The organism is Streptomyces sp. NPDC001568, assembly GCF_042893755.1.
GTDB lineage: Bacteria > Actinomycetota > Actinomycetes > Streptomycetales > Streptomycetaceae > Streptomyces.
In genome coordinates, this window is record NZ_JBIAVF010000001.1 from 167,505 (window position 1) to 390,923 (window position 223,419).

A 223,419-nucleotide genomic window follows, 5' to 3' on the forward strand; every position below is an offset into this window, starting at 1 on the left:
GGGCCCCCCGGGGGGGCGGGGCCCCCCGCCCCGGGGGGGGGGGGGGGCCCTCGCCGGGGGGGGGGCCCCCCCGGGGGGGGTGCCGCCCCGCCCCCCCCCCGGGGGGGCCCGCCCCCGGGGGGGCCCCCCCGCCGGCGCGTGTACCGGGTGGGTCCGTGGTGGTCCGCGTCAGCGCTGGACCTTCAGGATGTCGCCCACCACGTTGTCCGGGAGCAGCGTGTTGCACTGGAGTTCCGCCGTGCGCGTCAGGGCGTCGTCGCGGCAGACGTAGAAGTCCTTGTACGCGATCTGCAGCGCGTACGAGCTCGCCGCCAGCAGCAGCGCCAGTGAGGCCGTCACCAGGCCGCTGACGGCGGCCGCCCGCTGCGGGCGGGCAGCCGGGCCCAGGGCGGCGAGGCGGTCGGGCTTCGCCGCGGCGCGGTCGGGCTTCGCCGCGGCGCGGTCGGGCTTCGCCGCGGCGCCGGAGACGTCCGCGGCGGTCGCCCCGGACGCGGGCGCGGGCCCGCCCCGGAGCGCGCTGATGCCCCAGTACATGGCCAGCGCGCCGAGCAGCAGTCCCATCGAGGGGATGCCGAAGATGCCGAAGAAGAAGCCCCACATGCCCGCCAGCAGCGCGTACCGCGCCCGGCGCTGCACGGGGTCCATCGGGTCCCAACGCGCGGGACCGCCACCCCCCTCGGGGGCGCCGCCCGGGCCGCCGCCGGGCCCCTGACCCGGGCCGGGGCCCTGGCCGGGACCTTGGCCCGGATCGCCGCCGCGCGGCTTCCACGGCTGGTCGGGCCGGCCCTCGGGGGGAGCCGCGAAGGGGTTGTCGTCGGTCGAGGAGTCGGGCTGACGGCGGTCCGGCATCGAGTGCGTTACTTCCCCTGTGTCGTGGACGCGGTACGTGCCGCGTGCGGCGGCGCGCTCCGCGGCGTGCGCGGCTTGTATGCAGACGCTACCGCCCGCCCGTCCCCCCGTCCCTCGGGGGCGGTCGGGTGTGCAGGTATCGTTGCAGGCGGTCGGTGGCTTCGTACGGTTGCCCATGAGTCGGCACGTCGTAGTTTCGTACGACCACACAAGACCAACAACGGCATTCCCGTAAGAAAGGGCCTCCCATGCCCGCCTCCCGCCTGGTCGTGCTGGTCTCCGGCTCCGGCACCAACCTCCAGGCCCTGCTCGACGCCATCGAAGCCCACCCCGGCGGAGCCGAGGGCTTCGGCGCCGAGGTCGTCGCCGTCGGCGCGGACCGCGAGAACATCGCCGGCCTGGAACGGGCGGAGAAGGCCGGGATCCCCACCTTCGTGTGCCCCGTCAAGGCCTACGGCAGCCGTGCGGAGTGGGACGTCGCGCTCACCGACGCGACCGCCGCCCACGCCCCGGACCTCGTCGTCTCCGCCGGGTTCATGAAGATCGTGGGCAAGAGCTTCATCGACCGCTTCGGCGGCCGGTTCATCAACACCCACCCCGCCCTCCTCCCCGCCTTCCCCGGCGCGCACGGCGTTCGGGACGCCCTCGCCTACGGCGCGAAGGTCACCGGCTGCACGGTCCACTTCGTGGACGGCGGCGTGGACACCGGGCCGATCATCGCCCAGGGTGTCGTGGAGATCGGGGACGCGGAGGACGAAGCCGCTCTGCACGAGCGGATCAAGGAAGTCGAGCGTCAGCTGCTCGTCGACGTCGTGGGGCGCCTGGCCCGGCACGGCTATCGCATTGAGGGACGAAAGGTAACAATCCAGTGACCGCCGCAGAGCGCGTAGAGCCCGCAGCAAGCGCGAACAACAACGAACCGACCACGACCCAGCGGCCGATCCGTCGTGCGCTCGTCAGCGTCTACGACAAGACGGGACTGGAAGAGCTGGCCCGCGGCCTGCACGAGGCGGGCGTCTCGCTCGTCTCCACCGGCTCCACCGCCGCGAAGATCGCCGCGGCCGGGGTGCCCGTCACCAAGGTCGAGGAGCTCACCGGCTTCCCCGAGTGCCTCGACGGACGCGTCAAGACCCTGCACCCGCGCGTGCACGCCGGCATCCTCGCCGACCTGCGCCTGGAGGACCACCGCAACCAGCTCGCCGAGCTGGGCGTCGAGCCCTTCGACCTGGTCGTCGTCAACCTCTACCCCTTCCTCGCGACCGTCCAGTCGGGCGCCACGCCGGACGAGTGCGTGGAGCAGATCGACATCGGCGGCCCCTCGATGGTCCGCGCCGCGGCCAAGAACCACCCGTCGGTCGCCGTCGTCACCAGCCCGGCCCGCTACGCCGACGTCCTCGACGCGGCGAAGAACGGCGGCTTCGACCTGACCGCCCGCAAGCGGCTCGCGGCGGAGGCCTTCCAGCACACCGCCGCCTACGACGTGGCCGTGGCCTCGTGGTTCACGAACGCGTACGCGCCCGAGTCCGAGGACGCGGCGCTGCCCGAGTTCCTCGCCGGCGCCTGGGAGCGCAAGTCGACCCTGCGGTACGGCGAGAACCCGCACCAGGCCGCCGCGATCTACACGGACGGTCAGCCGGGCGGGCTCGCCAACGCCGAGCAGCTGCACGGCAAGGAGATGTCCTTCAACAACTACGTCGACACGGAGGCCGCCCGCCGGGCCGCCCACGACCACGACGAGCCCTGCGTCGCGATCATCAAGCACGCCAACCCGTGCGGGATCGCCGTGGGCACCGACGTGGCCGAGGCCCACCGCAAGGCGCACGCCTGCGACCCGCTGTCGGCGTTCGGCGGCGTCATCGCCGTGAACCGCCCGGTGACCGTCGAGCTGGCCGAGCAGATCGCGGAGATCTTCACCGAGGTCGTCGCCGCGCCCGCCTACGAGGACGGCGCCGTCGAGATCCTCGCGAAGAAGAAGAACATCCGCGTCCTGAAGGTGGACGGCACCCCGCACCAGCCGGGCGACCTCAAGCCGATCAGCGGCGGCGTGCTGCTCCAGCAGTCGGACACGTTTGAAAAGGGAAGGGGCCAGGCCGAGGGCGACGACCCGGCGAACTGGACGCTGGCCACCGGTGACGCCCTGTCCGCCGAGGAACTGGCCGGTCTGGCCTTCGCGTGGAAGGCCTGCCGGGCCGTCAAGTCGAACGCGATCCTGCTCGCCAAGGACGGCGCCTCGGTCGGCGTCGGCATGGGCCAGGTCAACCGCGTGGACTCGGCGAAGCTGGCCGTCGAGCGGGCGGGCGCCGAGCGCGCGCGGGGCTCGTACGCCGCCTCCGACGCGTTCTTCCCGTTCCCGGACGGGCTGGAGATCCTGACCGCCGCCGGCATCAAGGCCGTCGTCCAGCCGGGTGGTTCCGTGCGCGACGAGCAGGTGATCGAGGCCGCGAAGAAGGCCGGCGTGACCATGTACTTCACCGGGACCCGCCACTTCTTCCACTGATCCCGGACCCGTCGCAACACGAAGGCCGCGCCCCGCACTGCGGGACGCGGCCTTCGCCGTTGAGCGGGGATCAGCGCTGGCGGTTGAACCAGGCCGCGCCGTCCGACTTCGCCACGAAGACGATGATCAGGATGGCCAGGATGGTGTGGAGCAGGCCGATTCCGACGAACGGCCAGATGCCGGCGACGGCCGTGACCGACGCGAAGACGATGGTCGTCACGCGGATGCCGTTGCCGCCCTTGCCGAACTTGGCACCGAGGACGATCGCGAGGACGCCCCAGGCCAGGATCAGCACGGCGAACGCGTACAGCGCCCCGGTCGGGAAGTCCTGGAGCTGCTCGAACTGCGCGTCGGCTTTGAGCGTCGGGTCGTCCTTGAGCTTCTGGACGGCCGCACCGGCGAGCACGAAGATGGCGGCGCCGATGATCTGGAGCGTGGCGATCACGAACAGCAGCACGCGGGAGGCGGTCACACCACCGGGCATCGTGAGCGGTGCGCCCGGGTAGCCGCCGGGGCCGGCCGGGGCGCCCTGCGGGTAGCCGTAGCCGGCCTGCGCGGGGACGCCCTGGGGGGCCTGCTGCGGGTAGCCGTAGCCGGGCTGGCCCTGCGGGGCCTGGGGCTGCTGTCCGTACGGGTTGTTCGGGTCGCCGAAGCTCATCTTTGGGTGTTCCTCCGTGGAAGTGCGGGGACGCACGGCAACACGCGCGGAGGAACTCTGCAACTTGCGGTCCGCCCCCCGGCACTGCCCGCGGCACTCTGGTTGTTGCATCGTCGTCGGGCCGACGGTTGCTTGTCCAGCCGGTTGCCGCGGGGCCCCTTACTTGTTGTGCAAGTGCAATCAACGGGGGACCTCGTCGAGCACCTTGACTGGAACCGGGGCCACTCCATCCGGGAGGATGGCGACATGACCGCCCAGATTCTCGATGGCAAGGCCACCGCAGCCGCGATCAAGTCCGAACTGACCGCCCGGGTGGCGGCGCTGAAGGACCGGGGCATCACCCCCGGCCTCGGCACGCTGCTCGTCGGCGACGACCCGGGCAGCCGCTGGTACGTCAACGGAAAGCACAAGGACTGCGCCGAGGTGGGCATCGCCTCGATCCAGCGCGAACTGCCCGCCACCGCCTCCCAGGAGGACATCGAGGAGGTCGTGCGCGAGCTCAACGCCAATCCCGACTGCACGGGTTACATCGTCCAACTGCCGCTCCCCAAGGGCATCGACACCAACCGCGTCCTGGAACTGATGGACCCCACCAAGGACGCGGACGGCCTGCACCCCATGTCGCTCGGCCGGCTGGTGCTCAACGAGCCGGGCCCGCTGCCCTGCACCCCGTACGGCATCGTCGAGCTGCTGCGCCACCACGACGTGGGCATCAACGGCGCGCACGTGGTCGTCCTGGGCCGCGGCATCACCGTCGGCCGGTCCATCGGCCTGCTGCTCACCCGCAAGTCCGAGAACGCCACCGTGACCCTGTGCCACACCGGTACGCGCGACCTCTCCGGGCTGCTGCGCCAGGCGGACATCATCGTCGCGGCGGCGGGCGTGCCGCACCTGGTCAAGCCGGAGGACGTGAAGCCGGGCGCGGCGGTGCTCGACGTGGGCGTCAGCCGCGACGAGAACGGCAAGATCGTCGGGGACGTCCACCCGGGCGTCGCCGCGGTGGCGGGCTGGATCTCCCCCAACCCGGGCGGCGTCGGCCCGATGACCCGCGCGCAGCTGCTGGTGAACGTGGTCGAGGCGGCGGAACGGATCACCAGTGCGGGCTGAGCAGGACGCGGACGGCGGCCCGGCCGCCGGGAGGACGTCGGAGCCGGCAGGTCCGGGCGCGGGCCCGGACCCGAACGCTCCGGCGGGTACGGGTACGGGTACGGGTACGGGTGCCGGTACGGAAGCGGACGCGGGCGTGGACGCCGGCCCGGAGTCGGCGGTCGGGGCAGGGGAGCCGGAGCCCGAGGAGGCCGGCGCCGAAGGGGCCGACGGCCCCGTCCCGTCGGACCGGGCACGGGCCGGCGCGGCGGCGGCGAGGTCGCGTCGCTTTCCCGCCGTCACCCAGGACACGGCCCGCCCCGAGGGCGGCGGCCGGGCCATTCCCGGAGCCGTGTCCACGCCCGCCCGGCAGTGGCCGATGCTCGGCGTCCTCGCCGCGACCGCGGTGGGGCTGCTGCTGACGGCGACGGGTCGTCCCCGCGCGGGCTGTCTGGCGATCGGCATCGCCCTGATCGCGGCGGCCGTGATGCGGCGCGCGTTGCCCTCGGTGGGCATGCTCGCGGTGCGCTCCCGCTTCACGGACATGGTCACGTACGGGTTGCTGGGCGTGGCGATCACGCTGCTCGCGATGGTCATCGAGCCCCAACCGTGGCTGACGATCCCGTTCCTGGAGACCGCGGTCCGCTTCACCGTCCGCTGAGCGGGCCGGGGGGCCGGGGTCCGGGGTCGACGGGCGCTCCGGCCCGCCCCGCCGGCCGGCTCGTCAGCGTCGCGCGGCCGGGCTCCGGTCGGCGACGAGGGTTGTCAGGGCGGTGAGGGCCGTCGCGATGGCCGGACGGGTTTCCGTGCCCGCCCTGACCTGCGCCTCCAGGCTCCGGCCCCGGCCCGGCAGCTCCACCACCGCGGTGCCGGGCGGCGGTGCGTCGCACAGCAGCTTCGGCAGGATCGACACGGCCCGACCGCTGTCGACCAGCCACAGCCCGGCCCGCAGGTCCGCGCACTCGTGCGCGATGCGCGGGGTGAAGCCGGCGTTGCGGCAGGCGTGCACGAGCATCTCCCGGCAACTGCTCGGGGCGGGCGCCGAGACCCAGTCGGCCTCCCGGAGCGCCGCGAGCCCGTCCCGCCCGTACGCGGGGAGCAGCTCCCGGGGCACCGCGAGGCAGAGCGGGTCGTCGAAGAGCGGCAGCGCGGTGGTGCCGCTCGCGGGCGGGGCGCCGAGCAGCGGGTACGCGTAGGTGATCGCGAGGTCCAGGCGGCGCTGCCGGAGCAGGGGCAGCGCGTCCTCCGGGTCGGCCTGCACGATGCGCGGCCGCAGTCCGGGGTGGCGCACGGCGAGGGCGGCGACGAGCGGGGCAGCGACCGTGGCCAGCGCGCTCGGGGCGCAGCCGACGAGGAGTTCCCCGACCGGCCCGTCGTCCAGGGCCCGTACCGCTCCTTCGGCGCGTTCCAGGGCCGCGAGCACCGGCTCGCAGGCGGCGGCCAACGCGCTTCCGGCCGGGGTGAGCCGCAGGCCGCGGCCCTCGCGTTCGACGAGGGTCGCGCCGGCCTCGGCCTCCAGCGCGCGCAGTTGCTGGGAGACGGCGGAGGGGGTGACCCGGTGCAGGTCGGCGACGACGGTCACCTTCCCGTGTTCCGCCAGGTCCCTGAGGATGACCATCCGCTTCACATCAAGCATGAGTTCAGCTTAATGGTTGGTGTAGGCGAGGTAGCTGGACTTCACGGTCCGGATGCGGGGATCCTCGTCGCATGAACACCGTGAACCACTTGAGGGTGCTCCTGATCGGGGCGAACGGAACGCTCGGCCGCGCGGTGCGCACCGCGCTGCGCGAGCGCGGCCACGAGGTCGTGACGGCCTCCCGCACGGGCGCCGACGTCCACGTCGACATCACCGACCAGGACTCCGTCCGGGCGATGTACGACGCGGTCGGGTCCGTGGACGCCGTGGCCTGCGCGGCGGGCAGCGTGCCGTGGCGACCGCTGGGCGAGCTGACCGCCCAGGACGTGCGCGCCGGGCTGGAGGGCAAGGCCGTCAGCCAGATCGAGCTGGTCCGTCAGGGCGCCCCGCGGCTGCCCGCGCACGCCTCGTACACGCTGATCACCGGGATCCTGGCCCGCGAGCCCCTGCTGACGGGCTCGGTCGCCTCGCTCGTCAACGGCGCGGTCGAGGCCTTCGTCCGGGCCGCCGCGATCGAGCTCCCCGGCCGCCAGCGGATCAACGCGGTCAGCCCGACCGTCTTCACGGAGGCCATGGACGCCTACGGGGACACCTTCGCCGGCTTCGACCCGGTCCCGGTCGCCCGCGCGGCGAACGCCTACGTCAGGTCCGTGGAGGGGCACCGGACGGGCGAGGTCTTCCGCGTGGAATAGCCCCGCGACCGCCACCCGCGGTGGCTCGCGACCGCCTCCCGCAAAGGCCCGCGACCGCCCTTCCCGGCGGCCCCGGACGCGACGCGTGTGCCGTGGACCACAGGGGTCCGGGGGTTGGGGGCCCCGCGGGTCGGATAGCCTGACGGCGGATGTCTCTTCACGTCAAGATTCACAGGCTGCGAAGCGGCGTCCGCCCCGCACCCGGGGTCCAGCACATGGGGCAGGGACGCCCCACCGCCAGCTGTCTAACGGAGAAGGCCATGACCCGCACTCCCGTGAATGTCACCGTGACCGGCGCCGCCGGCCAGATCGGCTACGCGCTGCTCTTCCGCATCGCCTCCGGCCACCTGCTCGGCGCGGACGTGCCGGTCAAGCTCCGCCTCCTGGAGATCCCCCAGGGCATGAAGGCCGCCGAGGGCACCGCCATGGAGCTCGACGACTGCGCCTTCCCGCTGCTCAAGGGCATCGACATCTTCGACGACCCGAACCAGGGCTTCGCCGGCGCCAACGTCGCGCTGCTCGTGGGCGCCCGCCCGCGCACCAAGGGCATGGAGCGCGGTGACCTGCTCTCCGCCAACGGCGGCATCTTCAAGCCGCAGGGCGCCGCGATCAACGCGCACGCCGCGGACGACATCAAGGTCCTGGTCGTGGGCAACCCGGCCAACACCAACGCGCTCATCGCGCAGGCCGCCGCTCCGGACGTACCGGCCGAGCGCTTCACCGCGATGACCCGTCTGGACCACAACCGGGCGATCTCGCAGCTCGCGAAGAAGACCGGCGCGGACGTCACCGACATCAAGCGCCTCACCATCTGGGGCAACCACTCGGCGACCCAGTACCCGGACATCTTCCACGCGGAGATCGCCGGCAAGAACGCCGCCGAGGTCGTCGGCGACGAGCAGTGGCTGGCCGACACCTTCATCCCGACCGTCGCCAAGCGCGGCGCCGCGATCATCGAGGCCCGTGGCGCGTCCTCGGCCGCCTCGGCCGCCAACGCCGCCATCGACCACGTGCACACCTGGGTCAACGGCACCGCCGCGGGCGACTGGACCTCGATGGGCATCCCGTCGGACGGCTCCTACGGCGTCCCGAAGGGCATCATCTCCTCCTTCCCCGTCACCACCAAGGACGGCAAGTACGAGATCGTCCAGGGCCTGGACATCAACGAGTTCTCCCGTGCGCGCATCGACGCGTCCGTGGCGGAGCTCGTCGAGGAGCGCGACGCGGTCCGCGAGCTCGGCCTGATCTGATCCGCCCGTCCGGCTCGCCCGGACGGACGATCCCCTTGAACGTCGAGCGCCCCGGCCAAACCTGGCCGGGGCGCTTTGGCGTGAATTCGGCTGTCGGGTGCACCGGGCGGAAAATAGGGTCGCCCGGTGAGCGAGGACGAGCGGGACCCGCAGTCGCAGCGGTGGGACTGGGGGCCGCGGCCCGCCGAACCCCCGCACCCGGGGCTGCCGCCCGTGCCGCCGGCGGGGGACGACTTCCCGTACCCGGCGCCGCCCTCCGGGCTTCCGCTGCCGCCCCTGCCGCAGCACGTGGCCTGGGCCCCGGAGCCGCCCGTGGTCGTCGCGCTGCCGCCGCGGGCCCGCCCGGCGTCGAGGGCGCGGGGTCCGTTGCTGGTCGGTGCGCTGGCCGTGCTGCTCGGCGGGGCCTTCGTGGCGGGTTGGTTCGTCCTGACCGGGCAGGGGGAGCCCCGGAACACGGCGGGCCCGGGCCCGGCCGTCTCGCTGACCACCTCCGGGGAGCCGTCGACGGTCCCGACGGGCGCCGCGCCCACGCGCAGCGCGCTCCCGAGCGCGGAGCGGAGTACGGAGCCGAGCACGGAGCGGAGTACGGACGCGACGCCCGGCCCGGTCCCGAGCACGGGTGCCGGTACGGGCGCGAGCGCCGGCCCGTCCGGGGGCGCCGGCGCCGCCGGTTACACGGTGGTGCGCGACGGCGCGGGCTTCTCGGTCGCCGTCCCCGACGGCTGGCGGCGCAGTCTCGACGAGAGCGGCAGCGGATCCTTCTACCGGCTGCCCGGCGACCGCAGCGCGCTGCTCCAGGTCTTCCGGGTCTCCGAGTCCGCCTCGACGACCGAGTGCGAGCTGCTGCGGATGTCCTCCCGGACGCTGGGCGCGAACCCCGGCTACCGGCAGGTCTCCATCGAGCCGGTCGCCGGTGGCGCCTGCGAGCTGGTCTACGAGTACGACAGCGAGGAGAGCGGCAGCCGCCGCCGGGGCGTGGAGCGGATCGTCACCACGCCGGACGGCGGCCGGTGGGCGCTGCTGGCGGCCGGCCCGGCCGCGGCCGGCGAGACCGTACGGGCCCACCTGACGGCGGCCGTGGAGTCGTTCCGCCCGCGGTGACCGGCCGCCCGGGCCCGACCCGCCCTCAGCCCTGCTTGTACTGGCCCGGGGTGTAGTGCCCGGGGGTGCTGCGGGTGGTGACGCCGATCCGGTTCCAGACGTTGATCGTCGCGATCACGGCGATCAGCTGGGCCAGTTCCGCCTCCTCGAACTGCGCGGCGGCCCGCGCGTACACCTCGTCGGGCACGAAACCGTCCGTCAGGACGGTGACGGCCTCGGTCAGTTCGATCGCCGCCAGCTCCCTCTCCGTGTAGAAGTGCCGTGACTCCTCCCAGGCGCTGAGCTGCACGACGCGCTCGACGCTCTCCCCCGCCGCGAGGGCGTCCTTGGTGTGCATGTCGAGGCAGAACGCACAGTGGTTGACCTGCGAGGCGCGGATCTTGACCAGCTCGACGAGGGCCGGGTCCAGGCCCTTCTTCGCGGCGATCTCCAGGCTGATGACGGCCTTGTAGAACTCGGGGGCCAGCTTGGCCATCTGCATGCGGGGGGCGTGTTCGGCGGCCGGTGCGGTGGGCGCGGTGTGGTTGCTCATGCCTCCACCGTAGGGACCGGGCGGCCCGCGAGTATGGTCCATCCCCATGACGGGATCTTGGGCCACTTTCGGCGCCGACCTGCACCTGGACCTCGCGGCCGGACGGGGCCTGCGCGCCGCGCTCACCGAGGCGCTGCGGGAGGCCGCGCGCAGCGGGCGGCTCGCGCCCGGCACCCGGCTGCCGTCCTCCCGGTCCTTCGCGGCCGACCTCGGGATCGCCCGCAACACGGTCGCCGAGGCGTACGCGGAACTCGTCGCCGAGGGCTGGCTGACGGCCCGGCAGGGCTCCGGCACCCGGGTCGCGGAGCGGGCCCGGCCGCGCCGGGCGGCCGCCGCCGCGCGGACCCGGCACCCCGCGCGCAGGGGGCCCGCGTACAGCCTGCTGCCCGGCTCGCCGGACCTGGGCGCCTTCCCCCGCATGGCCTGGGCGGCGGCGGCCCGGCGGGCGCTGACCGACGCCCCCAACGAGGCCTTCGGCTACGCGACGGACGCCCGCGGCCGGGTCGAGCTGCGCGAGGCGCTCGCCGGCTACCTGGCGCGGGCGCGCGGGGTGTACGCGGACCCGGACCGGATCGTGCTGTGCGCGGGCTTCGCCCACGCACTGATGCTGCTGGGCCGGGTGCTGCGGGAGCGGCGGGTCCGGGAGGTGGCGGTGGAGGGCTACGGTCTGGACGTCCACCGCGACCTGCTCACGGGCGCCGGCCTCACGACCCGCCCGCTGTGGCTGGACGGGGACGGGGCCCGCACCACGGACCTGGCCGGCTTCGGCCCCCGCACCGGCGCGGTGCTGCTCACCCCCGCGCACCAGTTCCCGACGGGCGCGGCCCTCACCCCCGGCCGGCGGGCGGCGGCGGTGGACTGGGCGCGCACCGGCGGCGGCCTGATCCTGGAGGACGACTACGACGGGGAGTTCCGCTACGACCGCCAGCCCGTCGGCGCCCTCCAGGGCCTGGACCCGGACCGGGTGGTCTACCTGGGCACGGCGAGCAAGTCCCTGTCCCCGGCGCTGCGGATGGGCTGGATGGTGGTCCCGCCCGACCTGCTGGACGAGGTACTGGCGGCCAAGGGCCGCACCGACTGGACCTCCAGCGCCCTGGAGCAGCTGACGTTGGCGCGGTTCATCGGCTCGGGGGCCTACGACCGCCACGTGCGCGGCATGCGGCTGCGCTACCGGCGCCGCCGGGACGAGCTGGTGGCGGCCCTGGCCGGGAAGGTGCCCGTGTCCGGCATCGCGGCGGGGCTGCACGCGGTGCTGGACCTGCCGGCGGGCGCGGAACGCTCGCTGGTGCAGGCCGCTGCCTGGCAGGACCTGGCCCTGGAGGGCCTCGCGCGCTACCGGCACCCGGACTCGGACCTGCCCGTGCGGGACGCCCTGGTGGTGGGGTACGGCACTCCGTCCGACAGCGCCTGGGCCCCGGCCCTCGCCGCCCTGTTGGCGGCCCTGCCCTGACCGGTCGCCGGCCGGCCGGGGCTCAGTGGATGACGCTGAAGCTGCGCCAGGGCAGGCTCTCGGGGGCGGTGACGTTCGAGAGGGTGGTGGCGATGTAGCTGCCGCCCTCCGCCTCCAGCTTCTTGCAGTCCGGCGTCCGGTACAGCACGACGTCGACGAGGGTGTTGTTCTCGACGTGGGTGGCGCCCGCCGGCACGTTGATCCGGTGGCAGCCCTTGACCGGGGTGTTGGTGTAGGTCACTTCGGCCGGGGAGTCGTGGCCGCGGAAGGTGAGGGTGCCGACCGTGCTCCGGCCGAGGCCCGAGCAGGCGGTGGCGGTGAGCAGCAGCGCGGCCGCCCCGGTGATGACGCCGATGCGCCGGAGGTGGGACATGGCACGGTCCTCGTCTGTGCGGTGATGGCTGTCCTTGCCCGCAGCCTGCACCGACCGGGCGCGGGCGGCATCCGTTGCGCGGCCGGCCGGATGAACGGGGCCGGGAAGCCGCCCGCCGTCCCGCCCGCCGTTCCGCCCGCCGTCCCGCCCCGCAGCGCCGCCCGCGGCGCCGGCCGCCGCGGGCATCAGCCGGCGGTGGGGTCGGTCCGGGCGAAGAAGCGGCCGGCGAGGTCGACGCCGATGACCGCTCCGCTCGCGTCGCGCGTGAACCAGCCGCGCTGCCCCCCGAGGCCGCCGCTGGTCAGGACGTACTCGTCGGCGTCGCCGGGGAGCAGGCCGAGACCGGCCGGTGGGAGGTCGGGGGGCTTGAACCAAGTGAAATCAGGAGTCCCGGGTCGGTGCGCCGGCCCCCGGCCCCGAATCCGCCCCCGGCCCCGGCTCAGCCCCCGCCCCCGACTCCGGTTCCCCGAACCGGGAGAGGGCGAGCGAGCCCGCCACCGCCACCGCGAAACCGAGGATCGCCAGCCAGGTCAGCCCCTCCCGGGTCCGGTCGCCCAGCCAGATCACCCCCACCAGCGCCGGGCCGACCGTCTCGCCCAGCACCAGCCCGGCCGTCGCCGCCGTCACCGAGCCGCGTTGCAGGGCCGAGGTGAGCAGCAGGAACCCCGCGGCCCCGCCCAGCAGCAGCGCGTACAGCGCCGGGTTCGCGAACTCGCGCGGCGTGAGGGAGTCGATCAGCCGGACCGCCACCTCCACGACCCCGAAGCCCGTCCCCGCCGCCAGGCCCAACACCAGCGCGCGCGGTCCGTCCGGCAGTCGGCCCGCCGCCGCTCCCACCAGCAGCACCAGCGCCGCCGCGGCGAGCAGCCCGAACCCCAGCGCCGTCGACCCGGTGCCCGAACCCTCCGCCCCCGAGGCCAGGCCCAGCATCAGCAGCCCCGCGCACACCACGGCCACCGCGCCCCACTCGCGCCCCGACAGCCGTACGTGCAGCAGTCGCGCCGCCACCACCGCCGTCACCGCCAGGCTGGACGCCATCGCCGCGCCCACCGCGTAGATCGGGAGGTGCCGCAGGGCCACGATCTGGAGCACGAAGCCGGCCCCGTCGAGCCCGAGTCCGACCAGATAGCGCCATTGCCGGACCGCCCGCAGGAACAGCGCGGCGTCCACGCCGGACCCCGTCCCCGGCTCCGTCGCCCGGGCGGCCACCGCCTGGAGCACCGACGCCGTACCGAAGCAGATCGCCGCACCCAGTGCGCAAATCATCCCAATCAGCACGAAGCGACTGTAGGTCACGACCGTGACAAGGGTGTGACGGCGGCCGGATTCCATCCCCGCGTGCCCCCGCTCTACGCTGTCGGACAGCCGTCGGCAGTACACGTCACACAGGGGGAGCGAAATTCACATGGACACCAGCAACACCACCCGGCGCCGGATGCGGTCGGGAGCGGTCGCCCTGGGCGGCATGGGTCTGCTCGCCGCCACCCTCGTGGCCTGCGGAAGCAGCGACGAGCCCGACAAGCGCTGCGCGTCCCGCACCACGCTGAACCACCTGAACAGCAAGGACTGCAAGAGCGGCGGCACCGGCGCGTACTACTACGGCGGCTACGTCAGCGCCGGCAAGGTGACCGGCGGCAGTTTCGACAAGTCGGCCGTCACCCGCGGCGGCATCGGCGGCCACAGCAGCTCCGGCTCCAGCGGCGGCTGAGCCCGTGGAACGCCACACCATCGAACCCCGCCCCGACTGGCAGAAGACCGTCGAGGAGCAGGGCCTGATCTACCCCCTCACCCGCTTCCCGGACGACTCCCTGCGCCCCTACTGGGACGAGAGCGCGTACTACTCCTTCACGCTCCCGGAGGTCGAGGCGCTGGAGGGGGTCGTCGAGGAACTGCACGCGATGTGCCTGGCCGCCGCCGCGCACATCGTCGAGCAGGACCGCTTCGCGGACCTCGGGCTCACCGACCCGAAGCTGATCGCGCTCATCATCGAGTCGTGGCGGCGGCGCGCCGATCAGCCTTCCCTCTACGGCCGGTTCGACCTGCGCTACGACGGCTCCGGCAGCCCCGCCAAGCTGCTGGAGTACAACGCGGACACCCCCACCTCCCTGGTGGAGGCGGCGAGCCCGCAGTGGTTCTGGATGGAGGAGCGCTTCCCGGGCGCCGACCAGTGGAACTCCCTCCACGAGCGGCTCGTCGACGCCTGGCGCCGACAGGCCGAACTGCTGCCGCCCGGCCCGCTGCACTTCGCGCACTCCGAGACGGACGAGCTGGGCGAGGACCTGATGACGGTCGCCTACCTCCAGGAGACCGCCGAGCAGGCCGGACTCGACACGCACGCCCTGTCGGTGGAGCAGATCGGCTGGGACAGCCTGTCGGGCCGCTTCGTGGACGAGAAGCTCCGGTTCATCCGCAGCTGTTTCAAGCTCTACCCGTGGGAGTGGCTGGCCACCGACGAGTTCGGCCCGCAGGTGCTCGGCACCTACGACCACGGCGGCGGCTCCGGGAGCACCGCCTGGATCGAGCCGGTGTGGAAGATGCTGCTCGCCAACAAGGCGCTCCTGGCCGTCCTGTGGGAGCTGTTCCCGGAGCATCCGAACCTGCTCCCCGCCTACCTCGACGGCCCGCGCGAGCTCGCCGACGCGGGCGGGCCCGGCTACGTGGCCAAGCCGTTGCTGGGCCGCGAGGGCGCCGGCGTCACGCTGCACGAGGCGGGCGGGGAGGGTGAGCCGTTCGTCCCGACCGAGGGGGAGACGTACGTCTTCCAGGCGCTGGCACCGCTGCCCGACTTCGACGGCAACCGCGTCGTGCTCGGCGCGTGGGTGGTCGAGGAGGAGGCGGCGGGGCTCGGCATCCGGGAATCGGCGGGGCCGGTCACGGACGAGTACGCCCGCTTCCTGCCCCACGTCATCCTCTGACCGGTCGGCGGGCGTCCGGCCCGCCGACCGGTCGCCCGGTCAGCCGGCGAGGACGGACCTGAGCTGGTCCAGCCCCCAGTCCAGGTCCTCCTTGGAGATCACCAGCGGCGGCGCGATGCGGATGGTGGAGCCGTGGGTGTCCTTCACCAGGACCCCCAGTTCCATCAGCCGCTCGGAGATCTCCCGGCCCGTCCCGTGGGCCGGGTCGATGTCCACGCCGGCCCACAGCCCGCGTCCCCGTACGGCGGTCACCGCGCCGCCGCCGACCAGCAGGTTCAGCTCCCGGTGCAGGTGGTCGCCGAGTTCGGCGGCGCGCTGCTGGTACTCGCCCGAGCGCAGCATCGCGACCACCTCCAGGGCGACCGCGCAGGCGAGCGGGTTCCCGCCGAAGGTGGACCCGTGCTCGCCGGGCCGGAACACCCCGAGGACGTCCCGGTCGGCCACCACCGCCGACACCGGTACGACGCCGCCGCCGAGCGCCTTGCCCAGGACGTACACGTCGGGGACGACCCCCTCGTGGTCGCAGGCGAAGGTCTTCCCGGTCCGGCCGAGGCCCGACTGGATCTCGTCCGCGATGAACAGCACGTTCCGCTCGCGCGTCAGTTCCCGTACGCCCGGCAGGTATCCGGCGGGCGGCACCAGGACGCCGGCCTCGCCCTGGACGGGCTCCAGCAGTACGGCGACGGTGTTCTCGGTGACCGCGTTCGCCAGCGCCGTGAGGTCCCCGTACGGGACGATCTCGAAGCCCGGCGTGTAGGGGCCGAAGTGGTCGCGGGCCTCGTGGTCGGTGGAGAAGGACACGATGGTGGTCGTGCGGCCGTGGAAGTTGTCGGCGGCGACCACGATCTTGGCGTGGCCGTCCGGCACGCCCTTGACCTCGTAGCCCCACTTGCGGGCGGTCTTCACCGCCGTCTCCACGGCCTCGGCGCCCGTGTTCATCGGCAGGACCATGTCCTTGCCGCACAGCGCCGCCAGCTCCGTACAGAAGTCGGCGAAGCGGTCGTGGTGGAAGGCGCGGGAGGTCAGGGTGACCCGCTCCAGCTGGGCGCGGGCGGCGTCGATCAGCCGGCGGTTGCCGTGACCGAAGTTGAGCGCCGAGTATCCGGCGAGCATGTCGAGGTACCTGCGGCCCTCCACGTCGGTCATCCAGGCGCCCTCCGCCGACGCGACGACGATGGGCAGGGGGTGGTAGTTGTGCGCGCTGTGCGCGTCGGCGGAGCGGATGGCATCAGCAGTAGTCGACACGGGGTCTCCGATCGTCCGTCAGGGCCTGTGACGAGGGTGGCGTCACTGTCCATCCTCGCTCGCGGACCGGACGGAGAAACCTTTCTCGTGGCGCGCCCGCTAAGGTGGGCGCTACGCACGGCGACTGGCGCACGGAGAACGGACTCCGGGGGAGTCGTGCGCGCACGACCGCAGACAGGGCCGCTCGCCTGGGCCTCGCGGGGACGAGTTGTCGACATCGACCCCGGAGGAGCCGCCATGAACGCGCGCCGCCACCCCGCCCTCTTCTCGACCGACCCCGAACTGGCGTCCTTCGTCGAGGCGGAGGAAGTGCTGCAGGCCGAGACCCTGCGCCTGATCCCCAGTGAGAACTACGTGTCCGCCGCCGTGCTCGAAGCCTCCGGCACCGTGCTCCAGAACAAGTACAGCGAGGGCTACCCGGGCCGCCGCTACTACGAGGGCCAGCAGAACATCGACCGCGTCGAGGCCCTGGCCGTCGAGCGGGCGAAGGGCCTGTTCGGGGTGGACCACGCCAACGTGCAGCCGTACTCCGGCTCCCCGGCGAACCTGGCCGTCTACCTGGCGTTCGCGAAGCCCGGCGACACGGTCATGGGCATGGCCCTGCCGATGGGCGGGCACCTCACCCACGGCTGGGGCGTCTCGGCGACGGGCTCCTGGTTCCGGGGCGTGCAGTACGGCGTCTCCGCGCGGACCGGCCGGATCGACTACGACGCGGTGCGCGAGCTGGCCCTCGCCGAACGCCCGAAGATCATCTTCTGTGGCGGTACGGCCCTGCCGCGCACGATCGACTTCGAGGCCTTCGCCTCGATCGCCGAGGAGGCGGGCGCCGTCCTCGTCGCCGACGTCGCCCACATCGCCGGCCTGATCGCGGGCGGGGCGCACCCGTCCCCGGCGGCGCACGTCGACGTGATCTCGACGACCACCCACAAGACCCTGCGCGGCCCGCGCGGCGCGATGCTGATGTGCCGCGAGGAGCACGCCAAGGCCATCGACAAGGCGGTCTTCCCGGGCCTCCAGGGCGGCCCGCACAACCAGACGACCGCGGGCATCGCGGTGGCCCTGCACGAGGCGGCCCAGCCGTCGTTCACCGCGTACGCCCACGCGGTGGTGGCCAACGCGAAGGCGCTGGCCGCCGAACTGTCGGCCCGGGGCTTCGACCTGGTGTCCGGCGGTACGGACAACCACCTGATCCTCATGGACCTGACCTCGCGCGGGGTCCCCGGCAAGGTCGCCGCCAAGGCGCTGGACCGCGCGGGCATCGTGGTCAACTACAACACCGTCCCGTTCGACACGCGCAAGCCCTTCGACCCGTCCGGCATCCGCATCGGCACCCCGTCGCTGACCTCGCGCGGCCTGACGGCGGAGCACATGCCGCTGGTCGCGGACTGGATCTCCCGGTCGGTCGACGCCGCCGCGAAGGGGGACGAGGCGGCCCTCGCCGCGATCCGCGCGGAGGTCACGGACCTGATGGCGGCCTTCCCGGCGCCGGGCCTGCCGCTCGCCTGACCCGCCCGGCGCCCCGACCGCCCGGCGCCCTTCCGTCCCGTTCCCCGTCGGGGAACGGGACGGAACCGAAAGCGGTCGCTCGGCCGGTGGGGGAGCGCCGCACCGGGGGCGCAAAAGCGGTCGCTCGGCCGAGGCGGTATCCGGCCGCCCCGCTACCGCCCGGTACGCGGGCGGGTCCCGCCGCACGTCGGGGCCGGCGCGCGGCGGCCGTGGCCGGCGCGCCGCCGCGGCGCACCGGTTCCGGCCGGCGCGGGGCCGGAGCGCGCCCCCGCACCTGAGAGAATGTGGCCATGGCTTCTGATCGTCCTCGCGCGCTCTCCGGTATCCAGCCCACCTCCGGTTCGTTCCACCTCGGGAACTACCTCGGAGCCATCCGTCAGTACGTCGCCCTGCAGGAGACGCACGACGCCTTCTACATGGTGGTCGACCTCCACGCGATCACCATGCCGCAGGATCCGAAGGACCTCCGCGCGAACACCCGCCTCTCCGTCGCCCAGCTCCTCGCGGCCGGCCTGGACCCCGAGCGCTGCACGCTCTTCGTCCAGAGCCACGTGCCCGAGCACGCCCAGCTCGGCTGGGTCATGAACTGCATCACCGGGTTCGGCGAGGCAAGCCGGATGACGCAGTTCAAGGACAAGTCCGCCAAGGGCGGCGTCAACAACGCGACCGTCGGCCTGTTCACGTACCCGATCCTCCAGGTCGCCGACATCCTGCTCTACCAGGCGAACGCCGTCCCGGTCGGCGAGGACCAGCGCCAGCACATCGAGCTGACCCGCGACCTCGCCGAGCGCTTCAACTCCCGCTTCGGCCCGACCTTCACGCTGCCCGCCGCGCACATCGTCAAGGAGGTCGCGAAGATCTACGACCTCCAGGACCCGGCGATCAAGATGTCGAAGTCGGCGTCGTCCCCCAAGGGACTGGTCAACCTCCTCGACGAGCCCAAGGTCACCGAGAAGAAGATCAAGAGCGCGGTCACGGACACCGAGGCGGAGATCCGTTTCGACGCCGTGGAGAAGCCCGGCGTCAGCAACCTGCTCACCATCTACTCCACCCTCACGGGCGAGAGCATCCCCGATCTGGAGACCCGCTACGAGGGCAAGGGGTACGGCGCGCTGAAGACCGATCTGGCCGGCGTGATGGTCGATTTCGTCACACCCTTCAAGCAGCGCACCCAGGAGTACCTGGACGACCCGGAGACCCTGGATTCCCTGCTGGCCAAGGGTGCGGAGAAGGCCCGGGCGGTCGCCGCGGAGACCCTGGCGCAGACGTACGACCGCCTCGGTTTCCTGCCCGCGAAGCACTGACGGACCGACGCCCCTGGCGGTAGGGGGGGTGCTGCCGCCACACTGGCGGCAGCACCGCTCGACCGGCGGTGCCGCACCGCCCCGACCGGCGGCCGCACCGTTACGCCACCGCGCACACAGACACACGGAGGAGACAGACGTGGGGACCGCAACGCTCGGCGTTTCGATCGCGGTCCCGGAGCCGTACGGCAGCCGACTCCAGGAGCTGCGCGCGGGCTTCGGGGACGTCGCCGCGCACGGCATTCCCACGCACGTCACCCTCGTACCGCCCACCGAGGTGGACACGGACCGGCTGCCGCAGATCCGGGCCCACCTGGCCGAGGTCGCGCTGTCCTTCCGTCCCTTCGCGATGCGACTGGCCGGGACGGGAACCTTCCGTCCCCTCTCGCCGGTCGTCTTCGTCAAGCTCGCCGAGGGCGCCGCGGGCTGCACCCGCCTCCAGGGATGCGTCCGGGACCCCGAGGGGCCCATCAGCCGCGAGCTGGCCTTCCCGTACCACCCGCACGTCACGGTCGCCCACGGGATCTCCGAGGAGGCGATGGACCGGGCCCACTCCGAGCTCGCCGACTACGCCGCCGAGTGGCTGTGCGAGGGCTTCGCGCTCTACGAGCAGGGCTCGGACGGGGTCTGGCGCAAGCTGCGCGAGTATCCGTTCGGCACGGGCCCGACGGGCATCCCCGCACAGTCCGGGTCACCCGCCGGCGCGGCCGCCGAGGCGACGGGCCGTCGCTCCTGACGCAGCGGTCGCAGGGCCTGGACGGTGCGGAACCTGACGCTGCGCAGGACCAGGACGTGGAACGGACGGGCCGTCGGGAAAAAAGTCACAATCGACGACCGTAGTCCCCGAAACCGGCAATCCCCGCTATTTCCGGCAGCTCATTTACGGTGGCCCCATGGACTGGCTGACGAAACTCCCGGTGATCGGGCCCCTGGTGTCCGCCGCCATGCGGACGCACGCGTGGCGTTCCTACGAACGGCTCGACCGCGTGCACTGGACCCGGCTCGCGGCGGCCATCACCTTCATCAGTTTCCTCGCGCTCTTCCCGCTGATCACGGTGGCCGCCGCCGTCGGCGCCGGCCTGCTCAGCCAGGAACAGCTCGACCGGCTCCAGAAGAACCTCTCCGACCAGGTTCCCGGCATCTCCGACCAGCTCGACATCAACGGCCTCGTCGCGAACGCCGGCACGGTCGGCCTCGTCGCCGCCGCCCTGCTGCTGTTCACCGGCATCGGCTGGGTCGGCTCGATGCGGGACTGCCTGCGCGCCGTGTGGGACAAGGACGACGAGGACCAGGGCAACCCCGTCGCCCGCAAGGGCAAGGACGCCCTCGTCCTCCTCGGCCTCGGCGGCGCGGGCCTGGCCTCCGCCGCGGCCTCCATCATCGGATCCAGCGCGGTCGGCAAGTCCGGCGAGGCGCTCGGCCTGTCCTCCGGGGGCGCGGGCGGCGTGCTGCTGCGCACCGCCGCCTTCCTCGTGGGCGTGGTGGCGGCCTTCCTGCTGCTGCTCTACGTCCTGACCCTGCTGCCCGGCGTCGAACCCCCGCGCGCCCGGCTGCTCCAGGCGGCCCTGATCGGCGCCGCCGGCTTCGAGCTGCTGAAGCTGCTGCTCAGCGGCTACATCCGGGAGGTCGCCGGCAAGAGCATGTACGGGGCCTTCGGCGTACCGATCGCCCTGCTGCTGTGGATCAACTTCATGGCCAAGCTGCTGCTCTTCTGCGCCGCGTGGACCGCGACCCGCGACGACGAGGCCGAGGCGGGGGCCGGGGCCGGGGCCGAGGACGAAGCCGGGGACGGCGACGAGGACCCGGAGCCGGTTCCGGAATCCGGCCCGACGCCGCGGACGGCCTGACCGCCCGCCCGTTGCTGGGCGGCGCGCCCGCCCGTACCGGCGCCTGACCGTCCGAGTGCTCGGCGGCCCGGCCGCCTGATCGTTCGAGCCTGGTCGTCCGCCCGTCCGCCCGTCCGCCCGTCCGCCCGACCGCCCGGGCTCCCGCCGAAGGCCCGACCGCCCCGGCCGCCCGAGCCCGTCCCCCCGCCCGGCCAGGGCTCAGGCGCCCTGGCCGCCGCTCGGGCTTCCCGGGCCCCGCCGGCCGCGCGGCCAGCGCCGGTTCACCACGAAGGCCCCGCCCGCCAGGACGGCCAGCACCCCGCCCGCGATGCCCATCGCCGTACCGATGCCGCTGCTGCCCGAGTCGTCGCCGCCCGCGGAGGGGTTGTTCTCGTGGGACTGGGCGGGGGAGCCGTGCGACTTGGTGTCCGCGCTCTTCGGCGGCACCAGCTCGCCGACCGGCCTGACCTTCCCGACGGCCGCGAAGCCCCAGTCGAAGAGCGCGGCCGTCTCCTCGTAGACCGAGTTGGCCCCGCCCGTGTCCGGGTTCATCACCGTGACCAGCAGCTTCTTCGACCCCTGCTGGGCGGCTCCGGTGAAGGTCGAGCCCGCCATGGTGGTGTTGCCGTTCTTCACCCCGGCGATGCCCTTGTACGGGCTGATGCCGCCGGCGCCCGTCATCAGCCGGTTGCTGTTCTGGATCTCGAAGAACTCGCGGGGCTTGCCGCCCTCCTGCCGGCCGGGGAACTGCGCCGTCACCGTGCCGCAGTACTCCCGGAAGTCCTGCTTCTGCAGGCCGGAGCGGGCGATGAGGGTGAGGTCGTAGGCGCTCGACACCTGTTCCGGGGCGTCGTACCCGTCGGGCGACACCACGTGGGTGTCCAGCGCCTGGAGCTCCTCGGCGTGCGCCTGCATGTCCTTGACGGTCTTGTCGATTCCGCCGTTCATGGCCGAAAGTACGTGCACCGCGTCGTTGCCCGACTTCAGGAAGACCCCGAGCCACAGGTCGTGGACCGTGTACTCGTGCTCCTCCTTCACCCCGACGAGGCTGCTGCCCGGCCCGACCTCGGACATCTCCTCGTCGGTGACCTTGTGCACCTGGTCCTTGGGCAGGCTCGGCAGCACCGTGTCGGCGAACAGCATCTTCATCGTCGAGGCCGGCGGCAGCCGCCAGTGCGCGTTGTGGGCCGCCAGCACCTCGCCGGTCTCGGCGTCCGCCACGATCCAGGACCGCCCGGTGAGGTTCGCCGGCAGGGCGGGCGCGCCGGGCAGCAGGTTCACCTGGGTGCCGGGCTGGCCGAGCGATGCCCCGCCGACGGTGGACATCGACGCGGGGGGCGCGGGAGCGGCCTTGGCCCTGGGCGGCTGCCCCTTGCCGTCCGCGGCCGGCGGCGCCGGCTCCGGGGCGGCGTGGGCGGGGGCGGCCAGCATCGCGGGAACCAGTAGCGCGGCGGATAGGACCGTCAGCGCGGTCTTCTTGGCAGACACGCAGGTGAAAGTACATCCTGATGGACTGTCTGCCGTCGTGGACCGGCCAACCCGCCGCAACCACCGCCGGGACAGCCCACCCCGGCGCGTCCGTCCTGGGTACCGAACCGATACTGGGGTCATGAAACTCAGCCGAACCTCCTCCTGGTTCCTGCTCGCCTTCGGAGTGTGGAGCTGGTTCATCTGGATTTCCTTCGTCCGGAACCTGTGGAAGAACGGCAGCGGCCTGTCCTTCGACACGGCCGGCGACCCGACGGGGTACTTCTGGGTCCACCTTCTCCTTGCGGTGGCTTCCTTTCTCCTGGGGACGGCCGTTGGTGTGATCGGGTTGCGTAGCGTGATGGCTCTGCGTCGGGAATCAAGATGACCGTATTTGTCTTTGTGCTGATCGTCCTGGCGGTTCTCACGCTGCTGGCGTTCGTCCACCGCTGGCTCTGGATCCGGCTGGTCCGCGACACGACGCGCGCGGGCGGCCCGGTCCGCCGCGCGGGCACCGTCGCGGCCTTCGTCCTGCCCGTGCTGGCGGTCGCGGCCCTCACGGCCGGCCGCGCGGGCGCGCCGTTCTGGCTCCAGCGGCTGGTCGCCTGGCCGGGCTTCATGTGGTTGGCGGTGCTGCTCTACCTGACGATGGCCATGCTGGTGGCCGAGGTGGTCCGCCGCGTCTGGCTGCGCCGCCCGGCGCGTACGCCGGAGCCGGCCGCCGGCGTGCCGGAGCGGATGCCGGAGCCCCTGGTCCGCGAGGACGCGGCCCCGGCCGACACCGGCGCCGCCGGCTGCGGACCGGGTGACGTGGCCACGGCCCCGGCGCCGGTCAGCGGAGGCGCTCCGGGCGAGGGCGCCGACGGGGTCACCCGACGGCTGTTCGTGTCGCGGGCGCTCGGCGGCGCGGCCCTGGTGGCCACCGCCGCCACCGTCGGCACCGGCACGTACGGGGTGCTCCGAGGCCCGCGCGTGAAGCGGGTCCAGGTGCCGCTGGCCCGGCTGCCCCGGGCCGCGCACGGCTTCCGCATCGCCGTCGTCAGCGACGTCCACCTCGGCGCCGTCCTCGGCCGGGCCCACGCCCAGCGGATCGTCGACACCGTCAACCGCACGCAGCCCGACCTGATCGCGATCGTCGGGGACCTCGTCGACGGCGACGTCGAGGACCTCGGCCCCGCCGCGGAACCGCTGCGCGGGCTCACCTCCCGGCACGGCACCTTCTTCGTCACCGGCAACCACGAGTACTTCTCCGGCGCCCAGCAGTGGGTCGACCACGTCCGCGAGCTCGGCCTGACCCCGCTGGAGAACGCCCGCCGCGAACTGCCGTACTTCGACCTCGCGGGGGTCAACGACATCGCCGGCGAGACCGAGGGCCACGGCCCGGACTTCGGGGCGGCGCTCGGCGACCGCGACCGCTCCCGTACCTCGGTGCTCCTCGCGCACCAGCCGATCGTGATCGACGACGCCGTCCGGCACGGGGTGGACCTCCAGTTGTCCGGCCACACCCACGGCGGGCAGCTCTGGCCCGGCAAGTACCTCGCCGAGCTGGCCAACCCCACCGTCGCGGGCCTGGAGCGCTACGGCGACACCCAGCTGTACGTGTCCCGCGGCGCGGGCGCCTGGGGGCCGCCGGTCCGGGTCGGGGCGCCGTCCGACATCACCGTCGTCGAACTCGCCTCATACCAGGCCTGACCAGGGCCGACCGGGGCATCGCGACCCTTCCGCCGGCTGATCTTCCGTGATTGGGTGACCGATAGTCGGATACCTAGTTCGAATAGCGGGGTTCAGGGGATGCGGTCTGTCCGCACGAAGATCATCGCGGCGGGTCTGGTCCTGGCCGCCGCGGGCGTCGGCGGGTGGCAGCTGCTGCCCACCGGGGACGACGGCAGGAGGGTGATCCGGGTCGGGACGAGCGACGTCGTCTCGGCGCTCGACCCGGCGGGCGCCTACGACGCCGGCTCCTGGGCCCTGTTCAGCAACGTCTACCAGTCGCTGCTGACCATCAAGGCGGGCTCCGACATCCCCGTCCCGGACGCCGCGTCCTCCTGCAAGTTCGTCGGGCAGAAGCTGACGACCTACCAGTGCGAGCTCCGCCCGGACCTGAAGTTCCCGGGCGGCCGGGCGGTCACGGCCGAGGACGTGAAGTTCTCCTTCGACCGGATCAAGCAGATCAACTCCGAGCAGGGGCCGGCCCCGCTGTTCAACACGCTGGCGTCGGTGAGCGCGGAGGGCGGCACGGTCACCTTCAACCTGTCCGCCCGCGACGCCACCTTCCCGTTCAAGATCGCGACGGGCGCGGCCTCGATCGTCGACAAGGAGAAGTACCCGGCCAAGGCGCTCCGCAAGGGCGACGCGGTCGACGGCACCGGCCCCTACACCCTCGGCGCGTACGAGCCCGGCGCGAGCGCCGAGCTGAAGCCGAACCCGGCGTACAGGGGGCAGGGCAGGCCCGCGCGGGCGAACGTCACCGTCCGGTACTTCAAGGACTCCACCGACCTCGACAAGGCCTGGCGGGAGCGCAAGGTCGAGGTCGCGCACCGCGACATGCCGCCCGAGGTCCTCGCGGGACTGAACCCGGGCCTGAAGGACACCCGCTACCAGGCCTCCGGCGGTACGGAGACCCGCAACCTGGTCTTCGACGTCCGTCCGGGCGCCGCGGCCGAGAAGCCGGCCGTCCGCCAGGCCGTGGCGGCCGTACTGGACCGCTCGAAGATCTCCGGGGGCGTGTACAAGGGCACCGTCACCCCGCTGTACTCCCTCGTCCCGGCGGGCATCGCGGCGCACAGCACGCCCTTCTTCGACGCCTACCCCTCGCCCAACGGGACGCTCGCCCGCAAGCTCCTCAAGGACGCCGGGATCACCGCCGCCGTCCCGCTGACGCTGGGCGTCAACACGCGCGGCGCGAACGTGGCCGAGGCGACGGAGATCAAGCGGCAGCTGGAGTCCACGGGCCTCTTCCAGGTGACCGTCAAGCCCGTCGAGGCGTGGGCCGACTTCCAGAAGGGCTACGCGGCGGGGGAGTACGACGCCTACACGATCGGCTGGATCGCCGACTTCCCGGACGCCGACAACTTCCTCGCCCCGCTGGTCGGCGCGGGGTCCAGCATGAACAACGGCTACTCCGACAAGACCGTCGACGACCTCATCACCCGTACCCAGTCCCACTCGGACCGCGCGGGGGCCGCCGCCGACTTCCGCGAGCTCCAGAAGGTCGTCGCCCAGCAGGTTCCGATGCTGCCGATCTGGCAGAAGAAGGACTACGTCCTGTCCCGCGAAGCCGTCGCCGGCGCGCAGTACCTCTCCGACGGCACGGGCGTGTGGCGCCTGTGGGAGCTGAACTGGCTCTGACGGGCCCGGGTCGCGACCGGCCCCGAACCGTGCCCGCTCAGTCGAGGGCGGGCGTGTCCCCGTGGGCCAGCAGGAGGGTGCGCAGGGCTTCGGCGACGGCGGCGGTCCCGGCGCGCCCCAGCGGGTCCAGCAGCCGGGCGTAGTGCTGGAGATGGGCCTCCATCACCTTTCCGCTGGTCTCCAGGCCCCGTTCCGTGAGCCGGATGCGCACCGAACGCCGGTCGACGTCGTCGCGCACCCGCTCGACGAGCCCCTTGGCCTCCAGCCGGTCGATGCGGTTGGTGATGGCGCCCGAGGTCACCATGGCGGCGGGGATCAGGGCCCCGGCGGTCAACGCGTACGGGGGGCCCGACCGGCGCAGACTGGCCAGGACGTCGAACTCGCCGACCTCCAGGCCGTGCTCCGCCATGAAGGTCTTGAGCTGCTTGTCGATGATCCGGTTCATTCGCTGGATCCGCCCCACCGCCTCCACCGGCCACAGGTCGTCCGTCAGGTCGGGACGCTCCGCGGCCCACTGGCCGATGACGTGGGCCACCATGTCGTTCTCCATGCGGGAAGAATACCTCAACGTTAAGAGACTTGACGTTGAGGCAGTGGGCCTGTTTTTATCTCAACGTTGAGATGATCAATGTTGAGAGAAGCGAGGTCGGGTCCACCCATGTCTGCCACCCACAGCACGAACACCACCGCGGCCACCCCCGCGACCCACGGCGGGCGCACCGCCCCGGCCACCCCCGCGACCGGTGGCGCGAGCACCGGAACCGGCCCCGCGGGCCGCCCCGTTCCCGCCGTCCTGCTCGCCCTGCTGGCCGCGCCCCTGGCCGCCGGGGCCAACGCGCCGGTGCTGATCGTCCCCGACATCGCCGGCTCCCTCGGCGTCCCCGCGGGGTCCGTCGCCCAACTGCTCACCGCTTTCGGCTGGGCCGTGGCCGTCGCCACGCCGCTCCTCGCCGGACTGCTGCGCCACCGCGGCACGGCCGCCCTGCTGCGGCTGTCCGCCGCGCTGGTCCTGGTCGGCGCCCTGACCGTCGTCGTCTCCCCGTGGCTGCCGCTCACCCTGCTCGGCCGCTGCGCCCAGGCCGCGGGCGGCGCCGGGTTCGTCGCCGTGGCCGTCGTCCTCGCCGGAACCGCCCGCCGGATGGGCGTCGTCAGCGCCGGCTTCGGCGTGCTCGGGGCGTCCGGGCCGCTCCTCGGCAGGGTCCTCGCGGAGAGCGCCTCCTGGCGGCTCGCCCTCACCCTTCCGGTGGTCGCCCTGCTCGCCGTCCCGGCCGTCGGCCGCCGCGCCGCCGAGACGCGGGCCGCGTCCGCGCCCGCCCCGGGCCGCTTCGACGCCCGGGGGGCGGCCCTGCTGACCGCCCTCGTCACCGCCCTCGTGCTGCTGGCGACCGCTCCGCTCGCCGCCCTGGGCGCGGCCCTCGTCGCCGCCGCGCTGCTCGTCCTGCACGTACGCCGCCGCCCCGAGGGCTTCGTACCGGTCGCGCTGCTCCGCAAGCCCGTCTTCGTGGGCTCGGCGCTGCTGGCCCTCGCCGTGTCGACGTCCTACTTCACGGTGCTCCTGTCGGTGCCCCGGCTGCTCGCCGACCGCGCCGGCTGGGATCCGGCCGCCGTCGGGACCGGGCAACTCCTCGCGCTGCTGCTCGGATCCGCCCTGTCCTGGCCGCTCGCCGCCGCCTCGGCCCGCATGAGCCGCGCGGCCGTCCGTACCGTCCTGGTCGTGACCGGCGCGGCCTCGGCCCTGACGGCGGTCCTCGCGGACTCGGGCCCGCTGCTGCTGGCCGCCACGACGGCGGGCGTGTTCACCGCCACCGCCGCCAACGCCGTCCTGTCCACGCACGCGGTGGCCGCCGCCCCCGACGCGGGCCGACGGCCGGCTGCCATCGGGCTGTTCACCCTGGCCTACCAGCTCGGGGGCGCCTTCGGTCCGGCCGCCGCGGGCCTCCTGGTGCTCGGGGCGTGACGCCCGCAGAGCCCCGGCCCCCGGCGTCCCGCCTCGGCTACGCCGCCTCGGACCGTCCCGCCTCGGACCGTCCCGCCTCGGACCGTCCCGCCTCGGCTACGCCGCCTCGGGCCCTCCCGCGCCCGCTACGCCTCGTCGGGGTACGGGTCCGAGGCCCGCTTGCCGCGCGCGACCGCCGTCTGGGCCATGCCCGGCAGGAAGTCCGCGAACAGCTCGTGCACCTCGCGCACCAGCGGCCTCAGCACCCGGAACCTGGCCAGGATGATGCCCCGCGTCGTCAGTTGCGCGCCGCGCTCCGCGAGCCGCCTGGTCTTCTGACTGTCCGGCGAGCGGTCGAAGACCCAGTACAGGACCAGCCCCATCTGCGAGAGCCACATCAGCTCCGGCAGGACGTCGGCCAGTTCGTCCGGAACCTTCGTCTTCGCGCCGGCGAGCACCTCGCGGTGCATGTCGATGGCCGCCTTGCGCGCCGGTTCGGATTCCGGCGAGAAGGGGCTGAGCGGGCTCTCCGGGTCCGCCGCGTTCTTGAAGAACTGGGAGGCGAACTCGTGGTACGGCGCCGCGATGTCCAGCCACGACGTCAGTACCCCGGCGAGCCGCTTCTGCAGGTCGGTCTCCTGCTCCAGGATCGGCCGGACGGCCGCCTGGTGGGCCGCGCCGATCCGGTCGTAGAACCCCTGGACGAGGTGTTCCTTCGACTCGAAGTAGTAGTAGGCGTTGCCGACCGAGACCCCCGCCTCCTTGGCGATCCCCCGCATGGTCGTCTTGTCGAACCCGCGCTCCTGGAAGAGCCGGAGCGCGGTTTCGAGGATGAGCGTCCGGGTCTGCTCGCTCTTGGGCGCCTTCTGATCTGTCACGGTGTCCGACCTTATCGGGGTGCGGGGCACTGCTCGTCACAGAGTGGCTCCCCGGGCTCCGCTCCGGGGTTCGTCCGTACCGCGTGCCGTACGGCCGAGGCCGCGTGCATGGCCGCCTTGGCGAAGGGCCGGCCGGCCGGTGTGGCCAGCCAGTTCGCCCTCGGCCGGTGCTCCACGAGCGCCCACAGGCAGACGATGAAGGCATCCGTACCGCTCCAGACCTGCCCCTTGTCGCCGACCACCGTGATGTCGCGGAGGGTCGCCGCGTGGTCCAGCCGGGGGAAGCGGCGCCGCGCCTCGTAGGACGCGGCCGGTACGAGCCGCAGCGGTACGAGGCAGCGCTGCGTGAGCAACCAGTGCCGGATGTGCACGCAGACCGGGCAGTTGGCGTCGTAGAGGACGGTCAGGTGCCGGACGGGCGCCGACGACGGTCCCATCGCTCAGACCCCGGTCTGCGGGGTCCACCCCTGCGGGGCGACGGGCGGGGTGTGCTGACGCTCCATGACGCCCCGGCGGCGCATCTTGTTGAGCACCCACACGTTCCCGAGGTGCATGACGCCGAGCACCAGCAGGACGACGCCCAGCTTCACCGACAGCGCCTCGAAGAGGTCGCGGGCCGCGCGGATGTCCTCGCTCGACCGCAGGTACAGGGTCACGAACCCGATGTTCACGAGGTAGAAGCCGACCACCAGGAGCTGGTTGACGGCGTCGGCGAGCTTCTCGTTCCCCTGGAGCACGTCGCCTATGAAGACCCGGCCGTTGCGGCTGAGCGTACGGGCCACCCAGACGGTGAGCCCGATGCTGATGAGCAGGTAGATGACGTACGCGACCACGGTGAGGTCCATTGCCCCAGCCCCTTTGAACGTGTTCAACTGCTGACGTCCCTGACTGTAGACCTCTTTTTGAACAGGTTCAAGCAGAGTTTTGAACAAGTTCAGGGATGCGCGTCACCCACCTGCCCGCCCCGCCTCCGAGCGCGGTCCTACCGGGCCGGCCGCCCGAGGAAGTCGAGCAGCAGGGCGGTGGTCTCCCGGGGGCGCTCCAGCGACGGCAGGTGCCCCGCCCAGGGCAGTTCGCGGTGCTCGGCGCCCGGGACGAGGCCGGGCAGATCGGCCGGGATGCGGCGGTAGTCGGGGAGGTCGTGGGCGCCGCCGATCGCCAGCACCGGTACGGTCACGGCGCCCAGGTCGATCGCGGGCTCCGGGAGTTCGTGGCCGCCGGAGTCGGCCAGGGACCCCTTGATGTTGCCCAGTTCCATCGCCCGTACGGCGGCGTGCGCGGCCGCGTCGGCGTCCGGGCCGAGCCAGGTGCGGGAGGCCAACTCCGCCGCGCCCTCGAGGTCCCCGGTGGCCAGCAGGGCGTCCGTGGCCTCGCCGTACGCGCGCACCTCCGGCCCGTCCGGCGACAGCCCGGGCCGGCCCGGGCACAGCAGCGCCAGCCGCGAGGCCCGCTCGGGGTGCAGGGCGGCGATCCGCAGGGAGATCCGGCCGCCGTAGGAGGAGCCGACGAACGAGGCGCGCCGGATGTCGAGTTGGTCGAGCAGCGCCAGGACGTCGCCGTGGTCGCTGTACGGGGCGTCGGCGGCGGGGGACTGCCCGCAGGTACGGAAGTCCGCGCGGACGACCCGGAAACCGGCCTCGGCGAGCGGCCCCCACTGGGGGTCCCACATGCGCCGGTCGCAGACGGAGGAGTGCAGCAGGACCACGGCGGGCGCGTCGACGGGCCCGGTCACGTCATGAGAAAGGATCATCTCGTGATCCTCGCGTGGCCGCAGCCCCCGTCGCCACCGCCTTTCCACGGGTCCCCGCAGGCCGGCGGTGGTTCGGGCGGGCGGCCGTTCGGACGGGCGGAACGGACCTCAGATGCTCATGGACCGGGCGTAGTTGAGCTGCCCCATGACCCACTGCATGGCGTAGGGGTCGCTCGCCGGGATCATCGTGGAGTGGTGGCGGCCGCCGCTCGTCACCGTGACCTGGATGTACCCGGTGGTGACCTTCTCCTTCATCAGCAGGAACAGCAGGCCGATCAGGCAGAACAGGGCGAAGACGATGGCCAGCACGATCGCGTGCGTCGGGATCTTCTCCTCCGTCCGCGAGAAGTCGGTGGCGTTCCACATCGCGCCCCGCAGCGGCATCGACCCCGAGGGCGTGATGATCTGATCGCCCGCGATGGTGATGTCGCCCAGCGTGAACGAGCCGCCCATCGGGCCGGGGACGGGGGCGGGCAGGCCCGCGCCCATGGTCGGCTGGTAGGGCGGCGGCGTGGTCGGATAGGGCTGCGGGTAACCGTAACTGGGCTCGCCCGGGCCCCACGTGTAGTCACCCGGTCCGGGCTGCCCGCCCGGCCCGCCCGCATACGGATTCGGCTGCTGCTCACTCATACGGCCGATCTTTCCACAGCCGCCCGCCCCTCCGTACCCGTCCGCAGGGGCGCTTCGGGGCGCTCGGAGCCGCCGCGACGACGGCCGGGACGCGCGGAGGCCCGCACCCCTGAGGGGGTACGGGCCTCCGGCGCGGCGACGGGGAGGATCAGAAGCGGCGCGTGATGAGCGCGCGCTTGACTTCCTGGATCGCCTTCGTGACCTCGATGCCTCGCGGGCACGCGTCGGTGCAGTTGAAGGTCGTGCGGCAGCGCCACACGCCGTCCTTGTCGTTCAGGATCTCCAGCCGCTGCTCACCGGCCTCGTCGCGCGAGTCGAAGATGAAGCGGTGCGCGTTGACGATCGCCGCCGGGCCGAAGTACTGGCCGTCGTTCCAGAACACCGGGCACGAGGACGTGCACGCGGCGCACAGGATGCACTTGGTGGTGTCGTCGAAGCGCTCGCGGTCCTCGGCGGACTGCAGGCGCTCGCGCGTCGGCTCGTTGCCCTTGGTGACCAGGAACGGCATGACGTCCCGGTACGCCTGGAAGAAGGGCTCCATGTCGACGACGAGGTCCTTCATCACCGTGAGGCCCTTGATGGCCTCGACGGTGATCGGCTTCTCCGGGTTGATGTCCTTGATCAGCGTCTTGCAGGCGAGCCTGTTCTTGCCGTTGATCCGCATCGCGTCGGAGCCGCAGATGCCGTGCGCGCACGAGCGACGGAAGGTCAGCGTGCCGTCGAGGTCCCACTTGATCTTGTGGAGACCGTCGAGCACGCGCTCCTTCGGGTCGATCTCGACCTGGAAGTCCTGCCAGGTCGACTCCTCCGAGACCTCCGGGTTGAACCGGCGGATCCGGAACGTCACCGTGATGAACGGCGAGGCGGCGGCCGCCGCCTCCATCTGGTCCGTCTTGGACAGGGTCGGGGTGGCCATCAGTACTTACGCTCCATCGGCTGGTAGCGGGTGACGACGACGGGCTTGTAGTCCAGCCGGACGGTGTCCTTGGCGTCCTTGCCCTCGCCGACGACCTCGCGGTACGCCATGGTGTGGCGCATGAAGTTGACGTCGTCGCGGTTCGGGTAGTCCTCGCGGTAGTGACCGCCGCGGGACTCCTTGCGCGCGAGCGCGGACACGGCCATGACCTCGGCCAGGTCGAGCAGGTTGCCCAGCTCGATGGCCTCCAGCAGGTCCGTGTTGAAGCGCTTGCCCTTGTCCTGGACGGAGACGTTCTTGTAGCGCTCGCGCAGCTCCGCGATCTTGTCGACCGCGGTCTTGATGGTCTGTTCCGTACGGAACACCATCACGCAGGCGTCCATCGTCTCCTGGAGCTCCAGACGCAGGTCGGCGACCCGCTCGTGGCCCGTGGAGTCGCGCAGCTGCTCGACCAGGTCGGCGACCTGCTGCGCCGGGTTCTCCGGGAGGGCGACGAAGTCGTGGGCGTGCGCGTACTTCGCCGCGGCGATGCCCGAGCGCTTGCCGAACACGTTGATGTCCAGCAGCGAGTTCGTGCCCAGACGGTTCGCGCCGTGCACGGACACGCAGGCGACCTCGCCGGCCGCGTACAGGCCGGGGACGACGGTGGTGTTGTCGCGCAGGACCTCACCCTCGACGTTGGTCGGGATGCCGCCCATGGCGTAGTGCGCGGTGGGCTGGATCGGGATCGGGTCCGTGTACGGCTCGATGCCGAGGTACGTACGGGCGAACTCGGTGATGTCCGGGAGCTTCGCGTCGAGCTGCTCCGGCGGAAGGTGCGTCAGGTCCAGGTACACGTGGTCACCGGCGGGACCGCAGCCGCGGCCCTCACGGATCTCCGTGTAGATGGAGCGCGAGACGACGTCACGGGACGCGAGGTCCTTCATGACCGGCGCGTACTTCTCCATGAAGCGCTCGCCGTCCTTGTTGCGGAGGATGCCGCCCTCACCGCGGGCGCCCTCCGTCAGCAGGATGCCCATGCGCCAGATGCCCGTCGGGTGGAACTGGAAGAACTCCATGTCCTCCAGCGGCAGGCCCCGGCGGTAGCAGGCCGCCTGGCCGTCACCGGTGAGGGTGTGCGCGTTGGAGGTCACCTTGAAGAACTTGCCGGTGCCGCCGGAGGCGTAGATGACGGACTTCGCCTGGAACACGTGGATCTCGCCGGTGGCGAGCTCGTACGCGACCACGCCGGCCGACTTCGTGACGCCGTCCTCCTCGACCAGGAGCTGGTCCAGGACGTAGAACTCGTTGAAGAACTCCACGCCCTCCTTGACGCAGTTCTGGTACAGCGTCTGGAGGATCATGTGGCCGGTGCGGTCCGCGGCGTAGCAGGACCGGCGGACCGGCGCCTCGCCGTGGTTGCGGGAGTGGCCGCCGAAGCGGCGCTGGTCGATGGTGCCGTCCGGGGTGCGGTTGAACGGCAGGCCCATCTTCTCCAGGTCGAGGACCGCGTCGATGGCCTCCTTCGCCAGGATCTCGGCGGCGTCCTGGTCGACCAGGTAGTCACCGCCCTTGACCGTGTCGAAGGTGTGCCACTCCCAGTTGTCGTCCTCCACGTTGGCCAGCGCGGCAGCCATGCCGCCCTGCGCGGCGCCCGTGTGGGAGCGGGTGGGGTAGAGCTTCGTCAGCACGGCGGTGCGGCTGAGCTTCGTCGCCTCGATGGCGGCGCGCATGCCGGCGCCACCTGCGCCGACGATGACGGTGTCGTACTTGTGGATCTTCATGGGATTCGCCTCAGCCCCGTTGCCTAGCGGATGTTCGGGTCGAAGGTGAAGATCACCAGCGTGCCCAGAAGGATGGTGAACACCGTGGCGGTGTAGAGCAGGCCCTTCAGCCACAGCCGCGTGTTGGCGCGCTCCGCGTAGTCGTTGATGACGGTACGCAGACCGTTCGCGCCGTGCAGCATGGCCAGCCACAGCATCAGCAGATCCCAGATCTGCCAGAAGGGGGACGCCCAGCGGCCGGCCACGAAGGCGAAGCCGATCTTGGAGACGCCGCCGTCCAGCACCAGCTGGATCACCAGGTGGCCGATGACGAGGACGACGAGCACGATGCCCGAGAGGCGCATGAAGAGCCACGCGACCATCTCGAAGTTGCCCCGGGTCGAGCGCGGGGTCTTGCTGGTCCGCTTGCGCGGGGCCTCGATGTACGGCGCCGGGTTGTCGACGTCGTAGAGGGACACGCCCTCCACGTCGCCGATGCCCTTTTCGAAAGAAGTGTCAGAAGACATGCGTGTCACTTCCCGAACAGTTCGAGGTAGGCGTGGCCCAGGACGGGGTAGAGCGCCCCGACCATCAGCACGACCCAGATGCCCACGACGGACCAGAGCATCTTCTTCTGGTGACGGGGACCCTGGGACCAGAAGTCCACAGCGATGACACGGAGACCGTTGAGCGCGTGGAACAGGATTGCGGCGACGAGGCCGTACTCCAGCAGCGCGACGATCGGAGTCTTGTAGGTAGCCACGACATCGTCGTACGCCTCGGGGGAGACGCGGACGAGAGCGGTGTCGAGGACGTGTACGAACAGGAAGAAGAAGATGAGGACGCCGGTGACTCGATGAGCCACCCAGGACCACATTCCTTCCCGGCCGCGGTACAACGTTCCAGCCGGCACGGAAAACCCTCCGGAAGCGGGGCGGGGGCCAGCCGGCTTCTTTGTCGGTCGGGCCCGGCCGGGTACGGTCCTCCGGCCCCGGACATCGTAGCGACGCTTTGTCGGTTCCCTTGCGCGGGGGCCATCGGTGTGATCAAACAGGCACGGACGGACTATCCCACAGGGGCGAATAGCCCGAAATCAGCCTCATATGGTCCACCGTCGGCGACCGTCCCGGTCGAGCCGTCGAGCAGCGAGGGCAGCCTGTCCAGCAGGCGGACGAGCCGGCCGCGGGCGACCAGGCGCAGTTCCTCGGCCGAGATCGAGCGTTCCTCGTCGATCTCGTGAGCCATTCTGCGGCGGATCGCGGCCAACAGCTGGTCGACCTGCTCCTCCGGCGGGTGGCCGTCCAGACAGATCACGAAGGCGTGCCGGAAGGTGCGCTCGTACTCGGCGCGGGCCGCGTCGAGCGCCAGCATCGCCGCGTACGGGGCCCCGTGCCCGAGTTCCGCCGAGGTCTCCGCGGCCAGCGCCTCGGTCAGGTCGGCCTGGGACATGTCGTACGAGGCCTCCTCCGCGGCGGCGAGCAGCGAGGCGGTGTCCGGGTAGGGGCGGTGGGTGGCCACGCGGTGCGCCCAACGCCGGCTGCCGCAGCAGTGCAGCAGCGCCGCCTGGGCGGCTTCGGGGGCCAGGGAGTTGAACCGCACCAGCCCGGAACCGGAGGCTGTGCCGCGGACCTGTGCCGGAAGGTGGCTGGACAGCGGAGTTCTCCTCGGGGCGCGGCGCGGGTGTACCGCCACGCTAGCGATCTCCCCGGGAGAGTGTCGTACCCGTGCGGAGATTTCACCCGGAAGTGAGCCGAAAGGATGAGTTGTACCGCGACGGGCCGGCCGTCCGGCGATGTCCCCCGGTGTCCGGAGGTGTCCGGCGGTGATCCGTGGCCGGATCCGGCGGGTGCGCTCGGGGGCACGCGGGAGGATGTGCGAAGGAGGAGGACGACCGAGGCCGCCACCCCCCACAGGAGAGGCCCCGGTCGCCATCCGATACGGACTCGTGCGACAAGCCCGTACCCCTGTCAGCGCCGCGAGTGCGTTTTGTGTCACACCCCGCTCCGCGCAGGGTTGGTTGCAGGTTGTACAACTCGTGGACGAGAGGTGCTGGAAAGCCGTAACGTGCGGATTTGCGCCACACGTACAGGACAGTGAACGGGTTGGGGACTTTGCTGGGGGACGACGCGGAGCTGACCGCCGCGGTGCTCGCGGCACAGGACGGCGACGAGAACGCGTTCCGGACTGTGTACCGCGCCGTGCACCCGCGCCTGCTCGGATACGTACGCACGCTCGTCGGCGACGGCGACGCGGAGGACGTGACGTCCGAGGCCTGGCTGCAGATCGCCCGCGACCTCGACTCCTTCACCGGGGACGCCGACCGCTTCCGCGGCTGGGCCGCCCGCATCGCCCGCAACCGGGCCCTCGACCACATCCGGATGCGCGGCCGTCGACCCGCCATAGGTGGCGACGAGAGCGAACTCACCGGCCACGCCGCCGACAGCGACACCGCGGGCGCCGCGATGGAGGCGCTGTCCACCGGCAGCACCATGGCGCTGATAGCCCAGCTCCCGCAGGACCAGGCCGAGGCCGTCGTCCTGCGCGTGGTGGTCGGCCTCGACGCGAAGAGCGCGGCCGAGACCCTGGGCAAGCGGCCCGGCGCGGTCCGCACCGCCGCACACCGGGGACTGAAGAGACTCGCGGAACTGCTGGGCCATCCCGAAAACGAAACGGAATCCGGCCTCCGCGTCGGCCATAATGCCGATGACCAGGCAAGGGAGCGCGATCTGGACGCCGTACCGGCGCAACGCGGCCGCGCCGGGGGCCTCGTAGAACAAACCGGTGTGACGCATTCACGTTGGCGGACGCAGAAGGACATGTGATGGCCGACGAGCACAACGGGTGGCTGGACGCAGCCGCGGCGGACAGGTTGCTGGGCGGAGAACCCGCCGGCCCGGCCGGACCGGGCGCCGATCCGCGGGACCGCGCCGCCGAGGCCCGGCTGCGCGCCGCCCTGGACTCCCTCGACATGCCCGCGCGGCCCGGCCGGGAACTGCCCGGCGAGGAGGCCGCCCTGGCCGCCTTCCGCGCGGCGCGCGGTACGGCCCCGGCCCCGCGCCCCACCCCTGCGGCACCCACCCCCGCGGCACCCACCCCCGCCGCCCACGAACCCCTGATCTCCCTCACCCCGGTGCCCCACGTACGGATCCCCGCGCCGCGGCGTACGAGCACCCCGGTCCGCTTCGGTCTCGCGGCGGCCCTGGCGGGCGTCGCGGTGGGCGGGATCGCGGCCGTCGCGAGCAGCGGCCTGCTGGACCGGGAGGCCCGGCACACCGCGGGCCCCGGGCCGGCCGTCTCGGTCAGCGCCGACACCGACCGCCCCGCCGGCGGGGGGAGCGAGGAGCCCGCCCCGCTCATCCCGCGTCCGGACCCCACCACCCCGCTGCGCGGCGACGGCTTCGTGGCCTCCCCGGGCACCTCGCGGATGCCGGGCACGGACAGCCGTACGACCCCGGGCACCACCTCGGGCAGCGGTTCCGCGTCCCACTTCCCCGGCGGCGGCGCGGGCACCGGCATGAGCACCAGCACCGGATCCGGCGCGAACGGGACCGCGGAGGCCGGCCGAGAACCGTTCACCGACCGGACCGGCAAGCCGGACGCGGGCGCCGGCAGCGCCGGCGGCGGCAAGGACCGCGACCGTGACCGGCAGGCGCGGGCGGCCGACCTGTGCGAGGACTACCGCGCGGGCCGCATGAACGACGACCGCCGCTCGCGCCTCAGCAAGCTCGCCGGGGCCCTCGCGAAGATCCCCCGGTACTGCGAGTTCGTCCTGGACGGCCCCCGGGACGGCCTCCCGCAGGGCGGTTGGGACGGGCCCGGTGGCGAGGTCCTGAAGGTCCCGGCGCCCACCACCGGGGACCCGGCCCCGGGCGTCTCGCTCGGCTCCCGCAACCGTCGCTGACCCGGCCCCCGCACCGCCGGCAACGGCTCCGCACACCCCCCAGTAACACTTTTCGAACCGCCGGCGCAGTACATAACGAGCCGACTGGTCATCGGCCGCGCATGAGCCGGGGTTCCCCCCGTACCCCTGGGCTCTGCGCAACCGGCGCGGGCGGGGCACGTTCCCCCGGCCCTGCCCGCGCCCTCAACTTCCCGCCCGGTGGATCACCGGGCGCGGTTCACCCCCGAAGGCTCGCCCCCGGCGCTCCGCCCCCGGGGGCCCACCGGCAGCGGATCACCAGTAGACGACGACCTTGTCGCCCACCTGCACCTGCTCGAACATGGCCGACAGCCTGGCCATGTCACGGACGTTGACGCAGCCGTGCGAGGCCCCGCTGTAGCCGCGGTTCGCGAAGTCCTGCGAGAAGTGCACCGCCTGGCCCTGGCTGAAGAACATCGAGTACGGCATCGACGTGTGGTAGAGCGTCGACGTCCACTTCCGCTCCTTGCGGTCCACCTTGAACAGGCCCTCGCGGGTCGGGGTGTTCTCCGACCCGAAGCGCACGTCCATCGACGAGACCACCTTGCCGTCGATCATCCAGGCGAGGGTGCGGCTCTCCTTGCTGATGCACATGACCCGGCCCTCCATGCAGCGCGGGTCCGGGGCGGCGAGCTCGTTGCTGGTCGGCGGGCGCAGCTCCTCCTCGGTCGGCGGCTTGCTGAGGCTCTGGACCTTCTGCCAGGTGGCCTCGTCGACCGCGCCCGTCGCCGGGAGCCCGTTGTTCGACTGGAACGTCTTGACCGCGGCCGTGGTCTTCGACCCGTAGAAGCCGGTGGGGGCCACCGACACCAGCTTGAGCTGCCGCAACCTGGCCTGGAGTTCGCGGATCCGGTCGCTCTCGTCGCCGTTCGCCATGATCGGCTTCGCGCCACCCTGCGCCGACGGCTGCCCGGCCGAGGCCGAGGTGCCGGGCGCGGGCGAGGACCCGCCGCCGCCCGGCTTGTTGTCCGGCCCGGACGGGGAGGCCGCCGGCGCCGATGCGGACGAGCCCGGTGCGGCCGGAGCGGAGCCCTGCGGGCCGCAAGCGGTCGCGGCGAGCGCGACCGATGCGGCCAGGCCGAGCGTACGGATCATGACTTTCTGGCGGTACATCGCGGTCCCCCGATTTCAACGTCGTGTGTATGCAAGTGATGCTTCGGGGGCGCGGAGAGTTGCGGAGGGTTCCGGGATGTTGCGCCATTGTGACCGGAGGCCGTCGAGGGACGGTTGTACCAGCCCCCGGACCCGTCGGCGCCGCGGCGCCCCGACGGCCCTCGCGGGCCCCCCGTACCAACCGGTGAAACCCACTGGCGGTACAGGTGTGTTCCTGTGGGACACTCCTGCCCATGCTGGGTGTCACAGACCTTCCTACGTACCTCGCCGGCCTGGTGCTGATCGTTCTGCTGCCGGGGCCGAACTCGCTCTACGTGCTGTCCGTCGCCGCGCGCAGCGGGGTGAAGGAGGGCTACAAGGCGGCCTCCGGGGTGTTCACCGGGGACACCGTCCTCATGGTGTTGACCGCGGCCGGCGCGGGCGCGCTGCTCCAGGCGAGCCCGCTGGTGTTCACCGTCGTGAAGTTCCTCGGCGCCGGCTACCTGGGCTGGCTGGCGGTCGGCATGATGCGGGCCGCGTGGGGCATGTGGCGCGACCGCAAGGCCCACCAGGAGGAGCTGCTGGCGGGCGAGCAGCCGACGGGCGCCGTCGAGCGGCCCTACCGGCGGGCGTTGGTGGTCAGCCTGGTCAACCCCAAGGCGATCCTGTTCCTGCTGTCGTTCTTCGTGCAGTTCGTGGATCCCGGCTACGCGTACCCGGCGCTGTCGTTCCTGCTGCTGGGCGTGGTGTCGCAGCTGGTGAGCTTCGTGTACCTGTCGACCCTGATCTTCACCGGGACCCGGCTGTCTGCCGCCTTCCGCCGCCGCAAGCGCCTCTCGGCGGGGGCGACCTCGGCGGCGGGCGTGCTCTTCCTGGGCTTCGCCGCCAAGCTCGCCACCAGCTGAGCGGGCGGCCCTGCGGGTACGGGCGCCGGCTTCGCTACGGCCGCCCGCCGGCCACCCCCGCGAACCGGCGGCGCAGGCGGTGCGCCACCCGGCGCACGGCCGGGCTGCGCGGCAGGAACGCCAGCCGGGCGGGGACCCCGCCCGGCAGGCCCAGCGCGGTCAGCCGGCGGCGCTTGAAGTACCGCCGGGTGGTGTCGTCCAGGTTCCGGGCCAGGTAGCGCTCGGCGTCCGCGCGGCGCTCCGCGAGCACCTTCGGTTGCATGGTGAACCCGACCGCGGTGACGAGGGCCGACAGGTCGGCCGGCGCCGGCTGCGCGGAGCCGGCCGCACCGGGGGCCGCCGCCCCCGTCGCCAGGTCCGGGACCAGCGCGTCCACCAGCGTCAACGGGATCCGGTTGCTGTTCTGGTACGGGCTCAGCCGGGCCAGAACCTCGCCCGTCCCGGTGCGGGCCACCGGGATCCCGTACAGCGCCCGGGCCGTCAGCAGGCCCGTCGAGAAGCAGCCCACGACCAGGGCCGGGCGCAGCTGTTGGTACAGGGTCTCGGCCAGCACCGGGGCGTCCAGCACCGTCAGGCGCGCCCCCAGGCGCGCGGCCTCCGCCTCCGCCCCCCGGGAGTAGGTCGCGGGGGCGCTGGGATGCGGTTTGAAGACCAGGTCCCGGTGGCCGCGTGCGAAGGCGCCCCGCACCATGTCGACGTGCAGTTCCTCCTCCTGCGCCGGGGTCAGCAGCTCCAACGCGGAGAGGTACTGGCCCAACAGCAGGGCGGGGCCCCCTCCGTCCGCCGCGGGCCCCCGCCCCCCGCGCGGTTCGGCCGGTTCCGCGAGTTCCGCCAGTTCCGCCAGCACCTTGAGGACGGCCGTCGCCGGCACCACCTCCGCCGGCACCCCGAACTCGGTCAGCAGCAGCGGCGCCAGGCCGGGTACGAGGTCCAGGTGCAGGACGCGCCGCACCCGCATGCCGATCTGCGGATCGAGCCGGAAGCGGGTCGGACCGTAGGACATCAGCCCGTCCGCGTACACCTCCACCGCGGCGCCCGGGAAGAGCCGGCACAGGCTCTGCGCGGGCGGCACCTGGAGGGACTCCACGATCAGCTCGACCCGGTCCTCGCCGAGCCCCCACAGGGCGCGCAGTTGGCGTTCCCAGAGCGGGACGTCCTCGGGGCGCGGCGCCCAGGTGCTGGGGTGCTGCGGCGCGATGACGGCGTTCCAGTCGCGCACCTCGTCGAAGCGGGTCCGCAGCGCGGCGAAGCCGGGCAGGGCGGGCAGGCCCGGGGTGATCTCCGGGGTGGGGGAGTGGTTGCTGGTCAGCAGGATGCGGCGGCCGGCCGGGGGGAGGGCGCCGGAGTCGAGGGCGGCGGCGAGCGTGGCCGTCCCGTAGAGGGTCGAGGCGAGGAAGACCTGGGTGACTCCGCCGCCGTTCACGCGGCGGCTCCCGAGGTCCGGGCGGCGCCGCCGGGGCGCGCCGGTGTGCGGCGGCGGAGCTTGCGCAGGAGGGCCGAGCGTTCGGCGTCCATCGAGGCGAGGGTGCGCTCCAGTACCGCCCGGGGCATGCGGTCGAGCGCGTCCGCGCTCATCGACCGGAGTTTTTTGGCCACGGCCGGTTCGAACCTTTCGATGGACCCGATATGGTGCGCGATAATCGCGCAATAGGTTCGAACCGCTTTGTGGATCAAGAGTTCGGATTCCGGGTCGGCGGCCGTGTCCGCCAGGACCTGATCGAATGCGCGGATGAAATCGAGCTGTCGTTCGTCGCCGATCTGCGTCAAGGACGTGGAAATGCCGCGCCGATAGAAGATCCCGGGCATTCCGACCGCGGCGAAGGACCGCGCCTCCCGGTGCAGCCGCCAGATCCACGGCCGGTCCTCGGCGGTGCGCAGTCCGTCGGTGAAGTGCAGCAACCCCCGGTCCAGCAGCCGCCGGTGGTACATCCCGGCCCAGGCGTACGGGTAGTCCACCGAGGTGGCCCGCGAGACCGGCAGGATCCCCGCGCGCGGATCGGCCGGCACGCCCTGCGGCCCGTACGGAACGCGCTGCACGCTCCGGGTCCGGCCCGTCACCTGAACGTGGTCGGTACGGACGAAGTCGCAGTTCAGGGCCTCGATGGCGGCCAGTGTGCGGGCGAGGTGCCCCGGCTCCAGCCAGTCGTCGCCGTCCAGGAAGGTGATGTACTCCCCGCGCGCCGCGTCCAGACCTGTGTTCCGCGCCGAGGCCAACCCGCCGTTGCGGTCGCGTCTGAGGTGCACCGCCCCGGGCAGCGCGACGGCCGCCCGTTCCAGCAGCTCGGGCGTCCCGTCCGTGGAGCGGTCGTCGACCAGCAGGAACTCGAAATCCTCACGGGCGTTCAGTTCGAGACTCTTCAGGGCATCCGGTGCGTATGTCTGCACGTTGTAGAACGGCACGACGACAGAGAGCTTGAGCACCTGCGAGACAATAGGGGGCGGCGCGGCATTCACCATGGCCCGTACGCGGATTCCATGTGAACGACGGGCGGCGGGCGCGTTAACCCGCACGCTTTCGCATTTCGTCGACGGGTTGTTAACCCACCGTTGTGCGTTCGTTGGGCCGAACACCGGAAATGCGGAATAGCTTCTGCCGGGTGCCAGTGCCACTCAGCAGCAGTCGCCGAACCGATCTCCGCATCGCCGTCATCGCCGATTCCGATACGCGGTGGAAATGGGGCGCGCTCACGGCCCGCCGCCTCGCCCCCGACCCGGAACACCGCCGGGTCACCGGCTACCTGTTGCGCGGCCGGGCCACCCCCACGCCGCGTCAGCTCGGTGAGGTCGGGGTCGCGACGGACGGCCTGCCGACCGAGGTGACCTGCGCGGAGTTCCTCGACGCCCTCCGGAGCGAACGCTACGACGTGGTCGTCCTCGCCCTCGTCGGCGGCGCCGTCCAAGCCGTCCTGCACGGCGTCCGCGCCCTGTGGCCGGGCCCGGCAGGCCGGCCCGTCCTCGTCACCGGGTACGTCGGCGTCGTCTACGAGAAGCTCGCCGACGGACTGCTGCTGCGGCACGGCGCCGACCTCGTCCTCGCCAACTCCCGCCACGACGCCGGTCGGTTCCGCGCCGTGTACGAAGGCGTCGGCGCCGACCCGGACGCCGTCACCGAGACCGCCCTGCCCTTCCTCGGCGGCGCCCCGTACGCCCCCGCGGGCGACCGCGCCCACACCGTCGTCTTCGCGGTGCAGCCCTCCGTCCCCGAAAGCCGCGCCGACCGTACGTACCTCCTGGAGCGGGCCGCCGGGCACGCCCGGCTCCACCCGGGCCGCGAGGTGCTGATCAAGCTGCGCAGCAAGCCGGGGGAGCACACCACGCACCTGGAGGAGCACCCCTACCAGCGCCTCGCCGAACGGCTCCCCGGCGGCCTGCCGGCCAACTGCCGCCTGGTGTACGGGAACATGGGCGAGGTCCTGGACGCCGCCGACCTGCTGGTCACGGTCTCCTCCACCGCCGCCCTGGAGTCCCTGCACCGGGGCATCCCGACCGCCGTGCTGACCGACCTCGGCATCCGCGAGGCGCTCGGCAACCACCACTTCCTCGGCTCCGGCTCCCTGACCTCCTGGGACCGCCTCGACGAGGGCCTGCTGCCGCGGGCCGATCCGCACTGGCTCGCCGCCCAGGGCGTCACGACCCACCCGCCGGGCACCGACCCGACGCCGGACGAGGTCCCCGACGCCCACGCCGCCGCCCGGGCCCGGCTCGCCGAACTGCTCTCCCGCGACCGGCTCCCCGCCGTCGCCCCGTACTACACCGCCGCCACCGCGCCCGGGTACCTCCCCGGCATCCTGGCCCGCCACCACCTCGACGTCGACGGCGCCCCGCTCCCCGGGGCCGCCCGCCGGTCGGCCGCCGGGTCCGGTCCGCGCCGCTGGCTGCGCGCCCGCCTGCGCGAGGGCGCCCGCGGCGCCTACCGGCACGGCGTCCAGCGCGTCGCCCCCGCCATCCGCCGGCTGGGGGAGCTGTGAGGGTCCTCGCGGTCATCCCGGCCCGGGGCGGCTCCAAGGGGGTGCCGGGGAAGAACACCGCCCCGGTCGGCGGGGTACCGCTGGTCGCCCGCGCCGTCCGCGCCTGTCTGGCCGCGCCCACCGTGACCGACGTCGCCGTCTCCACCGACTCCGACGCCGTCGCCGTCGCCGCCCGCGCCGCCGGGGCCGTGGTGATCCGCCGACCGGCCGCGATCTCCGGGGACACCGCGAGCAGCGAGGCCGCGGTCCTGCACGCCCTCGACGCCTTCGACGCCTCGGACGCCTCGGACGCCTCGGAGGAGGGCCGCGCCGCTTCCGTGGACGTGGTGGTCCTGGTCCAGTGCACCAGCCCCTTCCTGACGCCCTCGGACGTCGAGTCCGTGGCCGCCGCCGTCGCGTCCGGGGCGGCCGACTCGGCCCTGACCGCCGCCCCGTTCCACGGGTTCCTCTGGCGTCCGGGGCCCGACGGCGCCGGGTCGGGGGTCAACCACGAGGCCGCGTACCGGCCCCGCCGCCAGGACCGTCCCGCGGAACTGCTGGAGACCGGCGCCGCCTACGCCATGTCCGTACCCGGCTTCCGCGCCGCCCGGCACCGCTTCTTCGGGCGGACCCTGCCCGTCGCCGCCGACCCGGCGCGGGTCCTGGAGATCGACGACCCCCACGACCTCGCCCGCGCCCGCCTCCTCGCCCCCCTCTTCGACACCCCCACGGCTGCGGCCGAGCTTGCCGAACCCCCGGCGCCCGCCGGGACCCCGCGCACCGAACGAAGGGCCACACCCGCCATGACCGTCACCCCCGACTCCCGCCTGCGCAGCTTCGGTTCGCGTACCGCCGGCCCCGGCCGGCCCGTCTACGTCGTCGGTGAGATCGGCATCAACCACAACGGCGACCTCGGCTCCGCCTTCGCCCTGATCGACGCCGCCGCCGACGCCGGTTGCGACGCCGTCAAGTTCCAAAAGCGCACCCCGGAGATCTGCACCCCGCGCGACCAGTGGGACATCGAACGCGACACCCCCTGGGGCCGGATGACGTACATCGACTACCGCCACCGCGTCGAGTTCGGCGAGGCCGACTACCTCGCCATCGACGCGCACTGCGCCAAGCGCGGCATCGACTGGTTCGCCTCCCCGTGGGACACCGAGGCCGTCGCCTTCCTGGAGAAGTTCGACCCGCCCGCCCACAAGGTGGCCTCCGCCTGCCTCACCGACGACGAACTGCTGCGCACCCTGCGCGCCACCGGACGCACCGTCGTCCTGTCCACCGGCATGTCCACCCCGAAGCAGATCCGGCACGCCGTCGAGGTGCTCGGCAGCGACAACATCCTGCTCTGCCACGCCACTTCCACGTACCCGGCCAAGGCCGAGGAGCTCAACCTGCGGGTCATCAACACCCTCCAGGAGGAGTACCCGAACGTGCCCATCGGCTACTCCGGCCACGAGACGGGCCTCCAGACCACCCTGGCCGCCGTCGCCCTCGGCGCCGGCTTCGTCGAACGGCACATCACCCTGGACCGGGCGATGTGGGGCTCCGACCAGGCCGCCTCCGTCGAACCCGGCGGCCTCACCCGCCTCGTCCGTGACATCCGCACCATCGAGACCGCCCTCGGCGACGGCGTCAAGCGGGTCTACGACTCCGAACTCGGCCCGATGAAGAAGCTCCGCCGGGTCCAGGCCCCGGTCCCGGCAGCCGTCTGACCTCCGTCCCGGCCCCGCCCCCTGACGAGGAGTACGTGGTGTCCCCCTCAGCCGCCCCCACCCTGGCTTTCGTCGAGAGCCCCGTCCAGCTCCTGAACGTGCTGGAGTGGGCGCACGCCCGCGACGCCGCCCCCGCCCCCGCCGGCGCGCGACCGACCGGCGCCGGCCCGCTGCTGGACGGCGTACCGACCCAGCGCGACCGCCGCGCCGGCGCGGCGACCCCCTCCGCCGCCCCGCCGCGGATCGTGGTGCTGCCGCCCACCGACCCCATGTCCCGGGGCCAGCTGCGCCGGGTCGCCTCGATCGCCCGTGACGAGGGGTACGACGTCCACTGGCAGGAGGCCCGCGGCGGCTCCGGCGCCCCCCTGAAGGCGCTGGCCTCGCTCGCCGCCGCCGTGCGCGGCGCCGAACGGATCGTCGTCGGCGACCCGTTCTCCCGCTTCGTGCAGCTCCTCCTGGCGCCGGCCCGGGCGGCCGAACTCGTCGTCGTGGACGACGGCACCGCCACCATGGAGTTCGTCGCCCAGCTCGGGCGGGGCGAACGCCTGCGCCGCTGGCACCGCACCGGCGGCGGCCCCGCGGCCCGGGCGCGGGAGCTCGTGTACGCCCCGGTCTCCGGCACGGCCCGCCGCCGGCTCACCCCGGGGACGCGCCGCCGGGTGGAGGTGTTCACGTCGATGCCCGTCGAGGCCCTGCCCGGCATGGAGCTGCGGGTCAACGACTTCGCGTGGACCCGCTCCCGCTTCGGGCCGCCGCGCCTGACCCGGGGCACCGACCTGGTCGGCACCTCGTTGGTGGAGACCGGCGTCGTCGACCCGGACCGCTATCTGGAGGCGGTCCGCGCCCTGACCCGCGAGCACGGCGTGACCCGCTACTTCGCGCACCGCCGGGAGTCCCCGGAGAAGCTGCGCGGGCTGAGCGAGGCGACCGGACTGGAGATCGTACGGCCGGACCTGCCGCTGGAACTGATCGCCCGGCGGGGTCCGATCGGCCGGACCGTCGTCAGCTTCCCGTCCACGGTCGTCCACACGCTGCCGTACGCCCTGGCCGGTACGGGGGTGACCGTCGCCGTGTGCCCCGTCGATCCGGCCTGGCTCACCGAGGCCGCCTCCCCGAGGGCGCGCGGCTTCCTGGCCGGGGTCACCGACACCGCCCGCGATGTGCGCAGACTGCCCGCGCAGGCCGCTCCGGCGGCCGGATGAGCGCGCGAGTTTACCCCCGGGTGCATCCGATCATGCGTCCAGAGGCGGGGATTCTTTCCCCTGACGGCATGAACTTTTTGTGATCTCCGGCCAGTTGGCCCGTTCGTGGGCCTACCCTTCAACGGGTGAACCAGTTGATGTCCCGCGAGTCCCAGACCGCCCTGCCCGGCACGCCCGACCGGCCCGAGCTGCCAGGCACGCTTCCGGACCACCTGCGTGCCGAACTGATCGCCTTCCGTCGGGACTTGCACATGCATCCCGAGCTAGGACACCAGGAGTTCCGCACCACCGCCGCGATCAAGGCCCGGCTGGAGAAGGCCGGCCTGAGCCCCCGGGTGCTGAAGTCCGGCACCGGCCTGATCTGTGACGTGGGGGAGTGGGACGGCGTACGGCCCATGTTGGCCCTGCGCGCGGACATCGACGCCCTGCCCATTCCGGACGCCAAGACGCACGTCGCGTACCGCTCCACCTTCCCCGACCGCGCCCACGCCTGCGGCCACGACGTGCACACCACCGTCGTGCTGGGCGCCGGCCTCGTGCTCGCCGAGCTCGACCGGCAGGGGTTGCTGCCCCGGCCCGTACGCCTGCTGTTCCAGCCCGCCGAGGAGGTGCTGCCGGGCGGGGCGAGCGACGCCATCGAGTCCGGCGTGCTGGACGGCGTCGGCAAGATCATCGCAGTGCACTGCGACCCCCGCGTGGACGCCGGCCGGATCGGGCTGCGCCCCGGCGCGATCACCTCGGCCTGCGACCGCCTGGAGGTCAGCCTCTCGGGCGCCGGCGGGCACACGGCCCGCCCCCACCTGACCACCGACCTGGTGACCGCCGCCGCCCGGGTGGCCGTCGACGTACCGGCGCTGCTCACCCGCCGGATGGACGCGCGCTCGGGGATGTCGGTCACCTGGGGCCGGATCGAGGCCGGACACGCCTGCAACGTCATCCCGATGCACGCCGAGCTGTCCGGAACCGTTCGCTGCCTGGACCTGGGCGCCTGGCACGAGGCCCCCGACATGATCCACGCGGCGATCGACGAGGTCGCGACCATGCACGGGGCCAAGTTCGAGATCAACCACGTCCGCGGGGTGCCGCCGGTGGTGAACGATCCGGCGGTCACCGAGCTGCTGCGCGAGGCCATGGCGGTCCGCCGCGGCGCCGAGGCGGTCGAGGACACCGAGCAGAGCCTGGGCGGCGAGGACTTCTCCTGGTACCTGGAGCACGTCCCCGGCGCGATGGCCCGCCTCGGCACCCGCAAGCCCGGCGACACCACCAAGCGGGACCTGCACCGGGGCGACTTCGACGTGGACGAGTCCGCGATCGGCGTCGGCGTGGAGTTCTTCACCGCCGCGGCGCTGCTCGACGGACTGCGGGCGGGGGCCGGCGCGGGGGCGGCCCGATAGTCGATCCGGCCCGTGCGTCCGGGCGGTCGATCCGGCCCGCCGGAGCCGTCCGGCCCGACGATCGACGGAGGTCCCTACAACAACCGCCGGAGATCGGGTGGAGGTGTCCAGCCCTTGGTACGCAAGGGCTGGCCCACGAACCAGTTACCGATCGGTCACTGTCCGGTTCGCGACGATCCGATAACGACTCATGAACGGGCCTTTAACTGACATCTACGCGCGTTACGATCGCCGCGAAACCAGCGCCGGTCGTGGCGCTTCGGTCAGGTTTTGAAGGAGCCTCCCCTTGCGCCGGATCACCAGGATCGCCACCGTGGGCATCGCGTCCGCGGCGCTGGCCCTCTCGGCCACCGCCTGTGGCGGTAAGAAGTCCTCGGACAGCACCTCCTCCTCGTCGAGCTCCGGCTCCTCCGAGGCCAGTGCCGCCATCGCGTACGACATCGGTGGCCGCGGCGACCAGTCGTTCAACGACGCCGCCTTCGCGGGCCTCGAAAAGGCCGAGAAGGAACTGAAGATCAAGGGCGCCGAGGCGGAGCCCACGGACGGCGAGGGCGAGGCCGACAAGGTCCAGCGCCTCACCGAGCTGGCCCGCAAGGGCAACAACCCGGTCATCGGCGTCGGTTTCGCCTACGGTCCGGCCATCAAGAAGGTCGCCCCGAAGTTCCCGAACATCACGTTCGGCATCATCGACGACACCTCGGTGCAGGACAAGAACGTCGCCAACCTGGTCTTCAGCGAGGAGCAGGGCTCCTACCTGGCCGGCGTCGCCGCCGCCAAGGTCTCGAAGACCGGCACGGTCGGCTTCATCGGCGGCGTCGAGGTTCCGCTGATCAAGAAGTTCCAGGCGGGCTTCGAGCAGGGCGTCAAGGACACCAACCCGAACGCCAAGGTGCTCACCACCTACCTGACCCAGCCGCCGAACATGGACGGCTTCGCCAAGCCCGACCTGGGCAAGGCCGCCGCGCAGGGCCAGATCGACGGTGGCGCCGACGTGGTCTACGCGGCCGCGGGCCTCGCCGGCTCCGGTGCCATCGAGGCCGCTTCGGCCAAGGGCAAGTGGGCCATCGGCGTCGACTCCGACCAGTACAACCAGGCCGGTCTGTCGAAGTACAAGAACGCCATCCTGACCTCGGTCACGAAGGACGTCTCCGACTCCGTCTTCGACCTGATCAAGTCGGTCAAGGACGGCAAGCCGACCACCGGTGAGATCCGTTACGGCCTGGACAAGGACGGCGTCGGCCTGGCCGACTCCAACCCGGAGTACAAGAAGATGACCGAGGTCATCACCGCGGTGGACAAGGCCAAGGCCGACATCATCGCCAAGAAGATCACCGTCAAGACCACCCCGTAGGGTTCCGTCTGAACAGTTCGACAGTTCGTTGTGGTGCTCGGGGTTCGGGGTGCGGTCTCTGCCGCTCCCGGGCCCCGCACCGCGTCGGACACGTTCCGTGTTCACTCGTGGCCAGTTGGTCGCAAGTTTTCACTTTCGACAGTGCTACGCGCGTAGAGGCATCGGGGACGCGATACCGTCCAGCTCCCGCCCACCCGCCCGGCCGATCGACCGCCCTGTCTCCCCCTGCCTCCAGCTCCTTCCGCGCCAAGGAGAGTGCGTCATCAACGCGTCCAGCCCGCCCCCCGCCGTGGAACTGCACGGCATCACCAAGCGTTTCCCCGGCGTCGTCGCCAACAAAGACATCGCGATCACCGTTCGCAAGGGCACGGTCCACGCCCTGATCGGCGAGAACGGCGCCGGCAAGTCGACGCTGATGAAGATCCTCTACGGCATGCAGAAGCCGGACGAGGGGACCATCGCGATCGACGGGGAACAGGTCACCTTCTCGAGCCCCGGCGACGCCATCGCCCGCGGGATCGGCATGGTGCACCAGCACTTCATGCTCGCCGACAACCTCACCGTCCTGGAGAACGTGGTTCTCGGCGGCGAGAAGCTCTACGGCATCGGCTCCAAGGCCCGCAAGAAGATCCTGGAGATCTCGAAGGCCTACGGCCTCGGCGTGCGCCCCGACGCCCTCGTCGAGGACCTCGGTGTCGCGGACCGGCAGCGCGTGGAGATCCTCAAGGTCCTCTACCGCGGCGCGCGGATCCTCATCCTCGACGAGCCGACCGCAGTGCTCGTGCCGCAGGAGGTGGACGCCCTCTTCGACAACCTGCGCGAGCTCAAGTCCGAAGGCCTGACGGTCATCTTCATCTCGCACAAGCTGGGCGAGGTCAAGAAGGTCGCCGACGACATCACCGTCATCCGGCGCGGCACCACGGTCGGCACCGCCGACCCGAAGACCGCCACCACCAAGCAGCTCGCCGAGCTGATGGTCGGCGCGGAACTGCCCTCGCCGGAGACCCGCGAGTCGACCGTGACGACCACCCCGATGCTGACGGTGTCGAACCTGACCGTCGCCGCGGGCGACGTCGTCTCCGCCGAGCCGGAGACCATGACCGGCGCGGACCCGGAGGACTCCTCCCTGCGCGAGCACACCGCGGTGGGGCGCCTCCTGCTGGACGACATCAGCTTCACCATCCACAAGGGCGAGATCCTCGGGATCGCCGGCGTCGAGGGCAACGGCCAGACCGAGCTCATCGAGGCGCTCATGGGCATGAGCGCCGCCGACACCGGCGTCATCACGCTGGACGGCCGGGACATCACCAAGGAAACGGTGCGCAAGCGCCGCGTGGGCGGGATCGGTTACATCCCCGAGGACCGCCACCGGCACGGCCTGCTGCTGGAGTCCCCGCTGTGGGAGAACCGCATCCTGGGCCACGTCACCGAGGCGCCGAACTCCAAGAACGGCATCCTCGACCCGAAGGCCGCCCGCAAGGACACCGAGCGGATCGTGCGCGAGTACGACGTCCGCACGCCCGGCATCGACGTCACCGCGTCCTCGCTCTCCGGCGGCAACCAGCAGAAGCTGATCGTCGGCCGCGAGATGAGCCACAACCCGAAGTTCCTCATCGCCGCCCACCCCACCCGCGGCGTGGACGTCGGTGCGCAGGCGCAGATCTGGGACGCGATCCGCGAGGCCCGCCGCGAGGGCCTGGCCGTCCTGCTGATCTCCGCGGACCTGGACGAGCTGATCGGCCTGTCCGACACCCTGCGCGTGATCTACCGCGGCCGCCTGGTCGCGGACGCCGACCCCGCGACCGTCAACGCCGAGCAGCTCGGCACCGCCATGACGGGCGCCGCCTCCGGGCACCTGGAAGCCACCGACAACCACTCCGCCGCCGGTACCGACGCGGGTACCGCAGCACCGGAGGACGAGGCCCGATGAAGAAATTCGACAAGGACCGGCTGCTCCTCGGCTTCGCCGGACCCGTGCTCGCCCTGGTGAGCGCCTTCCTGCTGACCGTGATCGTGCTGGCCGCGACGGGCATCGACCCGATCGAGCCGCTGCGCCTCATGGTGGAGAACGCCGGCTACGAGGACGTCCAGGTCCTGATCCTGAACCAGGCCGGCACGTACTACCTGGCAGCCCTGGCCGTGGCCATCGGCTTCCGGATGAACCTCTTCAACATCGGCGTCGACGGCCAGTACCGGCTCGCCGCGATGGTCTCCGCCGTGGTCGGCACCGCGGTCGCGCTGCCCGGTCCGCTGCACATCCTGCTGATCGTGGTCGTGGCCATGCTCACCGGTGCCTTCTGGGCCGGTATCGCGGGCGTGCTGAAGGCCAGGCGCGGTGTCAGCGAGGTCGTCTCCACGATCATGCTGAACGCCATCGCGACCAGCCTGATCGCCTGGCTGATCCTTCCGAAGAACCTGGGCGTCCAGCCCGAGGGCTCCAACGACCTGACGACCGGCGACATCGCCCAGTCCGGTTGGTTCCCGGCCCTGACGATCGGTGACGGCCTGGAGGTCTACGGCTTCACGTTCGTGGCCTTCGCGCTCGGCATCGTCTACTGGTTCGTCCTCAACCGCACCCGCTTCGGCTTCGACCTGCGCGCCACCGGCGCGAGCGAGTCCGCCGCGCAGGCCTCCGGCGTGGACGCCAAGAAGATGATCATCACCTCGATGCTCATCTCGGGCGCGGTCGCCGGCCTGTCCGGCATGCCGCAGCTGCTGGGCGAGACCCACACGTACAACCTGTCCTTCCCGGTGGGCGTCGGCTTCACCGGCATCACCATCGCGCTGCTCGGCCGCAACAGCCCGGTCGGCATCCTCTTCGCCGCGTTCCTGATGGCCTTCATCGACAAGGCCTCGGCCTCGCTCGACACCGAGGGGTACGCGAAGGAGATCGGCACGATCATGAAGGGCCTGATCGTGATCGCGGTCGTGGTCTCGTACGAACTCGTCCGCCGCTACGGAATCCGCCGCCAGCAGCAGAAGGTCGGCGCGGAACTGGCCGCGGGCCACGCCATCAAGACCGACAAGGAGGTCGCGGCGTGAGCACCAGCACCGTTTCCGCGAAATCCGCCGCCCCGAAGAAGCCGGGCGGCCGCAAGAAGCTCACCCTTCCCTGGATCATGCTGATCATCGCGGGCGGGCTCGCGCTGGTCTCCCTGGTCCGCCTGATCAGCGGGGCCAACGACCTGACCTCGGTCGGCCAGGTCTCCGGCGCCCTCTCCCTCGCGGTGCCGATCGGCCTCGCGGGCCTCGGCGGTCTGTGGGCCGAGCGCGCGGGCGTCGTCAACATCGGCCTCGAAGGCATGATGATCCTCGGCACCTGGTTCGGTGCCTGGGCCGGCTACCAGTGGGGCCCGTGGACCGGCGTCCTCGTCGGCATCGCCGGCGGCGCCATCGGCGGCCTGCTGCACGCGATCATCACGGTCACCTTCAACGTGAACCACATCGTCTCCGGTGTGGCCATCAACATCCTCGCGCTGGGCTTCACCCAGTACCTGTCGAACTTCACGTTCGCCGAGGCGGAGGGCGGCTCCTCCAAGCAGTCGCCGCGCGTCGAGGAGATCTACAAGATCACCGTGCCGGGGTTGTCCGACTGGATGAAGGACCTCCAGGGCAAGCACTGGTTCTTCGTCTCCGACCTCGCCGGCGTCATCGGCGGCCTGGTCACCGAGCTGTCGCTGCTGACCATCGTCGCGCTGCTGCTGATCCCCGGCACCTGGTGGGTGCTGTGGCGCACCACCTTCGGCCTGCGGCTGCGCTCCTGCGGTGAGAACCCCGTCGCCGCCGAGTCGCTGGGCGTCAACGTCTACAAGTACAAGTACATCGCCGTGATCATCTCGGGCGGCCTCGCCGGCCTCGGTGGTGTGTTCCTGTCGATCGTCGCCAGCCCCATCTACCAGGAGGGGCAGACCGGCGGCCGCGGCTACATCGGTCTCGCCGCGATGATCTTCGGCAACTGGATGCCGGGCGGCATGGCGCTGGGCGCGGGCCTCTTCGGCTTCACCGACAGCCTCAAGCTGCGCGGCGGCGCGGAGAACGTCCACGCCATGCTGCTGCTGGTCGCGATCCTGCTCACGCTGCTCCTCGCCTGGCAGCTGTACAAGAAGAAGTACGTCCAGGCCGGCGTCTCCGGCGCCTTCGCGGTGCTGCTGTACCTCTGGTACGCCTTCACCGACCAGGTGCCCAGCCAGTTCGTGGACGCCGCCCCGTACTTGACGACGCTCTTCGTGCTCGTCCTGTCGGCGCAGCGCCTGCGGATGCCCAAGGCGGACGGCATGCCGTACCGCAAGGGCGAGGGCAAGTGACCCCGCCCCGCGCGGCGGATTGGGAAGCCCTGCGAACGTACGCCCGGGACGCGATGACCCGTGCGTACGCCCCCTACTCCGGCTTCCCGGTCGGCGTCGCGGCCCTGGTGGACGACGGCCGCGTCGTGACCGGCTGCAACGTCGAGAACGCCAGCTACGGCCTCGGCCTGTGCGCCGAGTGCGGCCTGGTCTCCTCCCTCCACGCCACGGGCGGCGGCCGGCTCACGCACTTCACCTGCGTGGACGGCAAGGGCGAGATCCTCGTCCCGTGCGGGCGCTGCCGCCAGCTGCTGTTCGAGTTCGGCGGGCCGGAGCTGCTCGTCGAGACGCCGGACGGGGTCCTGCCGCTGAGCGCGATGCTCCCGCAGGCCTTCGGGCCCGACCACCTGAGATAGCCGTGCCGACGGCCCTCCGCCCCCGCCGGGGCGGAGGGCCGTCGGTTTCTCCTCCTCCTCGTTCCACCCCTCATCTCTATGCGCGTAGAAGGAAGTCACCTCATGGACGTCATCTCCGTCATCCGGACCAAGCGGGACCGCGGTGAGCTGAGCCCCGAGCAGATCGACTGGGTCATCGACGCGTACACGCGCGGTGTCGTCGCCGACGAGCAGATGTCGGCGCTGGCGATGGCCATCCTGCTGAACGGCATGAACCGGGCCGAGATCGCCCGCTGGACCGCCGCGATGATCGCCTCCGGCGAGCGGATGAACTTCGACTCCCTCTCCCGCCCGACCGCCGACAAGCACTCCACCGGCGGCGTCGGCGACAAGATCACCCTCCCGCTCGCCCCGCTCGTCGCCGCCTGCGGCGCGGCCGTGCCGCAGCTGTCGGGCCGCGGCCTCGGCCACACCGGCGGCACCCTGGACAAGCTGGAGTCCATCCCCGGCTGGCGCGCGCTGCTGTCCAACGAGGAGATGCTGAACGTCCTCGACACCACCGGCGCCGTCATCTGCGCGGCCGGCGACGGCCTGGCCCCCGCCGACAAGAAGCTCTACGCCCTGCGCGACGTCACCGGCACCGTCGAGGCCATCCCGCTGATCGCCTCCTCGATCATGTCGAAGAAGATCGCCGAGGGCACGGGCTCGCTCGTCCTCGACGTCAAGGTCGGCTCCGGCGCCTTCATGAAGAACATCGAGGACGCGCGCGAGCTCGCCTCGACGATGGTCGCCCTCGGCACCGACAGCGGCGTCAAGACGATCGCCCTGCTCACGGACATGTCCACCCCGCTCGGCCTGACCGCCGGCAACGCCCTGGAGATCCGCGAGTCCGTCGAGGTCCTCGCCGGCGGCGGTCCCTCCGACGTCGTCGAGCTGACCCTGGCCCTGGCCCGCGAGATGCTCGAAGCCGCCGGGATCAAGGACGCCGACCCGGCGAAGGCCCTGGCCGACGGTTCCGCGATGGACGTGTGGCGCCGGATGATCTCCGCCCAGGGCGGTGACCCGGACGCGGCCCTGCCCGTCGCCCGCGAGCAGCACGTCGTCACCGCCTCCGCCTCGGGCGTCCTGACCCGCCTCGACGCGTACGCCGTCGGCGTCGGCGCCTGGCGCCTGGGCGCGGGCCGCGCCCGCAAGGAGGACCCGGTCCAGGCCGGCGCCGGCATCGAGCTGCACGCCAAGCCGGGCGACACGGTCACCGCGGGCCAGCCCCTGATGACCCTGCACACGGACACCCCGGAGAAGTTCGAGTACGCCCTCGCCTCCCTGGAGGGCTCCTACGACGTGGCCCCGGCCGGCACGGCCTTCACCGCCACGCCGATCGTCCTGGACCGCATCGCCTGACCTGCGGCTTCCCCGTCGGGTGAACGGGATCGGTGGACGCCCGCCGGTCCCGTTCGCCCTCGCCGAGGTCACCTCGAAGTCGAACGCGTCCCCCGACCGGATCGCCGAGGCGTTGGCCTACGCCCACGCCGGCATCCCGCTCCACCTGCTCATCGACGGCTACGCCCGCCCCCGGCCCGACCATCACCCTCTACGGCGAACCCAACGGCGGCGTGTACCGACTCCTCCGGGTCGGCGAGTTCGGCGAAACCTGCCACCTCCCGGCCCCGTTCGACCTGAAGTCGGACGCCTCCGCCCTCCCCACGCCGTGAGGTGCGCGCCCGCCGCCGATGAGTTCGCTCGGCCCCGGCAGTCCCCCCTGCGTGGAGATCATGCGACTCGTCCTGCCCGGCCCCGGACCGGCCCCGCAGGACGTGGCGGGGCTGTGCGCCCGCCTGGAGCTGCTGTACGAGGCCGGCGCGGCCGCGGTGGTGTGCGACGCCGGGGCCGTCACCGCCCCGGGTCTGGGCGCCGTCGAGGCCCTGGCCCGGCTGCGGCTCACCGCCCGCGACCGGCCGTTCCGGGTCACCGGAGCCGGCCCGCCCCTGCGCGGCCTACTGCACCTCGTCGGTCTCGTCGAGCTTCTCGGGGAGCCCGAACAGCGGGAACCACCGGGCGGTGTCCAGGAAGGCGTTCAGCCCGACGATCCGCCCCTCTGAGACCTCCAGCACCTGGAGCGCCCACGGGGTGTGCCCCTTGCCCGAGGGGTCCGGCCGGTACTGGCCGAACGCCGGCATGCCGTTCGCCGTCGTCGGCACCAGCCGGGAGCCCTTGCAGCCGATGCCCTGGCCCAGGTGCCACGCCGCGATCTCCGCGGGCCCCTGGAGCCACAGGTCGAACGGCGGCATCGACAGCACCGCGTCCTCGTGCAGCAGGGTCGTGAGCCGGGAGATGTCGTACGCCTCGAAGGCGGACAGGTACTGCTCCAACAACTTCGCCTGGTCCGTGTCCAGGGGGTCCGCCGACTCGGTCTCCCGGATCCGCCGGCCGGCGAGCGTCGCCCGGGCCCGCTGGAGCGCGCTGTTCACCGAGGCCACCGTGGTGTCCAGGAGCTGTGCGACCTCGTCGGCCTTCCAGGCGAGCACCTCGCGCAGGATCAGCACGGCCCGCTGCTTGGCCGGCAGGTGCTGGAGCGCCGCGACGAACGCCAGCCGGACGGACTCCTTGGCCACCGCCATCTCCGCCGGGTCGGCGGTCTGCGGCAGCACCCGCCCGTCGGGCACCGGCTCCAGCCAGGTCACCTCGGGCCGCTCGCCGAGCACGGCGGAGGCCTGGTGCTGCGGGGCGGTGAGGTCCATCGGGCGGGCCCGCTTGTTCCCGGCGCTCAGCAGGTCCAGGCAGACGTTCGTGGCGATGCGGTACAGCCACGAGCGCAGCGAGGAGCGGCCCTCGAACTTGTCGAAGCCGCGCCAGGCGCGGACGTACGTGTCCTGCACGGCGTCCTCGGCGTCGAAGGCCGAGCCGAGCATCCGATAGCAGTATCCGGTCAGTTCCACCCGGTAGCGGTCCATCGCGGCGTCGAGGTCCGCTTCCGGTGGTGTCGTGGCGAGGTCACTCATGGCTGCCGTTTCCCCAGAAGGATTCCGATGCTTCGGAAGCTACCCGAGGGCACCGACAACGGCAGCCGCGAGCGGCCCTGCGGATCAGGTTCCGGGCTTGCGCCCGTACACGAACACGTCCTCGCCGTTGCCCAGCATGCTCCAGTACGCCTTGGCGTCGGCGGTGGTCATGTTGACGCAGCCGCCCGACCCCGGCGGGTTCCACATGCTCTTGGGCGTGGAGTGGAAGGCGATCCCGCCGTCGAAGAACTGCGAGTACGGCATCGCGACGTTGTAGATCGTCGACCAGTGGTTGATGCTGCGGTAGTAGATCTTCTTCAGGCCGGTCCGCGTCGGGGTCTCGGCCTTACCGGTGCGTACGGGCACCGGCCCGTACTTGAGCGTCGCGCCGTCCTGGATCCAGGTCAGCTGCCGGGTCAGGTCGACGCAGGCGATCCGCCCCAGGTTGGTCGGGCACTTCCGGTCGGCGTTCGGGTTCTTCCCGGCCGCCCGCTGGGCCAGCATCGTGTTCATCGTCTGCCAGGTCAGCGGCCCCGCGTACCCCGCCGTGGGGGTTATCCCGTGGGTGGCCTGGAAGGACTGGATGGCAGTGCAGTCGGCTGCCGACTGCACGCCGTCCACCGGCCTGCCCAGGAACTGTTCCACCTGCCGCTGGTACGGCCCCGTGGTCACGTTGCAGGAAGCGGCCTGAGCCGCCCCGCCGCCCGCGACCACCAGGGGCGCGGCCAGTGCCAACGCCCCGCCGAACACCACTGCTGCCCGTTTTTTCGCACGCGTGCGCATCGCGGCCATTCGCCCTCCCCATGTCCTGCACCGCATCTTGAGGCACGGATGCGCGCGAAGACAGGGGAAGTTGTGTAACGACCTGGGATTTCCCGGCACCGACCGCACCGGAACCCCTTTTGTCTCCTCCTGGCCCCTCCAGGACCCTCCCGCCTCAGCGGGCGGTCGCCGCCGACAGCGAGATCCGCCGCTCGACGCGGGCCGCGTGGGACCCGTAGAGGGTGATCGAGGCGACGCCCACCACCGCCAGCAGCGCGATGCCGACCGTGGCCGCCCACCCCGAGGCGTGGTACGCCAGCGCGCCCAGCGTGCCGCCCGCGCTGGAGCCCAGGTAGTACGCGGACTGGTAGAGGGCGGAGGCCTGCGCCCGGCCGGTCCGCGCCGTCCGGCTGACCTCGGCGGAGGCCACCGCGTGACCCGCGAAGAAGCCCGCCGTGATCAGCACCAGGCCCACCAGGATCGCGGCCAGCGAGTCGGCCAGCGACAGCAGCAGCCCCAGGGCCGTCGTCGTCACGGCCAGGTACAGCGCGCCGCGCCGCCCGGTGCGGGCCACCAGCTTCCCGGCGGCCGCCGAGGAGACCGTGCCGACCAGGTAGACCAGGAACACCGATCCGACGACGCCCTGACCCAGCGAGAACGGCGCGTCCACCAACCGGAAGCCGATCACCGTGTACACCGCGCCGAAGACGGTCATGAACAGCGCGCCGATCCCGTACAGCCGCAGCAGCAGCGGATCGCGCAGGTGACCGGCGACGGTACGTCCCACCGCGCGCGGGTTCAGCGACGCCGGCCGGAAGAACCGGGCCCGGGGCAGCAGCACCAGGAAGGCCACCGCGCAGGCCAGCGCCATCAGGCCGACGCTCAACAACCCGGCCCGCCACCCCCACAGCTGCGCCGCCCAGCCGGTGACGATGCGACCGCTCATCCCGCCGATGGAGTTGCCCGCCACGAACAGGCCGATCGCGCCGACCAGCGCCTTCGGCCGGACCTCCTCCGCCAGGTACGCCATCGCGGAGGCCGGGATGCCGGCGATCGCCGCGCCCTGCACCGCGCGGAGCACCACCAGCCACTCCAGGTTCGGCGCGAACGGCACCAGCAGGCCGACGCCGACGGCGAGCACCATCGACCAGGTCATCATCCGGGTCCGTCCGAACCGCTCGGACAGCGCGCTGAGCGGCAGGACGAAGAGGGCGAGGGCGCCGGTGGCCGCGGACACCGTCCAGCTGGCCTGACCCGCCGTCACGCCGAACCCGGCGGAGATCGCGGGCAGCAGGGCCTGGGTGGAGTAGAGGAGGGCGAAGGTCGCCAGTCCCGCGGCGAAGAGCGCCAGGCTCATCCGGCGGTAGCCGGGGCGGCCGGGGGAGAGGGGCCCGTCCGTGGTGTCGGGGGCGGGCGCGAGCGGGGACGACAGGGTGGAGGCACCCGAGGTGACGGGTGCCCCGGTATGAGCGGGAGGCATACGAAGACCGTAGGCCCGCCTTTTTCATGCGTCCAATGCACAGATTCGCCATAATCGATCCACTCACGCATCACCACAGCTCAGGGCGGCGGATGTCAATGAACCGTTACGAAGAAGACATGGCCGTGACACGGCAGCTGGCCCCCCGGCTCGCCCATTTCGTCGTCGTCGCCCGGCACGAGCACGTCACGCGCGCCGCGCACGAACTGGGCGTTCCCCAGTCCACCCTGTCGCGGGCCATGGTCCGCCTCGAACAGGACCTGGGCGTCACGCTGTTCGCCCGCAAGGGCCGCACCGTCGCCCTCACCACGGCCGGGCGGACCTTCCTCGCCTCCGCCGAACAGGCCCTCGAAGGGATCGCGCGCGCCGCCGAATCCGTTCAGCAGGACGCCGACCCGGGCTTCGGGAAGGTCGCGTTCGGGTTCCTGCACACCCTGGGACCGGAGACCGTGCCGGGCCTGATCCGCGCCTTCCGGGCCGACCACCCCCGCGTGCGGTTCTCCCTCGTGCAGAACTACGGCGAGGCCATGCTGGAGAAGCTCCGGGCCGGTGAGCTCGACCTCTGCCTCACCTCACCGCTGCCCGACGCCCCCGACCTGGTGGCCCGCCGGCTCGACGAACAGCGGCTGCGCCTGGTCGTACCGGACGACCACCGCCTCGCCGGGCGCAAGCGCATCCGGCTCGCCGAGGCCGCCGAGGAAACCTTCGTCACCCTCGAAGCGGGCTACGGCCTGCGCCGCATCACCGACGACCTGTGCGCGGAAGCCGGCTTCGTCCCCAAGGTCGCCTTCGAGGGCGAGGAGGCCGAAACCCTGCGCGGCCTCGTCGCGGCGGGCCTGGGCGTGGCCCTGTTGCCCCCGCCGGCGGTGCCCCGGCCCGGCGTGGTCGAGCTGACGGTCACGGCCCCGCGCGCGGTGCGCGAGATCGGCGTCGCCTGGCTCGACGGGCACCCGGACACGCCGCCGGTCGCGGAGTTCAAGCGCTTCCTGCTGTCCCGCCGCGGGCGCCTGATCGCGGAGTCGGAACCCCTGTCCTGACCGGTCCGCCACCGTGGCCTACGGGGGCGGCGCGACCACCGGCGACAGCAAGTACCCCGCCTGGAAACGGGACTTGGCGCCCACGGCCCGCATGATCTCCGCGATGTGTCGCTGGCAGGTCCGCTCCGACATGCCGAGGCGGCGCGCGATCACCTTGTCCTCCAGCCCCTCCGACAGCAGCCGTACGATCGTCTGCCGCAGTTCGTCCGAGATCGACCGTGCGGCGTCCGGGCCGACCGTCGTCGGGAACGGCTCGGCCCCCAACCAGGACCGTTCGAAGGCCGCCGTCATGAAGTGCACGACGTTCGGCTCGCGCACCACCAGCGCCGCCCCGCTGCGGTCCGGCACCGCCATCAGCCCCGTGTGCTGGTCGAAGATCAGCATCCGCATCAGTCCGTCGCCGAGGGTGCGCACCTGCGCGCCCAGCGCCGTCACCCGCTCGACGTACGCCGCCGTCGGTCGCGAGTAGCGGGCCGTGTGCTGGTAGATCGTCCGCATCCGCACCCCGCGCGCCAGCAGCGACTCGTCCCGCCCGACCGCGTCCTCCAGCGTCTCCAACGGCCGGCCCCCGCCCGGCTGCGAGGTCAGGAGCTCCCGTTCGCACCCCGCGACCAGCTCGGTGATCAGTCCCCGCACCGCGCCCAGGTCCGTCACCAGCTCCAGGTGCCCCGAACCGCTCAGCTCCCGGTACGCGGCCCCCGCCTCGTACGCCGGCACCAGCGACTCCAGCCGTCCGCGCAGCCGGTCCATCTCGTCGTGGGTCTCCCGTACGAGCAGCGCCAGCGGGGCCAGGACCCGTGCCGCCGCCGCCCGGGGCGCCACCGCGCTCCACCGTTCCGGCCCCTCGCCCGGGGCCCGCTGGAGCAGCTGCGCCGCCGCCAGCTCGGTGATCGCCGCGCCCGCCCGGGCGCCCAGCGCCGTGGTCGCCTCCGCGGCGGTGAAGGCGCGGCGCTCGACGGCGTAGGCGTACAGGCGCCGCGCGGCAGGCGTCAGCTCGTCCCCGTGGTCCCGGTGGTCCTCGTGGCCCCCTCGGCCTCCGGGGAGGCCCTCGGTCCCGTTCACCCCATCGACCTCATCGACCCCGTCGTCTCCGTCGGCAGCGGCTGGCATATGCCTATTCGTCCCTGCATGTGACCGTTTATAAACCCCTCGTGTTCCCGCAAGGCGGCAACTCGACGCGTGCGCGGCGGCTCCCGGCATATGCCGAACCGGCACAGTGGGGGCACGGCGTGACGGGGGGAGCGCGGGATGCGGCAAGGACCGAACGACCAACGGCGCCAACCCGTGGCCGTCCTGCTGAGCCCGCGTCCCGCCGAGGTTGCCGCCGCCCGCCGCGCGGGCGCGCGCGCCGTGGTGGTCGCGCCGGATCCATCGGTGCCATCCGACCGTGAGGGGGCGGAGCGGCGGGTACGGACGGACTGGCGCGACCACCCCCGCCTCGTCGCGGAGGTCGGCCGACTGGCGGAGGTGCGGGGCTGCCGGGCCCGCGTCTTCGGCTTCGGCCCCGCCGCGACCCTGGCCGCGGCCCGCGCCAACGAGGCCCTCGGCCTGCCGGGGACCCCCACCACCGCCGTCACCGCCCTCATGGACAAGGCCGCCCTCCGCGCCCGCTCCAACGCCCTGCACCCCGCCCGGCCGGTCTCCTTCGCCCGCTGCGGCCGGGCCGCGCTGATTCCGTTCCTCGCCACCCTCATCGGATACCCCTGCGTCATCAAGCCCCGAGCGGGCGCCGACGGAGAGGGCGTGCGGTTCCTCGGCGACGCCGCCGCGGCGCAGGCCGCCGCCCCGCACTACCCGGAGATCACCGACCTGCTGGTCGAGGAGTACCTGGAGGGCCCCGAACTCGCGGTGGAGGCCCTCTCCCGCGCGGGCCGCCACCGCATCCTCGGCTGGACCCGCCGGCTCCCGGGCCCCGGCGCCGGTCTGACCGCGGTGGGCCACGACCTGCCCGTCGCCCTCGACCGGGCCACCGCCGAGGCCGTACGGGCCCTCGTGCGCGGCGTCCTGGACCTCACCGGCCATCACGACGGCCCCTCCCACACGGAGGTCGTGCTCACGCCGCGCGGCCCCCGCCTGGTCGAGGCCCACGCCCGTCCCGGCTCCGAGGAACTGACCCAGCTGCTGCGCCTCGCGCACGGCACCGACGTACTCGCCCTCGCGCTCGCCGCCGGCCTCGACCTCCCGGAGCCGCCGCGCCGCCCCCGGGAGGCCCACGCGGGCCTGCGGTACGTGGACTTCCCGCCGGGCCGCAGACTGGCCGAGGCGGGCCCCCGCCTCGCGGCGGCCCGCGCCGTCCCCGGCGTGGTCCGGGCGCGCCTGACGGTGCCGCCGGACATGGTGGTCCGGGCCGCCCCGACGGGCGGCCACCACCACGCCCAACTCCTGGCCACCGCTCCGACGGCCGCGTTATTGAGGAGCACCCTCGACGACGCCGCCGACCTGCTCACCCGTGACCCGCGGGACCCGCCGCCGGGGCGGCCCTGCCGGCCGCCGCGTCAGCCCGACCGCGGCTTCGCGTAGTCACCGAACCCCGTCCAGTCCAGGACCACGCAGGCTTCGTCGCCCACGACCCAGGCATCGTGTCCCGGCGCCACCTGCATGAAGTCACCGGCGCCGTACTCGGTGCTCTCCCCGTCGTCCATCACGATCTTCATCAGGCCGCTCACCACGTACCCCGTGTGCGCCGCCGTGCAGCGATCCGTGCCGACCAGCGGGCCGACGTGTTCCGTCCAGTGCCATCCCGGCTCGAACACCGCGCGGCCGACCGGCCCGCCGTTCGTCATCAGCAGGTCCAGCCGCCCCGTGCCGTCCTGGAACGGCCGGGTCTCGTCCGCGCTGTCGAAGTTCCTGCGCACCAGTCCGGCCATGACGCGTCGCCGCCTCCCGGTGAGGAGTGCCCCGAGTTCCACTCCTCACCCTACGCGCCCGCCGCGGGCCCGTTCAGCCCCGCAGGGAGCGGCCGAAGCCCGAGGCCAGCGGCATCCGCAGGCCCAGCGGCGGCGGCGCGGCCAGTGCGTCGGTGACCGGTCGCGAGTACCGCCCCGACACCATGGCGCCCATCACGAAGTCCACCCCGAGGGCGACCACTTCGGCCTGGTGCTCGCGCAGCCCGTGCCCGTCGGAGTGCACCTCGAACCGGCAGGTGGAACGGTTCGCCTTCTTCGCCCGGGCCGCCAACAGGAAGGAGGACTCCGGATCGCTGCGGGCGTCGTTCGTGCCGTGCACGATCAGCACCTGGCGCCCCGCGAGGTGCTTCACCGGTTCGGGGGAGCCCTCCTCGTCCGCGACCCCGAGGCAAGGTGCCAGCGCCAGAACGGTGTTGACGGCCCCGTGGCCGCCCGCGCGCAGGGCGGTCCGCCCGCCCGCCCCGTACCCGGCCAGGCACACCGGCACGTCCCCGTACCGTCTCAGGGCCTCGTCCGCCGCCCACCCGGCGGCCTCCTCCTGCGGCCCCGCCCCGTGCTGCACGGTGTGCGCGACCAGCCCGTCCGTCCCGCCCGCCCGGGCCAGCGCCCGCGCGAGCGGACGCAGCGGACCGGGGGAGAATCTGGACACCCCGGGGAGCAGGAGCACCACACCACTGACCGTCGAAACCGAACCGTTCGCTCCGGCGGGCCGCCCCAGGCGGACCCCGCGCGCCGGCGGCGCATGCTGTGCCATGGCGGAACAGTCTCAGACCGTCAGGTGTACGCCACCCGTCCGGACGGTCACTGTTACATATCGGCGACCGTTGCCTGGGCTACGCTCTACGCGCGTAGGAGCTAGAGTGCCCAGATGACGAGCGACACCCCCACCCTGCCCACGCCGGACCAGATCCGCCGCTCCCCGAAGGTGCTCCTGCACGACCACCTCGACGGTGGACTGCGCCCCGGGACCATCATCGAGCTGGCCCGCGAGGTCGGCTACGAGAGCCTCCCGGAGACCGACGCCGACAAGCTCGGCATCTGGTTCCGCGAAGCCGCCGACTCCGGCTCCCTGCCGCGCTACCTGGAGACGTTCGCGCACACCTGCGCCGTCATGCAGACGAAGGAGGCGCTCTTCCGGGTCGCCGCCGAGTGCGCCGAGGACCTGGCCGAGGACGGCGTCGTGTACGCCGAGGTCCGGTACGCCCCCGAGCAGCACCTGGAAGCCGGCCTGACCCTCGAAGAGGTCGTCGAGGCCGTGAACGACGGCTTCCGCGAGGGCGAGCGCCGCGCGAAGGCCAACGGCCACCGCATCCGCGTCGGCGCCCTGCTGACCGCGATGCGCCACGCGGCCCGCGCGCTGGAGATCGCCGAGCTGGCGAACCGCTACCGCGACAACGGCGTGGTCGGCTTCGACATCGCCGGCGCCGAGGCCGGGTTCCCTCCCACCCGCCACCTCGACGCCTTCGAGTACCTCAAGCGCGAGAACAACCACTTCACGATCCACGCGGGCGAGGCCTTCGGCCTGCCCTCGATCTGGCAGGCCCTTCAGTGGTGCGGCGCCGACCGGCTCGGGCACGGCGTGAAGATCATCGATGACATCGAGGTCGCCGAGGACGGTTCGGTCACCCTGGGCCGACTGGCCTCGTACGTCCGGGACAAGCGCATCCCCCTGGAGATGTGCCCGACGTCGAACCTGCAGACGGCCGCGGCCGCCTCGTACGCCGAGCACCCGATCGGTCTGCTGCGCAAGCTGCACTTCCGGCTCACGGTGAACACCGACAACCGGCTGATGAGCGGTACCAGCATGAGCCGCGAGTTCGAGCACCTGATCGACACCTTCGGCTACTCGCTCGATGACATGCAGTGGTTCACCGTCAATGCGATGAAGTCCGCGTTCATTCCTTTCGATGAACGACTGGCCATGATCAACGACGTCATCAAGCCCGGTTATGCGGAGCTGAAGTCGGAATGGCTGTTCCGTCAGACGGCTTCGACCAGCGGTTCCGTATCGGCCTAGGCCACGGCATGACGTACTGAAAGCGCCCGGGAGGAGCAATTCCCGGGCGCTTTCTCGTATTTGATGATGTTTGCGGTCGGGGGTTTCAAGTGACTAGTTTGCGGAGCCGCTCAATTCCCCGTCGCAAGGACGATCTTTCATGAAGCAGTCTGCTGCCAAGTCCCTCGGTGTCGCTGTCATTGGTGCCGCCCTCGCCGCGGGTGCCGCCGGCACCGCCTCCGCCGCCGGCCTGCCGGCCGCGAACCTGACGGACGCCCTCGGCGCCGTCACCAGCGCCACCAGCTCGGTCACCAACCAGACGCAGGAGGGCCAGCAGGGTCAGTCGTCCGACCCCGCCGCCCCCGTCACCGGTCTCCTCGGCGGTCTCCCGGCCCTCGCCGGCGGCCTGCCCGTCGGCGGCTGACCTGCCGCGACGCGTACGTGTGTGCGGCTGGCGCACGCCTCTTCGAGGAGGTGTGCGTCGCGCCGCGCGGTGTGCCACGATCGCCCGTAACTGCCGCTCGACGTACGGGGTATGAGGTTCCGTCATGCGCATCAAGGCTCGATCCACAGTGCCGGTGACGACGATCGCGCTGCTTCCCGCGCTGCTCCTGGCAGCGGTCGGATGCAGCAGCGCGGACTCCCCCGCGTCCGGCAAGGTCCCGGACCCCAAGGGCTCCGCCGCCGTCCCCGCCCCCGGCGCCCCGGGTGCGCCCGGCGCGTCGGCGTCGGGCTCCGCCGCGACCGGGACGACCGCCCCCGTCGGCCTGGAGCGGGCCGCCCTCGTCCAGGGCGACCTCCCCGGCTACCAGATCTCCGCGCAGGGCAAGAACCCCAACGCCCCCGACGGCCAACCGCAGGCCGACAAGAAGGCGTGCCAGCCGCTGGCCGACATCATGGGCGACAAACCCGACCCGGCCGCCCGCGAGACCGTGAACCGGGGCATCGGCTCGCAGAAGCAGGTCGGCCTCGCCGTCTCGGCCTCCGTCAGCTCCTACTCCGAGAGCGACGCCAAGCGGCTCGTCTCCCGCCTGCGCGACGCCGTCGCCGCCTGCGGCACGGGGTTCGCCGCCACGGTGGAGAAGCAGACCGGCAGCTACCGGGACGTGAAGGCGGTCCCGTACAGGACCGCCGGGGACGAGAGCGTCAGCTGGACCACGGTCGCCGCCGCCGGCGGGGTCTCGGCCCAGGTGCACCTGGTCGTCGTCCGCGAGGGCGACACCGTCGTGCGGCTGATGGCGCTCAACGTCGCGGGCGCCGGCCGGCAGGCGACCGTCCCGCAGGAGGTCGCCGACAAGCAACTGGAGAAGGTCGCCAAGGCCGGCTGACCGGCGGAACTACCAGGCGGCGCCGGTGGCGCCGCCGGCCGTCCCGTACTTCTCGTTGGGCAGCAGCAGCCACAGCGCCAGGTAGATCAGGAACTGCGGGCCGGGCAGCAGGCACGAGACCACGAAGATGATCCGCATCGTCTTCGCCTTGATGCCGAAACGTCGCGCGAGACCGGCGCAGACGCCACCGATCATCCGTCCGTCACGGGGGCGGGCAATCGCGCTCATGGCTTTCTCCTTCGTAGGGTGACCGCGCTCCGGGAATCCCCTGCGCGATGCCTCAATACTCGCGCGGCACCGCCGAAAGAACCTCGGTCCAGCGGCCGAGCCCGACCCTGGTAATTCTCGGGGTGGGCCCCTGAGACCGCCTCATCCTGGCCCTCAGGGCCGGTACGACGGCCAGGTGCGCGAGCACCATTCCGAGGGTGTTCAGCAGCACGGAATCCACGTCCACGACCTGCCCGGGGACGGCCGTCTGCAGCATCTCGATGGAGAGGGAGACCAGGACGCCGGCGGCGGCGGTCCGGGCCAACGAGGACCACGCGGACCACGGCGTGGGCGCGAGCCGCCCCCCGGCCAGCGGCAGCAGCACCCCGAGCGGGGCCAGCAGCGCCAGCCCCTCGCCGATCCGCCGGGCCGCCTCCAGCGGCCCGTACGCCAGGTCCGCCCTGATCCCCTCCAGCGGGGTCAGATTGGCGGCGGCGGCCCACGGCACGTCCAGCGGACGCAGGGTCAGCCATGCCACGAGGACCAGATGCGCGGCCAGCAGGGCCCCGCTCAGGATTCGGGGCCGGAGCGGGAGCTGTGTGGCGGTGGCGGCGCTGCCGCTGCCCTCATGACGGTGCACACCCGCGAGGACGCGTCCCCCGGTGGCGGTGGTTCCGCCTCAGCCCGTGACGAGCAGCACGATCAGCAGCGCCACGCCCGCGACGGCCGGCGCGATGATCTCGAAGGACCACGTCACCTTGACGGATCCCTGCGCGCCGGGCCGCGCCGCCCCGCGCTCGGCGAGCTCGCGCAGTTCGTCGACGACCTTGTCGGCCGCGGCCCGCTCCGGCGCGTTCGCCGCGTCGTCGCCGTCCTTCGCCGTTCCCCGGCCGCTCAGCGCCTCGCGCCGGCTGAGCCGGCGACTGGCCCTCTTGCGCTCGCGCAGCGAGACCGGAACCGACCAGAGCTGGTACTTCGATCCCTCGGCCAGGACCTCCGCCGAGTACCCGGCGCGCACCGCGTCCACGGCGGCCCAGGGCAGCTCGATGACGCGGAACGGGTTGCGCACCCGCATCCGGTCGTCATTGGCGAAGACGGCCGGGCGGATGGTGAAGGCCACGGTCAGCGGCACCGCGAACAGGGCGATGGCCAGCCCGATCCAGCGGCCCGGGCCCTCGCCCCGGACGACGGCGTCCCCGCACAGCCACGCGATCACGGCGAGCATGAGCACCCCGGTGACGACGGCCATGGGGGAGCGGTAGACGCGGTCGTCGTAGACCGGCTCGTGGGGGGAGGGCGTAGTCATGCCGCCGATTGTGCCGTACGCACGCGCGAGCGCGACAAGCCCTCCGCACCGATGACGGATGTCACGCCCATATGTGCGCCGTGGGGGGTGACAGGCAGCTACGCGCGTAGATATGCTCCCCTGGTGACCATGCCCACCACCCTCACCGCATTCGCTGACGTGACGACGTCCGACAGCGCGCTGCGCCGCTTCCTGCACGGGCTGCCCGGCGTAGACGCAGTCGGCCTGGAGGCCCGAGCGGCCTCCCTCGGCACCCGCTCGATCAAGACGACGGCCAAGGCGTACGCCATCGACCTGGCCATCTCGATGATCGACCTGACGACGCTTGAGGGTGCTGACACCCCGGGCAAGGTCCGGGCGCTGTCCACGAAGGCCGTCCACCCCGACCCGACCGACCGCACGACGCCGATGACCGCCGCGGTCTGCGTCTACCCCGACATGGTGGCCACCGCCAAGGCGGCCCTGAACGGCGCCGACGTCAAGGTCGCCTCCGTCGCCACGGCCTTCCCGGCCGGCCGTGCGGCCCTGCCCGTGAAGCTCGCCGACACCCGTGACGCCGTCGCCGCCGGCGCCGACGAGATCGACATGGTCATCGACCGTGGCGCCTTCCTCGCCGGCCGCTACCTGGACACGTACGAGCTGATCAAGGCGGTCAAGGAGGCCTGCGTCCGCGAGGACGGCACGGCCGCCCGACTCAAGGTGATCTTCGAGACCGGCGAGCTGTCGACCTACGACAACATCCGCCGTGCCTCCTGGATCGGCATGCTCGCCGGCGCGGACTTCATCAAGACGTCCACCGGCAAGGTCGGCGTCAACGCCACCCCCGCCAACACGCTCCTCATGCTCGAAGCCGTCCGCGACTTCAAGGCGCAGACCGGGATCCAGATCGGCGTGAAGCCCGCCGGTGGCATCCGCACGACCAAGGACGCCCTCAAGTTCCTGGTCCTGGTCAACGAGACCGTCGGCTCGGACTGGCTGTCCAACCACTGGTTCCGTTTCGGCGCCTCCAGCCTGCTGAACGACCTGCTCATGCAGCGCCAGAAGCTGAGCACCGGACGCTACTCCGGTCCCGACTACGTGACGGTGGACTGATCACCATGGGTTCTGTTTTCGAGTACGCGCCGGCCCCCGAGTCCCGCTCGGTCGTCGACATCGCCCCCTCCTACGGCCTCTTCATCGACGGGGAGTTCACCGACGCCGCCGACGGCAAGGTCTTCAAGACCGTCTCGCCGTCCTCCGAGGAGGTGCTCGCCGAGGTCGCCCAGGCCGGTGCGGCCGACGTCGACCGCGCCGTGAAGGCGGCCCGCAAGGCCTTCGAGAAGTGGTCCGCGCTGCCCGGCTCCGAGCGCGCCAAGTACCTCTTCCGGATCGCCCGGATCATCCAGGAGCGCAGCCGCGAGCTGGCCGTCCTGGAGACCCTGGACAACGGCAAGCCGATCAGGGAGACCCGCGACGCGGACCTCCCGCTCGTCGCCGCGCACTTCTTCTACTACGCGGGCTGGGCCGACAAGCTCGACCACGCGGGCTACGGCGCGAACCCGCGTCCGCTCGGCGTGGCCGGCCAGGTCATCCCCTGGAACTTCCCGCTGCTGATGCTGGCCTGGAAGATCGCCCCGGCGCTCGCCACCGGCAACACCGTCGTCCTCAAGCCCGCCGAGACCACGCCCCTGTCGGCGCTGTTCTTCGCGGACATCTGCCGCCAGGCCGGCCTGCCCAAGGGCGTCGTCAACATCCTGACCGGCCACGGCGACGCGGGCGCGGCCCTCGTCGCGCACCCGGACGTCGACAAGGTCGCCTTCACCGGCTCGACCGCGGTCGGCAAGGCCATCGCCCGCCAGATCGCCGGCACCGACAAGAAGGTCACCCTGGAGCTGGGCGGCAAGGGCGCCAACATCGTCTTCGACGACGCCCCCATCGACCAGGCCGTCGAGGGCATCGTCAACGGCATCTTCTTCAACCAGGGCCAGGTCTGCTGCGCGGGCTCCCGCCTGCTGGTCCAGGAGTCGATCCAGGACGAACTGCTCGACTCCCTCAAGCGGCGCCTGTCCACCCTGCGCCTGGGCGACCCGCTCGACAAGAACACCGACATCGGCGCGATCAACTCCGCCGAACAGCTCGCCCGGATCACCGCGCTCGCGGAGACCGGCGAGGCCGAGGGCGCCGAGCGCTGGTCCCCGGCGTGCGAGCTGCCGTCCGCCGGTTACTGGTTCGCCCCGACGCTCTTCACGAACGTCACCCAGGCGCACACGGTCGCCCGCGACGAGATCTTCGGCCCGGTGCTGTCCGTACTGAGCTTCCGGACCCCGGACGAGGCCGTCGCCAAGGCCAACAACAGCCAGTACGGCCTCTCCGCCGGCATCTGGACGGAGAAGGGCTCGCGCATCCTCGCGGTCGCGGGCAAGCTCCGCGCGGGCGTCGTCTGGGCCAACACGTTCAACAAGTTCGACCCGACCTCGCCGTTCGGCGGCTACAAGGAATCGGGCTTCGGCCGCGAAGGCGGTCGCCACGGCCTGGAGGGCTACCTCGCCCCGTCGAGCCCGAAGGGTGAGCGCTAATGGGAACGGTTGAGTCCTCTGTGACCCGTTTGAACGTCTTCAAGACCTACAAGCTGTACGTCGGGGGCAAGTTCCCCCGCTCCGAGAGCGGCCGGGTGTACGAAGTGACCGACTCGAAGGGCAAGTGGCTGGCCAACGCCCCGCTGTCCTCCCGCAAGGACGCCCGTGACGCGGTCGTCGCCGCCCGCAAGGCGTTCGGCGGCTGGTCGGGCGCGACCGCCTACAACCGCGGCCAGGTCCTCTACCGCGTCGCCGAGATGCTGGAGGGCCGCCGCGAGCAGTTCGTCCGCGAGGTCGGCGAGGCGGAGGGCCTGTCCAAGTCGAAGGCCGCCGCCGTCGTGGACGCGGCCATCGACCGCTGGGTCTGGTACGCGGGCTGGACCGACAAGATCGGCCAGATCGTCGGTGGGGCCAACCCCGTCGCGGGCCCGTTCTTCAACCTCTCCACCCCGGAGCCCACCGGCGTCGTCACCGTCGTGGCCCCGCAGGACTCGTCCTTCCTGGGCCTCGTCTCGGTGATCGCCCCCGTGATCGCGACGGGCAACACCGCCGTCGTGATCACCTCGGAGAAGTCCCCGCTGCCCGCGCTGTCCCTGGGCGAGGTGCTGGCCACCTCCGACCTGCCCGGCGGCGTGGTCAACATCCTGTCCGGCAAGGCCTCCGAGATGGGCCCGCACCTGGCGTCCCACCAGGACGTCAACGCGATCGACCTGGCGGGCGCCGACGCGGCCCTCGCCAAGGAGCTGGAGATCGCGGCGGCCGACAACCTCAAGCGCGTCCTGCGTCCACAGCCTGTGGACGACTGGAGCGCCGACCCGGGCACGGGGCGGATGACCGCCTTCCTGGAGACCAAGACGGTCTGGCACCCGACGGGTTCGCTCGGCGCGGGCGGTTCCTCGTACTAGAGGACGGCTCCCCGTACGCGGAGACACCACGAACCGGCCCCGGCAGCGACCCCCGCGCTGTCGGGGCCTTCCCGTACCCCGGGCCCTTCCCGCCGCCGCCCTACGCCTTCGGGAGCACCGGACCCAGCAGCGAGGACACCGCGGCCGTGGGCAGTTCGCCGACCGACGGCCCCCGCGTCAGGGTGCCCGTCACCATGCCCGTACCGACGGACGGGAAGTCCGCGACCTGCGTGGCGACCCCGTTGTCGAGGGGGTCCACGCCGGTGTTCGCGAGCGGGTTCACCTTCAGGTTCGCGATCGGGTCGGCCACCCCCGCCAACGCCGCGGGGACGGAGAGTTCACCGGCCTGGGCCCCGCCCGCCGCCATCGCCAGGGCCGCACCGGCCATGGACAGGGTCAGCCCGGCGGCGCGGAGGCGCTTCGGAGGGGTGGGAGCTGCGTGACGTGCCATGGGTTCCCGCCTGTGGTCGTAGTCGCGTGCGCACACAGGGTAGTCGAGCCGGCTTCCCCGATTCCAACCGACGGCCCGCGCCCCGTGTGAGGCCCGTCGCAGGCACCGTCACGGGTGTGCCGTTACGGCCGCTCATGCCCCACACTGGTGTCCCGTGAGCTGTTCATCTCCCCTTCCCACGCGCGTCGTGCTGCTGACCGGTCCCTCGGGATCCGGAAAGTCCTCGCTCGCGGCCCGTTCCGGGCTGCCCGTCCTGCGCCTGGACGACTTCTACAAGGAGGGGACGGACCCGACCCTCCCGCTGGTCGAGGGCAGTTCCGACATCGACTGGGACTCCCCGCTGTCGTGGGACGCGGAAGCCGCCGTCGCCGCCATCGCGCAACTCTGCTCCACGGGCCGCACGCAGGTGCCGGAGTACTCCATCGCGTCGTCCTCGCGCACCGGCACCGAGACCCTGGACATAGCGCGGACCCCGCTGTTCATCGCGGAGGGCATCTTCGCCGCCGACGTCGTGGCCCGCTGTCAGGAACTGGGCCTGCTCGCCGACGCGCTCTGCCTGCGCGGTCGCCCCTCGACCACCTTCCGCCGGCGCCTGGCCCGCGACCTGCGCGAGGGCCGCAAGTCCCTGCCGTTCCTGGTGCGCCGCGGCTGGCGCCTGATGCGCGCCGAACGCGGCATCGTCGCCCGGCACACCGCCCTCGGCGCCCACGCCTGCGGTCGCGACGAGGCCCTCGGCCGGCTGGCCGCCGCCGCGGCCGGCCGCCACCGCACCGCGACCACCCCGGCCTGACCTCCGGGCCCCGCGCTCGGGGCACGCGAAAAGGCGGGATCACGCGGACCCCCGGCCGCTTGATCCCGCCTCTTCTCCCCCCGCAAGCCCCCGTCCCACCCCCGTAGGACGGCCCCCTGGGCCCGTGGTCCTTGGTTACGCGACGAGCTCCCCGAAGGACTCCGCCTCGTCACGTCCGAAGCTCAGCACCTCGTCGTCCCGCAGCCGACGCAGCGACCGCCAGATGCTCGACTTCACGGTGCCGACGCTGATGCCCAGGATCTCGGCGATCTCCGGGTCGGTGCGGCCCTCGTAGTAGCGCAGCACCAGCATCGTGCGCTGCGGCTCCGGGATCCGGGTCAGCGCCTGCCACAGCACCGCGCGCAGTTCCGTACCCCGCATCGCGTCCGTGTCCGAGGCCGTCTCCGGCAGTTCCTCGGTCGGGTACTCGTTGAGCTTGCGCCGGCGCCACGCGCTGATGTGCAGGTTCGTCATCGTCCGCCGCAGGTATCCGCCGACGGCCGCCTTGTCGCTGATCCGGTCCCAGGCGCGGTACGTGGAGAACAGCGCGCTCTGCAACAGGTCCTCGGCCTCGTGCCGGTCACCGGTGAGGTGGAAGGCGGTGGCGAAGAGGGCCGCGCGGCGCTCCTGGACGTACGCCGTGAACTCGGCCTCCGAGGTGGAGGAAGGAGTACGCGGTGCGGGAACCGTCTGGTACTGGTTCGCGTCAATGGCTGTGACGTGCACCGGCCGCGGACGTGCGACCGGCGCCGTACGGACACCCGCCCGGCGGTTCACATCGTGCAGCCGCGTGACAACCGCGCTGGTCGTGGTGCTGTGCAGCGTGTTCATCTCGCGCCCCCCGTCGTGGAGTCTGCTTCGGTCCGTGTTGCGATGACAGAAGCCTGCCCGCCGGACATAACCGGGGTGTCCTTCGACTGTCACAGGCCTGTCACAGCCAACCGTGGCCGGATCCGAGGCGCCGGACGGTCGAAGTCCCGACGGCCGATGGGACAGAATGAGCGCGTGCCTTTCCTGTTGCTGATCGAGGACGACGACGCCATCCGCACGGCCCTCGAACTCTCCCTGTCACGCCAGGGCCACCGTGTGGCCACCGCGGCGACGGGCGAGGACGGCCTGAAACTGTTGCGCGAGCAACGGCCGGACCTGATCGTGCTGGACGTGATGCTGCCCGGGATCGACGGCTTCGAGGTGTGCCGGCGGATCCGCCGCACCGACCAGCTGCCGATCATCCTGCTGACCGCGCGCAGCGACGACATCGATGTCGTCGTGGGCTTGGAGTCGGGAGCCGACGACTACGTCGTCAAGCCCGTCCAGGGCCGGGTGCTCGACGCCCGGATCCGGGCCGTGCTGCGCCGGGGCGAACGCGAGGCGAGCGACTCCGCCGTGTTCGGGTCCCTGGTCATCGACCGGTCCGCGATGACCGTGACGAAGAACGGCGAGGACCTCCAGCTCACCCCGACCGAACTGCGGCTGCTGCTCGAACTCAGCCGCCGGCCCGGTCAGGCGCTGTCGCGCCAGCAGTTGTTGCGGCTGGTCTGGGAGCACGACTACCTCGGTGACTCGCGGCTCGTCGACGCCTGCGTGCAGCGGCTGCGCGCCAAGGTCGAGGAAGTGCCGTCCTCACCCACCCTGATCCGCACCGTCCGGGGCGTCGGCTACCGGTTGGACTCGCCGCAGTGATCCGAGCCCTGTTCGCGGGCAGGCGCTGGACCAGCCTGCGGCTGCGGCTCCTGGTCGTGTTCTGCCTGGTCGCGCTGACGGCCGCCGTCTCCGCCTCCGGGATCGCCTACTGGCTCAACCGCGAGGCCGTGCTCACCCGTACCCAGGACGCGGCCCTCGGCGACTTCCGTCAGGAGATGCAGCTGCGGGCCGCGGGGCTGCCCGCCGAGCCGACGCCCCAGGAGATGCAGCGCACCGCCGAGTTGATGGCGGGCAGCAGCCCCGGGTACAGCGTGCTGCTGGTCCACGAGCGCAAGGACGGCCGGAAGGTGTTCGGCGCGGCGGGGGCGGCCACCTTCGGGCTGGACGACGTACCGAAGTCGCTCCAGCACGCCGTGAACGACCGGCAGAAGACCACGGCCGCCAACGACGCCGAGTACCACATGTACTGGCAGCGGACGAAGCCGCAGGGCAATCCGTACCTGGTGGGCGGCACGCGGATCGTGGGCGGCGGGCCGACCGGCTACATGTACAAGTCGCTGGCCACCGAGCGGGACGACCTCAACGCGCTGGGCTGGTCGCTGACCATCGCCACCGGGCTGGCGCTGCTCGGGTCGGCGCTGTTGGCGCAGGCGGCGGCGCGGACCGTGCTGAAGCCGATCCAGCGGCTCGGGGACGCGGCGCGCCGGCTCGGCGAGGGCGAACTCGACCACCGGCTCGACGTGTCGGGAACGGACGAACTCGCCGACCTCTCCCACACCTTCAACAAGACGGCCGAGGCGCTGGAGAAGAAGGTCGCCGACATGAGCGCGCGCGAGGAGGCCAGCCGCCGCTTCGTCGCCGACATGTCCCACGAACTGCGCACGCCGCTGACGGCGTTGACCGCGGTGGCCGAGGTGCTGGAGGAGGAGGTCGACCACCTCGATCCGATGATCGCGCCCGCGGTGGGGCTGGTGGTGAGCGAGACGCGGCGGCTCAACGTGCTGGTGGAGAACCTGATGGAGGTCACCCGCTTCGACGCGGGGACGGCGCGCCTGGTGCTGGACGACGTGAACGTCGCCGACCAGGTCACCGCGTGCATCGACGCGCGGGCGTGGCTGGACGCGGTGGAACTCGACGCCGGGCGGGACATCGTGTGGCGGCTGGATCCGCGTCGCCTCGACGTGATCCTGGCGAACCTGATCGGCAACGCGCTCAAGCACGGCGGCTCGCCGGTGCGGGTGTCGGTGGCGGTGGAGACGGCCGACGCCGACTGGCTGGTGGTGACCATCCGGGACAACGGGCCGGGCATTCCCGAGGACGTCCTGCCGCACGTCTTCGACCGGTTCTACAAGGCGAGCGCCTCCCGGCCGAAGTCGGACGGCAGCGGCCTGGGCCTGTCGATCGCGAGGGAGAACGCGCACATCCACGGCGGTGACATCACGGCCGAGAACGGGGTGGACGGCGGGGCCGTCTTCACCCTGCGGCTGCCGGGGGACGTGGGGAAGGTGAGCACGGGTGACGTGGACGCGTAGGGCGCTGCCGAAGGTGGTGGCGGCGCTGTTGCTGTGCGGGACCTCGGCGTGCGGGATCCGGGCGACGACCGTGCCGGTGGACGTGGGTCCGGCCCCCTCGCGGGTGTCCTGCGACACCCCGGAACGACCGGCCGGGCAGAGCGGGGTGCAGGGGTTCCGGGCCACGGTGGAACTGGTCTGCGGATCGCAGCTGGTGGGCGTGGAACGGATTGTTCCGGTGCCCGAGAAGAGGCCGGTCAAGGACGCCGAGGTGCTCGTGGCGCAGGCGCTGCTGCAGCAGTTGGAGCGGACCTCGGCGGAGGAGCGGAGCGCCGGCTTCACCACCGGGGTCACCGGCGAGCTGACGGCAGCCCCGCCGCGGGCCGGCGATCCGGTGGGGACGGTCCGGCTGAGCCGGCGGCCCGAGGACCTGCCGCCGGTGGCGTTGTCGCAGGTCGTGTGCACCCTGGCGGGCAGCGACGCGATCTCGGCCGGGCCGGGCCCGGTGGTGCTCGGCGGGCCGGACGCGGACCCGCCGCGGGCGTGGGAGTGCACGGAGGCCGTCCGCTCCCGCCCGGAGTCGGTGCCGACGCTGGGCGAGCTGGTCCGCCCGACGCCCTCCTGACGGACGGACGGACGGGCGGACGCCGACGGCCCCCCGGGCCGGAGCTCGGGGGGCCGTCGGGTGTCGCGGAGGGTCAGATCCCGGCGGCTGCCGAGAGGTCCTTCTTGATCGCGTCCAGGACGCCCTGGCCGCGGGTGCGGGCCGGGACGAGGTCGGAGGCGTCCGTGACCGGCACCACGACCTCCAGGTAGCACTTCAGCTTCGGCTCCGTACCGGACGGGCGGACGATCACCCGGGCCTTGTGGTCGCCGTCGAGGTGGTAGCGCAGGCCGTCCGTGGGCGGCAGCGCCGCCGAACCGACCGCGAGGTCCTCGGCCGAGACGACCCGCAGGCCCGCGAGGGAGACCGGGGGCTCCGCGCGCAGCGCGGCCATCGCGTCGGCGATCACCGACAGGTCCGAGACGCGGACCGACAGCTGGTCGGTGGCGTGCAGGCCGTGGGCCAGCGCCAGGTCGTCCAGCAGGTCGGTCAGGCCGCGGCCCTGCTCCTTGAGCTCGGAGGCCAGCTCCGCCACCAGCAGGGCGGCGGTGACGCCGTCCTTGTCGCGGACGCCCTCGGGGTCCACGCAGTAGCCGAGCGCCTCCTCGTAGCCGTAGCGCAGGCCCTCGACGCGGGAGATCCACTTGAAGCCCGTCAGGGTCTCCTCGTAGCCCACGCCCGCCGCCTGCGCGATCCGCCCCAGGAGGGAGGAGGAGACGATCGACTCGGCGAAGACGCCGCTGACGCCCTTGGAGACCAGGTGGGCCGCCAGCAGCGCGCCGACCTCGTCGCCGCGCAGCATGCGCCAGCCCGAGGCGGCCGACGCGTCCGGCACGGCCACGGCGCAGCGGTCGGCGTCCGGGTCGTTGGCGATCACGATGTCGGGGCGGACCTCGGCGGCCTTCGCGAAGGACAGGTCCATCGCGCCCGGTTCCTCCGGGTTGGGGAAGGCGACCGTGGGGAAGGCCGGGTCCGGCTCCGCCTGCTCGGCGACCAGGACCGGCTCCGGGAAGCCGTGCCGGGCGAAGGCCGCCATGACGACGTCCTTCCCGACGCCGTGCATGGCCGTGTAGACGGTCCGCACGCCCCGGGGGGAGCCGGGGGTCAGGACGGCGTCCGTACGGGCCAGGTAGGCCTCCAGGACGTCGTCGCCGAGGTCCTGCCAGCCCGACTCCGGGCGCGGCACGGAGGCCAGGGTGTCGATCCGGTCGATCTCCGCCGCGATCTCGGCGTCGGCCGGGGAGACGATCTGCGAGCCGTCGCCGAGGTACACCTTGTAGCCGTTGTCCCGGGGAGGGTTGTGGCTGGCGGTCACCTCGACGCCGGCGACGGCGCCCAGGTGCCTTATGGCGAACGCGAGGACGGGCGTGGGCAGCGGGCGGGGCAGGACGGCCGCGCGGAGCCCGGCGCCGGTCATGACGGCCGCGGTGTCACGGGCGAAGTCCGCCGACTTGTAGCGGGCGTCGTAACCGACGACGACGAGGCCGCCGGCGTGCCCCTGGGCCTTCAGGTATGCGGCGAGGCCCGCCGCGGCCCGGATGACCACGCTGCGGTTCATCCGCATCGGGCCCGCGCCGATCTCCCCGCGCAGACCGGCGGTGCCGAACTGGAGCGTGCCAGCGAACCGGTCCGCGAGTTCGGCGGTGTCGCCCGCCTCGATGATCGCGGCGAGTTCGGCCGCGGTCTGCGGGTCCGGGTCCTCGTCCAGCCAGGCCCGGGCCCGGGTGATCAGGTCGTCCTGTACCTGTTCCTGCACTGCTTCCGCCTTACCTCTCGTACGTCGATCAGATGCGGGCGAGGACCTGCGTCAGCAGCGTGCCCATGCGGGCAGCGGAGTCGCGGCCGGCCTGGAGGACCTCTTCGTGGTTCAGCGGCTCGCCGGACAGGCCGGCCGCCAGGTTGGTGACCAGGGAGATGCCGAGCACCTCGGCGCCGGCCTCACGGGCGGCGATGGCCTCCAGCACGGTGGACATGCCGACGAGGTCGGCGCCCATCACGCGGATCATGTTGATCTCGGCCGGGGTCTCGTAGTGCGGGCCGGGGAACTGGACGTAGACGCCCTCTTCGAGGCTCGCGTCGATCTCCTTGCACATCGCGCGCAGGCGCGGCGAGTACAGGTCGGTGAGGTCGACGAAGTTCGCCCCGACGATCGGCGAGGTCGCCGTCAGGTTGAGGTGGTCGCTGATCAGGACGGGCTGGCCGGGCTTCATGCCCTCGCGCAGGCCGCCGCAACCGTTGGTCAGGACGATGGTCTTGCAGCCGGCGGCGACGGCGGTGCGCACGCCGTGGGCGACGGCGGCGACGCCGCGGCCCTCGTAGTAGTGGGTCCGGCCGAGGAAGACCAGGGCGCGCTTCTCGCCGATCTTGTACGAGCGGATCTTGCCGCCGTGGCCCTCGACCGCGGCGGGCGGGAAGCCGGGCAGCTCGGTGACGAGGAACTCGGCCTCGGGGGCGCCCAGGGCCTCTGCGGCGGGGGCCCAGCCGGAGCCCATGACGAGGGCGACATCGTGGGAATCGACGCCGGTCAGCTCGCGCAGGCGGGTGGCGGCGGCGTCGGCGGCGGCGAAGGGGTCGGTAACAGATGCGTTCACGCGGACGAGCGTAGCCGCTCTCGGCCTACGCGCGTAGATGGCGCAGCTCACGGTGTTCGGATCGTTGCCTTGTCGTTTCCGCCGAATCGTCCCCGGGAGCCGTGCGGGGCCCGGGCCGGGCGGGCCCCGCACGGCCCGGGACGGTCGAAACCGGGTCGAGGCCGGACCGGGATCCGGTCCGGGTTCAGCAGGGGCGCTTGCGCAGTTCCATGGCGTAGTCGTGCGGGGCGCCGGCGGATTCGGCGGCGTCGGCGATCTCGCCCAGGTAGCGCGCCGAGGGCAATCCGCCCTCGTAACCGTTGAGGACGTAGGCCCAGGCGGCTTCCTCGCCGTCGAGCGTGTGCACCCGCACCCGCATCCGGCGGTAGATGTCCATCCCGACGCCCTCCCAGCGGTCCATGGAGTCCTCGTCCAGGGGGGCGATGTCGTAGAGGGCGACGAAGACCTGGTGGCGGGGGGCTTCGACGATCGTGGCGAGGGCCCCCTCCCATCCCATCTGCTCGCCGCCGAAGGTCAGCCGCCAGTCGTTGATCCAGCCCGTTCCGCGCAGCGGCGAATGGGGAGCGCGGCGCGTCATCAGCCGCGGGTCGAGGTTGCCGGCGTACGCGGCGTAGAGCGACATGTGGTCGAGAGTACGGGAGGGCCGACCCGCCGCGCGTGCCCGGATGGCGGGACCGGGGGCGAAGCACCGCGGAGCGTGCGGGACAATGGAGCACGGAATGCATCCCCCGGGGAGACCCCCCGGAACACCGGCCGGGGCGGCAGCCGGCCGGGTAGACGTGAGGCGGACTTTTCGTGACCCGGATCGTGATCATCGGCGGCGGACCCGGCGGGTATGAGGCGGCCCTGGTGGGGGCCCAGCTCGGCGCGGAGGTGACCGTCGTCGACTGCGACGGTCTGGGCGGGGCGTCGGTACTCACCGACTGCGTGCCATCGAAGACCCTCATCGCGACCGCCGAGGTCATGACGACCTTCGACTCGTCGTACGAGGAGCTCGGGATCGTCGTCGCGGACGACACCCCGCACATAGAACAGGCCGCGCGCGTCGTCGGCGTCGACCTCGGCAAGGTGAACCGGCGCGTCAAGCGCCTCGCGCTCGCCCAGTCCCACGACATCACCGCCTCCGTGACCCGGGCCGGCGCCCGCGTCCTGCGCGGCCGCGGCAAGCTCGGCGGGCCGCAGGGCATCGACGGCACGCGCGACGTCATCGTCACCGCGGCCGACGGCACCGAGACGATCCTCACCGCCGACGCCGTCCTGATCGCCACCGGCGGGCACCCCCGGGAGATCCCGGACGCGATGCCCGACGGCGAGCGGATCCTCAACTGGACCCAGGTCTACGACCTGGAGGAGCTCCCCGAGGAGCTCATCGTCGTCGGCTCCGGCGTCACCGGCGCCGAGTTCGCCGGCGCGTACCAGGCCCTCGGCTCCCGGGTGACCCTGGTGTCCTCCCGCGACCGCGTGCTGCCGGGCGAGGACCCGGACGCGGCCGCCGTCCTGGAGGACGTCTTCCGCCGCCGCGGCATGAACGTCGTCGGGCGCTCGCGCGCCGAGTCCGCCAAGCGGGTCGGCGACCGGGTCGAGGTCACGCTGTCCGACGGGCGGGTCATCACCGGCACGCACTGCCTGATGGCCGTCGGCGCCATCCCGAACACCAAGGACATGAACCTGGAGGAGTCCGGGGTCCGCCTCAAGGAGTCCGGCCACATCTGGACCGACAAGGTCTCCCGTACGTCCTCGCCCGGCGTGTACGCGGCCGGCGACGTCACCGGCATCTTCGCGCTGGCCTCCGTGGCCGCCATGCAGGGCCGGATCGCGATGTACCACTTCCTCGGTGACGCGGTGACCCCGCTCAACCTCAAGACGGTCTCCTCCAACGTCTTCACCGACCCCGAGATCGCCACCGTCGGCTACACCCAGGCCGACGTGGACTCCGGCAGGATCGACGCCCGCGTGGTCAAGCTCCCGCTGCTGCGCAACCCGCGCGCGAAGATGCAGGGCATCCGCGACGGCTTCGTGAAGATGTTCTGCCGCCCGGGCACCGGCATCGTCGTCGGCGGCGTGGTCGTGGCGCCCCGTGCGAGCGAACTCATCCACCCGATTTCGATCGCCGTCGACAACAACCTGACGGTCGAGCAGATCGCAAACGCGTTCACCGTGTACCCCTCGCTGTCCGGTTCGATCGCCGAGGTCGCCCGCCAGTTGCACACGCGCAAGGCCGCGGGCGAGGCGTAGGAACCGCCAACCACCCCTCCCCACATGCGGGTTGGGGTGGCCGGCGGGAGGCGGCCCGGATCCCGGTCGGCCGGCCGTGGCCCCGGCCGGCCGCGTATACCACTTGTCGACCTGTTTTACGGACAACTTCGGTATTCCGGTGCAAGGAGCTGAAAGCAGACGGTCACCCGGGTTACTGTCAGTTTCGTGTTCGCTGCAGAACGTCGCCAATTGATCCTCGAAATGGTGCGGGCCAACGGAGCGGTATCGCTCCGGGAGCTCGCCCGCGTCGTCCAGACCTCCGAAGTGACCGTACGGCGGGACGTGCGGGCACTGGAGGCAGAAGGACTCCTCGACCGCCGGCACGGCGGTGCGGTATTGCCGGGTGGATTCACGCGGGAATCCGGCTTTCCGCAAAAGTCCCATCTCGCCACGGCCGAGAAGACCGCCATCGCCGATGTCGCGGCCGGACTCGTCGAAGAGGGCGAGGCCATCGTCGTCGGCGCCGGCACCACCACCCAGGAGCTGGCCCGCCGGCTCGCGCGGGTGCCCGGCCTGACCGTGGTCACCAACTCGCTGCTCGTCGCCCAGGCGTTGGCGCACGCCAACCGGGTGGAGGTGGTGATGACCGGCGGAACCCTGCGGGGCTCCAACTACGCCCTCGTGGGCAGTGGTGCGGAACAGTCCCTCCAGGGGCTGCGGGTCTCGCGGGCCTTCCTGTCCGGCAGTGGTCTGACCGCCGAACGCGGGCTGTCCACCTCCAACATGCTCTCCGCGAGCGTGGACCGGGCTCTGGTGCAGGCCGCCGCCGAGGTGGTGGTCCTCGCCGACCACACCAAGCTCGGCACCGACACCATGTTCCAGACCGTGCCGACGGACGTCATGACCCGGCTGGTCACGGACGAGCCGCCGCCGCACGACGACCGGGCGGGCACCGAGCTCCAGGCGCTGGCCGACCAGGGCGTCCAGATCACGGTGGCCGGTGCGGCCGTGGCCTCCGGCGGGGGCCCCGGCGGCGGGGCGGGCGGTGACGGGATGCAGGGGCGCAGGCCCCGGCGCGACTCCCCGCTCCCGGTCCAGCGGCGCGGCGGGCCCGGCACCCTCCGGTCGGCCGCGATGGCCGACCCCGGCGAGCGGGCCAGGGTCGCGGACATGCGCCGACGCTGACCGGACGGGTCGCCCGGCCGCCGCCCGGAAGCGGCGGCCGGGCGACCCGTACCGGAACGCGAGCAGGGCTCGACGCGCTGGGCGCGCCGGACGAAGGCCCGTACGCGAAGGCCCCGCCCGGGCGGACCGGGCGGGGCCTTCGTACGCGGTGTGTCGCGGACGTCAGTCCTTGATCTCGCAGATGGTGGCGCCGGAGGTGACGGAGCCGCCGACTTCGGCGCTCAGGCCGACGACGGTGCCGGAGCGGTGCGCGTTCAGCGGCTGCTCCATCTTCATGGCTTCCAGGACGACGACCAGGTCTCCCTCGTTGACCTGCTGACCCTCCTCGACGGCCACCTTGACGATGGTGCCCTGCATCGGGGAGGCGAGGGTGTCGCCGGAGGCGGCCGGGCCGGACTTCTTCGCGGCGCGGCGCTTGGGCTTGGCGCCGCCGGCGGCGGCCGTGCGCGCCAGGGTCATGCCCAGCGAGGAGGGCAGGGAGACCTCCAGACGCTTGCCGCCGACCTCGACGACGACCGTCTCGCGGCCGGGCTCGTCCTCGGTCTCCTCGGCGGCGGGAGCGACGAACGCCTTGATGTCGTTGACGAACTCGGTCTCGATCCACCGGGTGTGGATCGTGAACGGCTTGCCGCCCGCGGGGGCGAACGCCGGGTCGGCGACGACCGCGCGGTGGAAGGGGATGGCCGTGGCCATGCCCTCGACGTTGAACTCGGCGAGCGCGCGGGCGGCGCGCTGGAGGGCCTGCTCGCGGGTGGCGCCGGTGACGATGAGCTTGGCGAGGAGGGAGTCCCAGGCCGGGCCGATCACCGAACCGCTCTCCACGCCGGCGTCGAGGCGCACGCCGGGGCCGGACGGGGCGTCGAACTTCGTGACGGTGCCCGGAGCGGGGAGGAAGCCGCGACCCGGGTCCTCGCCGTTGATGCGGAACTCGAAGGAGTGGCCGCGCAGGACGGGGTCCCCGTAGCCGAGCTCCTCGCCGTCGGCGATCCGGAACATCTCGCGGACCAGGTCGATGCCCGCGACCTCTTCGGTGACGGGGTGCTCGACCTGGAGGCGGGTGTTGACCTCCAGGAAGGAGATCAGGCCGTCGGCGGAGACCAGGAACTCGACGGTGCCGGCGCCGACGTAGCCGGCTTCCTTGAGGATCGCCTTCGACGCGGCGTACAGCTCGGCGTTCTGGGCCTCGGAGAGGAACGGGGCCGGGGCCTCCTCCACCAGCTTCTGGTGGCGGCGCTGGAGCGAGCAGTCACGGGTGGAGACGACGACCACGTTGCCGTGGGAGTCGGCGAGGCACTGGGTCTCGACGTGACGCGGCTTGTCGAGGTAGCGCTCGACGAAGCACTCGCCGCGGCCGAAGGCGGCGACGGCCTCGCGGACGGCCGATTCGTAGAGCTCGGGCACCTCTTCGAGGGTGCGGGCGACCTTCAGGCCGCGGCCGCCACCACCGAAGGCCGCCTTGATGGCGATCGGCAGACCGTGCTGCTCGGCGAACGCGACGACCTCGTCGGCCCCCGAGACCGGGTCGGGCGTGCCGGCGACGAGGGGGGCCCCGGCGCGCTGCGCGATGTGCCGGGCGGCGACCTTGTCACCGAGGTCGCGGATGGCCTGGGGCGGCGGCCCGATCCAGGTGAGTCCGGCGTCGATGACGGCCTGCGCGAAGTCGGCGTTCTCCGACAGGAATCCGTAGCCGGGGTGGATGGCGTCGGCCCCGGAATCGGCGGCTGCCTGCAGGACCTTCGCGATGTCGAGGTAGCTGGCGGCCGGGGTGTCACCGCCCAACGCGAAAGCTTCGTCTGCCGCGCGGACGTGCAGGGCATCCCGGTCCGGATCGGCGTAGACGGCTACGCTCGCGATCCCTGCATCCCGGCATGCCCGAGCAACGCGGACAGCGATTTCGCCACGGTTGGCGATGAGCACCTTGCGCACGATGGCTCCCTCCTTGAAACAAGCTGAGTTTAGGGATAGTCGACACGGCCTTTCGACCCTTTCCCGGAGGTGAGCTTGCCCACACGGAGCGTGATTCGAGGCAGGCTCTAGTCCGAAAACCCTTGTGTCGCCCCAGGTCAGGGAGATCCCAGACTGCACAGTAACCCTGATGGACGGCGCAGGTCTCTGTTCTCCGGGTCAGCCGCCCCCGTTGATTCTTTGTGGAGTCCCTACGAACGGCCTATGCATTCTTTGCGTGAGGGCCGTCACGGAGGGCCTCCGTAACGAAGCCGCCCCGCCCCCTTGTCCGCAGGTTTACTCGTTAGTAGCCTCCAGGTCGTCGAACACGCTTGTGGCGTGTCGGGGGATGGGGGCGTCGTGCTGCGCAGATTCGTGGCCGGGCTGGCCGCGGCCGTGCTCGTCGCCGAGGCGGCGCTGCTCGTACTCGTCCACCTGGTGCTGGGCCTGACCACCGCGAACCAGTCGATGTCCATCGCGGGCAGCGACCCGGAGCTCATGTCCACGGCCACCTACGTGATGGGCGCCGGCGCCGGGGCCTTCCTGCTGCTGTGCGCCCTCGTGCTCGCCGTCGCCGCCGTGCGGGACCGGTCGCCGGGCCGCTTCGGGCGCGTCCTGCTGATCGCCGCGGCCGTCCTGCACGCGCTGCTCGGCACGCTCGCCGTCGGGCTGGCCGGCTGGCCGGTCTGGGGCGCGCTGATGCTGGTGCTGTGCCTGCTCGTGCTGTGCCTGTTGCTCTACGCCAGGACCGACGGGGACGCCCCCGGCGCCCGGCCGAAGGCGCCCCCCGGGCCGGTGGGGGAGTTCAGGCCCACAAGTCCGTGATGGACACGTCCAGTTCGCCCAGCAGGGAGCGCAGCAGCGGCAGGGACAGGCCGATGACGTTGCCCGGGTCGCCGTCGATGCCGTCGATGAACGGCGCGGACAGTCCGTCCAGGGTGAACGCCCCGGCGACGTGCAGCGGTTCCCCGCTCGCCACGTAGGCCGCCACCTCCGCGTCCGTGGGCTCACCGAAGCGGACCGTGGTGGAGGCCGTCGCCGAGACCTGACGGCCCGTGGCGGTGTCGACCACGCAGTGGCCCGTGCGCAGCACGCCCGACCGGCCCCGCATGGACGTCCAGCGGGCGGTGGCCTCCGTCGCGTCGGCCGGCTTGCCCAGCGCCTCCCCGTCCAGCTCCAGCACCGAGTCGCAGCCGATCACCAGGGCGCCCGCGGCCTCCGGGAGGGCCGCCACCACGGCGGCCTTGGCCTCGGCGAGGGCCAGCGCGAGGGCCGCCGGCTCGTCGTGGTCCAGGGTGTCCTCGTCGAAGCCGCTGACGATCACGTGCGGGGCCAGCCCGGCCTGCCGCAGCAGGTTCAGCCGGGCGGGCGAGGCGGAGGCGAGGACCAGCGGGCGGCGCGGGCTCGCGGGCCGCGGGTCTGCGGCCGACGGGGCGGCGGGCTGTGGGGTAGCGGTCATGGGAGCCATCGTAGGGCGGCCCCGAGGACCGTCTAGAACGGGGCGACGCCCAGCAGGTAGACGCCCACCACCATCGCGAGGACGAGGACCACGAGCAGTCGCCGGAGCATCGCCTGCGCGTCGCGCATGTCCTTCGGCGGCTCGTCCTTCGGGTCTGACCAGAGCATGCTTCGATCCTGACGCCGGCGCGGCGGTGGCGCCTGAGTACTCGTACTCAGGCGCCACCGTGCGTTCACGTCATCTTCGTCCGGTCCCCCGCCCGGTCGGGCGGGGGACCGGACTCAGCCCTGGCCGGGCCAGTACGTACGACCCCAGGCGCGCGGGCCCGGCCGCGGCAGCCGGCGGCGGGCCACCCGGCCCGGCGCGGCCCACTCGTCCGGAACCCGGGGCGCGCCCGACGGGGCCGAGGCCAGCGCCGCCGCGCGCGCTTGGACCACCGCCAGTGCGGCGGCCAGCTCCTCGGGGGTCGGGTTGCCCTTGACGACCTTGATCACCACGGAGATCTCCTCGGGGGGCTACAGGGGGATGTTGCCGTGCTTCTTCGGGGGCAGGGACTCCCGCTTGGTGCGCAGCTGGCGCAGGCCCTTCACCACGTGAGCGCGGGTCTCGGACGGCATGACCACCGCGTCGACGTAGCCGCGCTCGGCCGCCGTGTAGGGGTTGAGCAGGGCGTCCTCGTACTCGGTGATGAGCCGCGCGCGGGTCTCGTCGGCGGCGCCGGCCTGCTCCGCCTCGGCGATGGCCCGCCGGTGCAGGATGTTCACCGCGCCCTGGGCGCCCATGACGGCGATCTGGGCGGTCGGCCAGGCCAGGTTGAGGTCCGCGCCGAGGTGCTTGGAGCCCATGACGTCGTACGCCCCGCCGAAGGCCTTGCGGGTGATGACGGTGATCAGCGGGACGGTGGCCTCGGCGTAGGCGTAGATGAGCTTCGCGCCCCGCCGGATGATGCCGTTGTACTCCTGGTCCGTGCCGGGCAGGAAGCCCGGAACGTCCACGAACGTCAGCACGGGCACGTTGAAAGCGTCGCACGTTCGGACGAAGCGCGCAGCCTTCTCGGAAGCGTTGATGTCCAGGCAGCCGGCGAACTGCATCGGCTGGTTGGCGACGATGCCCACCGGGTGCCCCTCGACGCGGCCGAAGCCGGTCAGGATGTTCGGCGCGAACAGCGACTGCGTCTCCAGGAACTCCGCGTCGTCGAGCACGTGCTCGATCACGGTGTGCATGTCGTACGGCTGGTTCGCGCTGTCCGGGATCAGCGTGTCGAGTTCGAGGTCGGTAGCGGAGACCTCGGTGTCCGCCTCCTCCGGGAACGCGGGCGGCTCGGAGAGGTTGTTCGACGGCAGGTACGCCAGCAGGGACTTGACGTACTCGATGGCGTCCTTCTCGTCACCCGCCATGTGGTGGGCGACGCCGGACGTGCTGTTGTGCGTACGGGCTCCGCCGAGCTCCTCGAAGCCGACGTCCTCGCCGGTGACCGTCTTGATGACGTCCGGGCCGGTGATGAACATGTGCGAGGTCTGATCGACCATCACGGTGAAGTCGGTGATGGCGGGGGAGTACACGGCGCCGCCGGCGCAGGGGCCGACGACCAGGCTGATCTGCGGGATCACGCCGGACGCGTGGACGTTGCGGCGGAAGATCTCGCCGTACATGCCGAGCGCGCTGACGCCCTCCTGGATGCGGGCGCCGCCGGAGTCGTTGATGCCGACGAGCGGGCATCCGGTCTTCAGCGCGAAGTCCATGACCTTCATGATCTTCTGGCCGTAGACCTCGCCGAGGGCTCCGCCGAAGACGGTGAAGTCCTGCGAGAACACGGCCACCGGGCGGCCGTCCACCGTGCCGTAGCCGGTGACGACGCCGTCGCCGTAGGGCCGGGTCTTCTCCAGCCCGAAGTTGGTGGACCGGTGCCGGGCGAACTCGTCGAGCTCTACGAAGGACCCCTCGTCCAGCAGCAGTGCCACCCGCTCGCGTGCCGTCAGCTTGCCCTTGGCGTGCTGCTTCTCCACGGCGCGTTCGGAACCTGCGTGGGTGGCTTCCTCGACGCGGCGCCGCAGATCCGCGAGCTTGCCCGCGGTCGTGTGGATGTCGATCGGCTCTGAGGGTTGGGACATCGGGGTCGCGGCTCCCTGTGTGGTGTCAACTGCCTGGTCAATTGATTGACTGCTGCTGGCTACTGGTGCGTAGCGTATCGGCGGGCATGGCGCTCGGCAGTGCGGCGTTTGACACACCTACATTGACTTGCATGACGCCATCAGATGCTCCAACCGGAGCCTCCGCGGGACGCTGGTCGAGCCTGGACCGCCCTCCCCTCAACACCGCAGCCCTGCAACGCGCCCTCGTGACCGAGGGAGGCCTGTGGACCTCCCTGGAGGTCGTCCCCGCCACCGGGTCCACCAACACCGACCTCGCGGCGCGGGCCGGCTCGCTGCCCGAGGGGGCGGTGCTCGTCGCCGAGGAGCAGACCGCGGGGCGCGGGCGCCTCGACCGCAGCTGGACGGCGCCCGCCCGGTCCGGGCTGTTCTTCTCCGTCCTCCTCAAGCCGGGCCCGGGCGTGCCGGAGGAGCGGTGGGGGTGGCTGACCCTGCTGGCCGGGGTGGCCACCGCGACCGGGCTGTCCCGGGCGGCGGGTGTGGACACCATGCTTAAGTGGCCCAACGACCTGCTCGTCGGCGTGGACGGCGAGGAGCGCAAGACCGGCGGCATCCTCGCGGAGCGCGTCGCGGACGGGGTGGTCATCGGGATCGGCCTCAACGTGACCCTCACGGAGGACGAGCTGCCCGTGCCGACGGCCGGTTCGCTGCTGCTGGCCAAGGCGTCGGCGACGGACCGGGACCCGCTGCTGAAGACCGTGCTGCGCGCGCTGGAGCAGTGGTACGGGAACTGGCGCGACGCGGCGGGTGACCCGGGGGTCAGCGGGCTCCAGGAGGCGTACGCGGCCGGCTGCGCGACGCTGGGCAAGCACGTACGGGCGGACCTGCCCGGCGGGCGGACCCTCACCGGAACGGCCGAAGCGGTGGACGCGGACGGGCGGCTGGTGATCCGTACGGTCGAGGGTGAGCGGGAGGCCGTGGGGGCCGGTGACGTGGTGCACCTTCGGTCCGTGCGCTGACCCTGGCCGGGTGGGGGTGGGGCGGCCCGCTTTCGGTTGCGCCCGGTGCGGAGGGTGCGGCCGGGTTGCCGGGGGCTCCGCCCCCGGGACCCCGGGACCCCGGGCCCCCGCGCCCCGGACGCCGGCGGGGCCGGACGGGGGCTGCGCAGGTCGCCTCGAACGCCTGCGGGGCCGGATTTCCCGGCCGGGCCGGTGTTCCCCGCGGGGCCGGCTCGGGGGATGGCCGGGACCCGGAAGTGGAGGAGTGAGCTACGGCACACCTGCCGTATGGTTTAGGCGATCCCGGTCCTCCCGGTGATCACCCGGTTCGGCAGTGCGCACGGAATGGACAGGAGGCGGCCCTTGACCGTCGACGACCCTACGTCCGGCGCGTCCGGGGCCGGCTCGGGGAGCGGCCCCGGGACCCCCATCGGGCGGGACCAGCACACGCCGCACCACGAGGTCGACCACACGGCGCAGCCGACGGCCGATCCGTTGGCGATCCGGCTGGAGCAGCTGATCCTCGGCGCCGAGCGGCGGTACACGCCCTTCCAGGCGGCCCGTAGCGCCGGTGTGTCGATGGAGTTGGCCTCGCGCTTCTGGCGGGCCATGGGCTTCGCCGACATCGGCCAGGCCAAGGCGCTCACGGAGGCCGACGTACTGGCCCTGCGACGGCTCGCGGGTCTGGTGGAGGCCGGGCTGCTGTCCGAGCCGATGGCGGTGCAGGTGGCCCGGTCCACCGGGCAGACCACCGCCCGACTGGCCGAATGGCAGATCGATTCCTTCCTGGAGGGGCTGACCGAGCCGCCCGAGCCGGGAATGACCCGTACCGAGGTCACGTACCCGCTGGTCGAGCTGTTGCTGCCGGAGCTGGAGGAGTTCCTCGTCTACGTGTGGCGGCGCCAGCTGGCGGCCGCGACGGGGCGGGTCGTGCAGGTCGCGGACGACGAGGAGATGGTCGACCGGCGCCTGGCGGTGGGCTTCGCGGACCTGGTCGGGTTCACCCGGCTGACCCGCCGGCTGGAGGAGGAGGAGCTCGGCGAGCTCGTCGAGGCCTTCGAGACGACGGCGGCCGACCTGGTGGCGGCGCACGGCGGCCGGTTGATCAAGACCCTGGGCGACGAGGTGCTGTACTGCGCCGACGACGCGGCGACGGCCGCGGAGATCGCGCTGAGGCTGATCGAGACGATGGAGGCCGATCCGCAGATGCCCGAGCTGCGGGTCGGGATCGCCTTCGGCACGGTGACGACGCGGATGGGCGACGTCTTCGGGACCACGGTGAACCTCGCCAGCCGGCTTACCTCCATAGCGCCGAAGGACGCGGTGCTCGTCGACGGGGCGATGGCCGAGGAGCTCGGCCGCACCGGCGCGGCGCCGCTCTCGGAGAAGTCGGCGGAGCTGGAGGAGGGCGGCGGCGCCTACCGGTTCGCGCTCCAGCCGATGTGGCAGCGGCCCGTCCGCGGACTGGGCGTCGTGGAGCCCTGGTCGTTGACGCGGCGGAAGCCTAAGATCCCCGGGTAACGTTCGTTAACCGGGAGGGTGGCGTGGCTGTGGACGAGGTCCGATTCGGGGAGTTCGTCGCGGTGCGGCGCCACGGCGACGGAGGTGCGGTCGCCGAGCTGGTGCTGGACCGGCCCAAGGCGATGAACGCCGTGTCGACGGAGATGGCGCGCTCGATCGGCTCGGCGTGCGCGGCGCTGGCCGCCGACGCCTCCGTACGGGTCGTGGTGCTGTCCTCGACGCACGAGCGGGCCTTCTGTGTCGGCGCCGACCTCAAGGAGCGCAACTCCTTCTCCGACGCCGAGCTGGTGCGGCAGCGGCCGACCACCCGCGGGGCGTACGGGGGCGTGCTGGAGCTGCCGATGCCCACCATCGCGGCGGTGCACGGCTTCGCGCTCGGCGGCGGCTTCGAGCTGGCACTGGCCTGCGACGTCATCGTGGCCGACGAGAGCGCCGTGGTCGGCCTCCCCGAGGTGTCCGTGGGCGTCATCCCGGGCGGTGGCGGTACGCAGCTGCTGCCGCGCCGGGTCGGGGCGGCCCGGGCCGCCGAGCTGATCTTCACGGCCCGCCGGGTGGAGGCCGCCGAGGCGCTGTCCCTGGGCCTGGTCGACTCGCTGGCCCCGGCGGGCGAGGACCGTACGCAGGCCCTGGCGCTGGCCGGGCGGATGGCGGCGAACTCCCCGGTCGGGCTGCGCGCGGCCAAGCGGGCCCTGCGGCTGGGGCACGGCATGGACCTGTCGGCGGGGCTGGAGATCGAGGACGCGGCCTGGCGGACGGTCGCCTTCTCGGGGGACCGGGCCGAGGGCGTGGCGGCGTTCAACGAGAAGCGCAAGCCGAACTGGCCGGGGCAGTGACGCCCGCCGGGGCGCGGACGAGCGGCCGGACGTAACGAGCGGTGCGGCCGTAACGAGCGGCGCCGGGCCGGACCGGGCCGGACCCGCCCCGGCTCGGGGCGGTCGGCGGAGCCGAATGCCGCGCCGGCCGTCACCGAATAGGACAAAACTCCCTAATCTGGAGTGATGGGAGTTGACGGGCGGCTGAGAGCCGTCGTGGGCCTCGCGCAGGCCATGGCGGCCGCCTGCGCGCCGCGGGACAGCGTCCGGGCGGCCGCGCGCGGCGCGCGCCTGGCGATGGACGGCTCCTTCGCCGCGATCTCCGCCTGGGAACGCGAGCGGGGCCGGCTGCGCGTCCTCGTCAACGAGGGGGAGCGGCGCGCCGGGGAGGAGGAGTTCCCCGAGGACGAGTCCTACCCCGTGCACGACTTCCCGGAGATCACCGAGTTCCTCCACGAGCGCTGGGTCGGTGGCGGCGGGCCCCACGCGTGGGTCGAGAGCGCCGTCGGCGAGCGTCCCGGGCGGCGGGGCGAGGCGTTGCGCCGGCGCGGCCGGGGGACCTGCGTGGTCGCGCCGATCGTGCTCAGCGGGCGGGCCTGGGGGGAGCTCTACGTCGCCCGGGACGAGGGGCTGCCCGACTTCGACGAGGACGACGCGGAGTTCGCGACCGTGCTCGCGGCCGTCGTCGCCGCCGGGTTGGCGCAGAACGAACGCCTGGAGGAGGCGCGCCGGCTCGCCTTCACCGACCCCCTCACCGGTCTCGCCAACCGGCGGTCCGTGGACATGCGCCTCGACGAGGCGCTGGAGGAACACCGGCGGACCGGGGTCGTGGTGAGCCTGGTCGTGTGCGACCTCAACGGGCTCAAGAAGGTCAATGACACGCTCGGCCACGCCATGGGCGACCGGCTCCTCGAACGCTTCGGCTCCGTCCTCAGCCTGTGCGGCGCGATGCTCGCCGGCACCCTCGTGGCGCGGCTCGGGGGCGACGAGTTCTGCCTCGTCAGCGTCGGACCGCCCGCCGACGACGTCGTCCGCGTCACCGAGGAGGTGTGCCGGCGGGCCGCCGCCCTCGAACTCGGGGAGGGGGTGGCCTGCGGGGTCGCCTCCACCGGGGACCCCATCGGGCTCGTCAAGTCCTCCCGGCGGCTGTTCCGGCTCGCCGACGCCGCCCAGTACAAGGCCAAGGCGGCCCGCTCCCCGCACCCGGTCGTCGCGGGCCGCGACACCGCCGTCGTACGTCTCGCGGACGCGGCCGCGCAGGAGGGCCCGGGCGAACGGCGCCGGTTCCGCGGCAGGGGGTGAGGGTGGCGCACGGGGGGTGCGGACGTAAGGGGTGGTCGTGCTGCTCGATCGTGACGAACTCGGGTGGTGACATGAAGGGATTCAGTCCGTAGGGTGCTGAATATGGATATGCACACTGTCGTGGTGGGGACGTCCGGAACCACCGCCGAGGACGTCATCGCCGTGGCCCGCGGCAACGCGCGGGTCGAGCTGTCCGGCGAGGCGCTCGAAGCCCTCGCCCGAGCCCGCGCCATCGTCGACGCGTTGGCCGCCAAGCCCGAGCCCGTCTACGGGGTCTCCACCGGCTTCGGCGCCCTCGCCTCCCGGCACATCAGCCCCGAGCTGCGCGCCCAGCTCCAGCGCAACATCGTCCGCTCGCACGCCGCCGGCATGGGCCCGCGCGTCGAGCGCGAGGTCGTGCGCGCCCTGATGTTCCTGCGGCTGAAGACCGTGGCCTCCGGGCACACGGGCGTGCGGCCCTCCGTCGCGCAGACCATGGCGGACGTGCTGAACGCCGGGATCACCCCCGTCGTCCACGAGTACGGCTCCCTCGGCTGCTCCGGTGACCTCGCGCCGCTGTCCCACTGCGCGCTCGCGCTCATGGGCGAGGGCGACGCCGAAGGCCCCGACGGCGCCGTCCGCCCCGCGGGCGAGCTGCTCGCCGAGGCCGGCATCGAGCCCGTCGAGCTCCGCGAGAAGGAGGGCCTCGCCCTCCTCAACGGCACCGACGGCATGCTCGGCATGCTGATCATGGCCCTCGCCGACCTGGGCACCCTCTACACCTCCGCCGACATCACCGCCGCCCTCACCCTGGAGGCGCTGCTCGGTACGGAGAAGGTCCTCCAGCCCGAGCTGCACGCCATCCGCCCGCACCCCGGTCAGGGTGCCTCGGCCGCCAACATGGCCGCCGTGCTGAAGGGCTCCGGGCTGACCGGGCACTTCCAGGAGGAGTCCGCCCCGCGCGTCCAGGACGCCTACTCGGTGCGCTGCGCCCCGCAGGTCGCCGGCGCAGGCCGGGACACCATGGCGCACGCCGCGATGGTCGCCTCCCGCGAGCTGGCCGCCGCCGTCGACAACCCGGTGGTGCTGCCGGACGGACGCGTCGAGTCCAACGGCAACTTCCACGGCGCCCCCGTCGCGTACGTGCTGGACTTCCTGGCCATCGCCGCCGCCGACCTCGGTTCGATCGCCGAGCGCCGCACCGACCGGCTGCTGGACAAGAACCGCAGCCACGGCCTGCCGCCGTTCCTCGCGGACGACGCCGGCGTGGACTCCGGCCTGATGATCGCCCAGTACACGCAGGCAGCCCTGGTCAGCGAGATGAAGCGGCTCGCGGTGCCGGCCTCCGCCGACTCGATCCCCTCCTCCGCCATGCAGGAGGACCACGTCTCCATGGGGTGGTCGGCCGCGCGCAAGCTGCGTACGGCGATCGACAACCTGACCCGGATCATCGCGATCGAGCTCTACGCGGCCACCCGGGCCATCGAGCTCCGTCACGGGCTGACCCCGGCGCCGGCCAGCCGGGCCGCCATCGGCGCGGCGCGCGCGGCCGGGGTGCAGGGTCCCGGGCCGGATCGCTTCCTCGCCCCCGACCTGGCCGCCGCCGACGCGTTCGTGCGCGCGGGCGGGCTCGTCGCGGCGGTGGAGCCGGTGACGGGTCCCCTCGCCTGACGGTCGACGTACCGGACGGGGCCGGGCCCCGGGGATCGCTCCCCGGGGCCCGGCCCCTTCGCGTTCTGCGCGTACGCCGCTACCGGGTGCGGGAGCGGCGTACGGAGAAGGTCACGAACCCGGCGCCCAGACCCAGGCAGAGCGTGCCGCCCAGGACGTACGGGGTGGTGTCCGTACTGCCGGTGTCGGCGAGCGTGAGGGTGACCGTGGAGGTCCGGTCCCCGGCGGAGGCGTCCTCGGACGCGCCGGACCCGGTGGCGTCGTCTCCCGCGAGGACGCCGTTGACGGTGCCGGTGTTGGCGGCGGCGGGGCCGCCGGAAGAACTCGCCGTGTTCCGGTCCGGAGCGGTGGCGTTCGCCGAGGGAACGAACCAGAGGACGGCGAGGAGGGTGGTCGCTCCGAGAGCGGTGAGCAGCGGTCGACGTGCGGACACGGTGCGATCCCCCTTGTGGCAGCAGCGAATTGGCCGTGTGCGCCGATGCTAGTGAAGAGGGCGGGTCGTGGGAAAGTCGAGGCTGTCGCGGGCTTACTCTCCGTCGTATGAACCCTTCTGAGACATCACGATACGTACGCCTTCGGGTGGATTTGGTCCTCGAAGTCTCCGACTCCGAGGCGCTCATCGGCGCCGCGCTCGGCCACATCAAAGCGGACGAGTTCATGCCGGACGAGGAGCGCGGCCATGCCGAGGCCGCCGTCCGGCAGGACGAATCGGAGGCGCTGGCCTACCTGGTGGACCCCACCGACCTGGTCGCGGAACTGCCCGGAATCGAACTGGCACAGGCCTCCTGGAGCAGTGAACCGGTCGAATACGACCCCGAGTCCCTGGAGTGGGACCTCGACGAGGAAGATGGGGACTTCGAGGAAGAGGCGGACAACGCCTGACCGTGGGGTTGCACACATTCGAACGGAGTGTGGAACCGATCCGCGTTGTTAACGCGTTGTCAGGACGAGCAGGGGGTGATGCCCCCTGCCCGGCCCAATCCCGGGAATGCAGCCTCGGGGTTTCCGGCAACGATGGAGTGACGTGTGAGGACGTACAGCATGCGGCGGAAAAGGTCCCTGGTGGCCGTGTCCGCCGTGCTCGGCGGCGTACTGATGCTCTCGGCCTGCAACGACGGGGGTACCGAGAAGCCTCAGGGCAGCGCGGAAACGGGCAAGGCGCAGGCGGACGTGGACGCGGCGGCGGCCAAGGACGCCTCCAAGGCGAAGATAGAGATCACGCCCAAGGACGGCTCCACCAACATAGCCCTGAACGACGCGGCGAACGTCACCGTCAGCGACGGGAAGCTCACCCAGGTCGAGTTGAAGAGCTCCGAGGGCGCCGTGGTGGCGGGCAAGATAGCCGCCGACGGCAAGAGCTGGAAGCCGGACGCGGCCCTCAAGCGCTCCACGAAGTACGCGCTGGCGGCGACCGCGAAGGACGAGGCCGGGCGCGAGGCCCACGAGAACGCCTCGTTCACCACCCTCTCGCCGGAGAACAGCTTCGTCGGCTCGTTCGTCCCGGACGAGGGCCAGACGGTCGGCGTGGGCATGCCGGTCTCGATCACCTTCAACAAGCCGATCAAGGACCAGAAGGCCGTCCAGTCGGCGATCACGGTCAGCTCCAGCAGCGGCCAGGAAGTCGTCGGCCACTGGTTCGGCAACCAGCGCCTGGACTTCCGCCCGGAGGAGTACTGGAAGGCGAACTCCACGGTCACCCTGAAGCTCGCGCTCCAGGGCGTGCAGGGCGCACCCGGCATCCAGGGCGTGCAGAACAAGACCGTCACCTTCAAGGTCGGCCGGAGCCAGGTCTCCACCGTCGACGTGACGGCGAAGACGATGACGGTCACCCGGGACGGCGCGGTCCTCAAGACCATCCCGATCTCGGCGGGCTCCCCGGAGAACCCCACGTACAACGGTCAGATGGTGATCTCCGAGAAGTTCAAGGAGACCCGGATGGACGGCGCCACCGTCGGCTTCAAGGGCAATGACGGCAAGGGCGAGTACGACATCAAGGACGTCCCGCACGCGATGCGGCTGTCCACCTCCGGCACCTTCATCCACGGCAACTACTGGGGCGCCGACTCGATCTTCGGGAAGGTGAACACCAGTCACGGCTGTGTCGGTCTGAACGACGCCAAGGGCGCCAACGACCCGGACCAGCCCGGCGCGTGGTTCTTCGACAACTCGCTGATCGGCGACGTCGTCACCGTGAAGAACTCCCCGGACAAGACCATCAAGCCGGAGAACGGCCTCAACGGCTGGAACATGAACTGGGCGGAGTGGAAGGCCGGCTCGGCCGCCTGACAACCCGACCGACCGCCGACGACGGCGCCACCGGTCGAACCCGCGAACGGCGGGGAGCCCCTCACGGGCTCCCCGCCGTTCGCGCGTCCACGGCCCGCGGGGCGGTGGCCGGTCCGCGTGATCGTGACCGCACGGCCTAGGGTCGGGGCATGACGAAGATCGAGACACTGTCCGTGCCCCCGACCGACGACGAGGTGGACACCTGGTGGGCGGTGCAGGTCTCCGCGCACGCGGCCGACACCGCCGCGCTGCCCGGCGTACCCGCCCCCACCCGGGCGGAGACGGCCGGGCGGCTGCGCGTCCCGTCCGGCCGGGGACGGTTCGCGCACTGGGCGCAGGCCGACGGCGAGGGCCACGCCTCCCTGCTGCTGTTCACCGAGGAGGGCAACACCCACACCGCGTTCCTCGACGAGCTGACGGTGCGCCCCGACTCCCGCCGCCGGGGCGTGGGCAGCGCCCTGTGGGAGCGGACCCGCGCCGAGCTGATCGAACAGGGCCGGACCTCGGTGTCCACCGTCGCCGACACGGGCGGGCCCGCACAGGCCTTCCTGGAGGCCGCCGGCTTCGTGAACGTGCTGCCGATGGCCTGGTACGTGCAGGAGCTCGGGGAGGACCCGGCCGCGGAGGCCGACCCCGACGTCTCCGGGTACGAGCTCCTCACCTGGGCCGGTCTGGTCCCCGACGCGTGGGCCCCGGCCGCCGCCGCGGCCCACGCAGCGATGGAGGACGCGCCCTCCGGCGACGGCGACGAGCGGTTCACCGCCTGGACGCCGGAGCGGGTGCACGCCGCGCAGCGGCTCGTCCTGGACCGCGGCGGGAAGATGCTGATGGTCGCCGCCGTCACCTCCGCCGGGGAGATCGCCGCGTACACGGCGCTCGTGATCCCCGACCCGGACGGGCCGCGCGCCCTCCAGTACGACACCGTCGTCGTCCCCGCCCACCGGGGCCGCGGTCTGGGACGTGCCGTGAAACTGCGGATGCGGGCCGAGGCGGCCGTACGACACCCGGCGCTGCGCCGGATCGGTACGACCGTCGCCGACGAGAACGCCCCGATGCTGGCCGTGAACGAGGCCCTCGGCTACCGGCGCGAGCGCGGCGCGGCCGTCTTCCGGCTGGCGCTCTGACCCCGAAGGCCCGACGCGCCCCCGGGGCGGAGCGTCAGGCGGGCTCCGCCGCGCGCGCCGTTCCCGACCCGGGGGGCGGCGGCGGGGCGGGCCGCGACGACGCGGAGGGCGTCGGCTCGTGGGCCGGCGCCGACCAGGACGACAGCAGCCGCAGCGCGTCCGCCGAGGGGGAGCCCGGCACGGCGTGGTAGGTCACCAGGAACTGGGCCGGATCGTCGGGCAGCGCCAGCGTCTCGAACGGCAGCACCAGCTCGCCCACCACCGGGTGGCGCAGCCGCTTCACCCCGTGCGTCTTCTTGTCCGCCACCGTGTGCGCCGCCCACAGCCGGCGGAACTCCTCGCTCTTCACGGACAGCTCCCCGACCAGTACGGACAGCTGCTCGTCGTCGGGGTACTGGCCCGCGTACATCCGCAGGTTGCTCACGACCTCGCAGGCCCGGCACTCCCACTCCGCGTACAGCTCGGCCGTCGCCGGGTCGAGGAACACCAGCCGCACCAGGTTCCGCTCCGCCGCCGGCATCATCCCGAAGTCGCCGAAGACGGCCGCGGCCAACCGGTTCCAGCCGATGACGTCCTGTCGCCGCCCCACCAGGTACGCCGGTACGCCCTCCATCGCCTCCAGCAGGCTCCGCAGCTCCGGGCGGACCTGCTGCGGGCGCCGCGACCGGCTGCGACCGCGGGCCCGGGGCCGCGCCAGGTGGGTCAGGTGGTCCGACTCGGTGCCGTCGAGCCGCAGCGCTCGCGCGATGGCGTCCAGGACCTCCGCCGACACGTTCTGCCCGTGCCCCTGCTCCAGCCGCGTGTAGTACGTCACCGACACCCCGGCCAGTTGCGCCAGCTCCTCGCGGCGCAGCCCGGGAACCCGCCGGTGCCGGCCGTAGTCGGGCAGGCCGACGTCCTCGGGGCGCAGCCGGGCACGGCGGCTGCGCAGGAACTCGCCGAGTTCGGCTCGCTGATCAAGCTGGTCCATACCGCCAGTATCCCCGGGCGGGACCGCGGACGAGGGGACGAGCCTGACCCCGCCAAGGGTAGGTTCGCCAGTCCTAGGCACGGCAGGGGTCTGGGTGGGCCGCTCGGACCGGGGCAGGGTGGAAGTACCGCAGTACGGACGTCGGACCCCGACGTCACCCATGACGTCACAGCTCGGCGTCCTCGTCAGAGGAGATCACCCCATGTCCGTCACCCAGGTCCCCGCCTACGCCGCTCCCGCCGCGAAGGCCCCGCTGGAGCGCACCACCGTCCCGCGCCGCCCGGTCGGCGAGCACGACGTCCTCATAGACATCAAGTACGCCGGCATCTGCCACTCCGACATCCACCAGGCCAACGACGGCTGGGGCGAGGGCATCTTCCCGATGGTCCCTGGCCACGAGATCGCCGGCATCGTCACCGAGATCGGTGCGGGCGTGACGAAGTTCGCCGTCGGCGACCGGGTGGGCGTGGGCTGCTTCGTGGACTCCTGCCGGGAGTGCGAGTACTGCCTGCGCGGCCAGGAGCAGTACTGCGTCAAGGGCATGACCGGCACCTACAACGCCCTCGACAAGAAGGGCGAGCCCACCTACGGCGGCTACTCGACCCACATCGTCGTCGACGAGAACTACACCCTGCGCATCCCCGACGGCGTCGAGCTCGACGTCGCCGCGCCGCTGCTGTGCGCGGGCATCACCCTGTACTCGCCGCTGCGGCACTGGCAGGCGGGGCCCGGCAAGAAGATCGCGATCGTCGGACTCGGCGGGCTCGGCCACATGGGCGTGAAGATCGCCGCCGCCCTCGGCGCGGAGGTCACCGTCCTGTCGCAGAGCCTGCGCAAGAAGGAGGACGGCCTGAAGCTGGGCGCCGCGCACTACTACGCGACGAGCGACCCGAGCACCTTCGAGGAACTGGCCGGCACCTTCGACCTGATCGTGTCCACCGTCTCCGCGCCGCTCGGCCTCGACCGCTACCTCGCCCTGCTGAAGGTCGACGGGGCGCTCGTGAACGTCGGCGCTCCGGAGGAGCCGGTCGAGCTGAACCTGTTCTCCGTCATCGGCGGCCGCAAGACCCTCGCCGGGTCGATGATCGGCGGCATCCCCGAGACCCAGGAGATGCTCGACTTCTGCGCCGAGCACGGCCTGGGCGCCGAGATCGAGGTCATCTCGGCCGACCGGATCAACGAGGCGTACGAGCGGGTCCTGTCGAGCGACGTCCGCTACCGCTTCGTGATCGACACGGCGACGATCTGACGCGGCGGGCCGGCGGCTCGCCGCCGGCCCGTGTCACACGTTCTTCACGTCCCGTGCATGGCCTTGGCGCGGTCCGGGTGTCGATGATCTCCTCACCGCCCCGCCGCCGCCAAGGAGTTCACGATGCCCAGCCGCCGCCACTTCATCGCCGGATCCGCGGCGGCCGTCGGGCTCGCCGCGCTTCCCCAACTGCCCGCAGCCGCCGCGGAGTCGGCCACCGCGACCGCGCCCGGGGGCGCCCCGAACCTCGTGGTGGTGCTGGCCGACGACCTCGGGTACGGCGATCTCTCCCCGTACGGCCAGAAGCTGATCAGTACCCCGCGCATCGGCCAACTCGCCGCGGAGGGGCTGCGGTTCACCGACGCCTACGCGGCCGCCGCCGTCTGCGCGCCCTCGCGCGCCGCCCTGTTGACCGGTCTGCACACCGGGCACGCCCCCGTCCGCGCCAACCCGGGCAGCGGCGGTCAGGCCGGCCTCGGCGCCGGGGACACCACCTTCGCGGAAGTGCTGCGGGCGCGCGGTTACCGTACGGGCCTGTTCGGCAAGTGGGGCTTCGGGCCGGAGGCCGCCGACCAGCCGAGCCACCCGCTGTCGCGCGGCTTCGAGCAGTTCTACGGCTACATCGACCACGGTCACGCCCACCAGTACTACCCGTCGTACCTGTGGCGCGACGGGGTCAAGGAGCCGGTCGCGGCGGGCACCTTCGCCCCCGACGCCATCGCCGCGCGCGCCCTCGACTTCATCGACGCGCACGCGGCCGGACCCGACCCCTTCCTGCTCCTGCTCACCCCGAACCTGCCGCACGCGCCCAGCGAGGTCCCGGACCTCGGCCCGTACGCCTCGAAATCCTGGAGCAAGGCGAACAAGGCGCACGCCGCGCAGATCGGCCTGCTCGACGCGCAGGTCGGCGCGGTCGTGGACCGGCTGCGGGCGCACGGGATCGCGGAGCGCACGGTCGTCCTCGTCGCCTCCGACAACGGCCCCCACGAGGAGGGCGGCGTGGACCCCGACCTGTTCGACGCCAACGGCCCGCTGCGCGGCTACAAGCGCAACCTCTACGAGGGCGGCGTACGGGTCCCCCTGATCGCCTGGGGGCCCGGCCGGATCGCGGCGGGTGCCACCAGCGCCCGCCCCACCCCGCTCCACGACCTGCTGCCCACCCTCGCCGACCTGGCGGGCGCCCCGGCCCCCTCCGACATCGACGGCCTCTCGGCGGCCCCCGTCCTCGCCGGAGCCCCGGCCCTGGCCCCGATCCACTCCCACCTGTACTGGTACCGCGACGAGCAGGGCGTCACCTCCCGGGCCGACGCCCAGGACGGCGGCCGCGCCAAGCGGGTCGCCGAGGCCATCCGCAAGGACCGCTGGAAGGGCGTCCGGTTCGCCCCGGGACGGGACCGCGAAGCCCCCGACGCGCAATGGCAGTTCGAGCTGTACGACCTGACGGCCGACCTCGGTGAGCAGCGCGACGTGGCGGCGGCGAACCCGTCGGTGGTCGCCTCCCTGACGACGCTGCTGCGCGCGTCCTGGGCGCCGACCTACCCGCGCCGGGCCTGGGGCCTGACGGCCGTCCCGGACGCGGCCGGCGCCACCGTCACGACCCGGCTGTCGAACGGCGCCGCCCGGGCCTGGCCGGACGCCCGGGTCGCGCTGAGCGTCCCGGCGGGCTGGACGGCGACCCCGGCGGGCCCGGTGACGGCCGCTTCCCTGGCCCCGGGGCAGACCCTGACCACGGTGTGGACGGTGACCGGGCCCGCCGCGGCGACGTCCGCCCTGCTGACGGCGTCCGCGACCACCTCCGCGTACCGATTCTCGGCGCCCGTCCGCTTCGCCCCGTTGCCGGCCCCGCCGACCCGGGACGGGTACCTCAGTGACCTGCCGTGGGTGTCCGCCGCCAACGGCTGGGGCCCCGTCGAGGTGGACCGTTCCAACGGGCGCAAGGAGGCGGGCGACGGCACCCCGATCGCGTTCGGCGGGGTGACGTACGCCAAGGGGCTCGGCGTGCACGCCCCGTCGGAGGTCGTCTACCACCTGGGCGGGCGGGCGGCCCGCTTCACGGCCCTGGTCGGCATCGACGACTTCTCGAAGCAGCAGTCGGCGGCCGGGGCGACCCGGGCCGTCGTCCGCGCCGACGGCCGCACCCTGCTGACCACGGCCGTCCTCACGGGAGCCGGCGGCCCCACCGCCGTCGACCTGGACGTCACCGGCGTGCGCCTGCTCCACCTGGTGGTGGAGGACGCCAACGGCAACTCCGCCTTCGACCACACCTCGTGGGCCCGCCCGCACGTCACGGTGCGCTGAGCGCCCCCGGCCCGTCGGCCGCGCCGGGAGGGGCCGGCCACGCGTGGACGTACCGGTCGGCGGCCCGGTCGAAGGTGACCTCGACGGGGTGGGGAGCCAGGGCGAACTCCTCCTCGGCCCAGCGCAGCAGCGCCGCCGCCAGGCCCTCCGGCTGGAAGTCCGCCTCGGGGAACGACACGCGGTGCACCGTGATCAGGACGTGCGCGCCCGGGTGCCGGGCCCCGACGGCCGGCGCCGCCACCGCCGCGCCGTGACGGAGCAGACCGGCCTCGGCGGCGTCGAGCCGCTTGCCCCGGCGGTCCGACGGCGGATGCGCACGGACGGGGGCGGTGTCGAGCCACACCCCGTCCGCGACCCGCTCGCCCCGGCCGGGCGGCGCGGGGCCGACGACCGCCGAGGCCGTCAACTCGATCCATATGCCCCACGGGCCCCGCAGGACCCGGTAGAGAACGCTGCGGGGACCGTCAGGCATCCGGGGACGAGGACGGGGACGGGGCCGCGGCGACGCCGATCGGGCAGGAGACGCCCGTGCCGCCGATGCCGCAGTAGCCGCCCGGGTTCTTGTCGAGGTACTGCTGGTGCTCCGGTTCCGCGGGCCAGAAGGGGCGCTCCGCGGCGGGCAGGACGGCCGTGGTGATCTCGCCGTGGCCGGACGCGGTGAGGACGCGCTGGTAGGCGGCGCGGGAGGCCTCGGCCGTGGCCTGCTGGGCGGGGGAGTGGGTGTAGATCGACGAGCGGTACTGGGTGCCGACGTCGTTGCCCTGACGGAAGCCCTGGGTCGGGTCGTGGGCCTCCCAGAACACCTTCAGGAGGGTCTCGTAGGAGACCAGCGCGGGATCGAAGACCACGCGGACGACCTCGGTGTGCCCGGTCAGGCCGGAGCAGACCTCCTCGTACGCGGGGTTCTCGGTGAAGCCGCCCTGGTAGCCGGCCAGGGTGGTCCACACCCCGGGGGTCTGCCAGAACTTGCGCTCCGCGCCCCAGAAACAGCCGAGGCCGAAGTCGGCCGTTTCGAGGTGGGCGGGGTACGGGCCGGTCAGGGGGTTGCCGAGGACGGTGTGGCGCTCCGGCAGGGCGAACAGCGGGTGCGCGCGGCCCTTCAGGGCCTCCTCGCGGGTGGGCAGCTCGGGCGTGCGGCGGTACGAGAACATGGATTCCCTCCTTGTAGTCCTGACAACGGCCGGGGGCGGGCCGGGATTCCCCGACCCGCCCCCGACGTGCGCCGCGCGGCGCCCGGCGCGATCAGTCCTCGTCCTCCAGCAGGGTCACGCGGACCGCCCAGTCGCGGGCGTACAGGTAGCGCTGCTTCGGGTTGCCCGCGTAGTACCAGGGCATCGCGCCGATGTGGCCGTCGACGTGCCGGAACTGCTCGACGGCCTCCGCGTCCCGGTCCTGCCAGAACAGCAGGTAGGCCAGCAGGTGGCGCAGCGCGACCGTGCGGGTGTCGGCCGGGTCGGCCGCCGCGAGGTCGACGAGGGCCTCGTCGACGGCGGCGCGTACGTCCGGCCCCGTGAAGAAGTCCTCCGCCGCGAGGTCGTCCTCGTAGTTCTCCTGCTCGACGTAGGCGATCAGCGGCAGCATCGACAGCAGCTCACCGGGGGCCGCGCCGATGGCCGCCTTCCGCGCGAAGGCGTGGGACTCCTCGTGCGAGCCGCGCCACTTGCGGGCCCAGTACTGCATGGCGTTGGTGTGGGCGCTCAGCAGCTTCGGGGAGCGCGAGACGATCTCGGTCCACAGCCGCTCGTACCGCTCGTGCGGGTACATCAGACCCAGGGCGACGGCCTGCTCGACCATGTACGGGACCGGGTCGGCGGGGTCCGCGACCTTCTGTGCCTCGTGGACGGCCGCCTGCGCGCCGCGCAGCAGCTCGTGGAAGAGGTCGAACTGTTCCTCCGAGGTGTGGCGGGCCCACGCGGAGCCGCGGACCTCCCACGCGACGAGGACGGCGTTGTCGGCGAGGACGAGGGCCGCGGCCGGGTCACCGGGCCGGGCGGCGCGCCAGGCAACCAGCCAGGCGTCGTCCTCGACGGCCGCCTCGGCGAGGGCGCGCACGCGGTGCCAGCGCTCCTCCCGGTCCGAGCCGGCGGCTTCCAGGTAGGCGGCGCCCGCCTCCCAGTCCCCGGACCGGACGGCGGCCAGGGCGGCGGTCCGCTCGGCCGGGACGGGCGCGGCGTGCTCGGTGTCCAGCCGGTCCTCCGGTACGAAGCCCAGGGCGACGACCGCGGCCGCCACCTCGGCCTTGCCGTCGGCCTTGAGGGCTTCGGTGCGGGCGCGCAGTTCTGCGCCGGCCGATTCCAGGCCCTCGATCCGGTCGGTCAGTTTCCGGGCCTTGCGGATGATGAGGAAGCCGCGGGCGACGTAGAGGGCGCCCGCGAGGAGCAGGGTGCCGAGGACGAGAAGGAGGACGATCACGGGTTGAGCACCAGCTTCCGCAGTGGTTCGGTGTCGCACGGGTCGGCGACGGCCGCGTCCAGGGCGGCCTTGAGGCGGTCCTCGAAGTCCCCGGCCGGGTAGGCCAGGGCGGCCGAGTCGGACCAGGACAGCTGCCAGCGGGCGGCGCCGCGGGCCGTCAGCTCGGTGGTGACGAGCTGGTTCAGGATCCGGCGGAAGGCCGGGCGGGCGAACTCGCGGGCCGCGCGCCCGGTGGCGGCGGCCGCCTGCTCCGAGGTCGGGAAGCGCTCGGCGAGCCGCCACCGCAGCTGCGGGTCGGCGTCGACGGCGTCCAGCAGGGGGGCGAGGCCGTCACCCGCGCCCTCGGCGGCCACGGCCTCGCGGATCTCCCGCGAGCCCTGACCGACGTACAGGGTCATGCTCTCGTGGACGAGGTCCGGCCAGTCCAGCCGCTTGAGGCCGAGGGCCTCCGGGCTGAGGACGACGGGCTCCAGGGCGGCCATGGCCGCGTCCGCGTCGGACAGCAGCTCCAGCGACGGGCGGTCGCCCCGACCGGCGCGGCCGTCGTCGGGCAGTGCCTCGATGCGGGCCACGCGCTCGGCGAGCGCGGGGTGCGAGTCGTACGGGGAGGCGGGCTCGGTCGACAGTTCGGTGCGCAGCTCGTCCAGTTGCTCGGAGCGGGCGTCCAGGAGCCGGCGGAAGCCGCCGAAGACCTGTCCGGGCAGCGGCAGCAGCCCGGCGTTGACGCCCAGGGTGGCGTAGGAGCCCATGTAGAAGTCGTGGGCGTTGCCCAGCGCGTTCAGCTCGCGCAGCGCGGAGGCGGTGGCGTCGCGCCCCGCGACGCGCACGGCGGCCAGGTCGGCGGCCAGCTCCTGGCGGCGGGCGCCGGAGAGGGTGGCGCGCATGTAGAACTTGGCGTACGCGGTGTAGATCCGGGCCATGGCGCGGTAGCTCATGCCCTCGCCGGTGGTGTCGACCTCCTTGGCCTTCTTGCCCCGGGCGGTCCGCTTCTCGGCGCGCTTCTCCTGCTTGGCGCGCTCCTTGGCCACCTTGGTGTCGGCGCGGTCGTGGAAGTGGTCGATGGTGCGGATCAGCTGGGCGCGGCCGCGGGCGATCAGCGGGGTGAGGCGGGTGTCGAGGTTGGCGTAGTGGCCCATCTCGTGGGCCAGGACGGCGCGCAGCTGCATCTCGTCCAGGCCGCTCATCAGGGGCAGGCCGAGGTGGAGGCGTCGGGTGCCGGGCCGCAGGCCCAGCATCCGGGACTCCTCCGAGACGGCCGCGTTGACCTCGTCGATCAGCAGGATCTCGTCGGGGGCGCGGGTGCCGACCTGAGCGGCGATGTCGCGGACGGCCCGCCACAGGACGGGTTCCTGCGCCTCGGTGACGGGGACGCCGGGCAACGGCTCCGCTTTGGGGGTGCGCAGCATGAACATGCCGCGCACGATCGGGATCGCGAGGACCACCGAGACGATGACGACCTTGCCGGCCACGGCGCCGTGCAGCCAGGTCATGCCGGCCCAGTCGAGCAGCCCGAGGAGGCCGAGCAGGATCAGGCCGAGCAGGTAGAAGCCGGCGAGCAGGACGAGCGCGCGCAGCGCGCGAAGTGAAGCGCCCATAAGGACGGGTCCCCCCAGGGATGCGGAAGTGGTGCGGGTGGTGACGGGTAACGGGTGGTGACGGGCGTGGTCGCCGGGGACCGGTGCGGTCGCCGGGGACGGCGCCCGCGCCCGGGTCGGTCGGCTGCGGTCAGCCGCGGCGCGCGCCGTGTGCGGCGAGCCCCCGGGCCAGGTCGAAGGCCGCGACGGGACCGGCCCCGTCGGTGTTCCAGGGCGCGGCGCCGCAGTACGGGCCGATCGCGCGGAACTGGTCGAGCGCCGCCGTGTGCATCCCGGCCTCGCCCATCCGGTGCGCCAGCAGGTGGCGCAGCCGGGGCAGGCCCTCGTGGTCGGACCGTACGGATTCCAGCCGGTCCGCGACGGTGGCGAGCAGGGCCCGGTGCGTCTCGGAGCGGGTGGTGCGGGCGGCGCGGGAGCCGCGCAGTTCGCCCAGCGCGTGCAGGTACACCCCGGGCAGCAGGCTGCCCGTCGGGGCCTGGTCGGCGGCCCGCCCGGCGAAGTCGATCATCAGCTCGTCGGAGCCGTGCCACTTGGCGCACCAGTACTGCATGGCCTGCCAGTGGGCGGCCGTGTGGTGGGGCGCGCGGCGCGTGAGGTTGCGCCACAGGTCGGCGAACTGACTGTGCGTGTACGACAGCGCCCGCGCGGCCGTGATCATGACGACCCAGGGTCCGGGGTCCTCGGGGGCCAGGTCGGCGGCGCGCTGCGCGGCGGCCACGGCGGCCGGCAACTGGGCGTGGAAGCTGCGCATGTCCGCGTCCGGCACCTCGCGGGCGACGGCCGAGCCGCGCACCGCCCATGCCCGGCCGACGAGCAACTGGGCGTGGACGGTGGCGGCGTCGCCGTCGGCGGGTTCGGCGGTGCGCCAGTCGGTGAGCCAGCGGTCGTCGGCGTCGGCGAGCCGGATCAGCAGCTCGAGCCGGGTCCAGCGCTCGTCCCAGTCGGCTCCGGCGGCCCGCACGTACGCGGCGGCGGCCCGCCACTCGCCCTCCTGGGCGCCCGCGATGACGCGCCGGCGCTCGCCCGCGCGCTCCGGGTGGGCCTCGGGGCCCGCGCCGAACGGGTCGAGCCGCTCGCGGGGGACGAGGCCGAAGGCCGCCGGGTCGAAGCGCGTACGGACCCAGCGGGTGGCGAGCGCGCGTGCGGCGCGATTGACGATCACGGCCGGAATCATGCGGCCTGATCATCACTCACGGCAACTTTATTGGCCAACGCTCCGGGGTGGGGCGCGGGGAGCCGCCGCACTCGACGGGACATATCCGCCGACTGCCGGAAAATCCGGAGTCCCGTGGCGCCGGGCCCCCTGCGCCCGCCCCGGGGCCGTCGGTCAGTGCGGCAGCGTCGCCGGGGACCCGCCGTTCGCCTCGTACCCCGCGACCGCCAGCGCCCGGTACACCGCGTACGTCGCGGCCGGGTCCGGAGCCGTCGACCACGGCAGCGCGCCCACGTACCCGTCCACGTGCCGCACCTGCTCCATCGCCTCGGCCCAGCGCTCCATGTTCACCAGGAACACCAGCAGCAGGTGCCGCACGTGCGCCAGCATCGGGTCGTCCTGCCGCGCCGTGCGCACCGCGTACATCGCGCCCTCCACCGCCCGCGTCACGACCGCGCTCCGGTAGAAGCTCTGCACCAGGTTCACCTCGGGCAGGTGCTCGTACACCGCGAACAGCGGCAGCGCCGCCAGCAGCGAACCCTGGGGGGCGCGGGCGGCCGCCGCGTGCGCGAAGGCGTCGGCCTTCTCCCGCGAGCCGTGCCACTTCTCGCACCAGTAGTGCAGCGCCGCCAGGTGCGCGCCCATGTGCTGCGGCGCCAGATCGATGATCCGCGCCCACAGGACGTCGAAGTCCGCCTCCGAGTAACCGAGCGCCCGCGCGACCGCCAGCTCCGTGATGTACGGCACCGGGTCGCCCGGGGCCAGCAGCGTCGCCCGGCGGCACGCGTCGCGGGCCTCCTCCAGGATGATCCGGTGGTCGGTGGAGCCCACGCCGCCCGAGTGCCGCCACGCCTGCTGCACCAGCAGCTCCGCGTGCACCTGCGCGCCGCCCGCGTCCTTCTCCGCCTCCAGCCGCCACGACTTCAGCCAGCGCGCCCCGGCCCCGGGCTCCCGTACGAGTTCCAGCGCCGCCGCCCCGCCGAAGGACTGCACCCGCTGCCAGCGCTGCTCGCCCTCCCTCGGGGTCCCGGCGAGCAGGGCCGACGCGGCCTGCCAGTGTCCGCTGCGCTGGACGTTGCCCAGGGCGTCCATCAGGTCCTGGTCGGGCCCGGGCACCCGGATGTCCAGCTGCTCCTCGCGCACGAAGCCGTAGTCGGCGGGGTCGGCGGCGTCGGGGCTGCCGGGCGCCACCTGGCGGATGCCGCCGGCGAATCCACCCCGCCTGCGGCGCACGTACGGCATCACGACGGCCACGACCAGGACCACGGCCATCAGGACCAAGAGAATCTCCATGCCGCAAGCGAACCAGACGCACCGGGGCAAAGGCCAATGGTGTGGCTCCCTGTTCGCGTTCCAGGTCAGGAGGGCAGGTCAGCGGCCCGTCGTCCACCCGTCAGGCCAGAAGAGGACCGGGGCCCGAACGGGGCATAGCATCTGCCCATGAGCGACGACAGCCACGAGCACCAGAGCTTCGAGACCCGTGCGATCCACGCGGGCAACACGGCGGACCCGCAGACCGGCGCGGTCGTACCCCCGATCTACCAGGTGTCCACGTACAAGCAGGACGGCGTGGGCGGACTGCGCGGCGGCTACGAGTACAGCCGCAGCGCCAACCCCACCCGTACCGCGCTGGAGGAGAACCTCGCGGCGCTGGAAGGCGGCCGTCGCGGCCTCGCCTTCGCGTCCGGACTCGCCGCCGAGGACTGCCTGCTGCGCACCCTGCTCGCGCCGGGCGACCACGTGGTCATCCCCAACGACGCCTACGGCGGCACCTTCCGCCTCTTCGCGAAGGTCGTCTCCCGCTGGGGCGTGGAGTGGTCGGTGGCCGACACCTCCGACCCGGAGTCCGTGCGCGCCGCCCTCACCCCGAAGACGAAGGTCATCTGGGTCGAGACCCCCTCCAACCCGCTGCTCGGCATCACCGACATCGCCGTGGTCGCCGACATCGCGCGCACGGCCGGCGCCAAGCTGGTCGTCGACAACACCTTCGCCTCGCCCTACCTCCAGCAGCCGCTGGCGCTCGGCGCGGACGTCGTCGTGCACTCCCTGACGAAGTACATGGGCGGTCACTCCGACGTCGTCGGCGGCGCCCTGGTCACCGCGGACGCGGCCCTCGGCGAGGAACTGGCCTACCACCAGAACGCGATGGGCGCGGTCGCCGGGCCCTTCGACTCCTGGATCGTGCTGCGCGGCATCAAGACGCTGGCCGTGCGCATGGACCGGCACGCGGAGAACGCCGCCAAGATCGTGGAGGTGCTCACGCGCCACCCGAAGGTCACCCAGGTCCTCTACCCGGGCCTGCCCGAGCACCCGGGCCACGAGGTCGCCGCGAAGCAGATGCGCAACTTCGGCGGGATGATCTCCTTCCGCGTCGCGGGCGGCGAGGAGGAGGCCGTCGCGGTCTGCGGTCGCACCAAGATCTTCACCCTGGCCGAGTCGCTGGGCGGCGTCGAGTCCCTCATCGAGCACCCGGGCCGGATGACCCACGCCTCGGTGGCCGGCTCCGCCCTGGAGGTCCCGGCGGACCTGATCCGCCTCTCGGTCGGCATCGAGAACGCCGACGACCTCATCGCGGACCTGACCCGCGCCCTCGGCTAGTCACGGCCCGTACGGCGGCCCGGGTCACGGCCCGCACCGCCGTTCCGCCGCGGCCCGTGCGGCCACACCCGGGTCCGTACGGCCACGATCCGCCCGCCCCCGGAGCGCTACCAGCCCTCCAGGGGCGGGGAGATCCCGCTCGGCGGCGTCACCCACGGCCGGGTCAGCGAGGCCCACACCGTGAAGGCCACCGCAGCCGCGAACAGCACCGTCCAGCCCAGTCGACGCAGGGCCCGGCGGCGGCGCAGCAGCCGCCTGCCGTGTGTGGTGGCGTCCACCACGAGAGCGGCCGGCACCACCGGGTGCGGTCCCTCCATCAGCTTCCTGACCTGGTCTTCCTTCCGGTCGAGGGGACTCACGCGGCCCCCTTGCCGGAGTCGGCGCCCGACCCGGGGCCCGCGCCGCGTCCCGACCCCGCCCGCATCGTGGCGACGGCCCGGTTGCACACGGCCTCGACCCGCTCGGGCGGCAGCCCCAGCTGCGCGGCCGTGACCTCCTCCGCGACGCCCTCGTGGACCCGCATGACCAGCACGAGCCGCTCCACCGGGCTGAGCCGCGCGAGCACCCCCGTACCGCCGGGATGCCGCCAGGCCGTACGGGCGTACGCCGCGCACAGCTCCTGGCGGGTGTGGTCGTACGGGTCGTCACCGCGCAGCCGGCTCCAGTGCGCGTACGTACGGGCCAGGGCCCCGGCGAGCAGCCGGCGCGCGGCGGTCGCCTCGGACGGGGCCTCGGCCGTCAGCAGCACCGCGACGTGCAGCAGCCGCCCCGCCGCGCCCGCGACGAAGGCCTCGAACTCCGGGTCGCGCCCCGAACGCCGGTCCACAGGCCACATAGTGCGGCCGGTGCCACCATCCCGGTCAAGGGGTCGGACGGACCGGGATCAGGGCGCGGCGTTCAGGAAGCCGGGCCGCCCTCGGCGGCGGCAGCCATCAGCTCCGACAGGGAGAGGTTGAACCGGGTCAGCAGGGTCGTGAACGACTCGCGCTCCTCCTCCGCCCAGTCCTCGGTCACCCGCGCCATCAACTCGCGCCGCGAGGACCGCACCTCCTCCAGGCGGGCCAGCCCGCGCGGGGACAGCGCCAGGACCACGGCCCGACCGTCCTCGGGGTGCGAGGTCCGCTTGACGAGGCCGCTGTCGACGAGCGGGGCGACCTGCCGGGTGACCGTGGAGGAGTCGATGCCCATCCCGCCGGCCAGCGCCTTGACGCCCATCGGGCCTTCCAGGTCGAGCCGGTTCAGGAGCAGGTACGCGGCGCGGTCCATCGAGTTGCGGGCCTGGCCGACGCCGCCGAGGCGGGTCTGCTCGGCCCGGCGGGCGAAGACCGCGACCTGGTGCTGGAGCGAGTCGAGGAGTCCGGCTCCGGCGGGCGCTTCGGCCGCCGTGGGCAGGTCGGAACTGGCCGGGATGGAGGGCATGGCCGTGGGCTCTCTTCGCGTGGGGCCGACAAGGATGGGGGACAGAGTACGCGGCCGTGCGGCGGCCCGTACGCCGCGTACGAGAACTGGTGCGGCGCATCGGCCCGGCGGCCCCGGGGCCGTCCCGGATGGCGAGATCTCGCCCCTGCCCGCGTGGACCGCGGGGCGCGGCGGGGCGGGGTGGGGCGGCCGTCCACCCGCTGGTCGTCCCTGCGCCGTGACCTGCGGTGGCTGCGAGACTGGCGGTATGAACTACCGCGTGCCCCAGCCCGTCCCCCAGGTCATCCTCGACGACGTCCGGGGGGCCCAAAAGATGCTGTCCGGGGTTTCCCGGGTCACGCCGATGGAAGGCAGCCGGCACCTCTCCTCCCTCACCGGCTCCCCGGTCCACTTCAAGTGCGAGAACCTCCAGCGGACCGGCTCCTTCAAGCTGCGCGGCGCGTACGTGCGCATCGCCGGCCTGCGCCCCGAGCAGCGGGCGGCCGGCGTGGTCGCGGCGAGCGCCGGCAACCACGCGCAGGGCGTGGCGCTGGCGTCCTCGCTCCTCGGGGTCCGCTCCACGGTGTTCATGCCGGTCGGGGCGCCGCTGCCGAAGGTGGCCGCGACCCAGGAGTACGGCGCCGAGGTCCGGCTGCACGGCGAGGTCGTCGACGAGACCCTCGCCGCCGCCCAGGAGTACGCGGACCGCACCGGCGCGGAGTTCATCCACCCCTTCGACCACCGCGACATCATCGCCGGCCAGGGCACGGTGGGTCTGGAGATCCTGGAGCAGTGCCCCGAGGTCCGCACGATCCTCGTCGGCATCGGCGGTGGCGGGCTCGCCGCGGGCGTCGCCGTCGCGGTGAAGGCCCTGCGCCCGGACGTCAAGGTCATCGGCGTGCAGGCGGCGGGCGCGGCCGCCTACCCGCCCTCGCTCAAGGTCGGCCACCCGGTGTCGGTGGACAACCCGACCACGATGGCGGACGGCATCAAGGTGGGCCGCCCCGGCGACGTCCCCTTCAAAATCATCGGCGAGCTCCTCGACGACGTGCGTACGGTCTCCGAGGACGCGCTCTCCAGCGCTCTGCTGCTGTGCCTGGAGCGGGCGAAGATGGTGGTCGAGCCGGCCGGGTGCAGCCCGGTGGCGGCGCTGCTGAGCGAGCCCGAACTGTACGGCGGCGGCCCCGTGGTCGCGGTCCTGTCCGGAGGGAACGTCGACCCGCTGCTGCTCCAGCGGATCCTGCGGCACGGCATGGCCGCCGCGGGCCGCTACCTGTCGCTGCGGCTGCGGGTCACCGACCGTCCGGGCGCGCTGGCGGGCCTGCTCGGGGTACTGTCCGCGACGGACGCGAACGTGCTGGACGTCAGCCACGTGCGCACCGACCCGCGGCTCGGGCTCACCGAGGTCGAGGTGGAACTCCACCTGGAGACCAAGGGACCCGAACACTGTGCGGAGGTGGCTCGTTCCCTGCACAGTGCGGGGTACGCGGTCATCGGCTGAGCGCGGGGGACCGCCGTCGGTGATCCGGGGAAAAGCATGGCGGGACGCGATATAACGCGATAGCGTGACGGCCGTCGGGCGGTGCCCGTCCGACACCACCTTAGGATTTGTGCAGGAAAGTCCTGATTCTTCTGGCCTGAAACCATCCGGCCTGAATTGCTCTGGGAGAATCCGTATGCCAGGCGCCATCTATGCCGAAGGACTCGTCAAGACCTTCGGCGACGTAAGGGCTCTGGACGGCGTGGACCTCGATGTCCCCGAAGGCACCGTGCTGGGGCTCCTCGGCCCCAACGGCGCGGGCAAGACCACGACCGTCCGTGTCCTGACCACCCTCCTCCAGCCCGACAGCGGCAGGGCCGTCGTCGCCGGGATCGACGTCCTCAAGCAGCCCAACGAAGTCCGCCGGGCCATCGGCCTGTCCGGCCAGTTCGCCGCCGTCGACGAGTACCTGACCGGCCGCGAGAACCTCCAGATGGTGGGCCGGCTCTACCAGATGAAGGCGAAGGCCGCGAAGGCCCGGGCCGACGAACTCCTCGAACGCTTCAACCTCGCCGACGCCGCCGACCGCACCGCCAAGACCTACTCCGGCGGCATGCGCAGGCGACTCGACCTCGCGGCGGCCCTCGTCGTCAGCCCGCCCGTGATGTTCATGGACGAGCCGACCACCGGACTCGACCCGCGCAACCGCCAGCAGTTGTGGGGGATCATCCAGGAACTGGTCGCCGGCGGCACCACCCTGCTGCTCACCACCCAGTACCTGGAGGAGGCCGACCACCTCGCGCACGACATCTGCGTGGTGGACCACGGCAAGGTCATCGCGCGCGGCACCTCCGACCAGCTCAAGGCCCGTACGGGCGGCGAACGCGTCGAGGTCGTCGTCCACGACCGCGCCCACATCACCACCGCCCGCGAGGTCCTCGCGGGATTCGGCAAGGGCGAGGCCACGGTCGAGGAGCACACCCGCAAGCTGACCGTGCCCGTCGCGGGCGGCGCCAAGCTGCTCGCCGAGGTCATCCGCGAACTCGACGGCCGCGGCATCGAGATCGACGACATAGGCCTGCGCCGCCCCACCCTCGACGACGTGTTCATCTCCCTGACCGGCCACGCGGCCGAACTGGCGGCGGAGGAGAACGGCGGCGCGCCGGTCGGCGGCGCCGGCAAGGACGAGGCCAAGGGCAAGGACCGCAAGGCGCGTAAGGAGACGGCGAAGTGACCCTCACCTCCCCGAACCCGGGCACCTCCCCGCCCCCGGAGCTCGCGGCACCCCGACCGCGGGGCGGCATCGTCCAGGGCGTCAACGACTCCCTCGTGATCGCCAAGCGGAACCTCATCAGGATGTCCCGCATCCCCGAGATGATCATCTTCGGCGTGATCCAGCCGGTGATGTTCGTCGTGCTGTTCAGCTACGTGTTCGGCGGCTCGATCAGCGTCGGCGGCAGCACCTCCCCGGCCGACTACCGCGAGTTCCTGATGGCGGGCATCTTCGCCCAGACCGTCACCTTCGCCACGGCCGGCGCGGGCGCGGGCATCGCCGACGACATGCACAAGGGCCTGATCGACCGCTTCCGCTCGCTGCCCATGGCCCGCGGCGCGGTCCTCACCGGCCGCACCCTCGCCGACCTCGTCCAGACCACGCTCACCCTCGTCGTCCTGGCGGTCGTGGCCCTGCTCGTCGGCTGGCGCACCCACACCAGCATCGGCGAGGTCCTCGCCGGCTTCGGGCTGCTGCTCCTGCTCGGCTACGCCTTCTCCTGGATCGGCGCCCTGATCGGCCTGTCGGTCCGCACCCCGGAGGCGGCCACCTCGGGCGGCCTGATCTGGCTCTTCCCGCTGACGTTCATCTCGAACGCCTTCGTCCCCTCCGACAACATGCCGACGTTCCTGCGGCACATCGCGGAGTGGAACCCCTTCAGCGCCACCGTCCAGGCGTCCCGGGAACTCTTCGGCAACCTGCCGGAGGGCTACCCCGTCGCGGACGCCTGGCCGATGCAGAACCCGGTACTGGCGTCCGTCCTCTGGTCGGTGCTGATCATCGTGGTCTTCCGCAGCCTCGCGGTCCGCAAGTACCGCTCGGCGACCGTCTGAGACCGCCGCACGTGCGAGAGCCCCCGTCCGGAGCGGTCCGGGACGGGGGCTCTCGCGCGCGTGCGCGTGAGGGGGATCAGCCGTTGAAGGGCTTGACGGCCAGGACCTTGACGGTCGCCTGCTTGCCGTTCGGCAGCTCGTACTGGGCGTCCTCGCCGATCTTCTTGCCGTTCACGCCGCTGCCCAGCGGGGACTGCGGGGAGTAGGTCTCGAAGTCCGACGACGCGTACTCGCGGGAGGCGAGCAGGAACTCCAGGGTGTCGTCCTCGTCGCCGTCGAAGGCGATCGTGATCAGGGTGCCGGGGGCGGCCACGCCGTCGGACGCGGGCGCCGTGCCGACCTTCGCCTTCTCCAGCAGCTGCGTGAGCTGGCGCACCCGGAGCTCCTGCTTGCCCTGCTCCTCCTTGGCCGCGTGGTAACCGCCGTTCTCGCGCAGGTCGCCCTCCTCGCGGGCGGCTGCGATCTTCGTGGCGATCTCCGTGCGTGCGGGACCAGAGAGGTAGTCCAGCTCGGCCTTCAGCTGGTCATACGCCGCCTGCGTCAGCCAGGTGACGTTATCGCTCGTCTGGGTCACGGGTGCTCCTCGTCGGTACAGGGGTATGCAAAGCCGCCGGCGGCGGGCGAAACCACGAGCCTAACAATTCGGGAAGAAAAGGGGGAGGACACCCGGTGGGTGAAGTGTGTCATCGCGTTCCGGATACCCGCCGGGCAGCCGGTCCCGAAGGAGGCGTCGTTCGAGCGGCTCGGGGTCAGCCGGCCGGGGACGCGGCGCTCTGGCAGCCGACCAGTTCGACCGCGGTCGCGCGCCCGGTCGTCCTCAGCGTGACGACCTCGTCCACGCGCGTGTCGCGCTGCGCGAAGGTGAAGTCCGCGCGGCCGACCTCGCCGTGCTGCTCGTCCTGGGAGCTGAGGGTGCAGACACCGGTCACCGAGGCGTCCTTGCGGACCTCCAGGTGCACCTTGACCTCGGTGTCCGACAGGATCTGGAACTTGATCATCTCGGCGCTCACGCTCTGCCCGCCGACGTAGTCCCAGCCGATCCAGCCGACCACGGCCAGCAGGCCGACGCCCAGCACCGAACCGACCACTTTGAGCCTGCGGTCCGCACGCTCGTCCTCGGACCGGCCGTACCGGCCTTCGGGGAGCCCTTCGCGCACCGCGCTCATGATCGTTCCTCTCAGTGGGGAGGGTGAGGCACCCGCTGGAATTTTCCGACCCCCCGTTCGGTCACTATAGAAGCCGACCGTCGCGCCGAATCACAGAGGATCCCGCCTTGACCGAGCAGCTCCGACTGATGGCCGTCCACGCCCACCCCGACGACGAGTCGAGCAAGGGCGCGGCCACCATGGCCAAGTACGTGTCCGAGGGGGTGCCCGTCCTCGTCGTGACCTGCACCGGCGGCGAACGCGGCTCCGTCCTGAACCCCAAGCTCCAGGGCGACAAGTACATCGAGGAGAACATCCACGAGGTGCGCGCCAAGGAGATGGACGAGGCCCGCGAGATCCTCGGCGTCGACCAGGCGTGGCTCGGCTACGTCGACTCCGGCCTCCCCGAGGGCGACCCGCTGCCGCCGCTCCCCGAGGGCTGTTTCGCCCTCGCGGACGTGGAGGAGGCCGCCGGCGAGCTGGTGAAGAAGATCCGCGCCTTCAAGCCGCAGGTCATCACCACCTACGACGAGAACGGTGGCTACCCGCACCCCGACCACATCATGACCCACAAGATCACGATGGTGGCCTTCGACGGCGCGGCCGACACCGAGAAGTTCCCGGAGGCGGAGTACGGCGCCGCGTACCAGCCGCAGAAGCTCTACTACAACCAGGGCTTCAACAAGCCGCGCACCGTCGCCCTGCACGAGGCGCTCCTCGCGCGCGGCCTGGAGTCGCCGTACGGCGAGTGGCTGGAGCGCTGGAAGGAGTTCGAGCGCACCGAGCGGACGCTGACCACGCACGTGCCCTGCGCGGACTTCTTCGAGATCCGTGACAAGGCCCTCATCGCGCACGCCACCCAGATCGACCCGGACGGCGGCTGGTTCCGCGTTCCGATGGAGCTCCAGAAGGAGGTCTGGCCCACGGAGGAGTACGAGCTGGCGAAGTCGTTCGTCGACACCTCCCTCCCCGAGTCCGACCTCTTCGCGGGCATCCGGGAGAATGCGTAGCTATGAGCGCTACGCAGTCAGCCCTGACCCAGCTCCTCCCCCTGGCCGGCGACACCTTCGACAAGAACAAGGTGACCCCCGGAATCCTGGGCTTCATCGTGTTCGCGGCCCTCGCCCTCGGCGTGTGGTTCCTGATGAAGTCGATGAACCGGCACATGGGGCGGGTGGACTTCCAGGAAGCCCCGGAGCCGGCCGCCGCGGGCCCGAAGGCGACGCCGACGGCCAAGCCGGACAGCGCCGCCTGACACCCCGCACGCGAACGCCGCCCCGCCCTCGGAACCGGTGGGGCGGCGCGTCCCGCGCGGTGGGACACCGCCGGACCGGCGTACGGAGCCGCTCACGCCCACGGGGTCGGGCCGGGGCCCGGCTCGGGCCCTCACGTCGGCGCACGGAGCCGATCGGGCCGACGGGGCCGGGTCGGAGCCGCTCGCACCGGCGGGGCCGGGTCGCAGCCGATCACGCCGGTGGTGGGACCGGGACGCCCATGACCTCGCGCGAGCGCAGGTTCGGGACCATGCCCAGCCGCCACGCCTGCCACCCCTCCGCCGGGTCCACGCCCCGCCCGAGGATCACCCCGTACGTCTCCAGGCAGTCGTCCAGCCTGCCGTCGCGCAGCGGATGCGGGGCCGCCACCAGCCGGGACAGCTCGGCCCGCGCCTCCTCCGGGGCCCCGGGATCCGCGTACGGCAGCAGCGTGCACCGCAGGAACCGGGCCCAGTCCTCGCCGCGCAGGTCCCCGTACGAGGCGAACAGCCGCGCCGCCTCCTCGCACAGGCCCACGGCCTGCGGGATCCGCCCGTTGCCCGCGTCCACCACCGCCAGCTCCAGGCAGGTCCACGCCTCGCCGTGGGCGAGCCCGATCCGCCGGAAATCGGCCCGCGCGTCCACCAGCAGCTGACGGGCGAAGCCGGAGTTGCGCAGGTTCCCCGTCTGCGCCGCCCGCTGGTCGCGGGTGACCCGGCCCGAATGGTGCCGGGCGTGCGCCAGCCCGTACACGTCCCGCATCCGCGAGAACATCGTCCGCGCCCGCTCCAGCTCCCGCACGGCCCGGTCCCGCTCGCCGCCCTCCTCCAGCGCCTGCCCGAGGTAGTACAGCGTCCAGGCCTCCCCGCGCGTGTCCTCCGCCAGCCGGTGCCGGGCCAGCGCGTCGCGCAGCCGGTCCTGCGCCGGACCGGGATCCCCGTCGACCACCCGGGCCCGGCCCAGCTGGGTCAGCGCCCACGCCCGGCCCCGGTCGTCGCGGGTGCGCCCGTACAGGTCCAGGGCCCGGTTCAGCTCCGTCTCGGCCCGCGGCACGTCCCCGAGCCGCAGGTGGACCTGGCCCAGCTGGAAGTGCGCCCACGCCTCGCCGTGCACGCTCTCGTTCTCCCGGTGCAGCACCAGCGAACGCTCCAGCAGGGCCAGCGCCTCCGCCAGGTGCGCCCGGTCGCGTTCGACGGCCGCCAGCGCGTGCAGCCCCCACGCCCGGTCGCCCGCCAGCTCCGGCGCCTCCTGCAGGGCCAGCGCCTCCCGGATGCGGGTCGCCGCCTCCGGCAGGTTGCCCTGGTGGTGCAGGGTGATCCCGAGCGAGACCAGGGCCATCCCCGCCCCCGCCTCCTGCCGGGCCTCCCGGTACTGGTCGACCAGCGAGGTCAGCGTCGTGCGCGACTTGTCCAGCTCGCCGAGCTGACGCGCCGCGATGCCGGTGCGCCACTGCACCGAACGCGCCATCCGGCCCTCGTCCACGGCCCGCGTCAGCTCGTTGATCTCCCCGAGCCGGTACAGGTCCCCGCGCAGCAGACAGAAGTCGCAGAGCGCGCCCAGCAGGTCCAGCACCGTCTGCTGGTCGACGTCCTCCGCGTGCCGCAGGGCCGCCGTGATGAAGCTCGACTCCTCGTCCAGCCAGCGCAGCGCCGCGTCGAGGGAGGCGAAGCCGTGCCCGCCGAAGTGGTTCGCCCGCGTCGACATCTTCCCGTCGACCATCCGGATCACCGAGTCCGCGAGCTGCGCGTAGTCCCGGATCAGCCGCTCCTGGGCGGCCGCGGCCTCCGCCCGGTCCTCGTCCGCCGCCAGCCGCGCCGCCGCGAACGCGCGCACCGCGTCGTGCATCCGGTACCGCTCCCCGCGCACGAGGTCCAGCAGGCCCGCCTGAGCCAGATCGCTCAGCAGTCGCCCGGCCTCCGCCCGGTCCGAGCCCGTCAGGGCCGCCGCCGCGGACGCGCCGAGCGAGGCCCGCCCGGCCAGCGTGAGCCGCCGCAGCAGCCGGCGCCGCTCCTGCGGCAGCCGTGCGTACGCCAGGTCCAGGGCGTGCTCCAACGAACCGTCCCCGCTGTCGGAGGCCCGGGCCGCCCCCAGCGGGGCCAGCACGCGCAGCGCGAGCGGCAGTCCGGCCCCGAGCTCCAGCAGCCCGGCCTCCGCCGCCGGACCCGGCGCGGCCTCGCCCGCCGCCCGCGCCCCCTCCCGCAGCACCTGCGCCGCCTCCGGCTCCGCCAGCCGCCCCACCGGCAGCTGGTGCACCCACGCCGACAGGTCCGCGGGCAGCTCCAGCGGCTCCCGCGCCGTGACCAGCACGAGGCTCTCGGAGCGCTCCGGCACGAGCGTGCGCACCTGCGCCGCGTCCACCGCGTCGTCCAGCACCACCGTCACCGGGAGCCCGCGCAGGTGCTGGTGGTACAACTCGCCCAGCCGGCGCACCTGTTGGTCCGCCGACGCGCCCTCGCGGAACAGCAGCTGCTCGCGCGGGGCGCCGAGCCGGTTCAGCAGGTGCAGCAGTGCCTCCCGGGTGGGCAGCGGGGTCTCCGGCGCCGCCGACCCGCCCCGCAGGTCCACCAGGCACGCGCCCCGGAACTGGTCCCGCAGCGCGTGCGCCGCCCGTAGCGCGAGGGCGGTGCGGCCGGAGCCGGGCTCGCCGTGCAGGACCACGACCACCGGCCGGGTCTCGGTGCTGGCCCGGGCCGCCTGGACCCACTGCGCGATCCGGGTCAGCTCCGCGCGCCGGCCCGTGAACAGGACGCCGGAGTCGGGGAGCTGCCCGAACGACTGCTCCAGCATGCTGCGCCGCCGGGCCTCCGCGCTACGGTCCGTGCCGCGCAGCGGGGCGACGCCGCCGGAGGCCTGCTTGCCGAGGGCCGCCGCGCCGCCGGACCCGGCTCCCGGTCCCGTCGCGGTGCGCGGGCCGGCTCCGGAGCGGGCTCCGGAGCCGTTCACACCCGGCCTCGACCCCGGCCCCGGCCCGGTCGCCGCCCCGCCGGCGAGCGCGGTTCCGCCGCGCGGAGGGACCCGTACGGCCGCCGCCGCGGCGCGCTCCCGCTCCAGGAACGGCCGCACCCCGCGCACCTCCAGCACCGACAGCCACTGGAGCCGCAGCTGCTCCGGGCCCCCCGGCCGGCCCGCGGCCCCGGCGCGCCGGTTGGCGGCCGGTACGTGCAGGGCGGTCACCTTCGCCACGGTCGTGGCCGCCCCCGCGACGCCCACGACGATGCCCGCGCTGACCGCCGTACCCGCGTCGACACCGAACGCCAGGTCGGCGCCCGCCGCGGCGACGGCGGCGACGGCCGTCACCAGCAGGGCCGTCGAGGTGTTCCCCCGCCGGAAGGCCTCCCCGAAGGACAGGTCACCGGCCGCGGCCTCGTCCAGCGCGCGGACGTACGCCCCGTACTCCTCGGCCGCCGCCGCGGCCATCCCGTCCAGGGCCTCCAGGCCGCGCGCCAGCAGCGCCTCCTTGTCGGCCGGCGGCAGGGGCGAGCCCGCGACGCCGCGCCGGGCCTCCTCGTCGACGGCCCGGGCCAGCAGGCGTTCGGCCTCGACACGATGGCTGTCCCGCATCGGCATCCTCCTCGGAGAGCTCCGCAAACGTGCGCCAAGTGTCCTGCGGGACGATCCCGAAGGCGAGTGAATCTGAGCTAGTTCAGAGGGAGTTGAACCAAAACCGATTGCATCGTCGGACATCCGGGCCACCTGTTGGTCCGCCGTGGCGCCACCCCGGAGGGGGGTCGCTCGCCCGGGCGCCGAGCCCGGCGAGCAGAGGGAGCGGCGCCTCCCGGGTCGCGAGGGGCCGCTCGCCGCTCGCGCCTGGCTGGAGGTCCACCACACGCGGGTTGTGGAGAACGCAGGGGGCGGCCCCGGTGGGACGGTCGACATGACGAACTCGAGGGTGTGGTGGGTCGAGAACTGGCCGGATGTCGCCGGGTTCGAGCGCCGTGGTCCAGGGGATCCCGCAATCCACCGCCCGCCCCCACTCCGCCGGGCGCCCCGCACGGCGGGTCCTCGAACATCGTTCGCCGCCGGTCGAGGAGCCGCCCCCAATCGTCCGAGTCGCCCCGCTGTAAAGGATCCGTTCGGATGGCCGAAAACTGTCGTTATTTCTGCTGCATTAAAAGGCCTGTGTTATGTGCGGCAATGGCCGGGTCAATTGCGCTTGACGGGTTCTTGGGGGTCTGCTTAAGGTCGGTCCGCAACGTCGAGTTGCAAACGTTGTGCAGCGCGTTCATTCAGAGCGGGCGACGGGGGTGGCAACGTTCAATATGCCGATACCATTCGCTCGCATGGTCACCGACGAAAGGTTAGTGAAATGCGATCTGAAATGATCCTTACGGGCTCCAACTCCGCCGAGGCTCTGGCGGCGCAGGAATTTGCGAACTCCGTTCTCAGCGCGGCGGCCCCGGGCTTCCACGCGGACTGCGAGACGCCGGCCATGGCCACACCGGCCACGCCGACCGTCGCCCAGTTCGTGATCCAGGGCAGCACGATCTGCCTGGTTTGCTGATCCGGGACTGAGTCTGCCGCCGGAGAGGCCCGTCGCAACCGGGCCTCTCCGGCGTGCGGTTCCCACAGTACTCACGCACACGCGCGACGGCGGCCAGGCATGCGACGGGGGAGACGGGCAATCCGGTGAAATGGAAGCGGTGGGGGCGGTACGCCTCGAATGCGACAGCCGCGCAGGAAGCGGCCGATCGCGTATTTCTTCCGATAGCGATCGGTCAGGCTCTGGCGGCCGCGGAGACCCTGTTTCTCCGTGAGGAATTCCAAGAGGACGGATATCTGAGGGGCACATCGGCCCGGCAGTATCCGGAAGGCACATTGCGGCACCGAATAGGCCGCGTAATCGACCATCCGCGGACTCCCCGCGTGCTCGCGGGAGTGACCCTTGCCGCATCGGCGGGCCTGGCGCTCGCCCGCGGAAACCGGAAGGCCCAGATCGCCGCCGCGGCGGTCATCGGGACGTGCAACCGGCTGAGCGAGATCCGCACCCCCTACGGGCGCGACGGCGCGGACCAGATGACGGCGGTCATCACCCAGTACCGCGCCCTCACCGGGCTGATCCCCGACCAACGGCTCTCCGACGACCTCTTCCTGCGCGCGGTCAACTTCCAGGCCGGGCTGAGCTATGCGGTCTCGGGAATCTCCAAGGCCTTCGGCAGCAGTTGGGTCCAGGGCGACGCCCTGCTCGAAGTCCTTCAGACGGAGGCGTACGGCCGGGGGCCCGCCGCGGCGATCCTGCGCGAGTACCCGCGACTCTGCCGGGCCCTGACCATCGGAACGGTGGTGTGGGAGACGTCCTTCCCGCTCATCTACCTGTTGCCGCGCAAGCAGGCCTCCCACGCGCTCATGGCCGTCAAGGCCTTCCACATCGGTGTGGCGACCGCCATGGAACTGCCGCGCTTCGTCTGGGGGTTCTTCGGCTCCCACGGAGCCGTCGGCTACGTCCTGGACACCCGAGGCGCTCCCCGGACGTTCGAGAAGGCCGTGTTCGCCGTCGCCGGCGGCGCCGTCCTCACGAGCGCGCTGATCGCACGCGAGAAGCGCCAGGTCGCCGAGCAGCGCCGGCTCGGCCCCAAGGGCGCCGCACGGCTCGCCCACGCCGACGGCGACGTCGAGTACCGGGTGGACCGCCCCGCGGAGGGGACCCCCTCCCGCGCGGTGATCGTCCTGGAGTGCGGCCTCGGGCAGTCCTTCGAATCGTGGGAGTGGGTCGCGCGGAGCCTGGCCGAGCACCACACGGTCATCCGCTACCACCGCTCCGGATACGGCCTCACGACGGCCCGCGCGGAGAACGGCGACCTCCTCGCCGCCGTGCTCGACGAGGTCGGCGTCGAGGGCGGGATCGTGGTGGCCACCCATTCGATCGGATCGCTGAGCGCCGCCTCCTACCTGGGCGACGGGCCCCTCGCCGGCCGCGTCGACAAGCTGATCGTCGTCGACGGCACCGACCCGGTGCTGCTGGACGAGGACCGCACGGACCGCAGGCGGCTCGGCCGGTTCCTCCAGGCGCAGGTCTACACGCTCGTGGCGGCGCTCACCGGAATCCACGAGTGGGCCCCCAACGCGGTGGAGCGGCAGGCGGGCTACACGCCCGACGTCCAGTACAGCCACGTGCAGTTCGTGTTCTCGCCGAGGAACATCGTCAACTCGGTCCGCGAGTACCGCGGCATGAGGACCGAGGGCGCCGTGGAGCGTCTCGGCGCGGTCGAATCGGTCCTGGTCGTCGCCTCGGACGAGTACGCCGAGCAGCAGGCGGTGCTGGCCGAGAAGCTCGGGGCGAAGTTCGAGGTGGTACGCGGCTCGGCGCACCGGTCGATCATCGGGTACCGGGAGCACGCCGAACAGGTCGAGGGCGCTATCAGAAGGTTCATGGATGCTTACTGACCGGATCAAGGGCGGGGCGACCACCGTCGCCGTCGGGGCGCTCGCGGCGCACCTGGTGGCGACCGTGCTGCAGAACACCCCCGACTCGTACAACCAGGACATGCGCACGTTCACGGGCGGCTGGCCCATTCCCGGCTGGCGGTTCTTCGCACCGAACCCGGGTGTGCAGAACGTGCACCTGCTGGTGCGGGAGACCACCGACGAGGGTTCGACGCCGTGGCGCGACGTGACCCCCGTCGTACCGCACGGGTGGACGCAGGTGCTGTACAACCCGCGGAGCCGCGGCCCCAAGGCCCTCTTCGACGCCATGCAGCAGCTCTCCATCATGAGCGCGAACCAGGCCGACTTCTCGTGGGTCACCCAGAGCCTGCCGTACGAACTGGTGCTCGCGGCGAGCCGGGCCGCGGTGGCCGACGACGCCCGGGCGCTGCAGTTCCTGCTGATGAACGTGTTCCCCAGCGCGCCCGCGGACCAGCGGATGAAGCCGATCCTCACCTCCGAGTGGATCCCCCTGGGGAGCGCCCGCCGCCCGACGGGAGCCGTCGCGTGAACGTGGAGAAGTTCGAGGGGGCGGAGCTGCACGTCCATGTCACGGGCTCCATCAGCGCGGCGCTCGTGCCGTGGTGGATCCACTGGTTGCGCGAGTTGCAGCCGGAGCTGGTCGTGAACGTGTCGGTGACGCCCGCCGCGTCGCGGTTCGTGGCGGTCCGGGCGCTCCGCCACCTGGCCAACGGTGCCGTGTGGGTCGACTCGTGGGACGACCCGGACGTGCCGCCCGAGGTCAACTCGGGGAAGAGCGGCGCCTCCGAGTGCTTCCTCGTCTTCCCCGCCACGATGGACACCGTCATGCGCTTGGCGCAGGGGCGCGCGGACTCGCCCGCCCTCATGATGCTCCAGCTGACCGACGCGCCCCTCGTGATCGCGGACACGTTCCCGGGGTCCAACGAGATCGTCGAGAACAACGTGCGGACCCTCAAGCTCCGCCCGAACGTCGAGTTCGCTCCGCGGGTCAGTGGTGTGCGCGCAAGCAACCGGCAGACGGCCGAGGTGGGGTTCAACCTGCCGGGTGCCCTCGCCGTGGCCAACAGGATGCGGAAGGAAGGACGTTCCGGTGAGTGAACCGAGCGTGTACGACGAGACGGCGATCGAGGCGTACGACCTGGTGTCGTCGATGCTCTCCCCGGGGACCGGGCTGGTGGCCTGGGTGTCGTCCCACCGGCCCCTGGACGGGAAGAGCGTCCTGGACCTGGGGTGCGGCACGGGCGTGTCCTCGTTCGCGCTCGCCGAGGCCGGTGCGCGGGTCGTGGCGGTCGACGCCTCGCGGCCGTCTCTGGACGTGCTGGAGAAGAAGCGCCTCGACCGCGACGTCGAGGCCGTCGAGGGCGATTTCCGCGAACTCCGGTTCGACTCCACGTTCGACGTCGTCACGATGTCTCGGAACACCTTCTTCCTCGCCCAGGAGCAGGAGGACAAGATCGAGCTCCTGCGGGGCATCGCCCGGCACCTGAAGCCGGGCGGCGCGGCCTTCCTGGACTGCACCGACCCCGCCGAGTTCCAGCGCGCGGGCGGCGACGCGCACTCGGTCACCTACCCGCTGGGCCGGGACCGGATGTTGACGGTGACGCAGACCGCGGACCGCGCCGCCCAGCAGATCCTGAGCATCTTCCTGGTCCAGGGAGCGTCGACCCTCACCGCGTTCCACGAGCAGGCCACCTGGGCTACGCTGGCGGAGATCCGCCTGATGGCGCGGATCGCGGGTCTGGAGGTGACGGGCGTCAACGGGTCGTACGCGGGAGAGCCCTACACCGCGCGCTCGCGGGAGATGCTGGTCGTACTGGAGCGGCAGTGAGCGCAGTGCCGGCGATCGCCGCGGAGGGCGCCACGGTCGTCCTGGACGGGACCACCCTCCTCGCCCCGACGACGTTCGAGGTGATGCCCGGCGCGCTCTGGTGCCTCACCGGGAGCAACGGCTCCGGGAAGACGACGCTCCTGCGGGCCTTCCTGGGGAGCCGGAGGCTGACGGACGGCGCCGTCCTCGTGTGCGGCGAGACCGTCGACATGGCCAGGCCCCGGCACCGGCGTCTGGTGGCCTCGCTCGTCGAACCGATCCCCGTCGCCCGTGACATGACGCTCCGCGAACAGGTGACCCTGGTCGCCGCCTCCTGGTTCGGCAACACCACGGAGACCGCCGAACGCGCCGACGAGATCATCGGGCGGCTCGGGCTCACCGCGCTGGGCACCCGCTTCCCCTCCCAGCTCTCCTCCGGCCAGCTCCAACTCTTCAACCTCGCGCTGACCCTGGTGCGGCCGGCCGACGTCATCCTGCTCGACGAACCCGAGCGCCATCTCGACACCGATCGTGTCGACCTCGTCGCCGCCCTGCTCGCCGAGCGGGCGGAGCAGGGGACGTCGTTCCTGGTCGCCACCCATGAAGCCGCCGTGGTGGCGGCCTGCGACGGCGTCATGGAGCTGGGATGACCACGGACAGCGTCACCGCGGTCGAGGCCGACCCCAGGGACCGCGTCCACGCCGTACGACACCGCTACGCCCACCGCGGCGACCGCGCCACGGTGCAGGACTGGGCGTACACCATCTACCTCGGCGTCATCCTCAGCGCCGTCTACGTGGCACCCGTCGTCTACCTGGTGCGCACCACGCAGGCGCTCCTCCCCCTGCCGTCCGCCGAGGCGGTGACGTCCGTGGCCTGTCCGGTCGCGGCGGCGGTGGTCTGGGGCGCCCAGCTCACCGGCCGGTTCTGGGGACCGCTGGTGCTCAAGCCGTTCCTGCTGCACGTGTTCATGTCGACGGACCTGTCCCCGACGCACTACCTCGGCACGATCGCCCGCCGCCGGCTCGCGTACGCGGGACTCGGCACGTTCCTGGTCGTCTGCACGGCGACGTTCCTCGCGACCGATCTGCTCGACGACCCGGGAAGCCCACTGCTGCCGCAGGCCCTGGCCGTCGCGGTCGGCATCGGCGCCGCCGCCCCCGTGGCCTGGCTGTGGGGCCAGGTCCGTACGGTGCGCGAGAACGTCCTGTTCGCCGCCGCCGTGGCCGTCGCGGCGGCCGGCGCGGCCCTGCTCGGCCGGTCGGGCCTCATGGGCGGGGGCGGGCCGTGGCTCGTCACCGGTGCGCTCGTGGTCGCGGCCCTCCTGCTCGGTCGGTCCGCGTTCCGGGCCGTCCGTACGGTCGATCTCGCCCGGCTCGCCCGTGAATCGGCGCGCGCCGCCGAGGCCCAGACCTTCGCCTGGACCGGCACGCTCCACCACGCGCTCGATCTGTACCGCCCACAGCCGAGCGGGCTCACGTCCGCCCTGACGCGCCCGGACGGCCGGCTGCGCGGCCACCTCGCCCAGGGGGCGGTCCGCGCGGTCCGCACCCGGGGCCGCGCGCTCGCGGCGGCGGTGTTCCTGCCGACCGGCGGCGTCCTGCTGGCCCTCGGCGTCGCCGAGCCGGACGCCAGGCTGGCGACACTGTCCTGGACGACGGGCGCGGTCGGCGTGTACCTGGGGTCCGGATGGGTCGGCGAGAGCTGGCGCGGGCTGCGCGACGAGCTGACCCTGGCCCCGTTGCTCGGCGAGTGGTGGGGCGGGGTGCTCGCCCGCACCCTGGCCTGGCCGGTCGTCGCCGTGGTGGCCCCGGTGGGGCTCGCGAGCGCCGTCACCGTCCTGACCCGGTGGCCGCTCCAGGACGGGCCGCTCCACGCGCTGCTGCTCACGACGGGGTCGGTGGTGCTCGTGCTGGGCGCCCGGTTCCTGCGCGAGATGAAGATGAACCTGCCGATCGAGCTGCTGCTTCCCGTCATCACGCCGCTGGGTGACCTCTCCGCCCTGCGCGTCTTCGTCTGGCAGTTCGACGGACTCGTCGTCGTCCTGCTCGGCGTCCTCGTGATGAACGCGATGCCGTCCGCGTCCGGCGCCGCCCTGCTCGCGCTCGTCGCGGCCGCCTGCTGCGTCCGGTCGGGCCTGCGCCGCACCGGGTGGCCGCTGCGGCCCTTCGCCACCCGCCTCGGCCGGGCGTAGCGCCGCCCCGCGGGAGCGGCCCCCGGTCCGCCGGGGGCAGAGGTCCCGCGGGACCCCGGGACGGCAGGGCAGGATGGACACCATGGCGAATCGACTGGCCCATGAGACCTCCCCGTACCTCCTTCAGCACGCCGACAACCCGGTCGACTGGTGGCCGTGGTCGCCCGAGGCGTTCGAGGAGGCCCGGCGCCGCGACGTCCCCGTGCTGCTCAGCGTCGGATACAGCTCCTGCCACTGGTGTCATGTGATGGCGCACGAGTCCTTCGAGGACGAGCTGACGGCCGCTTACATGAACGAGCACTTCGTGAACATCAAGGTCGACCGGGAGGAACGCCCGGACGTCGACTCCGTCTACATGGAAGCCGTGCAGGCGGCCACCGGGCAGGGCGGCTGGCCGATGTCCGTCTTCATGACCGCCGACGGCGAACCCTTCTACTTCGGCACCTACTTCCCGCCCGAGCCCCGCCACGGCATGGCCTCCTTCACGCAGGTCCTCGAAGGGGTGCGGGCCGCCTGGACCGGACGGCGCGGCGAGGTCGCCGAGGTCGCCCGGAAGATCACCCGCGACCTGGCCGACCGCGAACTCGGCTCGGGCGCCGGATCGGGGCTGCCGACCGCCGAGTCCCAGGCCGGCGCCCTGCTCCAGCTCACCCGGGACTACGACCCGGCGAGCGGCTGGTTCGGCGGCGGCGACACGAAGTTCCCGGCCGGCATGGTCGTCGAGTTCCTGCTGCGCCACCACGCCCGCACGGGATCGGACGGCGCCCGCGAGATGGCCGAGGGCGCCTGCGAGGCCATGGCGCGCTGCAGCCTCTTCGACCAGGTGGGAGGCGGCTTCCACCGCTACGTGCTGCGCCCGCGGCCGGGCGCGGAGCTGGTCCCCCACTTCGAGAAGATGCTCTACGACAACGCCCTGCTGTGCCGCGCCTACGCGCACCTGTGGCGCAGCACCGGATCCGACCTGGCCCGCCGCGTCGCGTTGGCGACCGCGGACTTCATGGTCCGCGAACTGCGCACCGACCAGGGCGGTTTCGCCTCCGCCCTCGACGCCGACAGCGCGGACCCGGTGACCGGCGAGCACGTCGAGGGGGCGTACTACTCCTGGACGCCCGCCCAACTGGCCGAGGTGCTCGGCGAGGAGGACGGGGCGCTGGCGGCGGCCGTCTTCGGGGTGACCGAGGAGGGCACCTTCGAGCACGGCGCCTCGGTCCTGCAATTCCCGCAGGGCGGCCCCGACGTGGACGCCGAGCGGCTGACCGGCATCAAGGAGCGGCTGCTCGCCGCCCGCTCGGTGCGGCCCGCACCGGGACGGGACGACAAGATCGTGGCCGCCTGGAACGGTCTGGCCGTCGCGGCCCTCGCCGAGTGCGGGGCGTACTTCGAGCGCCCGGACCTGATCGAACGGGCCACCGAGGCCGCCGACCTGCTCGTACGGGTCCACATGGACGGCAAGGCCCGGCTCGCGCGCACCAGCCGCGACGGTGAGGTCGGCTCGAACGCCGGGGTGCTGGAGGACTACGGCGACGTCGCCGAGGGCTTCCTGACGCTGGCGGCCGTGACCGGCGAGGGGGTCTGGCTGGAATTCGCCGGGTTCCTCGTCGACCTGGTCCTGGCCGGGTTCACCGCCGAGGACGGCTCGCTCTACGACACCGCGCACGACGCCGAGCCGCTCATCCGGCGGCCGCAGGACCCCACCGACACGGCGGCGCCGTCCGGTTGGACAGCCGCCGCGGGGGCGCTGCTCTCGTACGCCGCGCACACCGGCTCGGAGCCCCACCGTACGGCGGCCGAGCGGGCGCTCGGGGTGGTGCACGCCCTCGGGCCGCGCGCCCCGCGCTTCATCGGGCACGGTCTGGCGGTCGCGGAGGCGCTCGTGGACGGGCCGCGCGAGGTGGCCGTCGTCGGACATCCGCAGGACGCCGCGCGGGCCGCGCTGCACCGGACGGCGTTGCTGGGGACGGCTCCCGGGGCGGTGGTGGCGACCGGCCTGCCGCTCCAGGCGGACGGCAGTGGCGGGGAGTTCCCCCTTCTGGCCGAGCGCACACTCGTGCACGACCGTCCGACGGCGTATGTGTGCCGACATTTCGTCTGCGCGCGGCCTACGACCGAACCGGTCGAACTCGCGGAGCAGTTGGGAACGATTCGTCCCTGAAGTACCCGGAGTACCGTCAATTCCGGTTGTCGCCGATCACCTCGGAAACGTGGTTTTTATCCGGGCGGCGCCTCAGCTTCATCTTGGCTGCCTAATCTCGAGGCTTCGGGAGTGACCGAGACCGCGCACTGGGGGGTGCGCACCTGGGGGAAGCGGAGGCGGCGGGCCGGGGGGCCCGCACCGCCTCCGGGGGGTTCGACGATCGCCGCCCGGGGTTGCGGCATGTCTGTGGGGGACGGTTTGTACACTTCTGTGTTCATTTGCGGAATTTCCTTGGCGCTGTTCTGGATGGCCGCGTTCACCCTGTGGTGGCAGATGCACGCCTGGCGCACGCCCGAGACGCTGGCCTCGACCCGGTTCGACAGCCCTGACGGTGGCGGCCGGTTGGCCTTCTCGCTCCTGCTGCCGGCCCGTCACGAACAGGCGGTCCTGGAGCACACCATCGACCGGCTGCTCGAATCGAGCCACGCCGACTACGAGATCATCGTCATCGTCGGTCACGACGACCCGGAGACGGCGGCCGTCGCCGAGCGGGCCGAGGCCGGCGCACCGGGCCGCGTGCGCGTGGTGGTCGACCACCACGAGACGAAGAACAAGCCGAAGGCCCTCAACACCGCGTTGCCGCACTGCCGGGGCGACATCGTCGGGGTCTTCGACGCCGAGGACCAGGTCCACCCGGAGCTGCTCTCCCACGTCGACCACGCCTTCCGCGCCACCGGCGCGGACGTGGTGCAGGGCGGGGTCCAGCTCATCAACTTCCACTCCAGCTGGTACAGCCTGCGCAACTGCCTGGAGTACTTCTTCTGGTTCCGTTCCCGGCTGCACCTGCACGCCGAGAAGGGCTTCATCCCGCTCGGCGGCAACACCGTCTTCGTGCGGACCGAGGTGCTGCGCGAGGCCGGCGGCTGGGACCAGAACTGCCTCGCCGAGGACTGCGACCTGGGAGTGCGGCTGTCCTCGGTCGGCAAGAAGGTCGTCGTCGCCTACGACTGCGACATGGTCACCCGGGAGGAGACGCCCGGCTCGCTGATGAGTCTGCTCAAGCAGCGGACCCGCTGGAACCAGGGCTTCCTCCAGGTCTACCGCAAGAAGGACTGGCAGCAGTTGCCCGGGCGCGGACAGCGCTGGCTGGCCCGCTACACGCTGATGACCCCGTTCATGCAGGCGGCCTCCGGGGTGATCATCCCGATCAACTTCGCCGTCGCGGTCTTCCTCGACGTGCCGGTCGGCGTCGCCATCATCACCTTCCTCCCCATGATCACGGCGATGGTGACCTTCGTGTTCGAGATCGTCGGGCTGCACGACTTCGGCCGGCAGTACGGCCTGCGGGTGCGGTTCGTGCACTACCTCAAGCTCGTCGTCGGCGGCCCGTTCTACCAGGTGATGCTCGCCGGCGCCGCGATCCGCGCGGTCTGGCGCGAGCAGCGCGGCCGCAACGAGTGGGAACTCACCAGCCACACCGGCGCCCACCTCACCGGGGCGACGGCCTCCACCGCGATCCGAGAGGACAGCCACCGGTGACCGCCACCCTGCCCACGGCCACTGATCCCCAGTCCGCGAGTGCCACCACCGGCAGCACGACCACCGACGCCACCACCGGTAGCACGACCACCGCCACCGTCACCGACGCCGCCACGAACGCCGCGACCGCCACCGCCGTCGCCGAGCCGCGCGTCCCCGCCCAGCGCGGCCGCGGCGGCCTGGGCGTCCGGCCCGCCGCCCCGGCCCACCCGCTCGTCCGCTTCCGCTCCTCCCGCCCCGACCTGCTGCTGTGCGGGACGCTGCTGCTGGCGATCCTCCTCGTCCAGGGCTGGAACATCACCAACTTCCCCACCCTGAGCGACGACGAGGGGACCTACCTCGCCCAGGCGTGGGCCGTCCAGCAGGGCGAGGGCCTCGCGCACTACACGTACTGGTACGACCACCCGCCGCTGGGCTGGATCCAGGTCGCGGGGCTGACGTACCTGCCCTCCCTGTTCGTCCCCGAGTCGATGACCGTCGCGTCGATGCGGTTCTCGATGCTCGCGGTCTCCGCCGCCAGTTCCGTACTGATCTACGTCCTCGCCCGCCGCCTGTGGCTGCCGCGTTGGGCGGCCGGACTGGCGATGGGGCTGTTCGGGCTGTCCCCGCTCTCCGTGGTGCTCCAGCGGGAGATCTTCCTCGACAACCTCGCCGTCATGTGGATGCTGCTGGCCTTCTGCCTCGCCGCGTCCCCCAGCCGCCACCTGTGGCACCACTTCGGGTCGGGACTGGCGGCCGCCACCGCCGTCCTGACCAAGGAGACGATGCTGGTGGTGCTCCCGGCGCTGTTGGTGACGATGTGGCGCCACAGCCACCGCGACACCCGCAAGTTCGCCGTCACCGGAGCCGTCACCGCCTGCGTCCTGATCGGCCTGTCGTACCCGCTGTTCGCCCTCCTCAACGGCGAGTTGCTGCCCGGCGCCGGACACGTCTCGCTGATCGACGGCATCACCTACCAGATGGGCCGTCCCGGCTCCGGATTCATCCTCGACCCGGGCTCCGGCTCGCACGGGGTCCTCCGGTCCTGGCTCTACTACGACACCGTCCTGCCGCTGGGCGGACTGGCCGGCGCCGTCCTCCTGCTGGCCACCACCCCCTCGTCGGTCACCGCCCGCGCGCTCGCCGGGCCCGCCCTGGCCGTCGTCATCCTCGCGGCCGTCGCGATGCGCCCCTCCGGCTACTTGCCCGCGATGTACGTGATCCAGGCCCTGCCCTTCCTCGCCCTGGTCCTCGCCGCCGCGGCGGCGAGCGTCACGCACGCCGTCCTGCGCCGGCGCCGCGCGCCGGGGGAGCGCCCGGCGCTGGTGCACACCCGCCGGGCGCTGGTCGCCGTCCTCGCCGCGGCGGCTGCCCTCCACGTGCTCCCGCGCTGGTACGAGGGCAACCGCACCGCGCTGACCGTCGACGCCAACGCCCCCTACCGGCAGGCCGCGGCCTGGCTCGGCAGCGAGGTCGCCGACCCGGCGAACACCCGCGTCCTCGTCGACGACGCGCTCTGGCTCGACGCCGTCCACCACGGCTTCGCACCCGGACCGGGCGCGATCTGGTTCTACAAGGCGGACCTCGACCCGGCCGTCAGCAAGACCCTGCCGGGCGGCTGGCGCGACATCGACTACGTCGTCTCCTCGCCGACCGTGCGTCGCGACGCCACGGACCTGCCCACCGTGAAGGCTGCACTGGAGCACTCGACCGCGGTGGCCGTCTTCGGGACCGGAGAGGACCGCATCGAGATCCGCCGCACCGACGCCGAGAGTGGGAGCTGACGCACCATGAGCGAGGACCTGTGGCCCCCGCACGCCCTGGATGATCCGGAACCTTCTGCTCCGCGGCCGTCCGGGGACGGCGGCGTCACCCTGATCATCCCGACCTTCAACGAGTCCGCGAACGTCGCCGAACTGCTGGCCCGGCTCACCTCCTCCCTCCCCGCCCACCCGCCCTGCGAGGTGCTGTTCGTCGACGACTCCACCGACGACACCCCCGCCGTGATCGAGAAGGCCGCCGCCGACTGCCCCTTCCCCGTCACCGTCCTGCACCGCGCGAGCCCGGACGGCGGGCTCGGCGGAGCCGTCGTCGCCGGGATCGGACGGGCCGCGTCCGACTGGATCGTCGTCATGGACGCCGACCTCCAGCACCCCCCGCACCTGGTCCCCGAACTCGTCGGCGAGGGCGAGCGCACCGGCGCCGACCTCGTCGTCGCCTCCCGCTACCTGCCCGGCGGCAGCCGCGCCGGCCTCGCCGGCGGCTACCGCGTCGCCGTCTCGCGCGGCGCGACCTGGCTGGCCAAGGGCCTCTTCCCGCGCGCCCTGCACGGCATCAGCGACCCCATGAGCGGCTTCTTCGCGATGCGCCGCAGCGCCGTCACCGCCGACGCCCTGCGCCCCCTCGGCTACAAGATCCTGCTGGAACTCGCCGTCCGCTGCCGCCCCGCGCGCACCGCCGAGGTGCCCTTCGTCTTCCAGGACCGGTACGCGGGGGAGTCGAAGTCCACCGCCCGCGAAGGCCTGCGCTTCCTCGCGCACCTGGCCGCCCTGCGCTCGGCGGCCCCCCTCGCCCGGATGATCGGCTTCGGCCTCATCGGACTCTCCGGGTTCGTCCCCAACCTGCTCGCGCTGTGGCTGCTGACCCACGCCGGCATGCACTACCTCCCGGCCGAGATCATCGCCAACCAGGCCGGGGTCCTGTGGAACTTCGCCCTCATCGAGCAACTCCTCTTCCGCGACCGCCGTCACCGCCACTGGGCGGACCGACTGGGCCGGTTCGCCCTCCTCGCCAACGCCGACCTGCTGCTGCGCATCCCGCTGATCGCGCTCTTCGTCGCCAAGCTCGGCCTGGAGGTCCTGCCCGCCACCGCGCTCGCCCTCGTCACCACCTTCGTCCTGCGCTTCGTCGCGACCGAAGCGCTCGTGTACCTGCCGCGCGGCTCCCGCGCGGCGCCCCCCACCAGGAGCTGAGCCGCAACGAAAGGACCACCCCATGCGTAGGAAGATCCGACGGAGGGCGGGGCGCCGGGCCGCCCTGCTGGCCGTCGGGGCGATGACCGCCGGCCTGCTGCTCACCGCACCGCAGCCCGCCACGGCCGGACCGCCCAACCTGCTGAGCAACCCCGGGTTCGAGACCGCGGGCGCGCCCGGCGCCGACATGCCCTCCTGCTGGTCCAAGTCGGGCTGGGGCGACAACGACTTCACCTTCGCCACCGTCGCCGACGCGCACACCGGCACCAAGGCGATGAAGGTGTCCCTCACGCGCCGCGTGGACGGCGACCGCAAGGCCCTGGTCACGGAGAACACCACCTGCGCCCCGACCGTCGTCCCGGGCCGCCAGTACGACCTGTCCGCCTGGTACAAGTCGAACACCCCGGACGTGTCGGTGACCGTATTCCGGCACGACACCGTCGCGGGCTGGCAGTACTGGACCGACCTGCAGAACCCGCCGGTCAGCGCCGCGTGGGCGCGCACGGAGGTCCGTACGCCCGCCGTCCCGCCGAACACCGACAAGATCGCCTGGGGGCTGTCCGTCTACGGCGTGGGCTCCCTCACCACCGACGACTACACGCTGGAGGAGGTCGGTGCCCTGCCGCCGCAGCCCGCCTGCACGGGCACGGCCGAGCAGTGCGCGAAGGGCGCGTGGGAGGTGATACCGGCCCAGAACCCGGTCCGTTCGATGCACGCCGTCGTCCTGCGCAACGGCAAGGTGCTGTTGATCGCCGGCTCGGGCAACGACATCGCCCGGTTCAACGCGGGCACCTTCGCCTCCGCCGTGTACGACCCGGTGGCCGGCACGTTCCGGACCATCCCGACGCCCGTGGACATGTTCTGCTCCGGCCACGTGCAGCTGTCGGACGGCCGCGTCCTCGTCATGAGCGGCAACAAGGGCTACCCCTCCGCCGACGGCACGGTCGGCTACCAGGGCCTGAAGGACAGCTACGTCTTCGACCCGGCCACCGAGCAGTACACCCGGACCAACGACATGAACGGCGGCCACTGGTACCCGTCCGCCACCATCCTCGGCAACGGCGACGTCATCTCCTTCGGCGGCCTGAAGGAGGACTCCACGGGCAACGTCACCGCGGAGAAGTTCTCGGCCGCGCAGAACAAGTGGCTGCCGATGAACCAGGTCAACCAGACCTGGTCGTACTGGGGCCTGTACCCGTCGATGATCCTCATGCAGGACGGCCGGCTCTTCTACTCCGGCAGCCACACCTTCGGCAACGGCACCCCGGGCACCGGCGCCTCCGTCTACGACTACGACGCCAACACCATCACCGACGTACCGGGCCTGCGCGGCAAGGACCAGCGCGACGAGTCGGCGAGCGTCCTGCTGCCCCCCGCCCAGGACCAGCGGGTCCTCACCGTCGGCGGCGGCAACAACGAGACCAACCCGGCGGCCAACCGGCTCACCGACATCATCGACCTGAAGCAACCCGCCCCCGCCTACACGGCCGGCCCCGACCTCCCGCAGGGCCTGGTCGACACCGGCACGGGCAAGCGCCCGCAGACCGGCGCCGAGGGCAAGATGTACGTCTCCGCCGTCCTGCTGCCCGACGGCAAGGTGCTGGAGACCGGCGGCGGCCTCCACGACCGCGCCGACCCGGTCTTCGAGGCCTCCTTCTTCGACCCCGTCGGCAACACCTATCAGGCCGGCCTGGCCGCCGACCCGATCCCGCGCACGTACCACTCGGGGGCCTTCCTCCTGCCCGACGGCCGGGTCATGTCCGTCGGCGACAACCCCGGCAACGGCACCTACAACCACGCGGTCTCGATCTACACCCCGCCCTACCTGTTCAAGGGGCCGCGCCCGCAGCTCACTTCGGTGATCGACACGCAGTGGGTGTACGGGGACACGCAGCGGATCACCGTCGACCGACCGATCGCCAAGGCCGAACTGATCCGCCCGGCCGCGGTCACCCACTCCTCCGACCCCAACCAGCGGTTCGTGGACCTCCCCATGACCGTGGTCAACGGCACCACCATCGATCTCAACGTCACCAGCAACCCCAACCTGGCGCCGCCCGGCTGGTACATGCTGTTCGGGGTCGACGCCGCCGGCGTCCCCTCCGTCGCGACCTGGGTCCACCTGGGCGGCGCCCCGCTGCTCGCGGCCCGCGACGAGCAGCCCGCCGCGCACGAGCACACCTTCGCGAACGAGCTGGCCGCCCCGAAGAAGAACCCCGCCCCGCGGGACTCGGCACCCGTCGCGCCGAGCGTGGCCGGCTGCGACCGGCACTACGCGACGGCCACCGTCTGCGTACCGACCCGGTTCCCGGCGGAGGTGAAAGCGACGACGAAGGCCCGCTGCGAGTGGCTGGCCGCCCACCGCTACCCGAAGCGGATGAAGGTCAACGGCAGTGACCCGCTCCGCCTGGACCAGGACGGCGACGGCCGCACCTGCTGAGCCCGTCCGGCCCCCGCTCCGAGCCCGTACGGAGCGACGGGGGCCCGGCCGCGACACCGCGACCGGGCCCCCGTGGGCGCCGTGCGTCAGTGCTGGTACGCCGCCATCGAGATGCCGACGTAGTGGGCGACGAAGGCGGCCAGGGTCAGGGAGTGGAAGACCTCGTGGAACCCGAAGAAACGGGGGGAGGGGTTGGGGCGCTTCATGCCGTAGATGACGCCGCCCACGCTGTAGAGCAGTCCGCCGACGATCACCAGGACGAGGACGGCGATGCCGCCGGTCCGCATGAAGTCCGGCAGGAAGAAGACCGCGGCCCAGCCCATCGCGATGTAGCAGGGCGTGTAGAGCCAGCGCGGGGCGCCGACCCAGAAGACGCGGAAGGCGATGCCGGCCGCGGCCGCGATCCACACCGCCCACAGCAGGGTCCGTCCCGTGGACGGCGGCAGCAGCAGGACGGTCAGCGGGGTGTAGGTGCCCGCGATGATCAGGAAGATGTTGGCGTGGTCGAGCCGCCGCAGGATGGCCTCGCCGCGCGGGCCCCACGTACCGCGGTGGTAGACGGCGCTGACGCCGAACAGCAGGCAGGCCGTGAGGATGTACACCCCGCAGGCCACCCGGGCCTCGGTCGTATCGGTGAAGGCCATCAGCACCAGGCCCGCGACGATCACGGCGGGGAACATGCCCAGGTGCAACCAACCGCGCAGCAGCGGCTTGGCCTCCAGTGCGGACTCGACCGCCTCCACGGCCTCGACTACCGGGGAGGCCTCGACGGCCGGGGAGGGCTCGGCGGCCGCGGCGGCGGCGTCAGAAGTCATGGCCGACATGCTACCTACGGGTCCGTAGGTTCCCGGTAGCCGTCTTCCCGCGATCTTCGGACGTCCGTCTTTACGGAAGATTGACGGGAGTGGCCATGCTCACGTGAGAGGCCCCCTGGACATATGCGCACATCCACCGGATGATCAGATGAGTGCGGTCGGCACCGGATGAGCGGAGCGCGAAGCGTCCGGGTCGCAGCCCCCACGGGGCAAACACCAAACAAACCCCTCAACAAGGAGCAATCGTGGCGCGCGACAACGCGGCTCCCACTTCCGTCCCGACGAATCACGAGGCACTGATCTCCTGGGTGGAGGAGATCGCAGCCCTCACCCAGCCGGACCGCGTCGTCTGGTGCGACGGCTCCGAGGCCGAGTACGAGCGCCTGTGCGAGGAGCTCGTCGCCCAGGGCACGTTCAAGAAGCTCGACGAGGCCAAGCGCCCGAACTCGTACTACGCCGCCTCCGACCCCTCCGACGTCGCGCGCGTCGAGGACCGGACCTTCATCTGCTCCGAGAAGGAGGAGGACGCGGGCCCGACCAACCACTGGAAGGCCCCCGCCGAGATGAAGGAACTCTTCATCGGCGCGGAAGGCGCGACCGCAGCGGACGGCGAGCAGGGCATCTTCCGCGGCTCCATGAAGGGCCGCACGATGTACGTCGTCCCCTTCTGCATGGGCCCCCTCGGCTCCGAGCTCTCCGCGATCGGCGTCGAGATCACCGACTCCGCCTACGTCGCCGTCGCCATGCGCACCATGACCCGCATGGGCAAGGCCGTCCTCGACGAGCTCGGCACCGACGGCTTCTTCGTCAAGGCCGTCCACACCCTCGGCGCTCCGCTCGCCGAGGGCGAGGCGGACGTGCCGTGGCCCTGCAACACCACCAAGTACATCTCGCACTTCCCCGAGACCCGCGAGATCTGGTCCTACGGTTCCGGCTACGGCGGCAACGCCCTGCTCGGCAAGAAGTGCTACGCCCTGCGCATCGCGTCCGTCATGGCCCGCGACGAGGGCTGGCTCGCCGAGCACATGCTGATCCTCAAGCTCACCCCGCCGGCCGGCGAGGGCGGGGCCGAGGCCGCCAAGTACCTGGCCGCCGCCTTCCCCTCCGCCTGCGGCAAGACGAACCTCGCCATGCTGGAGCCCACGATCCCCGGCTGGACCGTCGAGACCGTCGGTGACGACATCGCCTGGATGCGCTTCGGCGAGGACGGCCGGCTCTACGCGATCAACCCCGAGGCCGGCTTCTTCGGCGTCGCCCCCGGCACCGGCGAGCACACCAACGCCAACGCCATGAAGACGATGTACGCCAACACCGTCTTCACCAACGTCGCGCTCACCCCGGACGGCTCCGACGTCTGGTGGGAGGGCATGACCGAGGAGGCCCCGGCCGAGCTCATCGACTGGAAGGGCAACCGCTGGACCCCGGAGTCCGACACCCCGGCGGCCCACCCCAACGCCCGCTTCGCCGTTCCCGCCTCGCAGTGCCCGACGATCGCCCCCGAGTGGGAGGACCCCAAGGGCGTCCCCATCTCGGCGATCCTCTTCGGCGGCCGTCGCGCCTCCGCCGTCCCGCTGGTCACCGAGTCCTTCGACTGGAACCACGGCGTCTTCATCGGCTCGAACATCGCCTCCGAGAAGACCGCCGCCGCCGAGGGCAAGGTCGGCGAACTGCGCCGCGACCCCTTCGCCATGCTGCCGTTCTGCGGCTACAACATGGGCGACTACATGGGCCACTGGGTCGACGTCGCCAAGGACAAGGACCAGTCCAAGCTCCCGAAGATCTACTACGTGAACTGGTTCCGCAAGAACGACGCGGGCAAGTTCGTGTGGCCCGGCTTCGGCGAGAACAGCCGCGTCCTGAAGTGGATCGTCGGCCGCCTCGACGGCACCGCCGAGGGCGTCGAGACCCCGATCGGCGTCCTGCCGACCGTGGCCTCCCTCGACACCGACGGCCTCGACCTGCCCGCCGCCGACCTGGAGTTCCTCCTCACGGTCGACAAGGACATCTGGCGCGACGAGGCCGCACTGGTCCCCGAGCACCTGAACACCTACGGCGACCACACCCCCAAGGAACTGTGGGACCAGTACCACGCGCTCGTCGAGCGCCTGGGCTGATCGCCCCGCCCCGCCACTGCCGGGGCCACGAACGTGGGAGCCCCCGACCAAGCGGTTCCCACCGCTGCACACCGACCTGCCTGGTCTGTCAGGAGCGTCCGCGCTCTTCCAGATAGGTCGTGTGCGTCTGCTGACGGCGGGCCTCTGCTTCGCGGAGGTCCGCCGTCAGGCGTTCCGCCTCGTCGAACAGCACCGACAGCTGCCGCTCCAGGTGCCGCTCCGGCGGCTCGCCGCCCGCCGCCAGCCGCGTCCACCACCGGGTCCGGTTGTAGGTGTCCACGCACTCCGGGACGTCCGTACGGATCGCCCGCGACAGCGCGTGCACCGCCTCCGGATCAACGGCCAGCACCTCGGTGACCCAGCCCGGCGCGAGCAGCGCCCCGTACAGCTCCGTCAGCTCGCTCAGCCTCACGCCGGCCGCGGCCGGCAGCTCCACCTCCGCCAGGTACTCCCGCAGCCGACCGAAGTCCGAGCGCAGGACGCCCAGTTGCTCCGCCGGGTCCGGGACGGTCGGCAGCGGCACGCGCTCCGGCGGGGCGATCAGCGCGCCCGCCCCGTACAGCCCGGCGACCACCACCGGCCAGTACGGGCCGGCCACCCCGACCAGGGCGAGCGCCACCCCGAGCACCCCGCAGGCCGAGCCGGCCAGGTTCTTCCTCGACTCCAGGTAGCCGAGCGCCCTACTGGTAGCCACGGATCTCCTCGAAGGCTCCGTCGAGCGAGCCGTTGCCGTCGGTCGCGTCGAACAGCCGCCCGCCGGTCAGCTCCGTGATGTGGGTCAGTTCCTTGCGGTCCGAGTCACCGAACAACACCGCGAAGACCGGCGTGTGCTTGCGGCCTTCCGGAAGACCGGCGTAGAAGGAGTCGAAATCCTGCACCTTGTCACCGCTCTGCCCGTCCGTCATCAGGACGATCGAGGTGAACGCGTCGGCGTTCCCCTGCCCCAGGTGCTGGTACGCGGCCTTCAGACTGCCGTACACGGCCGTGCCCCCCTCCGGCCGGAGGGACGCCACGTCACCGCGGATCGCGTCCAGGGACACCCCCGGACCCGCGGGCTCGACGACGTGCGTCAACACCTTCTTCACCTTGTCACCGAAGGGCAGCAGCGTCACCTCCTCGCGGTCCCGGAATCTGTGACCCGGACCCGAACTCCCCGTCCCCGTCAAGTCGGTGAGCGCCGCCTTCAGCCGCCCGATCCGGTCCTCCTCCGCCATCGACCCCGAGGTGTCGAGCACGTACACCGTCCGCGACGGCCGCCGCAGCTCGTTCTCGTACGAGGCCAGCAGCCCGTCCGCGACCGCCCGCGAACCGGGGAACGGCAGCTCCCGCCGCACCGCCGGGTCCAGACCCGCCGCCGGAGCCACCCCCGCCGCCACCGGCCGCCGCAACGTCCCCGACGTGATCGCCTTCTGCGCCTCGGCGCCCCGCAGGTATTCCGTCAGCGCCCGCCCGGACTCCCGCGCCCCCGCCGGCGCCGAGGTCAGCAGGGTCAGCGGATAGTGCGCCGTGACCACCCCGTCCTTCGGCCGGATCACCGTCAGCGGCTGCTTGGCCCGGTCGTTCATCGACAGCAGCACCGACTCGTAGTTCACCAGCGCGTCCACGTCGTCGCGCTTGGCGTACGCCGTCACCAGCCAACCCGAGGAACCCGACGTCAGCTTCTGCCCGTTGAAGAACCCCTTCAGCCTCGGCCGCGCCGTGCGCACGTCCTCCTCCGTCAGCGCCGCCTGCGCCCCCGACAGCCCCGAGGCCACCGAGACCAGCGCGGAGAAGCCCGAGTTGGAGCGCACCGGGTCCGTCATCCCGTACGTCAACTTCCCGGCGGCCACCGCCTCCTCGACGGCCGACCAGGTCACCTCCTGCGGCTTCCACCCCAGCCGGGCCAGGGCCTGCGGCTTCACCCCGATCGCCACCGGAGAGGACATCACCGGGGTCTCGTTGGCGAGCTTCGCCGACGCCTCCGGCCGCAGCCGCAGGTAGTCGTTGGAGGACAGCCAGATCGCGTCGTAGCGCCCGTCGGCCTTCCCCGACGCGACCTGCTCGACCGCGTCCAGGGTCCCCGACCAGGTGAAGTCCACCGACACCCCGGTCGCGGCCTTCGCCGCCTTCAGGACCGGCTCCATGTCCGTGAGCTCACTGGAGGCCAGCACCCGCAGCCGGCCCTCCTTGTACGCCGTCGGCTTCGACTCCCCGGAACCGCCGGGGCCGCCGGAGGAACCGTCCGAGGTGCACGCCGAGGCCCCCAGCAGCGTCGCGGCGAGCGCGACCGCCGCCGCCATCCGCCTGCGCAGGAGCGCCGCACGCAGGTGCGCGGCACGCGGTCGTCCCGTACGGCCGTTCATCGGTCCCCGCCTTCCAGCGCGCTCGTCGTACGGGTGCGGGCCAGGTACGCCGACGCCGACCGCAACTCCCCGGTCAGGGACTCCACCGTCGCCGCCATGTTCTCCGTCGCCTGCACCTTGAAGGAGTCGATCGCGTCCAGGGTCCGGTAGATCTGCGCGAAAGCCGTCCGCAGCGTCTCCGCGCCGACCGCGGGATCCGCGGCGATCCGCTGGATCTCCCCGCTCTGCGTCGCCAGCATGTCCGCGTTGCCGCGGATCAGGTCCTCGGTCGTCCCGCGCAGCGCGTCGACCTGCTCCGTCACCCGACGCTGATTGTCCAGCGCGGACGCCAGCATCACCGCGATCCGCAGCGCCGAGACCGTCGTCGTCGCGGCCCGGTCGACGCCCTTGATCAGCTCGTCGTTGTTGCGCCGCACCACGTCCATCGCCAGGTAGCCCTGCGCGCACACGGCGAGCTGGGTCAGCAGGTCCTGGTGCTTCTGCCGCACCGGGAACAGCACGTCCGCCCGCAGCACGTCCGCCGCCCGCGGATCGGTGGGCCCGGCCTCCGCGATCCGCCGCTCGACGGCCGCGTCCAGCGCCTCGGTGAGGACGGCGTGCTCCTGGAGCCTGCCCATCGTCTCCCAGAGCCGGGCCCGCTCCGTGTGCAGGGCCGCGTTGTCGCGGCGCAGCTCGTCCTGACCGCCGCGCAGCGCGCCGACGATCCGGTTGAGGGAGGTCTGCGAGGAGGCGTACCGGGCCACGTGGTCGCGCAACTTGTTGCCGCCCGGCAACTTGGCGAGCAGCCGGCGGGCCCCCTTGACGGGCGCGTCCCTCGGGTCGAGGTCCTCGACGGTGCGCCGCAGCTCGACGAGGGAGGAGGCGACCCGGGCCTGGGCGTCGCCCTCGCCGTCCCGGCCGAGCGAGCGCACGGCCCGCTCCAGCATCCGGTTCGACTGCTGGGCGGCGCTGCGGACGTCGGCGGAACCGAGCCCGGCGATCTCCCCGATCCGCCCCGCGAACTCGGGGGAGCGGGCGTCGATCGCGGCGAGCGAGTCGACGTACTCCGCGGCCCGGCGGGCCATTTCCTCGCGGACCCCGTCCTGCAACGGGACGAGGCCGGTCGCCTGCTCCCGGCGGACCGGGGCGACGGGCTCGGGTGCGGAGAGGACGAGCGGGGCGTCGTCGCCGCCGATCGGTGGTGTCGGTGTCACGGTGTGTCCCCCTGTCCCTTGGCGCGGGCGGCCAGCGCCATCAGGACCTTGACGGTCGGTGCGCCGACCTGGCGGATGCCGGTCAGCCCCGGGTTGAGCCAGCCGGAGTGCGGCGCGGTCGCGGCGGTGAACTCGGCGACGCCCTCCTGCGGGCGGAACCCGTGGCGCACCGCCAGCTCGCGCAGCTTCGGATCGTCGACCAGGAGCGTCCCGAGCTCCTTGGCCGCCTCGCTGATCGGTACGAAGGTGTGCGGGGAGTTGACGGTGGTGTCCGGGTAGAGGACGACCATGTCGGCGGCGGTGCCCACCGCCTGCTTCTGCAGCATGAGCGAGGCGACCTGGGCCTCGTACGCCAGGATCAGCGGCTCCCCGCTGCCGCTGATGAACGCCCGGAACGGGTCGTCGGTGCTCTGCTCCAGGGCCCCCTGCACGGAGATCAGCTTGCGCATCAGCGGGGCGGTCCGCGCGATGCCCGCGTCGTCGGCGACGACGGTGTTGCCGTTGGCCACGTTGGAGGCGGCGGCGATGAAGAGCGCCCCCGAGTTCGAGGTGGCCGGGTCGGTGGTTTTGATGAACACCGTGCCGGTCAGCTCGGCGTGGGCGGCGGAGCCCGGCAGCTGCTGCCAGGTCCGGTCCTCTCCCGCGGCCTTCAGGTAGGGGCCCATCAGGAGGGTGCCGGAGTTCTTCCCGGTCATCCTCGCGAGCCCGTTGTCGGCCAACACCTTCGCCACGTTGGCGCGGGCGATGACGACGAGCGGCGAGAAGAACGGCTTGCTGGTCTGCGCGCCCTTGACGCCGGCCGCGCTCTCGATCCCCTGAGCGGGTTCACTGCTGCTGGGGAAGGCGAAGTCGAACTCCTTGAGGGCCAGTTGGTCCATGGCCCAGGAGCCCGAGGTCTCCGTCTTCACGGTGTAGCCCTTGTCGGCAAGGGCCTTGACGACGTCCGGATCGCGGAAGAAGTCGGACTTCTCCGATCCGATGACGCCACGCACGGTCTTCGTTGCCGTGCCCTCTGCTTCGCGGCCCCCGATGGCGATGACGGCGATCACGCCGCCGATCAGGAGGACCGCCAGAGCGATACCCAGGATGCGTCTCACGGGTGCAGCGTGCTCGCGGAAACCCACATTCCGCGCCGCGTTGAATGAACGTCAGGTGTCCAGGCGGTCCCACTTCGAAATGCTGTGTGGGCCCGCGGGTGCTGGTGGGCGGGGCGGGCTGCCGGGAGGATCGTCCCATGGGCGTGACGGCATTGAAGTGGCAGGGCTGGCTCGTCGGCCTGGTGGGGCTGGCCGGACTGTTGGTGTTCGCCCCGCTGGGGCTCTACGTGTGGGCCAGCGGGGACGACCGCCCCGCCGCGCCCCCGCCGGGCCCGGTGATCCAGGACGTACGGGTCACCGCGTGCCGGGTCGATCCGGCGAGCCGGCGCGTGGTGGGAGTGGTCGAGGTGACGGGCCGCCGGGACGCGGGCCCGGGGAGCTACGTCGTCACGGTGGAGTTCCGGGACCGTGAGGAACCCGGCGGCCGGGCGGCCCAGGCCCTGGTGAAGATCCCCGGCGTGGCCCCGGGCGCCACGGAACGCGGCGAGGCCCTCGGCCCGGTCTGGCCCCCGGCCACGGTCCCCTGGTGCGGGGTCGCGGCTGCGGAACCCGCCCCGGCGCCCCGCTAGGCGGCTTCTGACAAACTCCGCTTCGCGCTCGGCTCCGGCCGCTCCCGAGGCCGCAGGATCAGCCGTATGGACAGCCAGACCTTGCACATCGAACTCCGAGCCCTGACCGACCGCGCCGAGATCACCGACCTGTTCGACCGCTATCTGCGTTCCCTCGACGAACGGAAGTTCGACGGAGCGTGGGCGGCATCGTTGTTCACCGAGGACGTGAGCACCGAGACCCCCGCCGGACTCGTGCGCGGGCGCGACGCCGTCCTGGAGAACGTGCGCACCGCGATGCGCCTCTTCGACCGGACCGTGCACTTCGGGAGCAACTACGTCATCGAGGTGGACGGCGACCGCGCGACCCTGCGCGGGAACCAGCTCAGCACCCATGTGCTCGCCGGCGACGGCGGCCTGTTCCTCTCCGGCGGCCGCACGGACAACGAGCTGGTGCGAACCTCAGCCGGCTGGCGGCTCCACCGCGCGGACCTGCACATCACCTGGACGCAGGGCAATCCGCCGGTACTCCCGCCCGGGCTCGCCGGGGCCTGAGAACGCCCGACGCGCGCGGCGGGGCCAGGCCCGCGTCATGAGTGAGGATGAGCCCGGCTCGTACAACGATCGGCCCGGAGTTCGCGCGCCGCGAGGCGTCCGGCTCCGGGCCGAAGTCACAGGAGGTGCCGATGGACGTTCAGTTCGTTCCGAAGCTTCTGATGTCGCGGACGCGGTGGGTGAGCCCCGTGTCGGACGGCAGCGAGTGCCTGACGGCGGTCACACCGCTCGGGCTGCTGTCGCTCAGCCGCCACCGTTCGGGCGTGCTGTCCGCCGGCTCGGCGGTGGGAGGCATCCTCGAGGACTGGAGGATCTCGCTCGACGGAGAGGCCTTGGCGGAAATACGCGGTGTTGCCCCGCCGGGACATCCCATGAGGATGCAGGTGAGGCGCGGGGTCACCGGGCACATTGATGGGGTCCCCGTTGGCATCTCGGCGCTGCGGACCCTCAAACGACAGCACCGGTACGTCGCATTCGCCTCGGCGGAAGTGACCGTCGAATTCCGGGGGAGGCCACAGCGGGTACGGGTCCAAGAGCGCGGCGGAACTGTTCTTGCGGAGAAGAATGGGGTGGTGTGGAAGCTGCCGTCGGACGATCGCAGGACCTTCGCCGCGATGTCGCTGTTCGAGCTGGCGGGTCTGGACAGTTTCCTGGTCAACCCGGTGCTCGCCGTGCTCTGAGCCAGGTCAGTCGGGTTCGTGGCACCCGGTCCGGAGCCTCCGCGGCCCCGGACCGGGGCCGTCAGTGGGCGCCGGCCAGGTCGACGGAGTCGAGGGCGGCGGCGTGCGCGTCCATCCGCTGGGCGGCGAGGATCGCGGCGGTGGTGTCGGCGCGGGACGCGGCGACGACGAGGGCGCGGGCGGCGAGGTCATGGGCCCGGCGGTGCAGGGCGACCGCATCCCCGGGGGAGCCGTGCGCGGCCCGGGTGGGCCGGGACCCGCGCAGGCGCGCCACCTGGTCGGCGATGCGCGTGGCGCTCTCGTCGAGGCCGAGCTCGTCGGTGACGGCGAGCAGGGCGGCGAGGTGACCCGCCAGCTGCGTGTCGAGGGCTTCGCCCCGGCTGCTGTGGGGGTAGTCGGACCGGCTTTCGCCCATGCGGTGGACGACCGGCTTCGTGCGGATCGGCTCGTACATGAGGAGGCCTCCTGCGTGGTCAGGAGACCATCCTACATTGGATCCGTTCTAAAGTTGAGGTCAATCCGGGATCGAGTCCGCAGGGTGGGCCCGGGCGGACGGTTACGGCTGGCCGTAGCCGTCCAGGAAGTTGCCGATCCGGGTCACCGCGTCCGCCAGGTCCTTGGCGTTCGGCAGCGTGACGATCCGGAAGTGGTCCGGCTCCGGCCAGTTGAAGCCCGTACCGTGCACGACCATGATCTTCTCGGCCCGGAGCAGGTCGAGGACCATCTGCCGGTCGTCCTTGATCTTGTAGACGGACGCGTCGAGCTTGGGGAACGCGTACAGCGCGCCCTTTGGCTTCACGCAGGTCACGCCCGGGATCTGCGTGAGCAGGTCATAGGCGACGTTGCGCTGTTCCAGGATCCGCCCGCCCGGCAGGACCAGGTCCTCGATCGACTGCCGGCCGCCGAGGGCGGTGGCCACGGCGTGCTGCGACGGCATGTTCGCGCACAGACGCATGTTCGCGAGGATGGTGAGGCCCTCGATGTACGAGGAGGCGTGCTTCTTGGGCCCGCAGACCGCCAGCCAGCCGGACCGGAAGCCAGCGACGCGGTAGTTCTTCGACAGGCCGTTGAAGGTCAGCGTCAGCAGGTCCGGCGCGATCGCGGCCGTGTTGGTGTGCGTGACGCCGTCGTAGAGGATCCGGTCGTAGATCTCGTCCGAGCAGACGACCAGGTTGTGCCGGCGCGCGATGTCCGTCAGCCCGCGCAGCATCTCGTCGTCGTAGACGGCGCCGGTCGGGTTGTTCGGGTTGATGATCACGATCGCGCGGGTGCGGTCGGTGATCTTGCGCTCGATGTCGGCGAGGTCGGGCATCCAGTCGGCCTGCTCGTCGCACCGGTAGTGCACGGCCGTACCGCCGGCCAGCGAGACGGATGCGGTCCACAGCGGGTAGTCCGGCGCGGGAACCAGCACCTCGTCGCCGTCGTCGAGCAGCGCCTGCATCGACATCTGGATCAGCTCGGAGACGCCGTTGCCGAGGTAGATGTCCTCGACGTCCAGCTCGATGCCCTTGGTCTGGTAGTGCTGCATGACCGCGCGGCGCGCGGAGAGCAGCCCCTTCGCGTCCCCGTAGCCGTGGGCGGTGCCCAGGTTGCGGAGCATGTCCTCAAGGATCTCCGGCGGGCACTCGAACCCGAAGGCCGCGGGGTTGCCGGTGTTCAGCTTGAGGATGCGATGACCTGCCGCTTCGAGCCGCATCGCCTCTTCGAGGACGGGTCCGCGGATCTCGTAGCAGACATTGGCGAGTTTCGTTGACTGGATCACCTGCATGACGGGAGCTTACGGGGCCCCGCGCCACCCCGCTCGACCTTTCGAACCGGCATGGGGGGAGGTAATTGTCCCGTTTTCGCGCGATGGGAGGCCCGCACTCGCCTCCCCCTTGGAAACGACGCCCGCACGCGGGGTCCGGCCTACGGAATGGAAGGAGGGGGAAGGCCCGGAAGGGCGGTGTTGCGCTCGTCACCTTGGGGGGTGGGGTGACGGCGGTGGGTCGGGGTCGGGGGTGGTCGGTGCACCCCGGGTCGGGGTCGGAATGGGTCCGGGGGCTGCCCGCCAGTCCACTGTCCTTCCGTTTCGGTCCGGTCCCTCAAGGGCGCTCCCTGCGGTCGCGTCGCTTCGCGATGGCCTTCGGCCACCCTTGACCGACCGGCCCGAAACGAAATGCCAAAGACTGTCGGGAAGCCCCCGAGGAACGGCATGGGGGACGGATGAGCAGGAGCGGGTCCGTCAGGGACCAGACGAGGGGACGGGCGTCGGCCGGCAAGGCATACGGGCACGCCCGAAGGCCCGCGGCCCCAAAGGCCCTACCCGCCCGTCAGGACGACGACATCGACCGGGAATGCGGTCGAGCGGGACGACGCGCCGGATCGCCCGTGTGTCGTCGCCAGGTTCGGCGTCCGGCGGTCGTCCGGGGGTGGTCTACGGGGCGGTGGACCTAGTTGGGGGCCACTCGGCAGGCGGTCACTGCGGTTCCGTTGGTCACGCCGCCCTCGGTAAGGCCTGTCACGCACTTCGCATGGTCGCCGGTGAGGCCGACGTAACACGCCATGCGAATGGAGTCGGGGGCCTCGCCACCCTGTAGCTCCCGCTCGACCTGGTTGATGCAGGCCGTGACGTCCGCGTGGGCGGCGGGGGCCGTGAACGCCACACCGCCGACTGCGAGGGCCAGACCGCTGAGGACACCTGCGATACGGGTAGACGTGCGCATGGACGCACCTGCTCTCCGGGATCGTTGAGCGGCCCGGGACCTGGAGGTGCCGGATCCGGCTCGACAGGACTTCCCCTCCTGCATTCGACGCTAGAGCAGCCCCTCCCCACACGCACCCGCTCAGCGCATTCCCCCTGCTCAGGGCGGCCGCCGGACGCTGAACCGAGCGACGGGACAGAGATGATCCGGCGCGTGTCCCCGCCCTCACCGCATTCCCGGTCGATGTCGTCGTCCTGACGGGCGGGTAGGGCCCTTGGCCGCGCCCGTGGCCCGGACGCAGGCCTTCGGGCGTGCCCGTATGCCTGGTCTACCGACCCCCGTCCCCTCGTCTGGTCCCTGACGGACCCGCTCCTGCTCATCCGTCCCCCATGCCGTTCCTCGGGGGCTTCCCGACAGTCTTTGGCATTTCGTTTCGGGCCGGTCGGTCAAGGGTGGCCGAAGGCCATCGCGAAGCGACGCGACCGCAGGGAGCGCCCTTGAGGGACCGGACCGAAACGGAAGGACAGTGGACTGGCGGGCAGCCCCCGGACCCATTCCGACCCCGACCCGGGGTGCACCGACCACCCCCGACCCCGACCGGCCACAACCCCCACCCACCCCCGGACCACCTGCACCCCACCCCACCCCACCCCACCCCACCTCCGCGGGCGCAGCGGGACGAATTCGGGCTCGGGGCAGTGCAGTTGGTGCGAGTGATGCCTGACGTGTGGGTGGCCAACATGGTCGGGCAGCGGGGGCTGCGTGCCGGCAGCGGGGGGCCGCCGATCCGGTACGACGCCGTCGAGCGGTGCCTCGGTGCGCTCGCCGGTCACGCGCTGGAGTTGGGGGCGAGCGTGCACATGCCGCGCATCGGGTGCGGGTTGGCGGGCGGGAAGTGGTCCCGGATCGAGCCGCTGGTCACCGGTGAGCTGTCCGCCCGCGACATCGAGGTGACGGTCTACGACCACGACTCTTGACCTCAACTCGGCTTGAGGTAAGAGGATTTGGTCATGGCCACGGAATCCACGTCGCACGCGACGGACATCGAAGCCCTTCACCGACTCGTCGCCACTGTCGAGCAGTCCCAGCGGAACAGGGACGCCGAGGAGTTCCTCTCCCTCTTCCACCCGGACGCGATCTGGACGACGGCGCACGGCCGGACCCTCCTCGGCTTCGAGGCCATCGCGGAGTTCACCCGCAAGGTCCTTCCCGGGACGAGCCGGGACGGCGAGGTCAGCTACGAGGTCGCCCACGTGCTGTTCATCCGGCCGGACGTGGCGGCCGTCAAGGTCAGCCAGGTCTACCGGTCGCCGGCCGGGGAGACCAGGGGCGCGCCGCTGTACGTGGTCTCGAAGCAGGACGACGGTCGCTGGTTGCTGACCGCCTGCCAGAACACGGGTGTCGTCGCCGACTAGCCCCTCGCGGCGGTGGGAGCATCGGCCCATGCGCTACCGATACGCCACCGAGGCCGACGCGCCCGCCATGGCCGCGCTGTTCGCGGCCAATCACCACGACGCACTGACGCCCGAGCAGCGTTCCCGTCAGGGTTTCGTGCAGGGGGCCTTCGACGTCGATGCCCTGCGGGCCATGGCCCGGGCCGGGGAACTGCTCGTCGCGGACGACGGTGACGGGGCGGTCGTGGGGCTGCTGGCCCTGTCGGTGGCCACGGACCTGCCCGCCCCGCCGGCCGCGGTACGGGGGCTGCTGGAGGCCCAGGACGAGCTGCGCTGGCAGGGGCGTCCGCTGCGCGAGGTGCGGTGGCTGCTGTACGGGCCGGTGGTGGTCGACGCCGCGCACCGCGGCCGCGGCGTGGCCCGGGGGCTGTTCACGATGGCCGTCGCGGCGGCGGCGGAGCGCGCCGAGGCGGTGGTGGCGTTCATCGAGGCGGACAACGTGCCGTCCCGGAAGGTGCACGTCGACGGATTCGGGATGACGCCGCTGGGCGACTACGTCGCGCAGGGCCGCACCTACACCGCGGTGGCCGCCGGGGCGGGCGGGTAGGACAGGCAGGGCGGGCAGGGCAGGCAGGGCAGGCAGGACAGGCAGGGCAGGTAAGACGGGTAGGGCGGGTAAGGCAGGCGGGACCCCGGGCGGCGACTCGGCGGCTGAGCCGGAGCGGGGCCGCCCGAACGGGTGGTGGTGCGCGGACGCGCCGGGCGGGGCGGCGGTGGCGGATCGATTCGCCACCGACGGGCCCTCCTAGGGTCGGGCCCGCAGTACCCCACCCCCTCGATCACCTTGATCGTCCCCGGAAGGGATCCACCCGTCATGAAGCTCCGCAACACCGTCGCCGCCGCCCTCGGTGCCTTCGCGCTGGTCCTCTCGCTGCCCGGCTCGGCCCTCGCGGCCACGGGAGACTTCAGCTACAAGTACGTCACCGACCTCGGCCACGAAGAGCGCATCACCCTGCACGACCCGCACAGCGGCAAGTGCATCAACCTCTACGCCGTCGGCGACGACGAGGTGCCGCCCGGCTACGGCCCGCACAACCGGACGGACACCCCCGTCACCGTCTACTCCGGCCCGCTCTGCACGGGTCGCGAGTGGCGGCTGCGGGCGAACGGCAACCCGGCCACCGACCAGCTGGAGGTGCGCTCGGTGCGCTTCGACGCCCCGGCCGCCTAAGGCATCCGCAGGCCCGGGCGCGCCCCGTCACCCTCGACGATCACCAGGGGCAGTTCGCGCGGCCGGGCCGTGGCCTGGTGGTCGTCGAAGAGGGGCCACAGGGCCGTCATCGCCTCCCAGTACGTCTCCCGCTCCGCCCGGTTCGCCGTGCGCGCCCGGCCGGTGAGGGCGGTCGGGCCCACCTGGAGGCGGACTTCCGGGCGGGCGGTGAGGTTCTCGTACCAGGCGGGGTGGTGCGGGCCACCCGAGCCGGCGGCCACCAGGAGGTACCGGCCGGCGTCCCGTCCGTAGATCAGCGGGGTGCGCACGGCCAGGCCGGTGTGCCGGTCGACGGTGGTGAGGAGGAGGGTGGGGACGCCGTGCCAGAGGTGGTCGGCGCCGCCGCTGGTCACGTACGTGCGTACGTGGTCGAGTCGCGGGCCTGGGCGCGGGTCCGCGGGGTGGTCCCAGTCGACGTCGACGGTGACGCTGTTCATGCTTCCTGACCTCCGTAGGGCGGCCCCCCGGACGGCTAACGAGCCTCCCTCGATTCTGGATGCGGCACACCCGTAGCGCATGCGCACAGGTCTGGACCAAGCTCGGACCATGGATCTGGAGTTGAGGCACCTCAAGATCGTCAGGGCCGTCGCCGACGCCGGGAGCCTGACCCGCGCCGCCACCGCGCTCGGGCTCGCGCAGCCCGCGCTGAGCGCGCAGCTCAAGCGGATCGAGCGGGCCCTGGGCGGGGCGCTGTTCCTGCGCGGGCGGGACGGCGTACGGGCCACCGCGCTCGGGGAGCTGGTGCTGGAGCGGGCCCGGGTGGTGCTGCCCGCGGTGTGCGAGTTGCAGGAGGAGGCGGTGCGCTTCGCCCGGGAGGGCGCGGCCGGCCACCGGCTCGGGGGGACGCACGGGCCGCTGCTCGGCGGGCTCGTCGACCGGCTCGCAGGTCAGGAGCCCGGGGTGTCGGTGACGACGTACACGTCCTGGTCGGAGCGCGAGGTCGCGGCCGGGGTGGCCGCCGGACGGCTGGACTTCGCCCTGGTCGGGGTGTGCGGGGAGAGCCCGCCGCCGGAGCCGGGGCGGCTCGCCTGGATGGAGGTGGCGCGGGATCCGGTGCACGTGATGCTGGCCGAGGACCACCCGCTGGCCCACCGGGCGGAGATCGAGCTGGCGGAGTTGGCCGCCGAGGCCTGGACCGACGTACCGGGCGACGGCTGCTTCGGGGACTGCTTCGCGGCGGCGTGCGTGCGCGCGGGGTTCACGCCGGCCTGCGTGTACGAGACGGACACGGCTTCGTGCGTGCACCTCGTCCAGGTGGGGCGGGCCGTGGGGCTGTGCCGGGCGACGTTCCCGGTGACCCCCGGGGTGCTGGCACGGCCGCTCGCCGGGAGCCCGCTGGTGTGGCGGCACCTGCTGGGCTGGCATCCTGCCGCGCCCGCCGCCGCCCGGGCCGCGGCGGTGCTGGAGCACGCCCGGGCCGCGCACGCCGACGCCCTGGCCCGGTCGGCCTCGTCCGTGGCCGGGGCGGCGGCGGGCGCGGCCGGGGCCGGGGCCGCGGGTCAGCCCAGCGGTGCGGCCTTCTCGATCACGACCGGGACCAGCGGGACGTCCCCGTGTCCGCCCGCCCGGCCGGTGCGGACCGCGGCGATCGAATCCACCACGTCCTGGCCCTCGGTGACCACGCCGAAGACCGCGTAGCCGTAACCGCCGGGAGTGGTCGAGGTGTGGTCCAGCGCCGGATTGTCGGCGGTGTTGACGAAGAACTGCGAGGTCGCCGAGTGCGGCACGCTCGTCCGGGCCATGGCGACCGCGTACCGGGTGTTCTTCAGTCCGTTGTCCGCCTCGTTGCGGACGGGCTCACGGGTCGGCTTCTGCCGCATGTCGGGCGTGAAGCCGCCGCCCTGGTTCATGAACCCGGGAATCACCCGGTGGAAGACCGTGCCGTCGTAGTGGCCGCTCTCCACGTACGCGAGGAAGTTCGCGACCGAGGCCGGGGCCTGCTCCGCGTAGAGGTCGATGACGAAGGCGCCGAGGCTGGTGGTCAGCTTCACCTGAGGCATGCGGGTCGGGTCCCTTCTGGGGCTGGAACGTGCCACACAGCATCGCAGAGGGTGACCGACAGGCCACGGCCCGGGGTGTGAGCCCCGGGCCGTGACCCGCAGCAGCGTCATCGGTCGCCCGCGAGGGCGGGGCCGGCTACGGCAGGTAGCGCTCGATGACCTGCGGACCCTCCTTCTCGATCATCAGGCGAGCCTTCTCGATCCGCTCCGGAGTCGGGTCGTGGCCGGTCGCCATCACAAGGTCCTCAGGGTCGTAAGGCCGCTCCCCGCCGGTGAAGAGCCGGTCCGACCGGGTGGGCTGCTGGTCCGATTCACTGTCCATCGCGTACCCCTTCCACTGCCCCCCTGGCCCCCATCGTGCGGCGGCCGGGCCATGAACGCACCTCGGCCGGTCCGAGGCCGGTCCGAGGTCGGTCCGAGGCCGCCCCGCGACCGCCCCGCGACCGGGCCCCGGACGCCCGCGCGGTCCGGCCATACCGCCGGGGGAGGGGTCAACCGACGTCTCCCGTACGGCGGTTCGGATTCCTACGGTGTCGAGGACCCCCACCGAACCGAGGAGATCCCCCATGCTCAAGCGACACGCCCGCGCGGCGTGTACCGCCCTGGCCACCGCCGGGCTGCTGCTGGCAGCCACCGGCGGAGCCACCGCCTCGGACGCGCCCCGGCCGGCCGCCGCCTCGGCCGCCGAGACCCTGCGCACCGCCGACGCGCAGCCCGAACTGCTCGCCGCCATGCGGCGCGACCTCGGCCTGACCGCCACCCAGGCCCGGACGCGGCTCGCCCACGAGGCCGAGGCCGGGGCCACCGCCGCCCGGCTCCGGGACCGGCTCGGCGCCGCCTTCGCCGGGGCCTGGCTGGACGGGGCCGACGCCGGCACCCTGACCGTCGCCACCACCCGCGCCGCCGACACCGCCGCGATACGCGCGGCCGGCGCCGAGGCGAAGCTCGTCGGCCGGTCGCTGAGCGACCTGGACGCGGCGAAGTCGGCCCTGGACCGGGCCGCCGGCGCCGAGACTCCGGTGCGCTACGTCGACACCCGCACCAACACCCTGGTCATCGAGGAGACCCGGCCGGGCGCGGCCGCCCGGCTGCTCGCCGCCACCGGGACCGATTCCGCCCTGGTCAAGGTCGTCCGTACCGCCGAGGCGCCCCGCCCGCTGTACGACCTGCGGGGCGGGGACGCGTACTACATGAACGGCAGCGGTCGCTGCTCGGTCGGCTTCCCCGTCACCAAGGGCACCACGCAGGGCTTCGCGACGGCGGGGCACTGCGGCCGGGCCGGCACCACCACCAGCGGTTTCAACCAGGTCGCGCAGGGTTCCTTCCAGGCGTCCGTCTTCCCCGGCAACGACATGGCCTGGGTCGCCGCGAACAGCAGCTGGACGTCGACCCCCTACGTCAAGGGCAGCGGCGGGGCGAACGTGCAGGTCACCGGCTCGGTGCTGCAACCCGTCGGGTCTTCCGTGTGCCGCTCCGGCTCGACCACCGGCTGGCACTGCGGGACCGTCCAGCAGCACAACACGAGCGTCACCTACCCCGAGGGCACCATCTCGGGCGTGACCCGGACGACGGTCTGCGCCGAGCCCGGCGACTCCGGCGGTTCCTACATCTCCGGCAGCCAGGCCCAGGGCGTGACCTCCGGCGGTTCCGGCAACTGCTCCAGCGGCGGGACGACCTTCTTCCAGCCGCTGAACCCGATCCTGTCCGCCTACGGGCTCACCCTGAAGACCACCGGCAGCGACCCGGGCCCCGGCCCCGGCCCCGGCGACCCCGAGCCCGGCGGCACCTGGAAGGCCGGCGCCGTCTACGCCACCGGCGCCACCGTCACCCACGGCGGCGCCACGTACCGCTGCCTCCAGGGCCACCAGGCGCAGACGGGCTGGGAGCCGCCCGCGGTCCCGGCGCTGTGGCAGCGGCTGTAGCCGCCGCGCGAGCCGCGTGAACAGGGGGCGCCGTGACTGCCGAGGGGGGAGTCACGGCGCCCCCGCCGCTCCCCGCGGCCCATCCGTCGGCCCGTCAGAACGTCAGCAGCGCCGCCACCGAGACCAGTGCGCCGAAAGCCGTCAGCGCCCCGCAGATCGCCAGGTTCACCCTGCGGTGCTCCCAGAACACCGCGACGAACTCGCGCAGCGTGGCGGTCGGCAGGAAGTAGCGGGCGGTCGGCGCACCCACGACCTGCCCGTTCACCCCGGCCTTGCGGGCCATCATCGCGGCCCGGAACGCGTGGAAGTTGTTGGTGACGACCACACACCGGTAGCCCGGCACGTCCGCCTCCATGATCTCCCGGCTCAGCAGCATGTTCTCCTCGGTCGTGCACGACCGGTCCTCCAGCCGTACGTGCTCGGCCGGCGCGCCCTGCGCGATCAGCCAGTCCGCCATCGCGCGGGCCTCGGAGACCTTCTCGTCGGACCCCTTGCCGCCCGACACCAGCAGCACCGGCGGCCGGCCGCCCCGCGCCACCTGGGCGTCGTGGATCTGGTGTCCCTTGCGCAGGCGCGAGGCCAGCAGCGGCGGCACCCGGTCCCCGCCGATCAGGCCCGAGCCGAGCATCACCACGTGGTCGACGTCGCCGCGGACCTTGATGCGGCCGTAGAGGAAGGCGTACCCGACGAAGGACAGGAACACGAACGACACGTAGCCGACGACCAGGCCGAGGGTGGCGACCGCCCCGGTGAGGACCGCCGAGTCGGAGACGCCGACGAAGACCAGCAGCGCGATCATCGCGAAGATCCCGAGGCCGGCGAGCAGGGACAGCAGGTTGGGCAGGCGCGTGCCCTCCTTGCGGACCATCGTCACGCCGTTGGCGACGAGGAAGACCCCGGCGGCCACCAGGCCGAGGGTGGGCACGGACAGGACGAGCAGCAGGGCGGCGACCGCGAGCCAGCCGGGCAGGGCCGCGACCTGCAACACCACGGCGAAGGAGAGCGCCACGCCGGTCAACCCGAGCAGGACGGCGTTGCGAAAGCGGCGGCGGTCCCTCCGGGCGCTTATGCCGAAGGCGACGAAGAGAAGGGCGGCGAGGGCGAAGGCGACCATGGCGCCATCGTAGGTGTCAGGCGGGAAAGGCCGTCCGGCGCACGGAACGCCCGGCCAGGACGTCCGTCCTGCGTCCGTCCCGGATGACGAAACGCCCGTCGATCAGCACGTACGGGATCCCGGTCGGCAGCGTCCGGGGCCGCTCGTACGTGGAGCCGGCGGCGACCGTCTCCGGGTCGAACAGGACGAGGTCGGCCCGGAATCCGACGCGGACCAGACCGCGGTCGGGCAGCCGCAGCCGCGCCGCGGGGCGGCCGGAGAGGTGGGCCACGCACTCCTCCAGGCCGAGCACGCCGAGTTCGCGGACGTACCGGCCGAGGTAGTGCGGGAAGGTGCCCCAGGCCCGGGGGTGCGGTTTGGCGCCCCGCAGGATGCCGTCGGAGCCGCCGGTGTGGACGCGGTGGCGCATGATCGCGCGGACGTTGTCCTCGTGGCCGACGTGCTGGAGGACGGTCGGCGCGAGCCGGTCGCCGAGCAGCAACGCGCGGGCGGTGTCCCAGCCGTCGAGGCGGGTGCCGACGTACCGGGCGAGGTCGGGATCGCCGACTCCGGATATCTCGATCGTCGACCAGTCGACGGGGACGCCGTGGCAGCCGTCGGCGCCCTCGACCTCCAGCGCGCGGCGGATCCGCTCCGCCTCGGCGTCGTCGCGCAGGCGGGCCAGGACGGCCTGCGGGCCGCCCTCGTTGGCCCAACTGGGCAGCAGCGCGACGAGGGTGGTGCAGCCGGGGGTGTACGGATAGGTGTCGAGGGTGATGTCGGCGCCCGCGTCGAGCGCCGCGTCCAGCAGGGCGAGGAGTTCGGGGGCCCGGCCCTCGTTCTCGCCGAAGTTCATGGTGGCGTGCGCGAGGTGGAGGGCGCAGCCGGCCCGCCGGGTGAGCTCGACCATCTCGGCGTAGGCGGCGAGGGCGCCGTGGCCGTAACTGCGGTGGTGGGGGCAGTAGTAGCCGCCGTACCGGGCCACGACCCGGCACAGTTCGGTGAGTTCGGACCCGGAGGCGTACATGCCGGGGGTGTAGGTCAGGCCGGAGGACATGCCGACGGCGCCCTGTTCCAGGCCCTCGGCGACGAGCCGGCGCATCCGCTCCAGTTCGGCGGGGGTCGCGGGCCGGTCGTCCCAGCCGAGGGCGTGGGCGCGGACGGTGCCCTGGGGGACGAGGTAGGCGGCGTTGACGGCGATGCCGCCTCCGCCGTGGGCCCGGTCGAGGCGGTCGAGGTAGCCGCCGACGGTGCGCCAGTCGAAGTCGACGTCGTCGCCGGGGCCGTTCCAGCCGGCGATGGCGGTCCGTACGGCGTCGAGGGTGCGGTCGTCGGCGGGCGCGTACGACAGGCCGTCCTGGCCGAGGACTTCGAGGGTGACGCCCTGGGCGGCCTTCGCGCTGTGGTCCGGGTCGCGGAGCAGCGCGAGGTCGCTGTGGGCGTGCATGTCGATGAAGCCGGGGGCCAGGACGAGGCCGTGGGCGTCGAGGGTGCGCCGGCCGCCGCCGGGGATCCGGCCGATGTCGACGACGCGGCCCTCGTGCACGGCCACATCGGCGGTGTACGAGGGCCCGCCCGTGCCGTCGGCGATGCGGGCCCCCCGGATGACCAGGTCCACGGCCGGCGCCTAGAAGAAGGTGCGGACGTAGTCGGTGACGGTGCCGTCGGCCCGCACCACCGGGATCAGCGGCCACTTCTCGAAGATCGTGCAGGGGTGGGACATGCCGAGCGCCACCCAGTCACCGACCCGCACGTCCTCGGCGGAGTCGGTCTCCAGCCAGGCGTGCTGGTCGGAGAGCTTGACGACCCGGACCCCGGTCGCGGGCCGCTCCTCGCCGGTGAGGGCGTCGCGGACCAGCTCGGCCTCGGGGAGCCCGAGGTCGTAGGCGACGTCGCGCTTGCCCGCGTTGACGAAGGCCTGGGTGGGCGAGGGGCGGGAGACGACCTGGGTCCACAGCCGGAAGGCGGGGCGCAGGCCGCCCTCCTCGGGGATCCGGTTGAAGGGGGTCAGGCGGCCGTACCAGCCGTGGTCGTGGGAGACGTACGCGCCGGAGCGCAGCAGCTTCAGGAGCGGCCGGGAGAGCTCCGGGAGTTCGGCGAAGACGTCGGCGACGGCGTCGAACCAGGCGGATCCGCCGGCGCTGACGACGATCTCCTCCAGGTCGGGGGAGTACCGCCCGGCCTTGTCGAACTCGACGGCGAGGCCGGTGAGCCGGCGCAGATAGGCGTGGACGCCCGCCGGGTCGGCGTCCGGCACCTCGGCCTCGTAGCCGGCGACGCCGACGAGGCGCAGGGTGTCCGTGGCGGCGACGGCGTCGGCGACGGCCCGGCAGTCCTCGTCGCTGCGGGCGCCGGTACGGGCGCCCTCGCCGGCGCCGAGCTCGACGACGACGTCGATGACGGCCGGCTGCCCGGCCAGCGCCCGGTCCATGAGCTCGACGCCGCGCACGGAGTCGACGTAGCAGACGAAGCGGAAGTCGGGGTCGGCGGCGAGTTCGGCGGCGACCCAGCTCAGGGCGGCGGGGTCGACGAGCTCGTTGGCCAGGAAGATCCGCCCGATGCCGAAGGCGCGGTAGACGCGGGCCTGGTGCGGGACGGCGGCCGTGATGCCCCACGCGCCGTGTTCCAGCTGGCGCCGGAAGAGCTGCGGGGACATGCAGGTCTTGCCGTGCGGGGCGAAGGCGAGGTGGTGGCGCTTCGAGTATTCCCCGAGCGCGGTGAGGTTGTGTTCCAGCGCGTCCGCGTCGAGGGTGAGCACGGGCGTGGTGAACCCGCCCGTGTGCAGGTTGCGGGCCTCGGCGGCGAGGGCGCCGACGGTCAGGCCGGCGCGCTCGGCGTCCGGGGGGAGGCCCTTGAACCGGTGGTCGACCGGTTCGTCGGCGAGGGCCTGGACGGGATCGCTGGGCATGTGCGGGTGCCTCCCGGGCGTGTTGCGCGTACCGCAACGGGCGTTGCGTATGCCGCTGCATGCTGTCTAACATCCCGGATGACGGCGGGTCAACGGGCGGAGCCCGGTGCGGCGCCGGAACCCGCCGCCGCGCGGGCGGACGGAGGAGAGGACTCGGCGTGAGCCAGTCGGTGGAGCGTGCCCTGCAGATCCTGCCGGCGCTCGCGAAGGGCCCCGCCGGGCTCGGGGACGTCGCCGACGGGCTCGGCGTCCACAAGAGCACCGCGCTGCGGCTGCTGCGGACCCTGCACGCGCACGGCTTCGTCTACCGGCAGCCGGACGGCCGCTACCGGCTCGGCGCGGGCCTGTTCGCGCTGGCCGCGGAGGCGGTGGAGAACCTGGACGTGCGCGAGGTCGCGCACCCGCACCTGGTCGAGCTGAACCGGCTCACCGGGCACACCGTCCACCTGGCGCTGCACCAGGACGACGAGGTCGTCTACATCGACAAGGTCGACAGCCGCTACCCGGTGCGGATGTACTCCCGCATCGGCCGGCCCGTCCCGCTGACCGTGGCCGCCGTCGCGAAGGTGATCCTGGCCGACCTGCCGGAGGCAGACCGGCGGAGCCTGGCCGCGCGCATCGAATACCCCCGCTACACCGCCCGCTCCACCCCGGACGCGGACGCCTTCCTGACCGAGCTGGCCCTGGTGCGCCGGCAGGGCTGGGCCGCCGACCTGGGCGGCCACGAGGAGGCGCTCAACTGCGTGGGCGCGCCCGTGCGCGGCCCGGGCGGGCGGGTCGTCGCCGCGATGTCCGTCTCGGCGCCCGGTGTGGTCGCGGGCCCCGACGAACTGCTCGAACTGCTGCCCCTGGTACGCCGTACCGCCGACACCATCAGCCGGGAGTACTCCGGCTCCGAACCCAGCGAGGACGTTCCGTGACCGAGAAGACCGCCATCACCCCCGACACCCACACCGCGCCGCCCGCGAGGTTCTCGCACGGCGTGCGCAAGGGCAACGTCCTCCAGGTCGCCGGCCAGGTCGGCTTCCTGCCCGCGGTGGCGGGCCAGGCCCCGACGCCGGCCGGGCCGACGCTGCGCGCGCAGACCCTGCAGACGCTGGAGAACGTCCGTTCCGTGCTGGAGGCGGGCGGCGCGACCTGGGACGACGCGATGATGATCCGCGTCTACCTGACCGACACCGCGCACTTCGCCGAGATGAACGAGATCTACAACGCCTACTTCGAGGAGCAGGGCCTCAAGGAGGCGCCGGCCGCCCGCACCACGGTCTACGTGGGCCTGCCCGCCGGGCTGCTGGTCGAGATCGACGCGCTGGCCGTCCTGGGCTGAGCGCGCCGAGGGGGCGCCCCCTGGCGGCGGGGCGCCCCCTCGGGCCGTGCGGCCGGCAACCCGTCAGGTGCAGTACTGGGCTTCCTTGCCGATCGAGCGGTACATGCAGTCCGCGTTCTCCAGGAGTTGGAGCACGGCCTCCTTGTTGCGGGAGGTCTCGCGGTCGATCACCTCGTCGGGCGGGTAGAAGCCGCCGCCGCCCGAGCTCGACGGGTACATCTCGAAGGTGTAGGCGAAGATCTTCTGGCTGCCCCACAGCCAGTCGTCGATCGTGCCGTCGGTGATGTACAGGTCGCTCGACTGCTCGGGCGTGTAGCCGTTGCTGGCCGCCATGCCGGTGCCGACCTTCTTGAAGGCGGCGAGGTCGTCGGCGGTCAGGCCGGGCGCGGTGTCGTTGTACGTCCACCCGAAGGGCCACAGCACGAGCTGGCTGTAGGTGTGGAAGTCGATCGAGGCCTTGATCTGCTGCTTGCCGCCGACGACGCGGCTGCGCACGAAGTCGGAGACCACCTTCACCTCGGGGGCGGACTCGGCGGCCGGGCCCCGGTAGGTCTCGGAGCTCTTGCTGCTGCTGGAGCCGCCGCAGCAGCCCCACTTGTAGTTCCAGTTCCGGTTCTGGTCCGTGCCGACGTAGGAGGAGCCGGAGTTCGGCTGCCGGTTCTTGCGCCAGGAGCGGTAGGACCCGGTGGCGATGTCGTACTCGCCGCCGTCGGGGTTGAGGTCCGGCACGATCCAGATCTCGCGGTTGTTGACCGCGTTGGTGATCCGGGACTCCGTGCCGTACTTGGAGCCGAACTCCTTCAGCAGGTACAGGGCCATCTCGACGGTGAGGTGCTCGCGGGCGTGCTGGTGCGCGGTGAAGAGCACCTCGGGCTCGGCCTCGTCGGTGGCGACGTTGTCGCTGATCTTGATCGCGAACAGGTCCCGGCCCTGGTACGACTTGCCGATGACCCGCTTGCTCATGATCCCGGGGTACTGGGCGATGCGCTGGTCGATCTCCGCGGTCGCCTCGGCGTAGTTGTGGTACTTCGAGTCGGCGGACGGGAAGTCCATGGCGCCGGAGGCGATGCCGGGCACGGAGCGGTCCGGGGGACCGGGGAGCGCGGTCAGCTGGTAGCCGCGCCTGCGGAGGTCCTTGGCCTGCATGGTGTCGGCGCTGACGACGACGGTGTGGTCGTCCACCTCGTCGATCGACACCCCGGTGCTCAGCAGGGCGGTCCGGTCGGCGACGGTCGACGGTCCGTGGATCCGGTACTGGACGATGGCCTCGTCCTGGGTGGCGGTGGACGGGCTGGCGGGCTGGGCTGCCGTGGCGCTCAGGCCGTAGGCGGGTGCGCCCAGCGCGAGCGCCAGCAGGGCCGCCGTGACGGCGGCCCTCCGGCGGGTGTGGAGCCGCATGCGTTCTCCTGGGTCGGGAGTGTGGGGGTAGCCGTGCGGACGCGCACAGCGTGCTCTCATGGCATGTCCGGGTCAAGAACCTGCCGGGTGCGCCGACCTGAATCGGCCACCCCCACTCGTACCGCCTAAGGGAGCGCGTGGACCTTGGGACCCACCGCGTTGGACCAGGCGCTACCCGCCTTGGCGTCCCAGTTGGTCGACCAGGTCATCGCCCCGCGCAGACCCGGGTAGGTCTTCGACGGCTTGAAGGATCCGCAGTTCGTGCCGCGGGCCAGGCAGTCCAGGGCGTTGTTGACGATGGCCGGCGACACGTAGCCGCTGCCGGCGCCGCTGGGCGAGGCCGGGACCCCGATGCCGACCTGGGACGGGTCGAGGCCGCCCTCCAGCTGGATGCAGGCCAGGGCGGTCAGGAAGTCCACCGAGCCCTGCGCGTAGACCTTGCCGTCGCAGCCGTTCATCGCACCGCTGTTGTAGTACTGCATGTTGACGACGGTCAGGATGTCCTTCACGTTGAGGGCCGTCCTGAAGTAGCCGCCCTGCGTGGACTGCATGTCGATCGTCTGCGGCGCCATGGTCAGCACCATGGACGGGCCCGCCTTGGCCGACAGGGCGCGCAGCGCCTGCGTCATGTAGGTCGGGTTGAGTCCGTTCTCCAGGTCGATGTCGATGCCGTTGAAGCCGTACTCCTGCATCAGCGCCCAGGCCGAGTTCGCCAGATTGTTGGCCGAGGCCGAGTCGTTGACCGAGATCGTGCCCTTCTCGCCGCCGATGGAGAGGATGACCGACTTGCCCGCGGTCTTCTTCGCGGCGATGTCCGCCTTGAACTGGGGCACGGTGTAGCCGTTCAGGCCCGCCGAGTCGAGGTTGAAGGTGATGGCGCCGGGCGTGGTCGTGGCGTCGGCGAAGGAGACGGCGATGATGTCGTACTCGTTCGAGACGTCGGAGAGCTTCTGGACGGTCGCGCCGTTGTTGAAGTTCTGCCAGTAGCCGGTCAGCGCGTGCTTGGGGACGGACGGGTTCGGGCCGGGACCCGGGCCCCCGCCCGTCGTCGTACCGGTCACCGGCGCCGACTTGGCGCCCTCGCCGGCCGCGTTGTAGGCGCTGACCTGGAACGCGTACGAGGTCGCCGCGGCGAGCCCGGTGATCTGGGTGGAGGCGTCCGTGACGGACTTGACCCGGACCCCGTCCTGGTAGACGTGGTAGCCGGCCGCGCCGCCGACCGCGTTCCACGAAAGGGTGAGCGCGCTCGCGCTCTGGCCGGAAACGGCGGTCCCGGCGGGGGCGCCCGGGATGCTCGGACCGGGGTCGGTGCCGCCGCCCCCGTCGGGTCCGACGACGCTGAACTCGTCTATCACGTACGGTGTTTGGCCGTACCAGCCGTGGGTCCAGACGCTGACCTGGGTGGTGTTCGGGCCGGTGGAGAAGGTGGTGGAGAGCTTCTGCCAGCCGGCGCCGGAACCCGGCGTCCAGGTGGAGACGTCCTGCGTGCCGGTGCCGGTCGCGCCGAGGTAGACGTAGCTGCCCTGGACCTGGGTGCTCAGGGTGTACGTCGAATTCGGCTTGACCGTGACGGTCTGGCTGCAGCGGGCGTTGTCCTGGCCCGCCGGGGCGGCGCGCAACGCGCCCGTTCCGGCGAAGACCGGGGAGGAGACGGAGGCGCCGCTGCCACCGGAACAGGACCAGTTGGCCAAGCCGGATTCGAAGCCGCCGTTGCGCACGACGTTGACGTCGGCCGCCTGGGCGGTGCCGGAGGCGAGGGCCGTGAGGCCGCCGGCGGCGAGCGTGGCCGCGCCCAGCAGGGCAAGGGAGCGTATGCGGTTCACGTGGGCTCCGTGGGGGGAGGAAGGGACAAGCGGAATGAGGGGGAGTGGGGGTTCCCCGCAACCAAGTGCTGGCGCAGCCAAGTTGGTCCAGACCAATCTCCCTGTCAAGGGGCTTTGCGAAGTGGCTTGAAATCAACGGGCCCCCGAATCCCGGTTGTCCGGGTTTCCCGCCACCTGTGACACGTGCTCGTGGCACGGGAATCCGCAAGCCCCTGCCCCACCAGGGAGGTCGCGGATATGGTGCTGTGGCAAGGGGGAAGCACGTCGGAAGTTTGCGGTCGCGCAGTACGGGCGCGTACGTGACGGCCACGGGAACGTGCGTGGTGTACCGGGTGAACGGGGGGATTCGGGTGCCGACCGCCATCGCTGTCACCAGCGCCGATCTGGTGCTGCCGGCCCCGGACCGGCACACCCCGGGCGCCGCCGTCCTGCGCCCGCCGGGCGAGGCGGACCTGGAGGGCGCACTCGCCGAGACCTCCGCCCTGCTGGAGCGGCACGGCCACCTCGTGGTCGTCGTACCGCCATGGCTGCCGGCGGCCACCGCGCGCCGCCTGCACACCGTCCGGGCCATCCTGGAGACCGACCGGATCGCGCTCATCGACATCGATCTCCCGCCGCTGGCCACCGCCGTGCTGGTGCGTCAGCTGCGCCAGCTCAGCGTCTGCGACTTCAGCCCCGGCGTCATCGCCTCGGCCGCCCGACTGCTCTCGCACTACATCTGGGCGGGCGCCCTGCTCGGCACCGTCGCCAAGCTCGACCGGGTCCCCGTCGGCCTGAAGGCGCACGCCAGGTCCTGGTCACCGAGCGCCCGGTTCGCCGTACTGGCCCACCCGACGCCGCACCTCGCGAAGCTCGGCCCGCCAGGGGCGACGGGCGCACGCGAGGGCGAGCTGCCGCCGGGACCCGGCTTCGCCACCCACCTGACCTTCGCCCGCGGGCAGTCGTCCTCCGACTGGGTCACGGCCGAACTGGCCCCCGCCTGGCAGGTGCAGGGCGTCATGGAGAACCCGCTGCCGGCCGACTCCGCCGACTGGTGGGCCACACCCAAGCTCGTCGAGTTCGCCGCGGCCATCCCCGACCCCTCCGTGCTCTACCAACTGGTCTCCTCCGTACGCCGCGAGGAGTGCCGGTGGTGCGGCTTCGAGCTCATCGGCGACCGCTGCGGATTCTGCGCCGCCCCGCTCGCCGCGCCGCCGCCCGAAGCGGCCAACCGCCCCAGATCCAGATCCTGACCGGCCCGAACGAACGAAGAACGGCGAGGTAGTACGGCTCATGAACTCACGCCAGCGCCGCGGCGTCATCCTGCTCCTGCTGTCGGTCCTGTGCGCCCTCGCGGCGTTCGGCGGGGTCCTCGTGGTCATCGGCGACGTCAATTCGAAGGTCGGGTCCGAGGTCGTCGCCTACCGGGTCAAGGGCGACATCGCCCCCTACAGCGCCCTCGGCGCCGGCCAGTTCGAGGAGGTCACGGTCCCCAAGCGTTGGCTGTCCGGCACGGCCGTCACCGACCTCGGAGCCCTCAAGGACAAGATCGCGCTCACCACCCTGAAGAAGGGCTCGCTGCTCCAGACGGACATGTTCGTCGACAAACCGCAGCTCCAGGCCGGTGAGCAGGAGATCGCCATCATGATCGACGCGGCGACGGGAGTGGCCGGCAAGATCACCTCCGGAGCCAAGGTCAACATCCTCGCCACCTTCAAGGGCGCCAAGGACACCGACCCGTCCCGGTCGGTCATCATCGTCGCCAACGCCCGCGTCCTCGGCGTCGGCAAGCTCACCGCCCTGGAGAAGAACAGCGACCGCACCGGCCCGACCGAGGCCGTACCCATCACCTTCGCCCTGACCACCAAGGACACCCAGCGCGTCGCGTACGCCGAATCCTTCGCGGAGCACGTACGGCTGGCCCTGGTGGCCCCCGGCACCGACTCGGCGCCCGGCCCGAGCGAGCGCACGTACACCCTCGAAGGGGACAAGTGAGGCGCGGATGACCACTCGTATCCTGCCCGCCGCCGGTGACGCGGACGCCGCCCGCGCCATCGTGGCCCTGCTCAGCCAGCTCCCGGACGCCGAGCCGGCCGCTCCCGTCCCCGATTCCACCTCCCTCCTCGACACCCTCGGCCGGATGGCCGCCGAATCCGTCGACGAACTGCCCGAAGTGGTCCTCGTCCACGAACGGATCGGGCCCGTCCCCGCCCTGGAACTCATCCGCGAAGTCGCCCTGCGCTTCCCGGCGGTCGGCGTGGTCCTGCTCTCCTCCGACGCCGGCCCCGGGGTCTTCTCCGCCGCCATGGACTCCGGCGCGCGCGGCCTCGTCGGCCTGCCGCTGGGCTACGAGGAACTCGCCACCCGCGTCCAGGCCGCCGCCCAGTGGTCCGCGGGCGTACGCCGCCACCTGGGCCGGGGCGCCGACGCGCCCACCGGCCCCGGCGGCCGGCTCGTCACCGTCACCGGCGCCAAGGGCGGCGTCGGCACCACCTTCGCCGCCGTCCAGTTCGCCCTCGCCGCGGCCGCCTCCGGCCGCCGCACCGCCCTCGTCGACCTCGACCTCCAGGCCGGGGACGTCGGCTCGTACCTCGACGTGCAGTTCCGACGCTCCGTCGCCGACCTCGCCGGCATCCAGGACATCTCCCCGCGCGTCCTCCAGGACGCCGTCTACGAGGACCGCACCGGCCTGGCCCTGCTGCTGGCACCCGGCGAGGGCGAACGCGGCGAAGAGGTCGACGACCGGGCCGCCCGCCACGTCATCGCCGCCCTGCGCGCCCGCTACGAACTCGTCGTCGTCGACTGCGGGACCCAGGTGACCGGCGCCAACGCCACCGCCGTGGAAATGGCCGACGTGGCGGTCCTGGTCGTCACCCCGGACGTGGTCTCCGTACGGGCCGCCAAACGGATGGTCCGCATGTGGGAGCGGCTCCAGGTGCGCAAGGCCGAGGACACCACCGTGGTCGTCAACCGCTGGAGCAAGCACACCGAGATCCAGCCCGCGCTGATAGAGAAGATCACCAAGACCCGGGTCGCCCGCACCCCCGTCCCGGCCGCCTTCAAGGAACTCCAGGGCGTCGTCGACGCCGGCCGCGTCCAGGACCTCGACAACCGCTCGACGGTGAAACAGGCCCTGTGGACCCTGGCCGGCGAACTGGGCCTGCTCGCCGTCGCGGACGACCCCAAGGCCGGACCCGGCCACGCCCTCGCCGTCCGCCCGTCGGGCCCGGTGGCCCGGCTGCGCCGCGGCCGGGAGGGCTGACGGATGGCCGCCCGGCGGTCCGCGCGCACCGGCCGCCCCGACCGGGGTCAGGTCGCCGTCGAGTTCGTCGGCATGGTCCCGCTGATCCTGCTGCTCGTCGCGGCGGTGTGGGAATGCGTGCTGATCGGCTACGCCTTCTCCCTGGTCGGCAACGCGGCCGACGAGGCGGCGCGGGCGGGGGCGGTCAAGGGGGACGGGGCCTGCCGGACGGCGGCGGTGGAACACATCGGCGGCGCCTGGGGCCCGACGACGCAGTGCGGCCGGGCGGGAGACCTGTACAAGGCGACGGTGACCGTCCGGATCCCGGTCCTGTTCCCCGGCCTCAACTTCGGTTCCCTGGACGGCACGGCCGGCGCGGCGATGGAGAGGGAGGAGTGAGGGCATGAGGCGGCGCATCCGCTCCGACCGGGGCCAAGTGGCCCTGGAATACATCGGCTTCGTACCGATCCTGCTGTTCGTCGCGCTCTGCGGGATCCAGCTGGGCTGGATCGCGTACGTCCACGAACAGGCGGACACCGCAGCCCGCACGGCGGCCCGCGTGGAGGCCCGCAAGGGCTCCGGCGGGGAGGCCGCGGGCCGGGCCGCCGTGCGCGGCGGCCTGAGCGCCGACGTCACCGTCTCGAAGAACACCGACGCCGTCACCGCGAACGTCTCCATCCGGATCAACTCGATCATCCCCGGCCTGAACCCCGAGCCGGCCACGGCCACCGCCGTGATGCCCAACGACGACCCGAACCCGATCGGAGCCCGCCCATGAGCCTGCGCTCCCGGGTCAACACCCCCGACGACCGGCACAGCCCCCGCGAGGACGGCCGGCTGGTCTCCTCGTACCGCGCCAAGCTGCTCGAGGAGATCGACCTCGCCGAGATGTCCGCGCTCGCGCCCGCCGAGCGCCGCGCGCGACTGGAACGCGTACTCGGGCACATCATCAGCCGCGAGGGCCCCGTCCTGTCCACCGCCGAGCGCGCCCAACTCGTGCGCCGCGTCGTGGACGAAGCCCTCGGCCTCGGCGTGCTCGAACCGCTCCTCGAGGACGCCTCGATCTCCGAGATCATGGTCAACGGGCCGGACCAGATCTTCGTCGAGCGGGCCGGCCGCGTCGAGCAGCTCCCCATCCGCTTCGCCTCGCACGAGCAGCTCATGCAGACCATCGAGCGCATCGTCTCCACCGTCAACCGCCGCGTGGACGAGGCCAACCCGATGGTCGACGCCCGCCTCCCCAGCGGCGAGCGCGTCAACGTCATCATCCCGCCGCTCTCGCTGACCGGCGCCACCCTCACCATCCGCCGCTTCCCGCGCGCCTTCACCCTGCACGAGATGATCGGCCTCGGCTCCCTCGACGAGCAGATGCTCCTGCTGCTGTCCGGGCTGGTCCAGGCGAAGATGAACGTGATCGTCTCCGGCGCCACCGGCACCGGCAAGACCACCCTCCTCAACGCCCTCTCCGGACTCATCCCGGAGGGCGAGCGCGTCATCACCATCGAGGACTCGGCCGAGCTCCAGCTCCAGCAGGCGCACGTCATCCGCCTCGAATCCCGGCCCCCGAACGTGGAGGGCAAGGGCCAGATCACCATCCGCGACCTCGTACGCAACTCCCTGCGCATGCGCCCCGACCGCATCATCGTCGGCGAGGTCCGCGGCGGCGAGACCCTCGACATGCTCCAGGCCATGTCCACCGGTCACGACGGCTCCCTCGCCACCGTCCACGCCAACAGCTCCCAGGACGCCCTGATGCGCCTGCAGACCCTCGCGTCCATGTCGGAGGTGGAGATCCCCTTCGAAGCGCTCCAGGACCAGATCAACAGCGCGGTCAACGTCATCGTCCAGCTGACCCGCTTCGGTGACGGCTCGCGCCGCATCACGGAGATCTCCATCCTCGACTCGCACGGCCGCGAACCCTTCCGCATCACCACCGTCTGCCGCTACGTCGCCCAGCCCATGGGCGCCGACGGGCGCGTCCACGGCCACTTCGCCTACCACCCGCTGCCGCGCCGGATCGCGGAACGCCTCTACATGAACAGCCAGCCGATTCCCCAGGCCTTCGGGGTCGCCCTGTCGGACGAGCGGTACGAACCGTTCGACCCGCTCACCTCTCGGACCGTCCTGTGAACAACCTCGTCCTCCTCACCCTCGGCGCCACCCTGCTGGCCGGCCTGCTCGTATCCCTGGGCGTGCACGCCTACGCCTCCGGCCACGCCCAGCGCGCCGCCCTCATCGAGCGCCTCTCGGCGAGCGGAGCACCCGAACCGACCGGCCGCCGACGCCGCTTCCCGGCCGTGGACCGACGACTGCGCGGAACCCGGTTCGGACGCCGCCTCGAACTGAAGCTGGCCACCACCGGCATGGACCTCACCCCCGGCGAGTTCTTCGTCTACATGCTGATGGCCGTCGCCGGCGTCTGGCTGGTCGCCGCGTCCCTGCTGGCGCCCTTCTTCGGCCCCCTCGCCGGCCTGATCGGCATCTGGGCCGCCAACGCCTTCCTCAACTGGCAGCGGGCCCGCCGCACCGAACGGTTCATCAACCAGCTCCCGGAACTGGCCCGCATCCTCGCCAACGCCACCCAGGCCGGCCTGGCCCTGCGCACCGCCATCGGCATCGCGGCGGAGGAACTGGAGGCCCCGGCCGGCGAGGAACTCTCCCGGGTCGCCGACCGCCTCGCCGTCGGCCACTCCATCGAGGAGGCCCTGGGCGAGATCGTCGACCGGCTCCCGTCGCGGGAACTCGTCGTCCTCGTCTCCACCCTCGTCCTGTCGGCGCGGGCGGGCGGGGCCATCGTGGACAGCCTGCGGAACCTGACCGTCACCCTGGAACAGCGCAAGGAGACCCGCAGGGAGATCCGTACGCAGCTCTCCCAGGTCACCGTCACCGCGTACCTGGTCCCCGCGATCGGCGTGGGCTCGCTGCTCCTGGTGAACACGATGATGCCCGGCGCCCTCGACCGCATGACGGGCGCCTTCGTCGGGCAGGTGGCGGTGCTGGTCTCCCTGGGCCTGTTCGCCCTCGGCTTCGTCCTCATCCGCCGCCTCTCGAAGATCGACGTGTGAGGCGGACGACCACATGACCGCGCTGCTTCCCCTCGCCCTCGCCCTGGCCCTCGGCCTCGCCGTCTTCGGCATCCTCCACGGCATCCGCCTCTACCGCGCCGACGTCAAACTCCCCACCGACCTCGCGCTCGCCCTGGAGGTCGGCGCCACCCGCACGACCGCCGTCGGCTCCCTCGTCGACCGCCTCGGCATCCGCTGGGCCCCGCTCGTCCTGCGCCTGATGGGCCCCAAGCAGGTCGCCCGCAAACGCCGCCAGATCGACATGGCCGGCAACCCGTCCGGCCTGACCATCGACCGCTACGCCGCCCGCCGCGCCGTGTACGGATTCCTCGGCGGCTTCGGCGCCCTGGCCATGCTGATGAACGGCCGGCTGGTGCCGGCCCTCCTGATGGTCGCCTTCGGCCTGTTCTGGATCGAGGCCGGCCTGTGGTCCGCGATCCGGGTCCGCCGCGACAACATCGAGCGGACCCTGCCCGACTTCCTCGACGTCCTCGCCGTCGTCGTCAGCGCCGGGCTCGGATTCCGCCAGGCGCTGGAGCGCGTGTCGCGCAAGTACGAGGGCCCCTGGGCCGACGAGGTGCGCATCACCCTCCAGCAGATGGACATGGGCGTCAGCCGCCGCCAGGCCTTCGACGAACTGCGTCGCCGCAACGACTCCGAGCAGGTCGCCCAGTTCGTCACCGCCCTCCAGCAGGGCGAGGAACTCGGCTCCCCGATCGTGGAGACCCTCATCGCCATCGCCGAGGACATGCGCCGCACCGACGCCCAGAACGCCCGCCGGCGCGCCGCCCGGGCCGTCCCCAAGGCCACCTTCGCGGTCACCATGTTCATGCTGCCGGGCACGCTGATCCTGCTCGTCTGCGGCTTCGTCTACGGCGCGGACGTCGACTTCGGCGCCCTCCTCGGAGGCGGCTGAGCCATGATGCCGATCCGCGTCCTGATCGCCGACGACAACCCGGTCGTCCGGGCCGGCCTCGCCGCCCTGCTGGCCGCCACCGACGACCTCCACGTGGTGGCGCAGGCCCGCGACGGCCGGGAGGCCCTGAGCCTGACCCGCCGGCACAGCCCGGACGTGATCCTGCTGGACGTCCGCATGCCGGGCGTGGACGGCATCTCCGCCCTCCCGCACCTGGTGCCGCTGGCCCCCGTCCTGATGCTGACGCACAGCCGCGAAGCCGACACGATCCGCGAGACCCTGCTCCTGGGCGCGGGCGGCTACCTGGTCCACGGCGAGTTCACGGCGGACGACCTGATCCGCGCGGTCCGCGACGTGCGCGCGGGCCGCGCCCACTTCTCGACGTCGGTCGCCACGACCTTGCTGGAAGACCTCCGCTCCTCTTCGCAACCGCAACGAAGTGTGGCATCCTCTACGGAGCGCATGCACAACTCTGTTCCATATGGGCTGAGTTCGCGGGAGACCGAGATCATGGACTTGATCGCGTCCGGAATGAACAATCAACAGATCGCCGGCGCCTGCTTCATCAGCGAGAAGACGGTCAAGAACCACATCAACCGCATCTTCGCGAAGCTCAGGACCACCACCCGCAGCGAAGCCATAGCCCGCTGGCTGGGAACCGCCCGTCCGGGGGTGACCGGCCATGGCTAGCCGCAGGACGCAATGGGTCCGCATTTGGGCCCCGGGACCCTTGGTTATCACCCGTAACTCCCCGTACCGTCCGCCCATCAACAGTGGCACCGGCCCGGGAGGGGACCCCCATGTCACACAACTCGCTGCTGAAGGCCACGATCCGACTGCACACGTGGACGGACACGGCGATCACCCGACTCCGCAAGCGCTACGCAAACCAGGACCGAGGCCAAACGGCCTTCGAATACCTGGGCATCATCCTGGTGGTCGTAGTGATCATCGGAGCAATCGTCGGCTCAGGCATCGGCACGTCCATCACGAACCGTATCGCTCAGGCAGTCGAGGACATCACAGCAGGGTGACTCGGCGCGGGTCGTCTGATGGGGGGCAGGCATTTCCCATTTACATCGTGACTGTGGCCTGTCTCCTCTTCGCCGCGCTCGCATTTTTCGTGATCGGCCAGGCCTCGGTGACACGCAGTAATGGGCAGGGGGCGGCGGACGCGGCGGCGCTGGCAGCCGCCCGCGATCTGAGGGACCAATTGACCCCCGGGCTGGATCTTGTGAGTCTCACAGCTGCCGACTGGGAGGCCCTTCTCGCGGGAAACCGGTTCGACGTGGAAGGGGCGTGTGGCGGGGCCCTGAGTTTCGCAGCGCAGAACGATGCTGTGGCGACGTGCGTACGTCGTGGCCTGACATTCAAGGTCGAGGTCACCACGAACGGCACCGTTGGCGATTCGGTCATCCCCGGAACGTCTGGTGTGCAGGGCAAGGCGAAGGCCACTGCGGTGGTCGAGCCTTTGTGTCGTCTCGGCTCGGTGGTTGTTCCGCCCGAGGTCGAGCCGACCCCCGGTGGGTCGCCGACCAGTGAGCCGGCTCCCAGTGCTTCGGTGGAGGAGCCGGAGCGCCCGGGACCGATCACCTTCGATTGTGACGGCGGCGACGACATCAGCTTCGACCCGTCAAAGCCCGAACCGTGGGACAAGTTGGCCAGGCGCCTGTTCAAGGTCCGTTTGGACAGCTGATAGTGGACGACAGAGATAAGGAAGCGGCTCAGATGAGGATTCGGCACGTGGTGAAGGTGCGTTCGGGGGCTGGCGCTGCTGCGGCGGCCATGGTTCTTGCCTTGGCCGGGTGTGGTGCTGATGGAGGGGATGGCAAGGCACCGGCGTCCTCACCTCCGCAGGCCTCCTCGGGCGGCTCTCAGGGATCTTCTCCCAGTGCCGGTCAGAGCACGGCTCCTGTTGAAGTGATCGCAACGTCGGCAGGCCCGGACGGCATCGTTCTCACGTTGAACTCCGCGGTTCGGGATCAGGGCGGATTCCTTACGGTCAGTGGCCAGATCAAGAACGGTGGATCGGCTGCCTTCGTGCAAACGGCAGCTTGGCGCGGAGACGAGAAGAGCGCGAGTGCGGCTTCAGTGGCCGGCGCCACACTGACTGACAAGGCAGGAAAGAAGCGTTACTACGTTCTCCGGGATACCGAGAGCAGGTGCCTTTGCACGGTCGGCATCACTCGCATTGGGGCTGGAGAGACCATCCCGTTCTTTGCTCAGTTCCCGGCTCCGCCGGCCAGTAGCACCGAGGTGGAGTTCAACCTGCCCACGTTTGCCACGGCTACCGTCAAACTCTCCGGGTGACGTCATGACAACACGCAATCGAGTCACTGCAGTTACAGCCATTTCGACTCTGGTGATCGCCGGCGCTCACTTCATCGGTGCCACCAGCGCGCATGCTGATGACCCCAAGCCGTCCGTACCCCCCGGCACGGAGCCGTCCGCCGCTGCGCCCGTGGCGATCGACTCCGCGTCCCCCGGGCTCAAGATCCCGCAAGGTGGGACGCTCGCGCCCATCAAGGTGCTCGACATCGCCGAGGTCGTCGAGGACCTCGGTGGGGAGCAGCGGCGGCAGGAGACCAACCAGACCGTCATGATGGCGTTGCAGTCCGAGGTGCTGTTCCCCGAGAACAGTGCGGTCTTCAACGCGCAGGCGGCGGCCCGGATACAGGCCATCGCCAACGAGATCAACCAGCAGAAGGCCACCCGCGTCCGCGTCTTCGGCTTCACCGACGACCAGGGCAGCTACGAGCACGGCAAGGAGCTGTCCAAGCAGCGGGCCGACGCGGTGCAGACGGAGCTCGTCAAGACCGTCACGAACCCCTCGGTCACCTTCGACGTGCGGGGCTACAGCGAGGACTACCCCATCGCGGACAACGGCACCGAGGAAGGCCGCAAGAAGAACCGCCGCGTCGAGATCACCTTCCCGCGCGGCGCGAGCTAGGCGCGGGCGGCTGCGGGGGCCCGGCCCAGGAGGGTGCGGGCCGCCGCCGCGGCGTGGTGGGCCGGGGCCGGGCCGGGGTCGAGGGCCGCCACCACCGTCGCACCCTCGACCAGGATCAGCAGCTGATCGGCGAGGCCGGGCGGGTCGGCCGGGCCGGTGAGGCCGGCCAGGAGGTTCCGTAGCTCCGCCTTGTGGCGGTGGACGACGTCCAGTACGGCGGCGGGGCCCGCGCCCAGTTCCCCGTAGGCGTTGAGGAACGCGCAGCCGCGGAAGTCCGGCTCCGAGAACCAGGCCGCGAGCCAGTCGAAGACGGCCGTGACCGGGTCGGGCGCGCCGTCGACGGATTCGCGCAGTCCGGCGATCCAGCGCCGGTCCCGGCGCTCCAGGTAGGCCGTGACCAGGGCTTCCTTGGCGGGGAAGATCCGGTACAGCCGCTTGAGCGCGACGCCGGATTCGGCGCGGATGCGGTCCATGCCGACGGCTTGAATGCCCTCCGAGTAGAAGAGGGCCTCTGCGGCGTCCAGCAGCCGGTCGCGTGCCTCGTCGTCGTTCATGGGGGAGTCCATGCGGGCAGCGTAATGCAGATTCACTTGCGAGGAAAACGATCGTTCTCTACCGTGAGAACGTTCGTTCTCCGCGCTTCGGTCACCGCCTTCGAGAGGCCTCGTCATGGGTACTGCCGCTGTACGTCCTCCCCTGCCGCCGTTCACCGAGGAGTCCGCCCGGGCGAAGGTCCAGGCGGCGGAGGACGCCTGGAACAGTCGCGATCCGGAGCGGGTCGCGCTCGCCTACACCGAGGACTCGGTCTGGCGGAACCGCGACCGTTTCCTCACCGGCCGGGACGAGATCCGGGCCTTCCTCGCCGACAAGTGGGAGCGGGAGCTGGACTACCGGCTCCGCAAGGAGCTCTGGGCGTACACCGGTGACCGGATCTCCGTCCGCTTCGAGTACGAGTGGCATGACGCCTCCGGCCAGTGGTGGCGCAGCCACGGCAACGAGCAGTGGGAGTTCGACCAGGCCGGTCTGATGCGCCGTAGGGAGGCCAGCATCAACGACGTCCCGATCGCCGCCTCGGAGCGCCGTCTCGACCGGCCCGCCTGACCGCCCCCGCGTCATGCCGGGCGCCCCGGCGGGGGCGTCAGTCGGTGAGGAGGTGGTCGGCCTTGCCGGCCTTGATGTCCCGGATCAGTTGGCGCAGCGAATCCGCCGAGTCGGTGAGGTACGCGGATTCCGCTCCCGCGACCGCGATGTAGCTCCTGCCGTCCCCGTCCGTACCGATCCGATGGCACGAGTTACCTTCTCCGCAGAATGTTCCGAGCGAACGGGCCCCGCACCACGGGTGGTTCGGCCGCGAACGGCAGCGGCCGGAGGCGACTCAAGGGACGATGATGACCTTGCCCCGGATCCCGCCGACCTCGCTGAGGCGGTGGATGGCGCCGAGGTCGGTCAGTGGGTGGGACGCGCTGATGTCGACGCCGACCACGCCCGCGTCGACGAGCTCCACCAGCGCCGCCAGCTGCGCCACATCGTTGCGGGCGACCATGTGCATCGCCGTCACCCCGGCGTCCGCCGGCGGCTCGATCGGGGTGGCGATCGAGACGATCCGCCCGCCGGGCCGCACCAGCGGGGCCAGAGCCGCCGCGTCCGACGGGCTCAGCGGAACCAGGTTGAGCAGGGTGTCCACCGGGCCGCCGAGCGCGGCCCCCACCGGTGCGGCGGTGTAGTCGATCACGTGGTCCGCCCCCTGCCGCCGGACGGCTTCGGCGCTGCGGGGGCCGGCCGTGGCGATCACCTCGGCTCCCGCGTACGTGGCCAACTGCGTCACGAAGCCACCGACCCCTCCGCCCGCGCCGTTCACCAGGACCCGCTGACCGGCGGCGACCTTCCCGTGCTCGAACACTGCCTGCCACGCCGTGAGGCCGGCCACGGGAAGAGCCGCGGCATCCGTGAGGGGGATGGAGGCGGGAGCCGTGACCAGGGTGGCCACGGGTGCCCGTACGTACTCGGCGGCCGCGCCCGCGCCGTCGAGCCGTCCGATGACCCGATCGCCGACGGCGAACCCCCGTGCGTCCGCGCCGACTTCGGCGACCGTACCGGCGACGTCCCATCCGAGCGTGTGGGGCAGGTCCAAGGGGAGGAAGGCTTGCAGCAGTCCGCCCCGCAACGCGGCCTCGGTCGGGTTGAACGACGTCGCGGCGACGCGGACGAGCACTTCACCGGACGCGGGCCGAGGGCGCGGAACGTCGTCGTAGCGGATCACGGAGGCGTCGCCGTACTCGTGGATGCGTGCTGTCTTCATCTTCGTCCTCATCTTCATGCCGCGAATCTAAGGCCGGACGCGGAGACGATCCATGCGGCAGAGGGGCCCTTTTCATACGCGTTCGTCTCGCCCGACTACTCTCACCCCATGGATGTGCTCAGTGACGTCATCGCGGTGATGCGAACCGGCCGCCCCCGGTCGGCGTACGTGCGGTGGCACGCCCCCTGGCGGCAGGAGTTCGCGACCGTGCCGGGGTCGGCGGGCTTCCAGGTGATCCTTCGGGGCTCCTGTTGGCTGATCGCGCCGGACGCGGAACCCGTCCCGCTGGGCGTGGGGGACGTGGTGTTCCTGCCCCACGGCAGTGGTCACACCCTGGCCGACAGCCCCGAAACCCCGGCGACGGCCCTCGCCTGCGGCCCCGACGACCCCGCGTACTCCGAGCCCTTCGCGTCGGACAGCGTCGACCGGACCGGAGACGGCGGTCCGGTCACCGTCGTGCTCTGCGGGACCTACCGGCTCGACCCGTCCCGCACCCACCCGCTGCTGCGCGACCTGCCCGACCGGATCCACCTTCCCGCGGCTCCGGACCCGGCGCCGGCCTCGGCCCCGGCCCCGGACCGGCACCCGGAACTGCGCGCCGCCGTAGGGCTTCTGGCCGCCGAGCTGGAGCACCCGCGCCTCGGCACTGACGCGGCCGTCCCCGCGCTCCTGGACACACTGCTGCTGTACATCCTGCGCATCTGGTTCTCCGAACAGCCCGCCCGGGGCAACACCACCGGCTGGGCCGCCGCGCTCAACGATCCGCCGGTCACCGCCGCCCTCCACGCCATCCACCGGGACCCGGCGGCGCCGTGGACCGTGGCGAAGCTCGCCGCGGAAGCGGGGCTTTCCCGGGCACCGTTCGCCAGGCGCTTCGCCGCACTGGTCGGTCAACCACCCCTCGGCTACCTGACCTGGTGGCGGATGAGCACAGCGGCGCGCCTGCTGCGGGCGTCGGACGCACCCTTGAGATCCATCGCCGCCCAGGTGGGCTACGCCTCCGAGTTCGCCTTCGCCCACGCGTTCAAGCGGATGCACGGGACAGCCCCCGGCACCTTCAGGCGGCGGAGCTGAATCCGGCGGAGCGAGGGGTGACCGGGGAACGGGGACGCCCTGCGGGGCGAGTTGCCGGGCGGACCGCTGCTCCGACGATGGGCCGGCCGAGCCCGCCCGCGAGCCGGCCGAGCCCGCCCACGAGCCCGCCGAGCCACGTGACGGGCCCGCCCCGGTCCCCGCCGGGGCGCGCGATCGACTATCCGACCTCGTGGTGTGCCTGCGTGATCAGGTCCGTCGCGACTTCGAGCGCCGCCTGCCGGGTCTCCTCCGGGTCACCCTCCACGTGCTGGAGGAACATCATCCCGGCGTGCAGCGTGAACAGGGCGCTCACGCAGCGGACCTGGTCCGTCAGCGGGCCCTCCTCCGTGCGCAGCAGTTCCACCAGGGTGAACAGGCGTCGCTTCACGGTTTCGCCGATGCTCAGCTCCCGCATCGTCGCCTGGTTCTCCTGCATGAAGCGGTACAGCTGCGCGCCCGCCGCCATCGCCTCGCTGTACCGGCGCAGCACCTCGCGCTTCATCTCCAGCGTCGGCGGCTGCTCCTGCGCCCAGGCGATCAGCTCGTCGATCGGCCGGGTCGAGTCGTCGAAGACGCTGATGATGATGTCTTCCTTGGTCTTGAAGTGGTAGTACAGCGCCGCCTTCGTGACCTCCAGCCGCTCCGCGATCTCCCGCAGCGACGTCTTCTCGTACCCCTGCTCGGCGAACAGCTCCAGCGCGACGTCCTGGATGCGCTGGCGCGTGTTGCCGCGCCGCTGCTGCGGACCGCCGCTGGAGCTGTTGGACATGACTCTCCCCACACTTACGTACGACACATGTACTTACTTGACGACCGGCTAGTGACACGTCTACCGTCCCCAGTGTAGTGAACTAGCCGGGCGGCAAGTAAGTTCCCGGCGGGTGTGAGTCGAAGTGTCGGTGCCAGGGGAGTGGACATGAGCGAGACAGTCAAGACGGCCGTACCCGTGGAGGAGGTGGAAACGGGACCCAAGCCGCGCAGCGTGCGCGTCGTCCTCATGGCCCTCATGATCGCGATGCTGCTCGCGATGCTCGACAACATGATCATCGGTACCGCGATGCCGACCATCGTCGGCGAACTCGGTGGGCTGGAGCACCTCTCCTGGGTGGTCACCGCCTACACCCTCGCGACCGCCGCCTCCACCCCCATCTGGGGCAAGATCGGCGACATGTACGGGCGGAAGGGCTCCTTCCTCGCCTCGATCGTCATCTTCCTGATCGGCTCCGTCCTCAGCGGCATGGCCCAGGACATGGGTCAGCTCATCGGCTTCCGCGCCATCCAGGGTCTGGGCGCCGGCGGTCTGATGGTCGGTGTCATGGCGATCATCGGCGACCTCATACCGCCCCGTGAGCGCGGCAAGTACCAGGGCATGATGGCCGGCGTGATGGCCCTCGCCATGATCGGCGGCCCGCTGGTCGGCGGCACCATCACCGACCACATGGGCTGGCGCTGGTCCTTCTACATCAACCTGCCGCTCGGCGCCGTGGCCCTCGCCATGGTCTCCGCCGTGCTGCACCTGCCCAAGAAGCGGTCCAAGAGCAAGATCGACTACCTGGGCGCGGCGCTGCTGACCATCGCCATCACCTCGACCGTCCTCGTCACCACCTGGGGCGGCACCGAGTACGCCTGGGGCTCCGTCGAGGTCCTCGGTCTGATCGCCGTCGGCATCGCGTCGACCGCCGCCTTCCTCTACGTCGAGACCAAGGCCGCCGAGCCGATCATGCCGCTGCACATCTTCCGCAGCCGCAACTTCACCCTCATGTCCGTGATCGGCTTCCTCGTCGGCTTCGCGATGTTCGGTGGCGTGCTCTACCTGCCGCTCTTCCAGCAGTCCGTGCAGGGCGCCTCCGCCACCAACTCGGGGCTGCTGCTCCTGCCCATGCTGCTCTCGATGATGCTCGTTTCGCTCATCGCGGGCCGGGTCACCACCAACAGCGGCAAGTACAAGATCTTCCCGATCATCGGCGGCGCCCTCATGGTCGTCGGCCTGTTCCTGCTCGCGACGATGGACACCGACACCTCGCGTCTGGTCTCCGGCGTCTACATGGCCGTCCTGGGCGCCGGTCTCGGCTTCCTGATGCAGATCACCATGTTGGTCGCGCAGAACAGCGTCGAGATGAAGGACATGGGCGTGGCCTCGTCCTCCGCCACCCTCTTCCGTACGCTCGGCGGCTCCTTCGGCGTCGCCCTCATGGGCTCCCTGTTCACCACCCAGGTCACGGACACCATGGTGGAGCGCCAGGGTGCCCAGGCCGCCGCCGCGGCGGGCTCGGCCCAATTGGACGCGGCGAGCCTCGCCAAGCTGCCGGAGGCCGTGCGCGACGCCTACCAGCACGCGGTGGCCGCCGGTACGCACTCGGCCTTCCTGCTCGGCGCGGCCGTCGCCGTACTGGGCTTCGTGGCGGCCTGGTTCGTCAAGGAGGTCCCGCTGCGGGGCGGCGGCCCGGCCCCGCAGGACTCGCCGGCGCACTGACGCCCGCGCCCACCCGGCACCCTCACACCTGGCACCACGCGTGAGGCGTGACGCACCACGCATCAGGCATCACGCACCACGCACCACGGATACCGAATCGGCGGGTCCGGCACGGGGACGAATCCCCGGCGCCGGACCCGCCGTTCGCGTTCCCGAGGGGGGGTGTGGGTCCTGCGGGGCGGCCGGGGCCCTCGCGCCTGCCGGGGCCGCCGCGCCTGTGGTGCCATCTGTGCTCATGAAGGACCAAAGTCCTTATTACCTGCAATTTATAGAGCAATTGGGCGGAACCCAACCAAGTCCGAAGGCGTCATGACCCACATAACCCTTTCAAGGGCGGATGGGGAGTGGACACATGACGCGTACGCAGAAGCTCGGTCTCCGGGGCCGGATAGCCGTCGCGGCCTCGGCCGTGGCCGTCGCGGGGACCATAGGGGGAGTCACCGCACTCATCGGAACGGACGGCCCCCGCACCGGCCCCCGCGACAACGCCACCCGGACGACCGGCCCCGGCGCCCCCGGCTCACCCACCACCCTCCCGGACAGCATCGCGCACGCCTCCGAGAGCGGTGGCAACGCCGTCAACATCACCATCGACGACGGCCCCGACCCCCGCTGGACCCCCAAGGTCCTCGACGTCCTCGCCGCGCACGACGTGAAGGCCACCTTCTGCATGGTCGGCCCCCAGGCCAAGGCCCATCCGGACCTCGTCAAGAAGGTGGTCGCGGCCGGCCACCGGCTCTGCGACCACTCCATGGACCACGATACGAAGATGGACAAGAAGCCCGTCGCCTACCAGGAGGCGCAGATCCTCGACGCGAAGAGGCTGATCGAGGAAGCGGCCGGCGCGGGCGGGAAGGTCGAGTACTACCGGGCCCCCGGCGGGGCGTTCACCCCCGACAGCCGTCGCATCGCGGCGGCCAACGGGATGCGCCCGCTCGGCTGGAACGTCGACACCAAGGACTTCGGCAAGCCCGGCGCGGCGGCCATCGTCGCCGCCGTCCAGCGCGAGATCGGCAACGGCCCCACGGTGCTGTTCCACGACGGGGGCGGCGACCGCCGGCAGACCGTCGAAGCCCTGGACCGGGTGCTGACCTGGTTGAAGGAACAGGGCCGCCCCACCGGCTTCCCGGTCCGCACCACCCCCGACTCGCCCTGACGCCTCCCGCGACCGAACCCCCGCGACCGAATCCCCGCAGCCGAACCCCCACGACCGCCCCCCTGACACGCCGTCCGGCGGCGAACGGGTGAGGGTCGGCGCCCCGGCGCCGCCCCCGGTGTTCCCTGGTCGCGCACCACGGGCCCGTACGAGGGTCCGTACGCCCGACCAGGAGGCCCCCGTGATCGACCCGGCCCAGCTCGCCGACCCCACCGTCCGCGCCTTCGTCACCGCCGTCAACGCCGGGGACCGCAGCGCCTTCGAGGCCGTCCTCGCCCCCGGCGCGACCATGTCCGACGACGGCTCCGACCGCGACGTCACCCAGTGGACCGAGAAGGAGGTCTTCTCCTGCAACGGCCACATGTCCGTGGTGTCCGAGTCCGACCACGGCCGCTCCCTCGTCGTCGACTACCGCAACGACACCTGGGGCGAGATGCGCACCGCCTGGCGCTTCGACGTCACCGCCGACGGCCACGTCAACCGCTTCGAAACCGGCCAGGCCTGACCCCGCCCCCCCGACCGGCCCCCGCCGCCCCGCCCCACCACACGGACCGGGACTACGCCCCCCGGGCCGCCTCCAGGACCGCCGCGGTCAGGGGGCCGTTCTCCGGGGCCAGGCCGCCCGGGAAGCCGTAGCGGCGGCGGGTGTACCCGTACGCGATGCCCGTGGCCGGGTCGGCGAAGCCCAGGCCGCCCGCCGCGCCGCAGTGCCCGAACGCCTCCGGGCCCACCGCGTGCTGCCGCTCGAAGCCGAGCCCGAAGTGGTCGACCTCCGCGGTCACCCGGTCCGTACCCGGCGTGTGCGGGCGGGCGACCTCGGCGGCCGTCGCCGGCTCCAACAGCGCGGGCCGGCCCCCGACGCCGCTGATGGCCGCCGCATACAGGGCGGCCACCCCGCGCGCCGTGCCGACGCCGCCCGCCGAGGCCGGGCCCAGGGCCCGCACCCGCGGGTGGTTGGCGTACGCCACCGGGTCCATCGGGGTCTCCCCGTGCGCGTTGAAGGCGACCCGCATCAATTCCGGCATCGGGCCGCCCGCCACGAGGGCCGCCGCCTGCGCCGGCGTCGGCAGCATCTCCAGCACCGGCTTCCAGCGGCCCTCCAGCTCCCGCGGCAGCCCCATGTACAGGTCCAGCCCGTACGGGGCCCGCACGCGCTCCTCGTAGACCTCCTGGAGGGACCTGCCCGTCACCCTTCGCACCACCTCACCGGTCAGCGCGCCGATGACGAACGCGTGGTAGCCGTATTCCGTCCCCGGGTCCCAGTACGGCTTCTGCCCGACCAGTCGGGCCGCGAGGCCGGCGTCGTCCGCGATCTCCTCGTAGGAGAAGCCCCCGTCGACCCCGATCAGTCCGGCGCGGTGCGCGACCAACTGCCGCAGGGTCAGGGTCTCCTTGCCGTCCCCGGTGAACTCCGGCCAGTACGAGGACACCGGGCGCTCCAGGTCCAGTACGCCGTCCTGCGCCAACAGCGCCACCACCAGGTGGGTCGCACCCTTGGTGAGGGAGAACACCCCGCTCAGGGTGTCCCCGTCGGTGTCCTCGCCGCCCCACAGGTCGACCACGGTGCGCCCGTGGTGACGCACCGCCAACTGGGCCTCCGGCGCGTGCGGTTCCGCGGCCACGAAGCTCTCGAACGCCGCCCGGACCGATTCCCAGCCCGCGGCCACCGTGCCGTCCACCGTCACACCCATGACATCCCCCGCCATCCGAGGCGCGTGGTTCCGCGCCTTTCACCGGCAGCCAACCGGACCCGCCCGCGCCGGCTTCCGTGCCGCCGCGGAGTTCGTCACCTCCGGGCGTCGCGCCCGCTCCGTACGGGTGAACGCGCCCGGGGCGTCGTTCCGGCCCGCCGCGGGTGCCCGTTGGGCCGGGCATGAACCGCACCCGTACCGCCGCCCTCGCCCTCGTCGCCGCCGCGGCGGCCCTCGCCCCCGCCCTCGGTCAGGGCGCCGCCACCGCCGCGCCGAGCACCTCGTACCTCCAGGACCCGGCCGGCGGCGAGAAGGCCATGAAGTCGATGTGGACCAAGGACGACATGCACAAGGTGGAGGGCCGCTTCCGGTTCCACCCGGGCGTCCAGTACAAGACGGTGACGGGCCCCGGCCCCGAGGGCGCCCGCGAGTACGAACGACAGGTTCCCGACCCCAGGACGCTGGCCTGGCTGCCCTCGTACGAGTTCGCCTGGTCGGTGTCCGACTCGAAGCTGCTGAAGAAGGCGCTGACCACCAAGGACGGCAAGCACCCGATCGTCGTGCACGCCGTACTGCGCACGGCGAAGGGCGCCAAGGCGGGGGAGGTGCACCGGGAACTGACCGATCAGCCCGCGACGGGCAGCCGCAAGGTCGAGGGGGGCAAGCGGATCGCGTGCGACACCGGCGAGTACACGGTGGAGTGGTCGCTCACGCGCTCGGGCTACGGCACGCTCACGGGCACGCTGCGCTGGGATTCGGACTGCGGCCAGTACCGGACGGCGTTCTCCACGGAGAACGGGCAGCAGCGCTGAGCCGGTGACCGCAGGGGGAGGAGGAGGCCGGTCGCCCCGCGCACCTTGTGGGTGCTCGGCGGGCGACTGGGCCACGGCCTTGGATCAAGTGCCGTCAGCCATTCTGCCGCACGGGATGAGGTGGGGCAGGGAGGCGAAGGTCCCGTGTTCGGGGGGTCCTTCGGGTCCTTCAGTGCTTCTTGCCGGCCTCGTTCGCCTTGGAGGCGATCCCCTCCAGCACGGTCTTCGGATCGACGGAAGGCTCCACCGCGCGGCCGATGTTGCGCTTGATGGAGTCGCTGACGGTCACCCACGACGGGTCGTTCACCGGGTAGAGCTGCGCGCCGCGCAGGGCCGTCAGGAAGGCCTCGTCGGTGGAACCGAGTCCGCCGCCCGCCGGGGTGCGCGCGGCGGTGACCGTCGAGGGCAACAGGTGGTAGCGGCCGGCGAACTCCGAAAGGATCTTGTCCTGGTAGATGAAGTCCAGGAACTTGCCGATCTGCGGCCCCTTGCCGTTCTGCTTGAACGCCATCATCCAGTCCGCCACGCCCACGGTCGGCGTGCTCTCCCCGGAACCCAGGCTGTCCGACACCGGCATGGGCACGGCCTTGACGCCGATGCCCTTCGCGCTCGCCTCGTGCAGCAGGGACGGGTAGCCGTTGACCATGCCGACCTCGCCCCGCAGGAACGCGGCGAAGGCGTCGGCGCGGTTGAGCTGCGCCGGCGGCGTCGGGCCGACCAGACCCGGGGTGATCAGGTTCTCCTTGATCCAGCGGAAGGTCTCGACGTTCTGCTCGGAGGCCAGGCTGTAGTTGCCGCTGCTGTCGGCGAACCCGCCGCCGTTGCTCAGCTCCCAGATCAGCGCCTCCGCGTGCGCCTCCTCGGGCCCCAGCGGCATCGCGTACGGGTACTTCACGCCCTTGTCCTTGAGCGCCTTGGCGTCGGCCTTCAGGTCCATCCAGGTCTTGGGGGCGGACTGGATGCCGGCCTTGGCGAAAAGGGCCTCGTTGTAGAACAGGAGGCGGCTGCTCGCCACGAACGGCAGGCCGTAGAGGGTGCTGCCGACCGAACCGGCCTCGGCGAGCGGCTGGAGGAAGTTCGCCTCGGCGGAGATGGAGAGGAGCTCGTCCGCGGAGTACAGCTTCCCCTGCGCGGCGAAGTCCGAGTAGGAGCCCATGAGGGCCATGTCGGGGGCCTTGCCGGCGCCCACCATGCGGGTGACCTCGCGGTCGATGTCCGCCCACGGCAGGAGTTGGACCTCGACCTTGATGCCGGGGTTGGCGGCCGTGAAATCACGCGTCGCCTTGTCCCAGAAGGCCTTGGAGCTGTTGGCCGGGGTGTTGCCGTACTCGGCGGCGACCAGGCGCAACGTGTCGTCGTCCCCCGCCGCGCTGTCGGAACCTCCGCAGCCGGACAGCGGTAGCAGGAGGCCTAGCACGGCGGCCGAAGCGGCCGGGCCGAACATTCTTCTTCGCACGGTGGGTTCCCCTGATTTTCTTTTGAGTCCCGTTATTACTTATGAGTTGCTCGGGGCCGGGGTGTCCCGCCGTGGCCCGTTGGCCGGAATTCTCTCCTGTCCACCGGGTGGCCGATTCCATGGGGGCGGTAGTTATGTTCAATGCTCCAAATGCTGCATTTCCAACTGGTGTTTTCCGATAAGCGATCGGTAAATCGGACGCGCGTAGACACACCAAAAAGCCCGTTTCCGGCCAGGGAAACGGGCTGTGGGTGTCCTGAAAAAGATCAGTCGGCGAACTCGCCCGCGTACGGGTCGGGCTCGCCCGTCTCCGGATTGCGGCCCTCCTGCCAACGCCGCTGGGCCTTGCGCCAGTGCACGAAGCTGAGGTGGCCCGCGTCCCAGAAGGTGATGCTGACGGGGCTCACGTCGAACTCGTCGGAGCACAGCAGCAGCAGGAATTCGGCCATGCCGTACGGGTGCACCGCGAAGGAGTCGGCGGTGTGCCGCCCGACCACCAGGACGGGCCACCGGTCCGGGTCGGGATCGGAGGTCAGCCAGCACAGGATGTCGGACCCGCCGGTGACCCCCCACGCGATGATCGACTCGGGGTCCACGTCGAAGGCGGCCCGACCGCCCTCGGCCTCCCACACCTGACGGGCGTTGCCGGTCTCCTCGGCCATCTCCGCCGGATCCCATTGCAGTCCCGGCTTGGGCAGCGGCAGCAGCACACTGGCCTCGCCGTTGATGGAGCCCGCGCCGAACCGGCCCATGAAGGCCACGTAATCGGCCGGGAACCGGGTTCCCCAGACGGCCTCCGCCGCCTGCCAATCGATGTCCTCGTCGGCGCCGTGCGTCGCCGGCATGATCTGCTCCAGCGCCTTGATGTGCGCGTTCTCCGTCATGCCGCTCATGCCGCTCCCCTGCCACCCCAGCTCAACCGCCCCAACCTACCGCCCGTGAGCCCCGGGCCCCAGCTCGTGTCGCCGCAGTCCCGCCCGGTGGACGCCGGCTCCGGCCGCGCTCCAGGGCCGTACGGGGTCGTTCCGGGTCCGTACGGGGCCGGTTCACGGGTCGCGCGGGGCCGTTCGGAGCCGCTCGGGCCCGGTCAGCTCGACGCGGGAGCCCGCGCGCAGGCCCCACCGTCGCATCGCGCCCGCCTCCGCCTCCAGGACGTGGCGGGCGCGCGGGCGGGGCAGGCCGAGCCGGCCGGGGACCATCGTGCGGACCGCGAGGACCCCGAAGTGCCGGTCCAGGTAGGCCACGTCGATCGGGAAGCGCATCCGGAAGGTGTGCACGCTCGCCGCCGGGGTGAGCAGCATGGCCCCCTCGATCCCGTCGCGCCCCAGCAGCCCCCGCGTGCGCGCCGCGTACGAGGCGGCCACCTCCAGCCCCACCGTCACGTCGCCGGCCCGCAGCGTCCCGTATCCGTCCGCCCACTTCCCCATGCGGCCACCTTGCCGGGTCGCGGGCCGCGGGGCCAGGGGTGCGGGGCCGGGGTCGCGGGTTCAGGGTCGCGGGTTCAGGGCGCGGGGGAGTGGGGCCGGGGGCCGTGGGGCCGACGGGCCCTCCCCGCGCTGCGCGCCACCGCCTACCGTCACCGCATGGGCATCCTCGCGGCCATCCTCGCCGCCTCCTACGGCGCGGTCGCCGGGCTGCTGCTGCCCCGCGCCGCGTACCGGCTCTCCGTGCCGCCGGAGGAGTCCTGGCGGGCGCACTGCCCCGACGGGCACCCGATCCCCGGCTGGCTGGGCCCCGCCCGCTGCCGCCCCGCCCCGCGCCGGGAACACCGCTACGGGAGGTCCGGGTCCGGGGCCGTCACGGCCGCCGCCGTCACCGCCGGGCTCTGCGCCGCCCTCGCCGCCGCGGCGGCGCCCCGCCCCGAGGCGGCCGTGTTCGTCGCCCTCGCGCCGGTCCTGGTCCTGCTGGCCCTCGTCGACCTCGCCGTGCACCGGCTGCCCGACGTCCTGACCCTCCCGCTCGCCGCCGCCACCGCCGGCCTCCTCGGCGGCGCGGCCCTGCTCCCGGGCGCCGCGGGCTCCTGGCGGCTCGCACTGCTGGGCGGGGGCGCGCTGGGGGCGGCGTACCTCGTGCTGTTCCTGATCAACCCCGCCGGGATGGGCCTGGGCGACGTCAAGCTGGCGCTCCCCCTGGGGGTCGCTCTTGGGTGGTACGGGTGGGGGGTATGGATGGTCGGCGCGTTCCTGGGCTTCCTCTACGGCGCCCTCTACGGGCTGGGCCTGCTGCTGAGGGGCCGGGCCACCCGGAAGCAGGGCTTCGCCTTCGGCCCCTTCATGACGGCCGGAGCGCTCACCGGATTGCTGCTGGGCGGATTCGGAGCGTAATCATTTCGCGCCGATGCACGCAGCATGCTTTACGAAGGGTTATGGTGGAACCCCCCCCCTCGGGCCGGTCCGTATCCCCCCCACGGACCGGCCCGTTTTTCGTTCATCGCGCCCGCACTTCAGTCGTGCGTCATCGCCGCAGGTCAGCCCCGCTGGGCCCAGATGTTGGTGCCGGGGGTGGAGACCGCGAAGGAGTCGATCTCCTTCAACTCCTGCTGCGACAAAGGCGCCGCCGCCAGTGCGGCCACGTTCTCCTCCAACTGCTTCACGCTCGAAGCGCCGATCAGCGCCGAGGTCATCCGGTCGTCCCGCAGCACCCACGTGAGCGCCAACTGCGCCAACGACTGCCCGCGTCGCGCGGCGATCTCGTTCAGACCGTTCAGACGCCGGACGACGTCCTCCGAGAGCAGCGCCGGATTCAGGGACTTGCCCTGGGTGGCCCGCGAGCCCGCAGGGATGTCCTTGAGGTACTTGCCCGTCAGCAGCCCCTGGGCGAGGGGCGCGAAGGAGATGCAGCCCATGCCGGCCTCCTCCAGGGTGTCCAGCAGGGCGTCCTCCTCCGTCCAGCGGTTGATCATGGAGTACGAGGGCTGGTGGATCAGCGGCCGCACGCCCATGCCGGTCAGGATCCGGGCCGCCTCGGCCGTCTGCTCCGCGGTGTACGAGGAGACGCCGACGTACAGCGCCTTGCCCTGCTGGACCGCGGACGCGAGCGCGCCCATGGTCTCCTCCAGCGGGGTCTCCGGGTCGAAGCGGTGCGAGTAGAAGACGTCGACGTGGTCCACGCCCATCCGCTTGAGGGAGGCGTCGAGCGAGCCGAGCAGGTACTTGCGGCTGCCCCACTCGCCGTACGGACCGGGGTGCATGAAATAGCCGGCCTTGGTGGAGAGCACCAGCTCCTCGCGGCGCGCCGCGAAGTCCTGCGCGAAGATCTTGCCGAAGTTGAGCTCGGCCGAGCCCGGGGGCGGCCCGTAGTTGTTGGCCAGGTCGAAGTGGGTCACGCCGAGGTCGAAGGCCCGGCGCAGGATCGCCCGCTGGTTCTCCAGGGACGCGTCGTCGCCGAAGTTGTGCCAGAGGCCGAGGGAGACGGCGGGGAGCTTGAGGCCGCTGCGGCCGGTGCGGCGGTACTCCATGGAGTCGTAGCGCGAGGGCTCTGCCCGATAGGGATTGGTATCAGTCACGATGTCCTCCCTATCACGGACTTGTGACAGACCGAGTTGGGTACCCCATCCCGCCGCGCAGTAATGTGGCCGCCTCGGGGGAGACCGCAATTCGCTCGGGGGCATTGCACGGAGGGGCTCGAAGATCGTGAAGCTGCGCGACCTGGTGTACAGGCTCTACGCACGCCGGGTGGAAGGCCGCCTCGACCATGACGCGTCGCCCAAGCACATCGGCGTGATCCTGGACGGGAACCGGCGCTGGGCCAAGGCGTCCGGAGGTACGACGGAGCAGGGCCACCAAGCCGGGGCCGACAAGATTTCGGAGATGCTCGGCTGGTGCACCGAGACGGACGTCGAGGTCGTCACCCTGTGGATGCTCTCCACGGACAACCTCGACCGGCCCGAGGTGGAGCTCCGCCCGCTGCTCAACATCATCGAGAACACGGTCCGGGGTCTCGCGGCGGACGGCCGCTGGCGGGTCCACCACGTGGGGAACCTCGACATCCTGCCCTCGCGGACCCAGTCCGTGCTCAAGGAGGCCGAGCAGGCCACGCACGACGTCGACGGAATACTCGTCAACGTCGCGGTCGGCTACGGCGGCCGTCAGGAGATCGCCGACGCGGTCCGCTCGCTGCTGCTGGAGCACGCCGAGAAGGGCACCTCCTTCGAGGAGCTCGCCGAGGTCCTGGACATCGACCACATCGCGGAGCACCTCTACACCCGCGGCCAGCCCGACCCGGACCTCGTCATCCGCACCAGCGGCGAGCAGCGGCTGTCCGGCTTCATGCTGTGGCAGAGCGCCCACTCGGAGTACTACTTCTGCGAGGTCTTCTGGCCGGCCTTCCGCAAGGTCGACTTCCTGCGCGCGCTGCGCGACTACGCCGCCCGGCACCGGCGCTACGGCAGCTGAGCCACCGCCGCCGGTATTCCGGCGGCCGATATCCCCCCGGCGCGCCGATATCCCCTCTGCCCCCGTTCGTCCCCCGCGCAAGGCCTTCACCAGGGGTTCACCGAGCGTCCGTCATATGCCGTGGCATGGCCGCGCATGTTCGAGGGCATAACCCTGGCAGGTCGACGTCCGATCCACGGGTGTCGAGTCTCAGCGGACGGCACAGGGCCGTCCGCCCGGGAGGCCCTTTGCACCAGGACGCGCGTGCGGTTCGCACGGTCGGATTGGAGGGCCGGAACGCGGCCCGCGCATTGGCGCCGTTGACCGGTCCGGTCTTCATGGCCCGACCTCTTCCGAGGGGGTACGTCCTTCCGTGGTGACCAGCACAAAGCGCCGCCTGCCCGACAGGCGCACCTACGTCCTCGACACCAGCGTCCTGCTGGCAGACCCCAACGCGATCTCCCGCTTCGACGAGCACGAGGTCGTGCTCCCGATCGTGGTGATCACCGAGCTGGAGGCAAAGAGGCACCATCCCGAACTCGGCTACTTCGCGCGCCAGGCCCTGCGCCTGCTCGACGACTTCCGGGTCCGGTACGGACGTCTCGACGCCCCCATCCCGCTGGGAGATCTGGGCGGCACGCTGCGCGTCGAGCTCAACCACTCCGACCCGGGCGTCCTGCCCGCCGGCTTCCGACTGGGGGACAACGACTCGCGGATCCTCGCCGTCGCCCGCAACCTCCAGGCCGAGGGCTACGACGTCACGGTCGTGTCGAAGGATCTTCCCCTGCGCATCAAGGCCTCCTCCGTGGGGTTGCTGGCGGAGGAGTACCGCGCCGAGCTCGCCATCACCGACGGCGGCTGGACCGGCATGAGCGAGCTCGCCCTCTCCGGCGAACAGGTGGACCTCCTCTTCTCCGAGGAGCGCCTCTACGTCCCGGAGGCCGCCGAGCTGCCCGTCCACACCGGGCTGGTCCTCCAGTCCGAGCGCGGCAAGGCACTGGGCCGGGTCACGGCCGACGGCAACGTGAAGCTCGTACGCGGCGACCGCGAGGCCTTCGGGCTGCACGGTCGCAGCGCCGAGCAGCGCATCGCCCTCGACCTGCTGCTCGATCCGGAGATCGGCATCCTCTCCATGGGCGGCCGGGCCGGTACCGGCAAATCCGCGCTGGCGCTGTGCGCCGGCCTGGAGGCGGTCCTGGAGCGCAGGCAGCACCAGAAGGTGATGGTCTTCCGGCCGTTGTACGCGGTCGGCGGCCAGGACCTCGGCTACCTGCCGGGCGACGCCTCCGAGAAGATGAGCCCCTGGGCGCAGGCGGTCTTCGACACCCTCTCGGCCGTCGCCGGGCGTGAGGTCATCGAGGAGGTGCTGAACCGCGGCATGCTGGAGGTCCTGCCGCTGACGCACATCCGCGGCCGTTCGCTGCACGACGCCTTCGTCATCGTGGACGAGGCGCAGTCCCTGGAACGCAACGTCCTGCTGACGGTGCTCTCCAGGATCGGCGCCAACTCGCGGGTCGTCCTGACCCACGACGTCGCCCAGCGGGACAACCTGAGGGTCGGCCGGTACGACGGAGTCGTCGCCGTCGTCGAGAAGCTGAAGGGGCATCCGCTGTTCGCACACATCACGCTGACCCGCTCCGAGCGGTCCCCGATCGCCGCGCTGGTCACCGAGATGCTGGAGACACTCTGATCCGGAACGGGCCAAAAGCCCCATAACCGCAACACGAGTTGGCGCCGCCCGGCAAAAGGCCCAGAGCCTAGCCGGGCGGCGTCGCGTCGCACAGCCCTTTGTCGCAATCAGCTGCCCCGCGGCAGGTGTGACCTTTCCCACGCAACGGAGAATTGCCCTGCGGCGTCGGGGTCCGGCAGAGTCTGTTTCCCGTCAGGCCCCGCATACGGCACACCTGTATCTCCCGTGAGGTACGCGCAGCACCACAACTCCAGAACCGTTCGCCGTATGCCGCCCGAGCTTCACGCGGCGACTCCCGCAGGGGAGTTGCCCACGGGCCCGCGCCTCCAGTGACCGCACCACCACGGAGGCCAGTGTCGAGGGGCACTCTTGCGCCCGCGCGGTCACTGCGGACGCTGCTGGAAGGACACCGTGTGAGCCGGATCTCGGTTCGGGGTTTCGCAGTGGCTTCGGCCACCGCGGTCACCACCGTCGGCGCAGTCGTGGGAGTCGCCACCGGCGACCCCTCCTCGAACGACCTCGAGACGACCGCTTCCGGCGCGACTCTCCTCGCTGAAATCCCGGTCGACGAGCAGGCCCAGGTCCAGAGCGCCACCCTCGCGCAGCAGGCCGACGCCATCGCCCATGCCGCCGACACCGACGCCAAGCGTTCGACGGAGGAGGCCGCTCGCGTCCAGGCCGCCGAGGACGCCAAGTCCAAGAAGGCCGAGGCCGAGAAGGCCGACAAGGCGAAGAAGGACAAGGAAAAGGCCGACCTCGAGGCCAAGGCCAAGGCGGAGCGCGAGGAGGAGGGCGAGATCGCCAGCCGGTCCGCGTCCCGCGACTCGGCCGACTTCCCCGTCCAGGGCTCCTACACGGTCGCCCAGGTCAAGGCGATGGCCCAGCAGATGGTCCCGTCGGGGCAGTTCCAGTGCTTCTCCAACATCATCAACCACGAGTCCACCTGGAACTACAAGGCCGTCAACGCCTCCTCGGGCGCGTACGGTCTGGTCCAGGCGCTCCCCGGTACGAAGATGGCCTCGGCCGGCGCCGACTGGCGCACCAACCCGGCCACCCAGATCAAGTGGGGCCTGAACTACATGAACGAGCGCTACGGCAGCCCCTGCGGCGCCTGGAGCTTCTGGCAGGCCAACAACTGGTACTAGTCGGCCCGCCCGACCCCGAGCAGCCCCTCACCGTCCTACGGTGCGGGGCTGCTCGCGTGTACGGTCGTGCGGGGCGCGGCCGGACGAGTCACGCCGACGCGGCGGGCGGGGGGAAGGGAACGACATGGCGAAGAGGGCAGGCTGGCTCGGCCGGCTCGGGAGCAGGCTCAGCCGGATGGAGGCGCGCCTGGACGAACGACGCGCCGAAGTCGAGGCCGAGGCCGAGGGCGTCGGCGAACCGCCGCCGCCCGCCCCCGTGGTGACCGCCGGGGCGCGGCCCGCGGCCGCGCACGCCGGCACGGGCCCGGGCGGCGCCCCGGAACGCCCCGACCCGGTCAGCGTCATCCCCTGGGGGGTGCGCGTCGCCGCGGAGGCCAGCTGGCGGCTGCTGCTGCTCGCCGGGTTGCTGTGGGTGCTGATGAAGGTGATCAGCGAAGTGCGGCTGGTCGTGCTCGCCTTCGCCGCCGCCATGTTGGTGACCGCGTTGCTCCAGCCGTTCGTGGTCCGGCTGCGCCGGTTGGGGCTGCCGCGCGGACTGGCCACCGCCGTCACGGCGATCCTCGGGTTCGTGGTGATCGGGCTGGTCGGCTGGTTCGTCGTCTGGCAGGTCATGGAGAACCTCGACGACCTCTCGAACCGGCTTCGCGAAGGCATCAACGAACTCAAGACCTGGGCACTGGACAGTCCGTTCCACGTGACCGAGAAGCAGATCAACGACGTCGCGAAGAACCTCAGCGAGACCATCGGCACCAACACCGAGGAGATCACCTCCGCCGGCCTGCAGGGCGTGACGGTGCTCGTCGAGGTCATGACGGGCATGCTGCTCGCGATGTTCTCCACGCTCTTCCTGCTCTACGACGGCAAGAAGATCTGGACCTGGGTCCTCGGCCTGGTCCCGGCCGCGGCCCGTCCCGGTGTCGCGGGCGCCGGTCCGCGCGCCTGGCGCACGCTGACGGCGTACGTGCGCGGCACCGTGCTCGTCGCGCTCATCGACGCGGTCTTCATCGGCCTCGGGCTCTACTTCCTCAACGTGACGATGGCCGTGCCGCTGGCTGTGTTCATCTTCCTGTTCGCGTTCATCCCGCTCGTCGGCGCCGTGATCTCCGGCGCGCTGGCGGTGGTCGTGGCGCTGGTGACCGAGGGGCCGTTCACCGCGCTGATGGTCGTCCTCGTGGTGCTGGCGGTGCAGCAGATCGAGGGGCACGTCCTGCAACCCTTCATCCTCGGCCGGGCCGTACGGGTGCACCCGCTCGCGGTGGTGCTGGCGGTCGCCGCCGGCGGGATGGTCGCGGGCATCGGTGGCGCGGTGGTCGCCGTACCGCTGGCCGCCGTCACCAACACGGTGGTCGGCTACCTGCGGGCGTACTCCCGCGAACAGCGCGGGTTCCCGGCCCTGAGCGGCCCCGGACCGCACGGGGCGACCGCGGTGGAGGTCGCCGTACGGGAGGCCGGGGATGATCAGCGAGCCTGAGCTCGACGGGGAGTGGACGTCCGAGCGCCCGGCCGAACCGGCCGGCGCGGTCGGGCCGCCGCCGCAGGAGGGCGGCGGGGGCGGGAAGCGGGGGGTCGGCCGGTCCTGGCTGTGGGCGCTGGGCGGGGCGGTACTGGCCTCCGCGGTGTGGGCGGGGGTCCTGGCTGCGCAGGATCGTTTCTCCAGCGCGCCGCCGCTCGCCTACCGGCACTCCGGGGACCTGTGCAAGGACGCCGAACTGAAGGCTGTTTCCGGGGTCACGGGGACCCTGGAGGACCGGGGGCCGATGCGGCATTCGCAGAGCCCGGCCCTGGACTGGTCGTTCTGCACCTTTTCCGCGGGCAGTTGGGACGAGGGCAGGACCAGCTACTACGGGCACGTGCTCGTCGAACTGCACAAGAAGTCCGACCCGGAGGTGGAGTTCGGATCCCGGCCGCCGGTCTATCCGGAGGCGGAGCCCGGGTCCATCGAGGTGCAGGAGGTCCCGGGGCTGGGGGAGCGGGCGCTGTTCTTCCGGCACGCGGTGTCGCCCCGCATCGAGGTGCTCGACGGCGGCGCGGTCTTCACGGTCGCCCTCCAGTGGGGGGCCTCGGGAATGGACTCTCCCGCCGACGCCGAACCCGACGAGGACGCCGTCGCGGCGGCCCTGATCGAGGACGCCCGGGCCCTGATGGCCCGGCTCGCGAAGTGAACGAAGGGGCCCCCGCTGCCGGGAACGGCGGCGGGGGCCCCTTGCGCGACGGACGCGCGATCACGTGGAGTGCGCTGTCACGCGATGCGCGAGGTCACTCGGTACACGAGGTCACTCGGCGGCGAGGGCCGCTTCCGCGTCGAGGGTGACGGCGACGGCCTGGATCACCGAAGCGATCTTGAACGCCTCCTGGACCGTCTCGCGGTCGACACCGGCCTTGCGCAGGACCTGCTCGTGCGAGTCCAGGCACTGGCCGCAGCCGTTGATCGCGGAGACCGCGAGCGACCACAGCTCGAAGTCGACCTTCTCGACGCCGGGGTTGCCGATGACGTTCATCCGCAGGCCCGCGCGCAGCGTCCCGTACTCCGGGTCGGAGAGCAGGTGGCGCGTGCGGTAGAAGACGTTGTTCATCGCCATGATCGCGGCGGCCGACTTGGCGGCGGTGTACGCCTCCGGGGTCAGCGCCGCCTTCGCCTCCGGCTCCAGCTCACGCAGGACGCGAGGGGAACGGGCCGCGATGGCGCAGGACAGGACGGTGCCCCACAGCTGCTGCTGCGAGAGGATGCCGTTGCTGTCGGCGTTGCCGATGACCGAACCGAGGTTCAGCTTCAGGTCCTTGGCGAAGTCCGGTATGGCCGACTTCAGGGAGTCGAGGGACATCCGTCACTCACCGGCCAGCAGCGCGCCGGCGTCGAGGGTGGTCTCGCCCTTGGTCCAGTTGCAGGGGCACAGCTCGTCGGTCTGCAGGGCGTCGAGGACCCGCAGGACCTCCTTGGGGTTACGGCCCACGGAACCGGCGGTCACCATCGTGAACTGGATCTCGTTGTTCTGGTCGACGATGAAGACGGCGCGCTGCGCGAAGCCGTCGGCGCCCTGGACGCCGCAGTCGCGCATCAGCTCGTGCTTGGAGTCGGCCAGCATCGGGAAGGGCAGGTCACGCAGGTCGGCGTGGTCCTTGCGCCAGGCGTGGTGGACGAACTCGGAGTCGCCGGAGACGCCGAGGATCTGGGCGTCGCGGTCCAGGAACTCGTCGTTCAGCTTGCCGAAGGCGGCGATCTCGGTCGGGCAGACGAAGGTGAAGTCCTTCGGCCAGAAGAACACCACGCGCCACTTGCCCTCGTAGGTCTTGTGGTCGATCTGCGCGAACTCGCTGCCCGCTTCGAGCGAGACGCAAGCGGTCAGATCGTAGGTGGGGAACTTGTCACCGACAGTGAGCACGAACTCTCCTTGCGAAATGGAAAGTGGCCCTTTTGGGGGCTTTCCGAAGGGGTTGGACGGATCTCACATGCTGACACAGCTGCATTGATTACGGAAATAGCTAGTCTTGTGTCGGGTGATCGGAGGTACCTATCAGTGGCTGTCAGTAGTAGAGGACCGAAGCAGCCGACGCTGGCGCAGCTGCGCGCCTTCGCGGCGGTGGCGGAGCACCTGCACTTCCGGGACGCCGCCGCGGCGATCGGAATGAGCCAGCCCGCGCTGTCCGGGGCCGTTTCCGCGCTGGAGGAAGCCCTCGGGGTGCGGCTGCTGGAACGCACCACCCGCAAGGTGCTGCTGTCCCCGGCGGGCGAGCGGATCGCCCTGCGGGCGCGGGGCGTGCTCGACGCGATGGGCGGGCTGCTGGAGGAGGCCGAGGCGGTACGGGCCCCCTTCACCGGGGTCCTGCGGCTCGGCGTGATCCCGACGGTGGCCCCGTACCTGCTGCCGACCGTGCTCGGGCTGTTCCGGCGCCGCTACCCCGGCATGGACCTCCAGGTGCACGAGGAGCAGACGGCCTCGCTGCTGGAGGGGCTCTCGGGCGGCCGGCTGGACCTGCTGCTGCTCGCCGTCCCGCTCGGCGTCCCCGGCGTCACCGAACTGCCCGTCTTCGACGAGGACTTCGTCCTGCTCGCCCCCCGCGGACACCCCCTCGCCGGGCGCCGGGACATCCCCCGCGAGGAGCTGCGCGGGCTCCAACTGCTGCTGCTCGACGAGGGGCACTGCCTGCGCGACCAGGCCCTGGACATCTGCCGCGAGGCCGGGCGGACCGTCGGCGCGGACGTCACCACGACCGCCGCCGGGCTGTCCACACTCGTACAACTGGTCGCCGGGGGACTGGGCGTGACGCTGCTGCCGCGCACCGCGCTGCGGCTGGAGACCGCCCGCAACGAGCACCTGTCGACGGGGTACTTCGCCGAGCCCGCCCCCTCCCGACGGATCGCCCTGGCCATCCGTACGGGCACGGCCCGGCAGGAGGAGTTCCGGGTCATCGCGGGCGCCCTGCGCGAGGCGGTGCGCCCGCTGCCGGTGTGGCCCACCGACTGAGGGCGGGGCCGATCGGGGGAACTCCCGGACGGCGGGAGCCGGGTCGGGCCGGGCGCCCGACCCGGCCGGCACGTTGAGGGCGGGGCCGTCTCCGGGCCCCGTACGCGGACCGCATCCCCGAAAGGCGCGTCATGCCCGCTTCCCCCGCCGGTACCCCGCAGACCGCGGAGCTCCCCCCACAGCCGTCCGGCCCGGATCCCCGGACGCGGGCCGGGGCGCCGGTCCCGGCCGCTCCCCGTGTCGCGTGGTGGGCCTGGGCCCTGGCCGGGTCGCTGTTCTTCGCCTACCTGCTCCTGTCGCTGCGCATCCACGAACAGTTGCTCTCGCACAGCTTCGACCTGGGGATCTTCGTACAGGTCGTGCGTTCCTACGCGGAGGGGCGGCTGCCCGTCTCCGAGGTGAAGGGGCCGGACTTCCCCGTGCTGGGCGACCACTTCTCTCCGGTGCTGGCGCTGCTGGCGCCCGCGTACTGGCTGTGGCCGTCGGCGAAGGTGCTGCTCGTGGCGCAGGCAGGGCTGATCGCCGGGAGCGTGCTGCCGCTGGCGTTCTGGGCGCGGCGCGTGCTCGGCCCGCCCGCCGCGGCGGTCATCGCCGCGTGCTACGGCCTGTCCTGGGGGATCGCCGCCGCCGTCGCCTTCGACTTCCACGAGTGGGCCTTCGCCGTCCCGCTCCTGGTGTGCTCCCTGACCGCCCTCGGCGACGGTCGGCCGCGCGCCGCCGCGTGCTGGGCGCTGCCGCTCGTCCTGGTGAAGGAGGACATGGGCTTCACGGTCGCCGCGATCGGCCTGGTCATCGCCTGGCGCGGGGCGCGGCGCCTCGGGGTCGCGACCGCCGTCGCCGGTCTGCTGGCGAGCGTCCTCGCGCTGCTGGTCGTCCTGCCCGCCTTCCATCCGGGCGGCCTCGACGGCTACCTCGCCTCGCACGGCGCGCGCAGCGCCGAGCAGGCCGGGACGGGCGGCGGCGCGGCGCAGTTCGTCCGCGCGTGGACGCTCGGGCTGATCACCCCGCAGGAGAAGGTGACGACGCTGATCCTGGTGCTCGCCCCGAGCCTGTTCCTGGCCCTGCGCTCCCCGTTCGTGCTCGTCGCCCTGCCGACGCTGCTGTGGCGCTTCGGCTCGGGCTACCCGCCGCACTGGGGCACCGGGTACCACTACTCGCTGCTGGTCATGCCGATCGTCTTCGTGGCCTTCGTCGACGCCCTGCACCGCCGGGGTACGCGGGGCCCCAGCCTGCACCGCTACCTGGCGGGGTGCGCCGCGGTGACCCTGCTGCTGCTCCCGCACTTCCCCCTGTGGCAGTCGGTCAGGCCGCTGACCTGGCGCGACGATCCCCGGGTCGAGGTGGCGCACCGGCTGATGGACCGGATCCCCGACGGGGCCACCGTCCAGGCCTCCGACGCCCTGGTCCCGCACCTCGCCGACCGCGCCGGCGTCAGCCTCCACGGCTGGCCCGACAGCCGGCCCTCCCCGCAGTGGATCATCGTGGACACCCGGGTGGCGCCGGAGCGGCGCTGGCCGCTGTCGCGGGTGCAGGAGGCCCTCGCCCTCGACGAGGCCCGTACGGGCGGCGGTTACCGGACGGAGGCCGAGCAGGACGGCTTCGTCCTGCTGCGCCGCGGCTCCTGACCGTACGGGCCCTGCCCGCGCGTCCGCCGGTTCAGCGGTCGCCGGGAGGGCGGTGCACCGTCACCGACTCCAGTACGACGGGCCGCGCGGGCGGCCCGTCCGTACTGCCGTCGGCGGTGCCGTTCGCGGCGATCCGGCGCAGCACGTCGAGGCCCCCGACGACCTTGGCGAACGGGGTCCAGGCGGGGTCCATGGGAACGGCCGGATCGGCGTACCCGAGGAAGAACCGGCTGCCGTTGCGGCCGGGCGCCGCCTTGGACAGGGCGACGGTCCCCGCCGGGTAGGCGGCGCCCGTCAGGTTCTCGTCGGGGAAGGAGTACCCGGGGCCGCCGGCGTCGCCGCCCGCCGGGTCCCCGCATTCCAGCACGAAGATGCCGCTGGTGGTGAGGCGGTGGCAGGCGCCGCCGGCGAAGTACGCCTTCCGGGCGAGGTGGGCGAAGGAGTGCGCGGCGCACGGCGCGGCGGCGGTGAGGACCTCGATGGTGACCGTGCCCCGGTTGGTGACCAGGTCGGCGGTGTAGGGGCGGGCGGCCCCGGCGAAGCCGGCGGGCGGCAGGCCCGGCCCCTTGCCGCCGCGGGTGGCGGTGTAGGCGCAGGGAGCGGGCGCGGCCGGGTCGTCCGGCGTCGCGTCGGTCAGGGTGAGCGCCGCCCACACCAGGCCGGAGCAGGCCGCGAGGGCCGCGCAGGCGCCGGCCGCGGCCCGGGCGGCCCGCCGGCCGGTGGAGGTCACACCGGGGGTCGGTCGCACGCGCGCCTCGGAATTCGCTGAGCGGGCCGGAGGGGACGCGCCGAGCGTACCCGGCCGCCCCGGCTCCGGGAGGCTTCCACACGCCGTGGGCGGGGGCGTGGGCCGGCCGGGAGCCCTCAGGACTCCGGGGTGTTGCGCGGACGGCCGCGCGGCCTGATCGGGGCGGCCCCGCCCGGCAGCCGGCCCGAGTCGGACAGGGCCCGGCGGAGCAGGAACTCGATCTGCGCGTTGGCGCTGCGCAGTTCCTCCCCCGCCCAGCGGGAGAGGGCTTCGTACACCTGGGGGTCGAGGCGCAGCAGCACCTGCTTGCGCGCCTGCTTCCCGGCCCGGGGCCGGTCGACCGGCCCCGGACCGCCCTCCTCCGGACCGGACCGGCCCTGCTCCGGGCCCTCGGGCTCGGCGCCGGGCCGGACGCCGCCTGCGGGACTCACTGGTAGAGGGTGCCCGTGTTGATGACGGGCTGGGCCGCGCGGTCACCGCAGAGCACCACCATCAGGTTCGAGACCATGGAGGCCTTCCGCTCGGGGTCCAGGTCCACGATGTCCTCCTCGGCGAGGCGGGTGAGGGCGAGTTCCACCATCCCGACCGCGCCCTCGACGATCTGCTTGCGGGCCGCCACGACGGCCCCGGCCTGCTGGCGCTGGAGCATCGCGGAGGCGATCTCCGGAGCGTACGCGAGGTGCGTGAAGCGGGACTCGATGATGTGCACGCCCGCCGCCTCGACGCGGGTCGCCAGTTCCACGGCGAGCTTCTCGGTGATCTCCTCCGCGTTGCCGCGCAGCGAGAGTCCGCCCTCGTCGTGGGAGTCGTAGGGGTACTCGATCGCGATGTGCCGGACGGCCGCCTCGGTCTGCGTCTCGACGAACTCGGTGAAGTCCTCCACCTCGAACACGGCCCGCGCGGTGTCGGCGACGCGCCACACCACGACGGCCGCCAGCTCGATCGGGTTGCCGTAGGCGTCGTTCACCTTCAGGACGGCGGTCTCGTGGTTGCGCACCCGGGTGGAGAGCTTCTCGCGGGAGGTGAGCGGGTTGACCCAGCGCAGCCCGTCCTCGCGGATCGTGCCCCGGTAGCGGCCGAAGAGCTGGACGACCCGGGCCTCGCCCGGCGCCACGGTGTTGAGCCCGCTCATGGCGACGACCGAGGCGAGGGCCACCAGGATGCCCAGGAGGATCAAGGAGGCCTGCGCGGCGACGGTCGAGGCCTGCGCGCCGACGACGATCACGGCCGCCCCCGCGATCACCCCCACGAGTCCGCCCAGCAGGGCCAGGCCCCCGCCGACACTGCGTGCCGCGAACTCCCGTACTTCGCTCGGTCGTGTGCCCACTGTCGCTGTCATGGAATACCCCCGTTTGTTGCTCGGCGTCCGATCGGGACGGGCCGAAGCGTCTATCAAAGTGATATCACTTTTTGCGGAGTCCGCAACCCTTCAGGCATCGTGAGCGTCGGTTCCATTGGAGTGGGTGCTGATTCTCACGTCCGAATTGACCGGTATTGATCAGGGATGACCAACCTTTGTCACAGCCTGCGGTGTTAGTTTTCTGAGCTGACGTCGGGGGGGTAATCGAGCGGAGCGGGAGCGATGGGCCGAGCAGAAGCGCGACGAGCGCAGCAGCGCAGCGGTGCGCGGAATACGCCGCGCGGGCGCGCCAATGGCAGCGCCGGCAGACCAACCGGCATACGCCGCTTCTTCACCTGGAAGAAGATCCTCGGCGCCTTCTTCGTGATGATCCTGCTCGGCATAGGCACGGTCGTCCTCCTCTACTTCCTCGTGGACGAGCCCACCGACCCGAACAAGACGGCGACGCTCCAGAGCAACACGTACAAGTACGCCGACGGCTCGGTCATGGCCCGCACCGGCGAGGTCAACCGCGAGAACCTCCCGATCGACAAGATCCCGGAGGACGTGCGCAACGCGTTCATCGCGATCGAGAACAAGTCCTTCTACAAGGACCGCGGCATCGACCTGATGGGCGTGGGCCGCGGCCTCTTCAACACCCTCCGGGGCAAGGGCACCGCCGGTGGCTCGACGATCACCCAGCAGTACGTCAAGAACTACTACCTGACGCAGGACCAGTCGCCCACCCGCAAGGTCCGGGAGCTGATCATCTCCCTCAAGGTCGACCAGCGGATGGAGAAGGACGACATCCTCGCCGGTTACCTCAACACCAACTTCTACGGTCGCAACGCCTACGGCATCCAGGCCGCGGCCCAGGCCTTCTACGGCGTCGACGCCGAGAAGCTGACCCTGGAACAGGGCGCCTACCTCGCCGCCGTCATCCAGGCCCCCAGCCAGTACGACTGGGCGACCGCCGGACCGAACGGCAAGAACCTCGTCATGATCCGCTTCAACGCGGTCCTCGACAACATGGTCGAGATGGGCGAGCTGGACGAGGCCAAGCGCAAGACCCTGAAGTTCCAGGAGCCGATCAAGCCGAAGCCCCGCCCGGGCATGGAGGGGCAGAAGGGCTACCTGGTCCAGGCTGCCGAGGTCGAGCTGAACAAGCAGAAGATCACCGACGCCGACATCGCGGCCGGCGGCTGGACGATCGTCCTCAACATCGACAAGAAGAAGCAGGCCGCGCTGGAGAAGGCGGTCCAGGACGAGCTGGAGTCCAAGCTCGACCGGAAGAACACCAAGGACCGCCCCGTCGACCAGAACGTCCAGGCAGGCGCCACCTCGGTCGACCCCAAGACCGGCGCGATCGTCGCGATGTACGGCGGCCAGGGCCTCACGGAGAAGTCCGCGAGCAACGCGCTGCGCACCGACTACCAGCCCGGCTCGACCTTCAAGCCGATCGTGCTGGCGTCCGCCCTGGAGAACAACGCGAGCACGCAGGACGGCAAGGAGATCTCGCCGAACGCCCTGTACGACGGCACGAGCAAGCGCAAGGTCGTCGGCAGTGACATCCCGTTCAACCCGCAGAACCAGGACGACTTCAACTACGGCGACCCGATGATGACGGTCCAGGACGCCACGAACGCCTCCGTCAACTCGGTGTACGCGCAGATGATCGTCGACACGAAGCCGAAGCACGTGAAGAAGACGGCGCTCCAGCTCGGCATGGTGGACCGCAAGGGCTGGGACGAGAACCAGCCGGCCATGTCGCTGGGCACCATGAGCGCCAACACCGTCGAGATGGCCGCCGTCTACGCCACACTCGACAACCACGGCAAGAAGGTCACCCCGACCATCATCAAGTCGGCCGAGCACAAGGACGGCGAGTTCACCCCGGTCAACCCGATCGGCGGCCAGGCCATCTCCCGCCAGACCGCCGACACCGTCACCAAGGTGCTCACCGGGGTCGTCGCCGAGGGCTCCGGCCAGGCCGTGCGCAGCGGTGCCTACCAGGCCGCGGGCAAGACCGGTACCGCCGAACTCAACGTCGCCGCCTGGTTCACGGGCTACACCCCGGAACTGGTCACCATCGTCGCGATGTTCGGTGAGGACCCCAACTCGCACAAGCAGGTCACCCTGACCGGCACCGCCGGCAAGGGCCGAGCGGGCGGTTCCAGCTTCCCCGCCGAGATCTGGAAGGCCTACACCCTCGCCGCGCTCAAGGGCGTCGACACGGCCGAGTTCAGCCTCACCGAGGCACGCATGGGCACCCCCGTCGCGCCGAGCCGCAGCGTGTCCCCGCCGGCTCCCTCCACCTCGCCCTCGACGAGCCCGACGCCGAGCATCACTCCGAGCCGGCCGTCGACCTCGCCGAACCCGTCGCAGAGCACCACCAAGCCCGATCCGACGAAGTCGACCGGCCCGACGAAGACCGTCGATCCGACCAAGACCGTCGACCCGACGAAGACCGCCGATCCGACGAAGTCGTTCATCTTCCCCCGGCCCAACCCGCCGCAGGAGGAGTAGCCGACGGTACGGTCCGCCCGTACCCGTATCCGTACGCACCACCGCCCCGCAGCGATCACGCTGCGGGGCGGTGGTGCGTACGGATACGGCGCTCCGTGTTGCGCGTGGCCCCTCAGGGCCGGTCGAACCGTGCGGCGATCCGGTCGCCGACGCCCTTGTCGACGGCCCGCCAGTACCGCAGGGCCCGCTCCAGCACCGGCGCGCTCACCCCGTCCGCCAAGTGCCCGGCGACGTTCGACACCAGCCGCTCCCGGGCCGCGTCATCCATCACCTGCCGCACCAACGTGCCCGGCTGACCGAAGTCGTCGTCCTCGCTGCGCAGGTCGTACGCCGCCCGCACCATCTCGCCCGCCGCCGCCCAACCGGCCGGCTCGCCGGAGCGGCCCGGGTCGGCCGCCGGGCCGCCGTAGGAGTTCGGCGCGTACGGGCGCGCCGTCGCCGCGGCCTCGTAGCGCATCGCACCGTCCTTCGCGTACGAGGACACCTGCGACCGGGGCCGGTTCGGCGGCAGCTGCGCGTAGTTCGCCCCGATCCGGTAGCGGTGCGCGTCGGGGTACGAGAACAGCCGGCCGAGCAGCATCTTGTCCGGCGACGGGCCGATGCCCGGCACCAGGTTCGAGGGCTCGAAGGCGGCCTGCTCGATGTGGACGAAGTAGTCCTCGGGGTTGCGGTCCAGCGTCATCCGGCCGACCTCGATCAGCGGGTAGTCCGCGTGCGGCCACACCTTCGTCAGGTCGAACGGGTTGAACCGGTAGTCCGGGGCGTCCTCGAACGGCATGACCTGCACCTTCAGCGTCCAGCCCGGCGCGTCGCCGCCCGCGATCGCGTCGAACAGGTCCCGCCGGTGGAAGTCGGGGTCCTCGCCCGCGATCCGGTCGGCGTCCTCCTGCGGCAGGAACTCGATGCCCTGATCGGTGTGGAAGTGGTACTTCACCCAGAACTTCTGGCCGCCCTCGTTGACCCACATATAGGTGTGCGAGCCGTAGCCGTTCATGTGCCGGTAGCCCCGGGGAATGCCCCGGTCGCCCATCAGCAGCGTCACCTGGTGCGCCGACTCGGGGGACAGCGTCCAGAAGTCCCACTGCATGTCGTGATCGCGCAGCCCGTTGTCCGGCCGCCGCTTCTGCGAACGGATGAAGTCCTGGAACTTGCTCGGGTCACGGACGAAGAAGACCGGGGTGTTGTTGCCGACCAGGTCGTAGTTGCCGTGCTCGGTGTAGAACTTCAGGGCGAAGCCGCGCGGGTCCCGCCAGGTGTCGGGGGAGCCCTGCTCGCCGGCCACGGTCGAGAACCGGGCCAGCACCTGGGTGCGCCGCCCCGGCTGGAAGAGGTCCGCCCGGGTGAACTGGCTGACGTCGTTCGTCACCCGGAAGTCCCCGTACGCGCCGGCGCCCTTGGCGTGGACCACCCGTTCGGGAACCCGTTCACGGTTGAACTGGGCCATCTTCTCGATCAGGTAGTGGTCCTGGAGCAGCACGGGACCGTCCGGGCCGATGGTGAGCGAGTGCTCGTCGCTCTCCACCGGGATCCCGGCGTTGTTCGTCGTGTACCGGACCTTCGGCACGTCCTGGGTCATGAGCGGCCTCCCCTGGGGGTCGGGTGGGATCACTGGCGGCCCCCCCCCGGCTCACGCCGGAACGAGGCACCCTCCCGCGCGTACCCAGTCAACGCCGGTCATTCGCTCCCGGCAACGGGAGCTCGAACCAGACCACCTTCCCGCTGCTGAGCCGGGTGGCGCCCCAGCGCCGCGCCAGCCGGTTGACCAGGAACAAGCCGCGCCCGCCCTCGTCGGTGTCCCGGGCCCGCCGCTGCCGGGGCAGCTGCGGGGAGTCGTCGCCGACCTCGCAGCGCAGCACGTCGGTGCGCAGCAGCCGCAGCGTCACGGGCCTTTCGGCGTACCGCACGGCGTTCGTGACGACCTCGCTGACGAGGAGCTCCAGGGAGTCGCTGAGCTCCTCCAGACCCCACCGGGTCAGCGCCCGGCGGGCGAACCGGCGGGCCCGGCCCGGAGCGGTCTCCTCCGGGTCCAGGAACCAGTACGCGACGTCGCTCGGCGCGATCCCGTCGAAACGGGCCGCCAGCAGGGCGATGTCGTCGTCCCGGTCGCCCGGACCGAGCATGTCCAGGACGTCGTCGCAGAGCGCCTCCAGCGGCGGCGGGTGGTCCAGCCCGGTCAGCTGGGCCGTGGTCGCCAGCCGTTCGCGCAGCTGCTCGATGCCGGTCCACACGTCCCGCAGCCGGGACTCCACCAGCCCGTCCGTGTACAGCAGCAGGGTGGCGCCGGCCGGGGCGTCCAGCTCCACGGCCTCGAAGTCGACGCCGCCTACGCCGATCGGGGCACCGGGCGGCACCCGCAGCACCTCGGCGCGGCCGCCCAGGTGCAGCAGCACCGGCGGCGGGTGGCCGGCGTTGGCGATGGTGATCCGGTGCGAGACCGGGTCGTAGACCGCGTAGAGGCAGGTGGCCATCCGGTCGGAGCCCAGCCGCTGGGCCTGCTCGTCCAGGTGGTGCAGGACCTCCGCGGGCGGCAGGTCCAGCTGCGCCAGGGTCTGCGCCGTGGTGCGGAGCTGGCCCATGATCGCGGCGGAGGTCATGGAGTGGCCCATCACGTCGCCGACGACCAGCGCGACCCGGCTGCCGGGCAGCGGTATGGCGTCGTACCAGTCCCCGCCGACCCGGGCCGTCTCGGCGGCCGGCAGGTAGCGGGAGGCGAGCCGGACCCCGGTGGGCTGGGGCAGGCTGTCGGGCAGCATCGTGCGCTGGAGCTCGTCGGCGATGTACGCCTCGCGGCCGTACAACACCGCCTTGTCGATGCCGAGCGCGGTGTGGGTGGCCAGCTGCGCGGCGACCAGCAGGTCGTTCTGCTCGAAGGCGTCCCGGTCCGGGGTGCGCAGGAACACCGCCGCGCCGATCACGCGCCGGCGGCCCCGCAGCGGGGCCAGGATGGCCCGCTGGCCGCGCGGCACGGGATGCTCGGATCCCAGCAGCTCCGGCAGTGCGTCCTTGGCCCCGGCGGCCGATCCGAAGACCGGCCGTACGCCGCGCAGCACCTCGGCGAGGGCCCCGCCCGGGCGGATCTCGCACAGCTCGGCGGCCGGCAGGTCACCCTGCGGGCCGACGAGCGGGAGCTGGCTGAAGTCGAGCTCCCCGGCGGCGCCGGTGGCCCCGGCGACCCCCGTGACCCCGGCGGGTTCGCCCGTACCGCCGTCGGTGAGGTCGTCGATCGGCCGGAGCCGGTCGGTGCGCCGCAGCCGCAGGACGACCGGGCCGACGGGCCGCTCGTCGCCGACGGGCAGCGGATCGCGCAGGTACACGAGGATCGCGTCGGAGAAGGTCGGCACCGTCGCCCGGCACAGGCCGAGCACGATCTCGTCCAGGTCGATGCCGCGGGCGATGCGCCGGGTCGCGGCGCCGACGAACCGCAGCCGGTCGCCCTCGCGGCGCGCCGCCGTCACCTCCCCGGTCCCGGAGCCCGGTATCGCCGCCCCGCCACCGGCGCCCGGAAGCGGCTCGGGAGCCGAGGGCAGCAAGGGGGCCGTTCCGAGGGGAGTGCGGGGGCCCGGCGGTCCGGCGTGCCCCGGCGTCGCGGGGCCCGGTCCGGCGTCCGCCGCGTCACGCCGGCCGGCGTTGCGGGCGGCCTCGTCGTCGCGGGTGCGGGCGCCGCCGGGACCGGTGTCCGCCGCGCCGTGCCCCGGGGCACGGGCGGCCTCCGCGGGCTGTCCGGAGCCCGGACCCGGGGCGCCGGCGCCGCGCGGACGCGGTACCTCGGCGGCGCCGCCCTGGCCGGATACCGGAACCTGCGCATGCGTGCGTACGGCCTCGGCGGCCGCGATCGGGGCCTTGCCGTGGCCTGCCTCGTCCGACCCTCCGCCGGAGGCACCGGCGGGCTGCGGGCCCTCCTGGGAGGTGGGGTACTCCGTCACGCGTGGAATTCCGTCCGTTTGCGCTGGATGTGCGCTGCACTCAACTCGGTCAGTCGCGGTATACCCGCTCAGCGGCGGGGACACCTCCGCCCCCTGGTTCCGCGTCCCGCTCGTTACCTCTCGTTCAGCGTTGACCCCCGGTCAAGTACCGGTCGCCGCAGGTCATTTGTGATCCCGGGACCCGACTTTCGCCCCGCGCACGACCGGCGGAGGACGATCCTACGTTTCAACCCCGGGGGCGCATCAAGGGTCTCATGAGGTCATATGCGCCGGGGTGCGGTCCCAATCCTCGGGGAGAGGCGGAACGTTCCAGGTCGGATCGGGCCGCCAGTCGGGCCAGCCACCGGAGAACGGAGCCCCCCACGCGCCGATCACCTCGACCGCCGCGCGGCCCGCCTCCCGCACCCGTCGCGCCCGGTGCGGGTCCATCAGGCCGGTCCGCTGGGCCTGCGCGAACTCGTCCTCGTCCAGCCACTCCCAGCTGCGGTCCGGGTAGACGGCGATGTCGAGGAAGTGGTCCTCGGAATCCACCCCGCCGGCCCACCGGGCGCGGGGCTCCTCCAGGTTCACGTACCAGTTCTTGAACCGCCAGCCCCGGTCCCAGAACAGCCAGACCGACCACGGGTCCCCGGGCCGGGCCAGCTTCAGCACGCCGCTGCCGAACCAGTGCGACCGTACGGTGGTGCGCGGCGCGGTGTAGCGGGTGGCGAGCGGCTCCTGGTGCACGGGCGTGCCGTCGGCGAGGACCGGCTTGACGCATTCGGTGCCCGGCGCCATCCACACCGCCAGCAGTTCGTCGGTGTCCTGCACGACGGTGACCGGGCGGCAGATGTGGACCGGGCCCCGCAGCCCGGGGGCGTGGTCGCGGTAGCGCCAGAGGATCTGCTCCCCGGGCGTCCAGTGCGTGTCCCGCGCCCCGTCGCGCGCTTCGCGCCGCGCCGGGCCGTCCCCGGGCCGGAAGGTACCTGTCATGCGCAGATCTTAGGGCTGGCGCCCCTACGGTGGCTGCGGCGCAGGTCACCGAGGTGCCCGGGGACGGTAAACGACCGGATTCGGCCCCTGTCCGGTAACAGCTCGGGGCCGGGTCAGGGGCGGGTCATCCGCAGGACGTCCAATGCCTCGTCGAGTTGTTCGAGGGTGAGGTCTCCGCGTTCCACGTAGCCGGACTCCAGTACGACCTCCCTGATCGTCCTGCGTTCCGCGAGCGCCTTCTTGACGACCTTGGCGGCTTCCTCGTACCCGATCCAGCGGTTCAGCGGGGTCACCACGGAGGGCGAGGACTCGGCGTACTCCCTGGCACGCTCGGCGTTCGCGGTGATCCCGTCCACGGTGCGGTCGGCCAGGAGCCGGGTTCCGTTGCTGAGCAGGCGAATCGATTCGAGCAGGTTCCGGGCCATCACCGGGAGCATCACGTTGAGCTCGAAATTGCCGGCGGCACCTGCCACGGCGACCGTCGCGTCGTTCCCCATCACCTGGGCGGCGATCATCAGGACGGCCTCCGGGACGACCGGATTGACCTTTCCGGGCATGATCGAGGACCCCGGTTGCAGATCCGGGAGATTGATTTCAGCCAATCCTGTGCGCGGTCCGGAGGCCATCCAGCGCAGGTCGTTCGAAATCTTGGTGAGTGATACGGCGATGGTCCGCAGCATTCCGGAGGTTTCCACGAGGGCGTCGCGCGCGCCCTGCGCCTCGAAGTGGTTGCGGGCCTCGGTCAGCGGCAGCCGGGTGGCCCGGGCGACCTCGGCGATCACGGCGGAGGAGAACCCGGGCGGGGTGTTGATGCCGGTCCCGACGGCCGTCCCGCCCAGCGGGAGTTCGGCCAGCCGGGGGACGACCGCCCGCAGCCGCTCGACCCCGTAGCGGACCTGGCTCGCGTACCCGCCGAACTCCTGCCCCAGGGTGACCGGGGTGGCGTCCATCAGGTGCGTGCGGCCGGCCTTGACCACCTCGGCGAACTCGGTCTCCTTGCGCTCCAGCGAGGCCGCCAGGTGCTCCAGCGCCGGCATCAGCTCGCCGGTGACGGCGGCGGTGGCGGCGATGTGGATGGAGGAGGGGAACACGTCGTTGGAGCTCTGCGAGGCGTTGACGTGGTCGTTGGGGTGCACCTCGCGCCCCAGCCGCTCGGTGGCGAGGGTGGCGATCACCTCGTTGGCGTTCATGTTGGACGAGGTGCCGGAACCCGTCTGGAACACGTCGAGGGGGAAGTGCTCGTCCCAACGGCCGTCCACGACCTCCTCGGCGGCCGACCGGACGGCCTCCGCGAGGTCCGCGTCCAGCACGCCCAGGCGGGCGTTCACCACGGCGGCGGCTGCCTTGACCCGAGCGAGGGCCGCGATGTGGGCGCGCTCCAGCCGCTGGCCCGACAGGGGGAAGTTCTCCACCGCGCGCTGGGTCTGCGCGCGCCACTTGGCGTTCAGGGGCACCTGTACGTCACCCATCGAGTCGTGCTCGGTCCGGAACGCTTCGGGCTGCTGATCTTCAGTCATGTGCGTGACCTCCTGAAAAAGTTGAGCAATTGTCTTGTTCGAAGTGTTCCCAACTCCCCTACCCACCAGTAAATACCGTGGGTAACACCGATTTCGGGGAGGCGTTCATGGCACGTGCGCGTACGAAATCCAGGTTCAGATCTACCTTCGCCTCGGTCGCGGCGATCGCGGCCGCCCTCGGGGGCGTCACCGCCATCACCCCCATGGCCCAGGCCGCCCCGGCGGCCCCGGGCATCGCCGCGGGTGCGGTCGCGGGTGCGGTCACCCCGCTGCCGCCCGAGCTGGAGGCCGTCCGGGCCGCCGAGGCCACCCGGATCTACGGGGACCCGGCGATCCGCCCGCCCGCCCAGCGCAGGACCGGGCTCATCTCGCTCGGCGACAGCGAGATCTCCGGCGAGGGCGTCGGCAGCTACGACCCCGCCACGAACACGCCGAACAACCAGTGCCACCGCTCGCCCGACGCGGCCATCCACCGCACGGGCATCCAGGCCGACCTGACCTTCAACGTAGCCTGCTCCGGCGGCTACACCGGCAACATCAGGATCGGCGGCAGCAAGCAGTACGCCGACGAACTCGTCCAGAGCGACAGCCTGGCGATCAAGGCGCGCAACACGAAGATCAAAATGGTGCTGCTGGTCGCCGGGGCCAACGACGACCTCCAGTTCGGCCCCGTCATGACCGACTGCGTGACCCGATGGGTACTCGTCCAGGGTACCTGTGAACCCAAGTACGCCCCCGGCTGGCAGGCCCGCGTCGACGGCCTCAAGCCCAAGGTCCGCTCGACCGTCGCGGACCTGAGGACCGTCATGCGCGACGCCGGCTACGCCGACTCCGAGTACAAGCTCGTCGTCATGGGCTACCCCAGCCCCATCGGCCCCGACTTCGGCGACAACCCGAACTTCCCCGGCAAGCTCCCCGGCGGCTGCGCCGGCTACGACTCCGACGCCCGCTGGGGCCGCGACCACGCCGTCCCCACCTTCGAGGAGGGCATGCGCGCCGCCGCCCGCGATTCGGGCGCCCTCTACCTGGACAACTCGCGCCTCTTCCACGGCCACGAGGTCTGCATGGAGGACGCCTGGGCCCGCGGCCTCTACCTGGACCTCGGCGACCACTTCCCGTGGGACGAGAACACCGCCCGGCAGTCCTTCCACCCCAACTCCCGCGGCCACGGCGCCTTCGCGGCCTGCCTCACCCAGTTCTACGCCTCCGGCCTGCGCGAGGCCTCCTGCGCCGACCCGGCGAGCACCGGCACCCCCGTCCTACAGGCCGGCGCCTGGGACGACCTGTACGCACCACTGACCAACGCGGCGACCGGCAACTGCCTCGACGCCTCCGGCGGATCCAGCGCCAACAACACCAAGGTCGTCGGCTGGGACTGCCACGGCGGCCGCAACCAGGGCTGGTGGTACGACTCCACCCGCAAGTCCCTGCGCGTCGAACTCACCCACGACCGCTGCCTCGACGTCCCCGGCGCCGGCTACGGCAACGGCACCGGCCTCATCCTCTGGAACTGCCACGGCGGCGCCAACCAGCAGTTCGTCCGTGACGGCGCGACCCTGCGCCCCGCCGCCGCGACGGGCATGTGCCTGACGGTCCCGGCCGCGCACGAGCAACTGCGCCTGCAACCCTGCAACGGCTCCGCGAACCAGCGCTTCGCGTAACCGAGCCGCCTGCCCGTCCCCGGGCACGCCCCCCACGCCCGGCCGGCGCACCCCGGCCGGGTGTACCGGGCTCGGGCCGCCGCCTCACAGGTCGCGCAGCAGCTTCCGTACGTCCCGCGGCCGGTTGGTGATGATCGTCTCCACGCCGAGCCGCACGCACAACTCCACGTCCGCGGGCTCGTCCACGGTCCACACCCGCACCGCCAGCCCCTTCGCCCTCAGCCGCCCCACCAGCCCCGGATCCCGGCGCACCAGCTCGATGCCCGGGCCCGCGTGCGTCGCGTACGGCGGCCTCGGGGGCCGCAGTCGGCGCTCCATCAGGTACACGGCGGGCAGTCCGGGGGCCAAGCGGTGCATCCGCGTCAGGGCGCCGCGGGAGAAGCTCATCACCTCGACGCGGCCGTCCGAGCCGTCCGCGAGGCCGTGCGCCCGCAGGACCCGTACGAGCTCGACCTCCAGCCGGCCGCCGGCCCGCGCGGGGTGCTTGGTCTCCACGGCCAGCCCGACGCGCCGGGGCGCGGCGAGCACCTCCCGCAGCAGGTCCTCGAAGAGCAGCACCCGGGCTCCCCGGTGCTCCGGGCCCTTCCAGCCGCCGAAGTCGAGGGCGGCGAGCTCCTCGTACGTCATCTGCGACACCACCCCGCGCCCGTCCGAGGTCCGCTCCACCCGTCGGTCGTGCACGCACACGAGCCGCCCGTCGGCGCTGAGCCGCACGTCGCACTCCAGGGCGTCGGCCCCGTCGGCGACGGCCTGCCGGTAGGCGGCGACGGTGTGCTCGGGGTGCTCGTGCGAGGCCCCCCGATGGGCGACGACCCGCACGGCACCGGCAGTGGGAAGGAACGACCGCGTCATGCCGCCGACGTTATCCCGGTGCGCGGGCCGGCCCCGGACGGCATGCTCCACCCGTGGCTGAACACTTCGTGACGATTTCCCGCGAACGGATCGCCGCGGACGATCGCCCCGGCCGATCGTGACGAACGCCGGTCAGCCCTTCGGCTGGACGGGCAGGGGAGGCAGGGTGGCCGGGGTGAGCTTGAAGCCGCCCTTGGTGACCTCGGCGAAGGGGGCCAGGGCCATGCAGGTGCCCACCGTCGGCTGGACGACCGTTCCGTCGGGCCGTACGTCCAGATTGGCGACGCCCCAGGAGAAGCCGAGGCGGTCCGGCTCGCCGCGTCCGCCGTCCTCGATGCTGATGCCGATCCGCTTGCCCACCTCGTCGGTGTTCCCGGCCGTGATCACCGCGCTGAGCGTGGCCGTCCGCCGGCCCGTCACCAGGCAGTCCACCTCGGCCTCGCCCCAGCGGGTGACGTCCTGACCGGGGACGCGGTGCGAGAAGGACACCTTGCCGCGGGCGTCCGTCGGCAGGCCGTTCTTGATCCGGGGGTCGTTCAGCGGCCTGCTGAACGGGGCCGCCTCGGCGTCGACCGTGAAGCGGATGTCGTGGTCGGCGGCGTACACGTACAGGATCGAGGCCGCCCCGTGCACGGCGCCGGGCCGGATCTTCGGCGCGGCGGCGGCGGAACCGGGAACGGCCGCGGCGACGGAGGTGAGCACGGCGACGGTGGTGAGGGCGAGGGCGAGGGCGCCGGTGCGGGTGCGGGTGCGGTTCATCATCGTGAAATCCCTTGTCGTCGAAGCTTCTTGCTCGTGGTCAAAGCCTCGCCGCCCGCCCGCCCCGACTCCATCTGCCGATCGGCGGACATGCCGGAGGGGCCCTCCGCCGATCGGCAGAGGGCCCCTCCGGCGTACGCGTGCTACAGGCCCGGGCCGCGGACCGGGATGTGGGTGAACGTCGGTTCGGGGGCCGGGTTCTGGAAGAAGTCGTTGCCCTTGTCATCGACGACGATGAACGCCGGGAAGTCCTCGACCTCGATCTTCCACACCGCCTCCATGCCGAGCTCCTCGTACTCCAGGACCTCGACCTTCTTGATGCAGTCCTGCGCCAGCCGCGCCGCCGGGCCGCCGATGGATCCGAGGTAGAAGCCGCCGTGCGTGCCGCAGGCGTTCGTCACCTGCTGCGAGCGGTTGCCCTTGGCCAGCATGACCTTCGAGCCGCCCGCCGCCTGGAACTGCTCGACGTACGAGTCCATGCGGCCGGCCGTCGTCGGGCCGAAGGAGCCGGAGGCGTAGCCCTCAGGGGTCTTCGCCGGGCCGGCGTAGTACACCGGGTGGTCCTTCAGGTATTGCGGCATCTCCGCACCCGAGTCCAGCAGCTCCTTGATCTTGGCGTGCGCGATGTCGCGCGCCACGACCAGCGGTCCGGTCAGGCTCAGCCGGGTCTTGACCGGGTGCTTGGTCAGGGTCGCCAGGATGTCGTCCATCGGCTGGTTCAGGTCGATGGAGACGACGTCGGCGGCCTCGCTCAGGTGCTCGTCGGTGGTCTCCGGCAGGAAGCGCGCCGGATCCGTCTCCAGCTGCTCCAGGAAGACGCCCTCGGCGGTGATCTTGGCGGTGGCCTGGCGGTCGGCCGAGCAGGACACGGCGATGGCGACGGGCAGCGAGGCGCCGTGGCGCGGCAGGCGCACCACGCGCACGTCGTGGCAGAAGTACTTGCCGCCGAACTGGGCGCCGATGCCGATCTTCTGGGTCAGCTCGAAGACCTGCTGCTCCAGGGCCTCGTCGCGGAAGCCGTGGCCGAGCGGCGAGCCCTCGCGGGGCAGCTCGTCCAGGTAGTGCGCCGAGGCGTACTTGGCGGTCTTCAGGGCGTGCTCGGCGGAGGTGCCGCCGACGACGATCGCCAGGTGGTAGGGCGGGCAGGCCGCCGTACCGAGCGAGCGGATCTTCTCCTCCAGGAACTTCATCATGGAGGCCTCGTTGAGGACCGCCTTCGTCTCCTGGTAGAGGAAGGACTTGTTGGCCGAGCCGCCGCCCTTGGCCATGAAGAGGAACTTGTACGCGCCGCCGTCGGTCGCGTACAGCTCGATCTGCGCGGGCAGGTTCGAGCCGGTGTTCTTCTCCTCCCACATGGTGATCGGGGCCATCTGCGAGTAGCGCAGGTTCAGGCGGGTGTACGCGTCGAAGATGCCGCGGGAGAGCGCCGCCTCGTCGCCGCCCTCGGTGAGCACGTTCTGGCCGCGCTTGCCCATGACGATCGCGGTGCCCGTGTCCTGGCACATCGGCAGCACGCCGGCCGCGGCGATGTTCGCGTTCTTCAGCAGGTCCAGCGCGACGAACTTGTCGTTCGCGCTGGCCTCCGGGTCGTCGATGATGCGACGCAGCTGCGCGAGGTGCGCGGGGCGCAGGAAGTGCTGGATGTCGTGGATCGCCTCTTCGGCGAGCTTGCGCAGCGCCTCCGGCTCGACCTTGAGGAACGTACGGCCGTCCGCCTCGAAGGTGGACACGCCCTCGGCGGTCACCAACCGGTACGGGGTGGTGTCCTCGCCCAGGGGCAGCAGGTCGGTGTACGCGAACTCCGGCATGGGGGGCATTCCTTCAATCGGCAGACGGCGCTGGCGACCAATTTGGCAGCGCGGTGTCCAGCGTAGGACCTCCCGGCGGCGCCATGTCTGTGAGGTAAGGCTCACTCAGTAGTATCGCGATCTATCGTGTCTCGCTATGCTGGCGTCGTGGACCTGGAAAAGCACCCCGCCGCCCCCGCTGCCGCCGCCCCCTCCGAGCTGCGCGCCTCCGATGCCGACCGGGACCGGATCGCGCAGATCCTCTCCGATGCCCTCGCCGAGGGCCGGCTGACCGCGGAGGAGCACTCCGACCGCCTGGACTCCCTCTACGCCTTCAAGACGGTCGGCGAGCTGGACGTGCTCGTACGGGACCTCCCGGCCGTCCCCGGCGGGTCCGCGGAGGCCGCCCCGGTGACGGCCCCCGGCTCGGGCTGGACCGAGACCGTCGTCGCCGTCTGCAGCGCCTCCGCGCGCAAGGGGCGTTGGCGCCCGGGTGCCCGTACCCGAGCCGTTTCGGTCATGGGCGACATCAACATCGACCTGACCGAGGCCGTCTTCGAGCAGCAGATCACCGAGATCAACGTGACGTCGGTGCTCGGCAACGTCGAGATCATCGTCCCGGAGAACGTCACCCTGCGCGGCTACGGCAGCGGGGTCCTCGGCAACTTCGAGGTCAGCGGTCAGGCCCGCGGCGCCACCGATCCGCAGGCGCCGGTCGTGATCGTCCGCGGCTTCTCACTGCTCGGCAACATCGAGGCCCGTCCCAAGCCCGGGGCCCGACTGGTCGACCTCGCCCTCAAGCTCCGCAAGCGCGCGGAGGGCTGAGCGGCGCCCGCGCGCGGCGCCGGGCCGGGGGTGGCACGAGGGTTTCGGGCCTGCGTCGTATTTCGGTCGAACCTCCCGCGCCCGACGGCCCGCCGGGCATAGCGGCACGCCCAGCGGGTAGGGACTGGTGCATCGTCTCTCGCTCGCGTATACGTCGTCAGGAGTAGACCGTGCCGCATCCGCCGCATCAGTCCCTGCAGGCAGCCGTCGTCCAGAGCCTCCCGACGCGGACGGCCGCCGTGCCGAAGCCGCGGGTGCCGGCCAGGGAAGAGGACGGCCCCTGGCACGCGGAGGCGGTGTGTCGCAGGGACGAGGCGGGACTCTTCTTCGCCCCCTCCAAGGAACCCACCGCGGCCCGGCTCGCCCGCGAAGAGGCCGCCAAGCGGGTCTGCGCGCGCTGCCCCGTCATGGTCGCCTGCCGGGAGCACGCCCTGCTCCAGCCCGAGCCCTACGGCGTCTGGGGCGGCCTCACCGCCGCCGAGCGGCGGGTCGTACTGGGCCGGCGCCGGCGGCGCGCCACCGAACTGCTGCCCGGCGCCGCCGGGCCCGGGCCCATCGCCGCGGCGGGCTGAGCCCGATCCGCCGCGCCCCGGCCCCGGCCGGGCGCGCGGTACGACGTACGGACGCGAGAGGGGCGGGCCCGCCGCACGCGGGACCGCCCCTCACCGTCGTACCGCCCTCGGGTCGGCCGCTCCTACTTGGCGCGGTCGAAGTCGATCCCGCTGTACGCGCGCAGCTTCGACAGTCGGTGGGTGGAGTCGATCTGCCGGATCGTGCCCGACTTCGAGCGCATGACCAGCGAGGACGTGGTCGCGGTCTCCGAGCGGTAGTGGACGCCGCGCAGCAGCTCGCCGTCCGTGATGCCGGTGGCGACGAAGAAGACGTTCTCGCCGGACACCAGATCGGTCGTGGTCAGGACGCGGTCCAGGTCGTGGCCCGCGTCGATCGCCCGCCCGCGCTCGGCGTCGTCCTTCGGCCACAACTTGCCCTGGATGGTGCCGCCGAGGCACTTGATGGCGCAGGCCGAGATGATGCCCTCGGGGGTGCCGCCGATGCCGAGGAGCAGGTCCACGCCGGTGCCCTCGCGCACCGCCATGACCGAGCCCGCGACGTCGCCGTCCGAGATGAACTTGATGCGGGCGCCGGTCTCGCGGATCTCCTTGACGATGCCCTCGTGGCGGGGGCGGTCCAGGATGACGACGGTGACGTCCTCGACGGCGATGCTCTTCGCCTTGGCGACGCGGCGGATGTTCACCGCGACGGGGGCGTTGATGTCGACGAAGTCGGCGGCCTCGGGGCCGGTGACGAGCTTGTCCATGTAGAAGACCGCGGACGGGTCGAACATGGTGCCGCGGTCGGCGGCCGCCAGTACGGCGATGGCGTTGGGCATGCCCTTGGCGTTGAGCGTGGTCCCGTCGATCGGGTCCACGGCGATGTCGACCTCGGCGCCGGTGCCGTCGCCGACCCGCTCGCCGTTGAAGAGCATGGGGGCTTCGTCCTTCTCCCCCTCGCCGATGACGACGACGCCGTTCATCGAGACGGTGGAGATCAGGGTGCGCATCGCGTTGACAGCGGCGCCGTCGGCGCCGATCTTGTCGCCGCGGCCGACCCACCGGCCGGCGGCCAGGGCTGCGGCCTCGGTGACCCGGACGAGTTCCAGGGCGAGGTTGCGGTCGGGGGAGTCGGGATGGACTTCGAGCTGGGGCGGCAGGTTGTGCTCGGTCATCGGAGCGCACCTTTCTGTACGACGACGGCCGGGATGTGAGGGTGCTGGAACTCTATCGGTACGTCGACATATTGAGCAGAGCGGGTCACGTATGAGCGGAATATCGGTCAAGGGGTTGGCGTGAGCGGACGTCTTGCGCTCGGAGGGCCCGTTTCCCGTGCGAGCCCGACACGGCCACCCCGGCGGTGATCGCCCCCGTGCGATGCGGGACGATGGTGCCGTGGCAGGTATGAAGGGCAAGCAGACGATCTGGGACATGTTCCGGTCGCTGGCGGTGATCGGTCTGGTCGTGGCGGGGATCTACATCTTCGTCCCCCACGACGACGACGCCGATCCGACGCGCACGGTCGACTACCGGGTGGAGACCCTCACGGCCCGGCGCGCGGCGCCGTACCCGGTGGCGGCGCCCGTGGGGCTTCCGCAGGAGTGGCGGGCGACCTCGGTGACGTACGAGCGCAAGAACGCGAACGCCTGGCACCTGGGCTTCCTCGCCTCGGGCAAGGAGTACGTGGCGGTGGAGCAGTCCACCGACGTCTCGCCGAAGTACCTGTCGAAGGTCACCCAGGGCGCGCGCGCCGCCGGTGGGACCGAGCAGATCGGTGACCGGGCGTGGGAGCGCTGGGAGGGCGAGAAGTACGACGCCCTCGTACGGCAGGAGCAGGGCTACGTCACCGTCGTGACCGGGACGGCCCCCTTCGAACAGCTGGCGCGGATGGCGGGTTCGCTGGAGTTCAAGCAGGGCCCCGACGCGCGCTAGTCCCCGGTTCGCGGGGGACCGCGTACGCGTACGACGAAGAGGCCGCCCGCCCCGGGATTCCCGGGGCGGGCGGCCTCTTCGTCGTGCTCCGCGGCGTCTGCCGGACGGGGCTCAGACGGTGGTGATGACCTGCTCGAAGGCCAGGCGCGGGCTGCGCGGGAACCAGGCGTCCTCGCCCGGCTTGCCGATGTTGATGACCATCAGCGGGGTGTGGTCGGCGTCCAGGAACTCCTTCTGGACGCCGGCGAAGTCCAGGCCGGTCATCGGGCCGGCGGCCAGGCCGGCGGCGCGGACGCCGACTATGAAGTAGGCGGCCTGCAGCGCGGCGTTGACCAGCGCGGACTGCTCGCGGACCGGGCGCTCGGAGAAGAAGGCGTCCTTGGCCTGCGGGAAGTGCGGCAGCAGCTGGGGGAGCTCCTCGTGGAACTCGTTGTCCGCGGACAGGATCGCGACCAGCGGGGCGGCGGCGGTCTTGGCCTGGTTGCCCTCGGCCATGTGCTTCACGAGGCGCTCGCGGGCCTCGGGGGAGCGGACCAGGGTGATGCGCAGCGGGGTCTGGTTGAACGCGGTGGGGCCGAACTTCACCAGGTCGTAGATCGCCTGGACCTGCTCATCGGTCACCGGCTCGTCGGAGAAGGTGTTGGCGGTGCGGGCCTCGCGGAACAGCAGGTCCTGAGCGGCGGCGTCGAGAACGAGAGACATCGGAAAGCCTTCTTCTTTAACGGGGGTGAAGCGCGGTGTCTCCGACTCTAGGACGAAAGTAGGTGAATTTTCAACTAAATCAGCGCGGGGTGATCGGGATCACTCCCGGCGACCCGGACCGCCCGCGTCGCCCCCGTCCGCCTCCGCGTCCCGTGCCGCCAGCGCCGAATCCAGCCGGGCGCGAGCCCCCTCCAGCCAGTGCCGGCAGACCTTCGCCAGCTCCTCGCCGCGCTCCCAGAGCGCCAGCGACTCCTCCAGTGAGGTGCCACCGGCCTCCAGCTTGCGGACGACGTCGACGAGCTCGTCGCGGGCCTGCTCGTAGCCCAGCGCCGTTTCGGTGTCAGTCATTCCCGTTCCCATCGTATGTGTGTGGTACATCGAATTTGTTGCGGCAGTGTGTCGTCTTCAGCGGGCGCCGTCGGGGTCCCGGGCCGCGGTGTCCCGGGCGCCTTCCCCGGTCTCCGCGGCCTCCCCGGCCTCCCCCTGCGGTACCTCCACGACCGACACCGAGAACGCGCCCGCCGCCACCCGCGCCCGCAGCACGTCGCCCACGGCGACGTCGCCGGGGGCGCCCACCACGTGTCCGTCCGCCCGCTGGAGGACCGCGTACCCGCGCTCCAGCGTCGCCGCCGGGGACAGCGCCACCACCCGGGCCAGGGTGTGCGCCAGCTCCGAGTCGGCCCGGTCCAGCAGGTGCCCGAGCGTGCGCCGGCCGCGCGCCAGCAGGGCCTCCACCTCGTCCTCCCGGGTCTCCACCATCCGCTGCGGATGGACGAAGACCGGCCGGGCCAGGGCGTGCGCGAGCCCCCGTTCCTCCCGGTCGAGCAGCCCGCGCACCGCGCGCAGCCCCCGGCCCTGGAGCTGACGTACCCGCTCCAGCTCCTCCCCGACATCCGGAACCACCTTCTTCGCCGCGTCCGTGGGCGTCGAGGCCCGCAGGTCCGCGACGAGGTCCAGCAGCGGGGAGTCCGGCTCGTGCCCGATCGCCGAGACGACCGGCGTACGGGCCGCCGCGACCGCCCGTACGACCTCCTCGTCCGAGAACGGCAGCAGGTCCTCCACGCTGCCGCCGCCGCGCGCCACGATGATCACGTCCACGTCCGGCCGGGCGTCCAGCTCCTTGACCGCCTGGACCACCTGCGGCACCGCGTGCACCCCCTGGACGGCCACGTTGCGGACCTCGAAGCGCACCGCCGGCCAGCGCCGCCGGGCGTTCTCCAGTACGTCCCGCTCGGCCGCCGACGCCCGCCCCACCACCAGCCCGATCAGCTGCGGCAGGAACGGCAGCGGCTTCTTGCGGTCCAGGGCGAACAGCCCCTCCGAGGCCAGCGACCGCTTGAGCCGCTCCAGCCGGGCCAGCAGCTCCCCGATGCCGACGGGCCGGATCTCCGTCGCCCGCAGGGACAACTGCCCGCGCGGGGCGTACCACTCCGGCTTCGCCAGTACGACGACCCGGGCGCCCTCCGTCACCGCGTCCGCGACCTCCTCGAAGACCTGCCGGAAGCAGGTCACGCCCACGGAGATGTCGTGCGACGGATCGCGCAGCGTCAGGAAGACCACCCCCGCGCCCGGCCGCCGGGACAGCTGCGTGATCTGCCCCTCCACCCACACCTGACCCAGCCGGTCGATCCAGCCCCCGATGAGCCGGGACACCTGACCGACCGGCAGCGGCGCATCAGCCGACGTATTCAGACCCATGCAGGCAGGCTAGCCGCCGGGGCCGACACCGGTACCGGGCCCGTCGGAGCGTTCGGGAGCGCGTCGGCCCCGCTGGACCACCAGCACCCCCAGGCCCACCGCCAGCCACACCGCCCCCACCACCTGCGCCTCCCAGGACGCCTCGACGATCACGGCGACGGTCACCAGCGCACCCAGCACCGGCACCACCAGGTGCTTCCACCAGTTCGGCGGACCCCCCGCACGCCGCACCACGAACCAGCCCACGACCGAGGCGTGCAGCAGCGTGAACGCCACCAGCGCGCCCACGTCCACCACCGACACCAGGTGGTCGAGGCCGTCGTCGCGGCGAGCCGCCCACACCGCCGCCACCAGCGTCACCGTCGCCGCCACCAGCAGGGCCGCCCGCGGGGTGCCGTCCGACGTACGGGCCAGGACCCGCGGCAGCCGGCCCTCCCGGGCCATCGCGAACAGCAGCCGGCCCGCCGCCGCCTGCCCGGCCAACGCGGCGAACGCCGCCCCGATCGCCTTGCTCACCGCCACCAGGTCGTGCAGCCACGACCCCGACGCGGACTCGACCGTGTCGTAGAAGGCGGGCCCCTGGAGCGCCGGATCCGCGGCCAGCTCCGCCGAGGACACCGGGGTCAGCAGCGCCGCCAGATAGGTCTGCGCGATGAACAGCACCCCGGTCACCGCCAGGCAGAACAGCACCGCGCGCGCCACCCGCGCCGAACCGCCCGTCACCTCCTCGGCGAACGAGGCGATGGCGTCGAAGCCCAGGTACGACAGGACCGCGACCGACACCGCGCCCAGCACCGCGGCCGTCGAGAAGCCGAGCGAACCGTCCCCGGTCAGCGGCGACAGCCAGCCGCGCCGCGCCCCGCCGTCCGCCAGCGCCACCACCGCGGCGACCAGGAAGACCAGCAGGACCACGATCTCCATGGCCAGCACGGCGAACCCCACCCGCGCGGCCGCCCGTACGCCCCACAGGTTCAGCAGGGTCGTGATCACGACGGCGAGGGCCGTCCACACCCACCGGGACACCTCCGGGACCAGCGCGTTCATCGCGATCCCGGAGAACAGGTACGCCACCGCCGGGATCAGCAGGTAGTCCAGCATCGCCATCCAACCGGCGATCAGCCCCGGTCCCTCCCCGAGCCCCTTGCGGGCGTACGTGAAGACCGAACCGGCCTGCGGGGCCACCCGCACCATCTGCGCGTAACTGAACGCCGTGAAGGCCATCGCGACCGTCGCGACCAGGTAGACCAGCGCCACCGCCCCGTGCGACTTCGCGTCCAGGGTCCCGAAGACCCCGACCGGCGCCATGGGCGCGATGAAGAGCAGACCGTAGACGACCAGGTCCCGGAAGCCGAGGCTCCGCCGCAGGGCGGTGGGCGCGGGCGTGCCGGAATCCGTGACGGACGCCATCCGTCCTCCGAGGGATAGGCGGGACAGGCTTTCGGGCAAGTGTGTGCCGGACGGGGGACGTACGGCCTGCTGGAGCCCCCCGTACGATGGAGGGCATGACTGCACCCGCTCCCGCTCCCGCATCCCGCCGCGTCCTGCTCGCCGCCCCCCGCGGCTACTGCGCGGGCGTGGACCGAGCCGTGATCGCCGTCGAGAAGGCCCTCGAGCAGTACGGTGCGCCGGTCTACGTACGCCACGAGATCGTGCACAACAAGTACGTCGTCCAGACGCTGGAGAAGAAGGGCGCCATCTTCGTCGAGCGGACGGAGGAGGTCCCCGAGGGCTCCATCGTGATGTTCTCCGCGCACGGCGTGGCCCCCGTCGTCCACGAGGAGGCGGCGCGCGGCAAGCTCGCGACGATCGACGCGACGTGCCCGCTGGTCACCAAGGTGCACAAGGAAGCGATCCGCTACGCGAACGAGGACTTCGACATCCTCCTCATCGGCCACGAGGGCCACGAGGAGGTCATCGGCACCTCCGGCGAGGCGCCGGACCACATCACGATCGTCGACGGTCCCGACGACGTCGCGAACGTGAAGGTGCGCGACGAGTCGAAGGTCGTCTGGCTGTCGCAGACCACCCTCTCCGTCGACGAGACGATGGAGACGGTCGACGCCCTGAAGACCAAGTTCCCGCTGCTCGTCTCGCCGCCCAGCGATGACATCTGCTACGCCACCTCGAACCGGCAGGCCGCCGTCAAGGTGATGGGCGCCGACTCCGACCTGGTCATCGTCGTCGGGTCGAAGAACTCCTCGAACTCCATCCGCCTCGTCGAGGTCGCCCTCGACGCGGGCGCGCGCGCCGCCCACCTGGTCGACTTCGCGTCGGAGATCGACGAGGCCTGGCTGGACGGCGTCACCACCGTCGGCCTCACCTCGGGCGCCTCGGTGCCGGAGGTGCTGGTCGAGGAGGTCCTGGAGTGGCTGACGCAGCGCGGGTACGCGGACGTCGAGATCGTCAAGACCGCCGAGGAGTCGATCGTCTTCTCGCTGCCGAAGGAACTGCGCCGCGACCTGCGCGCCGAGGCGGCCGGACTGGTCGCGGGCGGCTCGGAGGGCTGAGGGTCGGCGGCCGGGACGACTAGCTCCCGGGGCGCGGGCTTCGTACGGTGATCCCATGGAGATCTTCGGTGTGGACATCGGCGGTTCAGGGATCAAGGGCGCTCCCGTGGACCTGGACCGCGGCGAGCTGGCGCAGGAACGGCACAAAGTACTGACACCGCACCCGGCCACCCCCGAGGGGGTGGCCGGCTGCGTTGCCGAGGTGGTGGACGCCTTCTCGTGGAAGGGTCCGGTCGGGGTCACCTTCCCCGGCGTGGTCACGCACGGCATCACCCGGTCGGCCGCCAACGTGGACCAGGGATGGATCGGCCTCGACGCCGCGTCCCTGCTGTCCTCGCGGCTGGGCGGCCGGAAGGTCACGGTCCTCAACGACGCCGACGCGGCGGGCATCGCCGAGATCACCTACGGGGCGGGACGCGGGGTCTCGGGCACGGTCATCCTGCTCACCCTCGGCACGGGCATCGGCAGCGCCGTCTTCCGGGACGGCCTGCTCGTACCGAACACCGAGCTCGGCCACCTCGAACTGAAGGGCCACGACGCGGAGACCCGCGCCTCCGTCAAGGCCAAGGAGGACGAAGACCTCAGCTGGCCGCACTGGGCCCGACGCCTGGAGAAGTACCTGGCCCACGTGGAGATGCTGTTCTCCCCGGACCTCTTCGTCCTCGGCGGCGGCGTCAGCCGCAAGCCGGAGAAGTTCCTCCCGCTGATCGAGGGCATCCGGGCCGAGATCGTCCCGGCGAAGCTGCAGAACGACGCCGGCATCGTCGGCGCGGCGATGGCGGCGCGGGACCTCGCGGGGTAGGCCGTCGGGGCGCGCCCACGGGCCCGGCGCGCGGCACGGGCCCGGCGCGCGGCACGGAGGCCTGATCGGCGCCGGGGAGCGCTGACCGGGGGCGTGGGCCGGGAGCGTCAGTAGGCCGCCGTGCCGCGCCGGGCGGCACGGCGGCGGCCGCTCAGCACCGCGCGGCGGGTCAGCGCGATGAGGGCGGCGACGAG

216 protein-coding genes and 3 pseudogenes (1 of these 219 cut by a window edge) are annotated in these 223,419 nt (G+C 72.2%); 122 read left to right on the forward strand and 97 right to left on the reverse strand.

All coding sequences use genetic code 11. The annotated features are described in order from the left end of the window. Positions 1–168: 168 nt before the first annotated feature. Positions 169–849, reverse strand: a complete 681-nt coding sequence (locus ACFY0I_RS00815) for a hypothetical protein (RefSeq protein WP_388888250.1) — start codon at positions 847–849, stop codon at positions 169–171. Positions 850–1,097: 248 nt separating this feature from the next. Here ACFY0I_RS00815 and purN point away from each other — a divergent pair, with 248 nt between their 5' ends. Then, positions 1,098–1,721 carry a phosphoribosylglycinamide formyltransferase gene (gene purN / locus ACFY0I_RS00820; protein ID WP_388888252.1) on the forward strand — a complete coding sequence of 208 codons (624 nt, stop codon included), beginning with the start codon at positions 1,098–1,100 and terminating at the stop codon, positions 1,719–1,721. After that, positions 1,718–3,346, forward strand: coding sequence for a bifunctional phosphoribosylaminoimidazolecarboxamide formyltransferase/IMP cyclohydrolase (gene purH, locus ACFY0I_RS00825; protein ID WP_388888254.1), 1,629 nt, complete (start codon positions 1,718–1,720; stop codon positions 3,344–3,346). Before purN ends, purH begins: the two co-directional genes overlap by 4 nt. A 70-nt stretch (positions 3,347–3,416) precedes the next feature. Here purH and ACFY0I_RS00830 read toward each other — a convergent pair whose 3' ends face one another. Next, positions 3,417–4,004 (reverse strand): hypothetical protein, encoded by a 588-nt coding sequence (locus tag ACFY0I_RS00830; RefSeq protein WP_388888256.1) that lies wholly within the window; start codon positions 4,002–4,004, stop codon positions 3,417–3,419. Positions 4,005–4,250: 246 nt separating this feature from the next. Here ACFY0I_RS00830 and ACFY0I_RS00835 point away from each other — a divergent pair, with 246 nt between their 5' ends. Beyond that, positions 4,251–5,111: a bifunctional methylenetetrahydrofolate dehydrogenase/methenyltetrahydrofolate cyclohydrolase gene (locus tag ACFY0I_RS00835; RefSeq protein ID WP_388888259.1), complete on the forward strand. Its 861-nt coding sequence runs from the start codon at positions 4,251–4,253 to the stop codon at positions 5,109–5,111. Continuing rightward, a complete protein-coding gene (locus tag ACFY0I_RS00840; RefSeq protein ID WP_388888262.1) occupies positions 5,101–5,751 on the forward strand; it encodes a DUF3017 domain-containing protein in 651 nt (216 codons plus the stop codon). Before ACFY0I_RS00835 ends, ACFY0I_RS00840 begins: the two co-directional genes overlap by 11 nt. A gap of 63 nt (positions 5,752–5,814) precedes the next feature. On the opposite strand, the gene ACFY0I_RS00845 is transcribed toward ACFY0I_RS00840, so the two are convergent. After that, positions 5,815–6,726: a LysR family transcriptional regulator gene (locus ACFY0I_RS00845; protein ID WP_388888264.1), complete on the reverse strand. Its 912-nt coding sequence runs from the start codon at positions 6,724–6,726 to the stop codon at positions 5,815–5,817. A 71-nt stretch (positions 6,727–6,797) separates the two neighbouring features. Between ACFY0I_RS00845 and ACFY0I_RS00850 the strand changes: the two genes are divergently transcribed. From ACFY0I_RS00850 to ACFY0I_RS00860, 3 genes are all read left to right on the forward strand, one after another. Further along, positions 6,798–7,418 carry a short chain dehydrogenase gene (locus ACFY0I_RS00850; RefSeq protein ID WP_388888267.1) on the forward strand — a complete coding sequence of 207 codons (621 nt, stop codon included), beginning with the start codon at positions 6,798–6,800 and terminating at the stop codon, positions 7,416–7,418. Positions 7,419–7,678: 260 nt separating this feature from the next. Beyond that, on the forward strand, positions 7,679–8,668 hold the full coding sequence (locus ACFY0I_RS00855) for a malate dehydrogenase (RefSeq protein ID WP_388888269.1): 990 nt from the start codon (positions 7,679–7,681) through the stop codon (positions 8,666–8,668). Between the two features lie 126 nt (positions 8,669–8,794). Beyond that, positions 8,795–9,769 carry a hypothetical protein gene (locus ACFY0I_RS00860; RefSeq protein ID WP_388888272.1) on the forward strand — a complete coding sequence of 325 codons (975 nt, stop codon included), beginning with the start codon at positions 8,795–8,797 and terminating at the stop codon, positions 9,767–9,769. Between the two features lie 25 nt (positions 9,770–9,794). Here the strand turns inward: ACFY0I_RS00860 and ACFY0I_RS00865 are convergent, their stop codons facing one another. Beyond that, positions 9,795–10,301, reverse strand: coding sequence for a carboxymuconolactone decarboxylase family protein (locus tag ACFY0I_RS00865; RefSeq protein WP_388888274.1), 507 nt, complete (start codon positions 10,299–10,301; stop codon positions 9,795–9,797). A 46-nt stretch (positions 10,302–10,347) separates the two neighbouring features. Here ACFY0I_RS00865 and ACFY0I_RS00870 point away from each other — a divergent pair, with 46 nt between their 5' ends. Next, complete coding sequence (locus ACFY0I_RS00870) at positions 10,348–11,751, forward strand: PLP-dependent aminotransferase family protein (protein ID WP_388888276.1); 1,404 nt, start codon at positions 10,348–10,350, stop codon at positions 11,749–11,751. Positions 11,752–11,773: 22 nt separating this feature from the next. Here ACFY0I_RS00870 and ACFY0I_RS00875 read toward each other — a convergent pair whose 3' ends face one another. Both ACFY0I_RS00875 and ACFY0I_RS00880 read right to left on the reverse strand, forming a co-directional pair. Continuing rightward, positions 11,774–12,124, reverse strand: a complete 351-nt coding sequence (locus tag ACFY0I_RS00875; protein ID WP_388888278.1) for a hypothetical protein — start codon at positions 12,122–12,124, stop codon at positions 11,774–11,776. A 381-nt stretch (positions 12,125–12,505) separates the two neighbouring features. Then, complete coding sequence (locus ACFY0I_RS00880) at positions 12,506–13,390, reverse strand: hypothetical protein (RefSeq protein ID WP_388889270.1); 885 nt, start codon at positions 13,388–13,390, stop codon at positions 12,506–12,508. Positions 13,391–13,529: 139 nt separating this feature from the next. On the opposite strand from ACFY0I_RS00880, the gene ACFY0I_RS00885 reads away from it, so the two are divergent. Both ACFY0I_RS00885 and ACFY0I_RS00890 read left to right on the forward strand, forming a co-directional pair. Next, entirely contained in the window at positions 13,530–13,832 is a 303-nt protein-coding gene (locus tag ACFY0I_RS00885; protein ID WP_388888281.1) for a hypothetical protein, read from the forward strand. A gap of 4 nt (positions 13,833–13,836) precedes the next feature. Beyond that, positions 13,837–15,039: a glutathionylspermidine synthase family protein gene (locus tag ACFY0I_RS00890; protein WP_388888284.1), complete on the forward strand. Its 1,203-nt coding sequence runs from the start codon at positions 13,837–13,839 to the stop codon at positions 15,037–15,039. 39 nt (positions 15,040–15,078) lie between these two features. Here ACFY0I_RS00890 and rocD read toward each other — a convergent pair whose 3' ends face one another. After that, the gene (rocD, locus tag ACFY0I_RS00895; protein ID WP_388888287.1) at positions 15,079–16,284 is read right to left on the reverse strand and encodes an ornithine--oxo-acid transaminase; all 1,206 of its coding nucleotides are present in this window, start codon (positions 16,282–16,284) and stop codon (positions 15,079–15,081) included. A 237-nt stretch (positions 16,285–16,521) separates the two neighbouring features. On the opposite strand from rocD, the gene glyA reads away from it, so the two are divergent. The 4 genes from glyA (at position 16,522) to ACFY0I_RS00915 (ending at position 20,941) form a co-directional block, all read left to right on the forward strand. Further along, positions 16,522–17,790, forward strand: a complete 1,269-nt coding sequence (gene glyA, locus ACFY0I_RS00900; protein ID WP_388888290.1) for a serine hydroxymethyltransferase — start codon at positions 16,522–16,524, stop codon at positions 17,788–17,790. A gap of 290 nt (positions 17,791–18,080) precedes the next feature. Beyond that, on the forward strand, positions 18,081–19,094 hold the full coding sequence (gene trpS / locus ACFY0I_RS00905) for a tryptophan--tRNA ligase (RefSeq protein ID WP_388888293.1): 1,014 nt from the start codon (positions 18,081–18,083) through the stop codon (positions 19,092–19,094). Positions 19,095–19,233: 139 nt separating this feature from the next. Next, entirely contained in the window at positions 19,234–19,830 is a 597-nt protein-coding gene (locus ACFY0I_RS00910; RefSeq protein WP_388888295.1) for a 2'-5' RNA ligase family protein, read from the forward strand. Between the two features lie 157 nt (positions 19,831–19,987). Beyond that, positions 19,988–20,941: a YihY/virulence factor BrkB family protein gene (locus ACFY0I_RS00915; protein WP_388888297.1), complete on the forward strand. Its 954-nt coding sequence runs from the start codon at positions 19,988–19,990 to the stop codon at positions 20,939–20,941. A 198-nt stretch (positions 20,942–21,139) separates the two neighbouring features. On the opposite strand, the gene ACFY0I_RS00920 is transcribed toward ACFY0I_RS00915, so the two are convergent. Next, positions 21,140–22,408: a D-alanyl-D-alanine carboxypeptidase family protein gene (locus tag ACFY0I_RS00920; RefSeq protein ID WP_388888300.1), complete on the reverse strand. Its 1,269-nt coding sequence runs from the start codon at positions 22,406–22,408 to the stop codon at positions 21,140–21,142. Positions 22,409–22,529: 121 nt separating this feature from the next. Here ACFY0I_RS00920 and ACFY0I_RS00925 point away from each other — a divergent pair, with 121 nt between their 5' ends. From ACFY0I_RS00925 to ACFY0I_RS00935, 3 genes are all read left to right on the forward strand, one after another. Beyond that, the gene (locus tag ACFY0I_RS00925) at positions 22,530–22,775 is read left to right on the forward strand and encodes an SCO4848 family membrane protein (RefSeq protein ID WP_388888303.1); all 246 of its coding nucleotides are present in this window, start codon (positions 22,530–22,532) and stop codon (positions 22,773–22,775) included. Continuing rightward, positions 22,772–24,079 carry a metallophosphoesterase gene (locus tag ACFY0I_RS00930; RefSeq protein WP_388888305.1) on the forward strand — a complete coding sequence of 436 codons (1,308 nt, stop codon included), beginning with the start codon at positions 22,772–22,774 and terminating at the stop codon, positions 24,077–24,079. Before ACFY0I_RS00925 ends, ACFY0I_RS00930 begins: the two co-directional genes overlap by 4 nt. A gap of 99 nt (positions 24,080–24,178) precedes the next feature. Continuing rightward, a complete protein-coding gene (locus ACFY0I_RS00935; RefSeq protein ID WP_388888308.1) occupies positions 24,179–25,735 on the forward strand; it encodes an ABC transporter substrate-binding protein in 1,557 nt (518 codons plus the stop codon). Positions 25,736–25,772: 37 nt separating this feature from the next. Here the strand turns inward: ACFY0I_RS00935 and ACFY0I_RS00940 are convergent, their stop codons facing one another. Further along, positions 25,773–26,285 (reverse strand): MarR family winged helix-turn-helix transcriptional regulator, encoded by a 513-nt coding sequence (locus ACFY0I_RS00940; RefSeq protein ID WP_388888310.1) that lies wholly within the window; start codon positions 26,283–26,285, stop codon positions 25,773–25,775. Positions 26,286–26,393: 108 nt separating this feature from the next. On the opposite strand from ACFY0I_RS00940, the gene ACFY0I_RS00945 reads away from it, so the two are divergent. Further along, on the forward strand, positions 26,394–27,692 hold the full coding sequence (locus ACFY0I_RS00945) for an MFS transporter (RefSeq protein WP_388888313.1): 1,299 nt from the start codon (positions 26,394–26,396) through the stop codon (positions 27,690–27,692). Positions 27,693–27,817: 125 nt separating this feature from the next. Here ACFY0I_RS00945 and ACFY0I_RS00950 read toward each other — a convergent pair whose 3' ends face one another. From ACFY0I_RS00950 to ACFY0I_RS00995, 10 genes are all read right to left on the reverse strand, one after another. After that, positions 27,818–28,549, reverse strand: coding sequence for a TetR family transcriptional regulator (locus tag ACFY0I_RS00950; RefSeq protein WP_388888316.1), 732 nt, complete (start codon positions 28,547–28,549; stop codon positions 27,818–27,820). Positions 28,550–28,560: 11 nt separating this feature from the next. After that, positions 28,561–28,986: a thiol-disulfide oxidoreductase DCC family protein gene (locus ACFY0I_RS00955; RefSeq protein WP_388888318.1), complete on the reverse strand. Its 426-nt coding sequence runs from the start codon at positions 28,984–28,986 to the stop codon at positions 28,561–28,563. Between the two features lie 3 nt (positions 28,987–28,989). Continuing rightward, complete coding sequence (locus tag ACFY0I_RS00960) at positions 28,990–29,394, reverse strand: hypothetical protein (protein ID WP_388888320.1); 405 nt, start codon at positions 29,392–29,394, stop codon at positions 28,990–28,992. A 137-nt stretch (positions 29,395–29,531) separates the two neighbouring features. Further along, positions 29,532–30,299 carry an alpha/beta fold hydrolase gene (locus ACFY0I_RS00965; protein ID WP_388888322.1) on the reverse strand — a complete coding sequence of 256 codons (768 nt, stop codon included), beginning with the start codon at positions 30,297–30,299 and terminating at the stop codon, positions 29,532–29,534. Between the two features lie 108 nt (positions 30,300–30,407). Then, a complete protein-coding gene (locus ACFY0I_RS00970; RefSeq protein ID WP_388888325.1) occupies positions 30,408–30,929 on the reverse strand; it encodes a hypothetical protein in 522 nt (173 codons plus the stop codon). Between the two features lie 148 nt (positions 30,930–31,077). Then, complete coding sequence (locus tag ACFY0I_RS00975) at positions 31,078–31,845, reverse strand: succinate dehydrogenase iron-sulfur subunit (RefSeq protein WP_388888328.1); 768 nt, start codon at positions 31,843–31,845, stop codon at positions 31,078–31,080. Beyond that, positions 31,845–33,608: a succinate dehydrogenase flavoprotein subunit gene (sdhA, locus tag ACFY0I_RS00980; RefSeq protein ID WP_388888330.1), complete on the reverse strand. Its 1,764-nt coding sequence runs from the start codon at positions 33,606–33,608 to the stop codon at positions 31,845–31,847. The genes ACFY0I_RS00975 and sdhA overlap by 1 nt, the downstream gene beginning before the upstream one ends. A 23-nt stretch (positions 33,609–33,631) precedes the next feature. Further along, positions 33,632–34,114 (reverse strand): succinate dehydrogenase hydrophobic membrane anchor subunit, encoded by a 483-nt coding sequence (locus tag ACFY0I_RS00985; protein ID WP_388888333.1) that lies wholly within the window; start codon positions 34,112–34,114, stop codon positions 33,632–33,634. Positions 34,115–34,119: 5 nt separating this feature from the next. Continuing rightward, positions 34,120–34,500 (reverse strand): succinate dehydrogenase, cytochrome b556 subunit, encoded by a 381-nt coding sequence (gene sdhC, locus ACFY0I_RS00990; protein ID WP_362879814.1) that lies wholly within the window; start codon positions 34,498–34,500, stop codon positions 34,120–34,122. 152 nt (positions 34,501–34,652) lie between these two features. Further along, entirely contained in the window at positions 34,653–35,279 is a 627-nt protein-coding gene (locus ACFY0I_RS00995) for a 2-oxo-4-hydroxy-4-carboxy-5-ureidoimidazoline decarboxylase (RefSeq protein ID WP_388888336.1), read from the reverse strand. Between the two features lie 419 nt (positions 35,280–35,698). Between ACFY0I_RS00995 and ACFY0I_RS01000 the strand changes: the two genes are divergently transcribed. Further along, on the forward strand, positions 35,699–36,409 hold the full coding sequence (locus ACFY0I_RS01000) for an RNA polymerase sigma factor (protein WP_388889272.1): 711 nt from the start codon (positions 35,699–35,701) through the stop codon (positions 36,407–36,409). Continuing rightward, complete coding sequence (locus tag ACFY0I_RS01005; RefSeq protein ID WP_388888338.1) at positions 36,409–37,488, forward strand: hypothetical protein; 1,080 nt, start codon at positions 36,409–36,411, stop codon at positions 37,486–37,488. Before ACFY0I_RS01000 ends, ACFY0I_RS01005 begins: the two co-directional genes overlap by 1 nt. Before the next feature lie 273 nt (positions 37,489–37,761). Here the strand turns inward: ACFY0I_RS01005 and ACFY0I_RS01010 are convergent, their stop codons facing one another. Further along, positions 37,762–38,619, reverse strand: coding sequence for a peptidoglycan-binding protein (locus ACFY0I_RS01010; protein ID WP_388888341.1), 858 nt, complete (start codon positions 38,617–38,619; stop codon positions 37,762–37,764). A gap of 233 nt (positions 38,620–38,852) precedes the next feature. Between ACFY0I_RS01010 and leuE the strand changes: the two genes are divergently transcribed. Further along, on the forward strand, positions 38,853–39,503 hold the full coding sequence (gene leuE, locus ACFY0I_RS01015; protein WP_388888344.1) for a leucine efflux protein LeuE: 651 nt from the start codon (positions 38,853–38,855) through the stop codon (positions 39,501–39,503). A 34-nt stretch (positions 39,504–39,537) separates the two neighbouring features. Here the strand turns inward: leuE and ACFY0I_RS01020 are convergent, their stop codons facing one another. Continuing rightward, entirely contained in the window at positions 39,538–40,926 is a 1,389-nt protein-coding gene (locus ACFY0I_RS01020) for a polysialyltransferase family glycosyltransferase (protein ID WP_388888347.1), read from the reverse strand. Next, the gene (locus tag ACFY0I_RS01025; protein ID WP_388889275.1) at positions 40,923–41,924 is read right to left on the reverse strand and encodes a glycosyltransferase family 2 protein; all 1,002 of its coding nucleotides are present in this window, start codon (positions 41,922–41,924) and stop codon (positions 40,923–40,925) included. Before ACFY0I_RS01025 ends, ACFY0I_RS01020 begins: the two co-directional genes overlap by 4 nt. 155 nt (positions 41,925–42,079) lie before the next feature. Between ACFY0I_RS01025 and ACFY0I_RS01030 the strand changes: the two genes are divergently transcribed. The 12 genes and pseudogenes from ACFY0I_RS01030 to ACFY0I_RS01085 all read left to right on the forward strand — a co-directional run bounded on the left by ACFY0I_RS01030 (position 42,080) and on the right by ACFY0I_RS01085 (position 55,889). Next, positions 42,080–43,471: a DUF6716 putative glycosyltransferase gene (locus ACFY0I_RS01030; protein WP_388888350.1), complete on the forward strand. Its 1,392-nt coding sequence runs from the start codon at positions 42,080–42,082 to the stop codon at positions 43,469–43,471. Further along, positions 43,468–43,863, forward strand: a pseudogene (locus tag ACFY0I_RS01035) (cytidylyltransferase domain-containing protein); the annotation flags it as partial. The gene ACFY0I_RS01030 and the pseudogene ACFY0I_RS01035, both read left to right, overlap by 4 nt. A gap of 390 nt (positions 43,864–44,253) precedes the next feature. Continuing rightward, a complete protein-coding gene (locus ACFY0I_RS01040; RefSeq protein WP_388889277.1) occupies positions 44,254–45,165 on the forward strand; it encodes an N-acetylneuraminate synthase family protein in 912 nt (303 codons plus the stop codon). A 38-nt stretch (positions 45,166–45,203) separates the two neighbouring features. After that, positions 45,204–46,367: a hypothetical protein gene (locus ACFY0I_RS01045; protein WP_388888353.1), complete on the forward strand. Its 1,164-nt coding sequence runs from the start codon at positions 45,204–45,206 to the stop codon at positions 46,365–46,367. 137 nt (positions 46,368–46,504) lie between these two features. Then, positions 46,505–47,761 carry an amidohydrolase gene (locus ACFY0I_RS01050; RefSeq protein WP_388889280.1) on the forward strand — a complete coding sequence of 419 codons (1,257 nt, stop codon included), beginning with the start codon at positions 46,505–46,507 and terminating at the stop codon, positions 47,759–47,761. A 286-nt stretch (positions 47,762–48,047) separates the two neighbouring features. Next, entirely contained in the window at positions 48,048–49,112 is a 1,065-nt protein-coding gene (locus ACFY0I_RS01055; protein ID WP_388888356.1) for a BMP family protein, read from the forward strand. Positions 49,113–49,401: 289 nt separating this feature from the next. Further along, positions 49,402–51,042 carry an ABC transporter ATP-binding protein gene (locus ACFY0I_RS01060; RefSeq protein ID WP_388888358.1) on the forward strand — a complete coding sequence of 547 codons (1,641 nt, stop codon included), beginning with the start codon at positions 49,402–49,404 and terminating at the stop codon, positions 51,040–51,042. After that, complete coding sequence (locus tag ACFY0I_RS01065) at positions 51,039–52,154, forward strand: ABC transporter permease (protein ID WP_388888361.1); 1,116 nt, start codon at positions 51,039–51,041, stop codon at positions 52,152–52,154. The genes ACFY0I_RS01060 and ACFY0I_RS01065 overlap by 4 nt, the downstream gene beginning before the upstream one ends. After that, entirely contained in the window at positions 52,151–53,416 is a 1,266-nt protein-coding gene (locus tag ACFY0I_RS01070) for an ABC transporter permease (RefSeq protein WP_388888364.1), read from the forward strand. The genes ACFY0I_RS01065 and ACFY0I_RS01070 overlap by 4 nt, the downstream gene beginning before the upstream one ends. Next, positions 53,413–53,811, forward strand: coding sequence for a cytidine deaminase (locus ACFY0I_RS01075; RefSeq protein ID WP_388888366.1), 399 nt, complete (start codon positions 53,413–53,415; stop codon positions 53,809–53,811). Before ACFY0I_RS01070 ends, ACFY0I_RS01075 begins: the two co-directional genes overlap by 4 nt. 102 nt (positions 53,812–53,913) lie before the next feature. Continuing rightward, a complete protein-coding gene (locus ACFY0I_RS01080; RefSeq protein ID WP_388888369.1) occupies positions 53,914–55,191 on the forward strand; it encodes a thymidine phosphorylase in 1,278 nt (425 codons plus the stop codon). A 371-nt stretch (positions 55,192–55,562) separates the two neighbouring features. Next, the gene (locus ACFY0I_RS01085) at positions 55,563–55,889 is read left to right on the forward strand and encodes an STAS domain-containing protein (protein WP_388889283.1); all 327 of its coding nucleotides are present in this window, start codon (positions 55,563–55,565) and stop codon (positions 55,887–55,889) included. On the opposite strand, the gene ACFY0I_RS01090 is transcribed toward ACFY0I_RS01085, so the two are convergent. The 3 genes from ACFY0I_RS01090 to ACFY0I_RS01100 all read right to left on the reverse strand — a co-directional run bounded on the left by ACFY0I_RS01090 (position 55,785) and on the right by ACFY0I_RS01100 (position 59,031). After that, a complete protein-coding gene (locus ACFY0I_RS01090) occupies positions 55,785–56,789 on the reverse strand; it encodes a sigma-70 family RNA polymerase sigma factor (protein ID WP_388888371.1) in 1,005 nt (334 codons plus the stop codon). The two genes, ACFY0I_RS01085 and ACFY0I_RS01090, sit on opposite strands and share 105 nt — an antisense overlap. An 84-nt stretch (positions 56,790–56,873) precedes the next feature. Then, the gene (locus tag ACFY0I_RS01095; RefSeq protein WP_388889286.1) at positions 56,874–57,572 is read right to left on the reverse strand and encodes a L,D-transpeptidase family protein; all 699 of its coding nucleotides are present in this window, start codon (positions 57,570–57,572) and stop codon (positions 56,874–56,876) included. A 154-nt stretch (positions 57,573–57,726) separates the two neighbouring features. After that, positions 57,727–59,031: an MFS transporter gene (locus ACFY0I_RS01100; protein WP_388888373.1), complete on the reverse strand. Its 1,305-nt coding sequence runs from the start codon at positions 59,029–59,031 to the stop codon at positions 57,727–57,729. A 98-nt stretch (positions 59,032–59,129) separates the two neighbouring features. On the opposite strand from ACFY0I_RS01100, the gene ACFY0I_RS01105 reads away from it, so the two are divergent. Beyond that, positions 59,130–60,068: a LysR family transcriptional regulator gene (locus tag ACFY0I_RS01105; RefSeq protein ID WP_388888376.1), complete on the forward strand. Its 939-nt coding sequence runs from the start codon at positions 59,130–59,132 to the stop codon at positions 60,066–60,068. Positions 60,069–60,086: 18 nt separating this feature from the next. Here ACFY0I_RS01105 and ACFY0I_RS01110 read toward each other — a convergent pair whose 3' ends face one another. Beyond that, a complete protein-coding gene (locus tag ACFY0I_RS01110; protein WP_388888379.1) occupies positions 60,087–61,130 on the reverse strand; it encodes a LuxR C-terminal-related transcriptional regulator in 1,044 nt (347 codons plus the stop codon). 186 nt (positions 61,131–61,316) lie between these two features. On the opposite strand from ACFY0I_RS01110, the gene ACFY0I_RS01115 reads away from it, so the two are divergent. After that, positions 61,317–62,588, forward strand: coding sequence for an ATP-grasp domain-containing protein (locus ACFY0I_RS01115; protein ID WP_388888382.1), 1,272 nt, complete (start codon positions 61,317–61,319; stop codon positions 62,586–62,588). On the opposite strand, the gene ACFY0I_RS01120 is transcribed toward ACFY0I_RS01115, so the two are convergent. Further along, positions 62,564–62,935 carry a cupin domain-containing protein gene (locus tag ACFY0I_RS01120; protein WP_388888385.1) on the reverse strand — a complete coding sequence of 124 codons (372 nt, stop codon included), beginning with the start codon at positions 62,933–62,935 and terminating at the stop codon, positions 62,564–62,566. The two genes, ACFY0I_RS01115 and ACFY0I_RS01120, sit on opposite strands and share 25 nt — an antisense overlap. A gap of 73 nt (positions 62,936–63,008) precedes the next feature. After that, positions 63,009–63,728, reverse strand: coding sequence for an alpha/beta hydrolase (locus ACFY0I_RS01125; protein WP_388888388.1), 720 nt, complete (start codon positions 63,726–63,728; stop codon positions 63,009–63,011). A gap of 114 nt (positions 63,729–63,842) precedes the next feature. Between ACFY0I_RS01125 and ACFY0I_RS01130 the strand changes: the two genes are divergently transcribed. From ACFY0I_RS01130 to ACFY0I_RS01140, 3 genes are all read left to right on the forward strand, one after another. After that, positions 63,843–64,991, forward strand: a complete 1,149-nt coding sequence (locus ACFY0I_RS01130; protein ID WP_383995909.1) for an adenosine deaminase — start codon at positions 63,843–63,845, stop codon at positions 64,989–64,991. Positions 64,992–65,130: 139 nt separating this feature from the next. Next, a complete protein-coding gene (locus ACFY0I_RS01135; RefSeq protein WP_388888391.1) occupies positions 65,131–65,394 on the forward strand; it encodes a hypothetical protein in 264 nt (87 codons plus the stop codon). Between the two features lie 124 nt (positions 65,395–65,518). Further along, positions 65,519–66,298, forward strand: coding sequence for a hypothetical protein (locus tag ACFY0I_RS01140; RefSeq protein ID WP_388888394.1), 780 nt, complete (start codon positions 65,519–65,521; stop codon positions 66,296–66,298). A gap of 9 nt (positions 66,299–66,307) precedes the next feature. On the opposite strand, the gene ACFY0I_RS01145 is transcribed toward ACFY0I_RS01140, so the two are convergent. From ACFY0I_RS01145 to ACFY0I_RS01155, 3 genes are read right to left on the reverse strand one after another with little or no spacing between them, the layout of a single operon-like run. Continuing rightward, positions 66,308–66,526, reverse strand: coding sequence for a PspC domain-containing protein (locus ACFY0I_RS01145; RefSeq protein ID WP_388888397.1), 219 nt, complete (start codon positions 66,524–66,526; stop codon positions 66,308–66,310). A gap of 52 nt (positions 66,527–66,578) precedes the next feature. Beyond that, a complete protein-coding gene (locus ACFY0I_RS01150) occupies positions 66,579–67,145 on the reverse strand; it encodes a VanZ family protein (RefSeq protein ID WP_388888399.1) in 567 nt (188 codons plus the stop codon). A 39-nt stretch (positions 67,146–67,184) separates the two neighbouring features. Further along, a complete protein-coding gene (locus ACFY0I_RS01155) occupies positions 67,185–67,811 on the reverse strand; it encodes a PH domain-containing protein (protein ID WP_388888402.1) in 627 nt (208 codons plus the stop codon). Positions 67,812–67,940: 129 nt separating this feature from the next. On the opposite strand from ACFY0I_RS01155, the gene deoC reads away from it, so the two are divergent. Genes deoC through ACFY0I_RS01170 form a run of 3 tightly spaced genes read left to right on the forward strand, consistent with a single transcriptional unit; the run spans position 67,941 to position 71,271 of the window. Next, the gene (deoC, locus tag ACFY0I_RS01160) at positions 67,941–68,903 is read left to right on the forward strand and encodes a deoxyribose-phosphate aldolase (RefSeq protein WP_388889289.1); all 963 of its coding nucleotides are present in this window, start codon (positions 67,941–67,943) and stop codon (positions 68,901–68,903) included. A 5-nt stretch (positions 68,904–68,908) separates the two neighbouring features. Continuing rightward, positions 68,909–70,366 carry an aldehyde dehydrogenase family protein gene (locus ACFY0I_RS01165; protein ID WP_388888405.1) on the forward strand — a complete coding sequence of 486 codons (1,458 nt, stop codon included), beginning with the start codon at positions 68,909–68,911 and terminating at the stop codon, positions 70,364–70,366. Then, positions 70,366–71,271: an aldehyde dehydrogenase family protein gene (locus ACFY0I_RS01170; protein WP_388888408.1), complete on the forward strand. Its 906-nt coding sequence runs from the start codon at positions 70,366–70,368 to the stop codon at positions 71,269–71,271. The genes ACFY0I_RS01165 and ACFY0I_RS01170 overlap by 1 nt, the downstream gene beginning before the upstream one ends. 100 nt (positions 71,272–71,371) lie before the next feature. Here the strand turns inward: ACFY0I_RS01170 and ACFY0I_RS01175 are convergent, their stop codons facing one another. Then, entirely contained in the window at positions 71,372–71,722 is a 351-nt protein-coding gene (locus ACFY0I_RS01175) for a hypothetical protein (RefSeq protein ID WP_388888410.1), read from the reverse strand. Positions 71,723–71,876: 154 nt separating this feature from the next. Between ACFY0I_RS01175 and ACFY0I_RS01180 the strand changes: the two genes are divergently transcribed. Next, positions 71,877–72,512: a uridine kinase gene (locus ACFY0I_RS01180; RefSeq protein WP_388888412.1), complete on the forward strand. Its 636-nt coding sequence runs from the start codon at positions 71,877–71,879 to the stop codon at positions 72,510–72,512. 135 nt (positions 72,513–72,647) lie between these two features. Here ACFY0I_RS01180 and ACFY0I_RS01185 read toward each other — a convergent pair whose 3' ends face one another. Beyond that, on the reverse strand, positions 72,648–73,343 hold the full coding sequence (locus tag ACFY0I_RS01185) for a SigE family RNA polymerase sigma factor (RefSeq protein ID WP_388888415.1): 696 nt from the start codon (positions 73,341–73,343) through the stop codon (positions 72,648–72,650). A gap of 174 nt (positions 73,344–73,517) precedes the next feature. Here ACFY0I_RS01185 and afsQ1 point away from each other — a divergent pair, with 174 nt between their 5' ends. The 3 genes from afsQ1 to ACFY0I_RS01200 are packed head-to-tail and all read left to right on the forward strand — an operon-like array spanning position 73,518 to position 76,292. After that, positions 73,518–74,195 (forward strand): two-component system response regulator AfsQ1, encoded by a 678-nt coding sequence (gene afsQ1 / locus ACFY0I_RS01190; RefSeq protein ID WP_362879846.1) that lies wholly within the window; start codon positions 73,518–73,520, stop codon positions 74,193–74,195. Further along, the gene (locus ACFY0I_RS01195; RefSeq protein WP_388888418.1) at positions 74,192–75,688 is read left to right on the forward strand and encodes an ATP-binding protein; all 1,497 of its coding nucleotides are present in this window, start codon (positions 74,192–74,194) and stop codon (positions 75,686–75,688) included. The genes afsQ1 and ACFY0I_RS01195 overlap by 4 nt, the downstream gene beginning before the upstream one ends. After that, entirely contained in the window at positions 75,672–76,292 is a 621-nt protein-coding gene (locus ACFY0I_RS01200) for a hypothetical protein (protein ID WP_388888421.1), read from the forward strand. The genes ACFY0I_RS01195 and ACFY0I_RS01200 overlap by 17 nt, the downstream gene beginning before the upstream one ends. A gap of 73 nt (positions 76,293–76,365) precedes the next feature. Here ACFY0I_RS01200 and ACFY0I_RS01205 read toward each other — a convergent pair whose 3' ends face one another. From ACFY0I_RS01205 to ACFY0I_RS01215, 3 genes are all read right to left on the reverse strand, one after another. Then, positions 76,366–78,027: a phospho-sugar mutase gene (locus ACFY0I_RS01205; RefSeq protein WP_388888424.1), complete on the reverse strand. Its 1,662-nt coding sequence runs from the start codon at positions 78,025–78,027 to the stop codon at positions 76,366–76,368. 28 nt (positions 78,028–78,055) lie between these two features. Beyond that, positions 78,056–78,862 carry a purine-nucleoside phosphorylase gene (locus ACFY0I_RS01210; protein ID WP_281205643.1) on the reverse strand — a complete coding sequence of 269 codons (807 nt, stop codon included), beginning with the start codon at positions 78,860–78,862 and terminating at the stop codon, positions 78,056–78,058. A gap of 184 nt (positions 78,863–79,046) precedes the next feature. Next, positions 79,047–79,484: a gamma-glutamylcyclotransferase gene (locus ACFY0I_RS01215; protein ID WP_362879850.1), complete on the reverse strand. Its 438-nt coding sequence runs from the start codon at positions 79,482–79,484 to the stop codon at positions 79,047–79,049. Positions 79,485–79,657: 173 nt separating this feature from the next. On the opposite strand from ACFY0I_RS01215, the gene ACFY0I_RS01220 reads away from it, so the two are divergent. Then, positions 79,658–81,097, forward strand: a complete 1,440-nt coding sequence (locus ACFY0I_RS01220) for an NAD(P)H-quinone dehydrogenase (RefSeq protein WP_281205641.1) — start codon at positions 79,658–79,660, stop codon at positions 81,095–81,097. 186 nt (positions 81,098–81,283) lie between these two features. Further along, positions 81,284–82,243: a DeoR/GlpR family DNA-binding transcription regulator gene (locus tag ACFY0I_RS01225; RefSeq protein ID WP_388888429.1), complete on the forward strand. Its 960-nt coding sequence runs from the start codon at positions 81,284–81,286 to the stop codon at positions 82,241–82,243. 162 nt (positions 82,244–82,405) lie between these two features. Here the strand turns inward: ACFY0I_RS01225 and ACFY0I_RS01230 are convergent, their stop codons facing one another. Further along, complete coding sequence (locus ACFY0I_RS01230; protein WP_388888431.1) at positions 82,406–84,169, reverse strand: acetyl/propionyl/methylcrotonyl-CoA carboxylase subunit alpha; 1,764 nt, start codon at positions 84,167–84,169, stop codon at positions 82,406–82,408. 357 nt (positions 84,170–84,526) lie between these two features. Between ACFY0I_RS01230 and ACFY0I_RS01235 the strand changes: the two genes are divergently transcribed. Next, on the forward strand, positions 84,527–85,012 hold the full coding sequence (locus tag ACFY0I_RS01235; RefSeq protein WP_388888434.1) for a hypothetical protein: 486 nt from the start codon (positions 84,527–84,529) through the stop codon (positions 85,010–85,012). Here the strand turns inward: ACFY0I_RS01235 and ACFY0I_RS01240 are convergent. The 4 genes from ACFY0I_RS01240 to ACFY0I_RS01255 form a co-directional block, all read right to left on the reverse strand. Then, positions 84,993–85,646 carry a nucleoside triphosphate pyrophosphatase gene (locus ACFY0I_RS01240; RefSeq protein WP_388888437.1) on the reverse strand — a complete coding sequence of 218 codons (654 nt, stop codon included), beginning with the start codon at positions 85,644–85,646 and terminating at the stop codon, positions 84,993–84,995. The genes ACFY0I_RS01235 and ACFY0I_RS01240 overlap by 20 nt on opposite strands. A gap of 32 nt (positions 85,647–85,678) precedes the next feature. Beyond that, complete coding sequence (gene mmpB, locus ACFY0I_RS01245) at positions 85,679–85,813, reverse strand: morphogenic membrane protein MmpB (protein ID WP_281205636.1); 135 nt, start codon at positions 85,811–85,813, stop codon at positions 85,679–85,681. Positions 85,814–85,927: 114 nt separating this feature from the next. Next, positions 85,928–86,140, reverse strand: coding sequence for an acyl-CoA carboxylase epsilon subunit (locus ACFY0I_RS01250; protein ID WP_281205696.1), 213 nt, complete (start codon positions 86,138–86,140; stop codon positions 85,928–85,930). Between the two features lie 21 nt (positions 86,141–86,161). Further along, the gene (locus tag ACFY0I_RS01255) at positions 86,162–87,757 is read right to left on the reverse strand and encodes an acyl-CoA carboxylase subunit beta (protein WP_388888440.1); all 1,596 of its coding nucleotides are present in this window, start codon (positions 87,755–87,757) and stop codon (positions 86,162–86,164) included. Between the two features lie 131 nt (positions 87,758–87,888). Here ACFY0I_RS01255 and ACFY0I_RS01260 point away from each other — a divergent pair, with 131 nt between their 5' ends. From ACFY0I_RS01260 to hutH, 5 genes are all read left to right on the forward strand, one after another. Beyond that, positions 87,889–88,755 carry a biotin--[acetyl-CoA-carboxylase] ligase gene (locus tag ACFY0I_RS01260; RefSeq protein ID WP_388888443.1) on the forward strand — a complete coding sequence of 289 codons (867 nt, stop codon included), beginning with the start codon at positions 87,889–87,891 and terminating at the stop codon, positions 88,753–88,755. A gap of 342 nt (positions 88,756–89,097) precedes the next feature. Further along, entirely contained in the window at positions 89,098–90,255 is a 1,158-nt protein-coding gene (locus ACFY0I_RS01265; RefSeq protein WP_388888446.1) for an adenylate/guanylate cyclase domain-containing protein, read from the forward strand. Positions 90,256–90,284: 29 nt separating this feature from the next. Then, positions 90,285–91,088: an enoyl-CoA hydratase/isomerase family protein gene (locus ACFY0I_RS01270; RefSeq protein WP_388889293.1), complete on the forward strand. Its 804-nt coding sequence runs from the start codon at positions 90,285–90,287 to the stop codon at positions 91,086–91,088. Between the two features lie 165 nt (positions 91,089–91,253). Then, entirely contained in the window at positions 91,254–92,369 is a 1,116-nt protein-coding gene (locus ACFY0I_RS01275; protein ID WP_388888449.1) for a diguanylate cyclase domain-containing protein, read from the forward strand. A gap of 108 nt (positions 92,370–92,477) precedes the next feature. Beyond that, positions 92,478–94,019, forward strand: a complete 1,542-nt coding sequence (gene hutH, locus ACFY0I_RS01280; protein ID WP_388889296.1) for a histidine ammonia-lyase — start codon at positions 92,478–92,480, stop codon at positions 94,017–94,019. 79 nt (positions 94,020–94,098) lie between these two features. On the opposite strand, the gene ACFY0I_RS01285 is transcribed toward hutH, so the two are convergent. After that, positions 94,099–94,452, reverse strand: coding sequence for an LPXTG cell wall anchor domain-containing protein (locus ACFY0I_RS01285; RefSeq protein WP_388888452.1), 354 nt, complete (start codon positions 94,450–94,452; stop codon positions 94,099–94,101). A gap of 107 nt (positions 94,453–94,559) precedes the next feature. On the opposite strand from ACFY0I_RS01285, the gene ACFY0I_RS01290 reads away from it, so the two are divergent. The 3 genes from ACFY0I_RS01290 to ACFY0I_RS01300 all read left to right on the forward strand — a co-directional run bounded on the left by ACFY0I_RS01290 (position 94,560) and on the right by ACFY0I_RS01300 (position 97,429). Further along, positions 94,560–94,901 carry a hypothetical protein gene (locus ACFY0I_RS01290; protein WP_388888455.1) on the forward strand — a complete coding sequence of 114 codons (342 nt, stop codon included), beginning with the start codon at positions 94,560–94,562 and terminating at the stop codon, positions 94,899–94,901. Positions 94,902–95,060: 159 nt separating this feature from the next. Then, positions 95,061–96,305, forward strand: a complete 1,245-nt coding sequence (locus ACFY0I_RS01295; protein WP_388888458.1) for an Ig-like domain-containing protein — start codon at positions 95,061–95,063, stop codon at positions 96,303–96,305. A gap of 149 nt (positions 96,306–96,454) precedes the next feature. Further along, positions 96,455–97,429: a GNAT family N-acetyltransferase gene (locus ACFY0I_RS01300; RefSeq protein WP_388888461.1), complete on the forward strand. Its 975-nt coding sequence runs from the start codon at positions 96,455–96,457 to the stop codon at positions 97,427–97,429. A 34-nt stretch (positions 97,430–97,463) separates the two neighbouring features. Here ACFY0I_RS01300 and ACFY0I_RS01305 read toward each other — a convergent pair whose 3' ends face one another. Beyond that, on the reverse strand, positions 97,464–98,399 hold the full coding sequence (locus tag ACFY0I_RS01305) for a helix-turn-helix domain-containing protein (protein ID WP_388888463.1): 936 nt from the start codon (positions 98,397–98,399) through the stop codon (positions 97,464–97,466). A gap of 202 nt (positions 98,400–98,601) precedes the next feature. On the opposite strand from ACFY0I_RS01305, the gene ACFY0I_RS01310 reads away from it, so the two are divergent. Together ACFY0I_RS01310 and ACFY0I_RS01315 are read left to right on the forward strand one after the other, a co-directional pair. Further along, positions 98,602–99,648, forward strand: coding sequence for an NAD(P)-dependent alcohol dehydrogenase (locus ACFY0I_RS01310; RefSeq protein ID WP_388888466.1), 1,047 nt, complete (start codon positions 98,602–98,604; stop codon positions 99,646–99,648). 123 nt (positions 99,649–99,771) lie between these two features. Next, positions 99,772–101,946, forward strand: coding sequence for a sulfatase-like hydrolase/transferase (locus tag ACFY0I_RS01315; RefSeq protein WP_388888469.1), 2,175 nt, complete (start codon positions 99,772–99,774; stop codon positions 101,944–101,946). On the opposite strand, the gene ACFY0I_RS01320 is transcribed toward ACFY0I_RS01315, so the two are convergent. From ACFY0I_RS01320 to ACFY0I_RS01345, 6 genes are all read right to left on the reverse strand, one after another. Beyond that, positions 101,933–102,418 carry a hypothetical protein gene (locus ACFY0I_RS01320; RefSeq protein ID WP_388888472.1) on the reverse strand — a complete coding sequence of 162 codons (486 nt, stop codon included), beginning with the start codon at positions 102,416–102,418 and terminating at the stop codon, positions 101,933–101,935. The two genes, ACFY0I_RS01315 and ACFY0I_RS01320, sit on opposite strands and share 14 nt — an antisense overlap. Further along, positions 102,411–103,097, reverse strand: a complete 687-nt coding sequence (gene msrA, locus ACFY0I_RS01325) for a peptide-methionine (S)-S-oxide reductase MsrA (protein WP_388888475.1) — start codon at positions 103,095–103,097, stop codon at positions 102,411–102,413. The genes ACFY0I_RS01320 and msrA overlap by 8 nt, the downstream gene beginning before the upstream one ends. 91 nt (positions 103,098–103,188) lie before the next feature. Then, a complete protein-coding gene (locus ACFY0I_RS01330) occupies positions 103,189–104,358 on the reverse strand; it encodes a hypothetical protein (RefSeq protein ID WP_388888479.1) in 1,170 nt (389 codons plus the stop codon). Continuing rightward, positions 104,355–105,953 carry a M48 family metallopeptidase gene (locus ACFY0I_RS01335; RefSeq protein WP_388888481.1) on the reverse strand — a complete coding sequence of 533 codons (1,599 nt, stop codon included), beginning with the start codon at positions 105,951–105,953 and terminating at the stop codon, positions 104,355–104,357. The genes ACFY0I_RS01330 and ACFY0I_RS01335 overlap by 4 nt, the downstream gene beginning before the upstream one ends. A gap of 130 nt (positions 105,954–106,083) precedes the next feature. Further along, on the reverse strand, positions 106,084–107,115 hold the full coding sequence (locus ACFY0I_RS01340; protein WP_388888484.1) for a hypothetical protein: 1,032 nt from the start codon (positions 107,113–107,115) through the stop codon (positions 106,084–106,086). A gap of 165 nt (positions 107,116–107,280) precedes the next feature. Then, positions 107,281–108,399 (reverse strand): hypothetical protein, encoded by a 1,119-nt coding sequence (locus tag ACFY0I_RS01345; RefSeq protein WP_388888486.1) that lies wholly within the window; start codon positions 108,397–108,399, stop codon positions 107,281–107,283. Between the two features lie 147 nt (positions 108,400–108,546). On the opposite strand from ACFY0I_RS01345, the gene ACFY0I_RS01350 reads away from it, so the two are divergent. Next, positions 108,547–109,704, forward strand: coding sequence for a cystathionine gamma-synthase (locus ACFY0I_RS01350; protein WP_388888488.1), 1,158 nt, complete (start codon positions 108,547–108,549; stop codon positions 109,702–109,704). A gap of 107 nt (positions 109,705–109,811) precedes the next feature. Here ACFY0I_RS01350 and ACFY0I_RS01355 read toward each other — a convergent pair whose 3' ends face one another. The 3 genes from ACFY0I_RS01355 to ACFY0I_RS01365 form a co-directional block, all read right to left on the reverse strand. Continuing rightward, positions 109,812–110,063 carry a hypothetical protein gene (locus tag ACFY0I_RS01355; protein WP_388888491.1) on the reverse strand — a complete coding sequence of 84 codons (252 nt, stop codon included), beginning with the start codon at positions 110,061–110,063 and terminating at the stop codon, positions 109,812–109,814. Then, complete coding sequence (locus tag ACFY0I_RS01360) at positions 110,060–110,530, reverse strand: RNA polymerase (RefSeq protein ID WP_388888493.1); 471 nt, start codon at positions 110,528–110,530, stop codon at positions 110,060–110,062. Before ACFY0I_RS01360 ends, ACFY0I_RS01355 begins: the two co-directional genes overlap by 4 nt. A gap of 71 nt (positions 110,531–110,601) precedes the next feature. Further along, complete coding sequence (locus tag ACFY0I_RS01365; protein WP_388888496.1) at positions 110,602–111,123, reverse strand: MarR family winged helix-turn-helix transcriptional regulator; 522 nt, start codon at positions 111,121–111,123, stop codon at positions 110,602–110,604. A gap of 247 nt (positions 111,124–111,370) precedes the next feature. Here ACFY0I_RS01365 and ilvA point away from each other — a divergent pair, with 247 nt between their 5' ends. The 3 genes from ilvA (at position 111,371) to ACFY0I_RS01380 (ending at position 114,688) form a co-directional block, all read left to right on the forward strand. Beyond that, the gene (gene ilvA / locus ACFY0I_RS01370) at positions 111,371–112,603 is read left to right on the forward strand and encodes a threonine ammonia-lyase (RefSeq protein WP_388888499.1); all 1,233 of its coding nucleotides are present in this window, start codon (positions 111,371–111,373) and stop codon (positions 112,601–112,603) included. A gap of 175 nt (positions 112,604–112,778) precedes the next feature. After that, positions 112,779–113,816, forward strand: coding sequence for an ATP-binding cassette domain-containing protein (locus ACFY0I_RS01375; protein WP_388888501.1), 1,038 nt, complete (start codon positions 112,779–112,781; stop codon positions 113,814–113,816). Then, positions 113,813–114,688, forward strand: coding sequence for an ABC transporter permease (locus ACFY0I_RS01380; RefSeq protein WP_388888504.1), 876 nt, complete (start codon positions 113,813–113,815; stop codon positions 114,686–114,688). Before ACFY0I_RS01375 ends, ACFY0I_RS01380 begins: the two co-directional genes overlap by 4 nt. A 76-nt stretch (positions 114,689–114,764) precedes the next feature. Here ACFY0I_RS01380 and greA read toward each other — a convergent pair whose 3' ends face one another. Beyond that, positions 114,765–115,262 (reverse strand): transcription elongation factor GreA, encoded by a 498-nt coding sequence (gene greA, locus ACFY0I_RS01385; RefSeq protein ID WP_281205052.1) that lies wholly within the window; start codon positions 115,260–115,262, stop codon positions 114,765–114,767. Between the two features lie 175 nt (positions 115,263–115,437). After that, complete coding sequence (locus ACFY0I_RS01390; protein WP_388888507.1) at positions 115,438–115,854, reverse strand: DUF4307 domain-containing protein; 417 nt, start codon at positions 115,852–115,854, stop codon at positions 115,438–115,440. 107 nt (positions 115,855–115,961) lie between these two features. On the opposite strand from ACFY0I_RS01390, the gene mca reads away from it, so the two are divergent. Both mca and ACFY0I_RS01400 read left to right on the forward strand, forming a co-directional pair. Beyond that, positions 115,962–116,843, forward strand: coding sequence for a mycothiol conjugate amidase Mca (gene mca / locus ACFY0I_RS01395; protein ID WP_388888510.1), 882 nt, complete (start codon positions 115,962–115,964; stop codon positions 116,841–116,843). 2 nt (positions 116,844–116,845) lie between these two features. Beyond that, the gene (locus ACFY0I_RS01400) at positions 116,846–117,088 is read left to right on the forward strand and encodes a hypothetical protein (protein ID WP_388888513.1); all 243 of its coding nucleotides are present in this window, start codon (positions 116,846–116,848) and stop codon (positions 117,086–117,088) included. 211 nt (positions 117,089–117,299) lie between these two features. On the opposite strand, the gene ACFY0I_RS01405 is transcribed toward ACFY0I_RS01400, so the two are convergent. Continuing rightward, positions 117,300–120,647 carry a tetratricopeptide repeat protein gene (locus ACFY0I_RS01405; protein WP_388888516.1) on the reverse strand — a complete coding sequence of 1,116 codons (3,348 nt, stop codon included), beginning with the start codon at positions 120,645–120,647 and terminating at the stop codon, positions 117,300–117,302. Positions 120,648–121,392: 745 nt separating this feature from the next. On the opposite strand from ACFY0I_RS01405, the gene ACFY0I_RS01410 reads away from it, so the two are divergent. From ACFY0I_RS01410 to ACFY0I_RS01465, 12 genes are all read left to right on the forward strand, one after another. Then, entirely contained in the window at positions 121,393–121,587 is a 195-nt protein-coding gene (locus tag ACFY0I_RS01410) for a cypemycin family RiPP (RefSeq protein WP_388888519.1), read from the forward strand. Positions 121,588–121,961: 374 nt separating this feature from the next. Further along, positions 121,962–123,467, forward strand: a complete 1,506-nt coding sequence (locus ACFY0I_RS01415; RefSeq protein WP_388888522.1) for an alpha/beta fold hydrolase — start codon at positions 121,962–121,964, stop codon at positions 123,465–123,467. Continuing rightward, positions 123,457–124,017: a hypothetical protein gene (locus ACFY0I_RS01420; protein ID WP_388888525.1), complete on the forward strand. Its 561-nt coding sequence runs from the start codon at positions 123,457–123,459 to the stop codon at positions 124,015–124,017. The genes ACFY0I_RS01415 and ACFY0I_RS01420 overlap by 11 nt, the downstream gene beginning before the upstream one ends. Beyond that, positions 124,014–124,586 (forward strand): CypD family RiPP peptide-cysteine decarboxylase, encoded by a 573-nt coding sequence (locus tag ACFY0I_RS01425; protein WP_388888528.1) that lies wholly within the window; start codon positions 124,014–124,016, stop codon positions 124,584–124,586. The genes ACFY0I_RS01420 and ACFY0I_RS01425 overlap by 4 nt, the downstream gene beginning before the upstream one ends. Next, positions 124,579–125,316 carry a class I SAM-dependent methyltransferase gene (locus ACFY0I_RS01430; protein WP_388888530.1) on the forward strand — a complete coding sequence of 246 codons (738 nt, stop codon included), beginning with the start codon at positions 124,579–124,581 and terminating at the stop codon, positions 125,314–125,316. Before ACFY0I_RS01425 ends, ACFY0I_RS01430 begins: the two co-directional genes overlap by 8 nt. Next, complete coding sequence (locus ACFY0I_RS01435) at positions 125,313–125,945, forward strand: ATP-binding cassette domain-containing protein (protein ID WP_388888533.1); 633 nt, start codon at positions 125,313–125,315, stop codon at positions 125,943–125,945. The genes ACFY0I_RS01430 and ACFY0I_RS01435 overlap by 4 nt, the downstream gene beginning before the upstream one ends. Further along, positions 125,942–127,489, forward strand: a complete 1,548-nt coding sequence (locus tag ACFY0I_RS01440) for a hypothetical protein (protein WP_388888535.1) — start codon at positions 125,942–125,944, stop codon at positions 127,487–127,489. The genes ACFY0I_RS01435 and ACFY0I_RS01440 overlap by 4 nt, the downstream gene beginning before the upstream one ends. An 82-nt stretch (positions 127,490–127,571) precedes the next feature. Continuing rightward, entirely contained in the window at positions 127,572–129,641 is a 2,070-nt protein-coding gene (locus ACFY0I_RS01445) for a thioredoxin domain-containing protein (protein WP_388888538.1), read from the forward strand. A gap of 240 nt (positions 129,642–129,881) precedes the next feature. After that, entirely contained in the window at positions 129,882–131,162 is a 1,281-nt protein-coding gene (locus ACFY0I_RS01450) for a glycosyltransferase (protein ID WP_388888541.1), read from the forward strand. 179 nt (positions 131,163–131,341) lie between these two features. Further along, positions 131,342–132,925: an ArnT family glycosyltransferase gene (locus ACFY0I_RS01455; protein WP_388889298.1), complete on the forward strand. Its 1,584-nt coding sequence runs from the start codon at positions 131,342–131,344 to the stop codon at positions 132,923–132,925. A gap of 6 nt (positions 132,926–132,931) precedes the next feature. Beyond that, positions 132,932–134,113 (forward strand): glycosyltransferase, encoded by a 1,182-nt coding sequence (locus tag ACFY0I_RS01460; RefSeq protein WP_388888543.1) that lies wholly within the window; start codon positions 132,932–132,934, stop codon positions 134,111–134,113. A 22-nt stretch (positions 134,114–134,135) separates the two neighbouring features. After that, positions 134,136–136,553: a galactose oxidase-like domain-containing protein gene (locus ACFY0I_RS01465; RefSeq protein WP_388888546.1), complete on the forward strand. Its 2,418-nt coding sequence runs from the start codon at positions 134,136–134,138 to the stop codon at positions 136,551–136,553. 86 nt (positions 136,554–136,639) lie between these two features. Here the strand turns inward: ACFY0I_RS01465 and ACFY0I_RS01470 are convergent, their stop codons facing one another. Next, the gene (locus ACFY0I_RS01470) at positions 136,640–137,377 is read right to left on the reverse strand and encodes a hemolysin III family protein (protein WP_388888548.1); all 738 of its coding nucleotides are present in this window, start codon (positions 137,375–137,377) and stop codon (positions 136,640–136,642) included. Positions 137,378–137,613: 236 nt separating this feature from the next. On the opposite strand from ACFY0I_RS01470, the gene ACFY0I_RS01475 reads away from it, so the two are divergent. Further along, on the forward strand, positions 137,614–139,482 hold the full coding sequence (locus tag ACFY0I_RS01475) for a phosphoenolpyruvate carboxykinase (GTP) (protein ID WP_388888551.1): 1,869 nt from the start codon (positions 137,614–137,616) through the stop codon (positions 139,480–139,482). Positions 139,483–139,570: 88 nt separating this feature from the next. Here ACFY0I_RS01475 and ACFY0I_RS01480 read toward each other — a convergent pair whose 3' ends face one another. The 4 genes from ACFY0I_RS01480 to ACFY0I_RS01495 are packed head-to-tail and all read right to left on the reverse strand — an operon-like array spanning position 139,571 to position 144,114. After that, the gene (locus tag ACFY0I_RS01480; protein ID WP_388888553.1) at positions 139,571–140,176 is read right to left on the reverse strand and encodes a hypothetical protein; all 606 of its coding nucleotides are present in this window, start codon (positions 140,174–140,176) and stop codon (positions 139,571–139,573) included. After that, a complete protein-coding gene (locus ACFY0I_RS01485; RefSeq protein ID WP_388888556.1) occupies positions 140,163–141,824 on the reverse strand; it encodes a substrate-binding domain-containing protein in 1,662 nt (553 codons plus the stop codon). The genes ACFY0I_RS01480 and ACFY0I_RS01485 overlap by 14 nt, the downstream gene beginning before the upstream one ends. Further along, positions 141,821–143,017, reverse strand: coding sequence for a toxic anion resistance protein (locus tag ACFY0I_RS01490; protein ID WP_388888558.1), 1,197 nt, complete (start codon positions 143,015–143,017; stop codon positions 141,821–141,823). Before ACFY0I_RS01490 ends, ACFY0I_RS01485 begins: the two co-directional genes overlap by 4 nt. Beyond that, the gene (locus tag ACFY0I_RS01495) at positions 143,014–144,114 is read right to left on the reverse strand and encodes a hypothetical protein (protein WP_388888561.1); all 1,101 of its coding nucleotides are present in this window, start codon (positions 144,112–144,114) and stop codon (positions 143,014–143,016) included. The genes ACFY0I_RS01490 and ACFY0I_RS01495 overlap by 4 nt, the downstream gene beginning before the upstream one ends. A 137-nt stretch (positions 144,115–144,251) precedes the next feature. On the opposite strand from ACFY0I_RS01495, the gene ACFY0I_RS01500 reads away from it, so the two are divergent. The 3 genes from ACFY0I_RS01500 (at position 144,252) to ACFY0I_RS01510 (ending at position 145,897) form a co-directional block, all read left to right on the forward strand. Beyond that, positions 144,252–144,683 (forward strand): hypothetical protein, encoded by a 432-nt coding sequence (locus tag ACFY0I_RS01500; RefSeq protein ID WP_388888563.1) that lies wholly within the window; start codon positions 144,252–144,254, stop codon positions 144,681–144,683. Between the two features lie 66 nt (positions 144,684–144,749). Then, positions 144,750–145,217, forward strand: coding sequence for a nuclear transport factor 2 family protein (locus ACFY0I_RS01505; protein ID WP_388888566.1), 468 nt, complete (start codon positions 144,750–144,752; stop codon positions 145,215–145,217). 131 nt (positions 145,218–145,348) lie between these two features. Beyond that, on the forward strand, positions 145,349–145,897 hold the full coding sequence (locus ACFY0I_RS01510; protein ID WP_388888568.1) for a hypothetical protein: 549 nt from the start codon (positions 145,349–145,351) through the stop codon (positions 145,895–145,897). A 61-nt stretch (positions 145,898–145,958) separates the two neighbouring features. Here ACFY0I_RS01510 and ACFY0I_RS01515 read toward each other — a convergent pair whose 3' ends face one another. The 3 genes from ACFY0I_RS01515 to ACFY0I_RS01525 form a co-directional block, all read right to left on the reverse strand. Beyond that, complete coding sequence (locus tag ACFY0I_RS01515) at positions 145,959–146,351, reverse strand: hypothetical protein (RefSeq protein WP_388888570.1); 393 nt, start codon at positions 146,349–146,351, stop codon at positions 145,959–145,961. Between the two features lie 102 nt (positions 146,352–146,453). After that, positions 146,454–147,665, reverse strand: coding sequence for a pyridoxal phosphate-dependent aminotransferase (locus ACFY0I_RS01520; RefSeq protein ID WP_388888572.1), 1,212 nt, complete (start codon positions 147,663–147,665; stop codon positions 146,454–146,456). A gap of 664 nt (positions 147,666–148,329) precedes the next feature. Further along, entirely contained in the window at positions 148,330–148,602 is a 273-nt protein-coding gene (locus ACFY0I_RS01525; RefSeq protein ID WP_281205032.1) for a hypothetical protein, read from the reverse strand. A 656-nt stretch (positions 148,603–149,258) separates the two neighbouring features. Between ACFY0I_RS01525 and ACFY0I_RS01530 the strand changes: the two are divergent. The 4 genes and pseudogenes from ACFY0I_RS01530 to ACFY0I_RS01545 form a co-directional block, all read left to right on the forward strand. Then, a pseudogene (locus ACFY0I_RS01530) lies at positions 149,259–149,558 on the forward strand (Appr-1-p processing protein); the annotation flags it as partial. Between the two features lie 33 nt (positions 149,559–149,591). Continuing rightward, a complete protein-coding gene (locus ACFY0I_RS01535; RefSeq protein ID WP_388888575.1) occupies positions 149,592–149,996 on the forward strand; it encodes an SgcJ/EcaC family oxidoreductase in 405 nt (134 codons plus the stop codon). 28 nt (positions 149,997–150,024) lie between these two features. Continuing rightward, complete coding sequence (locus tag ACFY0I_RS01540; RefSeq protein WP_388888577.1) at positions 150,025–150,582, forward strand: GNAT family N-acetyltransferase; 558 nt, start codon at positions 150,025–150,027, stop codon at positions 150,580–150,582. 267 nt (positions 150,583–150,849) lie between these two features. Then, positions 150,850–151,206, forward strand: a complete 357-nt coding sequence (locus ACFY0I_RS01545) for a hypothetical protein (RefSeq protein WP_388888580.1) — start codon at positions 150,850–150,852, stop codon at positions 151,204–151,206. On the opposite strand, the gene ACFY0I_RS01550 is transcribed toward ACFY0I_RS01545, so the two are convergent. Continuing rightward, the gene (locus ACFY0I_RS01550; RefSeq protein WP_388888583.1) at positions 151,203–151,682 is read right to left on the reverse strand and encodes a nitroreductase/quinone reductase family protein; all 480 of its coding nucleotides are present in this window, start codon (positions 151,680–151,682) and stop codon (positions 151,203–151,205) included. The two genes, ACFY0I_RS01545 and ACFY0I_RS01550, sit on opposite strands and share 4 nt — an antisense overlap. Positions 151,683–151,791: 109 nt before the next feature. Here ACFY0I_RS01550 and ACFY0I_RS01555 point away from each other — a divergent pair, with 109 nt between their 5' ends. Continuing rightward, positions 151,792–152,883 carry a LysR substrate-binding domain-containing protein gene (locus tag ACFY0I_RS01555; RefSeq protein ID WP_388888585.1) on the forward strand — a complete coding sequence of 364 codons (1,092 nt, stop codon included), beginning with the start codon at positions 151,792–151,794 and terminating at the stop codon, positions 152,881–152,883. On the opposite strand, the pseudogene ACFY0I_RS01560 reads toward ACFY0I_RS01555, so the two are convergent. Both ACFY0I_RS01560 and ACFY0I_RS01565 read right to left on the reverse strand, forming a co-directional pair. Beyond that, positions 152,820–153,356 (reverse strand): annotated as a pseudogene (locus ACFY0I_RS01560) (peptidylprolyl isomerase); the annotation flags it as partial. The gene ACFY0I_RS01555 and the pseudogene ACFY0I_RS01560 overlap by 64 nt on opposite strands. Before the next feature lie 25 nt (positions 153,357–153,381). Next, complete coding sequence (locus ACFY0I_RS01565) at positions 153,382–153,567, reverse strand: hypothetical protein (protein WP_362881390.1); 186 nt, start codon at positions 153,565–153,567, stop codon at positions 153,382–153,384. 244 nt (positions 153,568–153,811) lie between these two features. Between ACFY0I_RS01565 and ACFY0I_RS01570 the strand changes: the two genes are divergently transcribed. Next, on the forward strand, positions 153,812–155,167 hold the full coding sequence (locus ACFY0I_RS01570; RefSeq protein ID WP_388888588.1) for a carbohydrate-binding protein: 1,356 nt from the start codon (positions 153,812–153,814) through the stop codon (positions 155,165–155,167). 94 nt (positions 155,168–155,261) lie between these two features. On the opposite strand, the gene ACFY0I_RS01575 is transcribed toward ACFY0I_RS01570, so the two are convergent. The 3 genes from ACFY0I_RS01575 to ACFY0I_RS01585 are packed head-to-tail and all read right to left on the reverse strand — an operon-like array spanning position 155,262 to position 159,168. Then, positions 155,262–156,281, reverse strand: a complete 1,020-nt coding sequence (locus tag ACFY0I_RS01575; protein ID WP_388888591.1) for a YdcF family protein — start codon at positions 156,279–156,281, stop codon at positions 155,262–155,264. Between the two features lie 16 nt (positions 156,282–156,297). After that, the gene (locus ACFY0I_RS01580; RefSeq protein WP_388888593.1) at positions 156,298–157,878 is read right to left on the reverse strand and encodes an amidohydrolase family protein; all 1,581 of its coding nucleotides are present in this window, start codon (positions 157,876–157,878) and stop codon (positions 156,298–156,300) included. A 9-nt stretch (positions 157,879–157,887) separates the two neighbouring features. After that, on the reverse strand, positions 157,888–159,168 hold the full coding sequence (locus ACFY0I_RS01585; protein ID WP_388888596.1) for an alanine racemase: 1,281 nt from the start codon (positions 159,166–159,168) through the stop codon (positions 157,888–157,890). A gap of 158 nt (positions 159,169–159,326) precedes the next feature. Here ACFY0I_RS01585 and ACFY0I_RS01590 point away from each other — a divergent pair, with 158 nt between their 5' ends. Together ACFY0I_RS01590 and ACFY0I_RS01595 are read left to right on the forward strand one after the other, a co-directional pair. Then, positions 159,327–160,088: an IclR family transcriptional regulator gene (locus tag ACFY0I_RS01590; RefSeq protein ID WP_388888599.1), complete on the forward strand. Its 762-nt coding sequence runs from the start codon at positions 159,327–159,329 to the stop codon at positions 160,086–160,088. Next, entirely contained in the window at positions 160,085–160,495 is a 411-nt protein-coding gene (locus ACFY0I_RS01595) for a RidA family protein (protein ID WP_388888601.1), read from the forward strand. Before ACFY0I_RS01590 ends, ACFY0I_RS01595 begins: the two co-directional genes overlap by 4 nt. A 63-nt stretch (positions 160,496–160,558) precedes the next feature. On the opposite strand, the gene ACFY0I_RS01600 is transcribed toward ACFY0I_RS01595, so the two are convergent. Together ACFY0I_RS01600 and ACFY0I_RS01605 are read right to left on the reverse strand one after the other, a co-directional pair. After that, the gene (locus tag ACFY0I_RS01600) at positions 160,559–161,893 is read right to left on the reverse strand and encodes a M14 family metallopeptidase (RefSeq protein ID WP_388888603.1); all 1,335 of its coding nucleotides are present in this window, start codon (positions 161,891–161,893) and stop codon (positions 160,559–160,561) included. A 125-nt stretch (positions 161,894–162,018) separates the two neighbouring features. After that, complete coding sequence (locus tag ACFY0I_RS01605; protein WP_388888606.1) at positions 162,019–163,716, reverse strand: chitinase; 1,698 nt, start codon at positions 163,714–163,716, stop codon at positions 162,019–162,021. 350 nt (positions 163,717–164,066) lie between these two features. Between ACFY0I_RS01605 and ACFY0I_RS01610 the strand changes: the two genes are divergently transcribed. The 13 genes from ACFY0I_RS01610 to ACFY0I_RS01670 all read left to right on the forward strand — a co-directional run bounded on the left by ACFY0I_RS01610 (position 164,067) and on the right by ACFY0I_RS01670 (position 173,867). Beyond that, positions 164,067–164,948: a hypothetical protein gene (locus ACFY0I_RS01610; protein WP_388888609.1), complete on the forward strand. Its 882-nt coding sequence runs from the start codon at positions 164,067–164,069 to the stop codon at positions 164,946–164,948. Positions 164,949–164,988: 40 nt separating this feature from the next. Further along, the gene (gene cpaB, locus ACFY0I_RS01615; RefSeq protein WP_388888611.1) at positions 164,989–165,690 is read left to right on the forward strand and encodes a Flp pilus assembly protein CpaB; all 702 of its coding nucleotides are present in this window, start codon (positions 164,989–164,991) and stop codon (positions 165,688–165,690) included. Between the two features lie 7 nt (positions 165,691–165,697). Beyond that, positions 165,698–166,957 carry a CpaE family protein gene (locus tag ACFY0I_RS01620; protein WP_388888613.1) on the forward strand — a complete coding sequence of 420 codons (1,260 nt, stop codon included), beginning with the start codon at positions 165,698–165,700 and terminating at the stop codon, positions 166,955–166,957. Positions 166,958–166,960: 3 nt separating this feature from the next. Continuing rightward, the gene (locus ACFY0I_RS01625) at positions 166,961–167,335 is read left to right on the forward strand and encodes a TadE/TadG family type IV pilus assembly protein (protein WP_388888614.1); all 375 of its coding nucleotides are present in this window, start codon (positions 166,961–166,963) and stop codon (positions 167,333–167,335) included. 4 nt (positions 167,336–167,339) lie between these two features. Beyond that, the gene (locus tag ACFY0I_RS01630; protein ID WP_388888617.1) at positions 167,340–167,714 is read left to right on the forward strand and encodes a TadE/TadG family type IV pilus assembly protein; all 375 of its coding nucleotides are present in this window, start codon (positions 167,340–167,342) and stop codon (positions 167,712–167,714) included. Beyond that, positions 167,711–169,066: a CpaF family protein gene (locus ACFY0I_RS01635; protein WP_362881367.1), complete on the forward strand. Its 1,356-nt coding sequence runs from the start codon at positions 167,711–167,713 to the stop codon at positions 169,064–169,066. Before ACFY0I_RS01630 ends, ACFY0I_RS01635 begins: the two co-directional genes overlap by 4 nt. After that, positions 169,063–170,001 carry a type II secretion system F family protein gene (locus ACFY0I_RS01640; protein WP_388888620.1) on the forward strand — a complete coding sequence of 313 codons (939 nt, stop codon included), beginning with the start codon at positions 169,063–169,065 and terminating at the stop codon, positions 169,999–170,001. The genes ACFY0I_RS01635 and ACFY0I_RS01640 overlap by 4 nt, the downstream gene beginning before the upstream one ends. A gap of 13 nt (positions 170,002–170,014) precedes the next feature. Continuing rightward, on the forward strand, positions 170,015–170,917 hold the full coding sequence (locus ACFY0I_RS01645) for a DUF5936 domain-containing protein (RefSeq protein ID WP_388888621.1): 903 nt from the start codon (positions 170,015–170,017) through the stop codon (positions 170,915–170,917). Between the two features lie 3 nt (positions 170,918–170,920). Further along, positions 170,921–171,607, forward strand: coding sequence for a response regulator (locus ACFY0I_RS01650; protein ID WP_388888624.1), 687 nt, complete (start codon positions 170,921–170,923; stop codon positions 171,605–171,607). A 110-nt stretch (positions 171,608–171,717) separates the two neighbouring features. Next, positions 171,718–171,951: a hypothetical protein gene (locus ACFY0I_RS01655; RefSeq protein ID WP_388888627.1), complete on the forward strand. Its 234-nt coding sequence runs from the start codon at positions 171,718–171,720 to the stop codon at positions 171,949–171,951. Then, entirely contained in the window at positions 171,948–172,613 is a 666-nt protein-coding gene (locus ACFY0I_RS01660) for a pilus assembly protein TadG-related protein (protein ID WP_388888630.1), read from the forward strand. The genes ACFY0I_RS01655 and ACFY0I_RS01660 overlap by 4 nt, the downstream gene beginning before the upstream one ends. A gap of 47 nt (positions 172,614–172,660) precedes the next feature. Further along, a complete protein-coding gene (locus tag ACFY0I_RS01665) occupies positions 172,661–173,227 on the forward strand; it encodes a hypothetical protein (RefSeq protein ID WP_388888633.1) in 567 nt (188 codons plus the stop codon). 4 nt (positions 173,228–173,231) lie between these two features. Continuing rightward, positions 173,232–173,867, forward strand: a complete 636-nt coding sequence (locus tag ACFY0I_RS01670) for an OmpA family protein (protein WP_388888636.1) — start codon at positions 173,232–173,234, stop codon at positions 173,865–173,867. Here ACFY0I_RS01670 and ACFY0I_RS01675 read toward each other — a convergent pair. Beyond that, positions 173,864–174,433 (reverse strand): TetR/AcrR family transcriptional regulator, encoded by a 570-nt coding sequence (locus ACFY0I_RS01675; protein ID WP_388888639.1) that lies wholly within the window; start codon positions 174,431–174,433, stop codon positions 173,864–173,866. The two genes, ACFY0I_RS01670 and ACFY0I_RS01675, sit on opposite strands and share 4 nt — an antisense overlap. 103 nt (positions 174,434–174,536) lie before the next feature. Between ACFY0I_RS01675 and ACFY0I_RS01680 the strand changes: the two genes are divergently transcribed. Then, positions 174,537–174,968: a nuclear transport factor 2 family protein gene (locus ACFY0I_RS01680; protein WP_388888641.1), complete on the forward strand. Its 432-nt coding sequence runs from the start codon at positions 174,537–174,539 to the stop codon at positions 174,966–174,968. A gap of 274 nt (positions 174,969–175,242) precedes the next feature. Here ACFY0I_RS01680 and ACFY0I_RS01685 read toward each other — a convergent pair whose 3' ends face one another. Beyond that, a complete protein-coding gene (locus ACFY0I_RS01685; RefSeq protein ID WP_388888643.1) occupies positions 175,243–176,184 on the reverse strand; it encodes an NADP-dependent oxidoreductase in 942 nt (313 codons plus the stop codon). A 90-nt stretch (positions 176,185–176,274) separates the two neighbouring features. On the opposite strand from ACFY0I_RS01685, the gene ACFY0I_RS01690 reads away from it, so the two are divergent. Then, positions 176,275–177,240 (forward strand): AraC family transcriptional regulator, encoded by a 966-nt coding sequence (locus ACFY0I_RS01690; RefSeq protein WP_388888654.1) that lies wholly within the window; start codon positions 176,275–176,277, stop codon positions 177,238–177,240. A gap of 178 nt (positions 177,241–177,418) precedes the next feature. Here the strand turns inward: ACFY0I_RS01690 and ACFY0I_RS01695 are convergent, their stop codons facing one another. Then, positions 177,419–178,009, reverse strand: a complete 591-nt coding sequence (locus tag ACFY0I_RS01695) for a TetR/AcrR family transcriptional regulator (RefSeq protein WP_388888660.1) — start codon at positions 178,007–178,009, stop codon at positions 177,419–177,421. A gap of 147 nt (positions 178,010–178,156) precedes the next feature. Between ACFY0I_RS01695 and ACFY0I_RS01700 the strand changes: the two genes are divergently transcribed. From ACFY0I_RS01700 to ACFY0I_RS01710, 3 genes are all read left to right on the forward strand, one after another. Beyond that, on the forward strand, positions 178,157–179,713 hold the full coding sequence (locus ACFY0I_RS01700) for an MDR family MFS transporter (protein WP_388888663.1): 1,557 nt from the start codon (positions 178,157–178,159) through the stop codon (positions 179,711–179,713). A gap of 352 nt (positions 179,714–180,065) precedes the next feature. Continuing rightward, on the forward strand, positions 180,066–180,869 hold the full coding sequence (locus ACFY0I_RS01705; protein ID WP_388888666.1) for a polysaccharide deacetylase family protein: 804 nt from the start codon (positions 180,066–180,068) through the stop codon (positions 180,867–180,869). Positions 180,870–181,050: 181 nt separating this feature from the next. After that, complete coding sequence (locus ACFY0I_RS01710; protein ID WP_388888669.1) at positions 181,051–181,374, forward strand: nuclear transport factor 2 family protein; 324 nt, start codon at positions 181,051–181,053, stop codon at positions 181,372–181,374. 52 nt (positions 181,375–181,426) lie between these two features. Here the strand turns inward: ACFY0I_RS01710 and ACFY0I_RS01715 are convergent, their stop codons facing one another. Next, entirely contained in the window at positions 181,427–182,560 is a 1,134-nt protein-coding gene (locus tag ACFY0I_RS01715; RefSeq protein ID WP_388888672.1) for a serine hydrolase domain-containing protein, read from the reverse strand. A gap of 182 nt (positions 182,561–182,742) precedes the next feature. Here ACFY0I_RS01715 and ACFY0I_RS01720 point away from each other — a divergent pair, with 182 nt between their 5' ends. Beyond that, entirely contained in the window at positions 182,743–183,372 is a 630-nt protein-coding gene (locus ACFY0I_RS01720; protein ID WP_388888675.1) for a hypothetical protein, read from the forward strand. Positions 183,373–183,541: 169 nt separating this feature from the next. Here ACFY0I_RS01720 and ACFY0I_RS01725 read toward each other — a convergent pair whose 3' ends face one another. The 3 genes from ACFY0I_RS01725 to ACFY0I_RS01735 form a co-directional block, all read right to left on the reverse strand. Then, a complete protein-coding gene (locus ACFY0I_RS01725) occupies positions 183,542–184,816 on the reverse strand; it encodes an extracellular solute-binding protein (RefSeq protein WP_388889301.1) in 1,275 nt (424 codons plus the stop codon). Between the two features lie 278 nt (positions 184,817–185,094). Further along, a complete protein-coding gene (locus tag ACFY0I_RS01730; RefSeq protein ID WP_388888678.1) occupies positions 185,095–185,721 on the reverse strand; it encodes an SMI1/KNR4 family protein in 627 nt (208 codons plus the stop codon). 153 nt (positions 185,722–185,874) lie between these two features. Next, positions 185,875–186,255 (reverse strand): DUF192 domain-containing protein, encoded by a 381-nt coding sequence (locus ACFY0I_RS01735; RefSeq protein WP_388888681.1) that lies wholly within the window; start codon positions 186,253–186,255, stop codon positions 185,875–185,877. Between the two features lie 156 nt (positions 186,256–186,411). Here ACFY0I_RS01735 and ACFY0I_RS01740 point away from each other — a divergent pair, with 156 nt between their 5' ends. Then, a complete protein-coding gene (locus ACFY0I_RS01740; protein ID WP_388888684.1) occupies positions 186,412–187,152 on the forward strand; it encodes a prepilin peptidase in 741 nt (246 codons plus the stop codon). Between the two features lie 143 nt (positions 187,153–187,295). On the opposite strand, the gene mgrA is transcribed toward ACFY0I_RS01740, so the two are convergent. Then, positions 187,296–188,333: an L-glyceraldehyde 3-phosphate reductase gene (mgrA, locus tag ACFY0I_RS01745; protein WP_388888687.1), complete on the reverse strand. Its 1,038-nt coding sequence runs from the start codon at positions 188,331–188,333 to the stop codon at positions 187,296–187,298. Positions 188,334–188,460: 127 nt separating this feature from the next. Between mgrA and ACFY0I_RS01750 the strand changes: the two genes are divergently transcribed. The 5 genes from ACFY0I_RS01750 (at position 188,461) to ACFY0I_RS01770 (ending at position 194,198) form a co-directional block, all read left to right on the forward strand. Beyond that, entirely contained in the window at positions 188,461–189,222 is a 762-nt protein-coding gene (locus ACFY0I_RS01750) for an isoprenyl transferase (RefSeq protein ID WP_362881347.1), read from the forward strand. A 352-nt stretch (positions 189,223–189,574) separates the two neighbouring features. After that, positions 189,575–190,891, forward strand: a complete 1,317-nt coding sequence (locus tag ACFY0I_RS01755) for a PhoH family protein (RefSeq protein ID WP_281204987.1) — start codon at positions 189,575–189,577, stop codon at positions 190,889–190,891. Between the two features lie 395 nt (positions 190,892–191,286). After that, positions 191,287–192,036 carry a transglycosylase SLT domain-containing protein gene (locus ACFY0I_RS01760; protein ID WP_362881423.1) on the forward strand — a complete coding sequence of 250 codons (750 nt, stop codon included), beginning with the start codon at positions 191,287–191,289 and terminating at the stop codon, positions 192,034–192,036. A 124-nt stretch (positions 192,037–192,160) separates the two neighbouring features. Beyond that, complete coding sequence (locus ACFY0I_RS01765; protein ID WP_388888691.1) at positions 192,161–193,507, forward strand: AI-2E family transporter; 1,347 nt, start codon at positions 192,161–192,163, stop codon at positions 193,505–193,507. Next, positions 193,491–194,198, forward strand: a complete 708-nt coding sequence (locus tag ACFY0I_RS01770) for a hypothetical protein (RefSeq protein ID WP_388888695.1) — start codon at positions 193,491–193,493, stop codon at positions 194,196–194,198. The genes ACFY0I_RS01765 and ACFY0I_RS01770 overlap by 17 nt, the downstream gene beginning before the upstream one ends. Positions 194,199–194,309: 111 nt before the next feature. On the opposite strand, the gene ACFY0I_RS01775 is transcribed toward ACFY0I_RS01770, so the two are convergent. Then, on the reverse strand, positions 194,310–194,858 hold the full coding sequence (locus tag ACFY0I_RS01775; protein WP_388888698.1) for an alkyl hydroperoxide reductase: 549 nt from the start codon (positions 194,856–194,858) through the stop codon (positions 194,310–194,312). A 3-nt stretch (positions 194,859–194,861) separates the two neighbouring features. Next, positions 194,862–195,416 carry a peroxiredoxin gene (locus ACFY0I_RS01780; RefSeq protein ID WP_281204983.1) on the reverse strand — a complete coding sequence of 185 codons (555 nt, stop codon included), beginning with the start codon at positions 195,414–195,416 and terminating at the stop codon, positions 194,862–194,864. Positions 195,417–195,551: 135 nt separating this feature from the next. Here ACFY0I_RS01780 and ACFY0I_RS01785 point away from each other — a divergent pair, with 135 nt between their 5' ends. Next, the gene (locus ACFY0I_RS01785; RefSeq protein ID WP_388888703.1) at positions 195,552–196,499 is read left to right on the forward strand and encodes a hydrogen peroxide-inducible genes activator; all 948 of its coding nucleotides are present in this window, start codon (positions 195,552–195,554) and stop codon (positions 196,497–196,499) included. A gap of 131 nt (positions 196,500–196,630) precedes the next feature. After that, positions 196,631–198,124: a DUF2079 domain-containing protein gene (locus ACFY0I_RS01790; protein ID WP_388888706.1), complete on the forward strand. Its 1,494-nt coding sequence runs from the start codon at positions 196,631–196,633 to the stop codon at positions 198,122–198,124. A 31-nt stretch (positions 198,125–198,155) separates the two neighbouring features. On the opposite strand, the gene ACFY0I_RS01795 is transcribed toward ACFY0I_RS01790, so the two are convergent. The 3 genes from ACFY0I_RS01795 to ACFY0I_RS01805 all read right to left on the reverse strand — a co-directional run bounded on the left by ACFY0I_RS01795 (position 198,156) and on the right by ACFY0I_RS01805 (position 200,211). Further along, positions 198,156–198,872: a peptidylprolyl isomerase gene (locus ACFY0I_RS01795; protein WP_388888709.1), complete on the reverse strand. Its 717-nt coding sequence runs from the start codon at positions 198,870–198,872 to the stop codon at positions 198,156–198,158. Positions 198,873–198,988: 116 nt separating this feature from the next. Further along, entirely contained in the window at positions 198,989–199,303 is a 315-nt protein-coding gene (locus ACFY0I_RS01800) for an AT hook motif protein (protein ID WP_388888712.1), read from the reverse strand. Continuing rightward, positions 199,300–200,211, reverse strand: coding sequence for an SPFH domain-containing protein (locus ACFY0I_RS01805; RefSeq protein ID WP_388888715.1), 912 nt, complete (start codon positions 200,209–200,211; stop codon positions 199,300–199,302). The genes ACFY0I_RS01800 and ACFY0I_RS01805 overlap by 4 nt, the downstream gene beginning before the upstream one ends. A gap of 243 nt (positions 200,212–200,454) precedes the next feature. Between ACFY0I_RS01805 and ACFY0I_RS01810 the strand changes: the two genes are divergently transcribed. Continuing rightward, positions 200,455–202,737, forward strand: coding sequence for a transglycosylase domain-containing protein (locus ACFY0I_RS01810; protein WP_388888717.1), 2,283 nt, complete (start codon positions 200,455–200,457; stop codon positions 202,735–202,737). A gap of 112 nt (positions 202,738–202,849) precedes the next feature. Here the strand turns inward: ACFY0I_RS01810 and ACFY0I_RS01815 are convergent, their stop codons facing one another. The 4 genes from ACFY0I_RS01815 to ACFY0I_RS01830 all read right to left on the reverse strand — a co-directional run bounded on the left by ACFY0I_RS01815 (position 202,850) and on the right by ACFY0I_RS01830 (position 209,149). Further along, positions 202,850–204,313, reverse strand: a complete 1,464-nt coding sequence (locus ACFY0I_RS01815; RefSeq protein WP_388888720.1) for a catalase — start codon at positions 204,311–204,313, stop codon at positions 202,850–202,852. Positions 204,314–204,401: 88 nt separating this feature from the next. Beyond that, entirely contained in the window at positions 204,402–206,660 is a 2,259-nt protein-coding gene (locus ACFY0I_RS01820; RefSeq protein WP_388888723.1) for a SpoIIE family protein phosphatase, read from the reverse strand. A 252-nt stretch (positions 206,661–206,912) separates the two neighbouring features. Continuing rightward, positions 206,913–207,632 carry a DUF402 domain-containing protein gene (locus ACFY0I_RS01825; protein ID WP_388888726.1) on the reverse strand — a complete coding sequence of 240 codons (720 nt, stop codon included), beginning with the start codon at positions 207,630–207,632 and terminating at the stop codon, positions 206,913–206,915. Positions 207,633–207,745: 113 nt separating this feature from the next. After that, positions 207,746–209,149, reverse strand: a complete 1,404-nt coding sequence (locus tag ACFY0I_RS01830) for a class II fumarate hydratase (protein WP_388888728.1) — start codon at positions 209,147–209,149, stop codon at positions 207,746–207,748. A gap of 107 nt (positions 209,150–209,256) precedes the next feature. Between ACFY0I_RS01830 and ACFY0I_RS01835 the strand changes: the two genes are divergently transcribed. After that, positions 209,257–210,810 (forward strand): ricin-type beta-trefoil lectin domain protein, encoded by a 1,554-nt coding sequence (locus ACFY0I_RS01835; protein WP_388888731.1) that lies wholly within the window; start codon positions 209,257–209,259, stop codon positions 210,808–210,810. 84 nt (positions 210,811–210,894) lie between these two features. On the opposite strand, the gene ACFY0I_RS01840 is transcribed toward ACFY0I_RS01835, so the two are convergent. From ACFY0I_RS01840 to ACFY0I_RS01850, 3 genes are all read right to left on the reverse strand, one after another. Beyond that, positions 210,895–211,662, reverse strand: coding sequence for a glycerophosphodiester phosphodiesterase (locus ACFY0I_RS01840; protein ID WP_388888733.1), 768 nt, complete (start codon positions 211,660–211,662; stop codon positions 210,895–210,897). Positions 211,663–211,794: 132 nt separating this feature from the next. Next, positions 211,795–212,424: a hypothetical protein gene (locus ACFY0I_RS01845; RefSeq protein WP_388888736.1), complete on the reverse strand. Its 630-nt coding sequence runs from the start codon at positions 212,422–212,424 to the stop codon at positions 211,795–211,797. Positions 212,425–212,564: 140 nt separating this feature from the next. Further along, the gene (locus ACFY0I_RS01850) at positions 212,565–214,229 is read right to left on the reverse strand and encodes a fumarate hydratase (protein ID WP_388888738.1); all 1,665 of its coding nucleotides are present in this window, start codon (positions 214,227–214,229) and stop codon (positions 212,565–212,567) included. Positions 214,230–214,376: 147 nt separating this feature from the next. Here ACFY0I_RS01850 and ACFY0I_RS01855 point away from each other — a divergent pair, with 147 nt between their 5' ends. Beyond that, the gene (locus ACFY0I_RS01855) at positions 214,377–215,033 is read left to right on the forward strand and encodes a DUF1707 domain-containing protein (protein ID WP_388888741.1); all 657 of its coding nucleotides are present in this window, start codon (positions 214,377–214,379) and stop codon (positions 215,031–215,033) included. 170 nt (positions 215,034–215,203) lie between these two features. Continuing rightward, on the forward strand, positions 215,204–215,605 hold the full coding sequence (locus ACFY0I_RS01860; RefSeq protein WP_385575545.1) for a WhiB family transcriptional regulator: 402 nt from the start codon (positions 215,204–215,206) through the stop codon (positions 215,603–215,605). 122 nt (positions 215,606–215,727) lie between these two features. Here ACFY0I_RS01860 and glpX read toward each other — a convergent pair whose 3' ends face one another. Further along, positions 215,728–216,759, reverse strand: a complete 1,032-nt coding sequence (gene glpX, locus ACFY0I_RS01865) for a class II fructose-bisphosphatase (RefSeq protein ID WP_281207425.1) — start codon at positions 216,757–216,759, stop codon at positions 215,728–215,730. 229 nt (positions 216,760–216,988) lie between these two features. On the opposite strand from glpX, the gene ACFY0I_RS01870 reads away from it, so the two are divergent. Further along, positions 216,989–217,516 (forward strand): DUF4245 domain-containing protein, encoded by a 528-nt coding sequence (locus ACFY0I_RS01870; protein WP_388889304.1) that lies wholly within the window; start codon positions 216,989–216,991, stop codon positions 217,514–217,516. Between the two features lie 111 nt (positions 217,517–217,627). Here ACFY0I_RS01870 and ACFY0I_RS01875 read toward each other — a convergent pair whose 3' ends face one another. The 4 genes from ACFY0I_RS01875 to ACFY0I_RS01890 all read right to left on the reverse strand — a co-directional run bounded on the left by ACFY0I_RS01875 (position 217,628) and on the right by ACFY0I_RS01890 (position 221,323). Beyond that, positions 217,628–218,218 carry a malonic semialdehyde reductase gene (locus ACFY0I_RS01875; protein WP_388888744.1) on the reverse strand — a complete coding sequence of 197 codons (591 nt, stop codon included), beginning with the start codon at positions 218,216–218,218 and terminating at the stop codon, positions 217,628–217,630. Positions 218,219–218,317: 99 nt separating this feature from the next. Further along, entirely contained in the window at positions 218,318–218,578 is a 261-nt protein-coding gene (locus ACFY0I_RS01880; protein ID WP_388888747.1) for an exodeoxyribonuclease VII small subunit, read from the reverse strand. Between the two features lie 45 nt (positions 218,579–218,623). Beyond that, positions 218,624–219,916 carry an exodeoxyribonuclease VII large subunit gene (xseA, locus tag ACFY0I_RS01885; RefSeq protein WP_388888750.1) on the reverse strand — a complete coding sequence of 431 codons (1,293 nt, stop codon included), beginning with the start codon at positions 219,914–219,916 and terminating at the stop codon, positions 218,624–218,626. A gap of 9 nt (positions 219,917–219,925) precedes the next feature. Continuing rightward, positions 219,926–221,323: an APC family permease gene (locus tag ACFY0I_RS01890; protein ID WP_388888752.1), complete on the reverse strand. Its 1,398-nt coding sequence runs from the start codon at positions 221,321–221,323 to the stop codon at positions 219,926–219,928. Positions 221,324–221,409: 86 nt separating this feature from the next. Between ACFY0I_RS01890 and ACFY0I_RS01895 the strand changes: the two genes are divergently transcribed. Then, a complete protein-coding gene (locus tag ACFY0I_RS01895; RefSeq protein ID WP_388888754.1) occupies positions 221,410–222,423 on the forward strand; it encodes a 4-hydroxy-3-methylbut-2-enyl diphosphate reductase in 1,014 nt (337 codons plus the stop codon). A 55-nt stretch (positions 222,424–222,478) separates the two neighbouring features. Next, positions 222,479–223,225 carry a polyphosphate--glucose phosphotransferase gene (ppgK, locus tag ACFY0I_RS01900; RefSeq protein WP_388888757.1) on the forward strand — a complete coding sequence of 249 codons (747 nt, stop codon included), beginning with the start codon at positions 222,479–222,481 and terminating at the stop codon, positions 223,223–223,225. Between the two features lie 107 nt (positions 223,226–223,332). Here ppgK and ACFY0I_RS01905 read toward each other — a convergent pair whose 3' ends face one another. After that, positions 223,333–223,419 carry the final stretch of a DUF6542 domain-containing protein gene (locus ACFY0I_RS01905; protein ID WP_388888760.1) on the reverse strand. Its footprint extends 312 nt past the window's final position, so only the last 87 of its 399 coding nucleotides appear in the window; the start codon falls outside the window, past its right edge; its stop codon occupies positions 223,333–223,335.

Coding starts and splice junctions, on each gene's coding strand:
- ACFY0I_RS00815 (WP_388888250.1), bottom strand. CDS start 849: ATGCCGGACCGCCGTCAGCCCGACTCCTCGACCGACGACAACCCCTTC.
- purN (WP_388888252.1), top strand. CDS start 1,098: ATGCCCGCCTCCCGCCTGGTCGTGCTGGTCTCCGGCTCCGGCACCAAC.
- ACFY0I_RS00830 (WP_388888256.1), bottom strand. CDS start 4,004: ATGAGCTTCGGCGACCCGAACAACCCGTACGGACAGCAGCCCCAGGCC.
- ACFY0I_RS00835 (WP_388888259.1), top strand. CDS start 4,251: ATGACCGCCCAGATTCTCGATGGCAAGGCCACCGCAGCCGCGATCAAG.
- ACFY0I_RS00845 (WP_388888264.1), bottom strand. CDS start 6,726: ATGCTTGATGTGAAGCGGATGGTCATCCTCAGGGACCTGGCGGAACAC.
- ACFY0I_RS00850 (WP_388888267.1), top strand. CDS start 6,798: ATGAACACCGTGAACCACTTGAGGGTGCTCCTGATCGGGGCGAACGGA.
- ACFY0I_RS00855 (WP_388888269.1), top strand. CDS start 7,679: ATGACCCGCACTCCCGTGAATGTCACCGTGACCGGCGCCGCCGGCCAG.
- ACFY0I_RS00865 (WP_388888274.1), bottom strand. CDS start 10,301: ATGAGCAACCACACCGCGCCCACCGCACCGGCCGCCGAACACGCCCCC.
- ACFY0I_RS00870 (WP_388888276.1), top strand. CDS start 10,348: ATGACGGGATCTTGGGCCACTTTCGGCGCCGACCTGCACCTGGACCTC.
- ACFY0I_RS00875 (WP_388888278.1), bottom strand. CDS start 12,124: ATGTCCCACCTCCGGCGCATCGGCGTCATCACCGGGGCGGCCGCGCTG.
- ACFY0I_RS00880 (WP_388889270.1), bottom strand. CDS start 13,390: ATGATTTGCGCACTGGGTGCGGCGATCTGCTTCGGTACGGCGTCGGTG.
- ACFY0I_RS00885 (WP_388888281.1), top strand. CDS start 13,530: ATGGACACCAGCAACACCACCCGGCGCCGGATGCGGTCGGGAGCGGTC.
- glyA (WP_388888290.1), top strand. CDS start 16,522: ATGAACGCGCGCCGCCACCCCGCCCTCTTCTCGACCGACCCCGAACTG.
- trpS (WP_388888293.1), top strand. CDS start 18,081: ATGGCTTCTGATCGTCCTCGCGCGCTCTCCGGTATCCAGCCCACCTCC.
- ACFY0I_RS00915 (WP_388888297.1), top strand. CDS start 19,988: ATGGACTGGCTGACGAAACTCCCGGTGATCGGGCCCCTGGTGTCCGCC.
- ACFY0I_RS00925 (WP_388888303.1), top strand. CDS start 22,530: ATGAAACTCAGCCGAACCTCCTCCTGGTTCCTGCTCGCCTTCGGAGTG.
- ACFY0I_RS00930 (WP_388888305.1), top strand. CDS start 22,772: ATGACCGTATTTGTCTTTGTGCTGATCGTCCTGGCGGTTCTCACGCTG.
- ACFY0I_RS00935 (WP_388888308.1), top strand. CDS start 24,179: ATGCGGTCTGTCCGCACGAAGATCATCGCGGCGGGTCTGGTCCTGGCC.
- ACFY0I_RS00940 (WP_388888310.1), bottom strand. CDS start 26,285: ATGGAGAACGACATGGTGGCCCACGTCATCGGCCAGTGGGCCGCGGAG.
- ACFY0I_RS00945 (WP_388888313.1), top strand. CDS start 26,394: ATGTCTGCCACCCACAGCACGAACACCACCGCGGCCACCCCCGCGACC.
- ACFY0I_RS00955 (WP_388888318.1), bottom strand. CDS start 28,986: ATGGGACCGTCGTCGGCGCCCGTCCGGCACCTGACCGTCCTCTACGAC.
- ACFY0I_RS00960 (WP_388888320.1), bottom strand. CDS start 29,394: ATGGACCTCACCGTGGTCGCGTACGTCATCTACCTGCTCATCAGCATC.
- ACFY0I_RS00965 (WP_388888322.1), bottom strand. CDS start 30,299: ATGATCCTTTCTCATGACGTGACCGGGCCCGTCGACGCGCCCGCCGTG.
- ACFY0I_RS00970 (WP_388888325.1), bottom strand. CDS start 30,929: ATGAGTGAGCAGCAGCCGAATCCGTATGCGGGCGGGCCGGGCGGGCAG.
- ACFY0I_RS00975 (WP_388888328.1), bottom strand. CDS start 31,845: ATGGCCACCCCGACCCTGTCCAAGACGGACCAGATGGAGGCGGCGGCC.
- sdhA (WP_388888330.1), bottom strand. CDS start 33,608: ATGAAGATCCACAAGTACGACACCGTCATCGTCGGCGCAGGTGGCGCC.
- ACFY0I_RS00985 (WP_388888333.1), bottom strand. CDS start 34,114: ATGTCTTCTGACACTTCTTTCGAAAAGGGCATCGGCGACGTGGAGGGC.
- ACFY0I_RS01005 (WP_388888338.1), top strand. CDS start 36,409: ATGGCCGACGAGCACAACGGGTGGCTGGACGCAGCCGCGGCGGACAGG.
- ACFY0I_RS01010 (WP_388888341.1), bottom strand. CDS start 38,619: ATGTACCGCCAGAAAGTCATGATCCGTACGCTCGGCCTGGCCGCATCG.
- leuE (WP_388888344.1), top strand. CDS start 38,853: ATGCTGGGTGTCACAGACCTTCCTACGTACCTCGCCGGCCTGGTGCTG.
- ACFY0I_RS01030 (WP_388888350.1), top strand. CDS start 42,080: ATGCGGAATAGCTTCTGCCGGGTGCCAGTGCCACTCAGCAGCAGTCGC.
- ACFY0I_RS01040 (WP_388889277.1), top strand. CDS start 44,254: ATGACCGTCACCCCCGACTCCCGCCTGCGCAGCTTCGGTTCGCGTACC.
- ACFY0I_RS01050 (WP_388889280.1), top strand. CDS start 46,505: ATGTCCCGCGAGTCCCAGACCGCCCTGCCCGGCACGCCCGACCGGCCC.
- ACFY0I_RS01065 (WP_388888361.1), top strand. CDS start 51,039: ATGAAGAAATTCGACAAGGACCGGCTGCTCCTCGGCTTCGCCGGACCC.
- ACFY0I_RS01080 (WP_388888369.1), top strand. CDS start 53,914: ATGGACGTCATCTCCGTCATCCGGACCAAGCGGGACCGCGGTGAGCTG.
- ACFY0I_RS01085 (WP_388889283.1), top strand. CDS start 55,563: ATGCGACTCGTCCTGCCCGGCCCCGGACCGGCCCCGCAGGACGTGGCG.
- ACFY0I_RS01090 (WP_388888371.1), bottom strand. CDS start 56,789: ATGAGTGACCTCGCCACGACACCACCGGAAGCGGACCTCGACGCCGCG.
- ACFY0I_RS01095 (WP_388889286.1), bottom strand. CDS start 57,572: ATGCGCACGCGTGCGAAAAAACGGGCAGCAGTGGTGTTCGGCGGGGCG.
- ACFY0I_RS01100 (WP_388888373.1), bottom strand. CDS start 59,031: ATGCCTCCCGCTCATACCGGGGCACCCGTCACCTCGGGTGCCTCCACC.
- ACFY0I_RS01105 (WP_388888376.1), top strand. CDS start 59,130: ATGAACCGTTACGAAGAAGACATGGCCGTGACACGGCAGCTGGCCCCC.
- ACFY0I_RS01115 (WP_388888382.1), top strand. CDS start 61,317: ATGCGGCAAGGACCGAACGACCAACGGCGCCAACCCGTGGCCGTCCTG.
- ACFY0I_RS01120 (WP_388888385.1), bottom strand. CDS start 62,935: ATGGCCGGACTGGTGCGCAGGAACTTCGACAGCGCGGACGAGACCCGG.
- ACFY0I_RS01125 (WP_388888388.1), bottom strand. CDS start 63,728: ATGGCACAGCATGCGCCGCCGGCGCGCGGGGTCCGCCTGGGGCGGCCC.
- ACFY0I_RS01130 (WP_383995909.1), top strand. CDS start 63,843: ATGACGAGCGACACCCCCACCCTGCCCACGCCGGACCAGATCCGCCGC.
- ACFY0I_RS01135 (WP_388888391.1), top strand. CDS start 65,131: ATGAAGCAGTCTGCTGCCAAGTCCCTCGGTGTCGCTGTCATTGGTGCC.
- ACFY0I_RS01140 (WP_388888394.1), top strand. CDS start 65,519: ATGCGCATCAAGGCTCGATCCACAGTGCCGGTGACGACGATCGCGCTG.
- ACFY0I_RS01145 (WP_388888397.1), bottom strand. CDS start 66,526: ATGAGCGCGATTGCCCGCCCCCGTGACGGACGGATGATCGGTGGCGTC.
- ACFY0I_RS01155 (WP_388888402.1), bottom strand. CDS start 67,811: ATGACTACGCCCTCCCCCCACGAGCCGGTCTACGACGACCGCGTCTAC.
- deoC (WP_388889289.1), top strand. CDS start 67,941: ATGCCCACCACCCTCACCGCATTCGCTGACGTGACGACGTCCGACAGC.
- ACFY0I_RS01165 (WP_388888405.1), top strand. CDS start 68,909: ATGGGTTCTGTTTTCGAGTACGCGCCGGCCCCCGAGTCCCGCTCGGTC.
- ACFY0I_RS01170 (WP_388888408.1), top strand. CDS start 70,366: ATGGGAACGGTTGAGTCCTCTGTGACCCGTTTGAACGTCTTCAAGACC.
- ACFY0I_RS01175 (WP_388888410.1), bottom strand. CDS start 71,722: ATGGCACGTCACGCAGCTCCCACCCCTCCGAAGCGCCTCCGCGCCGCC.
- ACFY0I_RS01185 (WP_388888415.1), bottom strand. CDS start 73,343: ATGAACACGCTGCACAGCACCACGACCAGCGCGGTTGTCACGCGGCTG.
- ACFY0I_RS01215 (WP_362879850.1), bottom strand. CDS start 79,484: ATGTCGCTCTACGCCGCGTACGCCGGCAACCTCGACCCGCGGCTGATG.
- ACFY0I_RS01240 (WP_388888437.1), bottom strand. CDS start 85,646: ATGACCGCTACCCCACAGCCCGCCGCCCCGTCGGCCGCAGACCCGCGG.
- mmpB (WP_281205636.1), bottom strand. CDS start 85,813: ATGCTCTGGTCAGACCCGAAGGACGAGCCGCCGAAGGACATGCGCGAC.
- ACFY0I_RS01255 (WP_388888440.1), bottom strand. CDS start 87,757: ATGTCCCAACCCTCAGAGCCGATCGACATCCACACGACCGCGGGCAAG.
- ACFY0I_RS01260 (WP_388888443.1), top strand. CDS start 87,889: ATGACGCCATCAGATGCTCCAACCGGAGCCTCCGCGGGACGCTGGTCG.
- ACFY0I_RS01275 (WP_388888449.1), top strand. CDS start 91,254: ATGGGAGTTGACGGGCGGCTGAGAGCCGTCGTGGGCCTCGCGCAGGCC.
- hutH (WP_388889296.1), top strand. CDS start 92,478: ATGCACACTGTCGTGGTGGGGACGTCCGGAACCACCGCCGAGGACGTC.
- ACFY0I_RS01290 (WP_388888455.1), top strand. CDS start 94,560: ATGAACCCTTCTGAGACATCACGATACGTACGCCTTCGGGTGGATTTG.
- ACFY0I_RS01295 (WP_388888458.1), top strand. CDS start 95,061: ATGCGGCGGAAAAGGTCCCTGGTGGCCGTGTCCGCCGTGCTCGGCGGC.
- ACFY0I_RS01300 (WP_388888461.1), top strand. CDS start 96,455: ATGACGAAGATCGAGACACTGTCCGTGCCCCCGACCGACGACGAGGTG.
- ACFY0I_RS01305 (WP_388888463.1), bottom strand. CDS start 98,399: ATGGACCAGCTTGATCAGCGAGCCGAACTCGGCGAGTTCCTGCGCAGC.
- ACFY0I_RS01310 (WP_388888466.1), top strand. CDS start 98,602: ATGTCCGTCACCCAGGTCCCCGCCTACGCCGCTCCCGCCGCGAAGGCC.
- ACFY0I_RS01315 (WP_388888469.1), top strand. CDS start 99,772: ATGCCCAGCCGCCGCCACTTCATCGCCGGATCCGCGGCGGCCGTCGGG.
- ACFY0I_RS01320 (WP_388888472.1), bottom strand. CDS start 102,418: ATGCCTGACGGTCCCCGCAGCGTTCTCTACCGGGTCCTGCGGGGCCCG.
- msrA (WP_388888475.1), bottom strand. CDS start 103,097: ATGTTCTCGTACCGCCGCACGCCCGAGCTGCCCACCCGCGAGGAGGCC.
- ACFY0I_RS01335 (WP_388888481.1), bottom strand. CDS start 105,953: ATGGGCGCTTCACTTCGCGCGCTGCGCGCGCTCGTCCTGCTCGCCGGC.
- ACFY0I_RS01345 (WP_388888486.1), bottom strand. CDS start 108,399: ATGGAGATTCTCTTGGTCCTGATGGCCGTGGTCCTGGTCGTGGCCGTC.
- ACFY0I_RS01350 (WP_388888488.1), top strand. CDS start 108,547: ATGAGCGACGACAGCCACGAGCACCAGAGCTTCGAGACCCGTGCGATC.
- ACFY0I_RS01365 (WP_388888496.1), bottom strand. CDS start 111,123: ATGCCCTCCATCCCGGCCAGTTCCGACCTGCCCACGGCGGCCGAAGCG.
- ilvA (WP_388888499.1), top strand. CDS start 111,371: ATGAACTACCGCGTGCCCCAGCCCGTCCCCCAGGTCATCCTCGACGAC.
- ACFY0I_RS01375 (WP_388888501.1), top strand. CDS start 112,779: ATGCCAGGCGCCATCTATGCCGAAGGACTCGTCAAGACCTTCGGCGAC.
- ACFY0I_RS01390 (WP_388888507.1), bottom strand. CDS start 115,854: ATGAGCGCGGTGCGCGAAGGGCTCCCCGAAGGCCGGTACGGCCGGTCC.
- ACFY0I_RS01400 (WP_388888513.1), top strand. CDS start 116,846: ATGAGCGCTACGCAGTCAGCCCTGACCCAGCTCCTCCCCCTGGCCGGC.
- ACFY0I_RS01405 (WP_388888516.1), bottom strand. CDS start 120,647: ATGCGGGACAGCCATCGTGTCGAGGCCGAACGCCTGCTGGCCCGGGCC.
- ACFY0I_RS01410 (WP_388888519.1), top strand. CDS start 121,393: ATGCGATCTGAAATGATCCTTACGGGCTCCAACTCCGCCGAGGCTCTG.
- ACFY0I_RS01420 (WP_388888525.1), top strand. CDS start 123,457: ATGCTTACTGACCGGATCAAGGGCGGGGCGACCACCGTCGCCGTCGGG.
- ACFY0I_RS01440 (WP_388888535.1), top strand. CDS start 125,942: ATGACCACGGACAGCGTCACCGCGGTCGAGGCCGACCCCAGGGACCGC.
- ACFY0I_RS01445 (WP_388888538.1), top strand. CDS start 127,572: ATGGCGAATCGACTGGCCCATGAGACCTCCCCGTACCTCCTTCAGCAC.
- ACFY0I_RS01460 (WP_388888543.1), top strand. CDS start 132,932: ATGAGCGAGGACCTGTGGCCCCCGCACGCCCTGGATGATCCGGAACCT.
- ACFY0I_RS01465 (WP_388888546.1), top strand. CDS start 134,136: ATGCGTAGGAAGATCCGACGGAGGGCGGGGCGCCGGGCCGCCCTGCTG.
- ACFY0I_RS01470 (WP_388888548.1), bottom strand. CDS start 137,377: ATGTCGGCCATGACTTCTGACGCCGCCGCCGCGGCCGCCGAGCCCTCC.
- ACFY0I_RS01485 (WP_388888556.1), bottom strand. CDS start 141,824: ATGAACGGCCGTACGGGACGACCGCGTGCCGCGCACCTGCGTGCGGCG.
- ACFY0I_RS01500 (WP_388888563.1), top strand. CDS start 144,252: ATGGGCGTGACGGCATTGAAGTGGCAGGGCTGGCTCGTCGGCCTGGTG.
- ACFY0I_RS01505 (WP_388888566.1), top strand. CDS start 144,750: ATGGACAGCCAGACCTTGCACATCGAACTCCGAGCCCTGACCGACCGC.
- ACFY0I_RS01510 (WP_388888568.1), top strand. CDS start 145,349: ATGGACGTTCAGTTCGTTCCGAAGCTTCTGATGTCGCGGACGCGGTGG.
- ACFY0I_RS01515 (WP_388888570.1), bottom strand. CDS start 146,351: ATGTACGAGCCGATCCGCACGAAGCCGGTCGTCCACCGCATGGGCGAA.
- ACFY0I_RS01520 (WP_388888572.1), bottom strand. CDS start 147,665: ATGCAGGTGATCCAGTCAACGAAACTCGCCAATGTCTGCTACGAGATC.
- ACFY0I_RS01525 (WP_281205032.1), bottom strand. CDS start 148,602: ATGCGCACGTCTACCCGTATCGCAGGTGTCCTCAGCGGTCTGGCCCTC.
- ACFY0I_RS01535 (WP_388888575.1), top strand. CDS start 149,592: ATGGCCACGGAATCCACGTCGCACGCGACGGACATCGAAGCCCTTCAC.
- ACFY0I_RS01540 (WP_388888577.1), top strand. CDS start 150,025: ATGCGCTACCGATACGCCACCGAGGCCGACGCGCCCGCCATGGCCGCG.
- ACFY0I_RS01545 (WP_388888580.1), top strand. CDS start 150,850: ATGAAGCTCCGCAACACCGTCGCCGCCGCCCTCGGTGCCTTCGCGCTG.
- ACFY0I_RS01550 (WP_388888583.1), bottom strand. CDS start 151,682: ATGAACAGCGTCACCGTCGACGTCGACTGGGACCACCCCGCGGACCCG.
- ACFY0I_RS01555 (WP_388888585.1), top strand. CDS start 151,792: ATGGATCTGGAGTTGAGGCACCTCAAGATCGTCAGGGCCGTCGCCGAC.
- ACFY0I_RS01565 (WP_362881390.1), bottom strand. CDS start 153,567: ATGGACAGTGAATCGGACCAGCAGCCCACCCGGTCGGACCGGCTCTTC.
- ACFY0I_RS01570 (WP_388888588.1), top strand. CDS start 153,812: ATGCTCAAGCGACACGCCCGCGCGGCGTGTACCGCCCTGGCCACCGCC.
- ACFY0I_RS01575 (WP_388888591.1), bottom strand. CDS start 156,281: ATGGTCGCCTTCGCCCTCGCCGCCCTTCTCTTCGTCGCCTTCGGCATA.
- ACFY0I_RS01585 (WP_388888596.1), bottom strand. CDS start 159,168: ATGCCCAGCGATCCCGTCCAGGCCCTCGCCGACGAACCGGTCGACCAC.
- ACFY0I_RS01600 (WP_388888603.1), bottom strand. CDS start 161,893: ATGCGGCTCCACACCCGCCGGAGGGCCGCCGTCACGGCGGCCCTGCTG.
- cpaB (WP_388888611.1), top strand. CDS start 164,989: ATGAACTCACGCCAGCGCCGCGGCGTCATCCTGCTCCTGCTGTCGGTC.
- ACFY0I_RS01620 (WP_388888613.1), top strand. CDS start 165,698: ATGACCACTCGTATCCTGCCCGCCGCCGGTGACGCGGACGCCGCCCGC.
- ACFY0I_RS01625 (WP_388888614.1), top strand. CDS start 166,961: ATGGCCGCCCGGCGGTCCGCGCGCACCGGCCGCCCCGACCGGGGTCAG.
- ACFY0I_RS01630 (WP_388888617.1), top strand. CDS start 167,340: ATGAGGCGGCGCATCCGCTCCGACCGGGGCCAAGTGGCCCTGGAATAC.
- ACFY0I_RS01635 (WP_362881367.1), top strand. CDS start 167,711: ATGAGCCTGCGCTCCCGGGTCAACACCCCCGACGACCGGCACAGCCCC.
- ACFY0I_RS01645 (WP_388888621.1), top strand. CDS start 170,015: ATGACCGCGCTGCTTCCCCTCGCCCTCGCCCTGGCCCTCGGCCTCGCC.
- ACFY0I_RS01650 (WP_388888624.1), top strand. CDS start 170,921: ATGATGCCGATCCGCGTCCTGATCGCCGACGACAACCCGGTCGTCCGG.
- ACFY0I_RS01655 (WP_388888627.1), top strand. CDS start 171,718: ATGTCACACAACTCGCTGCTGAAGGCCACGATCCGACTGCACACGTGG.
- ACFY0I_RS01670 (WP_388888636.1), top strand. CDS start 173,232: ATGACAACACGCAATCGAGTCACTGCAGTTACAGCCATTTCGACTCTG.
- ACFY0I_RS01675 (WP_388888639.1), bottom strand. CDS start 174,433: ATGGACTCCCCCATGAACGACGACGAGGCACGCGACCGGCTGCTGGAC.
- ACFY0I_RS01680 (WP_388888641.1), top strand. CDS start 174,537: ATGGGTACTGCCGCTGTACGTCCTCCCCTGCCGCCGTTCACCGAGGAG.
- ACFY0I_RS01685 (WP_388888643.1), bottom strand. CDS start 176,184: ATGAAGATGAGGACGAAGATGAAGACAGCACGCATCCACGAGTACGGC.
- ACFY0I_RS01690 (WP_388888654.1), top strand. CDS start 176,275: ATGGATGTGCTCAGTGACGTCATCGCGGTGATGCGAACCGGCCGCCCC.
- ACFY0I_RS01695 (WP_388888660.1), bottom strand. CDS start 178,009: ATGTCCAACAGCTCCAGCGGCGGTCCGCAGCAGCGGCGCGGCAACACG.
- ACFY0I_RS01700 (WP_388888663.1), top strand. CDS start 178,157: ATGAGCGAGACAGTCAAGACGGCCGTACCCGTGGAGGAGGTGGAAACG.
- ACFY0I_RS01705 (WP_388888666.1), top strand. CDS start 180,066: ATGACGCGTACGCAGAAGCTCGGTCTCCGGGGCCGGATAGCCGTCGCG.
- ACFY0I_RS01715 (WP_388888672.1), bottom strand. CDS start 182,560: ATGGGTGTGACGGTGGACGGCACGGTGGCCGCGGGCTGGGAATCGGTC.
- ACFY0I_RS01720 (WP_388888675.1), top strand. CDS start 182,743: ATGAACCGCACCCGTACCGCCGCCCTCGCCCTCGTCGCCGCCGCGGCG.
- ACFY0I_RS01725 (WP_388889301.1), bottom strand. CDS start 184,816: ATGTTCGGCCCGGCCGCTTCGGCCGCCGTGCTAGGCCTCCTGCTACCG.
- ACFY0I_RS01730 (WP_388888678.1), bottom strand. CDS start 185,721: ATGAGCGGCATGACGGAGAACGCGCACATCAAGGCGCTGGAGCAGATC.
- ACFY0I_RS01735 (WP_388888681.1), bottom strand. CDS start 186,255: ATGGGGAAGTGGGCGGACGGATACGGGACGCTGCGGGCCGGCGACGTG.
- ACFY0I_RS01740 (WP_388888684.1), top strand. CDS start 186,412: ATGGGCATCCTCGCGGCCATCCTCGCCGCCTCCTACGGCGCGGTCGCC.
- ACFY0I_RS01765 (WP_388888691.1), top strand. CDS start 192,161: ATGGCGAAGAGGGCAGGCTGGCTCGGCCGGCTCGGGAGCAGGCTCAGC.
- ACFY0I_RS01770 (WP_388888695.1), top strand. CDS start 193,491: ATGATCAGCGAGCCTGAGCTCGACGGGGAGTGGACGTCCGAGCGCCCG.
- ACFY0I_RS01775 (WP_388888698.1), bottom strand. CDS start 194,858: ATGTCCCTCGACTCCCTGAAGTCGGCCATACCGGACTTCGCCAAGGAC.
- ACFY0I_RS01790 (WP_388888706.1), top strand. CDS start 196,631: ATGCCCGCTTCCCCCGCCGGTACCCCGCAGACCGCGGAGCTCCCCCCA.
- ACFY0I_RS01805 (WP_388888715.1), bottom strand. CDS start 200,211: ATGACAGCGACAGTGGGCACACGACCGAGCGAAGTACGGGAGTTCGCG.
- ACFY0I_RS01810 (WP_388888717.1), top strand. CDS start 200,455: ATGGGCCGAGCAGAAGCGCGACGAGCGCAGCAGCGCAGCGGTGCGCGG.
- ACFY0I_RS01815 (WP_388888720.1), bottom strand. CDS start 204,313: ATGACCCAGGACGTGCCGAAGGTCCGGTACACGACGAACAACGCCGGG.
- ACFY0I_RS01825 (WP_388888726.1), bottom strand. CDS start 207,632: ATGACAGGTACCTTCCGGCCCGGGGACGGCCCGGCGCGGCGCGAAGCG.
- ACFY0I_RS01830 (WP_388888728.1), bottom strand. CDS start 209,149: ATGACTGAAGATCAGCAGCCCGAAGCGTTCCGGACCGAGCACGACTCG.
- ACFY0I_RS01835 (WP_388888731.1), top strand. CDS start 209,257: ATGGCACGTGCGCGTACGAAATCCAGGTTCAGATCTACCTTCGCCTCG.
- ACFY0I_RS01840 (WP_388888733.1), bottom strand. CDS start 211,662: ATGACGCGGTCGTTCCTTCCCACTGCCGGTGCCGTGCGGGTCGTCGCC.
- ACFY0I_RS01845 (WP_388888736.1), bottom strand. CDS start 212,424: ATGATGAACCGCACCCGCACCCGCACCGGCGCCCTCGCCCTCGCCCTC.
- ACFY0I_RS01850 (WP_388888738.1), bottom strand. CDS start 214,229: ATGCCGGAGTTCGCGTACACCGACCTGCTGCCCCTGGGCGAGGACACC.
- glpX (WP_281207425.1), bottom strand. CDS start 216,759: ATGACCGAGCACAACCTGCCGCCCCAGCTCGAAGTCCATCCCGACTCC.
- ACFY0I_RS01870 (WP_388889304.1), top strand. CDS start 216,989: ATGAAGGGCAAGCAGACGATCTGGGACATGTTCCGGTCGCTGGCGGTG.
- ACFY0I_RS01875 (WP_388888744.1), bottom strand. CDS start 218,218: ATGTCTCTCGTTCTCGACGCCGCCGCTCAGGACCTGCTGTTCCGCGAG.
- ACFY0I_RS01880 (WP_388888747.1), bottom strand. CDS start 218,578: ATGGGAACGGGAATGACTGACACCGAAACGGCGCTGGGCTACGAGCAG.
- xseA (WP_388888750.1), bottom strand. CDS start 219,916: ATGGGTCTGAATACGTCGGCTGATGCGCCGCTGCCGGTCGGTCAGGTG.
- ACFY0I_RS01890 (WP_388888752.1), bottom strand. CDS start 221,323: ATGGCGTCCGTCACGGATTCCGGCACGCCCGCGCCCACCGCCCTGCGG.
- ACFY0I_RS01895 (WP_388888754.1), top strand. CDS start 221,410: ATGGAGGGCATGACTGCACCCGCTCCCGCTCCCGCATCCCGCCGCGTC.
- ppgK (WP_388888757.1), top strand. CDS start 222,479: ATGGAGATCTTCGGTGTGGACATCGGCGGTTCAGGGATCAAGGGCGCT.